Annotated in this window: 192 protein-coding genes, 1 tRNA gene, 1 other RNA gene, 5 pseudogenes and 1 riboswitch (1 of these 200 cut by a window edge); of the genes and pseudogenes, 130 read left to right on the forward strand and 69 right to left on the reverse strand. The window is 54.8% G+C overall.

Features of this window, described 5'->3' with window-relative positions; translation table 11 throughout:
- Positions 1 to 225: 225 nt before the first annotated feature.
- The 5 genes from IPM21_12050 to IPM21_12070 all read right to left on the reverse strand — a co-directional run bounded on the left by IPM21_12050 (position 226) and on the right by IPM21_12070 (position 4990).
- Positions 226 to 549: a hypothetical protein gene (locus IPM21_12050; GenBank protein MBK9164615.1), complete on the reverse strand. Its 324-nt coding sequence runs from the start codon at positions 547 to 549 to the stop codon at positions 226 to 228.
- Positions 550 to 1452: 903 nt separating this feature from the next.
- On the reverse strand, positions 1453 to 1650 hold the full coding sequence (locus tag IPM21_12055) for a hypothetical protein (GenBank protein MBK9164616.1): 198 nt from the start codon (positions 1648 to 1650) through the stop codon (positions 1453 to 1455).
- Positions 1651 to 2485: 835 nt separating this feature from the next.
- Positions 2486 to 2674 (reverse strand): hypothetical protein, encoded by a 189-nt coding sequence (locus IPM21_12060; GenBank protein ID MBK9164617.1) that lies wholly within the window; start codon positions 2672 to 2674, stop codon positions 2486 to 2488.
- Between the two features lie 654 nt (positions 2675 to 3328).
- Positions 3329 to 4339 carry a hypothetical protein gene (locus IPM21_12065; GenBank protein MBK9164618.1) on the reverse strand — a complete coding sequence of 337 codons (1011 nt, stop codon included), beginning with the start codon at positions 4337 to 4339 and terminating at the stop codon, positions 3329 to 3331.
- A 387-nt stretch (positions 4340 to 4726) separates the two neighbouring features.
- Positions 4727 to 4990: a hypothetical protein gene (locus tag IPM21_12070; protein ID MBK9164619.1), complete on the reverse strand. Its 264-nt coding sequence runs from the start codon at positions 4988 to 4990 to the stop codon at positions 4727 to 4729.
- A gap of 368 nt (positions 4991 to 5358) precedes the next feature.
- Between IPM21_12070 and IPM21_12075 the strand changes: the two genes are divergently transcribed.
- The 4 genes from IPM21_12075 to IPM21_12090 all read left to right on the forward strand — a co-directional run bounded on the left by IPM21_12075 (position 5359) and on the right by IPM21_12090 (position 6997).
- A complete protein-coding gene (locus IPM21_12075; protein ID MBK9164620.1) occupies positions 5359 to 5508 on the forward strand; it encodes a hypothetical protein in 150 nt (49 codons plus the stop codon).
- Between the two features lie 203 nt (positions 5509 to 5711).
- Positions 5712 to 5936: a hypothetical protein gene (locus IPM21_12080; protein MBK9164621.1), complete on the forward strand. Its 225-nt coding sequence runs from the start codon at positions 5712 to 5714 to the stop codon at positions 5934 to 5936.
- 319 nt (positions 5937 to 6255) lie between these two features.
- A complete protein-coding gene (locus IPM21_12085; GenBank protein ID MBK9164622.1) occupies positions 6256 to 6465 on the forward strand; it encodes a protein kinase in 210 nt (69 codons plus the stop codon).
- Positions 6466 to 6706: 241 nt separating this feature from the next.
- The gene (locus IPM21_12090) at positions 6707 to 6997 is read left to right on the forward strand and encodes a hypothetical protein (protein ID MBK9164623.1); all 291 of its coding nucleotides are present in this window, start codon (positions 6707 to 6709) and stop codon (positions 6995 to 6997) included.
- Positions 6998 to 7275: 278 nt separating this feature from the next.
- Here the strand turns inward: IPM21_12090 and IPM21_12095 are convergent, their stop codons facing one another.
- On the reverse strand, positions 7276 to 7551 hold the full coding sequence (locus tag IPM21_12095) for a hypothetical protein (protein ID MBK9164624.1): 276 nt from the start codon (positions 7549 to 7551) through the stop codon (positions 7276 to 7278).
- A gap of 129 nt (positions 7552 to 7680) precedes the next feature.
- On the opposite strand from IPM21_12095, the gene IPM21_12100 reads away from it, so the two are divergent.
- The 5 genes and pseudogenes from IPM21_12100 (at position 7681) to IPM21_12120 (ending at position 14714) form a co-directional block, all read left to right on the forward strand.
- On the forward strand, positions 7681 to 8238 hold the full coding sequence (locus IPM21_12100; GenBank protein MBK9164625.1) for a hypothetical protein: 558 nt from the start codon (positions 7681 to 7683) through the stop codon (positions 8236 to 8238).
- 191 nt (positions 8239 to 8429) lie between these two features.
- Positions 8430 to 9165 (forward strand): annotated as a pseudogene (locus tag IPM21_12105) (polyphosphate kinase 2 family protein).
- Between the two features lie 69 nt (positions 9166 to 9234).
- Positions 9235 to 9343: riboswitch (TPP riboswitch) on the forward strand.
- A gap of 74 nt (positions 9344 to 9417) precedes the next feature.
- Positions 9418 to 11350 (forward strand): annotated as a pseudogene (gene thiC, locus IPM21_12110) (phosphomethylpyrimidine synthase ThiC).
- Positions 11351 to 11918: 568 nt separating this feature from the next.
- Entirely contained in the window at positions 11919 to 14126 is a 2208-nt protein-coding gene (locus IPM21_12115) for a discoidin domain-containing protein (GenBank protein ID MBK9164626.1), read from the forward strand.
- 57 nt (positions 14127 to 14183) lie between these two features.
- Positions 14184 to 14714, forward strand: coding sequence for an SH3 domain-containing protein (locus IPM21_12120; GenBank protein MBK9164627.1), 531 nt, complete (start codon positions 14184 to 14186; stop codon positions 14712 to 14714).
- Positions 14715 to 14901: 187 nt separating this feature from the next.
- Here IPM21_12120 and IPM21_12125 read toward each other — a convergent pair whose 3' ends face one another.
- Together IPM21_12125 and IPM21_12130 are read right to left on the reverse strand one after the other, a co-directional pair.
- A complete protein-coding gene (locus IPM21_12125) occupies positions 14902 to 15078 on the reverse strand; it encodes a hypothetical protein (GenBank protein ID MBK9164628.1) in 177 nt (58 codons plus the stop codon).
- A gap of 27 nt (positions 15079 to 15105) precedes the next feature.
- On the reverse strand, positions 15106 to 15930 hold the full coding sequence (locus IPM21_12130; protein ID MBK9164629.1) for an alpha/beta fold hydrolase: 825 nt from the start codon (positions 15928 to 15930) through the stop codon (positions 15106 to 15108).
- A 331-nt stretch (positions 15931 to 16261) separates the two neighbouring features.
- Here IPM21_12130 and IPM21_12135 point away from each other — a divergent pair, with 331 nt between their 5' ends.
- The 20 genes and pseudogenes from IPM21_12135 to IPM21_12230 all read left to right on the forward strand — a co-directional run bounded on the left by IPM21_12135 (position 16262) and on the right by IPM21_12230 (position 40425).
- Positions 16262 to 17818 (forward strand): oligosaccharide flippase family protein, encoded by a 1557-nt coding sequence (locus IPM21_12135; protein ID MBK9164630.1) that lies wholly within the window; start codon positions 16262 to 16264, stop codon positions 17816 to 17818.
- A gap of 706 nt (positions 17819 to 18524) precedes the next feature.
- Positions 18525 to 19421, forward strand: coding sequence for an oligosaccharide flippase family protein (locus IPM21_12140; GenBank protein ID MBK9164631.1), 897 nt, complete (start codon positions 18525 to 18527; stop codon positions 19419 to 19421).
- A gap of 198 nt (positions 19422 to 19619) precedes the next feature.
- Positions 19620 to 20090 (forward strand): polysaccharide biosynthesis C-terminal domain-containing protein, encoded by a 471-nt coding sequence (locus IPM21_12145; GenBank protein ID MBK9164632.1) that lies wholly within the window; start codon positions 19620 to 19622, stop codon positions 20088 to 20090.
- Between the two features lie 9 nt (positions 20091 to 20099).
- Positions 20100 to 20870, forward strand: coding sequence for an FkbM family methyltransferase (locus IPM21_12150; GenBank protein MBK9164633.1), 771 nt, complete (start codon positions 20100 to 20102; stop codon positions 20868 to 20870).
- Between the two features lie 21 nt (positions 20871 to 20891).
- Positions 20892 to 22010 (forward strand): glycosyltransferase, encoded by a 1119-nt coding sequence (locus IPM21_12155; protein ID MBK9164634.1) that lies wholly within the window; start codon positions 20892 to 20894, stop codon positions 22008 to 22010.
- Positions 22010 to 22792: a methyltransferase domain-containing protein gene (locus IPM21_12160; protein ID MBK9164635.1), complete on the forward strand. Its 783-nt coding sequence runs from the start codon at positions 22010 to 22012 to the stop codon at positions 22790 to 22792. Before IPM21_12155 ends, IPM21_12160 begins: the two co-directional genes overlap by 1 nt.
- Positions 22789 to 23682, forward strand: a complete 894-nt coding sequence (locus tag IPM21_12165) for a glycosyltransferase family 2 protein (protein ID MBK9164636.1) — start codon at positions 22789 to 22791, stop codon at positions 23680 to 23682. Before IPM21_12160 ends, IPM21_12165 begins: the two co-directional genes overlap by 4 nt.
- 176 nt (positions 23683 to 23858) lie before the next feature.
- The gene (locus IPM21_12170) at positions 23859 to 25031 is read left to right on the forward strand and encodes a glycosyltransferase (protein ID MBK9164637.1); all 1173 of its coding nucleotides are present in this window, start codon (positions 23859 to 23861) and stop codon (positions 25029 to 25031) included.
- Positions 25032 to 25212: 181 nt separating this feature from the next.
- Positions 25213 to 25953 carry a class I SAM-dependent methyltransferase gene (locus tag IPM21_12175; GenBank protein MBK9164638.1) on the forward strand — a complete coding sequence of 247 codons (741 nt, stop codon included), beginning with the start codon at positions 25213 to 25215 and terminating at the stop codon, positions 25951 to 25953.
- A gap of 399 nt (positions 25954 to 26352) precedes the next feature.
- Positions 26353 to 27447 carry a glycosyltransferase family 4 protein gene (locus IPM21_12180; GenBank protein ID MBK9164639.1) on the forward strand — a complete coding sequence of 365 codons (1095 nt, stop codon included), beginning with the start codon at positions 26353 to 26355 and terminating at the stop codon, positions 27445 to 27447.
- 291 nt (positions 27448 to 27738) lie between these two features.
- A pseudogene (locus IPM21_12185) lies at positions 27739 to 28122 on the forward strand (GxxExxY protein).
- Between the two features lie 185 nt (positions 28123 to 28307).
- Positions 28308 to 30011: a carbamoyltransferase gene (locus IPM21_12190; protein ID MBK9164640.1), complete on the forward strand. Its 1704-nt coding sequence runs from the start codon at positions 28308 to 28310 to the stop codon at positions 30009 to 30011.
- Between the two features lie 12 nt (positions 30012 to 30023).
- Positions 30024 to 31385 carry a glycosyltransferase family 39 protein gene (locus IPM21_12195; GenBank protein ID MBK9164641.1) on the forward strand — a complete coding sequence of 454 codons (1362 nt, stop codon included), beginning with the start codon at positions 30024 to 30026 and terminating at the stop codon, positions 31383 to 31385.
- Positions 31386 to 31389: 4 nt separating this feature from the next.
- Positions 31390 to 33276, forward strand: coding sequence for an asparagine synthase (glutamine-hydrolyzing) (gene asnB / locus IPM21_12200; GenBank protein ID MBK9164642.1), 1887 nt, complete (start codon positions 31390 to 31392; stop codon positions 33274 to 33276).
- A gap of 27 nt (positions 33277 to 33303) precedes the next feature.
- Positions 33304 to 34050 carry an NTP transferase domain-containing protein gene (locus IPM21_12205; protein MBK9164643.1) on the forward strand — a complete coding sequence of 249 codons (747 nt, stop codon included), beginning with the start codon at positions 33304 to 33306 and terminating at the stop codon, positions 34048 to 34050.
- Positions 34051 to 34089: 39 nt separating this feature from the next.
- Positions 34090 to 34569 carry a dTDP-4-dehydrorhamnose 3,5-epimerase family protein gene (locus IPM21_12210; GenBank protein MBK9164644.1) on the forward strand — a complete coding sequence of 160 codons (480 nt, stop codon included), beginning with the start codon at positions 34090 to 34092 and terminating at the stop codon, positions 34567 to 34569.
- A gap of 122 nt (positions 34570 to 34691) precedes the next feature.
- Entirely contained in the window at positions 34692 to 35915 is a 1224-nt protein-coding gene (locus IPM21_12215) for a glycosyltransferase (GenBank protein MBK9164645.1), read from the forward strand.
- A 181-nt stretch (positions 35916 to 36096) separates the two neighbouring features.
- Positions 36097 to 37752, forward strand: coding sequence for a glycosyl transferase (locus IPM21_12220; protein MBK9164646.1), 1656 nt, complete (start codon positions 36097 to 36099; stop codon positions 37750 to 37752).
- Between the two features lie 4 nt (positions 37753 to 37756).
- Entirely contained in the window at positions 37757 to 39028 is a 1272-nt protein-coding gene (locus IPM21_12225; GenBank protein ID MBK9164647.1) for a tetratricopeptide repeat protein, read from the forward strand.
- Between the two features lie 11 nt (positions 39029 to 39039).
- Complete coding sequence (locus IPM21_12230; GenBank protein MBK9164648.1) at positions 39040 to 40425, forward strand: O-antigen ligase family protein; 1386 nt, start codon at positions 39040 to 39042, stop codon at positions 40423 to 40425.
- 493 nt (positions 40426 to 40918) lie between these two features.
- Here the strand turns inward: IPM21_12230 and IPM21_12235 are convergent, their stop codons facing one another.
- Positions 40919 to 43168: a tetratricopeptide repeat protein gene (locus tag IPM21_12235; GenBank protein MBK9164649.1), complete on the reverse strand. Its 2250-nt coding sequence runs from the start codon at positions 43166 to 43168 to the stop codon at positions 40919 to 40921.
- 75 nt (positions 43169 to 43243) lie between these two features.
- Here IPM21_12235 and IPM21_12240 point away from each other — a divergent pair, with 75 nt between their 5' ends.
- Positions 43244 to 43756 carry a hypothetical protein gene (locus tag IPM21_12240; GenBank protein ID MBK9164650.1) on the forward strand — a complete coding sequence of 171 codons (513 nt, stop codon included), beginning with the start codon at positions 43244 to 43246 and terminating at the stop codon, positions 43754 to 43756.
- 81 nt (positions 43757 to 43837) lie between these two features.
- Entirely contained in the window at positions 43838 to 44572 is a 735-nt protein-coding gene (locus tag IPM21_12245) for a hypothetical protein (protein MBK9164651.1), read from the forward strand.
- Positions 44573 to 44591: 19 nt separating this feature from the next.
- Here IPM21_12245 and IPM21_12250 read toward each other — a convergent pair whose 3' ends face one another.
- Both IPM21_12250 and IPM21_12255 read right to left on the reverse strand, forming a co-directional pair.
- Positions 44592 to 47093 carry a prolyl oligopeptidase family serine peptidase gene (locus IPM21_12250; GenBank protein ID MBK9164652.1) on the reverse strand — a complete coding sequence of 834 codons (2502 nt, stop codon included), beginning with the start codon at positions 47091 to 47093 and terminating at the stop codon, positions 44592 to 44594.
- 339 nt (positions 47094 to 47432) lie between these two features.
- Positions 47433 to 49202 carry a hypothetical protein gene (locus IPM21_12255; GenBank protein ID MBK9164653.1) on the reverse strand — a complete coding sequence of 590 codons (1770 nt, stop codon included), beginning with the start codon at positions 49200 to 49202 and terminating at the stop codon, positions 47433 to 47435.
- Positions 49203 to 49822: 620 nt separating this feature from the next.
- Here IPM21_12255 and IPM21_12260 point away from each other — a divergent pair.
- Positions 49823 to 52393 (forward strand): Rne/Rng family ribonuclease, encoded by a 2571-nt coding sequence (locus IPM21_12260; protein MBK9164654.1) that lies wholly within the window; start codon positions 49823 to 49825, stop codon positions 52391 to 52393.
- A gap of 56 nt (positions 52394 to 52449) precedes the next feature.
- On the opposite strand, the gene IPM21_12265 is transcribed toward IPM21_12260, so the two are convergent.
- Positions 52450 to 54366: a winged helix-turn-helix domain-containing protein gene (locus IPM21_12265; protein ID MBK9164655.1), complete on the reverse strand. Its 1917-nt coding sequence runs from the start codon at positions 54364 to 54366 to the stop codon at positions 52450 to 52452.
- 517 nt (positions 54367 to 54883) lie between these two features.
- Here IPM21_12265 and IPM21_12270 point away from each other — a divergent pair.
- The gene (locus IPM21_12270; GenBank protein ID MBK9164656.1) at positions 54884 to 56533 is read left to right on the forward strand and encodes a tail fiber domain-containing protein; all 1650 of its coding nucleotides are present in this window, start codon (positions 54884 to 54886) and stop codon (positions 56531 to 56533) included.
- Positions 56534 to 56546: 13 nt separating this feature from the next.
- On the opposite strand, the gene IPM21_12275 is transcribed toward IPM21_12270, so the two are convergent.
- The 6 genes from IPM21_12275 to IPM21_12300 all read right to left on the reverse strand — a co-directional run bounded on the left by IPM21_12275 (position 56547) and on the right by IPM21_12300 (position 64487).
- Positions 56547 to 57341, reverse strand: coding sequence for a hypothetical protein (locus tag IPM21_12275; protein MBK9164657.1), 795 nt, complete (start codon positions 57339 to 57341; stop codon positions 56547 to 56549).
- Positions 57342 to 57347: 6 nt separating this feature from the next.
- A complete protein-coding gene (locus IPM21_12280; protein ID MBK9164658.1) occupies positions 57348 to 57992 on the reverse strand; it encodes an energy transducer TonB in 645 nt (214 codons plus the stop codon).
- 126 nt (positions 57993 to 58118) lie between these two features.
- Complete coding sequence (locus IPM21_12285) at positions 58119 to 60398, reverse strand: ATP-dependent Clp protease ATP-binding subunit (GenBank protein MBK9164659.1); 2280 nt, start codon at positions 60396 to 60398, stop codon at positions 58119 to 58121.
- A 133-nt stretch (positions 60399 to 60531) separates the two neighbouring features.
- Positions 60532 to 61167, reverse strand: a complete 636-nt coding sequence (locus IPM21_12290; protein ID MBK9164660.1) for a nucleotide exchange factor GrpE — start codon at positions 61165 to 61167, stop codon at positions 60532 to 60534.
- A 122-nt stretch (positions 61168 to 61289) separates the two neighbouring features.
- Entirely contained in the window at positions 61290 to 63902 is a 2613-nt protein-coding gene (gene clpB, locus IPM21_12295) for an ATP-dependent chaperone ClpB (protein ID MBK9164661.1), read from the reverse strand.
- Positions 63903 to 63992: 90 nt separating this feature from the next.
- Entirely contained in the window at positions 63993 to 64487 is a 495-nt protein-coding gene (locus tag IPM21_12300) for an Hsp20/alpha crystallin family protein (GenBank protein MBK9164662.1), read from the reverse strand.
- Between the two features lie 251 nt (positions 64488 to 64738).
- Here IPM21_12300 and IPM21_12305 point away from each other — a divergent pair, with 251 nt between their 5' ends.
- From IPM21_12305 to IPM21_12345, 9 genes are all read left to right on the forward strand, one after another.
- The gene (locus IPM21_12305; GenBank protein ID MBK9164663.1) at positions 64739 to 65803 is read left to right on the forward strand and encodes an ABC transporter permease; all 1065 of its coding nucleotides are present in this window, start codon (positions 64739 to 64741) and stop codon (positions 65801 to 65803) included.
- A 10-nt stretch (positions 65804 to 65813) separates the two neighbouring features.
- A complete protein-coding gene (locus IPM21_12310; protein MBK9164664.1) occupies positions 65814 to 66725 on the forward strand; it encodes an ABC transporter permease in 912 nt (303 codons plus the stop codon).
- Between the two features lie 20 nt (positions 66726 to 66745).
- Positions 66746 to 67600 carry a purine-nucleoside phosphorylase gene (locus IPM21_12315; protein ID MBK9164665.1) on the forward strand — a complete coding sequence of 285 codons (855 nt, stop codon included), beginning with the start codon at positions 66746 to 66748 and terminating at the stop codon, positions 67598 to 67600.
- Positions 67597 to 68223: a uridine kinase gene (udk, locus tag IPM21_12320; protein MBK9164666.1), complete on the forward strand. Its 627-nt coding sequence runs from the start codon at positions 67597 to 67599 to the stop codon at positions 68221 to 68223. The genes IPM21_12315 and udk overlap by 4 nt, the downstream gene beginning before the upstream one ends.
- A 50-nt stretch (positions 68224 to 68273) precedes the next feature.
- The gene (locus IPM21_12325; GenBank protein ID MBK9164667.1) at positions 68274 to 68672 is read left to right on the forward strand and encodes a cytidine deaminase; all 399 of its coding nucleotides are present in this window, start codon (positions 68274 to 68276) and stop codon (positions 68670 to 68672) included.
- Positions 68669 to 69124 (forward strand): hypothetical protein, encoded by a 456-nt coding sequence (locus IPM21_12330; protein ID MBK9164668.1) that lies wholly within the window; start codon positions 68669 to 68671, stop codon positions 69122 to 69124. Before IPM21_12325 ends, IPM21_12330 begins: the two co-directional genes overlap by 4 nt.
- Positions 69125 to 69278: 154 nt before the next feature.
- Positions 69279 to 69731 (forward strand): hypothetical protein, encoded by a 453-nt coding sequence (locus IPM21_12335; protein MBK9164669.1) that lies wholly within the window; start codon positions 69279 to 69281, stop codon positions 69729 to 69731.
- 3 nt (positions 69732 to 69734) lie between these two features.
- The gene (locus IPM21_12340) at positions 69735 to 71144 is read left to right on the forward strand and encodes an amidohydrolase (GenBank protein MBK9164670.1); all 1410 of its coding nucleotides are present in this window, start codon (positions 69735 to 69737) and stop codon (positions 71142 to 71144) included.
- 123 nt (positions 71145 to 71267) lie between these two features.
- Positions 71268 to 72482, forward strand: coding sequence for a TonB family protein (locus IPM21_12345; GenBank protein MBK9164671.1), 1215 nt, complete (start codon positions 71268 to 71270; stop codon positions 72480 to 72482).
- Positions 72483 to 72516: 34 nt separating this feature from the next.
- Here the strand turns inward: IPM21_12345 and IPM21_12350 are convergent, their stop codons facing one another.
- Together IPM21_12350 and IPM21_12355 are read right to left on the reverse strand one after the other, a co-directional pair.
- Positions 72517 to 73818 (reverse strand): HD domain-containing protein, encoded by a 1302-nt coding sequence (locus tag IPM21_12350; GenBank protein MBK9164672.1) that lies wholly within the window; start codon positions 73816 to 73818, stop codon positions 72517 to 72519.
- Position 73819: 1 nt separating this feature from the next.
- Positions 73820 to 74137 carry an STAS domain-containing protein gene (locus IPM21_12355; GenBank protein MBK9164673.1) on the reverse strand — a complete coding sequence of 106 codons (318 nt, stop codon included), beginning with the start codon at positions 74135 to 74137 and terminating at the stop codon, positions 73820 to 73822.
- Between the two features lie 142 nt (positions 74138 to 74279).
- Here IPM21_12355 and IPM21_12360 point away from each other — a divergent pair.
- Positions 74280 to 74728 (forward strand): annotated as a pseudogene (locus IPM21_12360) (GatB/YqeY domain-containing protein).
- A 20-nt stretch (positions 74729 to 74748) separates the two neighbouring features.
- Here IPM21_12360 and dnaJ read toward each other — a convergent pair.
- From dnaJ to hrcA, 4 genes are all read right to left on the reverse strand, one after another.
- Entirely contained in the window at positions 74749 to 75852 is a 1104-nt protein-coding gene (gene dnaJ / locus IPM21_12365) for a molecular chaperone DnaJ (GenBank protein MBK9164674.1), read from the reverse strand.
- A 91-nt stretch (positions 75853 to 75943) separates the two neighbouring features.
- On the reverse strand, positions 75944 to 77749 hold the full coding sequence (gene dnaK, locus IPM21_12370) for a molecular chaperone DnaK (protein MBK9164675.1): 1806 nt from the start codon (positions 77747 to 77749) through the stop codon (positions 75944 to 75946).
- Positions 77750 to 77803: 54 nt separating this feature from the next.
- Positions 77804 to 78682: a nucleotide exchange factor GrpE gene (locus tag IPM21_12375; GenBank protein ID MBK9164676.1), complete on the reverse strand. Its 879-nt coding sequence runs from the start codon at positions 78680 to 78682 to the stop codon at positions 77804 to 77806.
- A gap of 37 nt (positions 78683 to 78719) precedes the next feature.
- The gene (hrcA, locus tag IPM21_12380; protein MBK9164677.1) at positions 78720 to 79838 is read right to left on the reverse strand and encodes a heat-inducible transcription repressor HrcA; all 1119 of its coding nucleotides are present in this window, start codon (positions 79836 to 79838) and stop codon (positions 78720 to 78722) included.
- A 113-nt stretch (positions 79839 to 79951) separates the two neighbouring features.
- Between hrcA and IPM21_12385 the strand changes: the two genes are divergently transcribed.
- The gene (locus tag IPM21_12385) at positions 79952 to 80713 is read left to right on the forward strand and encodes a SprT-like domain-containing protein (protein ID MBK9164678.1); all 762 of its coding nucleotides are present in this window, start codon (positions 79952 to 79954) and stop codon (positions 80711 to 80713) included.
- Here the strand turns inward: IPM21_12385 and IPM21_12390 are convergent.
- The gene (locus IPM21_12390) at positions 80688 to 82223 is read right to left on the reverse strand and encodes a hypothetical protein (protein ID MBK9164679.1); all 1536 of its coding nucleotides are present in this window, start codon (positions 82221 to 82223) and stop codon (positions 80688 to 80690) included. The two genes, IPM21_12385 and IPM21_12390, sit on opposite strands and share 26 nt — an antisense overlap.
- Before the next feature lie 106 nt (positions 82224 to 82329).
- On the opposite strand from IPM21_12390, the gene IPM21_12395 reads away from it, so the two are divergent.
- Positions 82330 to 83115 (forward strand): SDR family oxidoreductase, encoded by a 786-nt coding sequence (locus IPM21_12395; GenBank protein ID MBK9164680.1) that lies wholly within the window; start codon positions 82330 to 82332, stop codon positions 83113 to 83115.
- On the opposite strand, the gene trmB is transcribed toward IPM21_12395, so the two are convergent.
- From trmB to fabG, 3 genes are read right to left on the reverse strand one after another with little or no spacing between them, the layout of a single operon-like run.
- The gene (gene trmB, locus IPM21_12400; protein ID MBK9164681.1) at positions 83116 to 83739 is read right to left on the reverse strand and encodes a tRNA (guanosine(46)-N7)-methyltransferase TrmB; all 624 of its coding nucleotides are present in this window, start codon (positions 83737 to 83739) and stop codon (positions 83116 to 83118) included.
- A gap of 13 nt (positions 83740 to 83752) precedes the next feature.
- Positions 83753 to 84538, reverse strand: a complete 786-nt coding sequence (locus tag IPM21_12405; GenBank protein ID MBK9164682.1) for a rhomboid family intramembrane serine protease — start codon at positions 84536 to 84538, stop codon at positions 83753 to 83755.
- Complete coding sequence (fabG, locus tag IPM21_12410; GenBank protein MBK9164683.1) at positions 84538 to 85293, reverse strand: 3-oxoacyl-[acyl-carrier-protein] reductase; 756 nt, start codon at positions 85291 to 85293, stop codon at positions 84538 to 84540. Before fabG ends, IPM21_12405 begins: the two co-directional genes overlap by 1 nt.
- A gap of 123 nt (positions 85294 to 85416) precedes the next feature.
- On the opposite strand from fabG, the gene IPM21_12415 reads away from it, so the two are divergent.
- The gene (locus tag IPM21_12415) at positions 85417 to 86922 is read left to right on the forward strand and encodes a D-aminoacylase (GenBank protein MBK9164684.1); all 1506 of its coding nucleotides are present in this window, start codon (positions 85417 to 85419) and stop codon (positions 86920 to 86922) included.
- Position 86923: 1 nt separating this feature from the next.
- Here IPM21_12415 and rph read toward each other — a convergent pair whose 3' ends face one another.
- Positions 86924 to 87643: a ribonuclease PH gene (gene rph, locus IPM21_12420; GenBank protein ID MBK9164685.1), complete on the reverse strand. Its 720-nt coding sequence runs from the start codon at positions 87641 to 87643 to the stop codon at positions 86924 to 86926.
- Positions 87644 to 87649: 6 nt separating this feature from the next.
- The gene (locus tag IPM21_12425; GenBank protein MBK9164686.1) at positions 87650 to 88510 is read right to left on the reverse strand and encodes a glutamate racemase; all 861 of its coding nucleotides are present in this window, start codon (positions 88508 to 88510) and stop codon (positions 87650 to 87652) included.
- 340 nt (positions 88511 to 88850) lie between these two features.
- Here IPM21_12425 and IPM21_12430 point away from each other — a divergent pair, with 340 nt between their 5' ends.
- On the forward strand, positions 88851 to 89240 hold the full coding sequence (locus IPM21_12430) for a hypothetical protein (protein MBK9164687.1): 390 nt from the start codon (positions 88851 to 88853) through the stop codon (positions 89238 to 89240).
- 134 nt (positions 89241 to 89374) lie between these two features.
- Entirely contained in the window at positions 89375 to 91324 is a 1950-nt protein-coding gene (locus IPM21_12435) for a carboxypeptidase regulatory-like domain-containing protein (protein ID MBK9164688.1), read from the forward strand.
- Between the two features lie 32 nt (positions 91325 to 91356).
- On the opposite strand, the gene IPM21_12440 is transcribed toward IPM21_12435, so the two are convergent.
- From IPM21_12440 to IPM21_12455, 4 genes are all read right to left on the reverse strand, one after another.
- Positions 91357 to 92586, reverse strand: coding sequence for a hypothetical protein (locus IPM21_12440; GenBank protein MBK9164689.1), 1230 nt, complete (start codon positions 92584 to 92586; stop codon positions 91357 to 91359).
- Between the two features lie 36 nt (positions 92587 to 92622).
- Positions 92623 to 93402 carry a hypothetical protein gene (locus IPM21_12445; protein ID MBK9164690.1) on the reverse strand — a complete coding sequence of 260 codons (780 nt, stop codon included), beginning with the start codon at positions 93400 to 93402 and terminating at the stop codon, positions 92623 to 92625.
- 5 nt (positions 93403 to 93407) lie between these two features.
- Positions 93408 to 93777: a transfer-messenger RNA gene (ssrA, locus tag IPM21_12450) on the reverse strand.
- A gap of 108 nt (positions 93778 to 93885) precedes the next feature.
- Entirely contained in the window at positions 93886 to 96348 is a 2463-nt protein-coding gene (locus IPM21_12455) for a hypothetical protein (protein MBK9164691.1), read from the reverse strand.
- Positions 96349 to 96573: 225 nt separating this feature from the next.
- On the opposite strand from IPM21_12455, the gene IPM21_12460 reads away from it, so the two are divergent.
- The 4 genes from IPM21_12460 to IPM21_12475 all read left to right on the forward strand — a co-directional run bounded on the left by IPM21_12460 (position 96574) and on the right by IPM21_12475 (position 101702).
- Positions 96574 to 98922, forward strand: coding sequence for an oligopeptide transporter, OPT family (locus IPM21_12460; GenBank protein ID MBK9164692.1), 2349 nt, complete (start codon positions 96574 to 96576; stop codon positions 98920 to 98922).
- Between the two features lie 175 nt (positions 98923 to 99097).
- Complete coding sequence (locus tag IPM21_12465) at positions 99098 to 100000, forward strand: hypothetical protein (protein MBK9164693.1); 903 nt, start codon at positions 99098 to 99100, stop codon at positions 99998 to 100000.
- Between the two features lie 104 nt (positions 100001 to 100104).
- A complete protein-coding gene (locus tag IPM21_12470) occupies positions 100105 to 100569 on the forward strand; it encodes a PilZ domain-containing protein (protein MBK9164694.1) in 465 nt (154 codons plus the stop codon).
- Between the two features lie 53 nt (positions 100570 to 100622).
- Entirely contained in the window at positions 100623 to 101702 is a 1080-nt protein-coding gene (locus tag IPM21_12475; GenBank protein MBK9164695.1) for a Gfo/Idh/MocA family oxidoreductase, read from the forward strand.
- Positions 101703 to 101723: 21 nt separating this feature from the next.
- On the opposite strand, the gene IPM21_12480 is transcribed toward IPM21_12475, so the two are convergent.
- From IPM21_12480 to IPM21_12495, 4 genes are all read right to left on the reverse strand, one after another.
- A complete protein-coding gene (locus IPM21_12480; protein MBK9164696.1) occupies positions 101724 to 103688 on the reverse strand; it encodes a S9 family peptidase in 1965 nt (654 codons plus the stop codon).
- A gap of 78 nt (positions 103689 to 103766) precedes the next feature.
- A complete protein-coding gene (locus IPM21_12485) occupies positions 103767 to 104744 on the reverse strand; it encodes a hypothetical protein (protein ID MBK9164697.1) in 978 nt (325 codons plus the stop codon).
- A gap of 51 nt (positions 104745 to 104795) precedes the next feature.
- Positions 104796 to 105218 (reverse strand): DUF4440 domain-containing protein, encoded by a 423-nt coding sequence (locus tag IPM21_12490; GenBank protein ID MBK9164698.1) that lies wholly within the window; start codon positions 105216 to 105218, stop codon positions 104796 to 104798.
- Between the two features lie 102 nt (positions 105219 to 105320).
- Positions 105321 to 105965 carry a peptidoglycan-binding protein gene (locus IPM21_12495; GenBank protein MBK9164699.1) on the reverse strand — a complete coding sequence of 215 codons (645 nt, stop codon included), beginning with the start codon at positions 105963 to 105965 and terminating at the stop codon, positions 105321 to 105323.
- 213 nt (positions 105966 to 106178) lie between these two features.
- Here IPM21_12495 and IPM21_12500 point away from each other — a divergent pair, with 213 nt between their 5' ends.
- From IPM21_12500 to IPM21_12535, 8 genes are all read left to right on the forward strand, one after another.
- Positions 106179 to 108584 carry a 3-hydroxyacyl-CoA dehydrogenase/enoyl-CoA hydratase family protein gene (locus IPM21_12500; GenBank protein ID MBK9164700.1) on the forward strand — a complete coding sequence of 802 codons (2406 nt, stop codon included), beginning with the start codon at positions 106179 to 106181 and terminating at the stop codon, positions 108582 to 108584.
- Between the two features lie 12 nt (positions 108585 to 108596).
- Positions 108597 to 109148, forward strand: a complete 552-nt coding sequence (locus tag IPM21_12505; protein ID MBK9164701.1) for a DinB family protein — start codon at positions 108597 to 108599, stop codon at positions 109146 to 109148.
- Positions 109149 to 109160: 12 nt separating this feature from the next.
- Positions 109161 to 109637 (forward strand): DUF4442 domain-containing protein, encoded by a 477-nt coding sequence (locus IPM21_12510; GenBank protein MBK9164702.1) that lies wholly within the window; start codon positions 109161 to 109163, stop codon positions 109635 to 109637.
- Positions 109638 to 109717: 80 nt separating this feature from the next.
- On the forward strand, positions 109718 to 110083 hold the full coding sequence (locus IPM21_12515) for a hypothetical protein (protein ID MBK9164703.1): 366 nt from the start codon (positions 109718 to 109720) through the stop codon (positions 110081 to 110083).
- Complete coding sequence (locus tag IPM21_12520; GenBank protein ID MBK9164704.1) at positions 110080 to 110643, forward strand: DNA-3-methyladenine glycosylase I; 564 nt, start codon at positions 110080 to 110082, stop codon at positions 110641 to 110643. Before IPM21_12515 ends, IPM21_12520 begins: the two co-directional genes overlap by 4 nt.
- Before the next feature lie 69 nt (positions 110644 to 110712).
- On the forward strand, positions 110713 to 111195 hold the full coding sequence (gene ybaK, locus IPM21_12525) for a Cys-tRNA(Pro) deacylase (GenBank protein MBK9164705.1): 483 nt from the start codon (positions 110713 to 110715) through the stop codon (positions 111193 to 111195).
- Positions 111196 to 111283: 88 nt separating this feature from the next.
- Positions 111284 to 112462 carry an acetyl-CoA C-acyltransferase gene (locus tag IPM21_12530; GenBank protein MBK9164706.1) on the forward strand — a complete coding sequence of 393 codons (1179 nt, stop codon included), beginning with the start codon at positions 111284 to 111286 and terminating at the stop codon, positions 112460 to 112462.
- 182 nt (positions 112463 to 112644) lie between these two features.
- Positions 112645 to 113097 carry a PilZ domain-containing protein gene (locus IPM21_12535; GenBank protein MBK9164707.1) on the forward strand — a complete coding sequence of 151 codons (453 nt, stop codon included), beginning with the start codon at positions 112645 to 112647 and terminating at the stop codon, positions 113095 to 113097.
- Here the strand turns inward: IPM21_12535 and IPM21_12540 are convergent.
- The 4 genes from IPM21_12540 to IPM21_12555 form a co-directional block, all read right to left on the reverse strand.
- A complete protein-coding gene (locus IPM21_12540) occupies positions 113094 to 114506 on the reverse strand; it encodes a phosphoenolpyruvate kinase (GenBank protein MBK9164708.1) in 1413 nt (470 codons plus the stop codon). The genes IPM21_12535 and IPM21_12540 overlap by 4 nt on opposite strands.
- 21 nt (positions 114507 to 114527) lie before the next feature.
- Positions 114528 to 115016: a nuclear transport factor 2 family protein gene (locus tag IPM21_12545; protein ID MBK9164709.1), complete on the reverse strand. Its 489-nt coding sequence runs from the start codon at positions 115014 to 115016 to the stop codon at positions 114528 to 114530.
- Between the two features lie 76 nt (positions 115017 to 115092).
- Positions 115093 to 116460 (reverse strand): DNA repair protein RadA, encoded by a 1368-nt coding sequence (radA, locus tag IPM21_12550; GenBank protein ID MBK9164710.1) that lies wholly within the window; start codon positions 116458 to 116460, stop codon positions 115093 to 115095.
- The gene (locus IPM21_12555) at positions 116414 to 117046 is read right to left on the reverse strand and encodes a hypothetical protein (protein MBK9164711.1); all 633 of its coding nucleotides are present in this window, start codon (positions 117044 to 117046) and stop codon (positions 116414 to 116416) included. The genes radA and IPM21_12555 overlap by 47 nt, the downstream gene beginning before the upstream one ends.
- Positions 117047 to 117121: 75 nt before the next feature.
- Here IPM21_12555 and IPM21_12560 point away from each other — a divergent pair, with 75 nt between their 5' ends.
- The 9 genes from IPM21_12560 (at position 117122) to IPM21_12600 (ending at position 124811) form a co-directional block, all read left to right on the forward strand.
- Positions 117122 to 117736 (forward strand): SDR family NAD(P)-dependent oxidoreductase, encoded by a 615-nt coding sequence (locus tag IPM21_12560; GenBank protein MBK9164712.1) that lies wholly within the window; start codon positions 117122 to 117124, stop codon positions 117734 to 117736.
- Positions 117737 to 117798: 62 nt separating this feature from the next.
- Positions 117799 to 118929: a TRAM domain-containing protein gene (locus IPM21_12565; protein ID MBK9164713.1), complete on the forward strand. Its 1131-nt coding sequence runs from the start codon at positions 117799 to 117801 to the stop codon at positions 118927 to 118929.
- Between the two features lie 18 nt (positions 118930 to 118947).
- Complete coding sequence (ispD, locus tag IPM21_12570; protein ID MBK9164714.1) at positions 118948 to 119631, forward strand: 2-C-methyl-D-erythritol 4-phosphate cytidylyltransferase; 684 nt, start codon at positions 118948 to 118950, stop codon at positions 119629 to 119631.
- On the forward strand, positions 119628 to 120110 hold the full coding sequence (locus tag IPM21_12575; protein ID MBK9164715.1) for a 2-C-methyl-D-erythritol 2,4-cyclodiphosphate synthase: 483 nt from the start codon (positions 119628 to 119630) through the stop codon (positions 120108 to 120110). Before ispD ends, IPM21_12575 begins: the two co-directional genes overlap by 4 nt.
- Positions 120111 to 120178: 68 nt before the next feature.
- Positions 120179 to 121492, forward strand: a complete 1314-nt coding sequence (locus tag IPM21_12580; protein MBK9164716.1) for a thymidine phosphorylase — start codon at positions 120179 to 120181, stop codon at positions 121490 to 121492.
- A 53-nt stretch (positions 121493 to 121545) separates the two neighbouring features.
- The gene (locus IPM21_12585; GenBank protein ID MBK9164717.1) at positions 121546 to 122565 is read left to right on the forward strand and encodes a BMP family ABC transporter substrate-binding protein; all 1020 of its coding nucleotides are present in this window, start codon (positions 121546 to 121548) and stop codon (positions 122563 to 122565) included.
- An 18-nt stretch (positions 122566 to 122583) separates the two neighbouring features.
- Positions 122584 to 122844 carry a UPF0175 family protein gene (locus IPM21_12590; protein ID MBK9164718.1) on the forward strand — a complete coding sequence of 87 codons (261 nt, stop codon included), beginning with the start codon at positions 122584 to 122586 and terminating at the stop codon, positions 122842 to 122844.
- Positions 122841 to 123311: a DUF3368 domain-containing protein gene (locus tag IPM21_12595; protein MBK9164719.1), complete on the forward strand. Its 471-nt coding sequence runs from the start codon at positions 122841 to 122843 to the stop codon at positions 123309 to 123311. Before IPM21_12590 ends, IPM21_12595 begins: the two co-directional genes overlap by 4 nt.
- Before the next feature lie 9 nt (positions 123312 to 123320).
- Positions 123321 to 124811 (forward strand): ABC transporter ATP-binding protein, encoded by a 1491-nt coding sequence (locus tag IPM21_12600; protein ID MBK9164720.1) that lies wholly within the window; start codon positions 123321 to 123323, stop codon positions 124809 to 124811.
- Here the strand turns inward: IPM21_12600 and IPM21_12605 are convergent, their stop codons facing one another.
- Genes IPM21_12605 through IPM21_12615 form a run of 3 tightly spaced genes read right to left on the reverse strand, consistent with a single transcriptional unit; the run spans position 124812 to position 127833 of the window.
- On the reverse strand, positions 124812 to 126002 hold the full coding sequence (locus tag IPM21_12605) for a pyridoxal phosphate-dependent aminotransferase (protein ID MBK9164721.1): 1191 nt from the start codon (positions 126000 to 126002) through the stop codon (positions 124812 to 124814).
- Positions 126003 to 126056: 54 nt separating this feature from the next.
- The gene (locus IPM21_12610; GenBank protein ID MBK9164722.1) at positions 126057 to 126689 is read right to left on the reverse strand and encodes a flavin reductase; all 633 of its coding nucleotides are present in this window, start codon (positions 126687 to 126689) and stop codon (positions 126057 to 126059) included.
- Between the two features lie 4 nt (positions 126690 to 126693).
- A complete protein-coding gene (locus IPM21_12615; protein ID MBK9164723.1) occupies positions 126694 to 127833 on the reverse strand; it encodes a deoxyribodipyrimidine photolyase in 1140 nt (379 codons plus the stop codon).
- An 84-nt stretch (positions 127834 to 127917) separates the two neighbouring features.
- Here IPM21_12615 and IPM21_12620 point away from each other — a divergent pair, with 84 nt between their 5' ends.
- The 7 genes from IPM21_12620 to IPM21_12650 all read left to right on the forward strand — a co-directional run bounded on the left by IPM21_12620 (position 127918) and on the right by IPM21_12650 (position 134441).
- A complete protein-coding gene (locus tag IPM21_12620; GenBank protein ID MBK9164724.1) occupies positions 127918 to 130245 on the forward strand; it encodes a SpoIID/LytB domain-containing protein in 2328 nt (775 codons plus the stop codon).
- Positions 130246 to 130283: 38 nt separating this feature from the next.
- Positions 130284 to 130481: a hypothetical protein gene (locus tag IPM21_12625; protein MBK9164725.1), complete on the forward strand. Its 198-nt coding sequence runs from the start codon at positions 130284 to 130286 to the stop codon at positions 130479 to 130481.
- Positions 130482 to 131001: 520 nt separating this feature from the next.
- Complete coding sequence (locus IPM21_12630) at positions 131002 to 131595, forward strand: NAAT family transporter (GenBank protein ID MBK9164726.1); 594 nt, start codon at positions 131002 to 131004, stop codon at positions 131593 to 131595.
- Positions 131579 to 132415, forward strand: coding sequence for a type II restriction endonuclease (locus IPM21_12635; GenBank protein ID MBK9164727.1), 837 nt, complete (start codon positions 131579 to 131581; stop codon positions 132413 to 132415). The genes IPM21_12630 and IPM21_12635 overlap by 17 nt, the downstream gene beginning before the upstream one ends.
- A 97-nt stretch (positions 132416 to 132512) precedes the next feature.
- Positions 132513 to 133454: a tRNA (adenosine(37)-N6)-dimethylallyltransferase MiaA gene (miaA, locus tag IPM21_12640; protein ID MBK9164728.1), complete on the forward strand. Its 942-nt coding sequence runs from the start codon at positions 132513 to 132515 to the stop codon at positions 133452 to 133454.
- A 126-nt stretch (positions 133455 to 133580) separates the two neighbouring features.
- On the forward strand, positions 133581 to 133802 hold the full coding sequence (gene hfq, locus IPM21_12645; protein ID MBK9164729.1) for an RNA chaperone Hfq: 222 nt from the start codon (positions 133581 to 133583) through the stop codon (positions 133800 to 133802).
- Between the two features lie 9 nt (positions 133803 to 133811).
- On the forward strand, positions 133812 to 134441 hold the full coding sequence (locus tag IPM21_12650) for a dTMP kinase (GenBank protein MBK9164730.1): 630 nt from the start codon (positions 133812 to 133814) through the stop codon (positions 134439 to 134441).
- Here the strand turns inward: IPM21_12650 and IPM21_12655 are convergent.
- Genes IPM21_12655 through IPM21_12675 form a run of 5 tightly spaced genes read right to left on the reverse strand, consistent with a single transcriptional unit; the run spans position 134368 to position 138965 of the window.
- Positions 134368 to 135813: a hypothetical protein gene (locus IPM21_12655; protein MBK9164731.1), complete on the reverse strand. Its 1446-nt coding sequence runs from the start codon at positions 135811 to 135813 to the stop codon at positions 134368 to 134370. The genes IPM21_12650 and IPM21_12655 overlap by 74 nt on opposite strands.
- A 37-nt stretch (positions 135814 to 135850) precedes the next feature.
- On the reverse strand, positions 135851 to 136306 hold the full coding sequence (locus IPM21_12660; protein ID MBK9164732.1) for a DMT family transporter: 456 nt from the start codon (positions 136304 to 136306) through the stop codon (positions 135851 to 135853).
- A complete protein-coding gene (locus IPM21_12665; protein ID MBK9164733.1) occupies positions 136303 to 136779 on the reverse strand; it encodes a nucleoside deaminase in 477 nt (158 codons plus the stop codon). Before IPM21_12665 ends, IPM21_12660 begins: the two co-directional genes overlap by 4 nt.
- Positions 136780 to 137625: a glutaminyl-peptide cyclotransferase gene (locus IPM21_12670; protein ID MBK9164734.1), complete on the reverse strand. Its 846-nt coding sequence runs from the start codon at positions 137623 to 137625 to the stop codon at positions 136780 to 136782.
- Positions 137626 to 137630: 5 nt separating this feature from the next.
- Positions 137631 to 138965, reverse strand: a complete 1335-nt coding sequence (locus tag IPM21_12675; protein ID MBK9164735.1) for a thioredoxin domain-containing protein — start codon at positions 138963 to 138965, stop codon at positions 137631 to 137633.
- Positions 138966 to 139105: 140 nt separating this feature from the next.
- Between IPM21_12675 and IPM21_12680 the strand changes: the two genes are divergently transcribed.
- The gene (locus IPM21_12680) at positions 139106 to 139474 is read left to right on the forward strand and encodes a VOC family protein (GenBank protein ID MBK9164736.1); all 369 of its coding nucleotides are present in this window, start codon (positions 139106 to 139108) and stop codon (positions 139472 to 139474) included.
- A 24-nt stretch (positions 139475 to 139498) separates the two neighbouring features.
- On the opposite strand, the gene IPM21_12685 is transcribed toward IPM21_12680, so the two are convergent.
- Positions 139499 to 139927 carry a CBS domain-containing protein gene (locus IPM21_12685; GenBank protein ID MBK9164737.1) on the reverse strand — a complete coding sequence of 143 codons (429 nt, stop codon included), beginning with the start codon at positions 139925 to 139927 and terminating at the stop codon, positions 139499 to 139501.
- Positions 139928 to 140102: 175 nt separating this feature from the next.
- On the opposite strand from IPM21_12685, the gene IPM21_12690 reads away from it, so the two are divergent.
- From IPM21_12690 to IPM21_12705, 4 genes are all read left to right on the forward strand, one after another.
- Positions 140103 to 141266 carry a pyridoxal phosphate-dependent aminotransferase gene (locus IPM21_12690; protein MBK9164738.1) on the forward strand — a complete coding sequence of 388 codons (1164 nt, stop codon included), beginning with the start codon at positions 140103 to 140105 and terminating at the stop codon, positions 141264 to 141266.
- A gap of 6 nt (positions 141267 to 141272) precedes the next feature.
- Positions 141273 to 141473 carry a hypothetical protein gene (locus IPM21_12695; GenBank protein MBK9164739.1) on the forward strand — a complete coding sequence of 67 codons (201 nt, stop codon included), beginning with the start codon at positions 141273 to 141275 and terminating at the stop codon, positions 141471 to 141473.
- Positions 141474 to 141552: 79 nt separating this feature from the next.
- Positions 141553 to 142131, forward strand: a complete 579-nt coding sequence (locus IPM21_12700) for a transglycosylase SLT domain-containing protein (protein MBK9164740.1) — start codon at positions 141553 to 141555, stop codon at positions 142129 to 142131.
- Positions 142128 to 143408 carry an amidohydrolase family protein gene (locus IPM21_12705; protein ID MBK9164741.1) on the forward strand — a complete coding sequence of 427 codons (1281 nt, stop codon included), beginning with the start codon at positions 142128 to 142130 and terminating at the stop codon, positions 143406 to 143408. Before IPM21_12700 ends, IPM21_12705 begins: the two co-directional genes overlap by 4 nt.
- Here the strand turns inward: IPM21_12705 and IPM21_12710 are convergent.
- The 3 genes from IPM21_12710 to IPM21_12720 form a co-directional block, all read right to left on the reverse strand.
- A complete protein-coding gene (locus IPM21_12710) occupies positions 143386 to 144273 on the reverse strand; it encodes an SCO family protein (protein MBK9164742.1) in 888 nt (295 codons plus the stop codon). The genes IPM21_12705 and IPM21_12710 overlap by 23 nt on opposite strands.
- Positions 144274 to 144339: 66 nt before the next feature.
- Positions 144340 to 146721: a transglycosylase SLT domain-containing protein gene (locus IPM21_12715; protein ID MBK9164743.1), complete on the reverse strand. Its 2382-nt coding sequence runs from the start codon at positions 146719 to 146721 to the stop codon at positions 144340 to 144342.
- 87 nt (positions 146722 to 146808) lie between these two features.
- Positions 146809 to 147756: a VCBS repeat-containing protein gene (locus tag IPM21_12720; GenBank protein ID MBK9164744.1), complete on the reverse strand. Its 948-nt coding sequence runs from the start codon at positions 147754 to 147756 to the stop codon at positions 146809 to 146811.
- A gap of 207 nt (positions 147757 to 147963) precedes the next feature.
- Here IPM21_12720 and IPM21_12725 point away from each other — a divergent pair, with 207 nt between their 5' ends.
- The 9 genes from IPM21_12725 (at position 147964) to IPM21_12765 (ending at position 157977) form a co-directional block, all read left to right on the forward strand.
- Positions 147964 to 148881 carry a bifunctional 5,10-methylenetetrahydrofolate dehydrogenase/5,10-methenyltetrahydrofolate cyclohydrolase gene (locus IPM21_12725; GenBank protein ID MBK9164745.1) on the forward strand — a complete coding sequence of 306 codons (918 nt, stop codon included), beginning with the start codon at positions 147964 to 147966 and terminating at the stop codon, positions 148879 to 148881.
- A 9-nt stretch (positions 148882 to 148890) separates the two neighbouring features.
- Positions 148891 to 149190, forward strand: a complete 300-nt coding sequence (locus IPM21_12730; GenBank protein MBK9164746.1) for a nucleoside triphosphate pyrophosphohydrolase family protein — start codon at positions 148891 to 148893, stop codon at positions 149188 to 149190.
- A 3-nt stretch (positions 149191 to 149193) separates the two neighbouring features.
- Entirely contained in the window at positions 149194 to 149793 is a 600-nt protein-coding gene (locus tag IPM21_12735; protein ID MBK9164747.1) for a dephospho-CoA kinase, read from the forward strand.
- A gap of 13 nt (positions 149794 to 149806) precedes the next feature.
- Positions 149807 to 151537, forward strand: coding sequence for a peptide ABC transporter substrate-binding protein (locus IPM21_12740; GenBank protein ID MBK9164748.1), 1731 nt, complete (start codon positions 149807 to 149809; stop codon positions 151535 to 151537).
- A 117-nt stretch (positions 151538 to 151654) separates the two neighbouring features.
- Positions 151655 to 153745, forward strand: a complete 2091-nt coding sequence (locus IPM21_12745) for a peptide ABC transporter substrate-binding protein (GenBank protein MBK9164749.1) — start codon at positions 151655 to 151657, stop codon at positions 153743 to 153745.
- A 3-nt stretch (positions 153746 to 153748) separates the two neighbouring features.
- Positions 153749 to 154666 (forward strand): ABC transporter permease, encoded by a 918-nt coding sequence (locus IPM21_12750; protein ID MBK9164750.1) that lies wholly within the window; start codon positions 153749 to 153751, stop codon positions 154664 to 154666.
- 107 nt (positions 154667 to 154773) lie between these two features.
- The gene (locus IPM21_12755) at positions 154774 to 155802 is read left to right on the forward strand and encodes an ABC transporter permease (protein MBK9164751.1); all 1029 of its coding nucleotides are present in this window, start codon (positions 154774 to 154776) and stop codon (positions 155800 to 155802) included.
- An 80-nt stretch (positions 155803 to 155882) separates the two neighbouring features.
- Positions 155883 to 156899 (forward strand): ABC transporter ATP-binding protein, encoded by a 1017-nt coding sequence (locus tag IPM21_12760; GenBank protein MBK9164752.1) that lies wholly within the window; start codon positions 155883 to 155885, stop codon positions 156897 to 156899.
- A gap of 40 nt (positions 156900 to 156939) precedes the next feature.
- Positions 156940 to 157977, forward strand: a complete 1038-nt coding sequence (locus IPM21_12765) for an ATP-binding cassette domain-containing protein (protein MBK9164753.1) — start codon at positions 156940 to 156942, stop codon at positions 157975 to 157977.
- A gap of 106 nt (positions 157978 to 158083) precedes the next feature.
- Here IPM21_12765 and IPM21_12770 read toward each other — a convergent pair whose 3' ends face one another.
- On the reverse strand, positions 158084 to 158572 hold the full coding sequence (locus tag IPM21_12770) for a PA2169 family four-helix-bundle protein (GenBank protein MBK9164754.1): 489 nt from the start codon (positions 158570 to 158572) through the stop codon (positions 158084 to 158086).
- Between the two features lie 434 nt (positions 158573 to 159006).
- Between IPM21_12770 and IPM21_12775 the strand changes: the two genes are divergently transcribed.
- From IPM21_12775 to IPM21_12785, 3 genes are all read left to right on the forward strand, one after another.
- Positions 159007 to 161157 carry a diguanylate cyclase gene (locus IPM21_12775; protein MBK9164755.1) on the forward strand — a complete coding sequence of 717 codons (2151 nt, stop codon included), beginning with the start codon at positions 159007 to 159009 and terminating at the stop codon, positions 161155 to 161157.
- The gene (locus IPM21_12780) at positions 161158 to 163365 is read left to right on the forward strand and encodes an ATP-binding protein (GenBank protein ID MBK9164756.1); all 2208 of its coding nucleotides are present in this window, start codon (positions 161158 to 161160) and stop codon (positions 163363 to 163365) included. It begins immediately after the preceding gene.
- Positions 163366 to 163447: 82 nt separating this feature from the next.
- Positions 163448 to 165280: a hypothetical protein gene (locus IPM21_12785; protein MBK9164757.1), complete on the forward strand. Its 1833-nt coding sequence runs from the start codon at positions 163448 to 163450 to the stop codon at positions 165278 to 165280.
- Positions 165281 to 165344: 64 nt separating this feature from the next.
- Here IPM21_12785 and IPM21_12790 read toward each other — a convergent pair whose 3' ends face one another.
- The 4 genes from IPM21_12790 to rdgB form a co-directional block, all read right to left on the reverse strand.
- Entirely contained in the window at positions 165345 to 165632 is a 288-nt protein-coding gene (locus IPM21_12790) for a hypothetical protein (GenBank protein ID MBK9164758.1), read from the reverse strand.
- Positions 165633 to 165884: 252 nt separating this feature from the next.
- Entirely contained in the window at positions 165885 to 166166 is a 282-nt protein-coding gene (locus tag IPM21_12795) for an HU family DNA-binding protein (protein MBK9164759.1), read from the reverse strand.
- 116 nt (positions 166167 to 166282) lie between these two features.
- Positions 166283 to 166359 (reverse strand) — tRNA-Pro (locus IPM21_12800).
- A gap of 65 nt (positions 166360 to 166424) precedes the next feature.
- Positions 166425 to 167027, reverse strand: coding sequence for an RdgB/HAM1 family non-canonical purine NTP pyrophosphatase (gene rdgB, locus IPM21_12805; protein MBK9164760.1), 603 nt, complete (start codon positions 167025 to 167027; stop codon positions 166425 to 166427).
- 148 nt (positions 167028 to 167175) lie between these two features.
- On the opposite strand from rdgB, the gene IPM21_12810 reads away from it, so the two are divergent.
- Positions 167176 to 168483: a hypothetical protein gene (locus IPM21_12810; GenBank protein MBK9164761.1), complete on the forward strand. Its 1308-nt coding sequence runs from the start codon at positions 167176 to 167178 to the stop codon at positions 168481 to 168483.
- Positions 168484 to 168485: 2 nt separating this feature from the next.
- Here IPM21_12810 and IPM21_12815 read toward each other — a convergent pair whose 3' ends face one another.
- Together IPM21_12815 and IPM21_12820 are read right to left on the reverse strand one after the other, a co-directional pair.
- On the reverse strand, positions 168486 to 171011 hold the full coding sequence (locus IPM21_12815; GenBank protein MBK9164762.1) for an FtsX-like permease family protein: 2526 nt from the start codon (positions 171009 to 171011) through the stop codon (positions 168486 to 168488).
- On the reverse strand, positions 171008 to 171682 hold the full coding sequence (locus tag IPM21_12820) for an ABC transporter ATP-binding protein (protein ID MBK9164763.1): 675 nt from the start codon (positions 171680 to 171682) through the stop codon (positions 171008 to 171010). The genes IPM21_12815 and IPM21_12820 overlap by 4 nt, the downstream gene beginning before the upstream one ends.
- 123 nt (positions 171683 to 171805) lie before the next feature.
- Here IPM21_12820 and IPM21_12825 point away from each other — a divergent pair, with 123 nt between their 5' ends.
- The 7 genes from IPM21_12825 to IPM21_12855 all read left to right on the forward strand — a co-directional run bounded on the left by IPM21_12825 (position 171806) and on the right by IPM21_12855 (position 179053).
- Positions 171806 to 172501: an arylesterase gene (locus tag IPM21_12825; protein MBK9164764.1), complete on the forward strand. Its 696-nt coding sequence runs from the start codon at positions 171806 to 171808 to the stop codon at positions 172499 to 172501.
- 26 nt (positions 172502 to 172527) lie between these two features.
- Complete coding sequence (locus IPM21_12830; GenBank protein ID MBK9164765.1) at positions 172528 to 173235, forward strand: hypothetical protein; 708 nt, start codon at positions 172528 to 172530, stop codon at positions 173233 to 173235.
- A 42-nt stretch (positions 173236 to 173277) separates the two neighbouring features.
- The gene (locus IPM21_12835) at positions 173278 to 174540 is read left to right on the forward strand and encodes an ABC transporter permease (protein ID MBK9164766.1); all 1263 of its coding nucleotides are present in this window, start codon (positions 173278 to 173280) and stop codon (positions 174538 to 174540) included.
- A gap of 30 nt (positions 174541 to 174570) precedes the next feature.
- Complete coding sequence (locus IPM21_12840) at positions 174571 to 175833, forward strand: ABC transporter permease (GenBank protein MBK9164767.1); 1263 nt, start codon at positions 174571 to 174573, stop codon at positions 175831 to 175833.
- An 11-nt stretch (positions 175834 to 175844) separates the two neighbouring features.
- Complete coding sequence (locus tag IPM21_12845) at positions 175845 to 177014, forward strand: threonine synthase (GenBank protein ID MBK9164768.1); 1170 nt, start codon at positions 175845 to 175847, stop codon at positions 177012 to 177014.
- A gap of 186 nt (positions 177015 to 177200) precedes the next feature.
- Positions 177201 to 178106, forward strand: coding sequence for a tetratricopeptide repeat protein (locus tag IPM21_12850; protein ID MBK9164769.1), 906 nt, complete (start codon positions 177201 to 177203; stop codon positions 178104 to 178106).
- Between the two features lie 2 nt (positions 178107 to 178108).
- Positions 178109 to 179053: a carbon-nitrogen hydrolase family protein gene (locus IPM21_12855; protein ID MBK9164770.1), complete on the forward strand. Its 945-nt coding sequence runs from the start codon at positions 178109 to 178111 to the stop codon at positions 179051 to 179053.
- Here the strand turns inward: IPM21_12855 and IPM21_12860 are convergent.
- Entirely contained in the window at positions 179037 to 180212 is a 1176-nt protein-coding gene (locus IPM21_12860; GenBank protein MBK9164771.1) for an inositol-3-phosphate synthase, read from the reverse strand. The genes IPM21_12855 and IPM21_12860 overlap by 17 nt on opposite strands.
- Before the next feature lie 81 nt (positions 180213 to 180293).
- Entirely contained in the window at positions 180294 to 181901 is a 1608-nt protein-coding gene (locus tag IPM21_12865; GenBank protein MBK9164772.1) for a long-chain fatty acid--CoA ligase, read from the reverse strand.
- 132 nt (positions 181902 to 182033) lie between these two features.
- On the opposite strand from IPM21_12865, the gene IPM21_12870 reads away from it, so the two are divergent.
- Entirely contained in the window at positions 182034 to 183512 is a 1479-nt protein-coding gene (locus IPM21_12870) for an aldehyde dehydrogenase family protein (GenBank protein MBK9164773.1), read from the forward strand.
- A 113-nt stretch (positions 183513 to 183625) separates the two neighbouring features.
- Here IPM21_12870 and IPM21_12875 read toward each other — a convergent pair whose 3' ends face one another.
- On the reverse strand, positions 183626 to 186022 hold the full coding sequence (locus tag IPM21_12875) for a hypothetical protein (protein MBK9164774.1): 2397 nt from the start codon (positions 186020 to 186022) through the stop codon (positions 183626 to 183628).
- Positions 186023 to 186161: 139 nt separating this feature from the next.
- On the opposite strand from IPM21_12875, the gene IPM21_12880 reads away from it, so the two are divergent.
- The 7 genes from IPM21_12880 to IPM21_12910 all read left to right on the forward strand — a co-directional run bounded on the left by IPM21_12880 (position 186162) and on the right by IPM21_12910 (position 195203).
- Positions 186162 to 187457: an aspartate aminotransferase family protein gene (locus tag IPM21_12880; GenBank protein ID MBK9164775.1), complete on the forward strand. Its 1296-nt coding sequence runs from the start codon at positions 186162 to 186164 to the stop codon at positions 187455 to 187457.
- Positions 187458 to 187781: 324 nt separating this feature from the next.
- Complete coding sequence (locus IPM21_12885; protein ID MBK9164776.1) at positions 187782 to 189437, forward strand: beta-lactamase family protein; 1656 nt, start codon at positions 187782 to 187784, stop codon at positions 189435 to 189437.
- Between the two features lie 24 nt (positions 189438 to 189461).
- Positions 189462 to 190826, forward strand: coding sequence for a beta-lactamase family protein (locus tag IPM21_12890; GenBank protein ID MBK9164777.1), 1365 nt, complete (start codon positions 189462 to 189464; stop codon positions 190824 to 190826).
- A 5-nt stretch (positions 190827 to 190831) separates the two neighbouring features.
- Entirely contained in the window at positions 190832 to 192328 is a 1497-nt protein-coding gene (locus IPM21_12895; protein MBK9164778.1) for an amidohydrolase family protein, read from the forward strand.
- Entirely contained in the window at positions 192325 to 193704 is a 1380-nt protein-coding gene (gene hydA, locus IPM21_12900; GenBank protein ID MBK9164779.1) for a dihydropyrimidinase, read from the forward strand. Before IPM21_12895 ends, hydA begins: the two co-directional genes overlap by 4 nt.
- 33 nt (positions 193705 to 193737) lie before the next feature.
- On the forward strand, positions 193738 to 194307 hold the full coding sequence (locus IPM21_12905; GenBank protein ID MBK9164780.1) for a hypothetical protein: 570 nt from the start codon (positions 193738 to 193740) through the stop codon (positions 194305 to 194307).
- A gap of 68 nt (positions 194308 to 194375) precedes the next feature.
- Complete coding sequence (locus tag IPM21_12910; protein MBK9164781.1) at positions 194376 to 195203, forward strand: GNAT family N-acetyltransferase; 828 nt, start codon at positions 194376 to 194378, stop codon at positions 195201 to 195203.
- 62 nt (positions 195204 to 195265) lie between these two features.
- Here the strand turns inward: IPM21_12910 and IPM21_12915 are convergent, their stop codons facing one another.
- From IPM21_12915 to IPM21_12930, 4 genes are all read right to left on the reverse strand, one after another.
- Positions 195266 to 195637 (reverse strand): hypothetical protein, encoded by a 372-nt coding sequence (locus IPM21_12915; protein ID MBK9164782.1) that lies wholly within the window; start codon positions 195635 to 195637, stop codon positions 195266 to 195268.
- Between the two features lie 139 nt (positions 195638 to 195776).
- On the reverse strand, positions 195777 to 196484 hold the full coding sequence (locus IPM21_12920; protein ID MBK9164783.1) for a hypothetical protein: 708 nt from the start codon (positions 196482 to 196484) through the stop codon (positions 195777 to 195779).
- Between the two features lie 30 nt (positions 196485 to 196514).
- On the reverse strand, positions 196515 to 196898 hold the full coding sequence (locus tag IPM21_12925; protein ID MBK9164784.1) for an argininosuccinate lyase: 384 nt from the start codon (positions 196896 to 196898) through the stop codon (positions 196515 to 196517).
- A gap of 57 nt (positions 196899 to 196955) precedes the next feature.
- Positions 196956 to 197579, reverse strand: a complete 624-nt coding sequence (locus IPM21_12930; GenBank protein MBK9164785.1) for a hypothetical protein — start codon at positions 197577 to 197579, stop codon at positions 196956 to 196958.
- Positions 197580 to 197840: 261 nt separating this feature from the next.
- On the opposite strand from IPM21_12930, the gene IPM21_12935 reads away from it, so the two are divergent.
- The 15 genes and pseudogenes from IPM21_12935 to IPM21_13005 all read left to right on the forward strand — a co-directional run bounded on the left by IPM21_12935 (position 197841) and on the right by IPM21_13005 (position 222029).
- Positions 197841 to 198416 carry a sigma-70 family RNA polymerase sigma factor gene (locus IPM21_12935; GenBank protein ID MBK9164786.1) on the forward strand — a complete coding sequence of 192 codons (576 nt, stop codon included), beginning with the start codon at positions 197841 to 197843 and terminating at the stop codon, positions 198414 to 198416.
- Positions 198417 to 198421: 5 nt separating this feature from the next.
- Positions 198422 to 201103, forward strand: coding sequence for a protein kinase (locus IPM21_12940; GenBank protein MBK9164787.1), 2682 nt, complete (start codon positions 198422 to 198424; stop codon positions 201101 to 201103).
- A gap of 254 nt (positions 201104 to 201357) precedes the next feature.
- Positions 201358 to 204249, forward strand: coding sequence for a serine/threonine-protein kinase (locus IPM21_12945; protein MBK9164788.1), 2892 nt, complete (start codon positions 201358 to 201360; stop codon positions 204247 to 204249).
- Positions 204250 to 204258: 9 nt separating this feature from the next.
- Positions 204259 to 204708, forward strand: coding sequence for a BON domain-containing protein (locus IPM21_12950; protein MBK9164789.1), 450 nt, complete (start codon positions 204259 to 204261; stop codon positions 204706 to 204708).
- 31 nt (positions 204709 to 204739) lie between these two features.
- A pseudogene (locus IPM21_12955) lies at positions 204740 to 205564 on the forward strand (hypothetical protein).
- Positions 205565 to 205779: 215 nt separating this feature from the next.
- On the forward strand, positions 205780 to 208602 hold the full coding sequence (locus IPM21_12960) for a serine/threonine-protein kinase (GenBank protein ID MBK9164790.1): 2823 nt from the start codon (positions 205780 to 205782) through the stop codon (positions 208600 to 208602).
- A gap of 20 nt (positions 208603 to 208622) precedes the next feature.
- Positions 208623 to 210428, forward strand: a complete 1806-nt coding sequence (locus tag IPM21_12965; protein MBK9164791.1) for a tetratricopeptide repeat protein — start codon at positions 208623 to 208625, stop codon at positions 210426 to 210428.
- 43 nt (positions 210429 to 210471) lie between these two features.
- Entirely contained in the window at positions 210472 to 211065 is a 594-nt protein-coding gene (locus tag IPM21_12970) for a hypothetical protein (GenBank protein ID MBK9164792.1), read from the forward strand.
- 72 nt (positions 211066 to 211137) lie between these two features.
- Positions 211138 to 212862: a tetratricopeptide repeat protein gene (locus tag IPM21_12975; protein MBK9164793.1), complete on the forward strand. Its 1725-nt coding sequence runs from the start codon at positions 211138 to 211140 to the stop codon at positions 212860 to 212862.
- Positions 212863 to 212868: 6 nt separating this feature from the next.
- Positions 212869 to 214608 (forward strand): tetratricopeptide repeat protein, encoded by a 1740-nt coding sequence (locus tag IPM21_12980; GenBank protein ID MBK9164794.1) that lies wholly within the window; start codon positions 212869 to 212871, stop codon positions 214606 to 214608.
- A 6-nt stretch (positions 214609 to 214614) separates the two neighbouring features.
- Entirely contained in the window at positions 214615 to 215148 is a 534-nt protein-coding gene (locus IPM21_12985) for a hypothetical protein (GenBank protein ID MBK9164795.1), read from the forward strand.
- 77 nt (positions 215149 to 215225) lie between these two features.
- Positions 215226 to 216331 (forward strand): IS3 family transposase gene (locus IPM21_12990; GenBank protein MBK9164796.1). Its coding sequence is split into 2 segments (ribosomal slippage): positions 215226 to 215640 and positions 215640 to 216331, totalling 1107 coding nucleotides; the frame shifts between segments, so codons are not numbered across the junction.
- Positions 216332 to 216435: 104 nt separating this feature from the next.
- Positions 216436 to 217614, forward strand: a complete 1179-nt coding sequence (locus tag IPM21_12995) for a tetratricopeptide repeat protein (GenBank protein ID MBK9164797.1) — start codon at positions 216436 to 216438, stop codon at positions 217612 to 217614.
- 57 nt (positions 217615 to 217671) lie between these two features.
- Positions 217672 to 219396, forward strand: a complete 1725-nt coding sequence (locus tag IPM21_13000) for a hypothetical protein (GenBank protein MBK9164798.1) — start codon at positions 217672 to 217674, stop codon at positions 219394 to 219396.
- Positions 219393 to 222029, forward strand: a complete 2637-nt coding sequence (locus tag IPM21_13005) for a protein kinase (protein ID MBK9164799.1) — start codon at positions 219393 to 219395, stop codon at positions 222027 to 222029. The genes IPM21_13000 and IPM21_13005 overlap by 4 nt, the downstream gene beginning before the upstream one ends.
- Positions 222030 to 222069: 40 nt before the next feature.
- Here IPM21_13005 and IPM21_13010 read toward each other — a convergent pair whose 3' ends face one another.
- Complete coding sequence (locus IPM21_13010) at positions 222070 to 224100, reverse strand: M1 family metallopeptidase (GenBank protein ID MBK9164800.1); 2031 nt, start codon at positions 224098 to 224100, stop codon at positions 222070 to 222072.
- Positions 224101 to 224670: 570 nt separating this feature from the next.
- On the opposite strand from IPM21_13010, the gene IPM21_13015 reads away from it, so the two are divergent.
- From IPM21_13015 to IPM21_13040, 6 genes are all read left to right on the forward strand, one after another.
- Entirely contained in the window at positions 224671 to 225528 is an 858-nt protein-coding gene (locus IPM21_13015) for a hypothetical protein (GenBank protein MBK9164801.1), read from the forward strand.
- A 225-nt stretch (positions 225529 to 225753) separates the two neighbouring features.
- Entirely contained in the window at positions 225754 to 227232 is a 1479-nt protein-coding gene (locus IPM21_13020) for an NCS1 family nucleobase:cation symporter-1 (GenBank protein MBK9164802.1), read from the forward strand.
- A 41-nt stretch (positions 227233 to 227273) separates the two neighbouring features.
- Positions 227274 to 228146: an acyltransferase gene (locus IPM21_13025; GenBank protein MBK9164803.1), complete on the forward strand. Its 873-nt coding sequence runs from the start codon at positions 227274 to 227276 to the stop codon at positions 228144 to 228146.
- 23 nt (positions 228147 to 228169) lie between these two features.
- Positions 228170 to 228964, forward strand: coding sequence for a hypothetical protein (locus IPM21_13030; protein MBK9164804.1), 795 nt, complete (start codon positions 228170 to 228172; stop codon positions 228962 to 228964).
- Positions 228965 to 229351, forward strand: coding sequence for a RidA family protein (locus IPM21_13035; protein MBK9164805.1), 387 nt, complete (start codon positions 228965 to 228967; stop codon positions 229349 to 229351).
- Between the two features lie 9 nt (positions 229352 to 229360).
- Positions 229361 to 230686, forward strand: the 5' portion of a protein-coding gene (locus IPM21_13040; GenBank protein MBK9164806.1) for an NAD(P)-dependent oxidoreductase. The gene runs 15 nt beyond the window's last position; 1326 of the gene's 1341 nt are visible here — the first part of the coding sequence; its start codon is at positions 229361 to 229363; its stop codon lies beyond the right edge, outside the window.

The following is a 230686-nucleotide window of genomic DNA, read 5'->3' on the forward strand; positions in this document are numbered from 1 at the left end:
AATATGTGCCGTTGGTTCCGAGCGATTGGTTACCAGCGATCCACCGATCTCGACGTCGCCAAAGCTGAACGCGTTGCGTCCGAAGAAAGATAGACGCGATCGACCCAGCTCTATGAATTGATCGGAGAACCGGAAGTTCTTGAGCGGCCCAATCGACCGTGATCTGCGAGCCAAGCGAGGCGGATTAGGCCTGGATCGTATTGACGCGAAGATCCGGCAGGTCATTTAGAAGCTTGAGTTTGTGCAGAGTCCTGATTGTTCTCTGGCGGAAATTAATTTTGAACCAGCGTTGTAGAAATCGGTTTCTACGAAAATGATCACGTCACCCTGCAAAAACAGCGGAATATTCACGACCTGGTTCTGCGGGTATTCGCCGTCGATAGCAAGGCCGCCCGGCCGCGGGAAGGTGCCGAGGTTAAAGAGCTGATTATTGTTGATCAGAAGGTAAACGCGGTCTGCCCAGTTGGGGTTTGGACGGTTGCTCCCGTGCCGAAATTTCTTGACCGTCCAAGAGATCGGCATCGCACCGTTGATGACCACCGGCGGCAACTGCTTATCCGTAACCCGCAGGTCCGGCGCAAAGCTGCTGATATCGATCGCTTTCGGCTTGGCTCAGGTTGTTCGTTTCGCCATTGCCTTTAGGTCGAACTCAAAGAGCGAATTGTAGGCATCGGTCGCGGCGATCAAATAGGGATGTCCCATTGAGGCAGTCGGAATCTAGGATAAACGAGGGGTCAACTCTGCCCCCGTTCGAGGCTTCTTTGTTCCCGCCGTTGCCCTGAGCAGTTTGTCGTTCATTGGATCATATGTCCTGATCTGCCGAGAGATAGAGCCTCGCGCCGGGCCCCACCCGCATCGAACGCACCTTGGTTGAGCACGGTTTGGGAAGCCAGGAGCCCTTGGCCGGCAAATCTGCGAGCTCGGAGCATTTATCGGTGCCGGAATGGTAAGATCCGGCGGCGTGCCGAGCACATTCAATCGCAGCCGCCAGCCTGACCCGGCTATCATATCCCCTATTGTTGTTTTCGTCGTTGAATTCGTAAACCTGGCTTTGAACGCGCCCGTGACAACGAAGACGTAATATTTGCCAAAGGTATTCTGCGGAAGCGTGACGCCGAAGTTTGAGACACTGCAGTTTCCGCCTTGATGTAAGAGCGGAGCCATTTCTGCGCCACGCGCCGATGACTGGATCAACGCCGTCGAGGACGGCATCGCGAGAAAGAATGATCGTATCGGTCCAGTTCTCGATCTGTCGCCGGCACCGGCCGTCGCCGTTGTTCGTCACCGTCCACGAAACAGTTGACCGAGCTCCGCCAAATCCTTCGTCGGGGGCCTGCACATTCGAGAACCGCAGATCAAAGGAGTGTAACGTTGATCGTGATCGAACGCGTGTTCAGGCGGTTTGTTTCGTTCTCTTCGTTGACCGAATTGTTGGATGCTGTGGTATGACGATCAAACGATAGTTTCCGGAGATGCCCGAGGGATGCGCACTGTCGCCGATGCGAAATAGTCTTCGCCTGTATCGAGAAAGCTGTCGTTAGAGGTTGTCGCAGCGACGTTGCGAAGTTGAGCGACGGTCGGGGCCGATGTAAAGCCGGTCGGTCCAGTTCGAGCGTCGGTCGGGCCGGTGCCCATGTTGGAAACGTCCACTGGACCTGTATCTCTCTGATCGTAGATTGCCGGCGGTTAGGAGTGGCAATGTTCGTGACCGCTAAATCGGGTCAGAAGCAGAATGTCCTGAACCGAACGGCGAGAATGTGACGTTGTTAGTTTTCATTGGCAACCCTCGTTTACATTGCCGAAAGCGTCGGTGCGGACGTAGATGAGGTAATTTCCGGTCGCGGAGATCGAGTCTGGTCGGGATCGTCACGTTCTGGACGCGGTTGACGGATGATCGCCAGGCGCAACGGGCTGGTTGAGCAAGAAACTCACTCGAGCAGGACATCGCCGCCAACCCGGTTATTGGTCGAGAAAAAGACACGTTCCCAACATCGGGTTGAGGCGGAGTCCGGTATTGATGGTCGTCCATTGAGGCGAACTGGGTGTCGAATCGACCCCGTCTGAGGAGCCCACTCTGTACCCGAAGGTCGGGGACTTGGTATTCGAACCGAGTCGAGACGCTCGTGGTGTTGATGGTTTCTGCCGGTCTGCCGATTATCCTCGAAAAACCCGATTGGCAGGATCGACGACAACAGATCAACGCATCGCTCGAATCGTTAAGCACCGGAAGTGTCGGCACGGTATCGGTCGGAGAAAACGATTGCGATTGGACAACTGCGAAGGCGGGACTGACCCGCTGAGTGATCAGGATGTCATCGGCATTTCCGATCGTTTGATCGAATGGAGAAGTAAACGTCATGACCGAAGCCACTCTGTGTTGCCGAGCCTTGCGTTCTAACATCCCAGTTGATAGTGAACTGAACTCCGGGTTCGATCTCCGCTGGAATCCTGAACATCCTCCGCGATCAGGTCTGGGAGGTTACGTCTACCTGATCGGAACGAACGCGTAGTTGTCCTGAAAGTTGCCGTTCCGCTCCGGAACATTTCGCCCAACCCGGTAGAAAGATAGTAGGTTCCGTCGGTCGGGATCGCGACTCGATGGAATGTTGATATCCGTTGCCGCGAATACCTTCGACTGGCCCGGAGCGAGAACGCCCGCGTTGTCGAATTTCATCCCAACGAAGCGTCACCCGGGTCATTGAAAGTATCGGGTCCCGCGATAACCAGATCCGTTCGCGGTAACTGCCGGTCGCAACCTTTTGCCGTTATTTGTAACATCGTGATTTCCGCACTGAAGTTCTGAAGTACATTGACTGTCGGCGGTGCTACCAGGTTCGACGCAGCGTTAGATTGGCAGATGCCGGTGCGATGATCGACCGTCGTTCTCGCCGTGTCGAGCCTTCTGTAGCGATGATGTCGGAGCTGAAACATATGGTGATGGCGGGACCGGAAAGGATGGTCGTTGCATCGAAAAAGTGTTTACCGAACCCTCAGGGATAAACACGCTGGTGGAACGGTCATCGCCGAAGGATCGGTGGAAGCCAGCGAAATGGTCGCAAATCGCCGGCCGGTGCGGGATCGGACAGCGAGATCTGACTTGGAACCTGAACGGCCTCGAGCAAACGGAAAGAGGAACGGGCCGCCAAGCGATATGCGGGATTTCGGAACCGGCGGACACCGCGCCGAGCTGAGCATCGCCCCGGTCATGTTGACGAGTGCCTGAATTCTCCGAAAGAGCTCCGGTTGTAGAGCACAACCTCGTCCGCCACCTGAAGGCAGTCAGCCTGAGAGCCGTAACGCCATCGCCCTTCCTATCGTGAAAGGCGCGTCATTGGTGCCGATGGTCCGGTTTTCCGTATGCGCTACAACAAGCTGGCCGTTCTTGTAGAGGCGGAACTCGTTGTCCTCTCCGAAGAGCGAGATGCGTCCATGTAGAGATCAGTTCGTGGCCAAAGGCCGCAACCCGAGACCCTCCGGATTCGTGGATGACGTCAATGAACGGTAGGTTGGGTCCAAGTCGACGCCAACACAGGAAGTTAGGGAGCCGGTGCAGCAAGCCTTTCCCAAAGAAATAATGCTCGCGTTGATCAGCCTGAATGTTCACCCAACCCGCCAATGTGTAGGAAGCGTTTGTGAATTCCAGGGAACCATTATCCGGGATCCCAACGAGAAGGTTCCGCATTACCGTTAAAGTAGAAGGCGTGCTGAATCCCAACTGTCCGCCGGTAAAGTAAGCCGCCCGCAAACCTCCGTCATTGTTTCCAAACCAATCTTCAGCGGTAAACATCTTCCGCCACCAGAGACCGTAAGCGTTGGCGTCGATCTGTGGGCCGCCCTGGACCTCCGGTTCCGTCGCATTCGAGCTGCCGCCAGCAAGCCTCCCTGATAAAACGCGAAGGGCTTCTGCGTTAAACGTCTCGAAGCGATCGGTGCCGTTCGAACCTCGCAATGGCGATCCGTTGGTGCCCGTCTTGACCGGTTCGAACATCAGCGATCTGCGAGCCGTTCGGCGACCAAACCGGCTTTCAAGAGTCTCGTGGGGTTCCTCGATCCGGTCGATCGTGTTTGAGTCCGTTCGGAAGGGGAACGCAAATGCCTGACCGGAAGCGGTCGCACTCGAAAAGGAGTTTTGCCCGTCAGGCGAAGCAGGCCGTCGGGAAGACGTCGTAGGACTGGTCGTTTCCGTCGACCACCGTTTCTTCGCCGGGTGCCATCCGGATTTGCGGTATATCGCGGTCGCTATCCAATAGACCTTTGACCGTTGTGAGAAAAGAACATGATACTGCCGCCGCCTTGCGTCAACACTCTGAAGGCCGGTGCCGGGTGAATTGCGATCCAAATGGGAAAGTTCCGTTCGAAGACAACCTTCGAGCCATCAGGCGAAAGAGCCGGACGGAGGTGGAATCATCTGAGGAGATTTGGGATCTCGGTCAAGCCAGTCCCGTCGGAGTTGATAACCCAGATCCGATCCTCGAACACGTGTTCAAATGTGATCTTCGACCATCCCGCGAAAAGAGAAATTTCTGCCTGTCGATGAATGAAGGTCGACGTCGTTGATTGAACCCGGTCGGGTCCATTATCCGTAAAAAGCTCGCCCGGGATCGGCGTGATGGAAGTCACGCATCCGCTGCGTTCGAATAGGATCTTTGAACCATCAGTGAGAATACGCGGTTCGGAATCGGCGAGAAAGGTGAAGTAAGAAACATCGTTCGATGGGCCAATGTTTTCAAGCTTCTGAGAGTATTGTCCAGCTCGACCAGGAAAAAGCCCGGAAACGTTCTGCAGCTTGTCTTGCTCGCTCGCCTTTCTTGCACTTGCAGGTGATGAGGGTCCGCAACCGACGCACTGTTCTTCCGACCACGGTGGCAACACCCCGCACTGACGCCGAAGTGGATGATGCCCAAACGACAAGCGAAAGCGATGCGGCTGCGAGTATTGACAAAACGAAGCGGCGAAGCGGGACGAAAACGACGATTCCTGGGGATCCCATTTGGCTTTCTCCTAGATATTTGTGTCTCTGGGCAATAAGGCGTGAATGAATCGAGCTTTGGACCAACCGAAAAAGTTTCCGATTTGCCCGAGATTGGCTGTATAATCTGAAAACTTCTCAACTTATGCCTGAGCTGAACGAAGTGACCGAACTTCTGAGCCGGATCGGGAGCGGCGATAAGCATGCCCCGATGAGCTCTTTGCGGTCGTTTATGATGACCCGCGCTTGCTCGGGCCTATTTCGCTACAATGAACGGCCGGAGCACACGTCAGGCGACCGCCGGTCCATGAGGCCTACATACGTTTAGTCAACTGGGAGCAGGTTAGCTGGGCAGAACCGGGCTCATTTTTGCAGTCGCCGCCGAAGTGATGCGAAAAGTACTTATTGACCACGCGTGCCCGAAAGGCCGCAAACGAGATGGCGGGAGATCGCGTTCTACCGAAGAGACGGTCAGCCTCGCCGCCAGGCAAACAAGCCGATCGATCTCTTTGAATCTGAGGACGCCTGGCAGAGCTTGAAACCGCGATCCGCGGCAGGCTAAGGTTGTCGAGTTTGCGCTGGTTCGGCGGTTCATCTATCGAAGAAAACGGCGTATCTGCTCGATGTACTGGCGACTACCGTCATGGGAGAGAATGGAGCTTTGCGAAGGTTGGCCGCACGTGAACTGACCAGAATTGGAGGCCGAGATGGACCGGAGAAATGGTCAAACTCAGAGAGATCTTTGCACAGGCCGAGGGCTCTGGAGCCCGGTGAGCGCGAAGCCCTGGTCAGCGAAGCTGCCGAAGGTGATGCTGAGCCTGCAGGGGAGGTAATGTCGCTTAGCTCACGTGACGAGACGGCGAACATACTCGAAGCAAATGCTTTCGACCTGTCGAAACGCGTGTTTGCGGACCAAAACACCCAAGGCCGGCTGACCTTGGAAGTTATCGGATCGTTCGCGAACTAGGCAGCGGGCGGCATGGGTGCCGTGTTCCTGGTCGAACGTAGCGATGGCGAATTCAAGCAAACACCGCGGTTTTGAAGTTAGTTCGAAATACCGCTGCGGACGCAGAAACTGAACGACGTTTTCGCACGGAACGCGAGATCCTTGCGGGTCTTCATCATCCGAACATTGCCCAACTTTACGACGGAGGCGTTTCTGAAAACGGTGAGCCTTTCTTGTGATGGAATACACTGACGGCCTTCCGCTTAACGAGTATGTTCGTAGAGCCAACAGTCCGTTGAATGTCCGCGCTTGATCTCTTCCTCAAGATCTCTGTTCCGCCGTGGATTATGCTCACCGCAAACTCACAGTTCATCGCGACCTTAAGCCGCGTAATGTTCTCATAACATCTGAGGGGGAGCCAAAGCTGCTCGATTTTGGCTTGGCAAAGCCGCTCGATGAGTTGGCGGCGAAAAGATCAGACCGCGACGGTGTTCCGGGCATTCACGCCGGCATGGCGCCTCGCCGGAGCAGGATCCCGGCAAGCGGGTGACGATAGCTCGACATTTATAGCCCTCGGTGTGATCTTTACGAGCTCACCCACCGATTCGAAGCCGTTCTGTTTTTGACGGACGTACAGCCTGAGGGGAGATCGTCCGAAACGATAACCGGTTCCGATCCCATGCGTCCGAGTTCCGTAGGCAAAGGGAAGCATTCTCGTGTCTAGGGTGGTCGGCATCGCGTCCGATCTTGATACGATCGCAGGAAGCGCCCGAGAGGGAGCCTGAGCGGCAGTGGTGACCGCGGGAGATCCGCCGCTGATGTGCTTGGCGTTTCTCGACGGAATGCCGATCCTCGCCCGTCCGGAGCACTTTCGTACAGAGCTTCGAGCTGGGGTTCGTCCGGCGAAACGGAAATCGCTCGCGTTTGGAAGGCTTGGGTGGCCAGCTTGCTTTCGGGCTTGGGGTATCCATCTGCGGCGGAAGTCGCTCGGCCGAACGCGACCGTCGCGGAGCGTTTTGCAGGACGTAAGAAAGCCTTCGAACCCGCTTCTTCGAGATCACACCAAAGATCGAGACCCTTGAGGGCTCGACTGACGCCCGAGAGATCTTGGTCAAGCGTTCTTGAGTATCCTCGACAGCCTTGCGAGGAAGCTGCCGGCGATAGCGAACTTCAGCAGAGCTCGCGGCCGCTTACGAGAAGATCGGTGAATTGGCAGGGCCATCCGAGCAAGCCAAATTTGGGGCGACCTTGCCGGTGCACTTTGAGTTAAGAGAAGGCAACGCCATTAGGGCTCGCGCCAACCCGAAGAAAAAAAAAGGCGCCGGAAAACCTACGGCTTCTTGCTGAGAACTTTCGTCATTTATCCGATGCCCGTTACGGGCAGGAGATACTCAGGGACGCTGTTTGCGCTGAACGGTCGCGGGAGATCTATGAGGGGCTTGTGAGTGCTCAATCCGGTGGCGATGTTTCGGTGTAGGGCTGGCGTATTTGCGGGGATTCGACCGAGCTTTCGCAGTATCATCAGGCGAATAATCAGTATCCGGAGGCGATAGCGTTCGCTGAGAAAGCGATCGTCGGAACTGCGGAACTTCCTGCCGATGCCCGTGAAACCCGCGAGGAGTTCTTCGTTACGCACGCCGACCTCGGCAATTCGCTATCGTGGAATGGCGAACAGGAATTGGGCCGAAGCGATGATTGCCATCGCGGTTGGCGGAATGGAGAAACTCCTAGCCGAAAAGCCGAACGACGCCCGGACGCGCATTTGATGTTGTTTATATGCTCGCCAGCGGGATCTTCGAGGACATCGTCAACGAGCGTTCGCTGGAGTTTGCCGGAAAAGGCCCGAGCGACGGCTCAAAAGGGCGTAGAGATCGACCCGGCCGATATCCAGTTCCGTCATAACCTCGCCCGGTCGAATTATCGGGTCGCGGTTGCCGCCGCAAACCTCAAGCGAAGCGACGAAGCATTGGACACGCTCAAGATCGCCGGAGACGCAGTTCCTTGCTCTGATCGAGCGCGCCGCGAAACCGGTTCTACCGCCGGACCCTGGCCGTATTTTACACGCGGGCTGGACTTGCACGCCGCCTGTCGCAACGACCTGGCTGGTTCAAACGCTGATTTCGTCCGCTCGCTAGAGCTCTGGCAGCAAGTGGCCGAAAGCGATCCCGGAAACAAGAATGCTCGCCGCGACATCGCTCTTCGCACCGGTACCTTGCCGAGAACCTTTTCGAAACTCGGCGAAAAAGCGAAAGCCCGCGAGCACTTTCCGACAGCCGTTGATGATGCCAACGGACTGAAGAGCGAGGTCGCTCCCCGAAGTTGATGTTAAGCCCATCGCCGAGCTTGAGACCGTAATGGCGAAACTTTAGCCGCAGTTAACAAACCAAATGAACATAGATCATTCCAGGATCCTGGCCGGCAAGAAGGTCGATCTTTCAAAGTTCAAGACCGACGACACGGACGGCTACAAGGACAAGATCAGGCCCGCGAGATCTTGCGAAGAACATCGAACGGATGACGGAGCTGCAGGATATGCTTTATGCCCAGGACGTTCATTCGCTGCTCGTCGTCTTTCAGGCGATGGACGCGCCGGCAAGGACGGAGCGATCAAGCACGTTATGAGCGGTGTGAATCCGCAGGGCGTTTCGGTCGCTTCGTTCAAGGCTCCTTCGGCCGAGGAGCGAGACCATGACTTCCTTTGGCGGCATCAGAAGGCCCTGCCCGAGCGCGGGAAGATCGGCATCTTTAACCGCTCGCATTACGAGGAAGTGCTCGTCGTCCGCGTTCACCCGGCGATCTTGCGGCTGCAGCTCCCGCCCGAGATAAAGCATGACAAGAACATCTGGAAAAAAAGATTCGACCACATCCGCGACTGGGAGCAGCACCTCTACGAGAACGGGACGCACGTCCTGAAGTTCTTCCTGAACGTGTCACGCGAGGAGCAGAAAGGAGTTGCCGGACCCGCATCGAGGAGCCGGAGAAGAACTGGAAATTCTCCGCCGCCGATGTCAGGGAACGCGGACTCTGGGACGACTATATGAATGCCTACGACGACGCGATGGAAAATACGTCCACCGACCACGCTCCGTGGTACGTAGTCCCCGCGGATAAAAAATGGTTCACCCGCCTCGCCGTCTCAGAGATAATTGTCAAAAAGCTCGAGTCAATGAACCTTCATTATCCTAAGGTCAGCGAGGAACAACTTGCAGCACTCGGAGGAGCAAAATCGACGCTCGAAGCCGAACGCTGATCGGCGGCGATACGGCCGCCGGGATTGTTCGGGAATGCCCCGGCGTTCTACAATGGTTACCTAAGCAATACAAGTTTTCAGGGGAGCATTCTGCTGAGAGTTGCCGGGCATGCGCCGGGCATTACCCTAAAAACCTGATGCGGATAATACCGACGAAGGGAGAAAAACGATGAGAGAGAATAAAGAAGTCAGAAATCAGAAGTCAGAAGTAGAGAATTCGAAGGGGGGCAGCAGAGCAGCGATCAGGTTAAGTTGCCGGCTTCGCAGAAGGTTTATGTTGAGGCGGATGGTTTGCGGGTGCCGTTTCGCGAAATATCGCTGTCGCCGTCGCGTGAGATGGACGGGACGATGGTTGAGAATGCCCCCGTGCGTGTTTATGACACCAGCGGGCCGTGGACTGATCCGGCCGAGCGGCAGAACGTCCGCGACGGGTTGCCGGCACTGCGTCGCGATTGGATCGTCGCTCGCGGAGACGTAGAAGAATACGAAGGCCGCGAGATATTGCCGCAAGACAATGGCTACTTAACGAAAGGTGCGGAGGAGATTGCCCGCGTTAAAGATAATGGCGCTTGACGAATTTCCCGGACTCAGAAGAGCTCCGCTAAGAGCGAAGAATGGAGCCTGCGTCACGCAAATGCACTACGCACGCAAGGGAATCATCACGCCTGAGATGGAATATGTGGCGATCCGCGAAAACCTCGGCCGCAAGTTTGGAGTCCCGGCTTTAGCCGGCATTCTCGGCGAGAACGGCGGGCCGCCTAAAGGCGGTACTCAAAGCGATGATCGCTCCTCGCTTTACCATCAGCACAAAGGCGAATCTTTCGGAGCCGCCATTCCGGAATTCGTAACGCCCGAATTTGTCCGCGATGAGGTCGCCCGCGGGCGTGCGATCATCCCGGCGAACATTAATCATCCCGAAAGCGAACCGATGATCATCGGACGCAATTTCCTTGTCAAGATAAACGCAAATATCGGCAACTCCGCCGTTGCCTCATCTATTGAGGAAGAGGTCGAGAAGATGCGTTGGTCGACTCTGTGGGGAGCGGACACGGTAATGGACCTCTCAACCGGCAAGAACATCCACGCAACCCGCGAATGGATACTTCGCAATTCGCCGGTGCCGATCGGAACGGTGCCGATCTATCAAGCGCTGGAAAAAGTGAACGGCAAGGCCGAAGACCTGACCTGGGAGATCTACCGCGACACGTTGATCGAACAGGCCGAGCAGGGCGTTGATTATTTCACCATCCACGCCGGAGTTCGCTTGCCTTATATTCCGATGACGGCGAAGCGAACCACAGGAATAGTCAGCCGCGGCGGTTCGATAATGGCCAAATGGTGCCTCGCACATCACGAAGAGAGTTTTCTTTACACCCGTTTCCGCGAGATCTGCGAGATCATGCGGACGTATGACGCGGCGTTTAGTTTGGGCGACGGTCTACGGCCTGGAAGTATTGCGGACGCGAACGACGAAGCTCAATTTGCCGAGCTCGAAACGCTCGGTGAGCTTACAAAGATCGCCTGGGAAATGGATTGCCAGACAATGATCGAAGGCCCGGGCCATGTGCCGATGCATTTGATCAAAGAGAACATGGACAAGCAGCTCGAGGTCTGCGGTGAGGCTCCGTTCTACACTCTTGGCCCACTGACGACAGATATCGCTCCCGGATACGACCACATCACCAGCGGAATTGGTGCCGCGATGATCGGATGGTTTGGCACGGCGATGCTTTGCTATGTTACGCCCAAAGAACACCTCGGCCTGCCGAATAAACAGGACGTTAAAGAAGGAGTTATCACTTACAAGCTTGCAGCTCACGCCGCCGACCTTGCAAAGGGCCATCCGGGAGCGCAGTATCGTGACAACGCGCTATCGAAGGCGCGTTTCGAATTTCGCTGGGAAGATCAATTTAACCTCGGACTAGACCCTGAAAAGGCAAAAGAGTTTCACGATGAAACCTTGCCCGCAGAAGGCGCAAAGCTTGCCCATTTCTGCTCAATGTGTGGCCCTCATTTCTGCTCGATGAAGATCACCCAAGATGTCCGAGAATACGCCGCCGAACAAAACATCGAAGCCGAAAAAGCCTTAGCCGTCGGCATGAGCGAAAAGGCCGCGGAATTCAAAGCCACCGGATCAGAGATCTATCATGGAAATCTACCGGGCGGATCGGTAGCGGACCACTGATCTGCGGGTGTTGGTGCAGAGTTTAGCCGCAATATCCATTGCGTCATTTTGGCCAGTGCCGAGAATCTGGCCTGGCTTGTGGCTGTTCTAATTGGCTCGTCGCAATTTCGGTCTCCCGCATTCCTCTTGTTGTTCTTTGCTGTGACGATGACCCGTGTCCGACGACAATGCGGTGGGTTTTTAGCCTTAACTTTCAGTTTGTTGGCTCATGTTGGATAAAACACATTAAGAACTAGGAACCGTATAGTACTTGGTGTAAGCTTACGGGCATTCAAGCCTTTTTCATTTTCCCAGCCATATGTCAATCGCTGTGAATAAGGGACTAACCAGTCTCTCCGTTTTGGCGTTTACACTCTCGTTTCTCAACGAGAACCGCATTCCTAAAGTGTTAGTCGTCTGTTAAGTTGGTTTTGCCGGTCGAACGAGCAGTGTCGTGGACCACCAACAAACACCGATGAAGTGCATAAGAATCGAAAATCGAAAGACTGAACCTCGGTTCTCGCAGAACATTCGAAAACGGCGAAACTCATCCAGACCTTGTAACTGTTAAAGTGAGGCGATCAATAAAATGATAAATAATCTGCGGAACGCGCTTGGTCATTTTCGAGCGGGCTTCATCCTGTTAATTGCGGTGGGGATCATTTTTACCCCAACAATATATTCCCAGTCATGGAGCGATACACGCTTGATGACGACCGTCGGCAGTGTTCTCTACACTACTGAGCCGAGTGGGGTCTTGTTCAACACAAATTTGACGACGGGGGTAAAAACCTCAGTAGGTACCGGCTTTCAGAACGACAAGTTTTTGTTTTCCAATGGCACACATCTTTACAGCATTGGCCCGAGTGGTGATCTTAGGAAGCATTTCCCCTCGACGACCGTCGCCACGGGCAATTGGAGGGATACACGTTTGTTGACGACCGATGGTAGTAACTTTTACACGATCGAGACGTCCGGGTACCTTTACCAAACAAGTTTCACGACCGGTGTTAAAACGAGAATAGGAGCTAGAACCTGGCCCGGGGCCAAGCTCATTTTTGCCGAAAGCGGAATGATCGCGATAATTGGGTATCCCCAAGTTTATGGGATCAATTCGACAAACGGCGTAGCAGCCACCTATGGTTCGCCTGCTCTTTTGAGCAGTACCCGTTTGGGCGCTAATTTTCCCGGCGCTGATCTTGTATCTATCGAATCGTCCGGGCTCTACCGCACTTCTTCGGCTTTTACGAAAACCCGAGTAGTGGCGGCGTGGGCTTCTGCGAAGTTTCTATTTTTTGTTGGTCCGCAATTGTGGGTAATAAATGGTGACGGACTCCTTTATCAAATCGCATATTTGAGCGATGGTGGATATTCAAAGCGCTTTCCGCCCGCATCTCCAACACCGAATCCGAATTCGTTCGCGCCTACTCCGGGAGGCAACGTTGCCCTTGGAAAATTAGCCACCCAATCAAGCAACATTGGGTCACCCTGGGCTGCTACGGAGGGAGTGGCTTCCCTCGCGGTGGACGGGAACACGAATGGGAAGTGGTTTGGTAAATCAGTTACGCACACGGCGAATGGGAAAACCACGGATCCGTGGTGGCAGGTGGACCTCGGAGCGGACTTCAATGTCAACAAGATCGAGATCTGGAATCGAACTGATTGCTGCAGCAAAGAGCTTTCGAATTACAGGGTCTGGACAAAATCAGCGGCAGGTGGGTGGGAAGAATTCTCTCCGGGACTGAAAACTTATGTGCCGGGTGAAACATATCCGCGTACGTTTACGGGCAGCAAACAAGCTAGGCTTGTTCGCGTGCAGATAGATGGCCCCAATGCGGTTTTAATGCTCGCGGAGGTCGCCGTTTACGGGTCACCTGTGAGTTCGGGCGGTGGATCCAATGTTGGTATAACTTCGGCTGAGCAAGCGCTCTGGGATACGGTCAAACAAATCAATTCCAAGGCGGGTTATGAACAGTATTTGATCAAATACCCGCAAGGGACATATGTGGAAAGCGCTCGTATCTCGATAGCTGCAATTACGGGCCAATCCGCCACCCCTACGCCGCAACAGGGCGGTGATTCGGAAGATGAGAGATTCTGGGCCCTGGTCAAGGAAGCTGGTGTAGCAAAGGGATATCAGGAATACCTCAATAGGTTCACATTTGGAAAGCACAGGGATGAAGCAACTCTAATGTTGAACCTTAAATCTGGCGCTTCAGGATCACCCACCCCGCCTCAGGGCAACGATTCAACTGATAGGGCAAAGGAGCAGGCATTATGGGAGACCGTCAAGGGAATAAATACCTTGGATGGGTATGTGGATTTCTTAAAGAGATATCCGGAGGGTGTATATGCAGAAAGCGCGCGGATCTTGATGAAGTCAGCCACGTCTGCCGCACCGGCAGCAACTCCGACGCCGGCGGCGACTCCGACGATTTCGGATGATGAAAGGACCTGGAATTTGATCGCTGGCAGTCTGGACGTCGGGGACTACGAAGCTTATTTGAATGCGTTTCCGAATGGAAAATTCAAAGGGGAGGCCAACGTAAAAATAGCTCGGCTGAAACCTGCAAAGAAAGATCCACCTGCAGCGAAAGAGAGGGAGTGTGTCGTGAACCGCCTCGTCAACTTGCGGGATGATTACAACAAAGGAAAGATACTCGGCACACTTGCCAAGGGCAGAACCGTTATTTTCATTGAAGAACAGGCAAGTTCGATAAGGGTCGGTGAGAGCCGAAGCGGCAGGCTCATTTCGCTCGGTTGGGTCTTTTACCAATATCTGGATTGCGAACCCTGATCCGTTGGGATTTCTTTAGTTGGAGATCTCGATCAAGTGAAATAGATAGGAGAAAAAATGATTGTAAAAGTTTTGATCTGCGGTTTGTTGATAGCTTTTTGCGGAACGCTCAATTTGTTCGGTCAAGATGATTGCGGCGTTGATGCGTATGTGATTGATAAAGACCCAAAAGGTCTGAACGTCCGAGACCAGCCAAGTGTTAAAGGCAAAGTCTTAGCGACGTTAAAGACAGACCCGAATTCAGGTGACGGCCCGGGATCTATTTTGGTTCGTGTAACGGGGTATTCGAACGGCTGGGTGAAAATTGTCAGAGCCTACGGAGATAGCGGCTCTTTGTTTGAGGGCACCGGTTGGGTCTCGGCTAAAATGGTGGCGACCGGAACCATGGGACCGATCGGACAATACAACAAGCCCGCTGATCTTTACGCGGCGTCCAACACAAATAGAAAGATCGGGACGATCCCGAGTGAATCCGAAGTGTCAATTGCCGGTTTTACCTGCAACTGGGTAAAGGTCAAATACAAACGGAAGATCGGCTGGATCAAGGCTTCAAACGTCTGCGGCAGCCCTGTTACGTCCTGTTCGTAGAGTATTGTAACGGTTTGGACAACCCTGGAATCAACTGGTGTCCTTAGCCGCAGGAAACAAACGTAAGTGAACGACAATCTCCGACGGCTTTCCTTAATACGAAAGATCGTCGGGGGTTTCATATCATCTCAAATTATTCGCAGCGCAGATCGTAGCGTCTTTCTGTCATTCGCTCTGTAATGAGCGGCTATTCCGGCAACAAACGCCACCCCCCGGAATCTACGCCGCCGTCCACGACATCGGCATTGTCTACCTGCCGAACGGCAAATACCTCTATATCAGTGTTTTCGTTACCGATTCGAAAGAAGATTTCGACACCAACGAAAGGACCATAGCCGACATCGCCAAAGCGGCTTGGGATCATTTCGCAGCAAAAACGAAATAGCCCGCATCAGCGGTTTATGAACAGGTTGTAAGCGGCGATCGCTTCGGGGCTTTCGAATAGAGACGTGTGGCCTCCGCCGGCAATTTCAACGAACTGGCGGGTTTGACACGTGTTGCAATCGGTCATTTGCTGTTTGAATGTGGGCCATGAGAACAACTGGATCGGCGAATCTTGCATTCCTTGAACGACGAGGATGTCGGATAGATGGCCGCTCGTGAAATTTAAGAGCGAGCGGTCCATATATGCCGAGGGGTTTGCTGTCGTTGTTCCGTAGGTTTGCCGGAGCAGATTGCAGACGGCGCTTTGCGGGACCTGGCCGTTTTCTTCGAGTCCGCATCTGTAGACAAGATTTAGCGGCCCCGGAGCATTTGCGATCACACCGTCGGTCGCATGCATCGTGTTCAATCTGGTGACAATATATCCGCCCTGCGAATGTCCGATCAAGAAGATCTTATTCACCTTTCTCTTTAATGCTTTTCTGGAGTAATGCTTAACCCAAAGCAATGCCGCTTCTGCTTCCAGAATGCCGTCACCCAGCAATCGGCCTTCTTGAGGATAAGCCACGCTGACGATCATCATATCTGTTCGAGCGGTGATCTCCTTTACTCTTGCCAAAGTGTTTTTTGCGGCGGGAATGATCTGTTCGTCGCTCGCAACAGTTCCGTGGAAGGCGACCAAGACATCCACGAATGTGTTAGTAGGCTTATCAATTACAACATCAACGCTTATGTTGTTGTAGGTAATTCTCCGCACCTCTTGCGCGCTATGCGACATGCTGAACAGCAGGACGCCGATAAGTGCAGCTAGCAAAATGCGTGGTTTGATTCTCATTCTTAAAGTCACTTTAGCAAAGGAAGCAGGAATACATTAAGACGCAGGCCGCCGCCAAAAGGCCGAGAGAGTTCGCAGCATGGATGAGCTCCAATTACCGCTGCCCGGACCAGAGCGAAACGGCCGAGTTCCACCGAAAACCCCACGATAAACGACCAAAAAGCATTGACTCACCGCCAAAGTGAAATATAACCCCTAAAAAAGTATTCACGGGTTACGGGGTTTTTATCGTCATCGTCAATGCCCCGGTCGAGAACGTGGACTTCCTCCCGGAGCCTTAAGAAGGCCCAGCCGTTTGCCCGGGGATTTGGCTTCGGCTTAAACTCCCAACGTGGAAGCGGATGAAAAACAGATAGCGGCCGGGGCGGGCGATCCGCAGCACTCGGCCGCAGGTATGACGACCCGCGTCGTGAAGGGTTCGCTCTGGACCCTTCTCGGCCAGGTCGCTCCGCTTGCCGTTTCGCTTGCGGCAACTCCTTTCACCATCCGCCTGCTCGGTGCCGAAGGCTACGGCGTATTTATCCTCGTCGGGCTGATTCCCGCTTATCTCGCATTTGCAGATTTCGGGATGTCGCTCGCCTCTACGCGGTTCGCGAGCGAAGCTTTCGGCCGCGGCGACCGGAAAGAAGAGGCCGCGGTCATCCGCACGGCCGTCGCGGTCGCACTTGCCGGCAGCGTTCCCGTAGCTCTTGGCCTGATCATCTTTGCCCCGCAGGTCATTTCGCTTTTTGCCGTTCCCGAGAGCTTTTTCGCCGAGGCCGCGGCCGCACTTCGCATCACCGCGGTGACATTCGTCGTCAACATTCTTTGCAGCATTCTCAACACGCCGCAGCTCGCCCGGCTCCGGATGGACCTAAACACGCTGATAAATGCCGGGACGCGGATCGCCGGACTTATCGCAACGCCCTTGGCCATTTATCTCGGCTATGGGATCGTCGGTGCGGCCACGGTTCTGCTCGCGGCGATGCTGCTCAATCTTGCCGGCCATATTTTCTTTTCCGGTAGGCTCTTGCCCGAGCTTTTCGGGCTCGGGATCAGCCGCGAGAAGCTCCGTCCGCTTCTTAAATTTGGAGCAGGGCTGGTCATAAGCTCCATTGCGGCGGTCGGGCTCGTAAATGCCGAGAAAGGCATACTCGCCGCCGTAGTTTCAGCCTCCGCACTTGCCCATTACACGGTCGCATTTACGGCCGCCTCGATGATGACCCTTTTCGCCGGGGCGATGATCCAATCGCTGATCCCGGCATTTTCGCAGTTGCAGGGTGAGGAGGCCCGCGAGCGGCTCAACGGGCTTTTTGAGCGGGGAGTGCGGCTTTCAATGATCTGGGCAATTCCGGCGATGATCTTTCTGGCCATTACGGCAAAGCCATTTTTCACCATCTGGGCCGGGGAAGAATTTGGCCGCGAGAGCACCTTGCCGCTTTATCTGCTTTTGGGCGGATTGCTATTCAATATCATCGCCTATCTGCCGCACGCCGCAATTCTCGCCTCCGGAAGGAGCGATGCTCTCGCCAAGCTTTACTGGCTGGAGCTTGTGCCTTATGCCGCCGCCGTCTGGCTGCTTGCCTCGCGATACGGAGCCGCCGGTGCGGCCGCCGCCTGGAGCCTTCGCGTTATCATTGACACCTTTCTGCAGTTTTATCTCGCTATCCGCTTTGGTGGAATCACATTTCGCCCGCGATTTCCGATCGGATGGCTGCTCGGCGTCGCCGCCGCCGCCCTGCCCGCGGTTTTTCTGCTCTATTACAACGCCTACACGCTCTTTCCGCTTCTTGCCGTCCTTTTAGGCTTAGCGATCTACGCCGCAATGACGCTCCGGACGCTCCTGACCGCCGAAGAGCGTACCTGGCTCACCGCCCGCATCTCCCGCCTGACCCGCCGCGCCACATAACCCTCCGCCTTCAAGCAATTTTTAACACAGAGCCCACAGAGACCACGGAGATGTTGTATAAATAGGAACTACGGCTTCCCAGAACCGCTGATTCGCCGAAGAATCCCACCTCAACACCCTCAGTGCCCTCCGTGGCAACAATTCTGTGCTTTCTGTGTCCTGATCTGTGTTTTCTGTGTTCCAGATCGAAAAAATCCGCCCGCCGGAATGAAATATCACCTTGCGCAAATGAATTCTGAGGTTGCGCAAATGAATCCTGCAATTGCGCAAATGATTTCTGAGGTTGCGCAAATGATTTTCTCGCCGCAGGAATGAATTATTAGCTTGCGCAAATGAATTATTAGCTTGAGCAAATCATTTCTGAGCTTGCAAATAAATTCTGCAATTGCAGCAAAATGAAATTCTGCAATTGCGCAAATGAATTATTGGTCTCAATAATTCATTCCTACAAGCTCAGAAATGAATCCTAGCTTTGTAGAAATGAATCCTAGCTTTCTAAAAATGAAATATAGCCTTGTAGAAATGATTCCTAGCTTTCTATAAATGAATCCTACATCTTCAGAACTCGTCCAAAGTTCTCAATAACTCATTCCCAGCCGTTAATATTTCGTTCCAAAGTCCCAAATTTCCCCATTTTCTCTCATTTTGACCGACTCACAACAAATCCAACTTGCCCACCCGCCCCGAACCACTTACACTTCTCAACGTGACGTCCAAAGACGCGAGCGAACCCGCCAAACCGCCCAAAACTCCGCCATCAACAGCCGGAATGACGACCAAGGTCGTCAAGGGCTCGCTCTGGACGCTCGCCGGCCAGGTCGCACCGCTTGCGGTCTCGCTGGTGGCGACTCCGTTCGTTATCCGGATGCTCGGGGCGGAAAGTTACGGCGTTTTGATCCTGATCGGGCTGATACCGACCTATCTTGGTTTTGCAGATTTTGGGATGTCGATGGCATCGACCAAGTTCGGTAGCGAGGCTTATGCCGAAGGCGACGAGGAAAAAGAGGCCCGCATTGTAAGAACCGCGGCGCTCATTGCCCTTATGACCTCGGTGCCGGTCGCGGCGGCATTGATGATATTTTCCTCAAAGATCATCGGGCTTTTCAACGTCCCGGAAGCTTTACAGGCCGAGGCGGCAACGGCGCTCAGGATCGCTGCCATAACTTTCGTCATGAACTTTCTCTGCGGAATATTTAACACGCCGCAGCTCGCCCGGCTCCGCATGGATCTAAATACGTTCATCAACGCCGGCTCCCGCATCCTCGGCCTGATCGCAACACCTATCGTCCTTTACCTCGGCTACGGAATAATCGGCGCCGTAACCGTCCTCCTCGCCGCCAGCCTCCTGAACCTCGCCGGGCATCTTATCGCTTCGAGAAAGCACCTGACAATGCTTTTCGGGTTCCGGATCGAACCAAGTTTGCTTCCGGCAATGGCAAAGTTTGGGTTTGGCGTGATCGCGGCGGGTGTCGCGGGACTTTTATTGGCGAATATAGAAAAGGGTGTTCTTTCGAGTCTTGCGTCGGTTAAGGAACTCGCGTTTTACTCGGTTGCGTTCATTGTCGCAAGTTCGATAACAATGTTCTCGAGCGCGATGAGCTAATCGCTGATGCCCGCGTTTTCTCAACTGAACCGAGGAGGGCAAAGTGACGGGTCGGTTAGTTTTCTTTTTTCTACGGTCGTAAGACTTAACATCATCTGGCTCCTTCCTGCTTCGGTGTTCTTGATACTCGTAGCAGAATCCTTTTTCACGATTTGGGCGGGCCCCGAGTTCGGACAGGGAAGTACGGCACCGTTTTACGTGCTTCTGATCGGTCTGGCCTTTCACGTTGTCACCTATATTCCGTTTACTCTTCTAATGGCAGGCGGACGGTCCGACCTGATCGCAAAGATATATTGGGCGGAGCTTTTTCCTTATCTTCTCTTGGTTTGGATGCTGGTCTCTCGATTTGGGGCCGTAGGTGCGGCAGCGGCATGGAGTATGAGAATCATCGCCGATTGCCTTATATTGTTGTTTGCGACAAGTAGGTTGACGGGAATCAAGTTAGAATATCTGCCCGTGGCGCGGATTCTCTTGACCGGTACAGTTTTTGCAGTTCCCGGCTTCCTAATGTTTCTTACTTCACTGCCGATCTCGGTCGTCGGGTTCGTATATCTCGTATTTGCCGTGCTTTACGGATTTCTTCTGTGGCAATTTGTTCTAACACGATCCGAGATAGACTGGCTTAGGCTTCGGATCTCCGGGCTTACTTCGTTTCGATTCAATACCTAGCGGATAAAAATGGCGACGCCAATTAAAAACGTTTTCTATGGAGCGCTCGACGCGGTAACGCTTTATCGCGGCGTTCCCCGAACGATCGGCAGCGAACGCGTGCTGTTTCCTGCAAAGTGGAGCAGGTATTATGAATCTGATTATGAGCCGGAGACGTTTCGATTTTTTAGGGCGAATCTAAAGCCGGGCGATACTGTTCTCGATATCGGCGCCCATATTGGTTTGTTTTCGGTCGTTACGTCGAGACTGGTTGGCGAGACGGGTAAGGTCTATGCATTTGAACCGACTCCGTTTACGCGAGGCGTCCTCGGTGAAGTTGTAAAGTTGAATGGCTGCGACCAAAACGTTGAGATCCGTCCCGAGGCGGTTTCGGATAAGAAAGGAACTGCCTACTTTTTCGATACTGGTACGGAGGTTTCGAATGCCAATTCACTCGTTGAAACCGGTCGCAGCAAAGAGAAGATCGAGGTCCCGATGATCTCGGTCGATCAGTTCGTTTCGGAAAGAGGCCTCACCGTCAATTGCTTGAAGATCGACGTCGAAGGAGCGGAGCTAGATCTTTTGAAAGGAGCACGGAAAGTCTTGACCGAGCAACGGCCTGTCGCGAGACTAGGTTTGCATCCGGAGTTCATGGCCGCAAATGGGCACACGCTTGAGATGATCTGGGACCTAGTTAAACATTACAGATACCGGCCCGACTACAATGGCTCAGCGATCACGAAACAGGAATTCTGTTCGCAGCCAACTCTTTTCGACGTAAACCTTTTCCCGATTCAATAAATGCCTTCGGACAAGGAAATCATGGTCTGCCAAGTTGTCTCATATTCGGCAGACTCAGAGTATCTGCGGAATCTTGGCCTTGGCCTTGCGGGAAAGGGTGTCTCGCAGCTTTGGGTAACGCTTTTCGATTCCGGAAAAGAGCAGCCTGCTTGGATCAATGAGGCAAAGAACGTGGAATATCTTTGCCTCGGCGCGAGGAGCCGATATGGCTTCCCATTTGCCGCTCTACGGTTGGCAACGAAACTCCGTCAAGGGAAGTTCAATATAGTTCAAACACATCTTTACGAAGCAAGCCTCGTCGGATTACTTGCAGGAAAATTGGCCGGGACGCATGTAAAGGTCCTGACACGCCATCATCTTGATCAAGCGCTTCTGATCGGGAAGAGCCTCCCTATTTATATCGATAAATGGGAGGCAAGAACTGCCGACCATATCGTAACTTTGGGCGGAGCAGTCAAGGAGCATTTGGTTAACCGTGAAAGCGTTGCTGACGAGAAGATCACAGTTGTTTATCAGGGATTTGATTTCAACCGCTTTTCAGCAACCGAGTTCGAGCGTTTAGAAGTTCGAAAAGAGTTTGGGGTCGGCGAGGGAGAATTTCTGATCGGCACTTTCGGGAACTTTTTTCCTACAAAGGGCCATCGATTTCTCTTGGACGCCGTATCCGTTCTGATAGAAAAATACGCGAACATTCGATTATTCTTTGTAGGGGGCGGTGGCGAAGAAAGCGGCGTCGTTGATCACGTCAGCAAGACCGGGCTCGATAGCAAAGTTATATTTGCCGGCTTCAGGAAGGATGTTGCCGCCTGTATGAAAGCCTGTGACCTTGTCGTTCATCCCTCGCTTTCGGAGGCATTTTGCCAGGTTTTGATCGAAACAATGTCGGTCGGCACTCCGCTGATCTCAACCGATGTAGGCGGAGCAAAAGAGGTCATTGAGAATGGCGTTACCGGAACTCTTGTGCCCGCGGCGGACGCGGCATCGCTCGAAACGGCGATTGAAGAGGTTTTATCAGACCGTGCTCGGGCGGAAGCAATGGCAAACGCCGGCCAGTCATTCGTGCGAAACACATTCACGCTCGAACGGATGATAGATAGGCAATACGAACTTTACTGTCAGTGGTTGGGAACGAAGACGTGATGGGAGTTTCTGAAAGATTTCAAGGAGCTAATGTGATCGATGCCGGGCGGCTTTCTCCCTATTGGGGAGAGCATGCGGCCCGATATCGATTTGCGCTTGAAATGGTCGCGGGTAAGAGAGTTCTTGATATTGCCTGCGGGACCGGCTACGGGATCGGGTTGCTTCAGCAAACTGCAAGATCGGTTTGCGGCGTTGATGTGGATGCCGAAGCGGCGGCTCAGGCCCGACTAGAATGCGGGGAAAGTTCCGCGGTGATCCTGGGGGATGGTCTTCGTCTTCCTTTTACGGATGCGAGCTTCGATGTCGTCACTTCATTTGAAACGGTAGAACATATTCATGACCGCCCGGGTTTCTTAAGGGAGTTGGAGCGAGTTCTAAGTCCCGGAGGCTTTCTTCTGCTTTCGACTCCGAATGCCCATTACACGAGACCGGTGAACGGAAAGCCCTCGAATCCTTTCCACGTCTATGAATATACGCCCGAAGAGCTCGGCGAAGAATTGCGGAAGGTTTTTATAGTTGAGGAGCATCTCGGGCAGTCGCTTGAGATCGGGAAAAGTATCTCACCGTTCTATCTCGATCAACAGAGATTGCCGCGAAAGCCCATTGTGCAGGCCAAGCTGTTTGGCTGGCGAGTGATGAATAAGTTTCCGCTCGGCCTCCGGGAAAGGCTAAGCGAGGCGATCTGGAAGCGGCCATTTTACCCGACCGAGGCAAATTACTTATTTTCGGAAGAAAAACTTGCCAAGGCACCGGTGCAGCTTGCCGTATGCCGAAAGAAATGAAGCCATTGGTTAGCGCGATCATTCCCAACTATAACTACGCCCGGTATGTTGGCGAGGCGGTCGAGAGCGCTCTCGGGCAAACCTATCCAAACATCGAGGTAATAGTTGTTGATGACGGGTCAAAGGATAACTCGCTCGAGGTTCTTGAGAAATACCGCGATCGGATAAAGATAATTGAGCAAGAGAACTCGGGGGTGTGTGTAGCCCGGAACCGCGGCGTGGCGGAATCAACCGGCGAATACATTGCATTCCTGGATGCCGATGATGTCTGGTTGCCTGAGAAGATCGAAAAGCAGGTTGACAAGTTCGAGTCTCGCGGCGATGTGGGTCTTGTTCATGTCGGTGTGATCGATATTGACGCTTCAGGAGAAGAACTGGCGACTCATTTGAACGGAATGGAAGGTGATGTTGCCGCCGAACTAATGATGTTTGAAAGTGCAGTCATTTTGGGAGGCGGGAGCGGGGTGATGATCCCGCGAGAGGCTTTCGACAAAGTCGGAGGTTTTGATGAATCGCTTTCGACTTCGGCGGACTGGGACCTTTATTTTCGCATCAGCTCCTCTTTTTCCGTGGGCTTCATAGGCGAACCGCTATTGAAGTATCGGTTACACGGCTCGAACATGCATTCAAATATTCCGCGAATGGAGAGCGAAATGCTCTCCACATATCAGAAGGTGTTTACTGAAAACGGGCGGGATGGAAAATTCGACAAAGGCAAAGCTTACGGGAGCTTGTTTCGGGTTCTTGCGGGGTCTTATTTTCGGGCGGGGAAGTATAGGGATTTTTTGCGGACGGCGGTGAAGAGTGTTTGGTATCGTCCGGCGGGGATCGGATATTTTGCGGCGTTTCCGTTGAGGAGATTTTCTAAAAATCGGATGAACACGGATTAACGCGGAAGCGCGAATTGCTAGTGCCTAGAACTTTATACATTTGTTATTTCGGGGTGCGGGAGCCTTTGGTTCAGACGCAGGTTTTGCCGTATTTGCGGGAGCTTCTCAAAGGTGAAAAAGGGAAAGAGTTTAAAGGTAAAAAAGGGGAAAAGCTAGAAGGTGTAAAAGGGAAAAGGTTGAAAAGTGAAAATGAGTTGGATGCCGAGTCTATTTTCCCCTTGAGCGTTTCGCTGCTTACGTTTGAGCCGCAGCGGGAAGGGAAAGATCTTGAGGAGTTTGAAAAGGTTCGGGCGGAGCTGGCGGCGGAGGGAATTGAGTGGGACTGGCTGCCGTATCATAAGCGGCCTTCGGCGGCGGCGACGGCCTGGGATATCTTTCGCGGGGCTTTTTATATTTGGCGAAGGATCGGGCGGTTCGATGTTCTGCATGGGCGCGTGCATGTCCCGACCCTGATGGGAGCTTTGGCCCGGAAGTTCTCACGCAAGAAGCCTAAATTGCTCTTTGATATCCGGGGATTTTTCCCTGAGGAATATACCGATGCGGGCATCTGGCCCGAGGGCGGGCTGCTTTACCGCGGTGCGAAACGTATGGAGCGTTGGCTGATGAAAGAGGCCGATGCCTTTGTCGTTCTAACCGAAAAGGCGAGAGAGATCCTTTTCCCCGAGTCGAAGGGGTCGGGGTTTGATAAGCTCGGCCGCCCGGTCGAGGTGATACCGTGTTGTGTTGATCTGGAAAGATTTGCCTCCGCGACTCCCGCGACCCGGGAAAGAAAGAGAAAAGAGCTTGGTATAGCCGACAAGAAGGTAATGGTCTATGTTGGCTCGTTCGGAGGGTGGTATCTTACGAAAGAGACGGCCGATATCTTTGGAGCCTTCCGCGAAAAGTACCCGAATGCGTATGCGATGATATTGACGCAGAGCAAGCCTGAAGTTATCGAGCCGCTTCTTCGCGAGGCCGGTTACGCGGATGGCGAGTATCTTATAACTCGTGTTCCATCAAACGAAATACCTGAGTATCTGGTTGCGGCCGACCTGGCCGTTTCTTTTATAAAGCCTTGTTATTCCAAGCAAGCTTCTTCGCCGACGAAAAACGCTGAGTACCTCGCCTGCGGGCTTCCGATTATCGCAAACATGGGCGTCGGGGATGTAGATCTGCTTATCGAGGGCTACGGCGTCGGTTCGCTGATAGAAAGGTTCGACCGCGAGTCCTATCTCGAGGCTTTTGATAAGATAAAGAGCTTAGGAGACATTTCCGCAAAATGCCGCGAAGTCGCCGATCAGGAATTCGACCTCGAAACGGTCGGCGGAATTAGATATCGGGCTGTCTACGAATCGATCAGTGGATCATGAACGCGATAGAATCAAAAAATAGATCGGACCTTTATGTTTGGACCGACCAAAGATGCCCGATCTGCGAAAAAAGCCTGACCGATTTGTGGGCAGACGCGGCGGTGTTTCGCATCGCGAGGGACTTGGCGTTGAATGTGAGATCTGGCGGTGTACGAGTTGTTCTTTGGTCTTTCCGAACCCAATGCCTTTCCCCAAAAATGGACTCGGCCAGCATTATGACGTGGACGCGGACGATTACTTTAAGGAGCACGACACCGAAGGTCGGCTTGACGGTGCGACGTCTCTTCTAGAAAGGGCGGAGAAGATACTGGGCCATAAGGGCAAACTCCTCGATGTTGGAGTAGGGCGAGGCGAAACGCTTGTCGCGGCAAAGGAATTAGGATGGGAAGTTGAGGGTGTGGAGCCTTCTGCTACTTTTGCAGATTATGCGGAGAAACGGACCGGCCTCAAAATATGGCGGGAGCCAATCGAAGATTCCTCGGTTCCAGACAATGAGTACGATGCTGTTGTTCTCGCCGCAGTGCTTGAGCATTTATACAATCCAGATGAGATAGTTGGAAGAATTTCCAGAGCGCTGAAGCCCGGCGGCCTTCTCTATATCGATGTCCCCAACGAGGCGGGGCTTTATTTCAGGATCGGCAATCTTTATCAAAAGCTTCGAGGCCGGGACTGGAGCGTGAATCTGGCACCCACGTTTTCGCCGTTCCATGTTTTTGGCTTTAGTCCGCATGCATTGAGAAAGATACTCACTAAACATGGGTTGGAACCTGAGTACTGGAACGTTTATCCGGGACAAAGTCTTGTGCCGAGCCGCGGGGGCATTGTGGGAACTGTCGAGAGCCTTTCCTCCAAGATCGTGACCGGAATCAGCAGCTTCGGTGAACTAGGGACTTACATCGAGACCTGGGCGCGGAAACGCTGATAAGTTCACGATAAGCATGTAGACTTCCGGTGAAATTCGGACAACTCTCAGATGGCTTCTAACATTGATACAAAGGTGGTTGCGGGTTTCGGGACGAGGACGCTTTCATCAGTCGGTCATGCCGAGCGCTTTTTAGTTTTCAGTTTCCTGGGAGAGCCTTCCATGCGTCGGTTTTGTCTGCTGCGGAGCGGGCGGCAGCTTGTGCACCGAGGGTCGCGAAACTGCATTTGATAGATCCGAGCGAAGCAATAGAAGTTGCCAAGAGGAATCTGGCCGGTCTTCCAAACTGAATTTCACCGGAGCCCCGTGCCGGCTCTCTTCCCCACGGGGCGGCCTCGGTGCCCGCGGGGGGGGGGGTAATTGCCGGAGCGCATTGCTGCGGTCGGTTTCAAGAGATAAATGCGAGTCTTTGCTGTCGCAAACTTTCCCAAAGAAGCGGCGGCGACGCGGTTTCGGGTTGAGCAGTTCATTCGGCCGCTTCGGGAGCGGGGAATTGAGCTTGAGCTGAGCCCTTTTCTTTCTGCGGAGCAATTTGCCGAGATGTATAAGCCGGGCGGTTCGCTCCGAAAGTCGGCCGGGATCGCCCGGAGTCTTTTTCGTAGAGCTGCGGAGGCGGGGAAGTTGCGGGACTATGATCTTCTTTTCGTCCAGCGGGAGGCGATGTTCTTTGGGCCGGAGATATTTGAGTGGCTTTTTGGCCTTGTCGGGCGGCTTCCGATGGTTCTCGATCTGGATGATGCTACTTACGTTCCATACGCGAGCCCGACATACGGCAAGCTCGGAAGTGCTTTAAAGTTCTTCGGCAAAACAGACAGGCTTATCCGCCGCTCGGCCGCAGTCACCTGCGGAAACAGGTTTATTGCCGATTATGTTTCCAGGTTGGGAACGCGGGCCGAGGTGATTCCCACGGTGGTCGATACAGAGGTTTTCCGCCCGGCTGGGAAAGAGAACGACGTCCCCGTGATTGGTTGGGTCGGCACACATTCCACATTTCCTTCGCTTGAGTCGCTCTTTCCCGTCTTTGAACGGCTTTCCACAAAGCATCAGTTTTTATTAAGGGTTGTCGGCTCCGGCAGCGATGGGATAAATATTCCCGGGGTCCGGACGGAGGTCCTGCCATGGTCGCTTGAGCGGGAGGTCGCGGATTTCTGCACGCTGGATATCGGGCTTTACCCGATAGTTGTTAGCCGCTCGGCGAGCGAGGAATGGCTCCGGGGAAAGTCGGGGTTTAAGGCGATCCAATATCTTGCGGCGGGTGTGCCATTCGTTATGTCTCCGGTCGGCATTTGTGCGGAGATCGGACGTCCGGACGAAACACACCTCAATGCCGATTCAGCGGAAGATTGGTATAATTCGCTAGATAGGCTACTCAGCGACGCAGATCTTCGCCGCAAAATAGGAAAAAGCGGCCGGGAGTATTCTCTGGAAAACTACACGATCGAAAAGCAGGCAGATAAGCTTGCAGAGGTGTTCCGAATGGCGAAGAACGGTTAACAGCGGATTTACGCAGATTTTCGCGGATTATTTTTTGATTATCTTGGTCATGGGAAGCCAAGGGATCAAAGATAATAGCCTTTCATGATCCGTGTAAATCCGCGTTGATCCGTTGTAAGATCGGCTGGCAGCGGATTCACGCAGATTTTCGCGGATTATTTTGGTTAGATTGTTGGATCTGGTTGCTTTTCGAGTGGCGAAGACGGGTTGGTCCAGCCGGCGCTTTGAATACGGTCAAACAGTTTGGTTAACTGATCCGTGTAAATTCGCGTTAATCCGTTGCATAAACATATGAGCGAAAGTTTGTTGCATGGTGATCTTACTTACAAGATCATCGGGCTAGGGATGCAGGTTCATAGTACTTTGGGGCACGGATTTCTTGAGAAGGTTTACGAAAATTCGATGGTGGTCGCTCTGCGATCGGCCGGCATCTTTGCATAGCAGCAAGTGCCGATCAAGGTCATGTTTGAAGGCGTAATTGTCGGAGATTACTTTGCGGATATTCTTGTTGAGAAAAAGGTGATCCTTGAGCTCAAAGCCTGCGACCGGATAACGGATTTTCACAAAGCTCAGGCGTTGAATTATTTGAAAGCGACCGGGATCGATCTGGCGTTGATCCTGAATTTTGGAGCAAAGAGCTTCGAGCATCACCGATTGATAAACCGGTTGAGGTAGTTAACAGCGGATTTACGCAGATTCTCACGGATTACTGTTTTTTGCGGAGCATTTCGGGATGGGTCGCCGTCTTTCCTACTCTGGCACTCAAGAGTTGGGACCCAAACGTCATAGGAACCCCAAGTTCTATTTCCAAACAATATTAATCCGTGTAAATCTGCGATAATCTGTTTTTATAGATTCTTATGTATATTTTGGGGCTTACAACTCTTGGCGATTCTGCGGCGGCGATCATTAAAGATGGGCAATTGATCGCGTCGGTCGAGGAAGAGCGTTTCTCGCGTAAAAAGCACCACGCGGGCTTTCCTTATAAGGCTATCGAATTTTGTTTGAACCAGGCCGGGATCACTTTGGCCGAGGTGGAGCACGTCGGGCATTATTGGAAGCCCTGGATACTCCGCCATAAAGCGATGCAAGCACTAAAGGCGGGACTGATCTCGCCGGCGATGTTCAAGGCAAGGGCCGATCGCGGAGTTGCTCAGGTCAGCGATAGTTATCTGGGGATGTTTAAGCATCCGAAGCGTCTTCGAGAGCATTTTGGCGCGAGCAACTTCAAGTTTCATTTTCTGGAACATCACCAAACGCACGCAGCTTCTGCTTTCTTCGTTTCGCCTTTTGATTCGGCGGCGATCCTTACCTGGGACGGAACGGGCGAAGATACGACCACGCTTTTCTGCAAGGGTAAGGGCAATAAGCTCGAGGTCCTGAAACGTATCAAGCTGCCGCACAGCCTCGGGCAATTCTATTCGGCGGTGACGAACTTTATCGGGTTTGATATGTTTGCCGGCGATGAATGGAAGGTTATGGGCCTGGCGGCCTACGGCAAGCCGAAGCATTATGACTTTTTCCGCGAAAAGGTGCTAAAGACCAATGGCAACGGTGATTTCAAATTCGATATCAAGGTTCTCGATCATCATCTGGCGAAGCATTACCAGTTTTCGGACGCAATAGTTAAGGAACTCGGGCCCGGAAGAAAGCCCGGCGAGGAACTTACCGAACACCATTGGGATATTGCCTGCTCGGCGCAGAAGGCGCTGGAAGATACGGCGATCTATCTAGTAAAGCAGATCCATGAGATGACCGGTGAGGAGAATCTTTGCCTGGCCGGCGGAGTTGCGTTCAATTCGGTAATGAATGGCCGGATATTTCACGAAACGCCGTTCAAGCGATTCTTTGTCCAGCCCGCCGCGGGCGATGCAGGTTGCTCGCTGGGAGCGGCATATTTTGTCTGGCACCAAAAGCTTGCCAAACCTCGTGATTTTGAAATGAAACATGCCTATTACGGGCCGGGTTTTTCAAATGAGGAATGCCGGGAAGCGCTTGATGCAGCCGAACTTGCATACGAGACTTTACCGGATGAGGAATTGCTTCCGCGTATTGCAAAGATGATCAGCGAAGGGGCGATCATCGGTTGGTTCAATGGCCGTATGGAGCTCGGGCCGCGGGCGCTCGGTGCCCGGAGTTTTCTTGCCGATCCGCGTCGGGCGGATATGCGCGAGATATTGAACCACAAGGTAAAGCTCAGGGAATGGTTTCGTCCGCTTGCCCCCTCAATGCAGGAAGAGCATGGCCGCGAGGTTTTTGGCGTTGAGCATCATGATCCATTTATGATCACCGTTATCGAGGTGGCCGAGGACTATAAGTCGAAGATTCCGGCCGTTGTCCACGTTGACGGGACCGCCCGGCCGCAGATGGTCAGCCGCGAGACGAATCCGCGTTATTGGAACCTGATAAATGAGTTTAAGAAGCGGACCGGAATTCCGATGCTCCTCAATACATCTTTCAACGTTCAGGAGCCGATCGTCTGCACTCCGGAGAATGCGATAAACACATTCCGGAATTCGAATTTCGACGCCCTTGTGCTTGAGAACAACCTCGTTGTCCGCTAGCGGAAGTTTTTAATGATAGCCGCCGGAAAGCTTGTCTTTTTGCTCACGTTCTTTGCACTTGTCGTGCAGGGGCTGATCTTTTTTTACGATGACCCCGATGAGCTGACCGCGCTTCCACTTGTCCTAATTCTTGGCGGCATCGCCGGTTACCTTCTTCGCGAACGAGCCAACGACCCTGACACGCATTTTCAGGCCGGCATTTTCTTTTGGGCCTTTTCCATCCGTCTCTGGATGGGGATGATAATGTACGGCTGGGACCTGAAGGAACTTTTCGGCGACGAAGACGCCTCGGGTTATGTTGCCAGTTGGGGGATGGCCAGCGCCTGGTACGAGAATGGCTTCGACGCATTTGCGTCCGATCTGGTTCGCGTTTTCTTTGAACGGCAAAATGAGGGCCAGGCGCTTATCTGGGCGATCCCCAGCTTTATTGCGGGCGGCGAGAGCCGAATGATCGTTTCCACGGTGAACAGCTTTGCCGGAGCTTTGCTGGTCATTGTCGTTTTCCGAATGACCCGGCGGGTCTTTGATTCCGCAACGGCCCGGATCGCGGCGGTACTTGTTACCTTCTGGATGTCTCACATTCTGCTCTCGGCGACCACGGCGAAAGAGATATTGGTCATCCTCGGGGAATGGTTCGTGCTTTACATGCTGATCCGTAACGCGAAGGGATTTTCGCCCAAGGATGCCATTGCTACGGTTCCCGCGTTGCTGGCCGTCTTCATAATGCGGTTCTACGCGGTCTATCTGCTGGCGGCAGCCGCTCTCTTTAGATTCCTGGTGGCGAGCAGGCAGAATATTGTCCGCAATGCGATCTTCGGCACGGTGATCGTCTCGGCCCTAATGATCTTTTTGGCTGCGGGCGGAGCGATACAAAGAGATTTCGAGCGGATAGAAAGGCTGAATGAGCGGGTTGATTCCTGGCGCGAGGGAATGGCCGTGTCCACAGGTTCGGGGGTTGAGATCTATACCGAAGGTCAGTCGACCACATTGGCAATACCGGTCGCGACCGTCTATTTCTTTTTTGCACCGTTTCCCTGGGAAGCATTCAGCGGATCGGCCCGCAACGCCTTCGGGGCTGCGGAAAATATCTTCATAATCGTAATTATCATCATCGGTTTCCCAGCACTCAGGATATTCTTCAAAGTAAAGTTTGTTGAGATGGCCCCTATATTCGCATTCTGTGTGCTTTATGCCGGTATGCATATTTGGGGGCTTTCAAATGTCGGTTTGGCGTGGCGGCATAAACAGACGATTATGCCTCTCTTCTTTATGCTCGTCGCTGTCGGCATTACTCAGAGACAGGTTGGCTGGGCTGCTCTTACGGGACGGACGCGGCGTCGCACAAAAGACCTAAGTATCGTGAGGGCAAATTAAAAGGATGTGTGGGATCGTCGGCATTGTAAATAATGGCGGCCGCGAGGCGAGCCGGGAAGTCCTTGAGAGGATGAACCGCGCCATATTTCACCGCGGGCCGGATGACGACGGTTTTTACCTGAAAGAGAATGTCGGGCTCGCGATGCGGCGGCTCGCGATCATTGATCTCGCCTCGGGAAAGCAGCCGATCTATGACGCCAGCCGCACAAAGTGGATCGTCTTTAACGGCGAGATCTATAACTATCAGGAATTGAGGCAAGAGCTTGAGGCAGATGGCGTTCATCTCTACACAAATTCAGATACCGAAGCGATCGTAAATCTATATGCGAAGTATGGTGCCGATTGCCTGAAGCGTTTGCGAGGAATGTTCGCTTTTGCGATCTGGGATGAGAGTGAAAAGGAGCTTTTCATTGCCCGCGACCGCGTCGGGAAAAAGCCGCTTCTGTATTCTCACCGTCCGAATGGCGATTTGATCTTCGGCTCCGAGTTCCTCGCACTTCTCGAACATCCTGACATTTCCCGTGAGGTCGACAACACCGCGATCGACGCCTATCTTTCTTATCTTTGCGTCCCGGCTCCCTTGACCGCCTATAAAGAGATCAGGAAGCTCGAGCCCGGCCATTGGATGAAATGGCGGGCGGGAAAGATCGAAACCTCGCGGTATTGGCTGCCCGACTTTTCGAAGAAGATCAAGATCACAGAGAGCGAAGCGATCGAGGAGACGACACGGATACTTCGCGAATCGACGAGACTCCGAATGATATCCGAGGTTCCGCTCGGTGCCTTTCTTTCCGGCGGGGTCGATTCATCGACTGTTGTTGCCCTGATGGCCGAGGAGAGTTCGCAGCCGGTCAAGACCTTTTCGATCGGCTTTGAGGAGCAGGATTTCAGCGAGCTTAAGTATGCCCGCCGTGTTGCCGAGCACGTAGGTGCCGAATATAACGAATTCATTGTCCGCCCTAATGCTCTCGATGTTATTCCGACCCTCGTTGAACATTACGGCGAGCCCTATGCCGACTCATCCGCGATCCCGACCTACTACGTAGCGAAGGAAACCCGCAGGCATGTCACTGTCGCCCTAAATGGCGATGGCGGAGATGAGAGTTTCGCGGGTTATGAGCGATATGCGGCGATGCTTGCGGCCGAGCAATATTCGAAGATACCCGGGGCTTTGAGAAAGGCGTTGATCGAGTTCCCGATCGGTCTTTATCCGACTTCGGAGATCAAAAAGTCGCGGGCGCGTGACGTCAAGCGTTTTCTCAAGGCTGCCGTTCTTCCGCGAAATGAACGTTATTTCCGCTGGATGTCTACCTTTGACCGTGAGACGAAGCCCGAGCTTTATGCCCGCGAATTTGCCGAATCGCTGAATGGGACACGAGCGTCAGATACTCTGGATCACTGGTTCGCGTCTGCCCGGGGTTCGGGGCTTCTTGATGCGGCGTTGCTAACGGACCAGATGACATATCTGCCAAACGATTTGCTCGTAAAGGTGGATATTGCGACAATGGCAAATTCACTGGAAGCTCGGTCGCCGTTTCTCGATCATAACCTGATCGAGTTTGCCGCGAGCCTGCCCGAAGGGCTTAAGATGTCGCGGCTTCGGCCGAAATATTTGCTCAAGAAGGTCGCCGAGCGGCTTGTGCCTCGTGAGGTGATTTACCGGCGAAAGATGGGATTTGGCGTCCCGGTCGGGAAATGGTTCCGCGGTGAAATGAAAGATTTTGTCCGCGAAGCCCTTCTCTCGGAAAGAGCTCTTGGCCGCGGAATAGTAAAGCCGGAGATGATGCGAAAGTATGTGGACGAGCACACCGGCGGCGAGCGCGACCATGCATTTCAGATCTGGACATTGCTGATGCTGGAACTTTGGTTTCAGCGATTTATTGATCGATAATTTCTCGGCAATTGCCGAACGAGTTTTATGAAAGGTGTAATACTTGCGGGCGGGTTAGGCTCGCGTCTTTTTCCGCTTACGAAGATAACGAACAAGCATCTTCTGCCGGTCTATAACCAGCCGATGATCTATTATCCGATCCGGACGCTGATCAATGCCGGCATCGACGACATTATGATCGTAACTGGCGGAAACTCAGCGGGTGATTTTTTAAAGCTGCTCGGTAATGGGAAAGATTTTGGACTCAAGCACGTTAACTATACTTATCAGGAAGGCGAGGGCGGCATTGCCGATGCTCTTTCATTGGTCGAGCATTTCGCTGATAAGGAACCGATCTGCGTCGTGCTTGGCGATAACATCATCGAGAAAAATATCCGTGCGGCCGCAGACGCATATCGCGAGCAAGGCAAGGGAGCGAAGATACTATTGAAGGAGGTCCACGACCCGCAACGTTTTGGTGTACCGGAACTGGATGGGCAACGCGTGCTTCGGATAGAGGAAAAGCCCGCGGAACCTAAATCGAGCTTTGCTGTTATCGGCATCTATTTCTACGACAACACGGTCTTTGACGTTATCAAGACACTTAAGCCGTCCGATCGCGGTGAGTTGGAAATAACCGATGTGAATAATCATTACATTGATCGTGGAGAGATGAGCTGGAATGAGCTCGATGGCTGGTGGACCGATGCCGGGACCTTTGAGAGCCTTTTGCGGGCGTCGAATATGGTTGCTGAAACCGGAGCGAATAACATAGGCAGCGTCTCGGCAGTCTGAGATCTTAAAAGAAAAGAAATGGCGGAAACAAAGAAAACGATGGTTGAATTCACCGAGGGCGAGATCAAGGATGTGGTCGTGTATCAGCTTAAAAAGTATCACGATGATCGCGGCTGGCTTGCCGAGCTGTTCCGGCACGATGAGCTTGCTGAGGAGTTCTTTCCGGTAATGTCCTACATTTCGTTCACAACTCCGGGAATCGCTCGCGGCCCACATGAACACGTCGACCAGGCGGACCTTTTCTGTTTCATCGGCCCGTCAACATTCAATATGCGTATGTGGGACAATCGCCCGGATTCGCCTACGTTCAACTACATGATGTCGTTCGATGCCGGTATCGACGAACCCCTGGCCGTCGTCGTGCCGAAGGGTGTTGTTCACGGCTACAAGAATATCGGCGATTCGGACGGAATGGTCATAAACTGTCCCAACCGGCTCTATATGGGCGAAGGTAAAAGGGAACCGATCGACGAAATTCGTCACGAAGACGATCCGGAAACGCCATATCGAATGGATTAAAATTCGGCAGCCGGCAGCGTGAACCCTACACAAACGTCTTGCCGCACCGCCTGCGAAGATAAAGCCGCGATGCGGTTGCCGGCTGCCGAACCCTTAAATGGCCGACGTCCTGCGCCAGTTCAATGAAAATTCTCCGAATCATCGCGAGGCTCAATGTAGGAGGCCCGGCCCGGCATGTCGTCTGGCTTACAAGGGCTCTCGAGGATGAAAACTATTCATCGCGTCTGATAGCTGGAAGCGTCCCGGAAGGCGAAGAAAGCATGGAGTACTTCGCCGAGGAGAACGGAGTCGAGCCGGTTTACCTTCGCGAGATGAGCCGGGAACTTTCGCTCCGCGACGTTATCTCGTTATTTAAGGTCTATCGCGAACTGTTGCGATTCGAACCCGACTTGATCCACACACACACGGCGAAAGCGGGCACGATCGGCAGGGCCGCAGCTTTTGCTTACAGATGGCTCACACTTTCTACGTTGGTCGGGCGGCCAAGACGAGTGAGGATGGTTCACACATTTCACGGCCACGTTTTTCATAGCTACTACGGTGCGGCGAAAACATCCCTTTTTCTCTTCATTGAACGGGTTCTTGCAAGGTTTGCGACCGATCGGATCGTCGTCATCAGCCGGCAGCAGCTTGAAGAGATAAACACTACTTTCAAGGTCGGCAAACCCAAGCAATTCAAGGTGATCCCGCTCGGGATCGATCTTGAGCCGTTCGATGTGACGCTAGACGCACGTTCCGCTATCCGATCCGAATGGAAGGTCGCCGACGATCAACTGCTTTTCGGTTTCGTTGGCCGGCTTACGGAGATAAAGAACATCCCGCTATTGATCGAGGCTATGGGACGCCTAATGACGACGGACGCATCCCTATCGGAAAAGATGAAGTTCGTTATCGTCGGCGATGGGCAACTGCGACCAGAATTGGAAGGACTTGTGAATGATGCTGGTTTGGACAACGAGATCATCTTTGCGGGAAACCGGACTGATATTCCTGCGGTGTATTCTGCTCTTGACGCCGTAGTTCTGACATCGCTGAATGAAGGAACGCCGCTTTCGCTGATCGAGGCGATGGCCGCAGGCAAACCTGTCATTTCTTCGATGGTCGGCGGTGTTGCGGATCTCTTAGGTGCATTCGAGGACGACCTCGACGGTTTTCATCGATACGAGCGTGGACTCGGTTTTGCCTCGGGGGACGCCAAAGGGTTAGAAATGTGCTTGAACTATTTGGGGAATAATGAAAAATTACGTAATGAGCTCGGGCAAAATGGTAAGGTCTTTGTTAGAAAATTTTATTCGAAGGAACGGCTGATCGACGACGTAAAGGCTCTTTACCGTGAGCTTGTTTGAACGTCTCAACATTGATTTTTAGTCTCTTAGCGTGCTCGAAATATTAAGGAATCCAGTTGCGGCAGGCTTGACCGGGTTTGCGTGCGCCGTGCTTTTTACGGGTGCAGTGCGGTCGTTTGCCTGGCGTTTCGGCTTCGTCGCAAAACCTAAGTCCGACAGGTGGCACAAGCGGCCGACCGCGATGTTGGGTGGTGTAGCGATCTTCGCTGCAGTAGTTCTTGTCGATCTCTTGATCGTTCCCCTGTCTACTGATTCACTGGTGATCCTGTCGGCGAGTACCTTCCTTTTTTTGGTCGGGCATTTAGATGATCAGCTAAACATAAAGCCGTATCAAAAGCTGATCGGACAACTGATCGGGGCGTCGATCGTTGTAGGCTTCGGCATGCGTCTCCCTTTGACGGGTATGGAGCTCGTTGATATCTGGATCACGGTGTTCTGGCTGGTCGGTATCACAAATGCCATCAATCTTCTCGACAATATGGACGGCCTTGCCGCCGGGATCGCCGCCATTGCCGCCATTTCGCTGGCATACGGACTCGCCGCGAACGGGCAAACGGCTGAGGCTGCATTGGTCGCGGTGTTTGTTGGTGCGTTGGCCGGCTTCCTGGTCTTTAACTTCAATCCGGCGTCCATTTTTATGGGCGATTCCGGATCGATGTTCGTAGGATTTTTTCTCGCAAGCTCCGTGCTTCTGAGCGACACCGGCGGGCGTTCCCGAGGGATCCTAACTATCCTAGCGGTTCCGGTGCTGATCCTTTTCGTCCCGATCTTTGACACAACATTCGTAACGCTTCTGCGAAAGCTTTGGGGCCGGAAGGCCTCGCAGGGTGGCAGAGACCACACCTCGCATCGGTTGGTCGCACTGGGACTTACGGAGAGGTCGGCCGTGCTGATGCTGTGGGCGTTTGCGGTCGCTGCGGGTATTTTGGCCTTATTGGTCAGCCAGCTGAGCACCTCGCAGAGCCTTGCCCTTATCGCTGTCTTCACGATCGTCCTAACGATAATCGGTGTCTACCTTTCAAAGGTCAAGGTTTATGATGAGCGGCAAGAAGAACTGGCATCTCAGAACAATGCGGTCTTCGCTTTCCTTGTCGATGTTTCTTACAAAAGGCGGGTCTTTGAGGTATTCCTCGATGCGATCTTGATCACACTCTCATATTACGCGGCCTACGTGTTGATATTCGGGAGTTTTGAGACAAGCGGAAACTGGGACCTTTTTATTCAATCGCTACCGCTGCTTGTCGTATTGAAGCTATTTGCGTTTCTCGCTTTTGGCGTTTACCGCGGCCTTTGGCGATATACGAGCATCTCGGATCTATTTACATTCGCAAAGGGTGTCATTGCGGGGTCTGCTTTTAGTGTCCTTGCCGTACTCCTGCTCTATCGGTTCGAGGGGTACTCACGAGCGGTCTTCGTGTTAGACGCGATCGTTCTTCTATCTGCGGTTGTTGGAAGTCGGTTAGCGTTCCGCCTTATTCGCGAGGTGTTGCCCGTACCCCATTCGAACGAAGGCCGTCGAGCGCTGATTTACGGAGCAGGCGACGGCGGCGAGATGGTCTTGCGCGAACTCAGGAACAACGCAGAATTGGGTTACATACCGGTCGGGTTCATCGATGATGATGATCGAAAACATGGCAAGGTAATCAGTTCACTAAAGGTCTTTAATGCAGATGAATCTCTCACCGAAATCTGCGAGAACCTTAATGTTGAGGAAATCGTGATTTCGTTCCGTGACCCTGATGCCGAAAGGCTTATGGCTATTCGCGAGTTTTGCCGCGACAACAACATAGCCTTAAAACGTGCGCATCTGCGAATTGACCCGGTGGAGTTTGAATAGCCTTATGCACTCATTACCACTGGATTCGCTTTTCAAGAAGCTCGCCGCCGCCGCGGGGGTGTTTGCGATCTCGGTCTTCCTTCTCCTTGGGCTCAATTGGGGCGTTAGTAATTCGGCTGCGACACGAGCCGAAAGCCGCGAACTGGCCGATGCGCTGGTCGGCTGGTCTTCACTTGACCCGCAAACCCATTTTGCGTCTGCCGTGTTCGCGGCTCGAGATCTGAGCGAAGAGGCAAAAAAGGCATCGCTCGCAGGATTTGAGAACGCGGTCGCGCTTGCTCCGAGGAACTATTTGCTCTGGATCGAATACGGACGGGCACTTGAACGTGCCGGAGAGCCGGACCGTGCCTCGCAGGCGTTTGATCGGGCGGCCGAGCTTGCACCGAGCTATTCCGCCGTGGCCTGGGCACGGGGCAATTTTCTTGTTCGGCAGGGCAGAGCCGATGCGGGCTTTTTGGAGATCAGGCGGGCGGTGAAGGGTAATTCGAGCTACGCCACGGCCGCGGCCCAGCTTGCGTGGGTAACGGCGGGGCTCGACGTAGAACGTGCTATTCAGCTCGCCGGAGGTGAGCCTGCACTCTCTGCAGCACTTGCTCTCGTGGTCGCCCGCTCGGGAAATTTGGACGCGGCGGTCAGGCTTTGGCAGGCGGTTCCAGCCGACCAGCGAAAAGTCGAAACGAAGGACATCGGCCTTCAACTCGCGCGACTTTTTCTCGACAAAATGCGCGTTCGGGACGCTCGAAATTTTGAGGCAGAGGCTCTCGGTAAAGAGCCTTCCCGCACCTTCGGTCAGCCAACTGACCCGGGGTTCGAGGAGTTTGTTGGGACAGAAAACACCGCACTATTCGCGTGGAAGATCGGCGGCGGGACCAATCCATCGATCAATCTTTTTGATACCGTAAAGCGATCGGGGCGGTTCAGCCTTTTTCTGCGATTCGCGGGTGCCGGAGATCAACAATCGCTGCGTCAGCTCTCACAGACGGTCGCGGTAGAGCCGGGCGTTTCGTACCGCTTTAAGTACCACTATCGAGCGGAGCTTACAACGAACCCGGAAATTCGCTGGTCGGTCGCGGCAATATCAACAAAAGCGTTACTCGGGACTGGGCCGCCGCTAAATTCGAGTACTGAATGGGCAGAAGGCGGGTTTCGGTTCACCGTGCCTGGCGATACCGATGGAGTAGTTATCACCTTGAGCCGCGATGCATGCACCGGTACGCCGTGCAGAACCGAAGGCAATCTTTGGCTCGACGATGTGGAACTAATACGCGAAAACTAAGCTAACGATCAATGAACTCGCTGGCAAACTCAGAGGTCTTGGATTCACGCTCTTCGCAGGCGGTATTTCTTTTGCTGCTCGCCGTGCCTATTCTCGCGACCATCTTCTACGGAGCGGTGGACCAGGCGGCTCAGGGCCTGCTCGCACTTGCGAGCGTCGTTATCCTTCTTCTCTGGGCAGTAAGCAGTTTCAAGCATGGAAGCATCATTTATTCGCAGAATTGGCTTCAAGTCCCGCTGCTCGCCCTGATTGTTTTGGGGCTGATCCAGTTGATCCCGTTTGGTAATTCCGGAGCACCGCCGGGCGTGATGTCGGTAAGTCCGTCGTCGGCCCTTTCTTACGATCCCTTTGCAACGCGGATGTTCATCATTCGAATTGTTGCCTTGCTGATATTCTTTTCAGCGGCCCTGATCTTTCTTCGCAGCTCGCGACGAATTCGGGCCGCGGCAAGAACAATTATCGTCTTTGGTGCGTTGATGGCATTTGTCGGGACGCTGCAATGGCTCGCAAAGCCTGACGCAATTTACGGCCTTCGGCCGACGCCGCAGGCGATCCCATTTGGTTCTTTCGTGAATCAACATCATTTCGCGGCGTTCATGGAAATGACCATCGGGCTCGGACTTGGCGTGGCCTTCGGCGGCGGAACGAAAAGAAGTATGTTGCCGCTGATCGGCACCGGCCTGGTACTGATGCTGATCGCCATAGTGCTTACAGGGTCACGCGGCGGCGTTCTTAGCACCGGTGTTGTATTCATCACAGCACTTGCGGCTACTTATTTTTCTAGGAGACGGGTAAAGGACAAAGAAGGCGTTTCGAATGCCCGCCGAGTGACTTTGATCGGGCTTGTAGCAACCTCTTTGGGGGCGGTGCTGCTTCTTACAATAGTGATAGCGATCGGTGGGGCAGACAACCTTCTCCGAGGCATCGGATTCGGAACGGCTTCAGAAGACCCGACCAGCGGACGGCTTCATTTTTGGAGCGCCGCACTTGAGATCTTTCAGGCGAATCCTCTGATCGGTGCGGGGCTTGATGCATTCGGGAATGCCTTTCCCCTTTATGATTCGAGAAACGGCCTGTTTCGGGTAGAGCAGGCTCACAACGACTACCTGCAAATGCTTGCAGATGGCGGCTTGATCGGATTTACCGCCACGGTCGTATTTATCTGGATACTCGTGAAGACGTGTGTTCGGAGTATTCGATCAGCCTCCGAAGGATTTGAGCGGTCTGTCGCTATCGGAGCATTTGCCGGGATGGTTGGCATTCTCACCCACAGTTTTGTCGATTTTCCGCTTAGGACGACCTCGAATGCCTATGTTTTTCTATTGCTAGCGGCACTTGTTGTCATTGTCGGAGATCCTACCTGGAAGCGGGACAAACTCGCAAAGCCAAAGATCTAACGAACACTGACGCTGATCAGTTTGTCTCCGCACGAAGTGGAAAAGAGCACCTGAAAAATTCCTTTGCGATCGGTCAGCGACCGGATCACGAAGTACGCTCGGCCCGAGAGCCCGGCGATCGCTGCTTCACGGCGAACCTCGACATCGTCAGGATTGCTCGAGCGAGCTTCGATAGTGCCGTCGCCGCCCTCAAAAGAAACTAGCAGGCCAATACTTCCGCCTGCTTCTCCGTCCTCTCTTCCAGGGTCTGTTCTAATTTGGGAATCGAGACTTCTTCCTTTTCGACCGGGTCCGACGCCAGTTCTCGAACTTCCGTTTTAGAAGTGGTGGCCTCTTCCTTGGCCCCAGCGGATGGGTTCTTTCGCCCAACCTCGATCACGATCGGCTCGAAAGGGCTTGAGGGCTTTCGCCGGTTCGACTTGTACCGGCTTATCACTTGCAGGGGTTTCATTGGCTTCGGCGTTCTCTGGTTTCGCAGCGGGTTTCTCGTCCGTTACATCTGCGGGCTTGTCCTCGGGTTTCTCGGCAGGTTTTTCGGCAGGCTGTTTCGCACTTCGGCCTTTGTAGGTTCGGCCTTTTCTTCGGGTTTTGTTTCAACCGGCGTTGTCGCTGCCTGTTCCGCAGGCGCCGTCGGCTTTTCTTCTGGAACTACCGGAGGCGTAGTGGGTTTCTGCTCCTCAGGCGCTTTTTCCTCTGCTTTGGTCTCGGCAGTCGCCGTTACGTCTTTCTTTTCGGTCTCCGATTCGGGGAAAGGATTCGGGCCGATCCGGGCCTCAAGGCCATCGAGTGAGCCGTTCACCTGCTGATAGACGCTCCGGATCGACGTGTATTTGAAATAATCGGGCCGGGTCTGGTCGTAGCCGGCAATGAAGTGTTCGAGAGCTTCGTCTTGCTTTCCATCTGCGGAAAGGGCTTCGCCGAGCCGCCATTTGCTCGAACGCCACCAGGCACTATCGGGCGGAAGAACGCTGATCGCACGCTGAAGCCGTACAGCCGCGTCGGCATACTTGCCCTCGCGGAAAAGAGCCCAGCCGGCGAGTTCTTCGATTCGTCCGCGCATGATTGCAGAAAGAGTTTGCCGTGGAACATCAGGTACGAGTAAGTACTCGTTACGAATAAAGGCGATGCGGCGGCTTTCGTAAAGTTCGCTGGCCATTACGGCCGCTGATGGATTCGAGACGGTAAGGGCGGTATCCGTCTGGTCTGTTGCAGAAGCGATAAGTTCGAGTGCTTTGCCGGTGCCGAGTCCTTTTTCGAGCATAAGCGACGCCGCAAAAAGCTCCCGGTGGGCCCGCATCTTGTCATCGCCGGAAATAAATCGTCCGAGTGATTCGGCATCGAGTGAACCGGAATCTTCATCGTTCAACTTATCGTAAAAAGCCGTCAGAGCCGCAAGCCTCGCCGCCCTTTCGGTATCTGAAATTGAATTTGGAGCAAAAATACTTGCACGACGCTCGTCCCTCAGAAGTTCGGGAAAGTTGTTCGCCGTTCGCCCGACGCGGCCGCCTAATCTAGTCGAGACCTCTCCGTTAGCGGCCTCAAAGACGCCGCTCATCTCCTCCGCCGCTTCACGGAAGAAACCGGCATCCATTCGAACCAAAGCTATCTCGTAATTGAGCGACGGAAAATTGCCATATTGTTTCGCTCGGGCGAGTGCCTTTTCTGCATCGAGCGGCCGATTCGACAGCGAATGTGCTCGGGCGAGAGCGATGTAGCTCCATACGTAACGCGGCTGTATCTCGATCGAATCCTCCGCAAACTCGATGGCTTTTTCGGGAAGGCCATTGGTCGCGTACCAATATGCGGCAGCCGTGAGCAAGCTAAAATTCTCAGGCGAAAGAGCGATCGCCCGGTCAAGTTCCGCCTCTGCCGCAGACCGCTCGCCAGTCTCGTAAAGGGCCATGGCCAAACCAGCTCGGGCCTGTGCGTTGTTCTCATCCGCTTCGAGAATGCCCTGATAGAGCAAGAGAGCTTCTTTGGCCTTTCCATTGGCCCGCAGAAGATCGGCAAGTTCCCGCTTGATATCGGTTGCTTCGGGATCAAGCTCCGCAGCCCTGCGCTGAGCCGACTCGGCGGCGTCAAGATCAAAATTCAAACGATGTGCGAGAGCGAGAGCTCGGAACGCGGCAGCCGCCGGCGGTTCGATCGATGAAGCCGTTTCGGATAGCCGCACCGCATCTGCGCCGTTCTCTATCGAGGTATGAAAGACAACCAGCGCCAATAACCGATCGACCCTGTCGCCAGCGTGTGCCTCCAGCAAGCGAGCTGTTTCAAGAGCCGCATTTGCTTCAGACTTGAGCAACAGGCTGCCCGGGATGCGGATAAGAATTTCGGCGAATAAGCGATCCGATGCCGGGGACGGAGTTTCCGCTATCGATTCGCGAAATAGTTCAATCGCGGCCTCTTTCTCTCCTGATTCGTACGCCTGATCAGCGAGAGCGGCTCGAGATGCGGCGGCAAGTTCGAGGGCCTGTATACGGAGTTCGGGTTCGAGCCCTTCTTCTTTTGCAAACGCGCTGAGTGCTTCGATCCGTTCCTTTAGATCGGTGATCGACGCGATACCAGCCAACCGCTCGCTCGCAGGTGGCGTTGGAGCGGGAGAAGGTGTCGGGCTCGGTTTCGTAGTTGGGCCTTGGATGTCGGAGCTCGACTCCATGTTTACAACGCTCAAAGCGGTCTGCCGCTCGGCATACGCAACACCACCGATCGACAGCAAAAGAAGTAATACTGAGAAACGCTTCATATAAATCGCCGCTTAAGCTTCCGATTCTATCACGGAATTGCCTTTGTCCTTCGACCGCTTTATGCTCAGGATGTCGTGAATGAACTCGATATCGAATGGGAAACCCGTATCGCCGCCGCCATGGAAACTGCAATGAATGCAGGCCGCGGAGAGGTCGCTGACTACCTGAGATTACGGAGTGCTAACGACGCGATCCGTCGCGAGGGCATCGATTGGCTCGCCCAGGCTTTTATCCGGCTTGCGACGAGCCGGGAAAGTGAGTCCATCGGGATCACGGTCGAACGACTCGATGGCCACAGATTCTCGCTCGGCCGAACAAATCTCACCGGAATACTGATCGAGATCAAACACGGCTTTAGATGCCTGAGCGTCGAGGCTGGTTGGACACGAGCTCCGGGCGACGGGATCATGCGCGGGGGAGCACTCGCAATGGGCAGGATCAAACATTTCGGCTTTCCCAAGGCATCTGGCGAGATCTCCCTCGTGCGTAACGAAGTGTCGGTATTGTGGACGATCGCAGAGAATGGGAAGGCCGCTGGTAGGCTTGACGCGGTCGAAATTGATCGCCAGTTCAGGATGTTGAGTTGAAATGGTTGGCCTTCAGTTTCACTTTTAACGGGTTCGTAATATAATGATAGATTGCAATCATTCGTTGGGAGATATTTAATAGTGAGATCAGAGTTAGAGAAGTTGATCGAATTACAGATCACCGATACAAAAATAAGAGATTTGCGTAACACCATTGGAAACGCGGAAACCAAGCGTGCTGAACTTGAACAAGAGTTTGAACAGCACGCTTTTTCTATCCGCGAACGGCAAAATGTCCTCGCTGCTTTAAAGACAGAACAAGCAACGCTCGAAAACAGCATCGCTGAAAACCGGACACACCTTGAGCGAGCTGACCGCAACCTAAAGCACGCTCAGAACCAAAAAGAATATGAGACAGCAATGCGGGAGATCGATGCTTTCCAAAAACAGATCACCGCATTTGAGACCGAGATCGTCGAAAAACAGGTCGCGATCGAAGAGGTCGAAAAGGAACTTGCAGAGCGAGCAGACGAGATAAATACGCTTGACTCGAAGCGGGACGAGGCCTTTGCGGAGTTCGATAAGGAAATAGAGAAGGCTCACGCTGAATTACGAGTGGCCGAGTCAGGCCGAGGCGGTGTTTTTGACACGCTCCCCGCGAATCTCGCGTCGGTTTATAACAGGCTTGTTCAGCGTAGCCGGGATGGTATCGCCGTCGCTGAAGTAGTGAATGGTTCGTGCAGTGCCTGTTTTATTTCGTTGCGTCCGCAGGTGCAGGTCGAGGTGCGGAGGATGGACAACATCATCACATGCGAGAATTGCACCCGGATCCTTTACGTACCTGCAAAACTCGAACAAAGTGAGGCCGCTGCCTGAAGCGGCCCCACCATTTCACTTAGGGTACACGCCGAAGCTCGATCCGCTGGATACCTTTCGGCATCATCGGCACAATGCCCTTGACCGCCGGTTTATCATCCACGATAAGGATCTCGTGTTCGAGCACCTCACCGCGAAGCTTTAGCGTGTAGACCATCACCGTGGCATCATTCTTAAATGTCACAACAAAAGCATCGCCTATTACCCGTCCGGCTAGCCTAACACCGCCGCCCTCGTCAATGTATAGGTCATCCACACCGGTTCCGCGGCATAATTTGTAGTCCTTCAGGCTTTTGATAGTGCTGCCTTCCATGTAGGTCGTCTTCCACATAGTGCATTGGCCATCGGCCGTCGGATAAGGCCCGATCTCCATCGTCACTTCAGTCGCCGGAGCATCCGGTTTCGCTGGCAGCACCTTGAGCTGGCCTTTCCATGTCCCTTGCCATTTTGCCATCATCGGCTTCGGCTCGACCGGTAAATTCCTCACATATTTGTCATACCAGGCAAGGTAACGCTCATATCGGTCCCGTACGTAGCTCGGCCTTTGGATGCCGTGATTCTCGTTGGGATAAATGATCAGCTGCGTATCCACGCCGAGGCTCCGCAGGGCCTGATACATCTGCTCGCTGCCTGAGATCGGAACGTTAAAATCGCGCTCACCGCCGAGATAAAGGGTCGGCGTTTTGATCTTGTTTGCCTTTAGCAAAGGGTAGCCGAGCTTCTGGTAAGTTTCCCACGACCTTGGTTCCCACGGGGGGCCGATCTCATTATCGTACTGAATGATGTATTGGTCCGCTCCATAGTATGAAACGGTAAATGCAGTGCCGGCACCGCTTGTTCCGGCCTTGAACCGCGTGTCGCTGGCGATCAGATAATTTGTAAGGATGCCACCATAGCTCCACCCGCCGAGGCCGAGTTTATCAGGATCGGCAACACCGATCTTGATCGCATGATCGACGCCCGCGAGCAGGTCGACGACCTCATAATTTCCCCAGTCTGCCGCAATAGCACGCGAAAATGCCTTTCCACGTCCTGAACTCCCACGGTAGTTCACCGCCATTACCGCATATCCGTTTGCCGCAAAAAAATGACGTTCGGGGCTGAAATTGTATTGATCCTGTGCATTGGGCCCGCCATGGATCCGCAACAGAAAGGGCACTTTTGTCCCGCGTCGATAACCGACGGGATAGGTTAGCAGAGCACCAACGCGGGTGCCGTCCGGGCTGTTGAAATCCACGCCCTCTGTTGGCGGCATGTCCAGCTCGGCAAATAATTCATTATTGTGCTTTGTAAGCTGGCGGGTCGACCCGCCCTCAAAAGCAAACACCTCATTCGGGCGATCGGTCTGGCCGACCAGCATTACGACACGGCCTTTCGCCCAACTCCACGAACTGCCAACAAATGGCGGCGATGCCATTCGTTCGACGCCGCCGCCCGCAAGCCTGGCCGACGCCGGTATTACAGAACGATCGTCGATAACGAAAAAATTTATTCGCGAGCCGTCATCGCTGAACCTGATATCTCCGACACCGCGGTCGATGTCCTGGACGGCCTTTAGCCGGTAAGGAGCCTCGGTGCCATCCGACCGCACAAGAGCGAGATGTGGCGTTTGGTAGGCGTCATAACGGATCTCATCACTCTCAAGATAAGCAAGCCACCGGCCATCCGGGCTCCATTCGAGCGTCCCGCCTCTAACCCGGTTCGCTTCCGGGCTTACGGCCTTCTCGGCCGAACCTGGCTTCGCATCCGCAACAAAGATCTGCTGGGCCGGATCGCGGTCGGGATCGGCTTTGCGGTTGCTGAGAAATGCGATCTTGGCCCCGTCAGGTGACCACCTCGGAGCCGATTCATCCCATTTGCCTTTCGTCAGCCGTTCGAACTTTTTCGACTCGATATCAAAGATATTCACAAAACTTTTGCGGTTCGAAGTTAGGTAACCCTGGCCATCCTGTTTGAATTTGTAACGATCGATAACGATCGGCTTCGGCGGCTTTGTGGCGGATGGTGCGGCCTCCGGGGAGGGAGCATCGGGGTCCGGATCACGGATGACCATAACAAGCCGTTTGGAATCGGGCGACCATTCGTAACCCTGTATGCCGCCTTTTGTATCGGTAAGCTGCCTCGCTTCGCCGCCCGCGACATCGAGCAGCCATATCTGGCTTCCGCGATTCGGGCCCGGACGCGACGAGACGAACGAAAGGTACTTACCGTCAGGGCTCCAACGCGGCTGGCTCTCGCTGTCGGCCGTCGTGAAAGTGATCTGACGCTGCTTCTTGCCGTCGTAACTCACCATCCAAATATCCGAGCTCGAACGGTCGGCTTTGACGTCCGTGGATGAGACCACGTAAGCGACCCATTCGCCATCAGGCGAAAGCTGAGGATCCGAAACATTCTTTATCTTAAAAATGTCGTCGAGATTTATCGGCCGCTTTGAAGGTTGGGCCGAGGCGGTCAAAAACAGCGCGAAAATTGCAAGTAGCAAGGGCAGCGATCTACGAAGTGACATAGTTTTCTGGTTCATTTTTCAAACGGCCGCTTGAGGCGTTTGCGGGCCGTTTTATTTTCTTTTTGGATTTCGGTGAACACTCGCATTGTTTGCGTGTTTAACGCGAAAGTCAACCAACCGTGCGTTTTAGCGTTCAAAATAGTAGTTCGATGATCCCTGGCGCAATGTCCCGGATCATTTAGCGCGACAGCCAAAAATGAGAACATCATCCTTCACGGACACCTTTGGACGAACAAATCATCTGCGCAAATTGCACCCGGATCTTGTGCGTCCAAATGAAAGAAGCTGAAGCTACGGAAAGCTAGAGTGTTCTTAGGGACAAAGAAAAGAGCGGAGCCGCGAGGTTGCCGCTCTTTATTTCGCCCATTCCTTGCTTATTGCGACCTCAACGTCGATCGGCACCGCCTTCACATATTCTCGCCCGGCCGCCACCATTGTGTTCCTGAGTTTCCGAGAGATCTCATCCGCATCGGCCTCGTCGCACTCGAGAACGATCTCGTCGTGAACGATGTTGACCAATCTTCCGCTTGTTTCGCGCAGTTCTTCGTGGATCAAGCTCAAGGCTCGCTTGAGGATATCGGCGGAGGTGCCTTGGATCGGCATGTTCGTCGCAAAGCGCTTGGCCGAACCGGCTGCGGCTTTATCGTTTTCGTCGAACCGGATCTTTAACAGCCTACCCGAAGCCGTGCGGGCCAGCCGCGTCCGCAAAGCGCTGTCGCCGCTCTTCCGCAAATAGCCGTCCAAGTCGGGATAGGTCGCAAAATATCTGCGGAGAGTGCCTTCGGCCTCGGCTTGCGAAAGGCCGGTCATCGCGGCGAAGCGTGCTGCCCCCAGGCCATAAACAACACCAAAATTGAGACGCTTTGCGAACGATCGCTGGTCGGGCGAGACGTCTTCGGCTTTGACCTTGAAGACCTGAGCCGCCGCCGCGGCATGGAAATCGGCACCGTTCTCGAACGCTCCGATAAAGTTTTTGTCGCCGGAGAAATCGGCAAGTATTCGCAGCTCGATCTGCGAATAATCTGCTACTACTAGGGTTCGGCCATCACTAGCTCGGAAACAACGCCGGTATGCCGTCTCGTGAGGGATCTGCTGCAAATTCGGATTGGAACATGAGAAGCGGCCGGTCGGAGCACCGATCTGTCGGAAGTCCGAATGGACCCGGCCGGTCTTTGGATGAATGAACTCGAGATAATTTTCACCGAAGCTGGTTAGAGCTTTCTGCAGCGTTCGGTACTCAAGCAACTTCGCAACGACCGGAAACGCCTCGGCGAGCGGCTCAAGTTGGGACGCTCGCGTAGATTCGGGAACCGGCACCCCGAGATTTGTGAGCGCATCGTGCACCTGAGTCTGAGAATCCAGATTGATCTCAGACCGGCCGAAAAGTGAAACCTGCGATACTCCGGCCGCAAGCATCTCCTGCAGTTCGTCGGCGATCACATCGCGAACTGCCTTTGTGCGTGTGATGTTCTCTTTCCATCGGTCCTGATCAAGAAAAAAGCCTGTGAGCTCCATTTGAGCAACCGGCATCACAGCTTTGAATTCGAGTTCTGCCACGCGGGTCAGGTCATCGGCCTTCAACCGCTCGGTCATCTGGCTGTAAAGCGGAAGGAGGATCGCTGCGTCCCGAGCCGCATATTCTAACTGCACCTGCGACAGCTCGTTTGCCGACCAGTCGCTCACCTGCTGTGATTTATCTAATTCAGAGCCGACGAAGAATTGCACGACGTCCGCAAGCGAATGACGCCGCTCCGATTCGCCCGCGGCTATAAGTAGGCTGGCGAGATATGAGTCGAAAATGCCGCCTAATTCACATCCGAGGTGATGCCGGACCCACTTCGCGTCAAATTTCGAATTGTGAGCCACCTTCACAGGCGTCTCAGCCGCGATCAGGCTGCGGAGCGGTGCAAGGGCGGGATCTGATGAAGGATCACCTCCGAAGACGCGAAGGTCTATGATCACGGAACGTTTTCCTGTGCTGAACTGTACGAGCCGCAGCTCGCCCAAATACGGGTCAAGTGCAGTCGTCTCAGTATCAAATCCGAGAACAGGCTCCTTGGAAAGCTGCTCGCAGGCCGCCCGCAAGGAACTTTCGTCTTTGATCAGTTCGAAAAAGACTTCCATATTTTCCTACCGTTGCAAACCAATTCTATCCGCCGTCCCCGCATTTTCAAATCGTTCAAAGTATTCCTTTCCAATAGATTTACCAATTCGGCGTTTTCGTCTATACTTTTCCTCGTAGGTTCATTATTAGGGCATTGCCCGAATTAGATTGAACTGCAAAAGTTCTTATTTTGTGCCCAATTGCGGACACTCGAAAGGATCGAAAGTATCGGTAGAGCGCTTCCTCAAGGGGAAAGTCGCTCCCGGCCGCCGAAATTCGGATCTCGGCGTTTGAACGAGTTTCTCAGTGAAAGATCACACCATTTGCTTCGGCCTGCTGAACAAGCAGGTCAACAGCAAGACCCCGGTCTATTCTCATCCCTTTGCCTTGGCGAAGGTTCTTACCGACTCATTCAACACAACCAACCCTACTTTCGTCCTTTGTCCGATCTCCGCAACCGGCCGACCACAAAGGAAAATCTATGGCTAAAGAGATGATAATTAGCGTCAACGGACGCGAACGGAAGATCGCCATTATCGAGAATGGCAGAGTCTCCGAGTACTACATCGAACGCGGTGAAGAGAATTCCGGAATTGCCGGAAACATTTATAAAGGCCGTGTTCAACGGGTCCTACCTGGGATGCAGTCGGCATTCGTTGCTATCGGGCTTGAGCGCGATGCGTTCCTGTACGTCTCTGATTTCTTTGACGAAGAAGAAGAGATCGAACGCATCGTAATGGAGAAATCGAAGAAGAGTTCGCAGGATGACGCGAAGCGTGAAGCAAACGACCGTATCGAGCGGGCAAGGGCGGAACGCGAGAAGCAGATGGAATCGGCACAGGAGATCGCGGAGCCTCTCGGGGAACTGGTCGAGGACGAAGACGAAACGTCCGCGGATGTGCCGGAACAACGAAAAGGACGCGGAAGACGCGATCAGAAAGAGCGGGTCGACAAGCCTACCAAGGCTAAAGAAAGCGATGACGGTGATGATCGCGATGACCGCGACGAATCCGAAGACGAAGATCTCGGTTATGTTGATGCGTCCGAGGTCGAGTTTGAACTCGACGACACCGGTTTCGAACGCATAGTCGACGAGGATGCCGACACCGGCGAGATGTTCAAGGACGCTTATATGCAGGAGGCGATCGTGGATCGCGTTCGTGCGATCGAGTTTGATATGGAAGCGACCGATGAAGCTGAGGTTGGATCGTTGCTCGACGACCTTACGACAGATGCTCCCGGGTTCGAACGAATTGCCGACGAGGACGAAGCTCCGGCCGCAGAAGCGAAACCGGCCTCACGTTCGCGGTCAAGAAAAGGAACCAAAAAGGCGGCCGCATCTGAAAATGACGGGCCGGCTGCGGAAGCGAAGACCGAAGAAAAACCCAAGAAGAGCACCTCTCGAACTGCAAAGGCATCCAAGTCAAAGGATGAGAAAGATAAGCCGACCAAGGCCAGAGCGAGCCGCGCGAAGAAGAAGGCGGATCCCGCAAAGCCGCTTGAAGATGCTGAAGCGAGTGTCAAGAGTGGTGAGGAAAAGGCCGAGATGGCGGTTCGCAGGGGTGGTCGGGGACGTCGCCGCGGCGGAAAAACGAAGCGCGACGAGACGGACGAGAAGTCATCCGATCTTCTCGGATTCGAAGATGTAGACCCTAAGCTCGCAGAATCGGCAGAGAGTTCAAGTAAAGCCGCGCCCGAGCCGTCTGAGCCCGCTGCGGAAGAAAGGGTTGAAGATAAAATGACGGACGGAAATACGGAAAGTGACAATTCGGACGCTTCATCAGAGCAGGATCGAAACGGCCGTACCCGTCGCCGAAGAGGCCGCGGACGGGGCCAACAGCGAGATGACGGGCCGCAGGATAACACGACCGACGGAGGGCCTTCCAGACAAGCCCGCCAAGACCGACCAGACCGGCAAGACAGGCCAGAACGCCAAGACAAGCCAGAGAGGCAGGACCGGCCGGGCCGACCGGATCGAGGCGATCGCAGGCAGCCGACCATCTCCGATCTTCTTCGCGAAGGCCAGGAAGTGCTTGTCCAGATAGCGAAGGAGCCGATCGCTAAGAAAGGTGCTCGTATCACATCGCATATTGCTCTTCCGGGACGCTTCCTTGTTTATATGCCGACGGTCGAGCATCTTGGAGTTTCCCGAAAGATCGAATCCGCTAGCGAGCGCGGAAGGCTTCGTACGCTGATCCAGCGCATCAAGGCCGAAGAAGACGTGCCCTCAGGTGGCTTCATTGTCCGCACGGCCGGGATCGGCATTTCGGAAGAAGATCTGCGGCAGGACGCCCGTTATCTTGTTAGGACCTGGCTCGACATCAAAAAGGCTTCTGAGAAAGCGAAGTCACCGGCAATAGTGCACCAGGATCTTGACATCATTCAGCGCTTGCTTCGCGACCAGCTTTCTGATGAATTCACTGCGATCCGCGTGGACAGCGAGGAAGAATATCTTCGCACCGTCGAGTTCGTTAATCGGATCCAGCCGAAAATGGTCAACCGCGTCAAACTCTATACACGCGACCAGCCTATTTTAGAGAACTACGGCGTCCAGGAAGAGATCGACAAGGCTCTCAAGCCGCGGGTATGGCTGAAATCGGGCGGTTACCTCGTTATTAATCAGACCGAAGCGTTGGTTGCGATCGACGTAAACACGGGTAAGTTCGTTGGCAAGGGCAACGCCCGGCTTGAGGACACGATCACCAGAACCAACATGGAGGCGGTCGATGAGATCGCTCGACAGATCAGGCTCCGCGATCTTGGCGGCATCATCGTCCTCGATCTGATCGATATGGAGGATCGCCGCAATCGGCACAAGGTCTCGCAGGCCCTGCAGTCTGCACTTTCGGGAGACAAATCGCCGACAAAGGTGCTGTCTTTCAATGACTTCGGGCTGATAATCATGACCCGAAAACGCGTCAAGCAGTCGCTCGAACGGACGATGTGCTCGGTTTGCGAATACTGCGAAGGCGCGGGCTGGGTGAAGTCGCCGCAGACGGTTTGCTATGAGATCCTTGCAGAGGCTCGGCGGCTTTCAAAGGAACTGGAAGACGTCAGAGAAACGGCACTTCGGGTTCATCCCGAAGTCGCAAATGCTCTTCGCACAACGGAGAAGGCTGTGCTTGAGGAGATCGAAGCGTATCTCGGTTACGTCGACATGACGTCCGACCCGCATATCCACCAGGCGCAGTACGATTTTGCGTTTATTTGATCTCTCGTTGACTAAAGTGCGAGATGAAGAGGGCGGCCCGCAACGGCCGCCTCTTTTCATAGCCCTAAACGTGCAACCAAATCCTTGAATTCCTGCCGTCCGCGAAGCGGGTCCCATATCGGGTCTGAATTCAAATAAGGCGAGAGAAATGCCCGTTCGTCAACGGCTCGGTTCAAGGAAGCGATCGCCCGGTCGGGAAAGCCGAGCTTGAACTCTGCCCTTGCCTTCGCGATGTGCCGATTGCCGTTTCGATCGGTGGTCGTCTCAACTTGGCGGATCAGCAACTCAAGATATTTTCGTTGATCAAGTTCCTCAAGCCTCCGGTCAACCACATTGCGGCTTGCGACCGGAGACGAACCAGGTGAAGTTTGCGTAGTCGCGATGTAGCCATGGCGAACCATGGAGCTGTGATCCCCGGTAAGAAGGTAAAGGTCGGATAGGCAACCGTGCGCAAATGGGAACCGTTCATCGAGCCGCAAAGCATCGCGGCAAGCTGCCTCTGCGCTAACAAACTCACGCGAGAAGTAATGGACCAGTCCAAGATCGGTCAAAAAATTGGGCGAGGTCGGGTCGATTTGAACGGCGAAGTTCAACTGCATTTCGGCTTCGTCAAAGCGACGTTTGAATGCGAGCAATAGCCCGTACCATTGCCGTGCCGAACCGTGATTCGGAGACATTTCGATAGCACGTTTGAGGTCGGCCTCTGCCGCATCCCACTCCCAAAAATGGAACATCTTGATGAAGCCGCGTGTTGCATAGGCTTCGCCGATGTTTGGGTCGAGTTCAATAGCCCGATTGACAGCGACTAGCGAATCCGACGGATCCTCACGAAACATTGTCGCATCAGCCAGCCCGACATAGGCTAAGGCAAAGCTCGGGTCAGCGTTGATGGCAGCTTTGAAAAGCCGCTGAGATTCGGCGAGGCTGTCATAGTCGCGCTTGCTCCAAAAATAACGGCCCTGCATATAGAGCTTTTGGGCATCCGGGCGGACCGAAAGTGTCGGCATGGTGGTTCCATTTTCACCGCCGCTAACGTCAATTGCCAGCGACCGAGCCAGCGAGAAGGCAAGCGATTCCTGCAGCTTGAAAAAGTCCCCGTCGCTGCGTTCTGTCTCGGAGGTCCAGGCCACGCTGCCGTCGCTTACACGAACAAGTTCGGCCTTTAACGTAATCGTGTTTTCAGAGTTTGTGTACTCACCGATCAGCACGGCGTCGGCCTGAATCTCCCTTCCGATCTCGATCGCCTGTTGTCGGTCGATCTTCGAATCCTTGATGGGGCTAACCGGCCTAATTATCATCTGGTTCTGCCGACCGAGTGTGACAGTTACGGATTCCGCAATGGCATGGCCGAAACGCCCATCGTCCAACTCCATGGTTGCGGAGCGGAAAGGCAGCACCGCCAGCGAACCGGGTCGAAATTCGGAAGTCGGCTTGTAAGACCGCATAGCAAGGAAGCCTAATGCTCCGGTCATCAGGAGGGTTACCGCAAGCCCGACGGTGGCAAACAGAGGAAGCCGTCGCGATCGAACAACCGCCATAAGGCCTCGGGGTCGCGTTGGCGGATCGGGAGGATCGCTTTGCTCGATCTCTTCGATCAACGTCTTGGTGATCGAGTGTCTCTCTACAGTGAATGTTGTGTTCTCAGCGACGACCGGGACAACAAATCGATAGCCTCGCCGTGGCACGGTCTGGATGATTTTCCCGCTTTCGCCAAGCTCCTTAAACATCCGGCGAAGCCGATAGATATGCCGCGAGAGATTGCTTTCTTCAACAAAAGCATCGGGCCAAACCCGCTCGATGATCTGCTGTTTTGTTACGAGGCGACCGGGCGATTCGGTAAGCGCCTCAAGGATCTCGATCTCCTTCATTTGGATATCGACCGGGCGCCCGCGATGCCAAAGCACACGCTCATCAATATCCAACCGAAAATCGCCGAAAATACGTAAGTTATTGTCCTTGCTCAAGATATCCATGCCACGAAACTCAATGGAGAATTAATGGAAGGTTAGTTCAAGACAATATTCTGTCTCCAACTTAAAATCCCGTAGTCAACTGACAAGTTGAACGGGCCAACAGGCGGAGATGGTCCGGTTGCAGGCTGATCGTTTCCGTCTTTGAGCCCGAATTGTAAACCAAATGCAGAGAAAAGCAAAGAGAATTTTGGTCTCAACTGAGACCTACGATCGGGTCACATACACTTTCGGCGGCTCATGGGCAATGCGAGGATTCTGTGAGTTCTGCGGCGGAGAGACAGTAATGATCTCCGTCGAAACGGCGTCGGCCGTCACCGGAAAACGGACCGACGCCGTTTTCCGATTGATAGAGAGCGGTGGGTTGCATTGTCTGGAGTCGGGACAAGGCCAGGTAATGATATGTGAAGCGTCTCTACACGAGTTTAGGACGTGAAACGAGTCACCGTCCCGTCTGCAATATTCAGGGCCCGGACCAGATCTTAATTATAAGGACAAAGTTATGATGCGGAGAGATTCTATGAGAAGCCAAATTGAATTTATTGTTATGTTCGTAGTAGGCATCGCGTTAATGGCGGCAACAGTTGCAGCTCAGACAACTGCCTTTACGTATCAGGGCAATCTGGTGTTCACGGGTCAGCCGGCGAACGGGAACTTTGATTTCGAGTTCGCACTTTTTGACGACGCAGCGGCCGGAAACCAGCTTGGTGCCACGCAGACCGTGAACAATGTGGCCGTCGCGAATGGGAACTTTACGGTTCCCCTCGACTTCGGTTCGCAGTTCCCGGGGGCAAACCGGTTCCTCGAGATCCGTGTCCGGCAGGCCGGCCAGCCCGGCATTACAATACTAAGCCCTCGGCAGTCGATCGCCTCAACGCCCTACGCAGTAAAGAGCGTCTCCGCCGATACAGCCGCCAACGCCACGAACGCGGCTAACGCATTTAACGCAACAAATGCCACAAACGCGACAAATGCGACGACCGCGACGAACGCCCTCTCGCTCGGCGGCGTCGAGGCTGACCAGTATGTCCTCACCGGAGATGTACGCCTTTCTGACGCCCGGCCACCGACGGCAGGCAGTGCGAACTACATCCAGAATTCTACTACTCAGCAAGGCCAGTCGAACTTCAACATAAGCGGCACTGGAACAGCAAACGTTCTAAACGCGAATGTTCAATTCAACATCAACGGTGTTCGAGTTTTCAGTGCTTCAGGCGCCGAGAACGTGTTTGCCGGGAGACTTGCTGGGACCAACAATATTTCAAATACGGGCAACTCCTTTTTTGGACATGCTTCTGGAGGTTCCACCACAATTGGTGATAGAAATACATTCTTGGGGTGGTTTGCAGGGTCGACAAATACAACGGGGAGTTTCAACACAATCCTAGGTTCAGGAACGGCGCTCTTGTCTAACGATCTTGTGTTCGCGACCGCGATTGGTGCCGGCGCCACGGTCGGAACTAGCAATACGATCGTTCTTGGTCGGACGTCGGATTCGGTAATAATTCCTGGAGATTTAGAGGTTCGCGGCGATCAAGGATCAAGTACCCTCGTTGGCGGGGCAGGTTGCCAAACCGGATCCGCCGCCGTCGGTTTGAACGGTCCGTTTGGTAGCTGCTCAAATTACACTCTCCGTGGCACTGACAACGATGTTTACATCAATCGGCCGACCGGCGGAGTAGTCGCCTTCCGCGAAGGAAATGGCTTCACGCAGTTTTTGATCAATGCCGGCGGCACGGTTGAACCCCGCGTGCTCGGCACAGCCGGCGGCACCGCTCTCTGCCGTAACGCAGCTCAGGAGATCGCATTCTGCTCGTCTTCGCTCAAGTACAAGAAGAATATTGTCCCGTTTGCTCCTGGGCTATCGTTCGTTCGCCAGCTACGGCCGATATCGTACGAATGGAAGACAGACGGCAATAAAGATGTCGGATTTGGAGCCGAGGACGTTGCGAAGATCGATCCGCGGTTCGTCACCTATAACGATAAGGGCGAGGTCGAGGGCATCAAATACGACCGCCTAAGCGTCGCCTTCGTCAACGCCTTCCGCGAACAGCAAACACAGATCGAGGATCTGAACAAAGTAACTAGCGAGCAGCAGGCGCGTATAGATCAGCTTTCAAGGCTGGTCTGTGAAATTAAACCGGGAGCTACAATCTGTCGGCCAAAGTGACCCAGGCAACCCCTTATAACTGAAGGCTCTTTTTGAGGTCTTTTGCCGTTGCGGGTTTGGTGAAGTAGCTTTCGGGGACACGAGTGTTAAATTCAACCGACTGGTAGTTGATTCTTGATAGCTGCACACCGTTGGTTACGCGGTCAATGATAAAGGGCGAGCGGATGCCGTCGTTGTCGATGAACTGGGCGTATCGGTCCTCCTCCACGATCTCTTCTCCGTCATTGTTCATGCGTTTTGAGATGGCCTTCATCGGCGTTCCGTCGTCAGCTATCTCAAATTCGACCGCGAATCCGTCTTCGTAAGTGAGTCGCAAAACATCGTTACGTTTACCGAGCGAGGCAGGCCGCCGCCCCCCGTACTCGAGCGATGCTTTACCCCGCCAATGACCGCGAAGAAGATTATCCAAGCTGACCCGCATTCCGCGTCTAAAATTCGCTAGCTGTTCTTCCGTCTGGTCGCGGATCGCATCCATGTTGCCGTCGAAAAGCCAGCCCGAATCTCCCGTGTTGGTTTGCACGGTGACGATCTTGCCCGCCTTGAATTCCGTTCGCTCTGTATCGGGGAAAATGATCACGTCATGAAAGGACTGGAAAGAGATGACGGCACCATCGCGGATGACGCTGAATTTTCCGCGGCTGACCTGATTTTTTGCACCAAGGTATCTCTCGCCGCCAACAAAATCGACGGCTTTCCTTAGGATCATCTCCGGGTCGGGCGTTTCAGGGGTTTGCCCAAAACCATCGACAGGATTCAGGAATGAACCGAACAGGAGAAGAGCAAAGCAACAGGTTCTAACTGCGAACATAACTTCTTAGATCACATACTCGACGACCATTGTGACTCCGGTTCTTCTACCATTCTTTAACACGGCCGGCTTGAACTTCACATTGCGTAGTGCTTCATTGAGTCTGCCCTTTAACTCCGTAGAGAGTTCAGTAATGTACTGAAAGACACTGACCTGGCCATCCGGTCCCAGAAAGAGCTCAACCTTGATCCTGCCATTCGCGGACGGCGTGAGCTCGCTTCGTTTGATCGCTGGCCGCGGCATTGAGGTGATCTGGGCCCTCGTTTCAATGTCAGGATCAGTGTTCGAGTGATAGAGGGAAAAACGATAGTTGACGGTTACCGAGACATCCACCGGAACGCCGTCGATCATTTTCGGACGAAATCGAAGGTTCCGAGCAGATGAAAGTGCCTGCTCGGTAAGGCCGTGAGGCAATGTCGAGAGCGGAGTGATCTCGCCTACCTTTCCGTTGGCCTTTAGCTCGACCTGGAGACTTACAATTCCTTGGATCTGGTTCTCCCGTGCCTGCACCGTATAGGGTGCCCGCGGCGTGTCGAGAATCTGATGTTCACGCACACGCAAAGCCGCAGAAGCCGGAGTCTGTGCCTCCGCCCCAACTGTAAACGTCACGAGAAACAAAAAAGCGAGTGCCGCAAAGAGTTTGACCTTCATAATCGTGATTCTAGAAAAATCGATTCCAAGCGGCCGTCTCCTGTTGATTCAGAGAATCTCGCCCAAAAATACGGCCCTGAAGGAATGTTACCATCAGGGCCGCCGTAAACTGAAATTCTTTAAACGTCAGTTGAGACTGAACCCGTCGGTGGCCCTGACAGCGATCTCGCCGTTCTCAGCATCAACTTTGAAACGCATTCCGGTCTTCCAGATGTTTGTCATCGGCAGCTTGACCTTCTGATCAATATGCCGTTTGAGGAATCGGGCTCCGTAGGTCGGACTGAAGCCATTTTCGGTCAGGAGGTCGATCGCCTCATCCGTCACCTCGATCAGCTTGCCTTGGCGTTCCATATGCCGCTGCATTTTGTTGAGATACAGCCTTGCGATCTCGCGTACTTCGTCCATTGTCAGCGGTGAAAAGACGATTATTTCGTCTATGCGATTTCGAAACTCAGGTGTGAACCTCGTTTCAGCTGCCTTCATCACCTCATTCTTAATGGCCTTGACCTCAACGATCGACTTCGTCCCGAAACCGAGCGGCTTTTCAAATTTCTTGAAATTCTCTGAGCCTAAATTCGAGGTCATGATAACGATCGCGTCAGACAAATAAACTTTCTTGCCGCGGCCGTCCGTGATCCAGCCTTCATCAAAGGCTTGAAGGAACAGATTCATCAAGTAAGGCGACGCCTTTTCGACCTCATCAAGAAGCAAGACCGTGTATGGATTGTCCCTCAGTTGCTCGGTAAGTATCCCGCCGCGTTCGGAGCCGACGATGCCTCTCGGCATACCGATCAACTTCTCGATCCCGACCGTGCCGTCACCATATTCGGAAAGATCGATCCGGATCATTTTGCTTTCGTCACCGAACATGAATTCAGCGACCGCCTTTGCGAGTTCGGTCTTTCCAACGCCCGTCGGTCCAAGGAAAAGCAGGACACCGTCAGGTGCGTAAAAATTCTCTTTCAAGGGGCCCTTGTTCAAGCGGAGCCGCTCGGCTGCTGCCCGAACCGCTTCCTTTTGCCCGATGACGCGCGTTCCGAGGTCGTCCTCCATCGTCGCGAAACGGTCGGAGGTGTCGCGGTAGATCATGTCCTTAGGAATGCGGGATTCCTGCGAGATCACATCGATAATGTGTTCCGGTTGCACGACATGATCTTCGGATTCGTTGATCTCGACCTTGACCGATGCAGTGTCGAGCCAGCCGATCGCCTTATCGGGAAGATGCAGGTGTCGGATATATCGCGGCGACATTTCAAGAGCGGTGTTGATCGCTTCTTCGGATATCGTCACCGAGTAATTCTTCTCAAGCCGCGGCTTAATGCCCATCAATATCCTACGGGTCTCATCGATCGTCGGTTCATTGACCTTAACGAGCCGAAACCTTCGGGAAAGAGCTTCGTCTTCTGCGATGAACTCTTTGTACTCGGTCATCGTGGTCGCACCTATGATCCGAAGTTCGCCGCGGGCAAGCGAGGACTTGAACATATTCGCCGCGTCCGATGTCGTACCCATCGCGGCCCCGGCACCGATGATCGTATGAGCTTCGTCAATGAAGAGAATTATGTTGTCCTTTTCTTTGACCTCGTCAATGATCCCTTTGATCCGCTCTTCAAACATGCCGCGAAGCATTGTTCCTGCGACGAGGCCGCCCATTTGAAGCTGCACAATATGCGAGTCACGTAGCCTTGCCGGAACTTTATCCGGTTCAAGTTCGATCAAACGGGCAAGTCCTTCAACCACAGCGGTCTTGCCGACGCCCGGTTCGCCAACGAGCATCGGCGAATTGGACCGCTCGCGGTGAGCGAGGATCTCGATCATCTGGCGTATCTCTTGTTCGCGGCCGATGGTCGGCGGAATCTTGTCCTGCCGAGCGAGCTTATTCATCGAAACGCCGAAGTGCCGAAGGAAATTCGGAAGCTCATACTTCTGCCGAACTCTTTCTTCCTCTTTTTCACGCTTTCGGATCCGCGTTCGGGCCGTCTGTGCTACCTCTTCACCGGGAACGCCGAGATTCTGTAACAGATCTACGAGAACGCTGCGGTCATCATTTGAAAGAACGTAAAAAAGATCGGTTCCGTCAATGACTCGCCGGCCCTGCGAACGGGCTCGGTCCATTGCCCGCTTAAAGAGTTCGGTCGTCTCGGGAGCGATCCGGAAGCCATTGCCCGAATGTTGCCTGCCGCTCTCAAGCCTCCGCTCGATGAGGATCTTTACGGACCTTGGGTCAACGGCAAGATCGCGCATAGTTGCGGTGAAAAGTTCTTCCTCTTCGTTCGAGAGTGCATGGAGCACATGCTCGACCGCGACGTAATTCTGCTCCCGCCTTCGCGAAGCATCCAGAGCTGATTCGAGGATCCGGCGGCCGGTTTCGCTGAATTTATCTTTGTAAGCGTCTATGTCTGCCATATTTAATACACTCTCGACGGGACGTTGGGGGCGAGCAACGGCGGAAATGTCTCTTTAATGATACCACCCGCTGCCCAAACTGGAGAAGAAATTTCCACTCCAGTATCCAACGGGCTCAGGTGCCGGCTTTCTGCTAGCCTGCTTTTCCTACCTGGACCCGAGCCGGGCGGAGCAAACGGTCGCCGAAACGATAGCCTTTTTGATATTCGGCAGTGACCTTGCCATCTTGCCCGCTCTCGACCGGAATCATGTCGACCGCCTCGTGAACCTCAGGGTCAAAATCTCCGCCGACCGAGGCAACCGGTTCAACGCCAACGCTAACCAGAGCTTGCTCAAACGAGCGTGCAACACCGCGAACGCCGTCTCTCAAATTCTCAACCGAAGCGTCCGACTCGCTCGCCGTAACCGCTAGGTTCAGGTTATCAAGCACTGGTAAAAGTGCCTGCAAAAAGTTGAACTTGCTTTGGCTCGCCCGATCCTCGAGCGTCTTCATCAGTCGAGCCCGCATTTCGGACGTTTCTCGTTCGAGATCGGCCTTTGCGTGCTCAAATTTCGCTTGAACACCAACAAGCTTAGATTCGGCCGCTTCACGTCTTTCGGTTTCAGCTTTCAGCCGAGCCGCAAGCTCGATCTCGGCCGGCGAGATCTGCGGCTCCCTTCCAACCGGAATTGCTTCAGTGGCGTCGGCAGCCTTACGTTGGCCGCTTTCATCGAACCGGCGTTTGTCGTTTACGGGTATCTTCAGATCTTCGCCTTCTTGATTTTCCAAGTCTTCCAACTCTTTCTCTTTCATTTTCTGTCGTTTGAACACAATTCAAATTCTAAGCGTTCGGGTCGACGATTGAAAGTCGATCCGTTCGACATCGAGCGGCAATGAAGAGCAGCAAACAATCAGATCTGCCCTGCCACTTTTTCTCCTTCGCTCGCCGAGAATTGCAATTCGCCATTCTCGGCGGTCACATGGACGGTTTGCCCACTCGAGATCTCGCCATTCAAAAGCTTGACCGCAAGCGGATTTTGGACCATTGACTGGATCGCACGCTTGAGCGGCCGAGCCCCGTAAACCGGGTCGTAACCTTCTGTGATCAGCAGTTCGCGGGCCGATTCGTCGAGCTCGATCACGACGTTTCGATCGGCGAGCATCGTCTTGAGCTTTGCGAGCTGAATATCAATGATCGAAGCGATCTCATCCTTGCCGAGCTGGCCAAAGACAACAATGTCGTCGATCCTGTTCAAAAACTCAGGCTTGAAATGATCCTTAAGGACCTGCAACACATTCGTCCTGATATCTCTGTCAGCCAGCGGGTTCTCGGTCGACGCCTGTATCTCACGCGAACCGAGGTTCGAGGTCATGATAAGAACAGTATTCTTAAAATCGACAACGCGGCCTTTGCTGTCCGTCAGCCTGCCGTCATCCAGAATCTGGAGCAGCACATTGAATACGTCCGGATGTGCCTTCTCGATCTCGTCGAACAGGACTACCGAGTATGGACGACGCCTGACAGCCTCGGTCAATTGGCCGCCTTCTTCATAACCGACATAGCCCGGAGGCGCTCCGATCATTCTCGCGACCGCATGCTTCTCCATATACTCGGACATATCGAGCCGAACCATCGCTCGCTCGTCGTCGAAGAGAAACTCTGCAAGTGCCCGAGCGGTTTCGGTCTTGCCGACGCCCGTTGGGCCAAGGAAAATGAACGAACCAACCGGCCGGTTCGGATCTTGCAAACCAGCTCTCGCACGTCGAACCGCATTTGCGACCGCAGCTAGAGCCTCGTCCTGTCCAATTACCCGATTCCGCAGATTGTCCTCCATCGAGACGAGCTTTTGCATCTCGCTCTGGAGCATCTTTGTGACCGGCACACCGGTCCACTTTGCAACAACTTCGGCTACGTCTTCTTCATCAACTTCTTCTTTCAGGAAAACGCCATCGGTCTGCAGTTCCTCAAGTCGAGCCTGTTCCACTTCGAGAAGCTTCTCAATCTCGGGAATTCGGCCATACTGAAGCTCCGCGGCCTTATTGAGGTCGCCGGCCTGCCGGGCCTGCTCAAGCTCGAGCTTTGCTTCCTCAAGCTGCCCTTTGCCCGTCCGCATCTTCTCGATCTCTTCTTTTTCAGACTGCCACTTGGCCTTCATCGCGGATGAACGCTCTTTCAGATCAGCGATACGCTTTTCGATATCGTCGAGCCGTTCCTTCGACTTCTCGTCCGTTTCTCGGCTGAGTGCCTGGCGTTCTATCTCGAGCTGTAATATCTCGCGCTCGAGCTCATCGATCTCCTGCGGAAGCGAATCGATCTCAATGCGGATCCGCGAGGCTGCCTCGTCGATCAGGTCGATGGCTTTATCCGGAAGGAATCGGTCCGTGATGTACCGATTCGAAAGCATCGCAGCCGCAACGATAGCGGCATCTTTGATGCGAACTCCGTGGTGGACCTCGTATCGTTCTTTCAAACCTCTGAGAATCGCGATCGTATCCTCCACATTCGGTTCGCCGATGTAAACCTGTTGAAAGCGCCGTTCGAGTGCCTTATCTTTCTCGATATACTTCTGATACTCGTTGAGAGTTGTCGCGCCGACCGCGCGCAAAGTGCCGCGTGCAAGCGCCGGTTTAAGCATGTTCGAAGCATCAATTGCGCCCTCAGACGCGCCGGCACCGACGAGTGTGTGCAGTTCGTCGATAAACAGAATTATCTGGCCCTCGGCTTTCTCGATCTCCTTAAGTACAGCCTTGAGGCGATCCTCAAATTCACCGCGATACTTGGCTCCGGCGAGCATCGCTCCAAGATCGAGCGAGACAAGCCGCTTGTTCTTAAGCGTTTCCGGAACGTCACCCGAAACGATCCGCTGAGCAAGCCCCTCGACGATCGCAGTTTTGCCAACCCCGGGTTCGCCGATCAGCACCGGGTTGTTTTTTGTCCGCCGCGAAAGTATCTGGATGGTGCGGCGTATTTCATCGTCACGTCCGATCACGGGATCAAGCTTGCCTTTACGGGCACGCTCGGTCAGGTCCTGAGCGTATTTCTCAAGCGCCTGAAAATTCTCTTCCGCATTCTGCTCGGTGATCCGCGATCCGCCGCGCATGTCCGTGATCACCTTTTCAAGATCTTCGCGGGTCACGCCGTTCGCGCGAAGAATTCTTCCCGCGTCGCCGTCCTTTTCCGAGGCTATCGATAACAGAAGATGCTCGGTCGAAACGTATTCGTCCTGCATTTTCTCGGCCTCTTTCTGGACCTCTTGAAACAGTGTATTCGTGCGCGAACTGAAATACTGTTGTCCGCCCGTGACCTTGGGCAGCTTGGCGATCGAGGCAAGAAGTTCAGTCGAAATGGCGACCGTATTTGCGCCGATCTTCCCGAGTATCGGCTTGAGTACACCTTCTTTTTGCTCAAGCATTGCAACAAGGATATGCTCGGGCTCGACCTGTTGGTTCTGCTCTTTTTCCGCAACCCCTATTGCTGCCTGGACGGCCTCTTGGCCGCGGATCGTAAATCTATCGAATCTCATGGTGATATTTTATCCTAAACATCGAACGACGCAGAGGACATCTTGTTCAGATCCTCTGCGTCGAATCTAATGTCCCAACTTCACTAATGCTTACGCAGTTGCTGACTTACTTTCTGCTTCGATCGCCTTTGCGTCATTGCCGGAAGCTGTGATCTCGATCTTCCGCGCCTTCGTCTCTTCTCTCTTCGGAAGAGCGACGCGAAGAACGCCGTTCTCGAAATCAGCGGTTGCTCCTTCGGCAGTGATCGTCTGCGGAAGTGTAAATTGCCTCGTGAACGATCCGTAAGCGCGTTCAACCCGGTGGTAATTATCGCCCTCGGTCTTCTTTTCAAACTTGCGTTCGCCCTTGAGCGTGAGCACGTTGTTTTCGACCGAAACCTCAAAATCCTCGCGATTCATTCCGGGAAGCTCGGCTTCCACAATAAGCCTGTTTTCGTCCTCGTAAATATCCACGTTCGGGCTCCAGGCGCCACGAGCAAACTCGCCACGATCGGCCGAAGCAGGTACCGCCGTGAAAAGCCGGTTCATCTCGTCGTTAAGGGTCCGAAGTTCGCGAAATGGGTCAAATTTGATCATCGTCATAATCATTTCCTCCAAAAAGTTACTAGTTGATTGGTCTTAATGACTAAACAATTAGTCTAAGGACATAATAAAACCTGAGCGTGTAGCTGTCAAGTCTATTTTTTCACCATCGGCCAAAAAATCAAACGATGATTTTTGTGCGACGAAAAGATGACACAACCGCCTTTCTTCGGTTATATTTAGGAACGTTCTTGAACAATTGATGAACGGGATCGCTTGTTTCTCCGCCCTACTTTTCGGATCAGCCGGCGCATATGAATATTCTCCGTGAGGTCCTTTGGCCGTTACTCGCTGTCGTCCTGGCGTTTATCGTTGGTGGTGTGATCATTTTGCTTCTCGGCGATGATCCGATCAACGCTTACGCTTGGCTGCTCTCATCTTCGTTCGGATCGATGCGCGACATCGGCTGGACCTTGCACTATGCCACTCCGCTAATCTTCACCGGGCTGGCGGTCGCGGTCGCATTTCGATGCGGGCTCTTGAACATCGGTGCCGAGGGCCAGCTTTACGTTGCTGCGTTCGCCACCGCCTGGGTCGGAATCAAGCTTGGCGGTACGGTAGTTGGAACTGAAAGTTGGGCGTGGGCGAGTTTGCCGGCTTTTCTTCTGGTACCGCTGTGTGTTTTGGCAGCCGTTCTGGTTGGCGGATTGTGGGGGGCGATCCCGGGTTACCTAAAGGCCCGTTTCGGTTCGCATGAGGTGATCAACACGATCATGCTCAACTTCATCGCCATCGCCCTCGTCAGCTACCTGACGCAATATCATTTCAAGAATCCGGGCCCGATCCTAGAAACGCCGCCAATAGGCGAGGCCGCGACGATACCGAGGCTGAATGAGTTCTTCGGGTTTCTGTCTCCGGACGTTCCTTTGAACATCGCCTTCTTTCTCGCGCTTCTAATGTGCGTGGTCGTTTATGTTTTCTTATGGAAAACGAAGTGGGGTTATGAGCTGCGAGCCGTCGGTGAGAATCCATCCGCGGCCGAGTACGGCGGCATTTCACCAAAGAAGCAGATAATTCTGGCGATGACGATCTCGGGAGCCCTCGCTGGGATGGTTTCGATCGGGGAAGTGATGGGTACGCGTAATAACTACTATCACGATTTTTCCGCTCAGTGGGGTTTCCTCGGGATTGCTGTCGCACTGCTTGGCCGAAATCATCCGTTAGGCATTCTGATCGCAGCCATCTTCTTTGGTGTGCTGCTTCGCGGGGAGATCTTTGTTGATGCATTTACCCGCTACGTTTCAAAGGATCTCGGCTTTGTGCTGCAGGCAATAATGATCCTTTTTGTTGCATGCTTTCAGAGGTATACACGGCGGTAGGACTTGAGATATGCAGGATATCCTAAACTGGGGCTTCTTACTCTCGGGATTAACGGCTGCGACCCCGCTGATCTTCGCGGCATTGGGCGGGCTCTTTTCTGAGCGATCCGGCGTGATAAACATCGCCCTTGAAGGGCTTCTTCTATCGGGTGCCTTTACCGCGGCCGTCGTAACGTTTCAGACCGGCAATCCATATCTCGGCTTGCTCTGCGGCATCGGGGCGGGGATCGTCACTGCGGCGGTCTATGCCATTGCGGTGCTCGAGTTCGAGGCCGATCAGGTCGTCGCCGGGATGGCTATCAACTTTCTGATGCTGGGGCTTCCCGCGTTGATAAGCGGCGTCATCTACGATTCGACCGGGTCGACACCGCAGATCGACAAAGCCCAAAAGATACCCGTGATCCTCGGCGGACTTTCGTCCGCGACGATCCTTGCCTTTTTCACGGTCGCCCTCGCATGGTACGCAATGTACAAGACGCCTTTCGGACTTCGACTTAGGGCGGTTGGCGAGAACCCGGAAGCGGCTGATGCGGCGGGGATCAATGTGAAGGGGCTTCGCTATTTGGCGATCATTATCTCGGGCGTTCTTGCGGCGACCGGCGGAGCATTTCTTTCGACCGGCCAATCTTCACTCTTCACGCGCGGGATGTCCGCCGGACGTGGGTTCATCGCACTTGCCGCATTGATCCTGGCGAAATGGAAGCCGGTGCCGGTTCTCTTCGCATGCTTGTTCTTTGGTTTTACTGAGGCGCTGACCATCCAGATCCAGGGTGCTTCGTGGGCGAAGATCAATGGCGATCCGATACCGGTGCAGTTCATCGAAATGATCCCTTATGTGCTGACGATAATTGTTCTCGCCGGGTTCATTGGTTTGAGCCGAGCTCCGAAGGCCCTCGGGCAGCCGTACAGGAAAGAGAAATAGCAGGGCAATCGTAGAACAAGATGACATTTGAGAATGCGGCCGAGGCCGCCGAATATATTGGGCAGAAGACCAGCCTCCGGCCGCGGGTCGCTATCGTCCTCGGGAGCGGGCTGGGGGCTTTTGCTGACGAACTCGATGAGGCCGTGGCGATCCCTTACGAGGAAATACCGCATTTTGTCCGATCGACCGTTGAAGGGCACGCCGGCCGATTGGTCATCGGGAAATGTGGAGACGTTCCGCTCGTGGTCCAACAAGGACGGTTTCACTTCTACGAAGGATATTCGATGGAGCAGGTGATGTTCCCGGTGCGGGTTTTCGGTCGGATGGGTATTGGCACAGTTGTCCTTACGAACGCTGCAGGAAGCCTCAAGGCAGGAATGCGGCCGGGCGATCTGATGCTGATCGCGGACCATATAAATATGATGGGCGTGAATCCGCTCCGCGGTCCAAATGATGAAAGATTCGGCCCGCGTTTTCCGGACATGACTCAGGTCTATGACCGCGAGCTTCAGCGAGCCATCGATGAAGAAGCGAACGCAATCGCGAGAGAAAGGCTTGAAACAGGAAGGGAAAAGGCGTTGACTGATTTCCTGCATCGTGGAACTTATTGCGCACTTTCAGGCCCGACCTACGAGACGCCGGCCGAGATTCGGCTGTTCCGTACGCTTGGAGCCGATGCCGTCGGGATGTCAACGGTTCCGGAGGCTATCGCTGCTCGCCATCAGGGCATTCGCGTCGCCGGCATTTCGTGTATCACAAATTTCGCGGCCGGAATGACCGACGATGTCATACATCATGGTGAGGTGATGGAAGTCGGCGCGCGTGTTTCCGAGGTCTTCAAAGAATTGCTACGTCAGGTGGTCAAGCGCATATGATCATAGGCATCTGTGGAGGAACGGGCTCGGGCAAGACGACCATCGCGCGAGCGATAGTCGATGCCGTCGGGCGCGAGAACGTGGTGCTGGTCGAACAGGACAGCTATTATCGAAACCTTGCGGATATGCCGCTCGATGAACGGCATCAGGCGAACTTCGATCATCCGGATTCGATCGACAGCGACATGCTGGTCCATCACCTCGTCCGGCTGAAGCAGGGGCTTGTAGTTGAAATGCCGTTGTACGACTTCAAGACCCACACACGCAGCGACGAGATAGAGACGATCAGGCCCAAGCCGGTAGTTATTGTCGAGGGGATCCTTATCTTCGCAGAACCGCGAGTTTTGGACCTGCTCGATATGCGGGTGTATGTTGATACCCCGGACGACATCCGGTTCATTCGCCGACTGCGGCGCGACATTGCCGAACGCGGGCGGACGGTCGATTCTGTGATCGACCAATATTATCGCACGGTTCGGCCGATGCATTTTGAATTTGTCGAGCCATCGAAACGGCATGCGGACGTCATCCTACCGGAAGGCTCGAATACCGGGATCAGCATCGAACTGCTGTGCAGTTTGGTGCGCGAAAAGCTTGTCAAGGAAGTGGCCGCGCAGAGCTAAGGGATAGTTAGTTTTCGAATTGGCAAGTGGAATCCGAACAGGCGTTTATTATGAAGCACACGAAAGAGGAACTTATCGCGGCGGCAGCGGATGTGAGAACTCGTGCTTTCGCGCCTTATTCAAATTTCAGGGTCGGGGCCGCTGTCGAAACCGAAGGCGGTGAGATCTACACCGGGTGCAACGTAGAATCAGCCAGCTACGGCCTGACGATGTGCGCGGAGCGTGTGGCGATCTTTTCAGCGGTCGCGGCCGGTCATAAACGCATCAAACGGATCTCGGTCGTGGCAGAAAGCGACGAACTGACGGCACCATGCGGAGCCTGTCGGCAAGTGATCTGGGAATTCGGCGGCGACATTCCGGTGACATTATCCAACCTCAATGGCAAGACCGAAACTATCCAGATGAGCGAACTTCTTCCGAAGGCCTTTGATTCGACATTTTTGAAATGAAGACAATTTGCGTGACTTTTCTTTTGGCCTTTTTTGTCTCTTCTTGTATTTCTCTTAACAGCGATGCGAGTTTCGACGAAGTTTCGAGAGTTCCATCGCCTGACGGACAGGTTGACGCTCTGCTCGTCGAAACAAATGGCGGAGCGACAACGTCGTTCGGGTATTCCGTGTTTGTCGTTCCAAAAGGGGTCAGGCTTAAATCCCGAGACGATAAATATATTGTGGCTACTTTGTACGGGGCAGTAAGAAGCAAAAGTGCCTATGGCGCGAATCTAAATTGGCCAGCCCGAGACCGTTTATCGATCGAATATCTTGATGCTAAGTCAGCCAAAGTTCTAAATTCCCGGATCATTTTCGCCGACTACCATGTCAGCGTTGAGCTCAATAAAGGCATCGAGGATAGCTCCGCGCCAGCGGGTGGAATGCTTTATAATCTAGAAAAACAAAAATAAATGCATGAACGCAAAGACATACCCGAATTAAGGTTGGACCGGTCAAAAATTAATGTCGTAGGGGAATTTGACGATTCGGACGAGATCGAGCATTGGAAAGGCACGAGCGTGAAAGAGAGGCTCCAGCATATGGAAAGGCTGCGGCGATTAAATTATGGAGTTCGAGCTACCGAAAGACTTCAAAGAGTTATTCGAATTATTAAATACGAATAGCGTTCGATACCTCTTGATTGGCGGATATGCGGTCGGGATTCACGGCTACACGCGAGCAACGAACGATCTCGATATATTTGTTGCTGACGATGAACAAAACACTCAGAACTTGAGACGCTCCCTGATCTCATTTGGTTTTGGCGAGGCAAGCCTTGGTGATGATATTTTTCCGGACAAGCGGTGCATTATCGAAATGGGTGTCGAGCCTATGAAGATCCAGATAATGAACTTTGCGGACGGCATTGAGTTTGAAACTGCTTATGCGAACCGCATCGAGACAGACGTAGAAGATATTGCCATCTCGACCATAGATAAACCCGACCTCATTAAAAACAAGATTACGAGCGGACGTCTCAAGGACCTTGCTGATGTGGAACGTTTGGAGAAAATGTAAGCAATGAAAAGGATTTTTGTCAGTTGTGTTTTAACTATATCTCTCTTTTCTTCCGCGACTACGTTCGTTTGGGCACAGCCAGGGCACCAGCGCGTTGACATGCTGATCGTCGGCGGAACCGTCGTTACGATGGACGGTTCGCGACGGGTGATCGTTGACGGAGCGGTCGCGATATCGGGGGACACGATAACGGCCGTTGGGACGCGTGCCGAGTTGACACGAAGCCACAAAGCGACGAGAACCATCGACGCAAGCGGCAAGGTCATCGTCCCTGGCTTGATAAACACGCACACTCATATTCCGATGACGCTTTTCCGTGGGATCGGAGACGACATGGATCTGCAGGAATGGCTCACCAAATATATCTTCCCCGCTGAGGCGAAGAACGTTGACGAGGCTTTCGTGAGGGCAGGTACTCGGCTCGGGCTTGCTGAGATGATCCGTGGCGGAACTACGACGTACGCGGACATGTATTACTTTGAAGATGCGATCGCCGACGAGACCTCGAAGGCCGGCGTTCGGGGAGTTCTGGGGCAGACGGTTATCGATTTTCCCGTGCCCGATGCTAAGACGTTTGCTGAAGGCCTCGAGGTCACAGAAAAGTTCATCAAGAAATGGCAGGGACATGCTTTGATCACACCTGCTATCGCGCCGCATGCTCCTTACACTGTTTCCGAAAACAATTTAACTGACGCTCGTGCGATGTCCGACCGGCTGAAAGCTCCACTTCTCATTCACCTTGCCGAGGCAGATACCGAGACAAAAGCAATTCAGGAAAAATACGACGGTAAAAGGCCGATAGAATTCCTCGAGAGCATTAATTTCTTCAACGACCGGACGATCGCTGCACACGTCGTCCACGCGAATGAAGCCGAGCTCGATATCTTGAAACGCCGCAACGTTGGCATCGGGCATAATCCGCATTCGAATATGAAGCTCGCATCCGGCGTGGCTCCCGTCCCGATGATGCTTGCAAAGGATATGAACGTCGGGCTCGGAACCGACGGAGCCGCTTCTAACAACGACCTGAACCTATGGGAAGAGATGGACACCGCGGCAAAACTGCACAAGGTCTTTTCCTCTGACCCAAAGGTAGTGTCCGCTGTACAGGTCTTTGAAATGGCGACGATTCGCGGAGCTCGGGCTCTTCACATGGCTGATAGTATCGGTTCGATCGAAGCCAGCAAGCTTGCGGATATCGTAATCGTCGATATGGACGGGCTTCATCAAACGCCGATGTACAACATTTATTCCCATCTGGTTTACGCGACGAAATCGACCGACGTTCGCACCGTAATCATCCACGGCCGCATTGTCATGCAGGACCGACGTTTGCTCACGTTAAACGAAAATGCTATAAAAACGGAAGCAATCGCATATCGCAAAAAGATCGTCGAGAGCTTAAAAAATTAGCCCGCGGGCATTTCTTGCCCGCTTATCTGTTTTTAGGGCAATGAATTAACTGGTCGTTGAAAGTGAGCCCCCCGTAGTTCGCTTGACCTTTATACGGAGACATAAGTCAGAAGGGGGACTGAAATGCCGTTAAACGTCAAAAAGGGAATACTCGCGGCAGTAATTAGCCTGAGTTTTTCCAACGCCATCATATTTGCACAATCACAGCAGTCATCTGAACCTGTCGAAACGCCGAAGCCGACCGAGCAACCCGCGATCAGAACACCGGCAGAGGTGATGCGTGATCGCATTGCGAACGCTCGGGCGCAGCTCGCGGTTCGGAATCACACATCTGCAATTTTTGAACTCGAGAATATTAGGAAAGAGACCGGCGATCTTTCGATCCACTCCGTTGTCAATGTAATGTTGATGAATGGATATCTGGAGCAGGGAAATTACCGAAAGGCCAAAGAATTTTTGGAGAGCCACTTCACCGACTACAAGAATCGGAACGAGGCAGCTTCGACGCTTTATCCTCCGATCGCGGGGCAGGTAATTAAGGGGGCTCGTTCGCAGGCCGAGCGCTACCGGGCGTTGGGCCTTCAGGTAACCGACAAGAACTTGCCAACCGAAGCTCTGAAATATGTGGAGCAAATGCGGGCATTGCTTGAGCTTGTTGTTGAGCAAGCAAAGGAAACGAGTAAAGATGAGTCGTGTGCTCCAATGGCCTTGCCCCTGCTTGAGGAGGCGACATCGGCTCGGAGCCTTTACTCGCCTGATGAGTACGATGCACGGCGATGGCGTGACGAACTTGCCGATGCACGCGAACAACTTGCGACGCAGCGAAGCACTGTTCTGACGGCCGTTGCCGGAACGCCGCAACAGCCGGTGGAATTGATCCCGGTTCAGACCGTCGCCTTGAACGCTCCTGTTCAGAGGCCAGTACCGCCTGCAACAACAAACGGATCGAGTAAGCTGCCCACAGACGAGCCAGACTCGACGGATAAAACAGAAGCTGTAGAAGTACCGAATAAAGAAAGTAGGGAGCCGGTGGCCGAACCTGCGGAAATTGTTCCCGCCGGACAGATCGAAGTCGGATCGCTTGTGCCCTTTGCAACGAATAGGCCGCAGCCGGTATATCCATCGGCGGCGCGGCAAGTGAGGGCATCAGGTGTCGTTCGAGTAGAGGTGGTCGTAGACGAGGATGGACAAGTGGCGGCGATCCAGAACACAGTCGGGCACACAATGCTTCAAGCGGCAGCTCGTGATGCCATAATGAAATGGCGTTTTCGGCCGTTCAAGCGAGATGGCCAACCAGTCCGGGCAACGGGCTTTGTAAACTTCAATTTCTCACTCTAAGTTGAAGGATAAAGTAAGGATTCGAAGCGTCTTTTCATTTCGACGCCACGAAGGTTAGCGGCGACGTGGGGGCGATGCCATTGAGGGCCGTTCTAACTATCGGCATCAGGCCTTCGCTCTCCATATACTCACGCCCTAGAAGTTTGCGGAAGATCTTGTCCGTGGAGTTTCCCGAGAGTTCCTTCATCATTCCGCGGAGGAGCGCCGTAACGAGCTCCGGAGCAAATTGCTTACCCGTATTTCTCTGAAGGTCTTCAAAAACTTCGGGAACCGACCTTCGCCGGCGATAGGGCCGATCAGAGGTCATCGCATCGAAAGCATCTGCCAGGTTCACAACCTTAGCAATGTAGGGGATATCGCGGTCGTAAAGCCCGTCGGGATATCCGCGTCCGTCCAGCCTTTCGTGGTGGTATTTTGCGGCCAGCGGCACACCCGCATACGGATGTCGTATAGGTTGTAGGATCTCAAAGCCAGCCCCGGGATGCTTATTCAGCTCGGTTGATTCCTTCGCATTTATCCGATAGGGAGCATTGATGATCTTACGTTCGACCGTGATCTTGCCGATGTCATGCAGGTAACCGGCAAAGGCTGCTCCCTCGACCTCTTCATCACCCCAACCGAGCTCTCGGGCGATCACTTCTGAATATTTGCCGACCCGGACAGAATGGCCTTCGGTGTATTTGTCTTTTCGATCGATCGCCGCCGCGAAAGCCTGGACCGTATCTTTATAGGTCATTTTGAGGTCGTCGTAAAGTCGACGATTCTCGTCAGCACGGCGCTCAAGCTCGGCCATCAGGTTCCGCTGCGAGACGGCGACTGCGATGTGCCGGCCCATTGCACAGATAATCTCTTTGTCGTGAGAAGTGTATTGCTCTCCGCTCGCTTTTTCACCGAGGAACAACCCGCCGAGAAGTTCATCACGAACGACCAAAGGGACAAAAAGCTGGATCTTGGACTGTTCCAAGCTTCGATCGTAAATTTGGAAAAAGGGAAGTACTTTTGCTTGATCGCAATCAATAGGATAGAGGCCATTCGCCAGAAATTGCCGCTCGTCCTCGTAGCAAAGCGACATCACGAACGGGAAATCATCTCCAAGTCCGCGTCCGGAAACCATATTCAATTCATGCTCGAACCGAGTATAGCGAACGACTCCGCCCCGCATGATCCCGAGCGAGCCAAGAACTAAATGAAGCGAGGTCCGAACCGTTTCCTGAAAGTTGTGCTTATTTGAAACTTCCTGACCAATTTCAGCGAGCGCTCCAAAGGTGTGTACAAGTTTGTTGCGCTCGGCCGCAAATCGGCTGAAATTCGTTGATCGCATTTCCTGAAGTTTCATTTCAAGCCCTGATCTCGACATGCCGCGTGAGGCCCAGCATGTCAAATAACTCCGTTGTCATCTCATTGGGTTCTGCAAACACGACCTTTGCTCCGATACCGGATGCGGCATCGATAACGCCCATCAGGATCGAAATGCCGATGCTGTTGACGAGTTCTGTCCCAGAAAAATCGACGACGATCTCTCGACAGCCTTCATTCAATTTCGTCCGGCATTCGCGTTCAATGCGTTCGCCGGTGAGCTTGTTGAGATAGTCGCCCGCAAAAACCGTAGCGGTACCCTGCGAGTCGGAGAGCACTTGGCTGCTGACTTCGGCCATGTTTAACTTGTTGTCCTTTCGTGATTTACGCGTACGAAGATCACTTTCGTGTCTTGAGAATGTTTTAACACAACGGTAGACAATAAACAATAGAAATCTTCGGGAATTGAACCGCGGGGCCCGCTCGAATAGACTTGAGACGATGAGCTTACTTGACCAGATCATTACCGACATAACAGCAGCGATGAAGGCAAAAGACGCGGAGCGTCTTTCGACATTGAGAATGGTGAAAGCCAATTTGATGAATCGAAAAATAGAGAAGGGCTCTGAACTCTCCGACGAGGAAGTTCAGAAGGCTCTACAGTCGCTGTTGAAGCAAAGAAAGGTTCGATCGAGCAGTACGAAAAAGCCGGGCGCGAGGATCTTGCAGCAAAAGAGGCGGCAGAAGTAACGATGATTGAAGAATATCTTCCCGCCGCGGCGACCCATGAAGAGATCGAGAAGGCAGTCGCTGACGCAGTCACTCAAACTGGGGCGTCGTCGATGAAAGACATGGGAACGGTAATGAAGGCGGTTTTGGAAAATCTCGCCGGCAAAAACGCAGATGGAAAAGCCGTCAGCGAAGCGGTGAAAGCCAAGCTGAACGGCTGATCGTCTTTAAAGTTCTTGGTTCAACCGAAGATGTTGCGGACCTTGTCAAGAAAGGAAGAGTCCGCGAATTCCGTATCCTCGATCTCGGCGAGTTGCTCCAATAGCTTCCGCTGATCTTTCGAAAGTGACTTCGGAGTGATCAGCGTCACCGCGACAAAAAGGTCTCCGCGGCCACGTCCGCCGAGCACCGGCATTCCTTTCGACTTTATCCTGAACACGGTTCCCGTTTGCGTTCCAGCGGGAACCGTCAACTCTTCTTCGCCGTCAAGGGTCGGCACTGTAATCTCAGCACCGAGCGCCGCTTGAGCAAACGAAACGGGTACAGCAGCGTAAAGATTTTCGCCCTGCCGTTCAAAGACCTTGTGTTCTTTGACGTGAATAATTACGTAGAGATCGCCGGTTTGGCCTCCGTTTGAACCGTCCTCGCCTTCGCCGGAAACACGAAGCCGCGAGCCTGTCTCAACGCCCGCCGGGATCTTTATCTCAAGGATCTTCTCTTTCTCGATACGGCCCTGGCCGCGGCATTCTTTACATGGGCTTTTGATAACCTGCCCCTTTCCGGCACAGTTCGGGCATGTCCGCATTACGCTGAAAAAGCCCTGCTGGTAGCGAGTTTGCCCGCTTCCGCCACAGGCGATACAGTCATCCGGATGCGTGCCTTCCTCTGCCCCGGTACCCTCGCATTCATCGCATTTTTCGAGCCTTGGAATCTTGAGCCGCTCGTCTTTACCGAGGGCTGCGTCTTCAAGCGAGATCTCGAGGTCGTAGCGTAGATCGGCTCCCCGCTGTACGCGGCTGCGTCGTCCGCCGCCCCGAGCACCGAACATGTCGCCAAAGCCGAACATGTCGAAGATATCCTCAAAATTCGCGTAACCGGGGTCGAAACCTGGACCTCCGGCACCGAAACCAGAATGCCCGAACCTGTCATAGGCCGCTCGCTTCTGAGCGTCAGAGAGGACTGCGTACGCCTCGGCACATTCCTTGAACCGTTCCTCAGCCTGCGGGTCATCCGGATTTTTGTCCGGGTGGAACTTAACAGCAAGCGATCGGTAGGCGCGTTTGATATCGCTGTCGTTCGCATTTCGCTGAACACCTAAAATTTCGTAATAATCCCGTTTGCTCATATCGTATCGAGAAAACGCCAGCCTGATCGCTCAAGCTGACGTTTTCTCATTATCACCAATTCAGTGGCCTATTCTCAAGTGCTCCGGAGGATCAGACCGCGGCGAGCATCGCCTCGGTGATCTTTGCGGCGGTCTCCTCGACCGTTTTCACAAGAGCTTCGAGTTCTGATTTGTCCGCCTCTTGGATCCGATCTTCCGCTGCGTTGAGCGTGCCGTTTGTCGCCTGTTGCTCCTCGAGAGGGAATGACCTGCCGAACTCAGCCATCGCCTTTCGGGCCGTCTTGACCATACCCTCGACCCTGTTGCGGAGCAGGATAAGTTCACGTTCTTCCTTATCGCGTTCAACGGAGGTCTCTGCTTCAAGTATCAGCCGTTCGATCTCCTCAGGCGAAAGTCCCGACGAAGGCATCACCTGCATCGCCTGTTCAAGCCCGGTCATTTTGTCCTGAGCCGAAACGTTCACTTGGCCGTTGGCATCTATCTCGAACGTCACGTCGATCTGTGGTACGCCGCGGGCCGCCGGCGGAATGCCGACGAGTTCGAATTTCGCGAGGCTGCGATTCTCTCTCGCGATCTCGCGCTCACCCTGAAGGATGTGGATCTGCACCGTCTGCTGATTGTCAACGACAGTCGTGAAGGTCATCGTGTTTCGCAGCGGAATCGTCGAGTTGCGGTTGATCAGCTTAACGTACAGCCCGCCTCGCGTCTCAAGCCCGAGGCTGAGCGGAAGTACGTCCAAAAGAACGATATCTTTCACATCGCCTGTGAAGACTCCGCCCTGGATGGCAGCGCCCATTGCGACCACTTCGTCCGGATTGATCTCGGACGAAGGCTCCTTTCCGAAGACTTCTGCAACCGTTCTTGAGATTATCGGAGACCTTGTCTGCCCGCCGACGAGGATGACCTTATCGATATCCTCAGGCTTCAGCTTTGCGTCCCAGAGAGCCTTTTGTGAAGGTTCGACAGTTGATTCGACAAGGTCGAGGATAAGTTCGTCCAACTTTTCGCGGGAAAGTGTTGCATTAATGTGCTTAGGTCCGGTTGCGTCCGCGGCGATGAATGGAAGACTGATATTTGTTTCCGTCACGCTCGAAAGCTCGCACTTTGCCCTCTCAGCTGCTTCTTTGAGTCGCTGGAGAGCAAGCCTGTCGTTCGAGAGGTCGATGCTCGTTTCGCTTTTGAAGTTCTCCAATAGCCATTCGATTATCCGTTGGTCAAAGTCCTCACCGCCGAGAAACGTATTACCTGACGTTGAAAGAACATCGAAAACGCCGTCCTTTATCTCGAGGATCGAGATGTCGAACGTGCCGCCGCCGAGGTCATAAACCGCGACTTTCTCGGACTTGTTCTTTCCAAAGCCATATGCGAGAGCTGCGGCGGTCGGCTCGTTGATGATCCGTTCGACCTCGAGTCCCGCGATCTTTGCAGCGTCGCGTGTAGCCTGCCGCTGCATATCGTCAAAATAGGCCGGGACCGTTACGATCGCCTCGGTAATGCGGTCGCCAAGAAACTCCTCAGCCGCCTGCTTGAGCCGCTGGAGCAGGATCGCGGAGATCTCGGGCGGGCTGTAAACCCTGCCAAGAACGCGAATATGAGCGTCACCATTCGGCGCCTCGACGATCTCAAAAGGAACGGTCGACCGCATCTTTTCCACCTCGGGCGACGCGAACTTGCGTCCGATTAGTCGCTTTACGGCATAGAGCGTATTGGCCGAATTAGTCACGGCCTGCCGCTTGGCGATCTGCCCGACAAGGCGTTCGTCCTTATCAGTAAAACCGACGACCGACGGGGTTGTCCGGCCGCCTTCTTTGTTTGAGATGATCTGCACCGTCCCGTTCTCAAGTACGGATACGCAACAGTTCGTGGTTCCAAGGTCAATTCCGATCACTTTACTCATATTCAATTACCTCAAGATGTGGAGGGAGAAGGGCAAGGGGCGTGAGGACAAAACCTATTGGGAGTCATTCTCCGTCTCGATGGTTTCTTCTTCAGCGGTCTTCGGGTCGTTGTCCGGCATCTGACCATTCACCGCGACTTTGACCAGTGAGTGGCGGATGATGCGGTCGCCGAGGCGAAAGCCGCGAAGTAATTCTTCGCAGACAATGTTGTTCGCCAGCTCTTCTGTTTCGACGGTGGCAACCGCTTCATGCAGATGCGGATCGAACTCATCGCCCTTCGCCGGTATGGATTCAATGCCCATCTCTTTGAGAGCGACAATAAATTGCTCATTTACCATTTGGATCCCTTCATAGAAGTGGGCAAACTCAGAGCTTCGTTCATGCACGAGTTTCTCGGCGGAGTCGAGAGCTCGTCTCAGGTTATCGAGCCCGGGCAAAAGGCGTTCAACCAACGCAACTGTCTGGTCTCGAAGGTGGTCGGAGCGGTCACGTTCGTTGCGGGTTTTATAGGTCTCGAAATCCCTGTTTCTTCGGAGCGAGTTTTCAAGGATCTCTGTACGCTCGGCTTCCAGTCGCCGGACATTCTCTTTCAGTGCGGCGTTGAACTCTTCGAGGTCGTCGACCCGTTCCGCGAGTTCAGCGAGTTCGTCATCCGAGCTTTCGATCGCCTCAGTCTCCGGTGCTGCAACGATGGGCTCGGAAATCACCTGCTTGACCGGCTCGGGCCTAGGGGCCTGATCGGCAAAGAAGACAGACGGATTGCCATCATCGAATCCTGCTTCGATCTCAATAACGGTTCCATCGAGCGTTATGTGCAGATCCTTTTCTTTTTCCTCGAGTTGGCGGATGAAATCATCAACCGATTCACTATCCGCATCGAGCACACTCTCGGACAAAGGTTCTTGATCCTTTATTTCCTCTTTTTCATTCATTGTTTTTACACAGGAAGCTCTGCGTAAGCTGGCGGTCTTAGGCTGACTGCTTTGCAAGCAACCGCTCAAGGACCTTTGCAAGATAGGACACGACTGCGATCATTCGTGCATATTCGATACGTGTCGGACCGAGAACGCTCAAGGTTCCGACCGCGTTACTGTCGCCGATCCTATAAGGAGCTGAGATCAGCGAACAATCTTGAAGGGGCGTTACCGAATTCTCACTTCCGATAACGATCTTGACGTCTCCGTTTCCCGGATCCTCTTTCGAAACGCATTCATTGAGGATCTGAAGAAGCTTGGACTTTTCTCCGATGGTCGCGAGCAGGTCGCGAAGCCGCTCGAGGTCGGCAAAGTCACGTTTTGAAAGGATGTTGGTAGTTCCCTCAACATAGACCTCACCGGAACGATCATCTTCTCCCTGGATACTTTGCGAGCAAAGTATCACGGCCGTTTGCAGAAGGCGGTCAAAAAGGGCCCGTTCTTCGTGCATTCGCCTGAGGATCTCATCTCTGATCCCGGAAAGACTCTTGCCCGCAAATTCGGCGTTGAGAAAATTCGAACACTTCTCGAGTTCCTCACGCGTCAAAGGGGCATTCAGCTTGATCAGCCGATTGTGGACGATATTTGGCGGTGAGACCATGACTACCAGCACTCGGTTCTCAGCAACGCTGATGAATTCAATGTGCTGGAGCCTGTCGTTCGCCAAGCTCGGTGAGACCACTATCCCAACGTTATTTGAAAGATCAGATAGGAGCTGCGACGTCCGCTCAAGTAGCCGATCCGGAGCCTCGATGAGAGTATCATCGAACGATCCGAACTCTTCTGCAATCCGTTTGAGGTCCGAGTCGGAGACCTTAAGGATGCCAAGCAGGTTGTCAACATAGAAGCGGTACCCGTAATCGGTCGGTACCCGGCCAGCAGAAGTGTGAGGTTGTTCGAGGAAACCAAGCTCCTCAAGCTCGCTCATCACGTTTCGGATGGTTGCCGAACTGACACGAGATGAACTCGCAAACCGTTCGGCGACCCGTTTTGAGCCGACAGCTTCTCCGGTTACAAAGTGCTCATCGATAACGGCAGCAAGAACTGCTTGCCCGCGTTTGTCCGGGTCGGGGCGGGCGGACTTTGTCTCTCGATTTGACTCACGAACCGCCATTTGTCACGTTTGAGGGAGAAACCAGTCGAAGAGAGAAATACTCTCCGATATATAGAAATAGCACCGACACGGGACATGTGTCAACGATTATTCGTTAAACGATTATAAACAGAGTGGCTGAAATCCCCGCAATTGATGAAATAGTTGAGCTTTACCGCGATGTGATCGGGCATTATGACCCCGAGCGCAGCGGCATCACCGTTCATGTTTCATTCTATCCGTACATTGGAATAAACCAGACGATCCGGGTTCGCGATGGCCAGATCTATGTCCGCATCGCGGAGATCTGTTGGGAAATGCCGATCGAAATCCATAAGGCTCTGGCCTATGTTTTGGTCGCAAAACTTTTCCGGCGGCGGGTACCAAAGCGGGCTCGTGAGTTGTATACGAACTATATTTCTTCGCCTGAGATGCGGGAGCGGGCAACCGCCAGCCGCCGTGAACGGGGACGAAAGGTGATTACCGGAACCAGCGGAGCGATCTATGATCTGGAAGAGTTATTTTCGGACCTCAATGCAAAATACTTCTGGGGAACCCTGCGAAAACCAACACTCACATGGTCGGCAAAGCCCACGTTCCGGATCCTGGGCCACTTCGACTCGCACCACGACACTATAGTCATCAGCCGCTCGCTCGATTCGACCGACGTGCCTCGGCTCGTCATCGAATATGTGATGTACCATGAAATGCTTCACGTTTTTCACCCGACGGTCCACCATAACGGCCGGCGATACAACCACACACCTGAGTTCCGACGCGACGAGGAACGCTTTGAGAATTTTGAAGAGGCCGATCGATGGATCGAGCAGAACGCCCGAAAACTCAAACGAAAGGTTACAAAAGGGAAGTCTATTCTGCGGCGAATAGTGCGATGATGCTCCCGATGATCCCGAAGTCTGAGACGCTCGTTCGTTCGATGGCCTTCTGATTGATTCGGGTCTCGGTCGTGTAGCGGGCGACGATCGGCGATTCGCCCGGCTTCTTTGCCGTTAGCACGTCAGCGACGCGTCCCGAAACGCTCAAGTCACCGCCAATTGTTATCGCCGCCGCGGTCGAGGCTGCGATCGTTTTGATGCTCGCCGGGAGTTCGACATTGGCAGGCCTTCGACCGGCATCTATTGAACGCTGCACACCATCGGGGTCGCCGATGACCAAAACATCGCCAATTATTGCCATCGCAACGTCGCCTTCCTCTGAGCGCCAAAGTGCGGTTCCAGATTCTGTTTCCACCGGTTTTACGGACCTGAGTTCTTCTGCCACAGCGCGGAGCAGAGTCTCGCGGTCCTTCACTTTTGCGATAACGATCTGCTTCTCGCCCTCGCTATCAAATCTTGCGGTGACCAACTGCGTATCGACCGAAGTAAGAAACACCTCCGCGTTGTCGATGCCGTAAGGCTCAAAGAGACTATCGGAGAATGCAATGAGCAGCCTGCCGGAAAGCTCATCCGTTTGCCGCTGAGCTGTCATTAGAGCGGCCCGCCATGCGACACGAGGATCTTTGAGATTGTAGCGGGTGGCCGAGACGATCGTCTCCGGGATAAAGCGTTCGAGCCCGAGCGGGCCACCTTCGGCGGCGGCCATCGATTCGCCGAGCACTGTGCCAGTTTCGCTCACGGTCGAGATCGTCAATCGGTCTTCGATCCCGTTCTCTACCGACTGCGACGCCCAATGGATCTCTGTAACAGTATTCCGCAGGACCTCGGGCAGTACTCTTGCGACAAAGCTCTGGACGTCAGCGTCGTCGCTCGCCCTGTTTGCAAGCGAAATACCGGAGATGTTGGCGAGCTGAGCAATGCCGTCCTTGGATATAAAACCTGAGACCAGTCCGGCCGGATCGGCAAATTCTGTACGCTTTGCGATCGAGCCGATTTCGCCGTTCTTTGCCGAAAGGGCACGTTCGAGCGCAGATTCGTCGTTTCCAAAAATGATCAGACTGCCGAGAACTAACGCGTAAGCCTTCTGCCCGTCTTGCCCGAGCCAGATGAAATACCGGCCGCCGTGTTTTTCTGAGATCTCAAGTTTTGCCTCGCCGCCGTAAGCCTCGCTGATGAAGAGCCCCAATTCCTCCTCCACAAACCCGAGCACCTGAAAATTCCACAGCCGGGTTTCCGCGACCGCGACGAAACGCGGCCGGAAATTTAGCACGGAGTTGGCATCGGTGACGGGCTGTTCGACGGTCTCAAAACCGGTGACTGCGACCGCGATTTCTAAGCCATTGATCGCACGCAGATCGGGCTTGCTTTCGGCGGCCTCTGCAAAACGCGGGCTCTCAGAAACGGCTCCGATCAGGCGGCCGAGGTCTTGGGTTTGTACGAAAATAAGTGCATCTTCCGGTATCGCCGTTCGCGGGTCGGTCGGCGGCGATCCACACGAAGCTGCCGCCATCGCCATTGCCAGAATCAACAGCAGCCAGATCAGAGGTTTTTGACCTAAACGCTCGGCTAGGGCTCGAATCGGGCTAAAACAACTCTTTGTGGTAAGATTCTTTTCCATGAGTGACAGCGTATTCTCAAAGGACATTTTACAGGGGAAAGTTGCGTTTGTAACAGGCGGCGGCACGGGAATCACCGGCGGAGTCGCAAGGGCGATGGCCGAACACGGGGCTCGTATCGCCATAACAAGCCGGAAGGAAGAGAACCTTGCGGCGATGAAAAAGCTGATCGAGGACGGCGGCGGCGAGTGTTTTGCGGTCGCGGCGGATGTTCGCGACTTTGAGGCCGTCCAAAATGCCATCGCGAAAACGGTCGAGCATTTCGGCGGCATCGATATCGTCGTAAATGGAGCGGCCGGGAATTTCCTTTGCGCCGCGGAGCAGCTCTCACCGAATGGCTTTGGAACGGTCGTGGATATCGACACGAAAGGAACGTTCAACGTCTGCCGTGCGGCATTCGAGGAGCTAAAAAAGTCGAAAGGGCAGATCCTGAATATCTCAGCCACGCTCCACTATCTCGCTACGCCGATGCAAATACATGTCTCGGCCGCAAAGGCCGGTGTAGATGCGATAACGCGCAATCTTTCGGTTGAATGGGGCCGCCACGGCATCCGTGTAAATGGGATCGCTCCCGGGCCGATCGAAGATACCGAAGGCATGAAGCGGCTGTTACCCGAGCCGCTCAAAGAAAAGATCACGAAAAAGATACCGGTCGGACGGTTTGGCCGGATCAAGGACATCGAGAACGCTGCTCTCTTTCTGACCTCGGACGCTGCAAACTACGTCAACGGCGTGACGCTGGTAGTCGACGGCGGGCAGTGGCTTCTCGGGACAAGCCTCGGTTAATTACTTTCTAACAAAAAGCCGCCGATAGACGGGCAGTTGCTTGTCTTCGACGGCTTTTTCGCGTTCGGTTTTGACCGGAAACGGATTCTCGGACGCCTCTTCTTCATCAAACTTCCCGTTCACACGGAAAAGGTCAAACATCTCGTCCGCGAGAAATTCGATGTCCGTTTGGACAAAAACACGGCCTCCGGGCTTGAGATGCGATGCGATGGTTTCAACCATTTCAGGGTTTACCATTCGCCTCTTTGCGTGCTTTTTCTTGAACCAGGGATCGGGGAATTGAATGGTCACCGTTTCGAGAACGCGCTTCGGAATCCCCTCGAGAAGACGCTCGAGCCAGAGCATCGCGTTGCAAAACGAATAATGCAGGTTCGAAAGGCCGGCCTCTTCAGCGAGACGATTCGCTTCGGCGACTAATGGCTCGCGGATCTCCACGCCAAGGTAGTTTCGTTCCGGCTCGGCCGCCGCCATCCGGAGCAAGAAACGGCCCCGAGCACAGCCGATATCTAGAAGAAGCGGCTTTGAGGCACCGGCGAAAAGCTCTTCGTAAACGAGCGGTTCGGGAGCTTGCCGGTAGAACGGCGAGAGTGGATTTACGTGTTGATGAACTCTAACTCGGGGCATTAAAACTTTTCGGCTATCCGCTGTGTGTAAGGATCAGAAACACGCTGAACCCGGAAATGGCGATCCATGCAGCAAGAAAGGCAAGGCCGGCGGATTCGATCCGGTTGCTGACAGTCCGCGGATCTATAGAAGGATCACGCGGGATCTGGATCAGCCCATACACCGCCCCTGTTACTAGGCCGCCGACGTGTCCGTAGTTGTCGATCACGTTGTAAAGTATCAGCCCAAACGCGAGAATGAACGCAACGTTCACAAGCATATCCTTGCGGAAGGCGGGGCTGACAAACTGCCGCCGGGCGAAAGTGTAAACCACCAGATAACTGACCACGCCAAGAATGCCGCCCGATGCGCCAACTGCTGGAGCTCCCGCGGGTTTGAAGATCAGGCTTAGAACCCCGCCGCCGACCACAGCTAACAGAAATACGATCGATAGATGTGCCCTGTTCGAAAGCCCCTCGAAGAGCCGCCCGAAACTAAAGAACGCGAAAGAGTTGAGGAAAAGATGAAGCACTCCTCCGTGAAGTGCCGCTCCGGTCAGAATGCGCCAGTACTCGCCACCAACGAAGATCGGTTTTACAAAGCCTGCGGCACGGACCGATTCCTCAAGGCCCGCCGAAAACTGAGCCATCGAGACCCCAACGAAACAAGCTATCAGGATCGATGTATAAACCGGAGTTCCGAACGTTACAGGCTCGGCACGAGGCGAGGAAGTTATTCCACCGTCGGCCGGAAGATGTTCATTCTCTTCCGCGTTATCGTCAGTCGTTTCGCGGTCGTCTTGTTGTTCGTTATGGTTCATCACATCGCGAGGCCGCCATTGGCATTGATCACTTCGCCCGTAATGTAGGCGGCGGCCGGTGACAAAAGAAAGCAAACGATCTCGGCAGTTTCTTGAACGCTGCCGAGGCGGCCGAGCGGTATCTGTGAAAGGATCTTTTCGCGATACTCGGCGTTCATTTCACTGGCCATCTCGGTTTCGACGAGGCCGAGAGCAAGTGCATTGACGGTGATCTTTCGGCTCGCGACCTCTTTAGCGAGAGCCTTCGTCAGGCCGATCATCCCCGCTTTCGAGGCTGAGTAATTCGTCTGCCCGAGCATTCCAACTACACCGGAGACCGATGTGATGTTGACAATCGAACCGCCGTTCTCATTCTTCATCATCGGCCGAACAACGGCCTTTGAGAAGTTCCAGGCACCCTTAAGGTTCGTATCGATGACGGCATCCCAGTCATCTTCTTTCATGCGAAGGATAAGCTGGTCGCGAGTAATGCCTGCGTTATTGACCAGGAAATCGACCGTGCCGAACTCGGCAACGGTCGCCTTGACGAATTCTGCCGCCGCTTCAGTATTCACAACGTCGCACTGAGCAGCATAAGCCCTTACGCCGAAAGCTTCGATCTCCGCCTTAAGCTTCTCGGCCTCATCCGCACTCCGGGCGTAATTGAACGCAACACTGCAACCTCGGCGTGCAAGCTCGAGCGCTATCGCCCTTCCTATGCCGCGGGTTCCACCGGTCACTATGGCGGACCGGCCCTCAAACTGTTTGTTATTCAAGATCGTCTTTCTCCTTCAAAGTAAACCTCGATTCTAGATTCTGCGTTCTGCATCGTCAAAGGACGTTTCCGATGAGGTTGTGCTACCCGACGCGTCTCGCTTATGATTCGAGTGAAAACACTTATGAGATCTGCTCTTTTCTTCAAACGCCTCGCCTGCTCCTTCCTCATCTTGTCGCTGGTCTCCGTCGCCGCTTTCGCGAGGCAGAGTGCAACGCATTTCCGCGATGTCACAGTCGTTGATGGCACCGGCTCGCCGCGATACGTTGCAGATGTGACGATCCTCAGTGGCCGGATCGTGCGGATCGGCAAGCCCGGAACCAAAAAGCCGCGGGTAGGCGACCGTGTGATAGAAGGCCGGGGACTCGTGCTTGCTCCCGGTTTCATTGATATCCACAACCACAGCGAATCTGGCCTGTTGCGCGAGGGAACGGCGGCTAATCAGGTCTCGCAGGGAATTACGACTTTGATCGTCGGCCCGGACGGCGGATCGCCCGATGTGATCGGTGATTATTTGAATGGCCTGCGAGGAAAAGTCGCTGTCAACGTCGGGGCGTTTATCGGCCATGGCACGCTTCGGACGCTTGTGATGAAAGAGGACCTTCGCCGGCCGGCAACAGCGGAAGAGATCGCTCAGATGTCAGTATTGCTTGAGAAGGCGATGAAGGACGGGGCTTTCGGGCTTTCCTCGGGACTTGAATACGATGCGGGTTTTTCGGCGACGACCGAGGAACTGATCCAGCTTGCTCGGGTCGCGGAAAAACACGGCGGCATCTACATGACCCATATGCGTGATGAGGAGGAAGGCGTTTTGGACGCCATCCGCGAGGCGATCCGCATTGGCCGCGAAGCAAAGATCGCGGTTCAGGTCTCACACATAAAGATGGGTAATAAGAGCGTGTGGGGCAAATCCGCAGAGGCGATCGCTTTGATAAACGAGGGGCGCGAAAGTGGGCTCGATATCACCGCCGATGCGTATCCTTATATTGCCTGGGCCTCAACGATCACGGTGCTGGTTCCGAGCCGGAAGCACGAGGACCCGGCCGAGGTGCAAAAAGGAATCGACGCGCTCGGCGGCGCTGATAAAGTGCTCATCACCTCGTGCCGAGCGTTTCCCGCATATGAAGGGAAGACCCTGGAACAAGCTGCTGCTTTCGCAAAGAAAACACCGGTCGATACCTATATCGAGATCGTGAAGAACGGCGGAGCGGGCGTCGTCGGATTTGGAATGAATGAGAGCGACGTAAAAGCTTTCTACCAAACTCCGTGGGTAATAGTTTCGAGCGATGGAGGTATAGGCGGCCGTCATCCGCGCGGAACGGGTACGTTTCCCCGCGTTCTCGGACTATTCGTCCGGGAGAATAAATGGCTCGGGCTCGAAGAGGCGATAAGAAAGATGTCGATGTTCCCGGCACAACGGCTGGGCCTTCGCGACCGCGGACGCATTCGAAAGGGAATGAGAGCAGACCTTGTGTTGTTTGATCCGGAAACCGTCGTTGACCGAGCTACATTCACCGAGCCGCAGCTTTTTGCCGAGGGCATAAAAGGCGTCTTCGTTAATGGCGTCGAGGTGTGGGACGGGACAAAAATAACCGGCCAGCTGCCCGGAGAGATCGTTAAACGCCTCTGATTCATGCTGCCAAGACTTTTCGTTGTATTTCGAAAAGCTGATTTACGCCTTTCTCGGCTAGGATCAGCATTTCATCCATTTCATCGCGTGAGAACGGCTCCCGTTCTGCCGTACCCTGAAGCTCGATGAACTTACCTGTCCCGGTGCACACAACGTTCATATCGACGTCTGCCTCCGAATCCTCGGCATATGCCAGATCAAGGATCGGCGTCGCCTCGATGATGCCGACACTGACGGCGGCGACCTCGCTTAGGATCGGATTGGTCTTTATCGTCCCCTGTTTGACCAGCCGGCGGCAGGCCAGAGCAAGAGCAACATAGGCCCCGGTTATCGAAGCACACCGCGTTCCGCCATCCGCCTGGATCACATCGCAGTCAAGGTAGATCTGTCGCTCGCCAAGCTGCTTAGTATCGACTACGGCACGAAGGCTCCGACCGATCAGCCGCTGGATCTCCTGCGTTCTGCCGCTCGGACGCTGGCTCTCTCGCTGTGTTCTCGTATTGGTCGCCCGCGGGAGCATCGCATATTCTGCGGTGACCCAGCCGACGCCTTTGTTCCTTAGGAACATCGGCACCCTGTCTTCCACCGAGGCGGTGCAAATGACCTTTGTTCCGCCGACCTCGATCAATGCCGAGCCCTCGGCGTAGGGCGAAATATTCGGCGTGATCTTTGTATTACGCAGTTGGTCTAAAGCTCTTGAATCGGGTCGTTGATATGTCATCTGGCTTTAAGTGAGTGCCGGAACTTCAATTGCCTCAAGCTTTGCCGGCTTTACTCCGAGAAATCGTTCAGCGACGCTGGCGAAACGTTCGGCCGCATCTGTTACAAAAAAATGATCGAGGTCATCGCACAACGAGCGTTCACCTGAGATCTTCCTGGGGCTTGCGAGTCCCGTGCTTTTGAGCAGGTTTGCAACCTCTTCCGCTGTCGCTTTGCCCGAATCGACTAGTGTAACATCCGGTCCGACCGTTCGCTGAATCACATCGTGAAGGATCGGATAATGAGTACACCCGAGAACTAGGGCGTCGGGGGTGAATTCGCGCATATCGGCGAGGTAGCGTTCGGCGATCGAGGCCGTCTCACTTTCTTCAGCCCAACCTTCTTCGGCCAGAGGGACAAAAAGCGGACAAGCTGTCTGAAAAACTACAGCTTCACTGCACGACCTATGCACTGCTTCAACATAGGCGCCGCTCCTTACTGTTGCATCGGTCGCGATCACCCCGATCTTTGGAGCGTCGCAATCTGCAACTTCGATCGCCCGCCGACCGCCCGGGCCGATAACCCCGACAACATCGAGTCCGATCCGAGCCCGAATGGCAGGCAGTGCCAGAGCGGATGCGGTGTTGCAAGCGACGACGAGGATCTTTATCCCGAGGTCGGCTAAGAATTGGGCGTTCTCAAGAGCGTACTTTTCTACCGTCGCGAGGGACTTCGTTCCGTAAGGCACCCGGGCCGTATCACCCAGATAAACGAAATGCTCATTGGGTAAACGGTCATGCAGTGCACGGTAAACGGTGAGGCCGCCGACACCGGAATCAAATATCCCGATCGGAAGTTCAGATCGCTCGGCATTTTTCTGAACAGCCATAATTTTCACGGCGGTCGTGAATGAAGAGAATATTACTTGGGACAAGAAATTCAAATTGAAACCACGTGGCAAAATACTCGGGGCGAAATTTGTGTCCAAAATTTCCCCACCTCGACCAATTTCCCAACCAAATTTCCCGCCCGGGGCTCTGTCCGGAGCCGAAAAGCCTTGTTTAACGGTGTTTACGTTTTGGTACACGGATTGAACTAGGAAAGGGCGTCTGCGGAAATCACCACAGATAATCGTAAGTCTGGAATGACTCCCACCACTCCGGAATATGAGACTCCCACAAACACTCTCCCACTTGTTTGTTCTCCTTAGTTGTGGCCTATTTGCCGCGGTGGTGACGCTTGCGTCTGCCAACGCGGCTTTGGCCGTTGACGGCAAGGACCGCTACATTATCCAGCTTGAGCCCACTCAATTCTACGCTGAACTCGGCCCCGCTGAGCTTGCATCGCTCGGCCAGGAGATCGCGGGCCTCTCAGGCGCCAGACTTTCGCACACTTACTCGCGGACGATAAAAGCCGTCGTCATCGAAGGCGAAAGCCTCGTTTCAAGAACTGACCCGTTCCGCTTTTTTGTAAGCGACTTTGTAGGCGACGAAGTACCCGCTGGCCAAACTTCCATTCTTTCAATTGGAAGCAAGAACGGAGTCATCGCGTCCAGACTAGTATCGCCGACCGACGATGATTTCTCTATCGATTTCGTTCTCAACCTCGATGCCAGGTAACCTCGCCGACCTCGGAAAAAAAACGTTGAAAACTTCATTCGCGGTGAGCTAAACTAAAAGTGTAGGTTGACACTGCGGTCAATCTTCGTCCTTCCTACGAATCTCCCTTCATTCGAATTTCATTGAGTTGACTTATGAGACGTCTCAGTTGCTTTTCCGCCGCGTTGCTTATCCTATTCTTTGGTTCTTTTGGACCACTTCCCCGACCACTTGCTGCTCAGAAAATTGTTAAACGAGCGGTACCGTCGCAAAACGACATTACTACCGACAGGCAACTCGCTGTCCTGATCAGAGGACTCACCGATCGCTCGGTAGATGGCCTCGAAAGCGTGGCCTACATCGAAGGTGTTGAGGTAGGGCTTCAGGGGCGGTTCCAGAATGTCGTACTTGGACGTTCCGATACGAAAAACGGCGTAAGAGCCGGGTGCGTCTCGAGTTTGGAGGAAGCAAACGCATTCTTTGGTCGGGACCTTGAAACCGGGAAGGCAGTTCCGAGGGGGCCATATAGTACCGAATCGATCGAGTTGATAGCCGCTCGCCATGGAATGTCTGTTGATGAGTACCGCTTTTATATCAAGATGTTGAGCGACGCCTCTATTGCCGATGCCCTCTCGGCTCCCGCGAGTTCGTCGATAGCAATTCAAAACAACGACGGCATGAACGAGGGCTTTAACGACCCTGCAGCTGCCTTTGTTGTTGGCGAGGGTGGAAACTCTGGAACAACCCGCGGAGCCCAGCGTCTGAACGTCTTCAATTTTGCGGCCGCTATTTGGAGCGCTTTTCTTGATTCGCCCGTTACCATAACGGTCGCATCGCAGTTCAATCCACTTTCGCCTTGTTCGACCTCCGGCGGCGTTCTCGGATCTGCAGGTGCTTCGACCGTGCACAGGGACTTTACAGGGGCGGAATTCGCAGGAACATGGTACTCACAAGCTCTTGCAAACAAAAGGGCTGCGTCTGATCTTTCGCCGGCAAGTCCGGATATCAATGCTACCTTCAACGTGAACATCGACAGCGGCTGTCTTGGTGCGGGCACCCGTTTTTACTATGGATTGGACAATGCCGTCCCGGCAAACCGGATAAATCTTCTTGTGGTTGTTTTGCACGAGATCGGGCATGGAATGGGATTTCAGACCTTTGCAAACGGAACGACCGGCGCTCTTTTCATTGGATTTCCGGATATATTTCTTCGCAAGATGTTTGATCGGACGGCAGGCCTCTACTGGGATCAGATGACCGATGCACAACGCCAGACTTCGGCGCTGAACACGAATAACCTTCTTTGGGACGGTCCGAATGTGAACATCGCGTCAGGGTTTCTAACGGGGGGCCGTGATGCCGCAACCGGCAGGGTTCAGCTTTTCTCGCCCAACCCCTTTCAATCTGGGTCGTCACTTTCTCACTTCAGCACAGCCGCTTCGCCAAATCTATTGATGGAGCCGAGCATAAACACTGGGCTTCCGATCGATCTCGATCTGACACGGCAGCAGATGCGCGATATCGGATGGTTCCGCGACACTACTTCAGACAATGTTCCTGATCAAATCACGGGCGTTTTCCCGAGTGGGAGTGTTGTAACGTTCGGTTCGAACGTAAACATTACTTGGACCAACTCGGGCGGATTTAACCGCAACGTGACCATCGAACTCTCGACCAATGGCGGAACGACCTACTCTGCAATCGCCACGAACATTGCCAACACCGGTTCCTACTCCTGGACAGTACCATCTACGCCGACAACACAGGGAAGGATCCGTGTTCGCGAAGCAGGGTTCATTGATCTGTCCGGCGTTTCGTCATCGAACTTTACGATGTCGCTGGCACCTTCATCGTCCGCCGCGATGATCGCCGGCCGCGTTTTGGATCGTGAAGGTCGGGGCGTTCGCGGAGTAGTGGTTACTGCGATCGACCCCAACGGAACTGTGTTCTCGGCGATTTCCAATTCGTTCGGATACTATAGGATCGAAGAACTGTCTGCGGGCCAGAGCTATGTCGTGTCCGCGTGGGCGAAATCAATGAGCTTCTCGGGCCGTGTAGTAACTACCGAGAACGATTTTAACCTAGTCGACTTGATCGAAGAGTAGCAGTCGCGGTGTGCCCGAATAAACAAAATGAATCATCTATTAGGACCGTTGGCGTCATGTCGGGATCGTTTCGGGAAAAGCAGATAACTCCCGAGCCCCAGAAGCACAAGCAGGGCCGAGATTGCGAGTAGCCAATGCGCCCCGAGCCAGCCTGCCCAACCTTGCGGTTCTTCCTCGACAACAACATCGACCTGCCGCTGCTCTGTTTCCGGCTTGGCGAGCCGGGCAGACGACATTTCAAGCAGACGACGGACTCGATCGACGGCCTCGGCCTCGACCGCCGAGCGCGCCACTCCGCCAAGAATGCCGCCGAGGGCATCCGACCGCGAGCGATCCGAAAAGACGATATAGCTTTCAGCGGTTTCGTCACTCGCAATCCGGAGAAATGCCGTCAGCGATACGGACGCGTCCAGATACCTCGTCGAATAGAACTGCCGCGTTAGAACAAAATGCGAATCATTTCCTGCGATGCTGTTCGTAAATGCGGCGGCGTGCGACAGCGTTACGGTCGGGTTCAGCCCAAAATCGATCGCCGACCAGTGCATTTCACTTTGAATACCCGATAGTCTCCCCGCAGGAAAATCCTGCATATATTTCCGCAAACCGAAGCCGAATATGTCCACGAGCGGGAGCTGTTTGAGCAATTCGTTTTGAGCCCTCGCGAGGTCGAGCGGCTCCTTTCGATTTGCGTGTGTGCCGAGCGAAGTTGCTCCCTTCGAAGTGTATTCCGACGCATATTCCAGCACCATCGCCCGAAAAAGTTCGGTTGCTCGTTCGCGGTGGTCCATGGCTTTCCAATCGATTTCAGAACCGAACCGCCTGATCCAGAATGCAGACATATTAATGTCGCAATCGCCAATGCTGCATTTCCGGAGTTCATCGAAATCGCGGCCCTCGAGGTTGAGAGACGAAAGGTCGGCCGGCTGCGGCGGGTCAGAGAAGCGCCCTTTCGCGCCCATTTCTTTATTGCCTCGCTGCGAAAGACTTTCGCGAAACGCCTCCATTGAAACTGGCGGCAGATCGGCTCTTCGAACGATCCCGAACACAGCCACATCCTGCTTATCGTTCGTCTTCACTCGTTTGACGACAATCTCTCCGTTCTCCAATGCAGTGAACTCCGGCTCCGTAAAATCGGCATATTGAATAAGCGCCGATCGGAGTTGGGCTGTTGTCGCTTGAGCCGCCGATCGCTGCACAGCGATCGCTCCGCCCCAAACTGCTGCGAGGGCGGCGGTAAAGAGAAGCGCTCGAACGTTTCTCATAATCGTTGAAATATTTTTCGGCCGTTCCGCGGGAGATCATCCCCACAATCGGGTTTCGGGCTTGATCTGCCGTCTCACGTTTGTCGAATGAAACCAATGGGGCGGGTTTCCGGCAATAATGCCCTGATCCGTGCTCGGATTGCCGCCGCAGGTACCGTTGTAGTTCGCGGTTCCCCGATTCGGGGTGAACTCGCCGGGAGTTGTGCATCGAATGATCGGGTTTCGCCACTCAACGCGTGTTCGGTCAGTATCGCATTTGACCCCGTAACCTGTCTCCGTGAAGACGACCGCGTTCTTGATCCAATCTGATCTTGTCCTGATAGTTCCGTAGCGCTTGTCTTCGCCCGTTCGAAGATCCTTCACGGCAAAGAGCCACCGCCAGAGTCCGTCCGCGGCTTTGCTAAGCCGCCAAACGCGATAGCGATACCAGCGTCCGGTTTCCCAAGTGAAGGGCGTATTGTTAACTCCAAGCCCGCCGTAGCCGGACCAATTGGAACCGCCGCCCCAATTGATGCCCTTATTGTTATTTTCGCGAAACTCCTTCGCACCCGCCCATTGAATTCCGCCGTGCGACCATTCGTCGTACTCGGTAAAGTTCACCTGAAGCGAGAAATAATAGAGCCATCGCTTGTCCGCATTGCGCGGAAAGTCGGTGATCTTTACCTCGATGTCATAGGCGTAGATCTGCTTTTTGTCCGAGTCGAGCCATGTGTGGATGGACTTTGGTTCGGGGGTTTGCGGGGCCGAGGCAGCGAAAGAAGGGAATGCTCCGCCTGCGAGGAGCAGGCTAGCAAATTCCCTTCTGTTCAAGTTCATAGAGATGGTGGAGGCGGCGGGAATCGAACCCGCATCCAAAGGTTGCGACCAGTGAAATCTACACGCTTAGTCGGTTCACTTCATCTCGCCACCGGAGAGCAGGTGAGCCGACAAGACCTCCCCAATGGCATACCCGGCTAAATTTAAGACTCGTCCGCAGGCGGAGGACGTGCCCGAGCCTGAACTGGGTTATGCCCCAACGGGTCGCATCAGGCGAACTTCCCGCGGGACATCGCTGTAGCTAAGGTTAATTAGGCAGCGAGAGCTAATTCTTGATTAGCATTTGTGTTTTGCGTGTTTTTTTAACGAGCTAACAAGCAAGCCCGGCGTGCATTCAAAGATCTATACAAGCCCCTGTCGAAGCCTGTCGCCCCCAAACTTTGTAGAGCAAAATTGGGTCCGCCATCGCATTAGCGGAACGCCAGTTTACGACAATGAGATGAAAATTGAAAGGCACGGGTTTGCCGCCGGGCCTTTATTGCCTTACTGCGAGATCGCGTTGAAGAGCAGCGGGAAGGTTGCCAGGCTCTGCCCGCGGTATTGCGGACGGAACCCAAAAAGGATGATCTTGCCTTTGCCCATCGTGACCTCGACGAGTGCCGCCTTACCGGCGATCTTGTCCTGCCCCAAAGCCCAACCGGAAAGCAGTAACTGCTTCGGGTCGCTCGGATAACGGGCGATGACCCGAACGTTTGGAGTACCGCCTTTAGGCGGCGTTTCTGGAACGTCAGGCCGGCTAGAGCCGGGACTCAAAACTTCGAACACCGGCGAGTCCTCAAACCATGCGATCGATTGCTGCGGCATGCCTTTGGCGATCGGGTGCAAGGTGTCGAGTTCGGTGCGGAGGATCGAGCCGGGGATGTAGAAGTCCTTACGGTTGAGGCCCTTTGTGATGTTCTTTACGGGCAAGTTGAATTGCTCGATGGCAAAGTTTGACGATTCGTTCAGAAACACAAGCGTCCCGCCCGCTTCGACGAACTTCTTCAGATTCTCAACGCCCTCTTTCCCAACGCCGCCGACATACTCATCCGGCATCGAGCCTTTCGAATAGCCGTTGAGGATTTGAGCGGGCGATTGGTCGGGGAAGATGATTGTCTTATAAGGCCCAATGTTCGAACCTGCCCGAATATCTTTGTCTTGAACGGTGGCGGACTTTACGCAATCGTCACCCGGTTTACGCTCACCAAAACTTGGCCTAGGCTTCGCCTTATCAAAGATGAAACGTGTCCAGCCTTCATCCATGACCGGAACGTGTGACTTATAGATTGATGCTTCTCCCCATTCGAAACAACCGAATAATCCTCCCCCCCATTCATAGCTCGTTTTTTCGTAACTGTATGGTGAGACAACGGGTTTGACGTCTAGGCCCAAGAACAGTGGCAATGTGTGAGCCGTCACGTCGTAGGGTGGTAGTGGATTACCGGCCTCATTCTTCAAATTTGGATACGTCTGGTGTTCGAGCAGCGCTTTGGCATAGTGTGAATACGGTTGATCCATCCGCACCAAATAGCCATTCTTCGTTTCTTCGTATTCGACCCCTCCTTTACCAAGCAGGCTCGTGAGCGTCCATTGGGGCTGACGAAATCCCCGCCACGACGGAGGCGGAATCAAAAATCCAAATAGTTCTCCGTCCTTCCTCGGCCGGACCGCTTCTTTTCCGATCTCATAAAACCTCGACAGCCATTTTTCGCGGTTGTCGGCGGCGTGATCCAAAAGACTGAAAGCGGTGGCGGTCATGTAGTCGGTGATGTTGCGGAGTTTCCATTCGCCGCCTTTCCAGGCGGGGCCGTTGTTGGCATCGTCTTTGCGCGGGTTGACGCCGCGGCCGCCGCGAAGCTCATCGGCCTTAACGGTGACGGGCGTCGCGAGGCGAGCGGAGGCAGTCTCGCTCAGGATGCGCACGCCGCCGTGGTAATGCGAATAGGCGCGTGCGGGCGTCCAAGCATCGTAGGTCGTGCCGGTCGTCAGGCCCTGAAAGCCCTTCTTCCGCATATCGCCGGCGATATAGAGCCCAAGCTCCGTGTAGCCCTCAACGATCTGCTGCGGCACGTTCGGCTCGACCGGCGGCATGTACGGCGGCAGGAATTGCCTCGCACCGTAGATGCCCTGCTGATGAACATCGAGCACGATCTGCGGGTGCCAGACGTTGTGGATCTTATCGACGGTCAACTGCGTCTCGACCTGCGTGAAGGCGTACCAGTCGCGGTTGTTATCGTGGCCGACGTATTTGTGATAAAGCTCGGGCGGCGAGGTGCCTTCGTACGGCGTGCCTAGCGTTTTGTCGTACCAATTCTTGACGATATCCACGCCGTCCGGGTTCAGCGACGGAACGAGAAGAATGATCGTGTTGTCGAGAATGTTCTTGATCCGCGGGTCGTTGCTGGAGGCGAGCTCATGGGCGATCAACATCGACGAAAGCGTCGAACCGACCTCGGTCGAGTGAATGCCGAAGGTGATGAGGACGATGGTCTTGCCTTCGGCGATCAAAGCTTTTGCCGTTGCGTCCGGGACGTTCCTACTCTTATTGATGAACGTCCGCGGGTCGGCGAGCTTGTCGTTGATGTCGCGGTATTTCGCTAAGTTCTTCAGATTCTCCGGCGAGCTGACGGTTGCGTAAACGAACGGAGCGCCCATCGTTGTCTTGCCGATCTCTTCGAAGGCCATCCGGTCGCTAGCCGCGTCGAGTTTCTTGAAATAATCCACGACCTGTGCCCAGCTGGCGAGCTTCCGATCATCGCCCGGAGTGAAACCGAGCACATCCTTCGGGGTCGGGACCTGTGCGGTAAGAGATGAAACGAATAACAACAGAGCGAGAGAGAACCACCCCGTCAGCCGAAGCGGCTGCCACCCCTCCTTCGTAAGGAGGGGAGCTTTAGTGGCGAGTGACGAGTGGTGAGTGGCGAGCCGTCCGAGCGTCTTGAGCCGGCAGGCAAAAGTGGTTTTCATTTGTATTTTGTGCTCCGATGGGGAAATATCGGCTAGTTTAGTGGATTTCCGCTGGATTTGAAAGATTTCAAAAGGCGTTGGAATGATTCCAGAGGCCGTTGGAATCGTTCAGAGACGTCAATAAACGGGCCGCAGAAGCCGCAAAATTATGCCGCGGCCGCCCCAACCCGTTGCATTTTCGGGTGTTTGGGCGTAAATTCTGTGCAACTCCCATCAAAGCCGCCTATGAAAAACCCATTTCTCGAAAACTTTCGCCCGTACATTCCTGCTTCGGTCACCACGCTGCGTGAGCTGACGCCGGGGCCGCTGATCGTCGGCGTTCTGCTGGGCATTTTGTTCGGGGCGTCGTCGCTTTATCTTGTGCTCAAGGTCGGGCTTACCGTCTCGGCGTCGATACCGGTCGCCGTCATTTCGGTCACGCTTTTCCGGCTACTTGCAAAGCTTGGGGCGAGAGATGCGACCATTCTCGAGCACAACATCGTCCAGACGACGGGCTCGGCGGGCGAATCGATCGCGTTCGGTATCGGCGTTACGATGCCCGCGATACTGATACTCGGCTTTGATCTCGAGGTCTGGCGGGTGACGATGGTTGCCGTGCTCGGCGGCCTGCTCGGAATTTTGATGATGATCCCGCTCCGCCGTGCGCTGATCCGCGACCAGCACGGCTTGCTCAAATATCCCGAAGGCACGGCCTGTGCGCAGGTCCTTATCGCATCGGCCAGCGAGGAATCGAAGCAACACTCCGAAATCGCCAAGGCGGGCGATTCGACCGCGGCGAAGGGCGGAATGATCATCGCGGCCGGCTTCGGTATCGGCTTTCTTTACAACACGGTGATGAAGGTCTTCAGCGGCTGGAAGGAATATCCCGAGAAGCTTTTTGGCGAACCATTTCGCGGCGGAAGCGTCTCGCTTGAGAACAATCCCGCTCTGCTCGGCGTCGGCTATATTATCGGGCCGCGGATCGCCGGAATAATGTTCGCGGGCGGTGCTTTGGCCTATTGGGTGCTTATCCCGATGATCCGCTTCTTCGGCGATAGCCTCACCGAACCGCTCGCACCGGCGACGACTCTGATCAAGGATATGCCGATCGAAGGTGCCGGCAGCATCCAGAGCGAATACATTCTCTACATCGGAGCCGGAGCGGTCACGGCCGGCGGCATCATCTCGCTGATCCGATCGCTGCCGACCATCTGGGGCGGCATCCGCGGCGGCATTGCCGACTTTCAGGCAAAACGGGCCAACAACAAGAACGGCGATGGAGCAACCATTCCCCGAACCGAGCAGGACATCTCGCTCAAGTGGGTCGTCGTCGGCATTCTCGCCCTGATCGTCGTCATCACGCTGCTCCCGACGCTCAAGATGAATATCCTCGGCGCGGTGCTCATCATCATTCTCGGCTTCCTTTTCGTCACGGTCTCCTCAAGGCTGACGGGCGAGATCGGCTCGTCCTCAAACCCGATCTCGGGAATGACGGTCGCGACCTTGCTCTTTACCTCTCTCGCATTTCTCGTGCTTGGCTGGACGGCTCCCGATCCGTATTTCGTGACGGCACTTTCGGTCGGCGGCATCGTATGCATCGCTGCATCGAATGGCGGCACGACCTCCCAAGACCTCAAGACCGGTTTCTGGGTCGGCGGCACTCCTTGGAAACAACAGACCGCAATCCTAGTCGGAGCGCTTTCATCGGCGCTTCTTCTTGGGCCGATCCTCATTCAACTCAACGAATCGTCGTCGGTCTATCTGCCTGTCGCCCCAGCCACCTTCTCGGCCGGCTTCCAGGTGCCGGAGCAGGAACTCGTCCGCGAAGGCGGGGAACTGCGTGCTGAAAAGGCCGGAGGCTATTACGGCGAGCAAGACTCGGCAAATTACCGCGTTTGGCACAACACAGACACGAGCCGCGGGCCGGCGGGCAAGTACCTGGTCGGTATGCAGGGCACGCCGGCCTATTTGGTCGATCCCGGAATCAACGGTGTGATCACGGAAGTGCAGACCGGGGTCGATGCCAATGGCGACCCGATAATGCAATCGGTGGAAAAATACCGGGCGCCAAAGGCGACGCTGATGAGTTACATCATCCAGGGAATTCTTAGCCAGCAGCTTCCATGGGCACTGGTTCTTCTTGGGGTGATGATCTCTGTGACGCTCGAGCTTTGCGGCATCTCTTCGCTGGCATTTGCTGTCGGTCTTTATTTGCCGATATCGGCCTCGTCTCCAATATTTGTCGGCGGCATGGTCCGCTGGGCCGTCGATAAATACCTGAAGCGAAAATTTGCTGAAAAAGGGTTGACCGAAGAAGAGTTCATCGCGGAAACCGATAAGAGTTCCGGAGTTCTTCTAGCCTCAGGATACATCGCGGGCGGTGCCCTTGCCGGCATTCTTGTGGCCCTTTCGGCAGTCTATTTGAGCGGCCTGACGGAGGGCGTCAACGAATGGGCAAAAGCAGCAAATCCGCTCTACGGAGGCTCCTACGCCGACCTTTTGGCGATGGCTCCGTTCATCCTGCTTGCCGTTTTCCTCTACCTTGTCGGCCGCGAAAAGCTGTTTGCCGGGCAAAAATCGCCGGAAAACGAGTGAAAAAGGGCGTTTAATCCCTTTATCTGTAAATAAATACTTACTTTTTCCACAGGGACACGCTATACTACGGTTTAGCGTGTCTTTCCTTTCTTGCCTCGGGCACGCAGTTTACGAGGCAAGGTTGCCCACCCATGGGCCTCTTCGCGGCACGACCGCGGCCCCAATTTTGATGCGAATGTCCGAACCAAAAGGCGTGGCCGAAACGCTCTTGCAAATCTCTGTTTTTGCGGTGCTGCTGTTTAACACGGTGGCCGGTACCGGTTGCTCTGCAGCGGTCTCCGAGACGGCCAACGCGGCGAATGCCGAGACGGCAACATTGACCGCTAATTCCAACGCCAACGCAACCGAGACATCGTCGGGGCCGAGGATCGAGATCGAGCCCGGTTCGCCGGCCGAGACGGTCAAGGCATTTTACGAACGGCTCAAGGAAAAGCGGTACAGGGAAGCGATCCACCTGACGAACCTGAAGCCGGCGATCGAAGGCCTGACGGACGACGAACTCCGCGAATTTGCAGTTGACCTAGAAGCGGTCGCGAAAGCAGTGCCGGCGGATGTCCGGATCAATGGTGAGATCATCTCAGGCGATTCCGCGACCGTCACGGCCGCACTTCCGGAGGAAGTTGGTGAAGAGCCCGAGATGCAGGAGATAAGGCTCCGGAAGGTGAACGGATTTTGGCAGATACTTGCCGCGGACGAGGTTACCGAGGCTCGCATTAAGAAGGAAGGCAAAAACTTCTTCTATGAACTCCGGATCGATGTAAGGCAGAACGAAGCGAAGGAGATGCTCGAACGCATTGCAAAAGCCCAACTTGCTTACTCGCTCCAGAATGAGGGCCAATTTGCCGAAGTTGAAAAGTTGATCGAGCTTGGATACGTCCCCGACGATATCCGCTCCTCTGAATCGACCGGTTATGTTTATCGGGTCGCTTTGATCGAGGGCGGAAAGACGTATTTCGCGACAGCGACCCCTGCCGCATACGGAAAGTCCGGTCGGAACTCCTATCTACTCGAGCCCTCAGTCGCCGGCCCTTCAAAGGTGATCGGCAGAGACAACGGCGGAAAGCCGCTCCGCGAATGACGCGTACTTTTAGGCACGCCTTTTCATTGCCCAGGAACGGGATGAAGGGAATTCGAGTCCCGTTAGATTGAAGAACGCGAAAACGCGAAAAGGAAACACAGAAAATGCTACGAGCCATTGCCGAAAAGATAACAGGACTATTCACAGAGGCCTCACATTCGCTCAGGCGCAAGCATAATCTCCCGATAAAGGTCGTTTTTGAGCCGATCTACTCGACTGGCGGGCTCGGCCGGGAGCAGGAGAATATTTACATCAGCGGAGAGACCTACGACATCAGCAAGACCGGCGTTGGATTCATTGTCCAATCGATCCGCGTAAGGGAAAACTACCTTGTTGGCCAGGACCGACGGCTCAATGCTGAGATCGACCTGCCCAACGGGAAAGTGCAGATGAAGATCGTCGGACGACGCTATGAAAAGGTCGGGGTTCATCTTTCTACGGAGCGCTTTTTGGTAGGGGCGGAGATCGTAGAAATGTCGAAGGACGACCGCGAGGTTTACGAGCATTTTCTCAAATATGGCAAGCGCCGGAAGGCGGGAGCTCCGAGCCTTGAGATGGGAAGCAACTAAAACGTTCCACAATACGATTTGCAAAAGCATCGGAATTTGCCGATGCTTTTTTTATGGCAAATAGTGTTGGCATCGGATTTATCGGAACCGGTTTTGCGCGTCGAGTGCAGATACCTGCTTTCCAAGCATGTGAGAATGCACGCATCGTATCGATCGCGAGCGGGTCGCTTGCAAACGCAAAGGCGACCGCGGAGGAATCCGGAGCCGAGCACTTTACGGACAACTGGCGAGAGATCGTCGAGCGGCCCGATGTCGATCTGGTTTGTATCACAACGCCGCCGAATCTGCATCGGGAGATGGTCCTTGCCGCTCTCGCTGCCGGGAAGCACTTGCTCGCGGAGAAACCGATGGCGATGAACGTCGCTGAGGCTGAGGAGATGGTCGCGGCGGCAACGGCTTCGGGCAAGCTCGCACTTATCGACCACGAGCTCCGCTTTCTGCCAGGAAGGCAAAAGGCGAAGGCGTTGCTTCATTCGGGCGAGATCGGAAAAGTTCGCCACGCAAAATACACATTCGCAGCTCCGCATCGCGGCGACCAGACGCAGAAATGGGACTGGTGGTCGAGCAAAGAGGCCGGCGGCGGTGCTCTCGGGGCGATCGGTTCCCACGTCATCGATTCATTTCATTGGTTTCTCGAGACCGGTATCGAGGCGGTCGATGCCCAACTTCAAACGCACATCAAAGAACGGCCGTTTAGCGATGTTACGAGAAAGGTCGAGACCGATGATCAGGTGAACATGCTACTCAGATTCCGCGATGGCGATATCACAAGCGATACGACAGGATCAGTGTCTGTTTCCATGATCGAGGGGCCGGAGTATGTAAATCGGATCGAATTTGTTGGCGACGAAGGCTGGATGCGGGTCGAACACCGTGGCGATCTTTTCATCGCCAAACGCAGCGAAACCGAATGGACCGAAGTCGAAGTTGACTACCCGCCGAGCATCGACGGGATCTTTGAATCCGGCTTCCCGAGCGGGTTCATGGCGTTCGCACCGCGGATCGTTGATGCAATTCAAAAAGGCGAGAGCTCGATCGCCGACGCCGCAACATTTGAGGATGGCCTAATAGTCCAGCAGGTACTAGACGCCGCCCGCGAATCAAGCGACAGCGGGCGACGTGTAACTATCTAGAGTCAGCGTAGCCAACGTTCGTCATTTCTTCATATTGCGATCAAGAAAATCGGCGACGAGCGGATACAGTTCGAGCCGGTTCTTGAGCTTTGAGATACCGTGGCCTTCGTCGTCGTAAAGTTTGTATTCGACGACAACGTTACGATCGCGAAGAGCTTTTACGACCTGCTCGGCTTCGGTGTAGGGCACTCGCGGATCGTTCTTGCCGTGAATTACGAAGAGCGGCGTCTTTATCCGGTCGATCTTGCGAATCGGTGAGACCCGGCGGAGGAAATCGATATCGCGATCAAGACGCCCATATTCGACCTCGCGCTGACGCCGCCTGTATCCGGACGTATTTTGCAAGAAGGTTTCCCAGTTGACGATGCCGACCGTGTTGACCGCCGCGGCCCAGAGATCAGGATAAAGCGTGATAGCCGCCATCGTCATATAGCCGCCGTAGCTGCCGCCCATGACGGCGATACGCTTAGCATCCGCTCCGCCCTTTGTAGTAAGCCATTCATGCGCGGCCGCGATATCTTTCACCGAATCTTCGCGCTTCTCTACATCATCGAGATGCGTGTAGGTCTTTCCATAACCAGTTGAGCCGCGGACGTTCGGGTCGAGAACCGCATAGCCACGCGATAAATAATATTGAAAGAGCGGATTGAATCCGGGCCGCGACTGGCCTTCAGGACCGCCGTGGATTGAGACGATTACTTTTAACCCACCTGGATAGGTGCTGATTCTTGTGCCGTCCGGCTCTATGGTAGTGAAACCGGCGATTCCACCTTTGAGTGAAGCCGGTTTGTAATACCAAGCCGGAATCTCGCGGCCATCGAACGTCTTGAACTTGATAAGTTCCGGCGAGATGAATGTTCTCGGATCGATACCCGCCCGGTCACTCTGAGTAATCTGAGAAAGCTTCTTAGATTTGATGTCGTAGATCCAAACGTCGCCGTTGCTGTTCGGCGAACTAAAAGAGAACGCGAGCGTTGAGCCATCTTTCGAGAAGGTCGTCCCGCCTACAATGCCTTGAGCTGGAAGTTTTATCTGATCGTGGGCCTTGGCGATTTTTGTGATCAGAGGTTTTCCGCCGGTTTCGATTTTGCGGATATGAAGTTCCGAAAAGCCATCATTATTTACGGTATATGCGAGCATTCGCGAATCGTTGCTGAGTGTGACGCCGCCGACATCCCAATTTGGCCCATAAACGACAGATGTCGCCAGGTTCGAGGCCGACCAGTCGTCGCCGGCTGCGTTCTTTGGCCGCATTTGCACCAATGCTTCAAATTCGCGTTTGTCATTCGTGGTCATCAGTAGGCTGTCGGAGAGGAACTCGACGTTGCCGAACTCGCTTGCATCTTCGTGTGGAGTCAGGTGCGTTTCCTTACCCGTCTTAACATCAACGAGGTAAAGGTCATTGTCGAGGCTTTTCTCGATACCACTCCGGGAGATGACGAGCTTCGTCCCAGAGCTATTAAATGCAGCGACGCTGATATTGCCGTCGTACTTATAAAGAAGCGTCTCCGTCTCAGACTCCAGGTCCATGGAGTAGGCATCAAAGAAATTGCGGTTGCGTTTGTTCGAGGTGTAATAGATCCGCTTGCCGTCTTTCGAGAGACCGGCGAAATTGTGCCGTACGCTCGGCTCATCGGTGAGATTTTCGATCGCGTCGCCCTTCGGGGTCATCCAGAAAAATTGCGTATTCTCGTTCCCGCCGCGTGCCATGCCGAAAATGATGCCGCTGTTGTCCGGCAGCCATCGCACAAAGCTCACGTTATCGTCAAAAAAGGTAAGCTGCTCGGGTTTCCCGCCGGCTGAATCTACCGCCCAAACCTGAGAAGTGCCGGTGGTGTTAGTTAAATAGACGATCCGCTTCCCATCAGGCGAAAAATCCGGCGAACCGGCCGACTTGATGCTAAGGTACTGCTGAATTGTGTAGGGTTGAGCGAACGAAACGACCGCGAGCAATAGGATCGCCGCAAGAACGGATAGCTTCTTCATACTTTTTTTTCACCGGCATTTGAAATCCGGCTGCAAGTTTACAGCAGTTCCGTCCGCTACTCTAGCCCGGCCACAGCATCACTTGCCCGCGTGTTGTTTAAGAAACGCGAGAATGTCGCTCCGCATTTCGAGCGTGATGGTGTGGCCGATGCCGGGGTATAGCTTGAACTCCGCGTTCAGCCCTGCCGACTTGTACATTTCACGTGCCGCGTCCCAACGGTCGAGCGGCTTTTGCCCTAATAGCGGCATGATCAACTCGCGGTCTTCCTTATCGTAGGAATCGTCGAAAACGACCGAGTCGTTATCGTCCTTGTCACCGAGGAAGATAAACATCGGAACCGAACGTAGCTTTTCGAGCTCAATATCCTCACCCGAAACCGAACGAAGGTCGGCCACACCGATCGGGTATCGCAAAGACTTTCCCTTGTAGCTCGCGGCCGGGACTATTGGCCAGCCGCCGGGTGATCCAATTGCTGCGGCCTTGACGCGGTCCGGATGAAGAAAGGTAAAGCGATTGACGAACATTCCCGAGGCAGAAAATCCTAGCATCAGCACACGTCGGTCAAACTTGAGCCCGGCTTCTTTCGCCAACCGCTCGCGTGCGTCGTCAATCATCGCAATGAGCTGCAGATCCGGTCTTGCGTAGTCCTTCTTGTCCGTCTTTGCCGTGACCATCGTGTCCCGGTCAAGCGCATGTGTGTATGTCTTCCAATCGGTAGCCGGACGCGGGGAGACCGGTGTCAAAATAGCAACATCGAGCCCCTCGGCGATCTGACTATTTTGCGCTATCCTGCGTTTTACGTCTGCTTCGTGGACGTTGAAGTCGTCGTCGTTCTTGCCGGTATTGTTGGGCAATACGAGTATCGTCCGCTCTTTTCCTTTCGCTGCGGCTTCGAAAAACGAAGGCGGGACGTAGAGGTAATATGGATAGTTAAATCCGGCGGCCGGACGGGCATCGACTTTTGTAACTCCGGTTTGGGCCGCGGGCTGCCCTTGAGCCGCAATTGAAAGGGCGGCGAGGAATATGAACGCGGTAAATTGTATAAATCGTCTCATCGAAAAGACCGAACGAATTCATCGCCGGCCTTGTTCCAAAAAGTTTGCGACTCAGGATGTGTGGTCGTGAACCACCCGCCAACCTTCCTTGAACTTGCGAAATATGAGCGTGAACTTACCGCTGGGGGAATCATTTGCCCGTTTGAGCGACCAACTGCCGAGCACAACGGCGGCGTCCTTTGAGAGAATTGTGATCTCGAGGTCTGTAAAAGCGAGTGTGCCCATCTTCTCGCGCGTATCGTAGCTCCGCTTGTAATTGTCGAGCGTCTGCTGCCATCCGCGGGTGACCCGCGACGAAACAAAGGTCAGCTTTTCGTTCTTCCAATAACCCTGCATAAAGCCCTCGAGGTCGCCGCGATTCCATGCCGCTGCCTGGTCTTCCATCACCTTTCGGATCGCGGCCTGTTCCTTTGATTCCTGGGCTGGAACGGCCGCTGCCACTAAGAGGAAGACGACCGCTGTTGTCATGATCATCCATAAGGGTCTTTTCATCAGATTCACCTCAACTCAGTCTCGAGAAAAATGAAGGCCGGCGTTGTTCACCCGGCCCTTGCGTGTTCGTATTTCAAGTTTTGATCATTGGGCGGAAACTGCATCGGCTTTCTGCTTATCCGTTAGAGCAATACCCATCTTCTCAAGCGTGGCCTGGTTTAGCGTACCCGTCACGTTCAGCCCGTTCGCTTCCTGGTATTTCTTTAGACCGTCGCGGGTTTCCTTGCTGAGTTGGCCGGTCTCCTCGCCGCTATACATTCCGCCGGCTTTGAGAATCCGCTGGGCCTCATTTATCTGATCCTTGGTTGCGCGAAAGATCGTTCGCTTCGGCTTATCGGTCCCGGCGGTTTTCGGTTTCTCTTCTTTTGCTTTCGCGTATGAGCTTTCAGGAATCGGGATTTCTTTTTGCGCCTCGGTCAGGGCGATCTGCATTTTCTCTAGGGTTGCCCGATTGAGAGAGCCTGACTTCGCCAAGCCGTTCGCTTCCTGAAACTTGCGGATCGCCGCACGGAAATCATTGTTGTATTTGCCGTTCGCTTCGCCTGAATAGCTACCGGCGTCCTTTAGCTTCGTTTGGGCTTCGGTGATCTGATCTTTGGTCGGTCGGAAGGAGACCCGCTTGGGCTTTTCCGCCGTTGCTGAAGTGGAAGCTCCATTTGTCGGAGCTTGGCCATAAGCGAGACCGGTGAAAACAAAGATGGCCAATGTGAGAAATAAGATCTTTTGCATTTTTTATCTCCTAGTTTTGGGCGAATGAGCGTTGACGCGTCAAAATGCCGGAATTCGACCTTGCGCGAAAAATTTGAGAAGAAGTATCGGACGAATTTTGAAATATGTCAATAAAACCAAAAACGGACAACTGCATAGTTTGCTGAATGAACGTTCATTCAGTTATAATCACGGGAATATTTCGAACGCTAATTTTCTCGCGAGAACAACTTTATGAATATCCGAAAAGCTGCTGTTTTGGGTGCAGGAACTATGGGGGCCGGCATCGCCGCCCATCTTGCCAATGCCGGTATTCCGGTGCTTTTACTCGACATCGCCCCGAGGGAATTGACGCCCGGAGAAGAGGCAAAAGGGCTTTCGCTTGAATCGCCACAGGTCCGGAACCGGATCGTTAAAGAGCTTTTCGAGGCCGCAAAGAAGCTTAAGCCGGCACCTTTCATGCTTGCCGAAAACGCAAAGCTGATCTCGCTCGGCAACTTTTCTGACGACATGGCAAAGCTCAAGGACTGCGACCTTGTCATCGAGGCCGTCGTCGAGCGGCTCGATATCAAGCATCAGGTCTTTGGCGAGGTCGAAAAGCACCGAAAGCCGGGTTCTTTCATCGCGACCAATACTAGCGGGATTCCGATCGCTTCGATAGCTGAGCCTTTCTCGGACGATTTCAAGAAGCATTTCGTCGGTGTCCATTTCTTTAACCCACCGCGGTACATGAAGCTTGTTGAGCTTATCCCGACCAAGTGGACCGATGGCGAAATGGCGTGTAAGCTTTCGGGCTTTCTCGATCAGCGGCTTGGCAAAGGCGTCGTCCCTGCCAAGGACCGGCCGAACTTCATTGCCAACCGCATCGGCACCTTCGCGATGATGGCAACCGTTCACGAAATGGTCGCTATGGGATTCACGCCGACCGAGGTCGATCAGATGACCGGAAAAGCGATCGGCCATGCGAAATCCGCAACGTTCCGTACCGCTGACCTGGTCGGGCTCGACGTGCTTGTCCACGTGAACCGCAACCTCTATCCAGCCGTACCCGACGACGAGGACCGTGATGTTTTCGTCCTACCCGAGGTCATCGAGAAGATGCTCGAAAAGAACTTTCTCGGCGATAAGACAAAAGGCGGCTTCTACAAAAAATCGAAGAACGCCGAGGGCAAGACGGAGATCCACGAACTTGACCTCACGACCTTTGAGTACAAGCCGCAGGAGAAAACAAAATTCGCTTCGATCGAGGCCGCCAAAGGCATCGAAGATATGAACAAGCGGATCAATACTCTTGTTTGGGGCGAAGACCGCGTCGGCGAATTTCTTTGGAAGACGATGTCCAGGACCTTTCGTTACGCGTCGAACCGTATTCCTGAGATCGCGGATACCATCGTCGAGGTCGATAATGCGATCAAGTGGGGCTTCGGCTGGGAGATCGGTGTTTTCGAGACCTGGGACGCCATCGGGCTTAAGCGCTCGGTCGAACGGATGAAGGCTGAGGGCCAGCCCGTTCCGGAAAGCATCGAGAAGATGCTGGCGGCCGGTGCTGAGACCTTTTATAAGAACGATAACGGCAATGTATCGTTCTATGACCTCGTCGGCGGCGAATACAAGCCAATGCCCGAACGGCCCGGCGTAACCATCCTGAAGTCGGTCAAGGAACGTGCCGGCGTCATAAAGTCGAATCCGGGAGCTTCGTTGATCGATATCGGCGACGGCGTCGCATGTCTCGAATTCCATTCGAAGATGAACTCGATCGGCGGCGATACGGTGCCGATGATGAACTATGCTCTCGACGAGGTCGAGAAGAATTTCCAGGGACTCGTCGTCGGCAACCAAGGCGGTAACTTTTCGGCCGGAGCGAATATCATGATGCTCCTGCTGGCCGCACAGGAAGAAGAGTGGGACGACATCAATATGATGGTCCACGCACTTCAGCAGGCGGTGATGCGACTCAGATATTCGGCGAAACCTGTCGTCACGGCCCCGTATGGATTGACCCTCGGCGGCGGCTGCGAGATCGCGATCCACGGCGACCGAGTGCGGGCTGCGGGCGAAACTTACATCGGTTTGGTCGAGGTCGGCGTCGGTCTCATTCCGGCGGGCGGCGGAACGAAAGAAATGACTATGCGTGCGATGGATGCGGCGAAAGCCGTACCGGACACTGACCCACTTGTCTTCCTGAAAAAGACATTCGAGATGATCGGAATGGGCAAGGTCGCAACCTCCGCTCAGGAAGCAAAAGCATGGGGCTTTCTCCGAGATGTCGATTCGATATCGATGAACGGCGACCGGCTTATCGCCGATGCAAAGCAGGAAGTGCTGAACCTTTCCGCGTCGGGTTATTCCCAGCCGGTACAGCGTGAAGACATTTACGTGATGGGCGAAGCCGGGCAGGCTGCGATCAAGCTTGCGCTTCATATGATGAAACAAGGCGGCTACATTTCCGATCACGACCAACTGATCGGCAAAAAGCTGGCGAAGATAATGAGCGGCGGCGATATGAACCACTCGGCGTATGTTTCCGAGCAGTATCTCCTTGACCTCGAACGCGAAGCATTTGTCTCGCTTTGCGGTGAGCGAAAAACGCAGGAGCGGATCGCGGCAATGTTGAAGACAGGCAAGCCGCTGCGGAACTAGTGGAAACGGCCGATGAAGAACGACACCTATTACTTTGCAAATGAGATAAAGCAGACGGTCGAGGACGCGAGGGCTACTTTCGGTTCGCTTTCGGACGAGCAGATCAATTGGAAGCCGGCTGCCGAGAGTTGGAGTGTTGCTCAATGCTTGGACCACCTCATCCGCTCGAACGACGAGATGAAGCCGGTATTTAAGGCCAAACTTGGCGGTGCGAAAAACTCGTTCTGGGAATCTTGGTCGCCGTTGACCGGGTTTTTCGGTGGAATGCTTAAAAGCAGCCTTCGCTCGGACAAGAAGAAGTTCAAGGCTCCGAGCGACGCGATCGTTCCACCGAGCGATGTGCCCGCCGGCATCGTTGACCGCTTTGCCGAGAGCCAGGAATGGGTGATCGCCGAGATCGAGAAGACGGCCGGGCTCAATTGGGACAAGACCGTAGTGACCTCGCCGTTTATGGGCTTGATCACGTACCGGCTTCGCGATGCGCTCGACATTATCGTCGAACATTCGAAGCGGCATCTCCGGCAGGCGAAGCGTGTAACTGAGTTGCCGTCGTTTCCGCAATAGTTCTTTGAAACAATGCCCGAAAGCATTACCAGCAGGATGTATCGTTGGGGATTCAACCTTTTTCCGGCATATCGCGGGACGGGCGGCCGGGTACTTTATATCGCAGGTGATTGGCGTGAAGTGAAGATAAGGCTTCCGCTGAACTGGCGGACGCGAAATTATGTTGGGACAACATTCGGCGGAAGCGTTTACGGTGCTATCGACCCGTTCTATATGCTGATGTTGATCCATATTCTTGGCCCGGGTTACACAGTTTGGGACAAGGCTGCGAATATCCGGTTCCGAAGACCCGGCAAGTCCGTTCTTTATGCAGCATTTTATTTGTCTGATGAGGAGATCGAGGAGATCAGGAGCCTTGCCGATAGAGCAGCTTCGATCGACCGGGTATATAACGTAGAGTTCAAAGATATAGAAGGCGTTGTTCATGCGCATATAGAAAAAACGCTGTATATTTCCAAGAAAACAAATTCCAGGGAGAAGAGCGTATGAAGTCATTTGGTTGTTTTTTGTTCGCAGTCGTGGCTTTGGTATTGTCTGGTTGCGGTGATGTAACCGGTGAGCCGATCGAAATGGCAAATGCCTGCAAGATCGAGAACGACGGCAAATTTTTCCAGGTCAGCGGCGTACTGGCACAGCGGGGCAGTGTCTTCTGCTCGAATACCGGCGGCAGGATGGAGTGCGGCTTTGACTTGCTCGAGTCACAGGGAAGCCAGAATAAGCTCCGCGTTGATATCGAACAGGGTAGTGGTGCAAACACGGTCGGTAAACTCGAGCGAGGATATAAGGCCGAGGATATCAAGATCCGCGATAACGCCGGTAACCAGGTTGCTCTCGACAAGGACGTCGTAAAGCTGACCGGAAAACTATCGGTCGCCCCGGCTGCACCGGGTGGGCAGGGCGTTTGCTTTATGCAGGTGAACAAGATCGAACGATGAAAGAACGTTGCGGTTGGGCAAGGAACGAACTTGCGATCCATTATCACGATACGGAATGGGGCGTGCCGCAGCACGACGACCGTGTGCTGTTTGAATTCCTGATTCTGGAAGGTGCGCAGGCCGGGCTGAGCTGGGATACCATCCTCGCAAAACGCGAGAATTATCGAAAGGCATTTGATAACTTCGATCCGGCGAAGGTCGCGAAATATAGCGAAGCAAAGTGTGCAAAATTGATGCTGAACGAGGGCATCGTCCGCAACCGATTGAAGATCGCGTCTGCGGTGCGGAATGCAAAAGCCTTTTTGGCGGTGCAAAAGGAATTCGGCACTTTTGATAAGTACATTTGGTCGTTCGTCGGTGGAAAACCGATCGACGGAAAACGAAAGGTGCTCGCCGACGTTCCGGCCAAGACTGAGGTCTCGGATGCGATATCGAAAGACCTGAAAAAGCGAGGCTTCAACTTCGTCGGCTCGACGATAATGTACGCGTTCATGCAGGCGACCGGGATGGTGAATGACCACGTCAAGACGTGTTTTCGGTATCGGGAAATTTCGAAATAGCTCTGCGATCATCGCGGTCTCCGCTTTGAGATCATATTTGAACGCAGAGATCGCAATGGACGCAAAGAAATGGCGATGGATTTTCCTGTAACTCAGGCGGTTCGATATTTGAGAGAGAAAAAGGTCGAGTTCGTCCCTCATCTCTACGATTACGTTGAGAAAGGCGGCGCAAAGGAATCGGCTAGGCAATTGGGCATTGATGTCCATGCCGTGATCAAGACGCTGGTGTTTGAAACGAATGAACGGACGCCGCTTGTCGTGCTGATGCATGGCGACAGGGAAGTTTCGACCAAGTCGCTCGCAAGGCATCTTGGCGTCAAATCCATCGAACCTGTGTCGCCCGAAAAGGCAACGAAACTGACCGGCTATCTTGTCGGCGGGACGTCGCCATTCGGGATGAGAACGAAGATGCCGGTTTACGTTGAACGAACCATCTTTGGCTTTGACCGCATTTGGATAAACGGCGGCAAGCGTGGCTTTTTGGTCGAGATCAAGCCGGAAGTATTGCGGCTTCTCGAGGTCGCGGAGGTCGAGGTTGGAATTGAGAATTAGTAAAGTGCCCACGCATTTCACGAAATGCTCTAAGAAGGGCGATTCGGCCCGTTCGTGAAGTTTGTAGGTTTCGTCGAAGAACATCATTATGAAAGAAGCAGTTATCGTTTCGGCCGTGCGGACGGCTGTCGGAAAGGCGCCGAAGGGCACGTTGCGTAACACGCGTTCGGACGAAATGGGCGCGACCGCTATTAAGGATGCGGTGGCTCGGGCCGGTGTTGATGCGTCGCTTGTCGAGGACGTCATAATGGGCTGTGCCTTTCCGGAGGCGTCGCAGGGGATGAACGTCGCCCGGACCTCGGCGATCCTGGCGGGCCTGCCGGTCGAGGCCTCGGCGATGACGGTCAACCGTTATTGCTCCTCGGGCCTGCAGACCATCGCGCTCGCGGCTGAGCGGATCCAGGTTGGCGGTGCCGAGGTGATCGTCGCCGGCGGGCTCGAATCGATGACCGCCATCCCGATGGGCGGCAACACCTTTCGCCCGAACCCGCACCTCGCCGATACCTACCCCGACTATTACCTCAACATGGGGCTGACGGCCGAGAACCTCGTCCGCAAGTACGAGATCACCCGCGAGCAGGCGGATGAGTTTTCCTACAACTCGCACATGAAGGCGCTCGCGGCTATCGCGGAAGGCAAGTTCACCGATGAGATCGTGCCAATGAACGTCTTCGTTGACGAGTTTGACGAGAAGGGCCGCGTCCGCCGCAAAGAGATCGTCTTTGCCCAGGATGAAGGCCCGCGTGCCGATACTTCGCTCGAAGGCCTTGCAAAGCTCCGTCCCGTTTTCCACGCCAAGGGTACCGTGACCGCCGGCAATGCCTCGCAGATGTCTGATGGAGCCGCCGCCGCGGTCGTGATGTCCGCCGATAAGGCTGCCGAGCTCGGGCTCAAGCCGATCGCCCGTTTTGTCTCTTATGCGACCGCCGGCTGCCTGCCGGAAGAGATGGGCATCGGGCCGGTTTATGCCATCCCGAAGGCTCTCAAGCTCGCGGGCCTCTCGCTCGACCAGATCGACCTTATCGAGCTCAACGAAGCCTTTGCCGCCCAGGGGCTTTCGGTGATGAAGGTGCTCGAGCTGGACCCGGCGAAGGTCAACGTCAATGGCGGTGCCGTCGCTCTCGGCCATCCGCTGGGCTGCACCGGTGCCAAGCTGACGGCCACGATCCTTCAGGAAATGCGTCGCCGCTCGGCCCGCTACGGCATGGTGACGATGTGCGTCGGCGGCGGAATGGGCGCCGCGGGCATCTTCGAACGGCTGGATTAGTCAAGCATCAATAAATTCCTCCTCCTCAAGCCCCGAGCCGCCTCGGGGCTTTTTTCCATTCACCATTCACCAATAGAAATGTGTTGCCAAGGGGGTGGGTTGGGGTGGTACAATTGGGGTTGGGCCCGGGTTTGCGGGCGGCGGCCTTACTTCTCTCTAGCCTCGCGTTCTTCTTTTCTCAAATGTCGATCAATCAACGAAGACACATGCGTTTCTCGCTGGACATTCCGGCGGTGCTTGTTTCAAAGCACGGCGAGCGGCGCCAGACCTATTTGCAGCAGATAAGCATCGGCGGGTGCTTTACGGAATGGGAAGAATATCTTTATCCGGGCGACGAGTTTCGGCTTGAGATACAGTTGCCGAACCGCAACAAGCTGCCGCTTAAGTGCAAGGCCATCTACAGGTTCGAGAATACGGGGATCGGCGTGCGGTTCATTGAGGCGACGGAGTTTGAGCAGGAGCTGATCTCGGCGATCATTGAAAACCAGATGATGCTCGAGGGGCTGCCGGAGTTTCCCGACCCATTTTCAGAACCGCCCGAGTTTATAAAGGACGACCCGAGCCCGCGGATCACGGACCGCCGCGAACGCCGCGAGGCAATGCTCGACGACGCGATGATACCCGAGGCCGGTTAGGTCAGTTTAGAGACATCGAGCGAGCGGATGGCTTCGGCCGAAACTCCGGTCGCCGCCTCGGCCTCGGACTCGCTAAATGCCCCGCAAGAAATTCCACGCAAAAAGAAATTCAAGAGCCCGCGGACCGAAGCCGCGTCGTCAAAGGCGTTGCCGGTGAGCGTCGCCCGCGTTGAGCGCTCGGCAAAGCCGCGGAGGCGTTCGGCGTTCTCATCAAACGATTCAATATAAAAGTGATAGACCGCGGCGTAGCGCGCCGGGAGTTGATTTGGGTGCAGGTCCCAGCTTTGGAAAAAGCCCTGCGACATCGAGCGGCGGACGTTGCGGAAATGCCGCCGCCAGCCGCCGAAGACCGCTCTGCGATTCTCAGCTTCCATCATCGGGTCGAGCGGCTCTTGGCGATGCGGCGGTATCGGCATCTCGGTCGTGACCGAATCCGAAAGCCGAATGCCGAGCGGCGCGAGCGAGATGAGCATCAACTGCCGTGCGAGGTCGCATGCCGGATGGGCGATGTCCTGGTCGGCGGCGGCGATGCCGAGCGACGAGGTGAAATCGTAAGCACCGAAATGGACCGAGGTGCAGCGTCCCTTCGCCGCTTCGACAATGCCGCGGATGGCGACCGAACCTTTTTTATCGAACACGGCCTCAGGCGTTTCGATCAGCAGTTCAAGGCCGATGGAATTGGGAGCGAGCCCGTGCTTCTTTTCGGCCTTTTTGAGCCGCGAGCATATGTCCTTTACCTCCGAGCGGTCGGCGACCTTGGGGAGAGTCACGACAAAGCCCGGCGGAACGCGGCCATTTGTTTCAGCCAGAAACGCTGAGAGAAAAAGATCGAGCGTTCTTTTAGCTCGTGAATGTGTTGCGGGGTCGAACGATTTTACGCGAAAGCCGGAGCCGGCGGTGATCTTTTTGGTCAGGAAGGCGGCGGCGAGTTCGCGGGCCGTCCGCTCGGCGTCGGCGTCCTCTTCTTCATCGGGGCGGAAGCCGTAGCCGTCTTCGAAATCGATGCGGAAATCCTCGACCGGCTCGCTTTTGAGCTTCGCCCGGACCTTCTGAAAGACGCTGAAGGCGAGCCAGGCCGCCGGGTCTTCGGCCTTTGCACGGTCGGTTTCGTTGCGGATCGACCGTGCGAGCTTGGTCGCGGCGCCGCTCAGCGTCGGCAGCGAACCGCAACCGGGAAGCTGCATCGCGTCGGCGAATTCGGCGAAGTTGCGGCAGTAGGTGTCGAGCGTCGTCAGGGCGATCTTGCCGAGCTTTGCCGGCGTATCTGCAGCATAGCGATCGGCCCCGCCATAAAGGACGTGGACCGGTGTGCGAAGCGGTGCCGGAGGTGCGGGCGGCGGCTGCTTTCCGCGTTGCTTTATGATCAGCCGAACGCCTTCGTCGCCTTCTTCAAAAACCGTCTTTTTCATCTGACGGCATTGTAACCCAATTTACTGCGGTTTCGCCGCTCCGGCGGGCGGGCGGACGCCGGTGTATTGGGCTGATGCGATCTTCCAAGTTTTTTTCTCTTTACGAAGTACGGCGGTGAGCATCATCTTACGAACGGGAAGGGCCGTGCCGTTTCGCGTCATCTTGAATGAGAGTTCCGCGATCACGATTGCCGTATCGCCGTAGAACCGGATCGAGCGAAAATCTTCATCGACCGTGACGCTGATGCCGGCGGCCTTTGCCGCATTCTCGGGCTTATAGAAATCGATGACCTTCGCACGCGGGTCGAATTCACCCGCCGGCGAAATCTCAATGAAGTCCGCCGTAAAGATCGCGTCGAGCGTCTTCGGGTCGTAGCCGGCCTGGGCGGTCGTCATCCGGTCGATGAGGGCTTTCGCGGGTTCATCGGCGGCCGATCTTTCTTGGGCATTTGAATCGGCGGCGAAAAAACACAATGCGAGAAAGGCGAGGATGTAGAACTTGGTTTTCATAGTATGACAACTCCAAAGAATTGAATTGGAACTACCATCTACGACGCGAATTCGTCTCGGGTTCGGACAAATTGACTCAAAATAGCTCCCCGATCGCTTCCTCAAGGGTGCGAACGCCGACGACGCGGATGCCGAGAAGCTTTTCAAGGCCCTTTCGGTTCGATTCGGGCAGGATGAGCTTCTTGAACCCGAGCGTCTGCGCCTCACGGGCACGAGCCTGTGCCTGCAAGACCCCGCGGACCTCGCCGGTCAGGCCGATCTCGCCAAAAACGGCCGTTTCCGGCGGCACTTCGAGATTGCGAAAGCTCGATGCGATCGCGGCAATAACGCCGAGGTCGGCCGCGGGCTCATCGATCTCGATCCCGCCGGCGATGTTGATAAAAACGTCGTCGCCGGAAAGCTGCATCCCGAGCCGTTTTTCCATCACCGCGATCAGCAGCGACGCCCGGTTCTGGTCAAAGCCCTGCGTCATTCGGCGGCCCGTGCCAAACTTTGTTCCACTGACGAGAGCTTGGATCTCGACGAGCATTGGGCGTGTGCCTTCCATCGCCACCGTGACGACCGAGCCGCTTGCTCCGGCGGGACGTTCCTGCAGAAAAAGCTCCGAAGGATTCGCGACGGCGACTAGCCCGGTTCCGGTCATCTCAAAAACACCGATCTCGTTTGCCGCCCCAAAGCGGTTCTTGGTCGCCCGGATGATGCGGTGATTGTGGTGGCGGTCGCCCTCGAAATAGAGCACCGTATCGACGATGTGCTCGAGCGTTTTTGGGCCGGCGATCGAGCCGTCCTTGGTCACGTGGCCGGTGATGAACATCGATGTTCCGGTGCTCTTGGCAAAAAGCATCAGTTGGCCGGCGACCTCGCGGACCTGCGAAACGCTGCCGGGTGCGGATTCGACGCGCTCGCTGAAAATGGTCTGGATCGAATCGATGATGACGAGCGTGGGCCGCAGCTCGGCGGTCTGTGCTAGGAGCGACTCGAGATTGGTTTCGGGCAGGACAAAGAGGCCATCTGCCGAGATGCCGAGGCGTTCGCCGCGGAGCTTTATCTGCCGCTCGCTTTCCTCGCCCGAGACGTAAAGAACGCGTTCGCCGGCGGCGGTCATCCGGTCGGCGATCTGGAGCACGATGGTCGATTTGCCGATGCCAGGCGTGCCGCCGATGAGCACGAGCGAACCCGCAACGATGCCGCCGCCGAGCACGCGGTCAAACTCGGCAATGCCGGCGGTCGTCCGTGCGTCGTCCTGCGATTCAATGCTTGAATAGGCAAGCGGTGCTGCCCCGACTGCGCGGCCGGTGAAGCTTCGGCTGGCGACGGCAGCGGTTCGGACGCGCTCTTCAACAAGCGTGTTCCACTCGCGGCAGCCCGGGCATTGGCCGAGCCATTTTCGGGCGGACTCACCGCAGTTCTGACAAACGAAGATGGTTGAAGGGGACTTTGCCATTATCCTTGCGGTCAAGCAGCCGCGGGCTTTCGAACGTATATTCGGCCTCGCGGAAGTAGTAGCGGCCCTCGATCTTCTCGAACCTGATCGTGGCCGTTCCGCTCCCTCGAGTTCGCAGGGCGAGCGGATAAGCCCCGTAGCCCCGCGTTACACCCGACATTGTGAATGGCGAGGTTATCGTTATGACCGCCGGAGAATTTCCGGTCGCCTCGGGCGTCACGGCCGATGAACGGATCGTCCAATTGGTTTCATTAAACCAAACCGGATAACGCGGCTCGCCATTGATGCTCAACTGGTTCGGATTGTAAGGCATCACGACCGTGTAAACGAAATCGCCTTCCGGCTGTACGGGGTGATCAAGATATACGCTGAAAGGTAAATTGGCCGTAAACGTAAGCTGGCGGTTCGGGTTTGCACTTCGGCCGGTGATGGCGAAATCGATGTATGTCTGGTAGTCGGGCGTGTCGTAGGCCGTGCCGCCGAGAAGTATCCTGCCGGATTCAAGCGTAAAATAGGGCGAGGCTGATGCGGTGAGCGCAAGGATAAGGCAAGCTACGGCGACCTGCAGAGGAATTGCTAAACGCAATTTTCGAAGGAAACGTTTCACGCAAAGGGAATCGTATCAGATACCCGAACGGATTCACACCCTTTACCTTTCTCAATGCGAGCCGGAATCCGCTATTCTCTATGTGTGCAAGTCACGTCGATCCACGCATTTGCGGAAAAGGTCTCGCTGATTACCAATGGGAACGACCCGGTCGGGCGGGCAGCGGCTCTTCAGCTCGCGCTTCAGGGGAGTTATGTCATCGTTGGCGACCCCGGAGGCGAAGGGGCAAATGGGCTCGATGACCTGCTTGATATGGGTACGCTTGCTTCCGCGATAAATGCTGATGGAGCTTCCGCCGAAGGTGCGAAGACACTTGCGGCAGGTGTTGATGAAAAATTCGAGCGATTAGACCTTTTAGTGAACGTGTTTTCCGGCGATGATGACGGCATCGTAGCGGCGGAGGGCATGATCAAGGCTGCATCTGGGCTGATGGAGCCGCGGCCGAAGGCTAGGATCGTCAATGTTTATCGGCTCGCGGATATGAGCGGCGTTGAGCCGATCGAAGCGGCAACGGTGCGGCTTCGGGCGGAACTTCCGGCTCGTTTTCAGGTCAACTCCGTCGCTTTCGTGGCAGATGCCGCGGCACCTGACTACGTTGCGAGGGTCGTGCTTTTTCTGCTCTCCGGCGAGTCGAAAGCCATTCGCGGAGAAACGATAAAAATAAGGTGATCCGCCGGTTAACAGAACTTTAACGCTGATCTAGGTTTCGTGATAGACTTTTACCGATGAAACTGGACGTTTTGATCATTAGACTAGCCTTTATCGGCCTGCTCGCGGTGGTCGGTTTCCTCCTGAACCCGCTTGCCTTTACCACTTGGTTGGGCGACATCGATTTCACCACCCGGAAGTTCGCTTCGGCCGCCCTCGGAGGGTTGATCGCCATTCTCGTTATTGCGTTTGAGATCCGCGTCCGCCGAGCCTCGCTCAAGACGCTGATCGGCGCCGCGATCGGTTCCATTCTTGGCATCATCGGAGCTTTCCTGATCGGCATTCTTATCGCCTTCCAAAAGGTGGAAGCGGTCCCGGCAGAAATGCAGACGTTTCTGACCATTTCGCTGGCCTTTTTTATGGGCTATGTCGGGCTGATGGTCGGTGCGGCGAAGGGCGATTATCTTGACCTCTCGGCACTTGGCGGCATTTTTGCTGATAAGACGCCGCAGCTTGATTTTAGGGTTCTCGATACCTCGGTCATTATCGATGGCCGCATTGCGGACATCGCGGAAACGGGTTTTTTGGGCGGCAGCCTCGTGATACCAAATTTTATTCTTACCGAGTTGCAGCAGGTGGCGGATTCTGCCGATTCATCAAAGCGGCAACGCGGCCGCCGCGGGCTTGATATGCTCCAGCGGCTTCGGAGCAACACAAAGCTTGATGTGCAGATAATCGAGACGGATTTTCCGTCGGTAAAGGAAGTTGACCTAAAGCTGATCGAGCTTGCCAAGAGCCTTGACGCAATAATAGTTACCAACGACTTTAACCTTAATAAGGTCGCCCAGCTTCGCGGCGTCGCGGTGCTTAATATCAATGAACTTGCCAACGCCCTCAAGCCGGTCGTGCTTCCGGGCGAAGCGATGCGTGTTTTCGTGCTAAAAGAAGGCAAGGAATATAACCAGGGCGTCGCATATCTCGACGACGGGACGATGGTAGTTATCGATAATGCCCGCAAGCTTATCGGCAAAACGGCGGACATCGCCGTGACCAGTGTGCTGCAGACGACGGCCGGCAAGATGATCTTCGGCCGGCTCTGGGAAGAGAAAGAAGAACAGGGCGGCGACAGCGTTATACATGACTCGCGTTCGCTCGGGTTCAAGCGGGCGACCCGCGACCTGCGCCAATCGACGATAATCGAGCAGGTGAAGTAGCCTCTCGCGTCTCCTTAAATGAATACAGCTATTATAGTTGCGGCCGGTTCGGGTTCCCGTTTTGGGGCGGACCGGCCGAAACAGTTTCTAGAACTTGCGGGGAAGCCGATCATCGCGAGGACGGTTTTGATATTCGAAGCGTCGCCGATGATCGATGCAATAGTCGTCGTGGCGTCGGCGGATTTTCTCGAGGAGACGGAAGCCGTGCTTGGGAAGGAACGCTTGACGAAGCTCCGGAAGATCGTTGCCGGCGGCGAGACGCGTTCGGAATCGGTTCATGCCGGGCTTTCTGCTGTGCCCGAAGGGACAGAGATAGTTGCTGTCCACGACGGTGTAAGGCCGCTGGTCTCGGAAGACGAGATCGAACGCACCATCCGTGCGGCCGCGGACTACGGAGCGGCTTGCCTTTCCGCTCAGATGACGGACACGGTTAAGGTCGTTGATGGGGCTTATGTCGTCGGGACGCTCGACCGACGTGAGTTACGACGAGCACTGACTCCGCAGGTTTTTCGTTACGAAGTATTAAAGGAAGCCTACAACGAAGCCGTTCTCGGCGAGGCGGTAACGGATGAGTGTTTCCTGGTCGAAGAGTCGGGGACAGAGGTCCTTTCGGTCGCCGGTAGCCCGCGAAACATAAAGATAACGACCCCGCTCGATCTGGTCATCGCCGAGGCTCTCTTCGCCGCGGGCACGGAAGTATGAGATACCGCATCGGACAAGGGAGCGATGTTCACCGGCTGGTCGAGGGCCGGCCTTTGATCATTGGCGGCGTTGAGATCGGATCGGACCTTGGAGCCGATGGGCATAGCGATGCGGACGTTCTGCTTCACGCGGTGACGGACGCCATCCTCGGTGCACTTGCTCTAGGCGACATCGGCTCGCATTTTCCTAATAGCGATGAGCGTTGGAAGGACGCCTCGAGCTCGGTGTTTCTCTCGCACGCAGTCTCGCTCGCTCGCGAGAAAGGCTATACGGCCGCGAATCTTGATTGCACGGTTCACCTTGAGGCTCCAAAGCTTCGGCCGCATATCGACGCGATGCGGGCAAACCTCGCCGGGCTTTTGGAAACCGCGATCGAGAACGTCAGCGTAAAGGCAAAGACCGGTGAAGCGGTCGATGCGGTCGGGGAGCGGAAAGCGCTGCGGGCCGATGCGGTGATTCTTCTGGAAAGGGCAGGTTGAAACTTGTCGAAATGGACTTGCGGGCTGCCCCTGTGCGAAACTTGGGCAGCTTTCTTTTTGCGTAAACGATGCGGCCACAGGAGATAATTGCGGTCAAAAGGGACGGCGGCGAGCTTTCCCGTTCTGAGATAGATGCCTTTATCGCGGGCGTCTGCGACGGCTCGTGGGCGGACTATCAGATCTCTGCAATGGTGATGGCGATGTTCACCCGCGGCCTGAGCGACGAAGAGCAGAACGCCCTCACTTACGCGATGCTCCATTCCGGCGAGGTTCTTGACCTCTCCGACATCCCACGCCCGAAGGCAGACAAGCATTCGACCGGCGGCGTCGGCGATAAGACCTCGCTGATCATTGCTCCGATCCTTGCTGCATGCGGCATCGCTGTTCCGATGATCTCCGGACGCGGGCTCGGCCATACGGGCGGGACGCTCGACAAGCTTGAAGCGATCGCCGGTTACGATGTGAATATTTCAACCGGCCGTTTTCGAGAGATAATCAGTAAATGCGGTTTCGCAATGTCCGGCCAGACGGCCGATATCGCTCCGGCTGACAAGAAGCTCTATGCGCTCCGCGATGCGACGGCGACGGTGCCGTATATCCCTCTGATCGTCGCCTCGATAATGTCAAAAAAATTGGCCGAGGGGCTCGATGCACTTGTTCTTGATGTAAAAACGGGCAGCGGAGCCTTTATGCCGAACATCGAAGATTCGATGCGACTGGCCGAGGCGATGGTGCAGACGGGACGTAATTTCGGCGTCCGGACCGAGGCGGTTGTTTCCGAGATGGGCCGCCCGCTTGGCCGCTATGCCGGAAACATCTGCGAAGTTTATGAGTGCGTGAAGATCCTGCGGAATGAGCCGCTTGAGTTTGCCGAACCGACACGCGAACTCTCGCTCGAGCTTTCGGCACGGGCGATAGTGCTCGCGGGCGTCGAAGGAAACCTAGAGAATGCCCGGACACTCGCCGAGGCAAAGCTCGGAAGCGGCGAGGCTTACGAACGGTTCATCGAGAACTGCATGCTGCAGGGCGGCGATTCGGGATCGATACCGGAAATCGATCCGTTTAGCGGTAAAGGCTTGACGGCATTTGAGATAAAGGCCGAGCGTTCCGGTTGGCTCGAGGCGGCGGATGCTCTGGCGATCGGCGAGTCGGTGGTTGCGATCGGCGGCGGGCGGATACATGCCGAGGACAGCATCGATTTTAACGTCGGGTTTGAGTGTTTTGCCGAGGTCGGCCGCGAGGTCCGCGAGGGCGATGTGCTCGGAGTGCTCTATTCCCGCACGGAGGAAGACGCCGATTGCGTTAGCGAGAAGTTGCGGGCTGCGTATAAAATAGCGGAAACACCGGTCACACCTTCGCCGCTTGTCCACGGTATTGTTTGAAGAAAATGAAACGCAAAGCATTAATTTTTTCAGTCCTTTTAGCAGCTGCCGCGATGCTCACGTCATCTTGCGCACTTCGAAATGAGGCGGCCCGCGAGGGGTGCCGGGGCAAGATCGGCATCGTCTTCGATATCGGCGGCAAGAACGACCGCTCGTTCAACGCAGCGGCGTGGGAAGGCGTTCAGCGTGCCGAGCGTGAGCTTGGCGTTTGTCTTTACGACGTTGAGCCCGGCAGCCCAACATCGATCGAGCCGGCGATGCGGGCGTTTGCCGAGAAGGATTTTGACCTCGTGATCGGCGTCGGCTTTGCTCAAGGGCCGATTATGCAGAAGGTGGCTTTTGACTACCCGAATGTGAAGTTTGCGATAGTTGACGGCGTTATCTTTGAGGCCGATGGAAAGACGCCGCGGAGCAATGTCGCCTCGCTTGTATTTCGCGAACACGAGGGCTCGTATCTCGTCGGGATGATCGCCGCGGCCAAGTCGCGGACCGGCGTGCTCGGTTTCTTGGGCGGAATGGACATCCCGCTTATTCATCGATTTAACAAGGGTTACGAAGAAGGGGCGAAGGCCGTAAACCCGAATATTCGCGTCGTGACGAACTACGTCGGCGTGACTGACCATGCATGGAACAATCCCGGAAAGGGCCGCGAGCTGGCTCTCTCGCAGATAGAAAAGGGTGCTGATGTGATCTTCACAGCGGCGGGCAACTCGGGACTCGGGGCATTTGATGCGGTCGAGCAATTCGGGAAAAACGCCGACGGCGAGGCGAATCGGTTCGTCATCGGCGTCGATTCGAACCAGAATATGGTCAAGCCCGGTTTCGTGCTCACCTCGATGGTCAAGCGGGTTGATAACGCGGTTTTCGACGCCGTGCAGGAAGTGCTCGAAGGGCGTTTTCAGGGCGGCTTCCACGTCTTTGGCCTCGACAAGGACGGCGTCGCCTATTCGCTTGATGATTTCAACCGTTCGCTCGTCTCCGCCGAATTGCTCGAACGAGTAGAAGCCGCAAAGGCGAAGATAATCGCCGGCGAGATCAAGGTCACGGACGCAATGGCGCCCAAATCGGATTAATTGATGTAAAATCAGGTCATGTCGGTTCAGGTCAATATACCCGAAAGTGTTTTTAATCTGCCGCGGCCTCAGTTGGGGCGGCAGGTGCTCGAAACAGTTGCTCTGGAAGGATTCCAATCCGGACAACTTTCGCTTTTTCAGATCAGGGAAATGCTTGGTTTCGAGAGCCGTTTTGAAGTGCACGAGTTTCTTGCCAAGCATGGCATACCATGGGTAGATTATCCGGTTGAGGACCTTGAAAGAGAGCGTAATGATCTGAAAGAACTCCTCGATCAATGATCATCATCTCAGACACTACTCCACTTCATTATCTGATCTTGATCGATGAAGCCCGCATCTTGCCGGAACTGCTTGGGCAGATCGTTATACCGACAGAAGTGTTTAGTGAACTTCAGGCTGAAAAGACGCCGCAAAAGATAAAGGACTATTTGGCGGTCGTCCCGGATTGGCTTTCGATTCGCACCCCAAGCGTAGTGATTGACGAAGATCTGGCCGAGATCGATCCGGGCGAACGGGCAGCCATCTTGCTCGCGGAAGAACTTTCTGCTGATGGCATTGTGATCGATGATCTCGCGGGCCGGACCATCGCTTCCCGACGGGGCCTGAGGGTGATCGGCACGCTTGGGTTGATCGAGGCGGCGGGTGAGCGTGGTTTGCTAGACATCAATGACACGCTCGATCGCATCATCGAGGCAGGGTTTTTCATTTCTCGCAGGTTGGAACAACAGATACGGAACCGGAGTTAGGGAAGTAGAATGCTCGAAGTTAAACAGATCAAGAAGGCCTTTGGCGATTGTGTCGCTAACGCGGACGTTTCGTTTTCGGTGGAGAAGGGGACGATCCACGCCATTGTTGGTGAAAATGGTGCCGGCAAATCGACGATCATGAAGATCGTCTATGGGCTTTACCGGCCGGACGCAGGCGAGGTCCGCTTTGACGGCAAACCGGTAAATATCCGCACGCCGCACGACGCCATCGAACTCGGCATTGGCATGGTGCATCAGCACTTTATGCTGGTCGATACGATGACCGTCGCCGAGAATATCATCCTCGGTGCCGAGACGGGCTCGGCCATTTCGCTTGACCTTGATGAGGCCCGCGAGCGCGTCCGCACGCTTTCGGCCGAGCTCAAACTCAACGTCGATCCGGACGCATTGATCGAAGATCTCTCGGTTGGAGCACAGCAGCGGGTTGAGCTTCTTAAGGCGCTTTTCCGCAATGCAAATTTCCTGATACTCGACGAGCCGACCGCCGTGCTGACGCCGCAGGAAGTTGCCGAGTTTTTCGCCATTCTTCGCCGAATGAAGGAACAGGGCAAGACCATCGTTATAATCACGCACAAGCTTGAGGAAGTGCTCGCCATCTCGGACAAAGTGACCGTCATGCGAGATGGAACGGTCGTCGGGACGGTCGAGACGGCAACGACGAACAGTGCCGAGCTTGCCCGGATGATCGTCGGCCGCGATGTGCTGCTTCGTGTCGAGAAGGGCGAGGCAAATCCCGCCGATGTTGTGCTTGAGGTCTCGGGCCTGCGGATCGAGCGAAAGCACGGCCCGCCGGTCGAGGATGTTTCGTTCAGCGTCCGGTCGGGCGAGATCGTCGGCATCGCCGGCGTCGAGGGCAACGGGCAGACCGAGCTGATCGAATGCCTTGCCGGGCTCATTCGACCCACTGGGGGCTCGATCAAATTCTCCGGCCGCGACATCACGAACGCCAATGCTCGCGAGGTGAAGGAACTCGGCATCGGCCATATCCCGGAAGATCGGTTGAAGCGAGGCCTGCTAAAGAACTCTGACCTCGCCGAAAACTCCATCCTCGGTACGCATTACAAACCACCGATCGCCGCTGCGGGGTTTATCGATTCCGCTGCGGTCGCTGCTCGCGTTTCGGGCATTATCGAGCGGTTCGATGTTCGCCCGACCGATCCAAGCCTTGCGGCGAGGTCGCTCTCCGGCGGCAATCAACAAAAGCTGATAATCGGCCGCGAGTTTGAACTCGAGCCCAAGCTGCTGCTTGTCTCTCAGCCGACCCGAGGCGTCGATATTGGGGCGATCGAGTTCATCCACCGTAAACTGGTCGAGCTTCGCGACCGCGGTGCTGCGGTGCTGCTGGTTTCTGCTGAGTTGGAAGAAGTGACGGCCCTGGCCGATCGTTTGCTGGTCATTCGCGATGGAAAGATCGTCGGCGAGGTAGATCCGCGAACGGCAACAATTGAGGAGATCGGCCTGCTGATGACCGGCGGCTGATCACGCCCGTTCGATCACCTGTTTGATGTTTGCGATAGCCCGTTCGAGATTTTCGAGCGAGGTCGCGTACGAGATACGAATAAAGCCATCGGCGCCAAAACCGGCACCATCCGTGACCACCGTGTGAGCGTCCTTTAGCAAGCTCTCTGCAAACTTCTCTGACGACGCCCAACGCTTCCCTACCAACGCCCGCACATCCGCGAACGCATAAAACGCGCCTTCGGGCACCGAGACCTTGAAACCGGGGATCTCATTGAGCGCCGGTACCAGGTACGCCCGACGCCTTTCATACTCGGCAAGCATTGTCTCGACCGCCACCCGCGAACGCTCTGCATCATCGAGCGCCTTTCCGCAGGCGTATTGAACGAACGACGTCGGGTGCGTCGCCGAGTGGCTTTGCAATTTGATCATCGCCCGCGTCCATTCGGGATTCGCGATCGTATAGCCGCAGCGCCAGCCGGTCATCGCATAGGTCTTCGAGAAGCTTCCGGCAACACAGACGTGCTTTCTCGTTTCCGCATCGAGCGAAGCGAGCGAATAAGCCTCGGCCGGCGGATAAACGAAGAGCAGATAGCACTCATCGGTCAGGACATAAACGCCGCGTTCGGCACAGACCTCGACGATCCGCCGCATCTCGTCCGGCGGGATAACGCGGCCAGTCGGGTTGTTTGGTGAATTGATGATCAGCAGCTTCGACCGTATCGAAATGGCGTCGCGGACCTGATCGGCGGTTAGGATAAAGTCCGTTTCTTCGGTATCGATAAAGACATTTCGGGCACGGCAGAAGGTTCCGATCTCCGGAAACGTCACCCAATATGGCCGCGGGGTGAGGAGTTCATCGCCGGGGTTGAGTATGCAGGCCGCGGCGTTGAAGAGCGCCTGTTTGCCTCCGCAGGCGGCGGCGATCTCCGCCGGGTTCACGCTTGCCCCGAAACGGCGGCTGTAGAAATTCGCGATCGCCTCGCGAAAACTCGCAAGACCCGAGCTCGCAGTGTATTTGGTCAGGCCCTTACCGAGAGCTTCGATGGCGTAGTCCTTGATGAACTGTGGCGTGTCAAAATCGGGTTCGCCGACCGAGAGGTCGATCACATCAACGCCTTTCGCCCGCAGTTCGGCGGCGGCCTGTGCGGCCTTGAGCGTGGAGGAAGCCTGCATCCGGGCGACATTCTCAGAGACGGGGAAAGCTGCCATTTCGCTATTTTGCCACAACCCGCCAACATCGCCGAACGCCGACGCGATAAGGAACTAAAGGTCCGGCGGGACGTTGTTGGGGCGGGCGTAGGGGAATTGGGCTAGTTTTCTTAGGCGGTAGTAGGTGTTGAGGCCGGAGATGCCTATGGCTTCGGTCGCTTCGAGGTCGAGGTGGCCTTCGCCGGAATCGGCGTGTTCGGGTATGATGGCGAGCCTAACCGAGCCGATGATGAGCGTTGTGTTGTTACGGCGAATCGGGATCTCCTCTTCAAACCGCATACCAAGCTTGAGCGTGCTTTCCTGCACAAAAGGTGCGGCGAAGCCCTCGGTGTATTCTTCGGTCAGGCCGCAGCGTTCAAATTCACTCACGTCTTTCGGGAACTTTGCAGAGGTGTAGTGGGCCCGCTCGATCATCGCCGGGTGAATGTGATTGATGGTGTATTCGCCGGTCTCGAGAATGTTCTCGTAGGTGTTTCGCGGGAGCCTTCCGGCCGGGCGGACGATGAAGCCCAGCAATGCCGGATCGCTGCCGAGGTGGACAACGGAGCTGAAGATCGCAACGTTCGAAATTCCGTCGGCCGAGCGGGTCGCTATAAGGTTCGCGGGCTTAATGCCGGAGACGGAGTTGATGATATTCAGCCGGTAGATCCGGTCGAGTGCGGCAAGTTGTTCGTGATCGATACGCATAAGGCTAGAATCCCAAGCTGAGCTGCGCTCCCGCAAGTTCGCGTTCGCATTTTTTCCAGAATCCAAAGAAAGAAGGGAAGTAGCCGGCGACGCTAAACATCCAGTCGCGATCCTCGGCGGTTCCGCGGTAGTGGCGGCTGAACGGGTGCTCTTTAAAGATGATCGGTCGGCTGATCTTTGCCGCCAGCTCATCAAACTCACCGACAAATATCTGTATATCCGAGATGTTCGCGGCAAGGGCGAGGACGAACTCGATGACTTTTGGCGAGACGGGATAACGTCGGAAGTGCGAGGGCTCGAGCAGCAGGACGCGGTTCACTTCCATGCCGCTTTTCCACGCGGGGTCGAGGTTGTAGCTGTTATAGATCAGCGTCGGGCGATCGGCGGCGAGAGTGAGATCTTTCGGCTCGGGGAGCTTCGTTTCGAGCTCCGGGATGCTCGTTGGCCGCAGCACTTCGGGAACGGGCATTTCCTCGAACTCATCGTAATTGACATCGAGGAAAGTGCCGGACTGCCGCGTGTGGCAATAGCGGTTGATGTTCTCCTGATTCGCGTAATACTTTTTCGAGCTCGCCGCACCGGCGACCCATTGCCAGCTGATTGCGTTGCTCGCCCAGTCGCCATCGAGCAGGTGGTAATACATCCAGCGGGCGGGCTCGCGCCAGTGGCTACGGCCGATGTTGCAAGCGATGGCGGCCGTGTACATGCGGGCATGGTTGTGCATATAGCCGGTCTCGTAAAGCTCATTGATGGCAATGTCGACCGCATCGATACCGGTCGCGGCTTCGGTGATGGCACGCGGCACTGCATTGTTCGCGACGCTCTGCTGGCGAAAGCGAAGGTCGCGGTCGATCTCGCAGCCCTTGACCTGCCAAGTCCGCTGATAGTATTCACGCCAGGCAAGTTCCTGAATGAACTTCTCGATACGCCGCGGTTCGTAGCCGCGTTCGAGCGTCCGCGCGAGCACGTACTTGGTCGAAATCACACCGCGGGAGATGTACGGCGAAAGCCGCGTTACGGCGCCATCGATATAATTGCGACTCTGCGCGTAGCGAACGGGGTCGATGCGTTCAACGCGGTCGAGGATCGAGGCGAGATTGGTCGGGAAGTGATCTGCGGCGAGTCTGCCTGCGGTTGCGGTCATACAAAGGTGTTCGCTCGACGGCGGGTTTAGGTTTCGAACAATATGACTGAAAGCGCCGGGCGATAATCTGGTACTATCAAATTTGTGCGACCTCAAAAGCTCTTTTTCACCATAATTATTGCCGTGCTCGTAGCTCTTCCCGCCAATGCGGGCTTTTTGAGTTTTCCGCTCCTGCCGGGCGAGCCGATGATCCGCGTTGGGTTGATGACGAATGTGGCTTCGGTGACGATAACTACGCCGGACACGCAGCTTGTTGCCCGCTCGCCGGATGAGGCTGAGCGGTTTCTGGCGACGAACCGCGTGACGGTTTCGGCACGGGCTTACAGGCCCGGCGAGGTCGAGCAATTCATCTTTGAGATACAGAATATTGCGAGTTCGGCCGAGGCGAGCGAGATCGCGAGCGACGTCCGCGAGTCGACGGGGGAGCCGGCGATCGCCAGCATCGACACCGCGACGAACACTTGGCGGGTTTGGATCGGCGAGCCGATTGATTCAAAGGAAGAGGCCGACGCTTTTAAGGCAAAGCTCGCGGAGAATGGATTTGCGGATGTCGCGGTTCGGACCGAAAAGCGGACGGTGGTCTCGCCCGATGCGGTGGCACTCTCGCAGCAGGTTCGGACGGCGGGCCGCTCGCAGGTGCGGAGCCTGATCCGCCCGACGGGCTCGAGCGCTCCGGCGGCGAGTGCCGACGACATTGTGCCCGGGCTTCGCGAGGTGATAGTAAACGGAGCTAGCGCGGAGGCGAAATATGGCTCGCTCAAGGCGGTCTCGTTCGGTTCGTTTGACGAGCGGGCGAACCCGGTGCGGCTCAACGGCAAGGCGTATCGCGGCAAGATCGAGGTCTTCGTAAATGCCCGCGGTTCGCTGACGGTCGTAAACGTAGTGCCGCTTGAGGAGTACCTGCTCGGCGTAGTGCCCTCGGAGCTTTCTCTCCCGGCGATCGAGGCGCAAAAGGCACAGGCGGTTGCCGCTCGTACCTACGCGGTGGCGAACATCAACGGCTTTGCGACGCAGGGCTTTGACGTAAGGCCGGACGTTTGGTCGCAGGTTTACAAGGGCGTTTCGATCGAGACCGCGATGGGCACGCGGGCGGTCCGCGAGACGGCAGGCATGATCGCGACGCACGGCGGCAAGCCGATAATGGCGTATTACACGTCGACCTGCGGCGGGCGGACGGAGAACTCGGAGAACATTTTTGAGCACGGCGAGCCGTATCTTCGCGGGGTTGAGTGTTCGCTTGAAGGGCGGCGGCATTTTGAGCCGTTCATGATTCGGACGGCCCGCGTTCCGGCAAAGCTCCGCGACGAAGCGAACGTCGAACTCGTGCGGCTGATGTCGATGCTGGCGGTCAACGGATATTCGCTGACGGCGAATCAGATGAGCGACGAATGGTTTGAGGACGCTCCGACCGTCGGCGAGATATCGAACTGGATGAACAATCTCGCCGGGCGGTTTGGGAAGACGTTTCCGAACGTGACCGTGAACACAGCAAAGCCTGTCGAGCTTGCGGCGTTGTTGAGCAGCTTTTTATACACGCCCGGAACGCCGGATGCGCTGATGAGCGATTCGGACGTGAATTATCACCTTGCGTTTGACGATGCGGGCGAGATACCGCTGAACCGCCGGGCGGAGATCGCGATGCTTATGCGCGACGGTTATTTTACCTTGCGGCCGGACCTGACGCTCCAGCCGAACCGGCCGTTCTCGCGAGGCAAGATGCTGCGGCTGATCCGGCAGGTCCTCGAGAAACAGAAGTGGATGCCAGAGCTTCAGAGCGGGACGACGCGGCCCTCAGTGGACGGCAAGCTCGTGCTCCGCGTCGGGCGGACGGACAGGCCGCTTGCGGTCAGGCCGGACGTTTTTCTCTTCCGGCAGTTCGGTACGGATATGTATCAGGTGAAAGAGGCGGCACTCGTCGGCGGCGAGGAGGTTCGATATCAGACGGATGCCTCGGGTGCGGTTTGGTATCTCGAGATCGTGCCGACGACCACGCCGACCGTTGCGGAAAATGCGTCGCCATTTACCAACTGGCGCGAGTCGCTCTCGGCCGGTGCGGTCCAGCAAAGGCTCTCGCGATACGTCCGCGGCATCGGGACGCTCTACGATGTGAACGTAAAAACTCGGGGCTACTCGCGTCGGGCGACCGAAATAGAGATCATCGGCTCGAACGGCACAAAGACCCTGAAAGGCGGGCGGATCCGCTCGGCACTGCGGCTGCGGGAGCAGCTATTCGTTATCGACAAGCGCTACTCGGGCGACCGCGTTACGAGCTACACGTTCACCGGCCGCGGCTGGGGCCACGGCGTCGGCATGTGCCAATACGGTGCTTTCGGGCTGGCAAAAATGGGCGTAAAATTTGATGACATCATCCGGCACTACTACACCGGAGTCGAGGTCACAAAGGCTTACTGATCGTGGCTGGTATTTCTTGAGTACAGGGAGAATTTCTGATGAAGTTATTCATTCTGATAGCCCTCTTATTTTTCGTGAGGCTCGAGATAGAAACAGTAGGTAAGACAAATAGTATTGACAAAAAGCCGGAACCTAGCAACGAACTTGAACATCTTGAGGTCCACCTCGATCTTCGAGGAGGCGTAAGCATCGTAATGAAAAAAATCGAGTTTGCCTTCGCGAGCAATGAACCTTGAACGGTCCTCCCATCCGGGAAGTGGGGGTGAAATCGCTGAGCTGGAGAGAGACCATCGAACCTATAGATTTTTCAAAAGGGGTTCTCGTTCGTTCAGGTCGTTAAACAAAACTCGAAAGAAGGGAAGATCACCCGCATCCAACAGAGGCTCTTCTTTTCGCTCAAGGACCTAGATCTGGAGCGAACGCAATTGACGTTTAACGAGGATCTGTTCGGCGTTTGTAGGTCACCACGAAGGGGCCCGTAATGTCGGCTTCTGATCAGGGCTTAACGATGGGCTAATCGGGCTTGTCTCAGCAAGCAGCGACCGGTGTCAAGCCGAATCCGGATTTTTATTGGAAAACCAAGGCCGCGGAATTTCGTCCAAATCGAAACCAACGAGCACAACCCGATAGGTCTCGATCGCGACCTAGGGCGAGCGATCGAGATCTGCGATTGACATTATAGGTCAGGTTCCTTGTTCTCTTCTGGAAGTCCGGGCAGGATTCGACAGAAACTCGTTTTCGGCTACAATTGCCCCAATGGATACGTTCTCCGCTGCACTTTTGCTTTTCCTTGTGATGGACCCGCTTGGGAACATCCCGCTCTTTATGACGACGCTTAAGAAGGTCGAAGTGAAGCGGCAGCGGCTGGTGGTCGTGCGGGAGCTTTTGATCGCGCTCGTCGTGCTCGTCGGGTTTCTTTTCCTTGGGCAGTATCTTTTACGGCTCCTGCAGCTTTCGGAGACGGCGCTGACGACCGCGGGCGGCATCATCCTGATGATCATCGCTTTTAAGATGATCTTTCCGCGGCGGGATGCTTCGCTTGAGGAGGACGTCGAAGGCGAGCCGTTCATCGTGCCGCTGGCCATTCCCTATGTGGCCGGCCCTTCGGCGATGGCGACGGCTTTGCTACTGATGAGCCGCGAGCCCAGCCGCTGGCCTGAGTGGCTGCTTGCGGTGCTGATCGCGTGGTTCGCCTCGGCAGTGATCATCTATTTCTCGGGCTATTTTGCACGCTTCCTCGGCGAGAAGGGCTTGGTCGCAGTCGAGCGGCTGATGGGAATGCTGCTGATCACAGTTGCCGTACAGATGCTGCTCAACGGCATTGGAGAATTCATTGCGAAGCCGAATTAACATTTGTGGACGTCTTTTCACGGCTGTCGCGGTCCTGCTACTTACGGCGGCGTTTATGGTCGTCAGCGCCCAAGCACCTAAGGCTGCGGCGGAGCGTGGATCGGCGACGGCGAAGGGCGGGTTTCGGAATGAGAATGACATTCGCGACAAGTTCATCAACTGGCGAGAGGATGCGGACGCCCGGGCATGGCTAACGGCCATTGGTTACGAAACATCGGCGATCAAGGATGTCTCGGCGGCGAAGCCGAACGGCGAGAAAGCTGATGTGGTCGTGACCGTGACCAAGAACGATGGGACGCCGCGGCGGCACGGCATTTCGATCAAGCTGGTCAGCAGCCCGAATGGATTCAATCAGATCGACAAACGCTGGCTGCGGCAATACGCGAAGATGTGGGCGATGCCGCCCGGCGTGGTCGCTGGACTTCGGCTTTACCTCGGTGAGGACCCGCCGGTCGGGAAGACGCGAAGGCCAGAGCGGATGTTCCTGACGGAGATTTCCGAAGAGGCCCGAATCGCGGTCGTCGAATTCTTTCGGGCAAACAAGGAGCGGATCATCGCCGACCTGCTTCGTGGCGAGGGAACCGGCCGAGCGGACCTTTTCATGGTCGCCTGGAAGCCGGGCCGCGAAACGCGGTGGAAGATCGTAACAACAGATGAAGCGATACGCTTTTTCGCGGAAGGGCCGGTCGAGATCACCCGCAGCGGTAACCTTAAGATCGGCCGGATCACGATGCAGCGAAAGGGCGGCGACGGCGGCCGCGAGACGGCGAAGATGCTGCAGTTCAAGATGAACCCATCGCTTGTTTTTGAGATGAAATGAGATTTTCCCGTAAACAGGTCGAAGGTGCGCTGATCGTGCTCGCGGCCGTTCTTTTCGTTGCGGTTTTAAGAGCCGCGTTCTGAGCCCGCTTCCGCCAATGGATCCAAATCCGCATCAGCCGATCATAGCCATCTCGGGCCCGACGTGTTCCGGCAAGACCGCTTTGGCCGTAAGCGTTGCGAAGCGGCTCGGCGGCGAGGTCATAAATTTCGATTCTGTGCAGGTCTATAGCGGCATTAAGATCGCGACCGCTAAGCCTTCCGAGGCCGAGATGGACGGCGTTCCGCATCACCTAATTGGGTACGTCGATCCGAACGTGAATTACACGGCGGCCGATTGGGCTTGCGATGCCGGAGAGAAGATCCGCGAGATCGAAGCTCGCGGCAAGTTGGCGGTACTCGTCGGGGGAACCGGCTTCTACCTTCGAACGCTAAGGCGACCCCTCTTTGAAAGCCCAAAGACGGATGAAACTCTTCGCCTGCGGCTCAAGGACATCCACGCCCACCGTGGAAATGATCACCTTTATCGGATGCTTCGGCGGGTCGATGCCGCGGCCGCCGATGAGTTCGAAGCGAACGATTATGTCAGGGTGATGCGTGCGCTTGAGCATTTTTTCCAGAACGGCGAGAGGATCTCCGAGGTTCGGCACGAGCGGGCCGAACCGCCCGAATTTGCATCTCGGATCCGGCTCTTTGTATTGGACCCTGATCGGGAAGGTCTCTACAAAAAGATAAACCTGAGAACCGAGGCTCATTTCCATGCTGGACTGATCGACGAGGTGAAACATCTATTAGAGAGCGGCGTAAACCAATATGGCAACGCTCTTGGGGCACACGCGTATCGGCGGGTTTGCGAGTTTCTTCGGGGCGAGCGGACGCTTGAAAGTGCGATCGAAAAGTCGAAGCAGGACGTCCGAAACTATGCTAAGAGGCAATGGACTTGGTTTCGCAAGGAAGAGGACGCGATCTGGTTGCGCGGCTTTGGCAGCGAAAAAAATGTACTTGATGAACTCCTGACCCGTTTGGACAGGCGGTCATAATTACCTTATATTTGGTATATTGCATTGAAATACTGCGCATTTTGCAAGAAATCCTTGAGACTGGCTTGAAATCTGCTATACTCAGAAAATAGACCGCTAAATTAAGCAGATAAACGAGAAAAAGCTATGGAAAAACCGACCGCCCAAAATATTCAGGATGCATTTCTGAACTCGGCGCGACGCGAGAGAGCGACGGTAGTTATCCATTTACTAAGCGGTACCACCTTGACCGGTCGGATAAAGAGCTTTGACAAGTTCTCGGTACTTTTCGATTCGGGCGGGCAGGATTATTTAGTATTTAAACACGCCGTTTCGACCATTTCGCACGGGACGCGGGCCGAAGCTTAGTACATCTTTTTGCGCGGAAAATTCATTACGTTAGAAGGTATTGACGGAAGCGGAAAGTCAACGCAATTGCAGCGACTTGCCGCAGACTTGCGCTCTCGCGGGGTCGATATAATCACGACCCGCGAGCCCGGCGGCACACCGCTCGGGCGTCGGCTTCGCGAGGCATTTCTCGAAACTGAAGAGACGGTCGCACCGCGTGCCGAGCTTCTGCTTTTCTCCGCCGACCGTGCCCAGCACGTTGAACTCCTGATCAAACCCGCACTCGAACAGGGCCGAATAGTTATCTCAGACCGCTACGCAGATGCGACCGCGGCTTACCAGGGAGCGGGACGCGGCTTCGATGAAAAGACTGTCGCCTCGATACTGAAATTTGCAACCGGCGGACTAAAACCCGACCTTACGCTCTTTTTTGATATTTCGGTCGAGAAGGCGCTTGAGCGGCTCCGTAGCCGCGACTCGGAAGGCGGATCGCGAAACCGGATGGACAGCGAGACGGCGGAGTTTTACTCGAACGTGCGGCTTGCTTATTTAAAGATCGCGGAACGCGAGCCGCAGCGGTTTCAGGTCATTGATGCAAACGGCTCGGTCGAAGAGATCCATAAAGAGGTCGCTGCGGTGGTTGCAGATGTTCTGGACTGATATGCACGCCCCGCATTTCGGCGACCGGCAGGCCGATGGGCTCTTCGCTCTCAAACTCATTTACGAAAAGCACGTGGTCGCGATCTTCGCCTGAAAAGGTGATACCGATCCAGCTCACAAAAACGCGAACTGTCTTGCCTTTCCCAATTTCCTTCTGAAACCGTTCGAGCATTTTTGCATCGATCAGCAGCCAGTATTTCTTGCCGTCCTCGGTGACGCCGATCTCCGTTGCGTAGCCCGCAGCAGCCGTCTTGTCTCGGCCGAAGATCGTTAGCGAGTATTCGATGAGGTCTTTTCTCGCCTTTGGCAGCGGACGCGTCTCGCCGGTAAATCGAACAACGGCACGCGAGCGGTTCGGGTCCGCCGGGATCATAAGCACCGGCTTCTTCTCCCGGTCATAAAGAGCGTACTTCGGTGAGTTTTCTGTCACGGGCCCGAGCTTTGCGGCAAAATCCGCTAGCTTCCGCGGGACATACGCTGCTTCATCAAACTCCTCTTCAGGCACGGGCCGACCGGCATCAAACTCCCAAAGCTGCCAGCGTCTGCCGTTCCACTTCAGAACGATCTCGCGGACCTTCTTGGTCTTTTCGAACTTGATGACGTGCATCGGGTCAGAGCCCAACCGAAGCCGCAGGTTTGCTTCATACTCATCTGCCTTGGCGGGATCGACCTTCGCGAGTTCCTTTGAAAGATCGCGGATGTTCGCAAAGATCTTGGAGGTATCGGACGCGACTTCGCTCCGGAGACGACGGCCGAAAAAGCTCGCCTTGCCGTCAACGTAGAGCTCCATGTCCGGCGCAAGCAGCTCGGAAAGCTCGGCGTTCGTCCCTGAGTTCAGAGTCTTGACCAGATCCTTAAACTCGGGGATCGCCTTCGGGTCCGGGAGAGTTACGACGTCTTCGTCGTCCATTATCCGGACGCTCGAAAGGCGTTTTTCGGTATTTATCTCGACGGAGAAATTGGCCTTATCAAATTCCCAACGAGTGCCTCGCTCGCCGACGTCGATCTTTTTTATGGGCTGTCCGAGGGCCTTTATCACATCCTGTTCGCTTGAGCCGAAGCGGAGGCCGCGGAAGCCAAGATCGACACGCGGGTCGTCGCCGGTAATCTGGATGCTGAAAACTAGGCCGTCAAAGGGCAGCCGATATTGAAAGACGATATAAACGAATGGCTCTTCGCTCAGGTGGAAGGCCTCATAGGCCATGTTGTCGCCCATTGCGCCGTTCTGGGCGGGCTCGCCGAGCTCGTTGAAAACGGCCTCGCGGTATTGCCGAAGGCGAAAGCCATTGAGGTCGTAGATGTATTGCTGGGCGAGTGTCTCGGCAGTCCCGAGCATTAAAACAAGGACGAAGAATAATGAGAGCTTGTACACGAAAAACCTCCAAGCCGAGATGAAGTCTCGCTGCCGTCTAGTAACGCTTGATCAATAATACACCAACGAAGACGAGAACAATGCCGCAAATTCTTGCGAGGCTGACCTCTCGAACAGGGACGCCGAGCAGGCCGAAGTGGTCCATGACGACGCTCGTAAGCATTTGCCCGGCGATGATCAGGGAGACCGTCATGGCGACGCCGAGCTTCGGCAAAAGGATTATCGACATCGCGACGAAGAACGCACCGAGCAGGCCGCCTGTCCAGGCGATGGGTGACGCATTCTTCGCCCCGGCCGCATTGGCGAGCGGGACTCCGGTGATGATGATGTAAGTAAGAAGAGCGAGGGTGCCGACGGAGAACGAGAGCAATGCGGAAACAAGCGGGCTCGCGACCGAATCGGCCAGCTTTGAATTAACGCCGACCTGAAGCGGAAGCACCGCGCCGACGAGTAGGGCAACTGCGATGAGGAGATATTGATTCGACACTTTCAGTACTCGACCTTATCGGGTTTGGTTATCCATTCATCAAACACCGCAATGCCCACTTCGCGGAGCCGTTGCTCGAGCGGGACGTTGCGTTTATCGGGCGGAGACGACAGTTCATCATAAATGTAAGCGTCATCGAATCCGGCTCGGGCGGCGTCGTGGCGGTCGGCGGCGATGTAGATCCGCTCGGCACGCGACCAATAGATGGCGGCGAGGCACATCGGGCAGGGCTCGCATGAGGCGTAGATGACGCAGCCGCTGAGATCGAAGGTCCCGAGATGCTGGCAGGCACGGCGGATGGCGACGACCTCGGCGTGGGCGGTCGGATCGTTGGTCGAGGTCACCTCGTTGTTGCCTTCGCCGATGATCTCGCCGCCGCGGACGACGACCGAGCCGAACGGCCCGCCATCGTTTGCCTCCATGCCGAGCCGGGCGAGTTCGATCGCCCGCAGCATAAACCTCTCTTCAAAACCGCTCATCTATTGTTTGGGTTTGATCTTTATCTCAAAAAGCTTTCGCCATTGTTTTCCGGTCACGAAAATGCGTTCGGTCGCCGGGTCGTAGGCGATGCCGTTGAGCGTGTTCTCCTGACCGCGGCGTTCGTCGTCAGGCGAAATGCCGGAAAGGTCGACGTAGCCGAGGAGCTTTCCGTTCGCGGGGTCGATGCGGGCGATGTGATTTGGCCGCCCGAGGATCCGCGGCTCTTCGCTGTGCCAGATGTTCGCCCAGATCTCGCCGTTGATGTATTCAAGCTCATTAAGATTGATGAGCGGCCGGCCGTCCTCGCGATTGACCACGATGGTGCGGACGGTCTTGAACGTTTCCGGCTCGACAAAGCGGATGACGTGCGTGCCATCGCTGATGATCAGGTGCTGATCGTCGTGGGTCAAGCCCCAGCCTTCGCCAAGGTATCGCTTCTCGCCGGCCGGCGTCATATCGGCGTTGTAAACGAACGCCGTGCCCTCGCGCCACGTTAGCTGGTAAAACTTGTCGCGGAAAAAGGTGAGCCCTTCGCCGAAGAAATCATCGCCGAGCTTTCGCTGTTCGACGACGCGGCCGGTCTTTGGGTCGACCTTGCGGAAGGTCGATTCCTCATACTGCCCGGTGCTTTCATAGAGAAAGCCATTATGAAAAAAGAGCCCTTGGGTAAATGCCCGCGAATCGTGCGGAAATGTATTGACGACCTCGTAAGTATAGGTCGGCACGGTGTTTACCGGAGTGGGCCTCGCGGCCGTGTTCGCCGGAGCGGCGTTGTTGCTGCCGGCCGGTTCGGAACCGCATCCGAGAGTTGCGATGGCAAACATAATGACAAGCAAAGGTCTCATAAAACTCATTTCTTTAGTGCCCTTTCGATCGCGTCGCGGAAGGCCGGAGCGGACAGCCGATGGACCTTGACGCCATTTACGAAGATCGTTGGCGTGCCGCCGACGCCATAAAGACGCCCGTCGGCCTGGTCTTTTCTGATCTCAGCGGCCGCGGCCGGATCGGCGATGGCGGCTTCGAATTTCGCGAGGTCGAGCTTCAATTGTTCGGCGTATTTCCGCAGGCTCGCACCATCGAGGGCTTCCTGATAACGATACAGTATTTCGATGTATTCGACGAACTTGCCCTGCCGGTGGGCGGCATTGGCAGCGAGGGCGGATTCGAAGGCGTTCGGGTGCGCATTCTCGAGCGGAAAATCGCGAACGACGAAGCGGATCTTGTCCTTGTATTCAGCGATGACGCGTTTGAGTTCCGGGTGAGTTCGGGCACATGCCGGGCACTGAAAATCGCTGAACATCAAGATGGTCACCGGAGCGGCGGCGGGCCCGAAGGCCGGGTCGTCGTCCGCCGAAACATTCAGCACGAGCGGTTCCGGCCGCTTGTAAACATAACGGACAGCATACTTTGCAATCAGTCGGCGGCGAAGAGCATCTTCAAGGTCGAGCCGCTCCTCGGGCTCGAAGGTCTTCATCTTATTGGTGATCTCTTGGGCGATGATCGTGCTCGCATCGGTGTTTCGCTCTTTGGCTTCGAGTGCGAGCAATGTGTAAAGCACGTCGTCCTCAAGGGCAATGTGGAGGTCGTCGTAAACATGCTCGGCGGCATCGGCGAGAGCGAGGCGATTCGCCTCGGTGAATTCGCGATATGTGACCTGCTTTTCGCCGATCTTTGCGATGGCATCGGCCGGGCGGATGTCTGCGGCGTTGACGTTCTTTAGCAAAGTCAAAGAGTATTTTTTCTGCAGCGAATCGATCTGCTCCTGCAGGGCTTTTTGCTCGGGCTCGCGGCGGAGAAAATCGACGATCAGCTCGCGGACCTCGGCGAGCGGTTTGTTGCCGAGTGCGGCACGGTTCGCGTCGTAAACTTGCTGGATGACCTCGGCGGTCGGGTCGGGGACTTTGCCGGTCGCTTCGCGTTCGAGAGCCTCGACCGAAATGCCGCGGGCCTTCGCCTCGGTCTCAAGCAGCTGCTCGGCGAGATAGCCCGAAAGTATCTGCGAGCGGCCGGCGGCGATCGACGGAGCAACGGCGTCGAAGACGGCCTTGGTCTTTGGCATAAGGTCGGCGGCGGTGATGCGGACACCCTTGCCCGTAACAAGCACCTCGCCGGTCTGGCCTTGGGCGAGGGCACCCGCGGCCAATGCCAAGATGAAGATGAAAAGAAAGACGGCGCGTTTGGTCATAAGATCTGTTTCAGTCGTTGAGATGCGAACTGCCGCTCATGAGCTTGCCGCATTGACGAAAAGCCTATCATAACCGACACCGCCGATGCCGCAGAAAGAACCGCACCGCTTTTGATAGAATCCAAGCAGAGGTGAAGGAAATGACTGATATCAGATTTACAGGTGCGGTCGATCATATCGCGGTTAAGAGCGAGGATCTTGCCGGGGACGTTGAAGGATACAAGCAGCTTGGTTTCGAGGTGGAATCGCTGTTTGAAGATTGGGCGATGGTACGCGATGCGAAGGGCTTTGGTATCGCCCTCTTGCCGCCCGGTTCAAAGCATCCGCCGCACATCGCGATGCGGGTCGAAACGATGGAAGAACTCGAGGCCGCCGCTGCAAAAGAGGGTCGGCCAATAAAGCCGCATCGCGACGGAACGTCGTCCTTTTACACAAAGGGCGTCGGCGGGCAGATCGTCGAGTTGATCTACTTTCCTGCCGATTTTGGCAAAGCCAAAGCCGCCGAATAAACGACGGCTCCGGCTCGCTTTGATCTATGCCGTAGCTTTTGAGACTTGCTGGACGGTTTCGCCTGTTTGCTTTTCCGTTGCGTTGAGCGCGACGTCGGCCTGAGCGACAATGCCGCAGCATCCGCCGCTGCCATCGACGACGATCATTCGTCGGATCTGCTTTTCTTCCATGATCGAGCAGCATTTATTGACGGAAGTGTCCTCCGTTATCGTTACCGCTGAGTTCGTCATTGCATCAGAAACGGTCAGGTCAAGCGGATTCTTGCCATCCGCAACCGTGCGGCAGGTAATATCGCGGTCAGTGATGATACCGACCGGTATCTTGCTCTCCAGTTTATCGACGACCGGAACGGCCCCGAAGTCTTTGTCCCGCATCAGCTTGGCTGCTTCCTGTAGGCTTGCGTCGCGCGTAAGGCAGACCACGTCTGATGTCATTATTTCTTTAACTTTCATATTGTTACTTCCTCATCTATTGACCGATAGCGTATGGCCCCGTGTACGGAACCAATACAAAACACAATCGTCTTCTATCGTTAACCTAGATATGACGCAACAATCATTCCGTTGTGCGGAAGTTGAACGGCATGGAATTCTATAAACCGGAAAAAGCTGATATCTTTCTAAATATATGACCGAAGCAAAAGTTCAGAAAGTAAAGCCGGATATCAGGGCGATAACCCGGCTTGTGCCGCCGAGCGGGAACCTTGTTCAGGGGCAATCGGAGTTGCCGATCGACCCACGGCTCGCGGCCGAGGCGGCAGCGGTGATCGCCGCCAGCGAGAACCATTACGGCGGAAGTGAAGGTGACGCGAATCTCCGCAAGGCGGTCGCCGCGAAGATCGCGAAGTACAACGGCATTGATATCGACACCGACGCGAGGCCGTTTGAACTGATGATATCGAACGGCGGTACGGGAGCGTTGATCGGGATCGCGCAGTCATATCTTCGCGGAAAGTCGGCACTTGTTTTCGAGCCTTATTATCCCTATCACAAGCGGATCATCGATGAATTTGGCGGTCGGACTGAGCGGTTTGAACTGGACGAGAATCTAAAGTTTGAAAAGGACGCATTGCTTCGGCGGTGCAAAGAGCTTCGCGACCGGAGCGAGTTTCCGCTGCGGATGATCATCGTTTGCTCGCCCGCAAACCCGAGCGGAAAAGTGATGTCGCAGACGGAGCTTGAGGCCATTGCGGATGTCGCCAAAGAGCTTGATCTGCTCGTCGTTTCGGATGAGGTTTATGAGCACTATGTGCTCGGCGAAAACCCGCATACGCCGATCGCGTCGCTGCCCGATATGCATGAGCGGACGATTACGGTAAATTCGTTCTCAAAGTCATGGAACATTTCGGGCTGGCGGCTTGGCTATGCCTTTGGCAAGGGCGAACTGATCGCACCGATCAACAACGCGGCGAATGTGATCTACGTTTGCCCGGCGACGCCGCTTCAGGCGGCTCTTTCCCGCGTTCTTATGGCGGACAGCGACTATTACACCCGCCTTCGCGACAAGTTTGACGCAAAGCGGGTGAAGTTCTCGGCGGGACTCAAGGGCCTCGGGTTCAAGATCTATGACTCGGGCTCGGCGTTCTATATTTGGGCACGAATACCCGATCGGTTTGACGATGCGATCGCCTTTAACGAAATGCTGATGCGCGATGCCGGGGTCGGGATGACGCCCGGTTCCGCCTTTGCCGATGGCGACACATGGGACGCCCACGTCCGCATCTGCATCGCCCGCGAGGACAAGATCCTCGATGGGGCGATGGAAAAGCTCCGCTCGGTATTGAATGATTAGTCTGAAATGTATCGACGTTCTAAATTTCTTGAGATCTTGATCGCGATCCGCGAGGAGATGGCTCGCGAGGCGGATTATGATACGGACCTCTTTGCCGAGACGGTCCGTTCTGGACGCCGCGGCGAGGGCGGGAAGCGCTATTCGCTGGCGGAGGCGGAGTCGCCCGCGGGCGGACGCGAGCGGGGCAAGTCCAAGAGCCGTGGTTGAGATCGCCGTAAGCTTGATAGTTACCTTCCAAAGAATCCGAGTATAATAGCCCGAGACGTTCGCTCTTACCCTTTAATTGATGTTCAGATACTTGCTCGCATGCCTGATGATCGCGGCCGCTATTTTGGCCGCCGGCGTCTATTTTTTTCGCGAGTATTGGGAACATCGGTTCGACCCGCTGATCGAACAGCAGGCCCGCATTTACCGCATCGATGAAAAGCTCGTTTGGAGCCTGATCTACGAAGAGACGTATTTTCGCTCAGGTGCAAAAGGCGATGCCGAGGAGGTCGGGCTGATGCAGGTGACGCCGCTCGTTGCCCGGGAATGGGCGAAGGAAACGGGACTCACTGAGCTCCAACGGCAGGCGGCCGAGGATGTCGAGGGGCTGCTCAGCGATCCTAAACGCAATCTTCAGGTCGGTTGTTGGTATTACGAAAAGCTCCGCGAGCGGTACCGCGGCCGGCCGGCTGAGACGGCGATGACACTCGCCGCCTACAACGCCGGGCCAAGCCGCGTTGAGGAATGGACGCGCGAGGTCGACGCGGCGTCGATCACAGAAACGCAGTTCATCGAAAGGATCGGCATCGCATCGACCAGGGCATATGTCTCGTCGATCCTCGAACGCTATCGGGCAAGCACGCCCAACCGTCCGAAATGAGAATCCTTACAGCAGATCACGTATTGCCGATAACTGGCGAGCCGATCGCGAACGGAGCAGTTGCGATAGCGGGCACGGACATTGTCGCGGTCGGGCAGGCTGATGAAATTCGCGAACGAATTAAAGATGCCGAGGTCACCGAGTTCGGCAAGGCCGCGATCTTACCGGGCTTCGCTAATTGCCATTCGCATCTTGAGATCACGGCGATGCGTGGAGCACTCGACTCGGTCGAACATGACTTTCGGGCGTGGCTGTTGAAACTCAACGAAATGCGGGCGGCGATGTCCGATGATGAGATCGAGGCGGCGGCTTATCTCGGTGCCGTTGAAGGGCGAGAGGCGGGCGTGACCTGTTTCGGCGATATTGGCCGGAGCGGCCACGCGGGTTTGCGGGCAATGAAGCGAGCGGGGCTTCGCGGTATTTTGTTTCAGGAGACGGAGTTCTCGCCTGATAATCGGACGGCCGAGGAAGACTTCAAGAAGCTGATCTCGAAGTTCGAAATCCTTCAAGGCGAGGCGACCGAGCTTGTCTCCATCGGGCTTTCGCCGCACGCACCTTACACGGTCGGGTCGATGCTGTTTGAGATGATCGCTCAGTTCTCGATCATCAACCGCGTTCCGATCACCATTCATGCCGCCGAGTCGGCAAATGAAACGGAGCTGATGACCCGCGGTACGGGGTTTTTTACGGAAGTTTACGAGAGGTTCGGCGTCGAATGGGCGAGCCCGCATTGCACGACGATCGAGTATCTCGAGCGGCTCGGGGTTCTCTCGGCCAGGCCGTTGCTTGCTCATTGCGTTGAGGTCACCGAACGAGACATCGAGCGGATCGCCGCGAATGGGGCTCGAATCGCCCATTGCCCGAAATCGAATGCGAAGTTTGGCCACGGCTTTGCGCCGCTTGAGCAATTTCTTGATGCTGGAATAGCGGTCGGGCTCGGGAGCGATTCGGTGGCAAGCAACAACCTTTGCGACCTTTTGGAAGAATCGAGATTTGCCACCCTCGCGGCGAGAACCAGGCCCGAGAGCCAAAGGTTCATCGGCCCGCGAGAGATGCTTCGCGTTGCAACACTTGGCGGTGCCGAGGCCCTGGGGTTAGACGACAAGATCGGCAGCCTCGAGGCGGGAAAGAAGGCAGATCTCGCCATCATCTCGCTTGAGGCCGCTGCGCAAAATCCGATAGGCGACGTCGAAGCCGCTCTTGTATTCTCAACCAACGGCCGCGATACACTCGCGACCTATGTCAACGGCGAGCCTATTTATTCGCGACGGCCGTGACCTCGCGGACAAGGTCGTCTGCCGACCAGCGATTGCTAGGCAGCATCTTTGCTACCTTTCCTTCGCGGTCGATGATGGCCGTCACCAGCGAGTGGTTGAACTGAGCTTTGTCCTGCTCGTCTATTTCGTATTTCAGTCCGAAGAAATCAGCCACCTTGCGAACCTCAGCGTCGGGCCCGACAGCCAATTGCCAGACGGTGAAGTCCGGCTTTTCAGGGTTGCCCATATATCCGATGCCGTAGTCGCGAAGCTTCGCCGGCGTGTCGCGCTCGGGGTCGAAAGAAATGCTCAAGAGCCGGATCTTGTCCTTGTTTTCGGCGTCTTCGTTCAGCCTCAATGCCGCATCGCTAAAGTTTCGTGACATCTTGATGCAAAACTCCGGCAGCGGGCACTCGCGGTAAATGAACGTTACGGCCAGGACCTTTCCCCGATAGTCGCGAAGGCTGAAGCGCTTACCGTCCTGATTTGTGAGCGAGGCGTTCGGCACCTCTTTGCCGATCTGTTCCGGCTCTTTTACCTCGGGCTGGGCGATGTCCGGGTTCGGTGCGGCACTGATGCTGATCTTCTCAAGCCAATAAGGCTCTTTCGCGGTGCTGTCAACGACCAATTCGGCGTAGACGATGGCGCCGGGGACGAGGTCTTCCCAGACCCAATCTTCCATTATCGGAAAATCCATCGTCATCTTTTCCATAAAACCGGGGATGTCTTCGTGTTCGATGCGGGCCCGCTTGGCCGCCTTATCGACCGAGATCACCTTGCCGGTCAGCGGGTATCGTTTTGCAGTTTCGGACGCTTTTTGAGGCTCTTCGGCCCCGCAGCCGAATGCGAAAAGCGTAGCGAGGATAAGAAAAATTACCTTGTACATATATTGCGAATGACCAAATTCAATTCTCTGATTTAGAGGCCGCGGAATCAAGCCCGTTGTGCCTGATCAGTTGCCCAGCGGGCGGAGTTGCTCATCATAGAGAAGCTGATACATCCGATAGTTTGCCATCACCTTTTGGACGTAGTCCTTGGTCTCGGCGAAGGCGATCTCGGAAACGTATCTATCGGGCGACTGGGCCTTTGAGCGGGTCAGCCACCGCTGCATGTTGTCCTCGCCGCCGTTGTAGCTGGCCGCGACGGCCTCGGGCTGGTTGGGGAACATCCGAAAAAGTCCGGATATGTACTGTGCCCCGAAAAGTATTGCCGTATTCGCGTCAAAGAGATGCTCATCGGAGAAATTGGGCAGGCTTAGTTCGTTGGCGATCTGTCGCCACGTCGAGGGGATAAACTGCATCAGTCCGCGGGCCGCCGCTGAGGATTTTACGTCCGGACGGAACCGCGATTCTTGTCTCATGATCGAGAGCAGCAGACGCGGGTCGATGCTGCGTTCACTCGCCGCTTCGATGAGCTTGCGGCGAAAAGGAGCGGGATAAACGAACCGAGCCTGGCTGCCAGCAAGCAGATCAGGGAAATAATCATCGGGAACCGACTTCCAAAGCGGCTCGGCCGCCCGAACGGCGATGTAAGCAGGATCGCTCATGGAATAAAGCTCAACCGTTGAGGGTTTCTCTTCGCGTTGGTCTGACTGATATTCAGTCAGCAGAAAAGCAGCTTCGTCGTAGATACCAAATTCGTAAAGGCGCTTTGCTGCGGCGAGCAGTTCGGAGTCCTCGCTCTCGGCGAAGGCACTGGCGGGGTCGAACGGCTCTGGCGAAGGAAGCCGCGAATAGCCCGGCGTTTGCGCATAGACCTCGCGAAGGCGGGCGAGAAAGGTCCCGCGTTCCCCTTCGTTTCCGACGATCCGAAGTAGAGACTGAAGAGCCTTCCGCTGCCGCTCGCTGTCGCTGGCCGTTGCCTCACTGCGGAGCTGGGACGCCGCGACCGAGATCGCTTCAGCCGCAAGGGTCGATTCGCCCAACTCCCGAAGCCTTTCCGTCGCACGCCAGCCGTAGTAAGAATTGCGACCCTCTGGAACGGCCAGAAAAGCATCGATCGCCTCCGGAAATCGGCCCATTTGCTCGAGCACGAAACCGCGACGAAATTGCACTTCATCGCGTATCGCTCCGCCGGGCACTCGCGAGCCGCCTAGGTCCTTGAGCGGGGAAAGGCGTTCGAGAGCATCAAGTGCTTTTGGCCAATCCGCAAGAGCTATGTGGATCCTTGCTTCGGCAAAGACCGCCTGAGCTTCTGCCGTCTTTCCGCGAAATTTCTCCGCGGCCGCAGCGGCCTTTCTCAGAGCTTCGACCTCGGTGCGCAGGTCGCGTGAGACGTCGATCGGATTCAAGTATGCCCGGTCGAGCCGATCATCGCCGGGATATGAGTCCACATAGCGCGAGTAGCGGGCGGCCGATTCGCGTGCCTTTCCGACCCGGGCGTAGGCGGAGCCGAGCTGTAGCAACGCATCCTTTGCTATCGGCTCCTCCGAATATTGCTCGGCGACGCGCTCGAACCAAACTATCGCATCCGAAAAGTTTCGCTCTTGTGCGTATCCGCGGCCCATCAAGTACGCAGCTTCGGAGGCATTCTCAAATTCAGAATGGCCATTGATGATCGCGAGAAAATGCCCGCGAGCGGCGGTGAAGTCGCGATTGAATTGATAAATGCGGCCGCGGGTGATGTGCTCTTCCGGCGTGAGCTTCGGAACGGCAGCGTCGCCACCGTCTTCCGTATCGGCCATGCGAACGGCCGCAAGTGAAACATCGTCCGGTGCCGATGAACTGCCCGAGCGGATCAGATCATCGACGATCTGCCGCGAACGAACGCCCTCGCCAAGTCCCGCATATGCACGGGCGAGCATCAGCTGGTCGGCCCGCGAGGTGTCCATCTTTGCATCTGCCGTTGCCAGCCGAGGCGATTCGATCCGGCGGATGGCTGACCGAAAATCGCCGGACTCGAACAGATTCTCTGTGACCCTGCGGTTGGCGGCATCGCGGGCGAAGCTCTCGGGATAATAAAGAGCAATCTCCTGAAGCAGCAACCGCTCTTGAAGCAGTCCGCCGGAGACGCGGGCGATGCCGGCGAGATGAAAGAGCGAAAGCGGGGCGAGGACCGACGGGCGTGCGGTATTTTTCAGGAAATAACCAGCGGCCGTGGCTTCGCGACCGGATTCGAGAGCGAGCTTTGCCGCGAGGTAATCAAGATCTTGATCGGCGAAGGATTCGGGGTTAGACGTTTCGGCGAGCCGCAGTTCAGCCAGTGTTGCTGGGATATCATCGCGGAGAAAAGCGCGTGTAAAGGCGTTCACGGCCACGACGGGCTCGGCCGGTTGGGCCTGCGACATCTGCACCGCGAAGCTAAAAATGATTACTGCCGAGGCAAAGACACGCACACCGAAACCTTACCGTTTCGGCAAAAAAAAGAGAAGTTCCGAAGAACTTCTCAAATTCGCAAATGCGACATTCGGGGGAAAATTCGGTCAAGGCACTGCGACAATACTCCGTCTTGCCTTATGACCGCTGGTGGGCAAATCGCCATCGCTTCCAAATTGAAGCGTAGAAAGCTCGCCGGTCGTGGACCGGAATATGTACCACATTCCGCGGTCAAAAACCGCGAGGTCGATCTCGCCGTCGCCGTCGTAATCGGCAGGTGCCGGCGTTCCGGCCGCGGGGCCAAAGATAGTCGATTCAACGTTTCCGCTCGCGAGGTCAAGCATGTGCCATTCGCCCTCACGGAAGATCGCGATCTCTGCACGGCCATCGCCGTTGTAATCTGCCGGAACAAGCTGGTCATCGCCTGAGGTGCCGAAGGTGGCGATTTTCGGTTCGCCAGTTGAACTCAAATAGATGAACCATTGATTTCCGAGCGGACGAAAGACCGCAAAGTCCGTCCGGCCATCTCCGTCGTAATCGGCTTCGACCGGCACGTCGCCAAACTGTCCCCACGGGAAGTAAACTGCTTTCCGGTGGTCATAACCGCTTGTTGAGGTGAGCACATACCAGATGCCTGTATCCATGCGAAAGACCGCGATATCAGCCCGTCGATCGCCGTCAAAATCTGCCGGTACTGGAACGTCAGCCAGGCCGCCGGTCGGGTGCTGTGTCGTCATTCCCCATGTGAAATGATCCACATTTCCGTCGGTACTTCTGAGGATGTACCAAACGCCGGTCGAGGGACGCCAGACGGCGGTGTCTTTAATGCCGTCGCCGTCAAAGTCGGCAGAGACAGGCACGTCGCCTTCCATTCCCCATTTGACGGCAGAAAATGAGCCGCTTTCGTCGGCACTCTGCTTGAACCAGGTCGAACCCGAGGGACGGAAAACCGCCGGATCTTCGGGCAATGAGCCAAAAATGGCGGTTGAAAAAGCGAAGACGGCGAGAAGTATCGCTGCTGTTGTGGAAGAGGTTTTCTTTATTGCGATGTTCATTCGATCCCTTTTGGTGACCGACCGAAAAATGTCCCGTATAAAGCTTTTGACGTTGTTCGGCGGTGTTTTTGCGAAAAATTGACTAAACTTGCCGAAAAAAAAGACCCAATTCGCTGATATTCCTAAAAACCGCGACATTTTTCGCGAAGACGTGCGACCGAACCGAACTGACTTTCTACTACTAATACGGTAGAATCCAGTGAATTTATGACAGTCAGACTGCTTAGCGGAAAGCCCATCGCCGATGAGATCAAAGCCGAAGTCTCGGCCGAGGTCGCAAAACTCGAATTTCGACCGGGGCTTGCGGTGGTCCGCGTCGGCGAAGATCCCGCGTCTTCGGTTTACGTTGGCAGCAAGGTTAAGACGACCGAGGAACTCGGGATGCACTCCGAGCATATCCACTTGCCGGCGGAGACGAGCGGCGAGGAGATACTCGCGGTCGTGAAACGTCTGAACGAAGCTGACGAGATCGACGGCATTCTTGTTCAACTTCCGCTTCCGGGTCACGTTAATGAGCGAGAAATTCTTGAGGCGATCGATCCGGCAAAGGACGTCGATGGCTTTCATCCGATGAATGTCGGGCGGCTCTCGCAGGGGCAGGACGCTCTCGTGCCGTGTACTCCGGCGGGTGTGATCGAGATATTGAAGCGTTCGGGAATTGAGATCGCGGGCAAAAATGCTGTTGTGCTAGGGCGGAGCAATATAGTCGGCAAGCCGATGGCGATGCTCCTGCTGCAAGAGAACGCAACCGTGACGATTTGCCATTCGCGGACGCGGGACCTTGCTAGTGTGACATCGCAGGCTGAGATCCTTGTTGCAGCGATCGGTCGTGCGGGATTTGTCCGCGGCGAGCATATCGCCGAAGGTGCTACGGTCATCGACGTCGGCATCAACAATGTTTCGGACACTTCACAGGCCGCGGAGCTTTTTTCTGAAGACGAAATGCCGAAGCGGCTTGCGGCGATCGAAAAGCGAGGCTTTACTCTGGTCGGCGACGTAAACCCGAAAGAGGCGATGGAGCGTGCCGGAGCGTTCACACCTGTTCCCGGCGGCGTTGGGCTCCTGACCGTGGCGATGTTGATGAAGAATACGCTTAAGGCAGCGAAGCTCAGACGCGGCATCTAAATTTAAATTATGACCTTTGAAGAATACCAATCGGCCGCAAGCAAAACGGCCCTCTACCCGCGGCGGCTCGAGAACCTTGAATACCCGACGCTCGGGCTTGCCGGAGAGGCGGGGGAGGTTGCTAACGTCGTGAAAAAGATCCAACGCGACCACGGCGGCGTGCTCAATGACGATACTCGAGCAAAGCTCAAGGACGAACTCGGCGACGTGCTTTGGTACATCTCGGCTTGCGCCGATGAGCTGGGCCTGACGCTGAGCGAGGTTGCCGCTTACAACGTCGATAAACTCGCCAAACGGCACGGGAAGTGAGCGATGCTCAAGGTTGGCCTAACAGGTTCGATCGCGGTCGGTAAGAGCTTTGTCCTCGGCGTATTTCGTGAACTTGGCTGCCATGTGCTTGACGCGGACCTCACCGCCCGCGAGGTCGTCGAACCGGGGACGCCGGGGCTTGAGCAGATCGTCGAGGCATTCGGCGAAGACGTGTTGCTCGCTGATGGCGGGCTTGACCGGAAGAAGCTCGGCTCGGTCGTTTTTGCCGACGAAGCGAAGCGCGAGCTTCTGAATTCGATAGTTCACCCGCTGGTCTTTGCGGCCCAGGATAAATGGTTACGCGAGGCCGAAGCAACGGATCCGAAGGCCATCGCGATCATTGACGCCGCTTTGATGATAGAATCCGGTGGTTATAATCGATTTGATAAGCTGGTAGTCGTTTGGTGCGAGCCCGAGATTCAGCTTGGGCGCCTGATGAAGCGCGATGGCCTTTCGAACGAAGAAGCCGAAGCAAGGATCAGGGCGCAGATGCCGCAGGAAGAGAAAAAGCGGTTTGCCGATCATCTTATAGATACGTCCGCCGGATTTGATGCCACCCGAAAACAGGTCGAAAAAGTGTACGCCGAACTTAAGAGGGCTTAGCCTTCTAAGTGCGGTGTGCGCTCTCGCCTTGCTTGCCGGATGTTCGGAACTCGGAACCGGAAACGCCAACTCATACTTTGCCGATACACCGCCGCCGCCCGCGGGCCATCTCCGCTGGAGCAACGGACGTTCACCGAAGACCGTCGACCCGGCACGCGCCGCCGCAGCACCTGAGGCTGACATCGCAAGGGCCATCTTCGAGGGCCTGACCGACATCGACCCGGCAACGCTTGAGGCTATTCCGGCCGCGGCTGAGACATGGGAAGCGAATGCGGATTCGACCGTTTGGACATTCCGGCTTCGCGAGGGGCTGAAATGGTCGAATGGCGCCGAGGTTACAGCGGAGGACTTTGTCCGCTCGTGGAAGCGGGCAGCTGACCTCGTGCCGCGAGTGCCGCACCGGCCATTGCTCGAGACGATAGCGGGAGTCGAAAAAGCTCGCGGTGTTGCTAACGTGCCGAGCCCGTCGGTGAATGGCCCTTCACGTGCGTTGAGTTCGCTTTCGCTGCAGCCGAGGCTGAATGCCGCAGGATCGCCGCTCTCGCAGACCCCAGAAACACTCGCCGAAGCGTCAGCCGCAGATACGAACGGCGCGACGGGTTTCGGCGCAGTGGCAAGTGACGCACGGACGCTGATCGTTACATTGAACCGGCCGGACCCGGAATTTCCAAAGCTGGTCGCACATACGATCTTTCGGCCGGTCCCATCGGGCGGCGAAGGGCTTGCCTCGGATTCGATAACTGCCGCAACAATAACCAATGGGCCATTTGTGATCAGCGAGGTCTCGCCGGCCGCCGTTCGGCTGATACGATCCGAAACCTATTGGGAGCGCGAACGCGTTGAGCTTGAACGGGTCGATCTAATTGCGGCCGAGTCGATCGAATCGGCGCTCGATTCATATAGGGCCGGGCGGATCGATGTCATAACGAACGCCGAGTTCCCGCCGGTGCTTTTGAAGCTTCTTATTCCCTACGATGACCTTCGCCGGACGCAGTTTGCTGCCCTGAATTTTTACGAGGTCAATACGTCGCGATTATCGCTCAATGACCGCCGCGTTCGCGAGGCCCTTGCGATTGCTATCGAGCGGGAGCGGCTTGCGGAGGGCGAACTTGAGGGCACGACGACGCCTGCCTTTTCACTTTTCCCGTTTGGCTCTTCGGCGGCCTCGAACCTGCTGCAAGATAAGACCCGTGCCCGCGAGCGTCTCCGCGACGCCGGATACGAGAATGGGCAGGGCTTTCCGCCGGTGCGGCTGGTTGTAAACCGAAACGACACGCAGCAGCGCATTGCCCGAAGCATCGCGGCGATGTGGAAAGAGAATCTCAACATCGAGACCGAAGTTGTCGTCATGGAAGCGGCTGAGGTCGAGCAGGCTCGGGCCGCCGGGAACTTCGACATTATTCGCCGGGGACTCGTGCTCCAAACGCCGGACACTAGCTACAACCTCGCAGCCATTTTCGGATCGCGTTTCCGCTCGGCTCTTGAGGTTGAGCCCTCACCGACGCCGTCGAATGTGAATACGGCAGCGACTACCAATGCGCAGGCAACGCCAACGCCATCGGCGGCCGTCATAGCCACCGAAGAGGATGCGCTTTACGAACTGACGGCGATACCGCTCTATTTTCCGACCTCGTATTCTCTTGTTCGGCCATATGTGAACGGCTTTGTGCCGAACAGCTTCGACATCCAGTTGTTGCAGCGGGTTTCGATCGATGCCGATTATCCCGTTGCCCGAAACCGATAAAAACGAATTGCCCGTAAGTGTCCTGTCGTGATAACTTAAGGGCAGTTTTCTCGCTCTCCTCTTTGAACAAATTTAAGCCTTGATCTTCCTGCAAGGTGACCTAAGCGGTGAATTGATATGTTTTTGATCCGATCAGGTAAGTTGCACCCGGCATTTGCTCTTGTTGTTTTGTCGTCGTTGCTTGCGGGCTGCGGCGGAGTTGCGTCCGAAGGATTCTACGGAAAGACGGCCGCACCGCCCGACAACGTTCTGAGATATATAACGGGTTCCGAGCCGGAATCGCTTGACCCCGCCGTCCCGACCGGCCAGCCGGAGGCCCGGCTTTTGATGTCTCTCTACGACGGGCTGATCGAGTACGACCCGCGGACCATGCAGCCGATCCCGGGGATCGCAGAGAGCTGGGAGGTCGGCCAGGGGAACACGGAATACATCTTCAAGCTCCGCAAAAATGCGAAGTTCTCGAATGGCGAACCGATCACGGCTCACGATTTTGCTTATTCGTTCCGCCGGGCACTTGACCCGGAACTTGCCGCAAAAAACGCTTACCTTGCTCACTACATCAAGTATGCCGAAGAGTACAACTCGATGCGGTCGTTCGTTAAGGACAAGAACGGGCGATTCCTACTTGAATCTGACCTGACCGGAGAAACGCCGGCAGTTGAAACCAATGCACAACCTGCCGATGACGCTGACGTTAGCGAATACCGAAAATTCATCGACGGCCCCAAGAGGCTGAGCGTTCCAAGCGACGAGAAATCACGCATCGCCGCACTCGAAAAGGATCCGAAGCTCAAGGCCTTGATCGAGGGAGCCGAGCTCGTACCGGTAAAGGCCGAGGACCTTGGCGTTGAAGCGATCGACGACTACACGTTTCGCATAAAATTGATCCAGCCGGCTCCATTCCTACTAGGTCTATTGCCGCACCAGTTTTTCCGGGTCGTCCATCGCGGGACGATCGAAAAGCACGGCAAGAATTGGACAAAGCCGGAAAATATTGTCACGAGCGGACCATTCAGGCTAAAGGTTCACGACCCATACGACAAGGTCGTGGTCGAAAAGGACCCACAATATTGGGATGCAGATATGGTCAAGCTAAATGGTATCGAGTTTTATCCGCTCGACGAGCAGACGACGATGCTCAATCTCTATATGACCGGAGAGGTCGATGCGATCTATAACCACACGATACCAGCCGCGTGGGTCGATTCGATCAAGAAGTTCGACGATGAGTATATGAATCATCCTGAGGTCGCGATCGAGTACTACACCGTCAATGTAACCAAGCCGCCAATGAATGATGTTCGGGTGCGAAAGGCCCTTGCCCTGGCAGTCGATCGCGATGCGATGGCGGCGTTCCGAAAGACGACGCAGCCGCTGATCGACTTTACGCCGGAAGGGCTGTTCCCGGAATATGAGGCAATAAGAAGCGAGGTATATGCCCGCGAGCTTAAGAAGATCGGAAGCAGCCTTGAAGAATGGAAGGCACGAAAGTTTGACCCGGAAATGGCACGAAAGCTTTTGGGCGAAGCGGGATTCCCGGTAACCAAGGATGGTAACGGATGGTCGTGTCCGAACTTTCCGGTCGATCAGGTCGAGGTTCTTTACAACACCAGTGACAGTAACAAGTCGATTGCGGAATTCATCCAGGCGCAATTCAAACAAAACCTCGGCATTACGCTTCAATTGAAGAACCAGGAATGGAAGACGTTTCTAAACACTCGAAAGCAGCTTGAATATAATGGGCTCGGGCGTGCGGGATGGATCGGCGACTATATGGACCCGATGTCGTTCCTCAAGCTCTTTTACGGCCCCAACAACGACAGCTCGACAGGCTGGCACAAACCTGCCTATGACAAGCTTATCGATGATGCGAACCGCGAGCCGGATCCGAAGAAGCGATTCGAGAAGATGGCTGAGGCCGAATTCATGGTGATGCAGGAACAGCCCGTCCTGCCCTGGCAGACCCAGAAAACGAATTTCCTGCGGAAGCCTTACGTTAAAGGGCTATATCCGAATCCAGGAACGCTTCACGCGTGGAAGTTCGTTTACATCGAGCAGGACCCGGCGAAATGGGACCGGGACGTTGATAAGATCTTCGACGTTAAGGACGAATGGGTAGCAGGACACATTAACAGGCTGATCGCGACGCAGCCTTCACTGGTCGAGCGTGAGCAGGGCTACAAAACAGCTCGGAAATTTGGGTACTAAAATATGATCGGATTCATTCTCCGAAGGCTTCTTATCATCATCCCGATGGCGTTGCTCGTCGTTTCCGTGACGTGGGGATTGATCCGGCTGGCCCCGGGCAATTTCTACTCGGACGAACGGTCACTTCCGCCGGCGATCGAGGAGAACATCAAGCGGAAATACGGCCTCGATAAGCCCGTCTATCAGCAATATTTGATAATGATGGGCAACGTCGTCCGCGGCGATTTTGGCGATTCGCTCAAGTATCAGGGGCAATCGGTCAACGAGATCATATTCCGCCATCTGCCCTACTCGGCAACTATCGGCGTCCTCGCCTACCTTCTCGCTCTCTTCATCGGGCTCGCGGCGGGAATTATCGCGGCGCTAAGGCAAAATTCGGCATTCGATTATGGATCGATGGCGACGGCAATGCTTGGGCTCTCGGTGCCGAATTTCGTGCTTGGGCCTATTCTTGTGATCGTCTTTGCTTTGTGGCTTTTTTGGCTGCCGCCGGCACGCTGGGGCGGTATCGCGAACCTTGTACTTCCTGTTATCACGCTCGCGGCGATCTATGCGGCTTACATAGCCCGGCTGACACGTGCGGGAATGCTCGAGGTGATGCGGTCCGATTACATACGGACGGCGAGGGCAAAGGGGCTCGATGAAAAGACCGTTTTGCTCAAGCACGGACTTCGCGGTGGCATCGTCCCGGTGGTCTCATTCACCGGCCCGGCACTTGCCCATTTGCTCGCGGGAACGGTCGTCGTCGAACGCGTCTTCGCGATACCTGGGCTCGGAAACATCTTTATTCAATCTGTGCTCAACCGAGATGAACCGCTGACGCTCGGTATCGTCGCATTTTTGTCGATATTGATAATGATCTTTAACCTCGCAGTCGATATCTCTTACGGATTTCTCGATCCTCGGATCAGGTACGAATAGGCTCTTCTATGATCAAGGAACTTAGCTGTCCAAAATGTTCGGCACCGCTCAGCGTCGGTTCTACGTCGCAGCGGCTTGTGGTTTGTACCTTCTGCGGGGCGACGTCAATGGTTGATCTTTCCAGCGGCGAACCAAAGCTGCGCTTGGACGAATCCGGCGTGCTCGAGCGATCGTCGGGCGAACTGGTTGCCGGTGCCTCGCTCTGGAAAGATGCGTGGAAGCGGCTTTTGAAAAACAAGCTCGCCGTATTTGGCATGATCGTCCTCGGGTTGATGGTGACGGCCGTTATCATCGGCCCGCCGATCATCCAGCTGACGACCGGCTTCACGCCCGATTACATCCCTTCGGACATCGATGGCGGTGCACGAGTGCAGAGCTTTCCGCCCTCGATTCAGCACCCGATGGGCACCGACGATAAGGGCCGCGACCTTCTCGCCCGTGTGCTTCAGGGCGGCCGGATCTCGCTGATGGTCGGCATCATCTCGACCCTCGTTTCGCTTCTCGTCGGGGTCTCGTGGGGAGCGGTCGCAGGCTACGTCGGCGGCCGGGTCGATAACCTGATGATGCGTTTTGTTGATATCATTTACGCAATTCCATATATCCTCATCGTCATCGTGCTTCTTTCGGTGTTTGGCGGGCCGAACACGCCGGACTTCATTGATGCGATGTCATCGTTTTTCGGCGGCGCCGGAAATCAAGGCCTAAGTCAGATCTTCCTCCTCTTTCTAGCCCTCGGGCTCGTTTCATGGCTGACAATGGCGCGGGTCGTCCGCGGGCAGATACTCTCGCTTAAGAATCAGGAATTCGTGCTCGCCGCTAAGGCGACGGGCGTTTCGACCCCGGCGATCATTTTCAGGCATCTGGTGCCGAATGCACTCGGGCCGGTGATCGTCTATGCAACGCTGACGGTTCCGAGCGTGATGCTGACCGAGGCGTTCCTTTCATTCCTCGGGCTCGGCGTGCAGGCCCCATACGCGAGCTGGGGAAGCCTTGCGGCCGATGGCATCAAGAACATCCAGATATTCCCGTGGCAGATGATCTTCCCGGGCGTGACAATGGCGCTGACGCTCTTTTCGCTTAACTTCCTCGGCGATGGGCTGCGAGATGCACTCGACCCGCAGACGCGGAAGTTTTAGGGTATTTCGCCACCGAGGGCACCGAGAAAGCATTGACCACTTCTCAAACGCTCGGTGTGCTCTGTGGCAATAGTAATTGAATGACGAACAACGGTACAATTCTCTCCGTCAATGACCTTCGCACTTATTTTCAAACCGAAGATGGTGTGGTGAAGGCGGTTGACGGTATTACATTTGAGCTCAAGAAGGGCGAGACGCTTGGGATAGTCGGCGAATCGGGCTCGGGCAAATCCGTGACGAACCTTTCGGTGATGCGGCTGATCCCGGAACCGCCCGGAAAGATCGTCGGCGGCGACATAATCTTTGACGGCATCGACGTCCGCTCGCTCTCGATAGATGAGGTTCGCAAGATCCGCGGCAAGCGGATGGCGATGATCTTTCAGGACCCGATGACGTCGCTCAACCCGTTCCTTAAGGTCTCGACGCAGTTGACCGAGGTGACGCGGCTGCACCTCGGGCATACAAAAGAGCAGGCCTACGAACACGGCGTAAAGATGATGGAGATGGTCGGGATTCCCGACCCGCGTTCACGGATGGACGGCTACCCGCATGAACTTTCGGGCGGCATGCGGCAGCGGGTGATGATCGCGATGGCACTCGCTTGCGACCCCGAATTGCTTATCGCCGATGAGCCGACGACGGCTCTCGACGTAACCATTCAGGCGCAGATACTTGAGCTGATCAAGGACCTCAAGGCGCGGATGGGTACGAGCGTAATTTTGATCACGCACGACCTCGGCGTCGTCGCCGGGATGACGGACAAGATCATCGTGATGTATGCCGGCAAGGTGTTTGAACAGGCACCGACCCGCGAGCTTTTTGCAACACCCGCGAATCCGTATACGAAAGGCCTGCTCCGGAGCGTCCCCGACCCTGCCCATGAGCAGGGCAAGGAGCTTTATCAGATACCGGGCTTGCCGCCCGACGTTGCCCACTTGCCGCCGGGATGTCCTTTTGCCGAACGGTGCGACCGTGCGGCCGATATTTGCCGCCGCGAGTTTCCGCCATTCGTGAAGATCAATGAGGATCACCACTCGCTCTGCCATTTCGCCGATCAGGTCTATGCGGAATCTCAGGCGGAAAGGGAATTGGTCTGAAAGCTTGGGGTTAGCCGGATCCGCTTAAATCGTAAATATTGTGACAGAAGAAAACAACAATTTTATTCAGCTCGATGACCTCCGGGTCCACTATAAGCTCGGCGGCGGGCTCTTTAGCGATGCAAAGGTCGTAAAAGCAGTCGATGGCGTTACGTTCGAGATCAAGAAAGGCGAAACGCTCGGGCTGGTCGGCGAATCGGGCTGCGGCAAATCGACACTCGGCAAGGCGATACTCCGGCTGACCGAGCCGACCGGCGGAAAGGTCTTCTATAATGGCAAAAATCTCGCCGACCTTCCGGCGGGCGAGATGCGGGAGCAGCGAAAGCATCTGCAGATGATCTTTCAGGACCCATACGCCTCGCTCAATCCGCGTATGAACGTGGGCCAGATCATCGGCGAACCGATCAAGACCTTCGGACTCGCAGATGGGGCGAAGGTGGACACGCTGGTCGGCGACCTGATGGAAACGGTGGGTCTAAGCCGGCGTTTTATCAAGCGATATCCGCATGAGTTTTCCGGCGGTCAGCGGCAGCGGATCGGCATCGCCCGAGCACTTGCCGTGGCGCCGGAGTTCATTGTCGCCGATGAACCGATCTCTGCTCTCGATGTTTCGATCCAGGCTCAGATAATGAATCTGATGGAGAAGCTCCAGGCGGACAAGGGGCTAACCTATCTTTTCATCTCACACGACCTCAGGGCCGTGCGGCATCTTTCGGATCGCGTTGCCGTTATGTATCTCGGTAAGATCGTCGAGCTGGCTCCGGGCAAAGACATTTATTCCAGCCCGCTGATGCCCTATACGCAAGCGCTGATCTCGGCCGTGCCCGTCCCCGACCCGGAGGTCGAGGCGAAACGGGAACGAATAATTCTGCAGGGCGACGTGCCCTCGCCGATAAACCCGCCCTCGGGCTGCCATTTTCACACCCGCTGCCCGTATGCCATCGCCGAGTGTAAACAGGTCGTACCGCAGCTCGTCGAGATCAAGCCCGCTCACCGTGCGGCATGTATCCGCATCAACAACGAGCATCCTGACATCAAGGCAAACGCCGAGGCCGGACTCGGCGCGATCGGCGTTTAGAAGCAAGCGAAAGTTTCGAAGTTTCAAATGAAAAGGCCGGCCGGAAGGTGATTCCGGCCGGCCTTTTTGTTTCTATTGCTGCTCCGCCTTTACGGGGCGGGGAGTTTTAGGTTGTGGCACTCTTGGCGTTCGCTACGTCGCGAAGTGCTTTGACGCGGTCGTGTGCTGCCTGAACCTTTGTGTGCTGGTTCTGGACCGTCTGACGGATCGTCTCAGGAAGTGGCTGCTCGAGAGCCGAGCGATACTGTCCAAGAGCGACATCTTCGCCGCGTTCGGCTTCGTTTAGGATCGCTGCCTCGTCCTTGCCGGTTACGGCAGACTTAATGTTGATCCAGCCGCGGTGCATTGCTCCGGTCAAAGAGCCTGTATTCTCCGGGTCTCCGCCGAGTCCGCGGACGACTTCCTGAAGTTCGCCGACGAAGCTCGCACGCTCCTGAGAAAACTCATAAAACAGCTTCTTGAGGTCATCGCGGTCAACGCCTTCGGCGGCCTGCTTGAATCCCTCCTGCCCGTCTCGACATGTTTCGATAAGGCCATTGAGATGTGAGATCACATCATCATTGCTAATGGCCCGTGGTTGACCAGCGTCCGTCATCGGCTGTGCCGCAGTATTGTTTCCAAAATTATTCATCATGATTACTTATTCCCTCCATGGGTAATTAAACGTCATTCAAAATTGAATGACCATTTTCTTGCTGTCGCTTATAGTAGTTACAACCAGCGTGCCAGAGCCAATTTCCAGTAAAACCGCCATTTTGTAAGCCAAATAAGAGAAAAAAGTGACTCGATAGGGGACGCTAGTGTATGGATGCTATGCACAACTGCGCCGCATCTCAGGCCGACCGAACTCTCGTTTCCGCGAAAAACTTCATCTGTGCGATAATTGGGGTTTCGTCCGGGGGCGGTAAAGAAATTTAGTGAAACTCGATGCCGATTGAGACTATCTTGCATCGAACCTAGTGCCCATAAACCGTGCCCGGACAATGATTTTCGGGCAAATTGACCGAAATTGCGGCCGAAATTGGCTGAATGAGCGATAAGCGACCCCCAAAGTTTAAGTTCCTAGAGCGCCTTGCCGATGAAAACGGCGTGGCTATTGCCGTTTTGAATAAAAGCGGCGAGGTCACGGCCGCTTCAAACAATAATTCGATCTGCCAAACACTATACGGCTCGGCCGCTTTTGGCCACCGTTGTGCAGCCGACTGCGGAACGGCTTATGCGCGAGCTGAGGCGGCCGGCGAGCCGATAGATTATACCTGCCACGCCGGGCTTCGGTGCCGGGCGATGCGGGTCGATGACCGCGGGCGGCCTTTTGTCGCGATAGTGGGAAGGACGTTCACGTCGGTCGGAAAATATCGCGAGGGGACCGAGCGGGCACTCGGCGGCGATTGGCGAACGCTGCCACCGGCGGAACTCTTCGCAAATGTGCTTATCAGCGGCTCCGATGAGCCGATCGAAAAGGCAGCGGCCGAACTTGAGCGCTTTGTCCCGAAGGTTGAAGCGCCGGTGCTCGAGCTTGAACCAGTCACGGCACCCGTTGCAGAACGTGCGGTGGCAATTCCTGAAGTTCCGGTACCTGTCGAAGCGGTTGAACCGCCGGACGCGAACTCTATTACCAAGCTCATCGAGGAATTCAATCGACGCACGCTCGACACCTCAGAGGTGATGCCGCCGGAGCGAAGGGGCTCGATAACGGCGGAGGCTGCGGCTGTATCCGAGTTCCGTTCGCTGCTCGGGCGGATGATGGAACTCCGCTACAGGGAGGCGGCGATCTCGGTGGTCGAGTTTGTCGGTTCGCGATTCGGCCTGAGCTCTCTCGTCTGGCTTGAGCGGAATGGCGAAGGATACACGAGCGTTGCCGCGACCGGGGAATTCAGGGGCAAGACGATACGCGTCCGGCTCGATCTTCCGCAAGATCAGCTTGCCGAGCGAGCTCTTGCCGGAGAAGCGATCGACCTAAAAGAAAAGCGGACCGACGCGGGCGAACGCGGTCTGCGTGTTTTTCCGGTTTTGGTCGGCAGCGATGTTCGGGCCGCACTTGGAATTCGCATCGCCAGCGGCAAAGAAATGACAGACAAGCTGCCGGCGATCATCGCTCGGCTGGCTCGGGCGGCGGCTCCGCAGATGGAGATCCTCCGGCTTAGGGATGAGGTGATGCGAAGCGAAGCGGTTGCAGCCGGCCTTCGCCGATTTAACGAGGGACTGCGGCACGCGGATTCGAACGATTTCTGGCAGTCGGTGGCCGAGAGTGCCGCGGAGGTGCTAGGAGCCGAGCGGGTCTCGATACTGACGCCGACCAATTTGGGCGGCGAGCTTCGGGCTCGTTCAATGATCGGCACGAGTGTGGACCTTTCTGCTGAAAGGAACGTCGGCGGCCGTATCTCGCGGACGGCCCTTGAATCGGGCAAGCCGATCGTCGCAGGTGATCTCGCCGACCTGGGCATCGCAAGTTCACCCGATTCTTGGAATTACCGCACGGACTCTTTCATCTCGTTTCCGATCGCGATGGGCGAAAAGCAACTGGCTGTGCTCAACGTTGCCGATCGGGCCGATGGCGGAGCTTTTACGGCCGATGATCTTGAGATCTTGCAGGCCCTAGCTCCGCAGTTAGCAGTCGCCATCGACCGGCGGCAACTCGAGGCACGTACAGTTGAGCTTGAGAAGCGGTCGATCACCGATTCGCTGACGGGATTGATGAACCGCGGCTATATCGAAGAAAGGCTGATAGAGGAAATGAGCCGGGCGAACCGCTACCGGACGCAGATGAGCCTTTTGATGATCGACGTCGATAACTTCAAGTCATACAACGACACCTTTGGCCATCCGGCGGGCGATGTGGCCCTTGTGTTGGTCTCAAAGGCGATGAAGGATACTCTGCGGGCGGCGGACGTTGCTGCACGCTATGGCGGCGAGGAATTCGCCATCCTGCTTCCGCAGACAGATGCCGACGAAGCGGCCTCGATAGCCGAGCGGCTTCGGCAGCGTGTAGAGAGAACCGAATTCCCACGACGGCAGGTAACCATTAGCGTTGGATTTGCAGAATTTACGCCCGAATTTACAGAGCCGCGGGATTGGATCACGGCTGCGGACATGGCCCTTTACGATGCGAAAGAACTCGGGAAAAATCGCGTCAGAAACTACGCAGACCTGGGCCGAACGTTCAGAGAGAATGTTCATTAGATGACCGAACACCAAAAGAGCAGAATACTGGCGAGCAGGCGGCCGGCGAGTTTCATCGGCCGCGAAGCTGCGCTTACAGACCTTTCCGAGAAGGCCTGCGGTGAGCGTTTTCGCGGTTCGATCGTGCTGCACAAGCCGCGATCGGGAGCGACGGAACTGCTCCAGCAATTTTTCGACCGACAGTTTCACTCCGCCCAAGGCGCTGCTCCTGTCTATTTTTCGTTTCCTCGCGAGGGTCAACCGATCGATATCGCTCGAAGCTTTTTAAGTGAATACTTGGTTCAGGTCCTTGCCTTCCGGCGGCAGGACGCGGGGCTTGTCAGCCTTCCCCCTCTGGCAGGCGAGATCAGCGCGATCGCGAATGCGGGCGACGCCTCGTTTTTTGCAGCCTCGGTGCGGCTGTTGTCTGCGGAGCCTTTAGGACACGAGAAAGAGACTTTCATCCGGCGATGTTTCAGCATACCGCTTGCGGCGGCCGCGGCGGGCATCGTATCGTTTGTGATGATCGACAACGCTGAAGAGATCGACCGAGAAGTGCGAAATGCGAGCATCGCGAGAGCGTTTGAGGTGCTTGCCCGAGCCGAGAGATTTCCATTCCTCTTTGCCGCGCAGCGAAGGAGCGGCTTTGCGATTCCCGATGTCCCACGCGAGGTCTTGCCGGAGATCACGGATGAAAATTTGAGGACGCTGATCGCAACGGCCGCGGCAGAGCGTGGCGTCTCGATCGGCGAGGCTCCGGCAGATCTTTTGGCTGTGCAGACGAGCGGCGATCTCTCGGCTATTCACGGGATTCTCGATTCAACGCGGTGCGATAGCGTCTCGCTTGAGGACTTTAGTGGCGTCGGGTCGGCATATGTCGATTCCGTGTTCGGCGGTGCGGTTCGCGAGATCTATTCCAAGGTGCTGGAGAGGGTTTTTCCGGGTGCTGGCGTGGAAAGGGAAGCGATCCGTTTGCTGCACGAAGCGGCTCGTGAGAACACGTTCGTGCCGCTCGACGTTTTCCGCTCGCGGCTCGGTATGTCTGACGAAGCGGCCGTCGCCGCAGCAGAGGCTCTTAACACCGTGGAAGTTATCCGTTTCACCGCGGGCCGTATCGAGGCCGCCGCGGACAATAAGACGTTTCGCGATTTCCTCACCATTAGCTATCGGCTTGAAGTGCGGAATGAGACCAGAGCTCTCGTCTATGCCGAGACGCTGGCCGGGTTTCTGACGAATGCACCGAGGGAGATGGCAAGCGTTTATCGGCGGTCGGCGGCGGTTGGCGTCCGCGGGCTGATGGCCGAGTTCGGTGGGCGTGAGGTGCCGGCGGCGTTGTTCGATTACGGCCGGTTCAAGCAGAATTACAAGGGCATTCCGCGGGATGAACTACTGGGCCTGCTTCGGGATGACGAAAAGCTCATCTCGCTCCCGAAGATCGTTTTCTCAGCACAGGCCGAGGCGTTTTATAAGGCAATTGGTACCATCTCAGAATCCGAGCGGGCAGCGGTCGCCGTCGGCTTTCAAGCAGATGAAGGAGGCACGGAGCCCATCGCCTGGATAGCTGCGGAGATCGATTCTAAATTTGAAGCTGAACGAGGCAAGGCCGAGTTCTGGTGCGATCGGCTTGAGGCAGCGGCTATCAATTGCGGTTTCGAGCGGTATCGACTTTGGCTGATTGCTCCCGAAGGATTTAACGACGACGCCCTTACGGTCTTGAACGAGCGAGGCTGTTATGCCTCGAGCCGAATGCAGGCGGATCTGCTTCGCATTGTGCTTGAGGGAAGCGAAGGGGAAACCGACACGCCGGCCGCCGATAGCTACGAGATCGTCATCCCGATCGATGAGGATTCGGAGATCGTCGCGGCACACACACTCGAAGACATTGCTCGCCGGCACGACATACCGGCGGCGCATATTAATCAGATAAAGACGGCGCTGATCGAGGCTTGCATCAATGCCGCCGAACATAGCCTGAGCCCGGACCGGCGGATACATCAGAAGTTTGTCGTAGCTCCAGACCGAATCACTATTACGGTCTCAAACCGCGGACTCCGTTTGGCGGATAAGCCGATGCCCGCACGAGAGCCCGGGGAAGGGCGACGGGGCTGGGGATTGCAGTTGATCAAGGTGCTGATGGATGAGGTCAAGCTGGAAGACGTTGACGACGGAACTCGGCTCACGATGACCAAATATTTCGACCGGCTCGAGGCTTCGGCAGCGGCCGCTTGAACCTTGCTTTTCGTATTTCCCGCGTTCGACAACTTCCCGCTGAATATAGAAAATAACGGTTACTTTGTCCTCACGAACCGATATGAAACTGCGCTGGCGTTTTGGCATCGTTGCCGCTATCTTCCTGGCCCTTTTTTGCCTGTATCCGCAGGCGAAGATGTGGTACGAGCGTGGGGCCGATTGGAACGGCCATTATGCATACAATGATATCGATGAGGTCGCCTATGCGGCTTACGTAAGGGCGTTGATCGACGGGCGGCCGCGGAAGAACGATCCCTATACGGGCCGCGACCATAGCCCCGAAACACCGCAACCCGAATCGCTTTTTTCTATTCAATTTGCCGCGCCTTACACTCTTGCGATCCTGGCACGGATCTTCGGCTTTGGTGCGCCGTGGGCGATGATACTTTCCGGAGCGGTGGCGGGTTTTCTTTCCGCTTTAGCAGTGTTTTGGTTATTGGGAAGAATGACGGGGAACTCTTGGTTTGCGATGGCCGGGGCACTCGCGACCTTTTGTTTCGGGTCGCTTGCGGCGGGCGAGGGAGCAATTCTTGAGGTCCTTTTCGACGGGTTTTCGTATCCGTATTTCCCGGGTTTTAGGCGATACATTCCGGCGATGGCCTTTCCGGCTTTCTTTGCGATGCTTGCGCTGCTTTGGAAAGTTTTCGTCGAGGGAACTGAAAGCGACGAACGCGAGAGCTCGAGATTGGGCAAGCATCGCGGCATGATCCTGACCGGGCTTGCAGTGCTGACGTTCGGGTACACGGTCTTCAGTTATTTCTACGTCTGGACGACTGCCGCGGCGTTTCTTGCTGCGATGGCTGCTGCTTGGTTGATGGAACGGCCCGAGGGTTGGCGGTCGCAGGTTCGGTATGCTCTTGTGCTTGCGGGCGGCTGTGCGGCGGTGCTTGCGCCCTACGCTTATCTGCTTTCGCAGCGGACCCAGACGATGGACCACGTCCAGTTGCTTGTCTATACGCGGCTTCCTGATCTGTTTCGCTTTCCGGAATACATAGCTTTTGGTGTCTTGCTGATCCTGATCGCCGGAATGGCGTTGGGCCGCTTCCGATTGGGCGACCGCGACGTTCTTTTTGTTTTCGCACTCGCTCTTGTCCCATTCATCGTTTTTAACCAGCAGATGGTGACGGGCAGGGCGCTGCAGCCGATCCACTACCAGGTCTTTATCGGCAATTATGTCGCCGTTCTGGCATTGCTAGCGGCGATCGGCCTCTTTATCCGGCGTTCCGCGGGTGGCGAATCCGGGCGGATGAAGGGCGTTTGGGCAGGTGTTGCGGTTGCAGCGATAGCCTGGGGGTTCGTCGAGTGCCATTACACCGTCCGTGTGCTCGATTGGGCAAATGAGCATCGCGACAGAGGCCTCGCGGTCGCGAAAAAGCTCGAGGAGCTTTCAGCAGCCTCGCCGAATAAACACCTCGAAACGGTCCTCGCATTTGACGGCATTCTAGCTGACGACCTGCCGACAGTCGCACCGCAGAATGTGCTCTGGGCACGGCATCAGCATGTTTTTGCCGGGCTCTCGTGGCAGGAAAGCAAGGAGCGATATTACCAGTATTTGAATTACAGTAACGTCGATGCGGATGGGCTGGACGACCTGCTTCGCCGCGATTTTGTCTCGATAATTGCTTTTTTTGGATGGGGCCGGCACACCGATCGGCTCAACTCGGAATATAAGCCGATCACCGAGGGCGAGATCGCCGAAGAGGTCAGGCTCTATCGTGAGTATATCGAGCAGTTCGATGCCGTGCGGGCAGCGGAGCCAAAGCTCTCGTACATCGTGATCGCCGATGACGACGGTAACGATCTTGCAAACGTGACGCGGTGGTACGACCTTACCGAGCTCGAACGCGTTTCCGGATACACGATCTACAAGGCCGAACTGCGGGCCGGGCAATAAAAAAGCCGCCCGAAGATCGAGCGGCCAAAATATGTATTGCTAGACTAGTACTACTTAAATAAAACTATGCGGCAAGAAGGTCATTCGACGTTTCCGCAAAAACGCGCCTGCCATTGAGGGCGTCGTCAATTATTTCTCGAACCGCCGATGCGTCCGGATTAACATCCATTTTCGCACATGCCCGAAGGTGCCTAATGATACCTTCTGAGGCGATATCGACCGTTTCACCTTGCAATTTAGCGAAACGGCGAGCCTGTATATGATCGATCTGCAAGATCCTTTCTTGCAGAGTCATGGGTTTAGCTGCTGCCACTTCCAATTCTCCTTTCCATTGAAATTTTAGAACTTTCATTACTACGAAGCGCCGTGAGCGAAAAACAAAAGCCCCGAGGGAAAACTAGAAATCCCTTTAAGGCTACGGGTTCATTACAACCAAGAAAACAAGTTGAACGGGAAAGGAACCCTTCGTTAATCACCACTGTAAAAGAATATTAACAGAAAGTTACCGATATGTCACTACTTTTTTTTCGGTCAAGGCGACTTTTTTTCATAGAAAAGGCCGCCGAAGCGATCCGGCGGCCTTCTATCTAACTTAAGCAGTTGCTTAGCTTACGGCATCCTTCATCGCTTTGCCGAGACGGAACTTGACGGTGGTCTTCGCCGGGATCTTAATGGTTTCGCCGGTCGCGGGGTTGCGGCCTTCGCGAGCCTTGCGGGTCGCCTTGACGAGTTTGCCAAATCCGGGAACGGTAAATTCGCCGTTAGTCTTGACCTCCGAAGCAGCAAGAGCTGCAAGAGTATCGAAAAAGCCCTTCACGTCAGTCTTTTTGAGGCCTGACGATTCCGCCAAGTTGTTGATGATCTCCGTCTGTGTCATTCGAGCCATAGTTTTTACGTAACCTCCAAGGTGTCAATATTAGAAATTCAGATTTTCTGCAAATTCACGTTGCCAGCGGTCGAACTTCTGATGGCGGGCAAGTACTCAAAAGCCGAGCAACGTAGTGGTCGGGGCGGCAAGATTCGAACTTGCGGCCTCACGGTCCCAAACCGTGCGCACTACCAGGCTGTGCTACGCCCCGTCTCTGATCCGCCGCAAAGCGAGTTCAAGTAGCGGATTTTACAGGCGGAAATTGGTGCGGTCAAGTCAAACCCCGATAAAATCGGGGAAAAATCGCATAAATGCCTCGGTGGCCTTCGCTCGATGGCTGATAGCTGACTTAATTTCATCTTCGAGTTCGCCGAAAGTTTGGCCAAAACCGAACGGCATAAAGATGGGATCGTAACCGAAACCATTCGCACCGCGGGGCGACCGCGTTAGTTTGCCATCGCAGACGCCCTCAGCACTCCAGATGATATTTCCCGACGGATCCGCGAAGGCCATCGCACAGACAAACCGTGCCGAGCGGTCCGGAGCGGCCGCGTCTTCGACCTCGCGAAGCAGGGTCTGGATCTTGGTTTCGTAGCTGGCCGATTCACCCGCGTATCTGGCTGAAAGAACCCCGGGCCGCCCGTCAAGAGCAGCCACCTCAAGACCCGAATCATCAGCGAGAGCATAGCAGCCTGCGGCGGAAGAATAGGCCGCGGCCTTAATTATCGCATTCTCGAGGAACGTCTGTCCGGTCTCTTCTACGTCCGGAAGCGATGGGAAATCTGCGAGAGTTGTCGCAGTAATTCCATTCCGCGAAAGCATCACGGCAATTTCGCGGACCTTTCCGGGGTTTCGGGTTGCGATCATTAACTGGTCGATTTGGGGCATAAAAAATACGGTCACGGACGCCGCCGAAGCATCGCAATCTAACGATTTTCGTTGCAAGCGTACCCTAAGACGATGTATAAAAGAAAAGGGCGAACCTTCCTTCCTGATTTAGCCCGCTCCCAAGCCCTAGGAGATTCTATTGCAGACGACCAAAGAGGAACCGACAACTCCTTTTGCTGAGACCGTATATACGGGCGATGCACTTGTTTCCGCTTACCTGCCCGAACCGCGGCCGGTTGAGGATGCCGTTGTCGAGCTTTGGATATGGGTCCAAGGGCTTTTGAGCTTTCTTTCGAGCTACGACCGCGTGCTCGGCGATTCAGAGAAACCGGTTGCCGTCACACGCGACCGGCGGGGCGAATTTCACATCACAATGGAGGTCTTCGTCCGGCTCTCCGGGCTGCTCGCTGAGATCGCGAACACTGAGCAGAAAGACTTCTATGGCGTCAGGATCGAGCGAAAGGCCTTCGCAGAACTCTCGGCTTTCATTCAAGACCACTCTGTTCTCAACACCGCGCTCTTAAAAGGCGATAGCCTCAGCTACTATGAATGGCGAAGCTGGCGAAAGCTCCTGAGAGAAAAGCTAAACGGGCTCGCCGCGGTCGAATTGCTCGAAGACGCGGCGGCCGAAGCGGGCCTTCAAAAGCTCCCCGAACAACTGCGTTCGCTATCCGCAGACCCTGCCTTTTCGGTCGAGGACCGTTCGACCATCATTTGGGTTACGAGCCGTTTGGGCCGGATACTTCTGAGCCTCGGAGCCATCTCGCGGATGCTGAAGAAAGATGATCCGCTTAAGCCGACGATGGCGATCTTCTGCGGGATCCACGAACAGGTGCGGACGATGAATCGGCGGATCGGGGACACGCTGACGCGGTGGAAAGATGAAGAAGCGGATCTTTACGGCATGCTTGACGGAGCGTCGTACATGGCCTCGCTTGAGCTAAAGAAGGCTTACAATCAAGAGCTCGCTGGCATCGTTACGCTCCGTTCTGCGCTTGTGGTTTACGCCCGGGTCGAAACGGCCTACGCCCTGCTCAACGATGGTTTTCAAGAGATCCTCACCGGCTTTGTCCGCCTCGTGCGGCCGGAGGTTGCGGTCGGCGATGTCTTTCCCGAATTTCAGCACAAGCTCGCCGAGTCGCTCATGCTCCGAAATCATCTGCATCAGGTGGTGGCGGCCGTCCGCAGTGCTGAGGAGAAGCCGACGCCGGAGAATGTTGAGACCCTGCAGGCGATCCTTTCGGCCTTTTTGAAGGAGCCGATCGAGTATCTTTACTACAAGGACCGCGAGGCTTTTGAGCGTTTTTGTGAAGAAATTACCGCCTCGATCGATGGCAAAGAGCTCGTCCCGCTGCTGCATCGATTCTCAGCTTATCTCGAAACCCTTTTCCGCCAGGTCAGTATGCGGGCCGTGCTTGCCGACCATCCGTTCGAAGCTTCGATCTGATCTTACTGAGAACGAAGGATCGAGAGCGGCTTCTTAAAGATCACGTCAAAGCTCGCGGCCGTCCCGACCAGCATCACGATCAGGGCCGTTATTGCAATGCCAACCAAGGTGCGAACCGCATCAAATTGCCACTCAATATCAAGCAGAAAATAGCTGACGGCAAACGAAAGAGCAACGGCGAAGACCGACCCGATTACGCCCGCAAGTAGGCCGAGCAGGCCGTATTCGAGCATCAGAATGGCTCCTAGCGAACGCCGCTCGGCACCGAGTGTTTTGAGGACGGCGTTCTCATAGATGCGGGCAGATTTCGTCAAGGCGACCGACCCGATGAGGATCAGAATCCCGCTCAGGATCACGAACCCGCCGACGAAGGAGATGGCGAGGACGAAGTTCTCGACCAGGTCTGTGACGGTGGCAACGATGTCCGCGACGTCGAAGACCTGAACGTTCGGATAGGCGGTGACCACATCACGCTGAAGCCGCTGCCGGTCGGTCGTTCCCATCCGGCTCAGGATAGTGGCGGCGTAGCTTTGCGGAGCGTCCTCGAGCGCTCCGGGCTTGAATACGAAGACGAATGCCGTTCGAGTATTTCGCAGGTCCAGCTGGCGAATGTTCGCAACGCGAACCGTTACAAGCCGGCCGGAGATGTCGAAGGTCATTGAGTCGCCCGGAACGACCTTGAGCGTGTTCGCCATGCGGTCCTGGACGGATACTTCGGGCACATCGGCTGCCTCGGTCCGCCACCATTCGCCGGCGACAACCTTTTCATTGAGATCAAGGTTCGGCCGATAGGTGACGGCAAATTCCCGGCCGATCTGGCCCTGCATCTGGCGGGTCTCGGTCTGGCTGTAATCGATCGGCTTTCCGTTGACGTATGCGATACGTGCACGAACGGTCGGAGTGGTTTCGGGCTGCTCGCCGACGCGCTTTTTTATCATCTCGACAAGGCCGTCGATCTGGCTCTGTTGAATGTCGATGAAAAAGAGCGTCGGGAGTTGTTGGTTGCGGCTGAAATCAAATTCGCGGATGAGATTGCTCTGGAGCGACTGGACCGTGAAAACGACAAAGGCGCCGAGGCCGACGGCAAGCAAAATGATGCGCGTCTGGTTGCCGGGGCGGTGGAGCGAATTGATCGCCTGCCGAAGCGAGAACGACCGCGAGGGCCGAAGCGCCCGGACGAGCTTGGTGAGCAAAATGGCCGCAAGATAAAGAACGGCGGACGTTGCTGCAAGGCCGCCGAGAAAGAATGCACCGACCTGGAACGAACCGGCCTGCCAGACCGCGAGCCCGAGCAGCGACGCAAGGATCAGCGCCCCGATCGCCCATTTGGCCAGATCGAGACGGCGGATATTCGAGTTATTCTCGTCGCGGAGCAGAAGCCTTGGCTTGATGTTTCGGATCTGCATCAGCGGGAGTCCTGAAAAGAGCAGCGAGACAAGTACGCCGAGGACGGCTCCTTGGAGCGCGGTCGAGGCCGTCACGGCGTAGCTCATATTCTCAGGGAGTTGCTCGGACAATCCTGAGCGAACGCCTTGCATTCCGAGCTGAGCGAGAAGAATGCCGAAGAGGCTGCCGATGAGCCCGAGAGTTAGGATCTGCAAAAGATAGACGGAGAGTATCTTGCCGCCGCTTGCTCCGAGACACTTGAGCACGGCGACCGTTTTGCGCTTTTGCTCGACGAACGCCCGCGAGACGTTCCAAACGCCGACACCGCCGAGGACAAGTATCAGCAAGCCGGTCAGGGCAAGATAATTCTCCGTGCGGGCGAACTGCTCGCCGAGCCGCTCCTGTGTTTCGCGGTAAGACTGGACGGTAATGGTGCTCCCGCGAAGTTCCTCGCGGAGGCGGCGAACGAGTTCGGTCGGGTTCTCGGTCGTCCGGTAAAGAATGCTTCGCCGGACGCGGCTTGAGTTTTGCGTTATGCCGGCATCGTCAAAAGCTCTTTTTTCAACGAAGACCCTAGCCCCGAGCCGAAAGCCGCTTGACCCGCCGGGTTCTTTGTCAAAGCTGCCGCGGATCTCGAACTCGCCTTCAGCGATCTTAAGTTTGTCGCCGATCTTGACCCCGAGTTCTTCAAGTAGAATACGAGCGACGACCGCGCCGTTATTCTCCAGCAGACGGTGCTCGAAGGCTCCGCCGCCATCCAAAATGAACTCGCCGACGAGAGGAAACGGAGGCTCGACGCCCTTTAGTTCGACCAGGCGGACGCGTTCATTGGCGGCGTCGGCGGGCCGGGCCATCGAGGAGGTCGTTATCGTTTCGTTGCGGCCATCGGCGATCCGCGAGCCATCGACGACGGCCTGTATTTTCTCGAGGTCGGTCGGAGAGAAATCGTTGTTGGAGCCGATCACGAGGTCGGCTGTAAGAAGAGCTCGTGCATCGGTCCCGACCGCCGCGGTCAGGTTCTGTATCAGCGACCGCAGTGCGACCACCGAACCGACACCGAGGGCAATACAAAGAAAAAAGAAAACGAGCCGCCGCCAGGACGAACGGATCTCGCGGGCGGTGAGGTTAAGAATGAATTTCATTGTCCGCTCTGGTCCGCGACTACTTCGCCGTCTTTCAGGATGACTTGCCGTTCAGCCCTTGATGCGAGTTCCTGGTCATGGGTAACGAGAACCAAAGTCACGCGGCTCCCCTGATGGAGGGCTGTCATGAGCTCGAAAATATGCTGGCCGTTCTTTGAATCGAGGTTTCCGGTCGGCTCGTCGGCGAGCAGTATTTTTGGGCGATTTGCGAAGGCACGGGCGATGGCGACCCGCTGCTGTTCGCCGCCGGAGAGTTCGGTCGGGTAGTGGTGCCCGCGGTTCGCGAGCCCGACCTCATCGAGCAATTCCTTTGCCCGGTCGTGGGCGTCGCGGGCTCCGGCGATCTCCATCGGGATAAGCACGTTCTCGTAAGCAGTTAGACTCGGGATCAGGTGAAAAGACTGAAAGATAAAACCGATCTTATTGCTACGTAAAGATGCGAGCCCATCTTCGCTCATCGTTGTGATCTCGTCCCCGTCGATCGAGATCGAGCCCGAGGACGGGGAATCAAGGCCTGCCAGCAGTCCGAGCAAGGTCGATTTTCCGCTGCCGGAAGCCCCGGTAAGGGCGACGAACTGGCCATCCGGGATGTCGAGCGAGACGTCAGAAAGAATTGTCAGGTCTTCTGTTCCCGAGCGAACTGTCTTAGTTAGGTTCGAAATGCTTATCATAAAGAGGAATCGCGGAAAGTAGGTTGCTCCGTGCGTCGGGGCAATTTGCTAAAATCTTGTCCAAAGGTTTTGATTATAAATGAATCTAATATCGGTTGCAGACCGTAAAACTCTATTTGTCGTATGCATTTATACTTTCGCAAGGCGTTCATTTTAGGTTTCATCGCGGCGGCGCTTGCCGCGACGGCCTGCTCGCGGCCCGCATCGTTTGGTAACGGTGAATACGAGCTCGACCGGCCTTTAGTTCTCCCTGAGACGGCTACGGCGAGAAAGAAGATCATCGCCCTCGGCGACAGCCTTACGGCCGGATTCGGCCTGGCAGAGAATGAGTCGTACCCATATCTGCTCCAGCAGAAGCTCAGGGCCGAGGGGTACGACTACGAGGTTATAAACGCCGGAGTTTCGGGCGACACGAGCCTCGGCGGAATTGAGCGTGCCGATTGGGTGCTCAGCCAGCCGAACTCGGAGATCCTGATACTCGAACTCGGGGCGAATGACCTGCTCAGGGGAATGCCGGTCGATCGGCTGAAAAGCAACCTCGCGGGGATAATCGAGAAGGCGAAAGCAAAGAATATGAAGATACTTCTTTGCGGTATGCTTGCTCCGCCCTCGATGGGTTCGGATTACGAAACGAACTACCGGAATGCGTTTCCGGACCTCGCGGATGAATACAATGTCGCGTTCCTGCCGTTCCTGCTTGAAGGCGTCGCGATGAAGAAAGAATTGAACCAGGCCGACGGAATTCACCCGAATGCAGAGGGAACGCTGCTGATGATGGAGAATATATACGCGGAGCTCAAGCCGCTTTTGACCAAATAACTATTTAACGAGCATTGGGTTAACCTATGAAATTATTTTTATCGCTTTCGTTCTTAATTTTCGCTGCCGCAACTGTCGCGGCACAACCTACGATCGGCAATTCGCTCGGTTCCGCAATAGCCGGTTCGGGCCTTGCGACCGCCTCGGAACCAGAAGTTCCTGCAAAGACGGCAATAGAGATTCCGGCTGAGATTCCCGTTGACCGGGAAAAGACGGCGATGCTGCCGCAGACAGCGAGCGGCTACACCCGCCCGGACGCGAAAAAGCGTTTCCGGCGATATTTGAATTTGACCATCGGTCCGTATGCTTTGCTTGGAACCGGGATCGGTGCGGGGTTTGCGACCGCAACGAACGAGCCGGAAGAATGGGGCAAATCGTGGGAGGGCTATGGCCGTCGGTTTGCGTCAAACGTCGGCAGAAATGCGATTCGCACAACGATAATTTACGGTCTTGACGAGGCCTTTAAGGTTGACAGCTACTTTTACCGAAGCGAGAAGCGCGACGTCGGTTCCCGTATATCAAATTCGTTCATTTCCGTTGTCACCGCCCGTAAGCCGAATGGAAAGCGGACGATCGGAGCACCGCGGCTGATCGGTGTTTACACCGCTGATGTCATCGCCTCGGAAACATGGTTTCCTGAGCGCTACAGTTGGAAGGACGGCATGCGAAACGGCACGGTCGCACTTGGGTTCAATGTTGCACTTAATCTCTTCCGCGAGTTTATTCTGAAGTAGTAACCTGCGTGTACATTTTCGTTGCCCTTTTTCCGATCGCTGATGTCTGTTTCCGCGAGCTTTAATTTGTTGCGCGAGTCGTTCGCTTTGGCGTGGGACTCGGTGCGTGCAAATCGGACGCGGTCGGTGCTGACGATCTTTGGGGTTACCGTGGGCGTAGCTGTCGTGGTAATAGTCGCTGCGCTTCTGCAGGGAGCGCAGGCTTTTATTGTCGATTCTGTAGCGGCTTTCGCTCCCGACGTTCTGCGGATCGAAAAAGCATCTTTTCAAGACTTCGGGTCCGACGGCCAGGCATTCGCTGAGGCGCGGGCAAAACGTCCCGATCTACTTACTGAGGACCTCGAATACCTTGCCGAAAGGCTGGGCGGCGAGATCGAATTGGGTGCCCAGGGGGATGCCTCTCTCCCGGTTCGCCGACTTGGCAAGACGCTCGTCGGCGTTTCTGTTCAGGGCGTTACGCCAAACATCACAGACCTCACAAATCTTAAGATCGCATACGGAAGAGGGTTGACCGCGACCGATGACGAATTCAGGCGCAATGTATGCGTTATTGGCCAGGACCTGGTTGACGAGCTTTTCCCGACGACCGGTGCTCTCGGCAACGAAATACGTATCGGACAGGACCGCTACACGGTTGTCGGGGTAGCTGAGTCCCGCGGTTCGTTGTTCGGGTCTTCGCAGGATGGTTTCGTTCAGATACCGCTTGGGACCTTCACGCGGGTCTTTGGTTCGCGTTCGCGGTCACTGGCGATCCTCGCCAAGGCAAAAGATACGGAGAAAATGTCGCTCGGCGACGTCGAGGAACAGGTGCGCGTTGCGATGCGCATCCGGCGTAAGACCATCGGCACGGACAAAGAGGATGAATTCAGCGTCGTTACGGCAAAGAGCATCCAGGCGTTTTCGGCTTCGTTGACGGGTCTCGTTGGAGCGATCGTCTTTCCCCTAACGGCGATAGCCCTTTTTGTCGGCGGAATCGTCGTCATGAACATGATGCTGGCCTCCGTGACCGAGCGTACGCGCGAGATCGGCGTTCGAATGGCGGTCGGGGCGAGGCGAAGGGATATCCTGATTCAATTTCTGATCGAAACGACGACCCTAACGGTCATCGGCGGACTTTGGGGCATTTTGGCGGCGGCCGGGATCATTTGGCTTTTGGCGTGGGCAACTCAGCTGCCGCTGACGCTTCCGGTCTGGGCGGTCGCCGCGGCGATCGCGGTGTCGTGTACGGTCGGCATTATTTTTGGCGTGGTTCCGGCAAGACAGGCGGCCGCCCTTGACCCGATCGAGGCACTTCGCTCGGAGTGATGATCCGAGCAAACGGACAGGACAATTAAGGTGAACTGGCAGCGCATAACCGATACCTGGCAAACCGTGATCGATTCGATCCGGAGCAACAAGCTGCGTTCCGGCCTTACGCTAACCGGCGTTATCGTCGGAACGGCGGTCGTGGCTCTCGTCGGCGCAGTGCTTACAGGGTTGTCACAGCGCGTTCAGGAAGCCTCGGAGAAAAGCGCGCCGAATGTGATCTATTTCACCAAACAGGCGCGGATCGGCCCTTCGCTTCAACAGCCCACGGCGGAAGAACGTCAGCGAAAGGACTTCACACTTGCGGATGCGATCGCCGTTTCGCAGCTCAGTTCGCCGCAGGCGGTGTCTCCGCAAAAGGTCCGCGGAAGCTACGGGCCGTCTGCGGATATCCCGAAGGTCACAGCCCGTTCGCGCGAGGGCATCAATCCGCTGATCCTCGGCGTTTGGGAAAACTATCCCTCAGTGATCAACGTTCCCATCGAGAAGGGCCGCTTTTTCACCGAGACCGAGCGGCGTGCGAGGGCATCGGTCGCGGTCATCGGCTTTGGGATCGCAAAGCAGATATTCGAGGACCTCGAACCGGTCGGGGAGGATATTAAGATCGACGGAAAACTGTTTCGTGTTATCGGCGTTCTCGGGCAATCGACGGGTGAAGGCGTTATCGGCAGCGACGAACTCGACGAGCGGACAATATACATTCCGTTCGAGACCTCGGAAAAATTCTATCCGGAGATCGAGGAGACACTGATCGCGGTTCGGGCGCCGAATGGAAGGGTAGACGAGGTCACGGACGAGGTCACATTTCTTCTGCGGCAGCGGCGCGGATTGAAGTCGTCAGACCCGAACAACTTTGGCGTGAATCGCTCTGAGCAGGTTTTTGAGCTCGTTGATGATGTTATCAACGGGCTCGGCGTGGTCGTTGTGCCGATCGCTCTTGCAAGCCTTTTCGTCGGCGGTGTCGGCGTTATGAACATAATGCTGGTTTCCGTTAAGGAGCGGACAGCGGAGATCGGGATACGGCGCGCCCTTGGGGCGACACGAGGCGAGATACTGTCGCAGTTTTTGATCGAGGCGATGACGTTGACCGGGTTGGGCGGTATCATCGGGATCGCGGTGGGTCTCTTTCTTGCGTTCGCTGTTCGGACAATCATTAGTTTTCCGGCCGCGGTGCCTTTTTGGGCGATCGCCGGCGGTTTTGGGGCTTCAGTGATGGTAGGATTGGCAGCAGGATTTTATCCGGCGCTGAAGGCCTCGCGATTGGACCCGGCCGAAGCGATGCGTCGAACATAGAATTAACCCTTATGAACGTCACTCACCTTGAATGTGCCCTCTGCGGGCTTCGCCATGAGGCACGGAAACTCCAGAACCTTTGCACCGAGTGCGGCAAGCCGCTTCTTGTCCGCTATGACCTGAGGGCTGCCGGCCAAACGCTTTATCCGCAAACGCTGAAAGAACGCGAGGCTTCGCTCTGGCGATATCGCGAGGTCCTGCCGGTCGATAGCTGGGAGAATATCGTCTCTTTCGGCGAGGGCTGGACGCCGCTTTTGAACGCTTCGACGGTCGCGGAAAAGCTCGCGAAACCACTCACCCTCTACATTAAAGACGAAGGCCAGAATCCGACGCAAAGCTTTAAGGCACGCGGAATGACGGCTGCTATTTCAATGGCAAAGGAGCTCGGCGTTCGCAAGGTCGCGGTTCCTTCGGCAGGGAATGCGGCGGGTGCGATGGCTGCATATGCGGCACGGGCCGGAATGGAGGCTTTCATTTTTATGCCCGCCGATACGCCGCGGGCGAACGTCATCGAATGCGAGCAAACGGGAGCGAATGTAACTCTGGTTGACGGTCTGATAACCGATTGCGGCAAGATCGTGGCCGAGCGGAAGGACGCCGAGGGCTGGTTCGATGTTTCGACGCTGAAAGAGCCGTATCGCGTTGAGGGCAAAAAGACGATGGGCTATGAGCTTGCCGAACAGCTCAACTGGGAACTTCCCGACGTGATCCTTTATCCGACCGGCGGCGGTACGGGGCTGATCGGAATGTGGACGGCGTTTGACGAAATGGAGCAGATGGGCTGGATCAGCTCGAAGCGGCCGAAGATGGTCTCGGTCCAATCGGCGACATGCGCTCCGATCGTCCGGGCCTTTCATGCCGGCGAACGCTTTGCGGCGGAGTTTGAAAATGCAGCGACCGTCGCGTCGGGGCTTCGAGTTCCGAAGGCGATCGGCGATTTTCTCATTCTTGACGCGATCCGAACTTCAAACGGAACTGCCGTTGCTGTCACCGATGAAGAACTCGTGGCTGCCGTGAAGGAGATCGGAGCACTCACAGGAATTTTCACCGCTCCGGAGGGGGCGGCCTGCTTGCCCGCTCTCAGAAAACTCATCGAAAACGGCTTCATCGAAGGCGGAGAGACGGTCGTTTTGTTCAATACCGGAGCGGGTGTGAAGTATCTGGAGTGTTTCGAGGAGTAAGGGCGTTTCGAGAGGCCGATCGAAGGTCAGAGGTCTGTGACTGCATCTGTGAATTCTGTGGTAGCCCGGTCGATCAAAGTCAATCACCACAGAATCCAAAGACCAAGAACCGAATTACGCAGAATGCATCCGGCGTTCAGACGATCACTTTTTATTTTTGTCGGTTTCGTGTCAGAATCCTGCCTTATGAGGCCGCCGATAATCTTTCTCTTCGTTCTTGTTGTCTCCACTATCGCCGCAGCACAGGACTGCCTTCCAACCGCGAAAGTTCCCGAACAGCAGGTGCCCGAGAGCGTGCGGCTTGAGTATTCACGCAACCTTGAGATCGCCGCACGCAATTACGTTGCGGAACCGACGGCCGACAACCTGATCTGGTACGCACGGCGGAAGGGTTACCTTGGAAAATACAAGGACGCGATCGAATCGCTGACCATCGGGATCGAGAAGTTTCCCGGCGATGCGCGGATTTACCGCCATCGCGGGCATCGATTCATCACGATCCGCTGCTTTGACGACGCGATCCGCGACCTTGAGCAAGCGGCGAAATTGATAAAAGGCAAGCAGGACGAGATCGAGCCCGATGGGTTGCCGAACGCGAAGAACATTCCGACCAGCACTCTGCAATCGAACATCTGGTATCACCTCGGGCTTGCGTATTATCTGAAGGGCGACTTCAAACGGGCAGAGAAGGCATATGAAGAATGCACGTTGGTCTCAAAGAACCCGGATATGCTCGCGGCGACCATCTATTGGCACTACATGACGCTCCGGCGAATGGGCAAGCTGGACGATGCCGTGAAGGTGCTCGGCCGGTTCGATACAAACGTCGAGGTGATCGAAAACGATGACTATCTGAAACTCCTCAAACTCAACAAGGGCGAGGCGAAAGCCGATGACCTGCTCGCGACCATCGGCGGCGAAGCGAAAACGCTCGGTTCGGCATCGCTCGGCTATGGCATCGGGAATTACTTCTTTTACAACGGAGATAAGGTGAAAGCGGCTGAGGTTTTCCGCAAGATTGTCGCCGGCGACCAATGGGCGAGCTTTGGGTATATCGCGGCGGAGACCGACCTTGGCCGGATGGGTAAGTAAGAATGGACACGTTAACGATAGCTCTGGCACAAATTGTTCCGGTTTGGTTCGATCGCGAGAAGACACTTGCGAAGGTCGCGGACAGCATTTCGGAGGCCGCAGCGAGCGGGGCGGACCTTGTCGCATTCGGCGAGGCACTCGTTCCCGGATATCCATTCTGGATCGAGTATTCGAAAGAAACGGCTTTCAATTCGCACTTCCACAAGGCGTTTCATGCGGAGTATATCAAGCAGGCGGTAGTCACAGAACGCGGGGACCTTGACGGCATCTGCCGGCTCGCAGCGGAGAAGAAGATCGCCGTTTATCTCGGCATTATCGAACGGCCAGGCGACCGTGGCGAGAGCGTTTACGCCTCGCTGGTCTATATCTCCAAGTCAGGCGAGATCGGCTCGGTTCACCGGAAGCTGATGCCGACCTACGACGAGCGGATGACGTGGGCCGTCGGTGACGGCAACGGATTGCGGACGCATCGGCTCGGCGAGTTCACGGTCGGCGGTTTGAATTGCTGGGAAAACTGGATGCCGCTTGCCCGTACGTCGCTCTACGCACAGGGCGAGGATCTGCACGTCGCCGTCTGGCCCGGGAGCAAGCGCAACACGAATGACATCACGCGGTTCATGGCACTCGAGGGCCGATCGTTCGTGGCTTCGGTCTCCGGCCTGATGCGGCGGAGCGACTTGCCGGCGGATTTGCCAGGGATCGAGCAGTTGATCGAAAACGCGCCGGAATTTTTGGCAAATGGCGGTTCGTGCATCGCCGGCCCGGACGGGAATTGGGTGATAGAGCCCTTTTGCGATGAAGAAAAACTTCTCATCGCCACACTGGACCACACGCGGGTCCGCGAGGAACGGCAAAACTTTGACCCGACCGGGCATTATTCAAGGCCGGATGTCCTTGAACTCCGGGTGAACCGAACGCGGCAAACGGCTGCTACTTTCGAGGACTGAGCCACTGCATCAACATTTCTTCCTGTAGGTGGAAAGCGTGCTCGGGCTTTCCGGTCTTGGCCATCGGGAGCTTGAAGAAGACCGAAAGCTGTTCCTGAATGCCGCCCTCGCCACGCTGCTGAGCGAGGTCAAGGCAACGGGCGATCTCGATGGCGAGCGGGGCGGCGAGGATCGAGTCTTTACAGAGAAAATTGACCTTGATCTGCATTGTCTGGCCGAGAAATCCGCGGATATCGATATTGTCCCAAGCCTCTTTGTTATCGCCGCGAGGCCGGTAATAGCGGATATCTACGATGTGGTCTTCGACCGGGTAGCCGAGAATATCGTCGAGCACACTCTGCTTCGTCTTTACCTTTGAGGCGAGCGAGTCCTCGTTCGAAAGGGCTAGCCCGTCGCGGTTACCGAGGATATTCGTCGAATACCAACCATCAACGTGCAGCGCCCGGCTTCGAAGTGCGGGGGCGAGTACGGTTTTGATGAACGTCTGCCCGGTCTTGCCGTCCTTGCCGGCGAGCGGGACGTTCCGCTCCTGGGCAAACTCGATCAATGCCGGAATATCAGCGGCCACCGAAGGCGTGAAGTTTCCATACGGCACGCCCTCAGCGATCGCCGCGTAGGCGTAAAGCATCCCGGGCGAGATGGCTGCAGATTCTTTGTCGAGAGCTTTCTCAAATCCCGCAAGGCTATTAAAAATTTCATTGCCCTCTGCGACGAGCTTTTCGGTCGAGGCAAGATTTATGACAACGACCGCATCGCATTTTTCTTTGAAACCGGCGAGATCTCTGCGAAGTTTTTCGATAGTTGCACGATGGCCGCCGGCTCCGATCTTATTCTGACCTTCGATTAGCGAAAGAAAACGCTCGTCGCCGATAGCGGGCCAGGGCTTTATCCCCGCCAGTTCATTTTCAACCGCGACATGCTGTTTATAGGTTAGAACTTCGTGGCTCTCGGCTGCCTTCGCAAGGTTCTCCGGAAAGAGATCCCAGCCGGCGAAAACTATATCTTTGTAGTCTGCGAGCCCTTCGATCTCGAGGTCAGCCAGCGGCAACCCCTCGGTGCCGATAAGGTCATTTTTGAGCAACTCGATACCAGCGGCCATGGTCGTCCCGACCGCCCCGCCGACGCCGACAACTGCAATACCTAATACTCTACCGGCCATAAGGAAGCGTAAGTTTACAATTTTGGCCTTCAAGTCTCAAATCAATTTTGGGTAAAGCTTTTAGCTGTAAGCCGTTAGCTATTAGCCTGAAATCTTATGCCGGTCGTAGGTTCGGGCAAGCTCGCGTTTGAGAAGCTTGCCGGTCGGGCCTTTTGGAATCTCGTCGACGAAGTGAACGGTCTTCGGGCATTTGAAATCGGCGAGGTGGAGTCTGCAGAAGTCGACAATGTCCTCTTGAGTGATGAGAGAACCACCCCGTCCGCCCGGAGCGGCGGACACCCCTCCTTCGTAAGGAGAGGAGCTTTCAAATCCATCTTTCAGTACGATGAAGGCGGCGACCTCTTCGCCGTAAAGCTCGTCCGGAACTCCGATGACGGCTGCGTGGGCGACCGCGGGATGCGTGTAGAGCAGGTCGTCGATCTCCCGTGGATAGATATTCTCACCGCCGCGGATGATCATGTCGGTCTTGCGATCGGCGATGTAATAGAAGCCATCGGCGTCGCGATAGCCGATATCGCCGGTGTGGAACCATCCGCCGGCGAAGGCTTTCTCGGTCGCTTCGGCGTTTTTGAAATATCCCTTGAAGATGTTCGGCCCACGGAGTACGATCTCGCCCAGAGTTCCGTCCGGAACTTCGTTGTCCTCTTCATCGACCACCCGCATGTCGTTGCCGATCGGGAGTCCGCAGGAGCCCGGACGGCGATTCTCATTCGGCGGGTTGAACGTCGAACGGCAGGTCGATTCGCTCAAACCGTAGCCCTCGATCACCAAAACGCCGAAGGTCTCTTCGAACTTCCGCAAGACCTCGGCAGGAACCGGAGCGGAGCCGCACATCGCGAAGCGAAGCGAAGTGAGCGGTGAGCGTTGAGCCGTAAGCAGTTCTTCGTCCGATCTGTTTACCGCTTGCTGCCCACTGCTCACCTTTAGCAGCATTGAGAGCATCGTGGCGACGGAGCCAAAGGATGTAATGCCGTATTTTTCGATGATGTCCCAGAACCGCGATGCGGAGAACTTTGGCGAGACGACCGTCGAGCCGCCGGCGTAAAGCGCCGTCATGGTCGTTACCGTCACGGCATTCATATGAAAAAGCGGCATTACCGTCAGCAGGCGGTCCTCCGGGCCATAGCCGAGCCATTCGGTTATCTGCCGTGCGTTGGCGATCAGGTTGCCGTGGGTCAGCAAACAGCCTTTCGGCTTGCCGGTCGTGCCCGAGGTATAGATTATGATCGCCTCGTCGTTTTCGGATATGTCGGTTTCTGCAAGTTCGCTGCTCTGGCCCGCGGTTGCGGCTTCGACGTCGTTGAATTCGATGGTTGGGACCTGACCAACACCCTCCCTACCGCTCGGGTTTCCGCCTGTGCTGGCGGTTAGGAGGAGCTTGGATTCAGAGTTGTTGACGATCCAATCGATCTCTTCGGATTTGAGCAAGCTGTTGACCGGCCCGGCGATGGCACCGATCTTCCAGCAAGCGAAATAGGCGATGATGTATTCAGCGGAATTTGGGAGCAGAAGGCTGACGACGTCGCCTTTTTTGATTCCGCGGGAGATCAGGAGGTTTGCCGTTCGGTTAACACTCTTGTTGAACTCGTCATATGTCCATTCGCGAGCATCCGCTTCGGAATAGAGAAACGGTTTGTCCGAGTGTTCGGCGGCGCGGAAATTTAGGAGTTCGACGATGTTGTTGAACATTTCTTTTCGCGATAGAATCAGGCTGTTTTCAGCAACTTGGCGTAAGTATAAGAGAGCCCATGTGCATCCGCAAAAGGGTGTTAGTTCAAATGATCTGACATGAGCAGTACCTTTAATCTTGAGTGATCAGTTATGCAAGTTTTTCGTAGTTTTATCGCCGGAAAGTGGACCGACTCGGCCTCGGGCAAAGGTCTTCCTAACATTAACCCTGCCGACACAAATGATGTGATCGGCGAGGCACAGTTATGCACACGCGAGGAAGCGGGCAAAGCGGTCGAGGTAGCATTCAACGCGTTCAAGGCGTGGAAACAAACCCCTGCACCGGCACGCGGGCGTATCCTCACGTTGATGTCACGGCTGATGGAGCAGCACAAGGAAGAACTTGCCCAAATGATCACACGCGAAGAGGGCAAAGTTATTTCCGAGGCCCGCGGCGAGGTTCAACGCGCGACGAATGTCGTCGAATTCTGTGCCGGCGAAACGCGGCGGCTGAACGGTGAAACGATACCGAGCGAATTGCCCTCGAATTGGGCATATACGATCAGAGAGCCGCATGGCGTTGTCGGGATAATAACTCCATGGAATTTCCCGGTCGCGATCCCCGTCTGGAAGATCGCACCTGCGCTTGCGGCCGGCAACACGGTTGTTTTTAAGCCTGCGTCCAACACGCCGGCAACGGCAGTCCGAATAGTTGAGCTGTTCAAAGAGGCCGGCGTGCCGGACGGAGTTCTGAATCTTGTGATCGGTTCGGGTGGCGAGGTTGGTGACGAGATCGTGAACCATCCTGCCGTCCGGGCCGTTTCGTTCACCGGTTCGACGGAGATCGGGCTGAAGATGTACGGCGAGGTCGCAAAACGCGGCATTCCCTTCCAGGCGGAAATGGGCGGCAAGAATCCGGTCGTAGTTCTGCCGGATTGCGATATAGATCTCGCTGTGGAACACACGGCCGCCGGTGCATTCGGCTCGACCGGCCAGCGATGCACGGCGTCATCGCGTGCCGTAGTTGTTGATACGATCGCGGATGCTTTTGTCGAAAAGATCGTCGCTCGTGCGAAAGCTTACAAGCTCGGCCCGGGGGCTGACGAAACGAGCGAGATCGGACCGTCGGTCGATGAATCGCAGTTCAACACGGTGTTAAAGTACGTCGATATAGGCCGCGAAGACGGTGCGACCCTGCTCTGCGGCGGCAATCGAGCTACCGGCGACGGCATGGAGAATGGATTTTTTGTCGAGCCGACCGTGTTCGACCATGTTACGCCTGATATGCGCATCGCCCGCGAAGAGATCTTCGGCCCGGTTCTCGGGATCATGCGTGTCAAAGATCTGGACGAAGCGATGGCGGTTGCGAACGACACCGAATATGGCCTTTCGTCCTCGATATTTTCGAACGATTACAACATCATCACTCGATTTGTGAACGAAATAGAATCGGGGATGACCCACATCAATTCGCCCACAACCGGCGGCGAGGCACACATCCCGTTCGGCGGAATCAAAGGCAGCGGCATCGGTCCGCGCGAACAAGGCTCGGTCGCACTCGATTTTTATAGTGAAATGAAAGTAGTTTACGTCGACCACACAGGCCGCAAACGCGAAGGAAATCTTTATTGACCGAGTCGCCCGCTTTCATTCCATATTTGGTTCCTTACACACTAACCGCGGCGTAACCGTTTGAATACCTGTCGGCAGATATTAGACATACCTGCCGCGAGAGATCCTGTCTTCTATTTCGTTGACGTGCTCTCGGAAAGTACCCAATTGTTCGGGTCAAGTTCAACCTTCTGCGGTTTGCGAGGAAGTTTGATCCGAAAGGCATTCTTTGGGCCATAGGCAGCAACAGTTCCGTTTGCTGCCTGATTCCCGCCGAAACCGATAGCCAGTGGCAGGGGCATAAAGAAATCGTCGGGAGCGTTCTCCGCGAGTACGTGCCCGGTTAACATCACCGATCCGTCTGGTTGGGGTTCTACTGTGTGCTCAAGCCTGAATTTGGGCAAGTGAGTTTCGTAAACCCATTGTTTGAAGAACCAATCAAGATTCGAGATGTTGTATTTTCTCGCGATCGGGGTCTTTGCAAAATGTTCGTTCGCGACCTTTCGAAAATCATCGGTAGATGCGGTCCCGTCTCTGTGCTTTTCGACGAATGCCCGCATCATGTTGAAGAACGGCTCTCCGTCTCCGCTTGAGGGATCGGTAAAGAGAAAATGAAGCATTCGAAGCACGAGACCGCCTTTGTTATAGATCAAAGTCTGATAGCCACCGAAGGTCTTGCTGGAGTTAAGCCGATGGCCGAGAATGATCGGCCCGACCTCGTTCAGCTTACCCTTTCCTATGCCCGTCGTGGTCAATGGAGGACGGCGAAGCGAATCACGCATCTCTTCGATCAGGTTCCGAGCCGCCTTCGGATTTTCTCTCAGCGAAGTGTATAGAACCCCCGAATATTCGGCAAAGCCTTCACTTAGCCACTGATCGCGATAGGAACGCCACGCAACAATGTTCCCCCACCACTGATGGGCGGTCTCGTGAGCGATAAATGCGTAAGTATACTTGCCTGCCCGGTCGGTCGGCGGGATCATCAACATTGAGGGGAAGCCCTGGCCGAAACCATAGGGGTGAAACGAAGCCGAATACGTCTCGTACGGATAAGCGCCGAAGAGCTTGTCGAAATAGCGGACTGAATTTGAGATCTCGGCGAGAATGAAATCCTCTTTTATCGCAAGCACGGCACCCGATACGGAATTGTATTCAAGAGGGATCCTACGGTCCGTACCGTCAAACGTCACGGTCTCCGCGTGGCGTTGGTACGGGCCGATGGCGAATGTCGCAAGAGCGATCTGGCGCGGCATAGAATACGTCGTAACGCTGAGATCCTTATCCTCCGGCCACGGTGACTCCGCGACCCTGCGGCCTACACTGCCGATCTTGAGCTTTTTCGGGTGAAGGTACGTCAACGAATAGGTCGAGCGGTCGAGGTATCCGTGACGCGGATACCAAGCTGTATTAGACCGAGGGTACGAAAAATCGGCCAAACCATCGGGTTGACGCAGGAAGTCACCCTCGGCAGTGATCTCAAGAACCACTCGCTTGCCGAGCGCTAAAGGTTCGGAAAGGAATACCGTAAAGCCGCCTTCCCAGTCTTCCTGTACGAACTCCACATCGGCTCCACCGAGCTTGGCCGATCGGATCCGCATTTGTTTCTTTAGCCGTGCATCGCCGTATTCGCCGAGCGATTCACCGATCAGAAAAGGTATCGCGCGTACGTTCTTAGCGAGCGGCTGCAACTCGAGCGACATACGGATCGCGAGCTTCTTTTTCGGTTCGCGGAGGTCAACTTCGATATCGTGATGGAGCGCGTCGATAACGTCGGCCATGTCGGAGTACTCGACCTCTCCACGTTGGTAGTCGGCTAGGCTATAGAATGCTGTAAGGACCTCACTGTCCCCGATCGCCCTAAGGTAGTTGAAGATGACGCCCTTTTCGCCACCGTTCAGCCCAAAGTTTGCCGCGGGGATCCGCGTTTGCGGATCGAACAAATAGCTAAAGTCACCGAACTTGCCCCCGAGGAAGTGACCGAAAAACACTCCGTCGGGTTCTGAATTTGCGATCGATGCGGCTATGCGCGATGCGAGGTTGGCTCCGGTCTGCCTGAGCATCTTTGCATCGATCTCGGCGGCAAGTTCAGCCGCGAGACTCGGCGTCGAGCCAGAAGTAGAACCGCTCCCAAGCACTTCGAAAGTATCGTCCGAGAACCTGAAAACCGCGTTGGTGAAACTGCTCTCAATGTTGTCCGCTTTGATAAGCCGGTTTACATAGGCTCGCTCATACTCGATCGGAGCGGTTTCCGCGGAAAAGGAGCCATTGCCAATGAAGACCGCTCCTGTAACCCGTCCATTAACGGGCTCGGCAAAGTAGAGCGTTCCGTTCAATTTCATCGTGACGCGATCCCGCTGAAAGACGCGATCTTCAAGCTGAACGGACGAGCCGGAAAGCTTAAATGAACGGATCTCGTTTTGCAGGCTTGACTGGGCATTCGCATTCGCAGCTAGGGCGAATGCCAAAAGAAAGGTGGCGGCTACAAGAAACGGAACCGGAAGGATTATGGGAAGGGCGGTTTGGTGTTTCATTTGACTGTTGACCTCAAAGTGCTGAACATCTCGTACTGGGAATCCGAAGGGGAATCAACTGTGCTTCTCCGGCCTTCATCGGACAAAGAGCATTTTTCTGATAATATTCGCATAAACTTCGTCCAACGTACAAAACGCTATGGAACCGAAAATAGAAAGAAACACCCCTTCCGGGGCCGTGAGAAAGCACAAAGAATTTCTTTTTCCTGCAGTTGCAAATTACTACCAGGAACCGATCGCCTTGACGCATGGCGAGGGCGAATATGTTTGGGATGATCAAGGCAACAAGTACCTTGATTGTTTCGGCGGTGTGCTGACGGTTAGCCTCGGGCACGCGAATCCGCGGGTGAATGCGGCGTGGAAAGGGCAGGTTGATAAGATCGCCCACACCTCGACGCTTTATGCCAATCAGCCGCAGAGCGATCTGGCGGAAAAGCTGGCGGAGATCTCACCGGGTAAACTCAAAAAATCGTTCTTTTCGAATAGCGGAACGGAGGCGGACGACACTGCCGTTCTCGCGGCAAAGCTCGCGACCGGGAACCAGGAGATCATCGTGCTTCGGCATTCATATGCAGGACGCTCGGCGACGGCACTTTCATCGGTCGGGCACAAGACGTGGCGGCCGGTTGCCTCGCAGGTTCCGGGGATCATCCACGCCGCGGCTCCGTACTGCTACCGTTGCCCGTTCAAGCTTGAGTATCCATCGTGCGGCGTCGCTTGTGCGGACGACGTCGAGGACATTATCAACACCACGACGACCGGAAACATCGCGGCATTCATGGCCGAGACGATACTTGGTGTCGGCGGCTTTATTATCCCGCCAAAGGAATATTTCCCGCGAGTCGCGGAGATCGCCCGAAGCCACGGCGGATTGTTCATATCGGACGAAGTCCAAGCTGCGTGGGGGCGGACGGGCGACAAGTGGTTCGGCATCGAGCATTGGGGAGTCGAGCCGGACATCATCACATCGGCTAAAGGTATGGGCAACGGCGTGCCGATAGGTTGGACGATCGCAACGCCCGAGGTCGCCGATGCGTTTCCCGGCCTGACCTTCTCGACCTTTGGCGGCAATCCGGTCTCGTGTGCGGTCGGCCTTGCGGTGATCAACGTCATCGAAGAAGACGACCTGCGAACAAATGCCCGCGTCGTCGGCGAATACCTGAAACAGCGTTTGCTCGAGCTTCAAGAACGCCATCCGATCATCGGCGACGTTCGCGGGATGGGTTTGATGCTCGGCATCGAACTCGTCAAAGACCGCCAGACAAAAGAACCGAACCCCGAAGCCGTTCTCCGCGTATTCGAAGAGACAAAACGCCGCGGCGTGCTTATAGGAAAGGGCGGATTGTATGGCAACGTGATCCGAACCGGGCTGATGCTGAATGCAAGGAAAGATACGGTAGATCAGTTGGTTGAGGCGTTGGATCAGGCCTTTTAGTGTACGCAAAAGTCGGAGATGAATGGACGTTAAGTTTGTAGAATGTAGGAGCCATGGGGAATCGAGACCCGCTTTTCTATGTGTGCATCTTCTAGCGGAATTTAATGTCGGTTGGAATGAACCTGAAGAGTACGACAAAGAAGAAGACGACGATTTCTTTGGGTGCATCAATGCCTGGTGCGACCAGTGCGAGAAAAAAGCAATTGAAACGGGTGGTTGGAACGAAGAGTCGGAAGCCTTTGCGGACATACGACTCGCGTGTGAGCACTGTGCACTCAGGATCAAGAGCCGTAATCTTCCATAGCGTTCAGATACGATATTTTTATGCGAAAGACCCTCTTAAGTGGTTTGCTGATAATTTTATGCTTTGCGTCGGTCACCCGATCCCAAACTCTCGACAGAGTTAAGGTAGTCTCCGGCACCGAGCGGGCATTCGATAAGGCGGCGAAGACGAATCCGATGCTTGCTCCGGGCTGTGCGGTTGGGGTTTCGCTCGATGGCGAGAGCGTTTTTGAAAAGGCTTTCGGTCTCGCTGAGATGGAGCACAGCGTACCTAACACGCCGAACACTGTCTTCGAATCGGGTTCTGTTGCAAAGCAGTTCGTCGCAGCGGCCCTTGTACTGCTACAGCAGGAAGGCAAGCTAAACCTCGATGACGACGTCCGAAAATACGTGCCTGAGCTGCCCGATTACGGTTCGAAAATGACCATCCGCCATCTGCTCAACCATACCGCGGGCCTTCGCGATTGGGGTGCGGTGATGGCACTTACGGGCGTTGGACGCGGCGACCGCGTCATCTCACAGGAGGTCGCGCTTGATATCGTGTTTAGACAAAAAGGCCTCGATTTCAAACCCGGCGCCGAGTATTCCTATTCGAACAGCGGATATCAACTTGCGACGCTCATCGCCGAGCGTGTTTCGAAACAAAAGCTGCCCGTCTTTATCGACGAACGCTTCTTCAAGCCGCTCGGCATGAAAAACAGTTCGTGGCGCGACGACTATCAACGTCTCGTACCGGGGCGTGCGCAAGGCTACTCGCGTCAGGGTGCGAATGCTCCGTGGCGACTCGATATGCCGATCATGAGCGTATACGGAAACGGCGGCATGCTGACAACCGTCGGCGACTGGCTGAAATGGAACGCGATGCTGGATTCCGCGTCGATGGGCAAACCGCTTGTCGATGCGCTTGAAACTCAGGGCGTGCTTAACGATGGACGAAAGATCGAATATGCACTTGGCTTGAATGTCAGCACCTATCGCGGCATGCGAGATGTATCGCACGGCGGTTCGACCGCCGGTTACCAGACGTTTCTCGCTCGATACCCGGACCAGAAAGTTTCGGTCGCGGTGCTTTGCAATGGTACAAGTCCAAGTGCCGGCCGGATCGCAGCCGACGTCACCGACGAGATCTTTGGCCCCTTTCCTCAGCAGCCTACGGATACGGCTCGGGCGGCAACCATCGCCCCCGAAACTTTGCAAAAGTATGTCGGTCTCTGGCGGAACGAGCGAACACGCTACCCGAGCCGAACGACACTCGAGAATGGCAAACTCTTGCTCAACGGCCGCCCGCTCACCCCGCTTCCGGATGGCTCGTTTCAATACGGACCGAGCAAGGTCTCATTCAAGCTTGCCGCTGGCGGAAAGCCCGACTACGCTGAGGTCGACACCAACGGCGACGTCGTTCGCCATGTGTTCGAGGAAGCGTGGACACCGTCGGCCAACGAGCTATCGGCCTTCGCAGGCGTTTGGCACAGCGAGGAAGCCGAAGCGTCTTTCATATTTGTGGTCGAGGATGGAAAAGCCTTTTTAACACAGCGCCCGACCACGAAACTCCCGCTTACCCCGCTCTACAAGGACCATTTCAGTATCGGCGGCGTCAATGCGGTCGCGTGGGTCATCCGCGATAGGGAAGGAAAGATCGTTGATCTTCATGTTGGCGGGTCGCGAATGCGGGATATGCCGTTCACCCGGGTCAAGTAAAATATGAAATTAAAAGGTCTAGTCTTGTTTTCTCTCATTGTCGGTATCGCTTCATTTGCGGCCCAAGCTCAGGCAACGGCCGAGGCTGCGGTTGACGCTTTTGTTAAAGCCGAAATGGAGCGGAAGAAGATCCCCGGAGTTTCGGTCGCGGTCATCAAGGATGGCAAGCCGCTTGTAGTAAAGGGTTACGGCCTCGCGAACATCGAGCATAACGTGCCGGTCAAGCCGGAGACGATCTTCCAATCGGGCTCGGTCGGGAAGCAGTTCACGGCATTCGCGATAATGCTGCTGGTCGATGAGGGAAAGATCGGCCTGGACGACAAGATCGGCAAGTATCTCGGCGAAGTGCCGGAATCCTGGGCGAATGTTACCGTCCAACATCTGCTGACGCACACGGGCGGCTTTACCGACTACTCGAGAGGCTTCGACTTTCGAAAAGACTACACCGAGGATGAGTTGCTCAAGATCATCAAGGAAACTCCGCTCGCCTTTGCTCCGGGTGAGAAGTGGCAATACAGCAATTTTGGTTACGTAACACTCGGCATCATCATCCGGAAAGTGACCGGGAAATTTTACGGCGACTTTCTGACCGAGCGTGTGTTCAAACCGCTCGGGATGACGACGGCACGGGTGATAAGCGAGAGCGATATCGTACCGAACCGTGCCGCGGGTTACGTGCTCCGCAACGGCGAGGTGAAAAATCAGGAATGGGTTTCCCCGGTGCTGAACACGACCGCCGACGGTGCCTTGTATTTTTCTGTGCTCGACATGATCCGTTGGGAAGAGGCACTTGCCGGACGAAAGCTTTTGAGCAAGGCCGCCTACGACCAGATGTGGACGCCGGTCAAGCTCAATGACGGCCGCGAGCGGCGGTACGGGTTCGGTTGGGCGCTTCGGGACGTAAACGGCTTTAAGGTCATCGAGCACGGCGGGGCTTGGCAGGGATTTAAGTCGTTCATCGCCCGTTACCCGGACCGCGGGCTTACGGTCATCGCCCTCGCGAATTCGGAGAACGCAAACCCGGCCCGGCTCGGCAATGGGATAGCAGAGGCTTTCGATTCGGCAGTAAAGCCGAAGACGATCAAAGACCCGGAGCCCGAGCGAACCGCAGGCTTCCGAAAGGTCATTGAAGACATCTTAGCCGGAAAGCCGGACGAGAAGCGGTTCTCGCCACGGCTTTTTCGGGCCCTAAGCGATCCGAACGACCGATTGATCGCATATTTGAAGACGATCGGCCCGATCACGAAGTTCGAACTTCTGGAACGAACCGATATCGGCGAGGTGGTGCTATACAAATATGCTGTGGAATTTGAAAGCATGAACGTCATAGTCGAGATCGGCGAGGACAAGAAGGGTATTATTGGCTACCTAGAACTTCAACCGGAGTAAAAACTATGAGATTCATATCGGTATTGACGCTCCTGCTACTTTGTTTGACAGTCACGTCGTCGCAGATCTCACCAAGCCGACCGGTCCAGCCGGTCGTCTTTCAGAACGTCACCGTGATCGACATGGAAAGCGGTCTAGCCATTCCTGGCTTGTCCGTCGTGGTTGAAGGAAACCGCATTTCTGCCGTCGCCAAAACGCCGCGGATCCCGGAAAAGGCTCAGGTTATCGATGCCACCGGGAAGTTCCTGATCCCCGGTATGTGGGATATGCACAGCCACAGTCTGGACCGTTGGGCGTGGTCATCGCTGCTCAACATCGCGAACGGTGTGACCGGTGTCCGCGATCCCGGAGCGATCATGCCGTCCGGTGAAATTACAAAACTGCGCGATGACGTAGAGCAAGGCAAAGTTTTCGGCCCAAGATTTGTCGCGAGCGGACGGCAATTTGACGGTTCACCCAAAAGCCGAGCGAGCTACATTGAAACCAACACCGCCGATGAAATTCGCAACGAGATCAAGAAGCGGAAAGAATTCGGAATGGATTTCATAAAGATCTATACTCGTCTTTCTCGCGAAGTCTTCTTTGCAGCAGCGGATGAAACGAAGCGATCGGGAATCCCGCTCGATGGGCACGTTCCCCTTTCCCTTACCGCCGTCGAGGCTTCCGACGCCGGAATGAGGAGCATCGAGCATTCGTACCGTCACCGGATGGCGTGTGCGACCGCTGAGACTGAAATTCGTGAAATATTATTGAAGCAATTCAATTTAGGCAATGATGACCCAAAGGCCTACTGGCTCAATGAGGAAAAAGCGTTTTTGCTCGGCCTGAACACCTACAGCTCTGAAAAGTGCGTCGAATTGGGAAAGAAATTTGCCCGGAACGGAACTTGGTTCGTCCCTACATTGGTCGAAATGCAGACCCGGTTCAGGAACGAATATTGGGAAGGGCCGGAGTTTTCAGAACGCTTCAAGGATCCGCGGCTTCGCTTTGTTCCCAAGGCAAAGCTGCAGACGTGGCGCGAAAATATCCAGTGGGATGTCGGTTTCGTTAGCGGTCAAATGGTTTACGGCAACCGCGGCGAGGACGCGATCTTGAGCGAGCGGCGGCGCGAATTTGCAAACCGTATCAAAATGCCAGCGGACCTTCATCGCGGCGGCGCCAAAATACTTGCGGGAACCGACGCCGACTCCAACTTTGCGTTTTTGTTTTTTGGATTTAGCCTACACGACGAGCTCGAACTGTTGGTGAAGGGCGGGCTTTCCCCGCTCGAAGCTTTGCGGTCGGCGACCTTGAATCCCGCAATATTTCTCAAACGAGAGAAGGAACTTGGAACTATCGAAGCAGGAAAACTTGCTGATCTCGTTCTGCTAGATGCGAATCCGCTCGAGGATATCAGGAACACAAAAAAGATCAACGCAGTCGTCGTGAACGGAAAGTACTTGCCGAAAGCCGAGTTGGACAAGCTATTGGAGGATGCGGAAAGCATCGTGATGAAGCTATGAAGACACTGATCACAAATGGCCGGGTTGTCACTGCGGTTGATGATTACGTCGCGGATATTTTTATCGACGGTGAGACGGTGACGACAATTGGAAAGTCACTTGATATCGAGGCGGATGTTGTTATTGATGCCTCGGGGAAGCTTGTCATTCCCGGCGGGATCGATCCGCATACGCATATGGAGCTGCCGTTTGGCGGGACGTATTCGTCGGACGATTTCTTTACCGGAACGCGGGCGGCGGCGTTTGGCGGGACGACGACGATCATCGATTTTGCGGTGCAGACGAAAGGCGAATCGATGACCTCGGGCGTCGATGCCTGGCACAAAAAGGCCGAGGGCAAGACGGCGATCGACTATGGGTTTCATCTGATCACGACCGTGTTCGAAGACGGGAACGAGCGAGAGATGTACTCCTTGATGGACGAGGGCATCACGTCGTTCAAGTTGTTCATGGCGTATCCGGGCGTGTTTTTGGCGGACGACGCGACGATCTTTCGGGCTATGTCGGCGGCAGGACAGCGAGGCGGCCTCATTTGTATGCACGCGGAAAACGGCATCGTCATCAACGAGATCATCAAGCGATTTCTTGCGGACGGCCGGACCGCTCCTAAGTATCACGCTTTGACGCGGCCGACCATCGCAGAGGCTGAGGGCGTTCACCGTGCGATCGCAATTGCCGAAATGGCGGAATCGCCGGTTTACATTGTTCATCTAAGCTGCACCGATGCTTTGAATCAGGTGCGACAAGCAAGAGACCGCGGAATTGCGGCTTTTGCGGAGACGTGTCCGCAGTATCTTTTCCATTCGATCGAAGATTACGGCGATGGGTGGGACGGTGCGAAGTATGTGATGACTCCGCCGCTTCGCGAAAAGCACAACTGCGCTGACCTTTGGACCGGCCTCAAGATGGACGACCTGCAAGTGATCTCGACCGACCACTGCCCGTTCTGCATGAAGGAGCAAAAGGAGTTGGGCAAAGATGATTTCACAAAGATCCCGAACGGTGCCCCGGGCGTAGAGAATCGCCTCGCCCTCATCTACAACGGCGGTGTTGTCGAGAACCGCATCTCGCTCAACCGCTTTGTTGAACTGACATCGACCGCGGCCGCGAAGATGTTCGGGATGTTCCCAAAGAAAGGCACGATCGCCGTCGGTTCGGATGCCGACATCGTCATTTTCGACCCAGATGGTGAAACCACCTTCGGCGTCGAACACGAGCATATGAACGTCGATTATTCGTCTTACGAAGGCTGGAAAATCAAAGGAAAGGTCGAGACCGTCCTCTCTCGCGGCCGCGTCGTTATCCAAAACGGCGAACACTCCGGCAAACAAGGTTACGGACAGTTCATCAAACGCGGCGAATGTGTAAAGATCTGATTCGGTCGCCAAAGAAGCAACTAGATTTTGCCATTGAAGAAATTCATTTCAAAAATCGGCTTGTATTCGATAATCGGCATTTTTGTAGTTCCGTTTTCCATCGTTTCGCATGAGCTGGGACATTTTTTGGCCTACATCGGTTTTGGGGTCGAAGGTGTGGTGCTGCGTTCGGCGTCGGTCTCGGCCGACAAGTCCGCGTTGACGAGCGGCCAAGTCGCGTTCGCAGCGGCAGTCGGACCGGTAATTACATACGTATCGCTAGTTGCTGCCGGGGTTTTACTCAGATACAAGTATCTTCCGTTTCTAGTGATAATAGGCCTGGCCGCCCCGCTTGGGCGTATCGTGAATTTCGTTTACATCTACCTGCGAGCCGCCGGCTATCAGCCGAATCCGAATTTCGATGAGTTCAATTTTGCGAGGGCGGTCGGGATCGACCCGCTCTTTGTTGCGATACCGACCGCGGTTGCGGTGATCGTCGCCATTGCATATTTTGGTCGGAGAGCTTTCAAACATGGTGGATGGCTTGAACTAGCGATGACCGTAGTAGGTGTAGCTGTCGGGCTGGGCGTATGGCTTTTCGTAGGGCCGAGGCTACTGCCGTGAAGTGATACGGTGGGCGTCGGTCGCTTTTTCGTGGCAATCGTGCCTACCAAATGCAGAATAATCGGGTTATGAAAACGTTCGTTGACCGCTCGTTCTCTCGGAAATTAGAACGCACAGAGGCTCGGGTCAATGCAGATTTTGTCGAAACGCGTGCACGGCTTGATCCGGATAGCGGTGCGGCGTGGATCGAGGTCGGCGGGACATTTGCGATGTTCGACGGTACCGAATCTCCGCTCACGCAAACATTTGGCCTAGGCGTTTTTGAAGAAGCGACGTCGGAGCACTTGGAAAGAATCGAAGATTTCTACAGAGAACGTGGGGCTCCGGTATTTCACGAAGTAAGCCCGATGGCCGATCCGTCGCTGTTGACGCTTCTTGGTGATCGCGGCTATCGGCCGGTCGAACTGACGAGCGTTATGTATCGCGAACTGGCTGCCGAAACGGTCGTCCAGAAGCCGCGATCGCCTTCATTGTTGACACGCGTTATTGGCCCGGACGAGGTTGACCTTTGGGCGAGAACCTCGGCCAGTGCGTGGGCGACTGAGGATGAAGGCCTTGCAGATTTTATGTTCAATTTCGGGCAGATCAGCGCCCAATGTAAAGGCTCTTACCCGTATCTTGCCGAACTCGGCGGCCGAGCTATCGCGACGGGAATGCTTTTTATCTATGACAGTGTGTGCATGCTCGCGGGGGCTAGTACGATCCCCGATGCTCGAAACCAGGGGGCCCAAACCGCCTTGCTCGAAGACCGTCTTTCGTTTGCCGCATCGCAAGGCTGTTCGCTTGCGATCATGGGAGCGGCACCGGGCAGCCAGTCGCAGCGAAATGCACAGAAGAACGGATTCAATATTGCGTATACTCGAACGAAATGGCAATTGTTCAGAGGACCGACGTGAGTTGAAACACGTCCACCGCCGAGTACGAAGCAGCCGGGTTAGTTTTGAAACCTAGCGTCCGATCAGTTGATTGCGACGAAAAGTGAGTAGTTGGCCGCGTAATTATTGCTGTTGTTTACGGTAATGATGTAATCGTCTGTCGAGTTACACTCGATCGTTATCCCGGTTCCTACTTCATTCCCGCCGATGTCGAGCCACACATTTCCGGTCGATCTAACGCGGACGGTGAGCATCTGTCCGGCCCTGGCACCGACAACGTATGAGCGGCTGTATCCGCCGGAAAGATTGCCGTTAACCGTTGCCGAGGAAGCTCCGCGGGCAAAACGGATCCGGGTTTGAGCCGAGGCCGGCAAGTTCATCGTTCCGATCAGCATTGCAACTGCAAAGGCCTGAACTAATAATGCCTTAGGTGTGAATCTTATAATGTTTCGCATAATTCTACTTCTCCTGTTGTGCCGCTCTTACGCGGCAGCCGTGGCTGCGTGCGGCAAATTTTAACGCCAGTTACTTTGACGGTTCGGAGAATTAAAAAGCGGAACGATAAGAACGTCTTGTCGTTCCGCTCTTTGCCTCTTAATTGCCTCCGCTCCACATCTCGAAGCTGCCCCAGATCGCATCGATGATGCTCTCGTTGGCTGCGAAACGAGCTTCTTCGGTGCCGAGGATCATCACGTAGTTATCAGTGATGTCGGTGCCGACAAGTATTCTGAGCTTGCCCTTGCCGCGTGAAGGATGGATGGTTGTCGCATCCGCAACGGCATAGTCTCCGCCTTCTGCCTTGAGGTCTCCGGGCGTCACCTGCTGCCCAAGAGCCTCAAGGAACTCGACCGCATCAGCCAGCAGATCTTCCTTCGTTCGCGTCTTGTCTTTGTAGGCAAGAACGAAAATGTCGATCTCGGAAGGTGCGGGCGTAGTCGCCGCAAAAACGTCTATGCCTTCGACCGTTTCGCTTTCGCCCTCAGAGCCTTCCGGCAGTGAGAATCCGTATCCCTTTGCATCGTCATAGATATAGATCCAGTCCGAAGGGACCGGGTTGTTCTTGCTCGCGGTCTTCGCTGTTCCGTCGGCAGGTTTGGCCTCACCCTTCAGTTTGGGCTTTGCTGAACTATCCGTTTTGGCGGTGTTTCCGCTATTGGTGTTCGAAGCGGCCGGTTTGGCTGAATTTGCCGTGTTCGCCGCTGTGTTGCTGTTTGCCATATCGGTGCCTACCGAAAATGAGCAGCCGATCGTGTTCATCCCGAATGCCGCTATCGCGACCATTCCAATTAGTTTTTTCTTCATCATCTCTCCTGTATCTGTTTCGATCTGCCGCTATTCCACCACGGCCGTTGGTTTCTTGTTGCGGTAGTAAAGCGTCACCTTTGAGATCTCGAGTAGGTTAAGCCGTTCCCACTCGATATAGTTGCCTTCATCATCCTCGATCCGGATGTCCCAGAGCTTGGCTCGTTCCCTTATCGAAAAAAAGACATCAAGCTCCTCGCCGGAAAGAAGTGTGTCAGCTCCGAGAATGTCCTCACCCCAGTCGTTTGAACTATGCGGCGAAACATAGAGGGCATAGATCTCGACGCCGGTCCGATTCACAAGAGTGAAGTCCTGTCTACCCTGTGCCGATGCTTCCGTGGTTCCGATGCCCGGGATGCACATAAACCCAAGCACCAATGCGGCAAATATTGTCAATCGCGTTAAATTTCTCATCCTGTTCTCCTTTACGTTCTATTCTTTTTCTTTTCAATCCGCTCGGGCCACTTCCGGTTAGCGGTGGATCCAAACAACACCGTCGGACCACGTGATGCGCGATCCATCAGCCGAAAGTTTTCCATTCTGGGTCGCGAAATCAAGGGCTCGGACGTTGCTGCCTTTGATCGTTCCTCGCGATCGGGTCGATCCGCCTTTTGCGTCGGTGATGGTAAGATTGGCTCCATTCTGCCGGATCGACCATACATACGGCGATCTGGTCCCGTCGTCATAGTAGCCGTCCCAAGTTCCCGCGACATCCGCTACGAACTCATCAAAAATGGCCGTCGCTTTGCCGTTCTTGTAATAGAGCGAGACGGAATAGATCTCCCGAAGATTTAGCCGGTCCCATTCGATAGAGTTGCCGTCGCTGTCCTCGATGCGGAGGTCCCAGAGCCTGGCAGTCTCCCGGCGGGCAAGTACGATCCCGAGATCGTCGCCGATGTCTAAAACGTCGGCTCCAAGAATGTCTTCGCCCCAGTCTTTTGCGTTGTGCGGCGTCACATAGAGAGCGTTGATAACAACATTGGTCTTGTTCACTACGATGAACGTGTGTTCCGACCGTTGAGCTGTAAGTTCCGCAGCACTGAAAACCAGAGCGATCAAGCCAATGGCCAGCATGCGTGAAAATAGTCCTTTCATTTCGTATCTCCTTTGTTTTGAATGGTTAGAATGTTGTTATCGTGACAGGCAGCTGTTCATTGTTCGGGCGTTCCGCACCCGGATGAAGCGGCTTCGACGTTATCAGCCAAGCCTAAGCTTCCCGCTGAAACAAAGGTACTGACGCGAATTCATTCCCTGCCGATACAAACGAGAAAAGGGAGCGAAAAGTGTAATGGGCTGTAGGTTTTTTTTTCGCAGGTTTGGGTCTATACTAACGCTACTCTTCTCGCCGTAAATTCTATGCATCAAGGCAGTTCGCAGCAGATTAGTGTCCTTCTTTCTGAGTGGGGCGACGGGGACACGGCTGCGCTTGAGCAATTGATGCCGCTTGTTTACGACGAGCTGCGTAAAATGGCCCGCCACCACATGCGGCGCCAACCGGTTGGACACACATTTCAGACTACCGACCTGATTCACGAGGCCTATCTCAAGCTGGCTAACCGCGAAGGAGCCGGCTGGCAGAATCGTGCTCATTTCTTTGCTGTTGCATCCACGGCAATGCGGCACATTTTGGTTGACTATGCCCGATCCAAGCAGAGCCAAAAACGCGGCGGTTGGCAGGAAAGGGTTACGCTCAATGACGATTTTGCGGCCGCCGAAGAACAGGCAAAAGAGATCCTTGCTCTTGACGACGCGTTACAGCAACTTGCAAAGCTCGATGACCGGAAAAGCCGGATAGTTGAGATGAAATATTTCGCCGGCATCACCAATGACCAGATCGCCGAAGTGCTGAAGGTTTCACCTGAGACGGTAAAACGAGACTGGCGATTTGCACGGACATGGCTGCTTCGTGAGCTTGGCGTCCAGAAGCCCTGAGACAAATGGATTCGGACCAACTAGGTAAAATCGAAAAGATCTTTCACGCCGCATTAGAAGTGCCGGCCGACGAGCGGGCTTCATTTCTTAGTCATGAATGCGGCGGTGACGATCAACTTCGCCGCGAGATCGAGTCTCTTCTCGAGTTTGAATCAACGGCCGAGCATTTTCTGGACGAGGCCCCGACAGTTCTTGCGGCGGAGATGTTGGCAGAAAGGACGTCGCCGAAAAAGCTCGTCGGGAAAACCATTCTTCATTACAAAATAGTTCAACTGCTCGGCGTCGGCGGAATGGGCGAGGTTTATCTCGCCGAAGACTCGCGACTGAACCGAGCGGTCGCACTAAAGCTGTTTCCCGATATGTTTTCGGGTGACCGGGGCCGAATGGAGCGATTCGTCCTCGAGGCCAGATCAGCTTCCGGGCTCAATCATCCGAACATAATCACGATTCACGAGATCGGCGAATCCGAAGGCAGAAAGTTCATCGCGACGGAGTTTGTTGAAGGGGAAACTCTTAGAGAACTGGTCGCCACGGGGAAGCTTTTGCTCGCATCGACGCTCGACATCGCGATCCAGGTGGCTTCCGCTTTGGAGAAAGCTCATTCGGTCGGCATCGTGCACCGCGACATAAAGCCGGACAACATAATGGTCCGACCGGATGGGCTTGTTAAAGTGCTTGATTTTGGCGTTGCTAAGCTGATGGAACGGGCCGAAGTGGAGGGTCCAATCGAGTCCGACATGTCCGCATTGCAAAACGGCGACGGAACGATCGCAGGTTCAATTATCGGAACGCCCAATTACATGTCCCCCGAGCAAGCTCGCGGCGACGACATTGATCCGAGATCCGATATCTTCAGCTTTGGCTCGGTCCTTTACGAAATGCTGAGCGGCAATAAAGCATTTTCCGGCAGCGATGCATCCGAAGCGCTCGAGACCATTCTTCATAAACATCCGATACCGTTTTCGGAGGCGGCTCCGGCCGTTCCCCGGACCATCGCGGCGATAGTGAATAAGTGCCTGAAGAAGCAGCCCGAGGAACGTTATCAGCAGGTCGGAGAGGTTCTGGCCGATCTTCGAGCGGAGCGGCGGAGACTTGAGTTCGACGACATAGAAACAAACGTTACTCGTGAAGATCTGACGGCCGTAGTAACACAAAATTTATCGGCAAGTTCCATGGGTGCTTCGAGACCGACACGCCGACATTTGTATGCTGCCGGTTCAATGATGATGTTGCTCATCGCGCTGAGTTCGTTCGCCGCGTACAGATACCTTACGAACACGACGGAGATCCAGTCCATTGCCGTGATTCCATTTGCTAATGCAAGCGGGGACCCTGAGATGGATTACCTCTCGGACGGTATGACCGAGAATCTGATCCGCAGCCTTTCGACCCTTCAGGGCCTATCTGTAAAGGCGCGAAGTACGGTTTTTACTTATAAGGGTAAAGATGTCCCGCCCAAGACGATCGGAGAGGAACTGAATGTCGCCACGGTATTATTTGGACGGCTGGAGCAAAGCGAAGACGGGTTAAGATTGGGGCTGGAATTGGTAGAAACAGCGACACAGAACGTGCTTTGGTCAGCGGAATATTCTCGAGAGCTTGATGATCTTATTCTTCTCCAGCGGGATGTCGCCCGCGATGTTTCGGGCCGATTGCGGCCTCAATTGACGGCAGTTGATCGGTCCCGGGTCGCTCAAAACTATACGACCAACTCGGAAGCGCAGCAACTCTATCTCAAAGGGCGTTTTCACTGGAACAAACGGACCGTTTCAGATTTCGAAAAAGCTATTGTGTACTTTGACCAGGCAGTCGAAAAGGACCCAAATTATGCTCTAGCGTATGCCGGAACTGCCGACACTTACGCACTGATGCCGTTATACGGCAACTACCATCCTCTCGAGTACATTCCAAAGGCCAAGCAAGCGGCGCTGAGGGCGCTCCAACTCGACGAGGATCTGGCGGAAGCTCACGCATCGCTCGGCTACATCATCACGACCCATGAATATGATTGGGACAGCGCGGAAAAGGAGTATCTCAGAGCACTCGAACTGCGTCCCAATTACGCCACAGCGCACCAATGGTACGCCGAGCACCTAGCCTTTCGTGGCCGGACCGAAGAGGCATTGGCCAATATCTCAATAGCTTTGGAACTCGATCCTTTCTCGCTCGTCATTAACCGAATGAAGGGCAACATTCTTGGTTTTGCGGGAAGGGATGACGAGGCGATCGAGCAGCTTACTAAGACCATTGAACTCTATCCGGAAAGCCCGATCGTTCGATTTAATCTTGGCGAAGCCTACGCCGCCAAGGGGATGTATGCCGATGCGATCGAGCAGTTTCTGACTGGTTTTCGGCTGGACGGCAGAAAGGACTATGAGATCCGACGGTACGAGAATGCATTCAAGTTAAAGGGTTGGAAGGGGTTTTGGATGGAGTATCTGGCAAGCCTGATAACTCTACAAGATGCCCTCGTTAATGCAGACAAGCCGATATATTTTGACAATGAAAGCCTGGCCTATGCCTATGCCGCAACCGGTAATAAAGAAAAGGCTCTTGAATACCTTTTCAAGGCATATGAAGCCCGCGACCCGCTCCTCGTTACAATTCGGACCTCAGAGGTTTACGATTTCCTCAGAGATGACCCGCGTTATTTGGAACTGACCGCAAAGATCGGCCTGCCGAGGTAGTCCGTCAGGCGACATGATGATCTGATCAAAAGGCGAGGTTCAATTGAGCGGGTCGCCGCCCCGGATCAGTGCCACGAGCGGCACGAGCAAGGCGACCGGACACAGTTCGTTTCATCTGACACAGTTCAATTTGGGACAAGTGTGTGCAACAATTGAGCCGTTTCACCTGTTGAACCCTACATATGACGGACGGGCCGACAATCGAGAAAAGCGTCGGACACTATCAGATCCTTTCAAAGATCGGAGAAGGCGGCATGGGTGAAGTGTATCTTGCACGCGATAGTCGTCTGGATCGAAACGTCGCGCTCAAGCGGCTCGGTCGCGAATTCTCTGCAGATAAAGAAAGGCTAGAGCGCTTTATTTCAGAGGCTCGAGCGACATCTTCATTGAATCATCCGAATATCTTTACGATCTTTGAGGTACTCGAGGACGGTGGCGAACGTTACATTGTTGGGGAACTCGTCGAGGGACGGACTCTTAAGGAACTAATGCGGGATGACCCACCCGGGTTGAACGCGGCCTTGGATATCGCGATCCAGATCGCCTCTGCTTTAGATGCCGCCCACAAACTTGGGATCGTTCATCGCGATATCAAACCGGCGAACATAATGGTGCGACAGGACGGTATCGTTAAGGTTGTTGATTTTGGGATCGCCAAGATCCGGCCAAATTTCTCGACTGAACAGACCGACCCGGAGATGCCAACGGTTCCGATGGGCAGTACGCAGCCCGGGATGATGATCGGGACGCCGAAATATATGTCACCGGAACAAGCCCGAGGACATGCGGTCGATCCTCGCAGCGATATTTTTAGCCTAGGGATCGTTCTATACGAGCTTTTTTCCGGCGTGCGGCCATTCTCGGGTGAGGAGGCAGTGGACCTCATCAGTTCGATAATCAAAGATGATCCGCCTTCAATGCTTGCTTACGTCGCGGAATTGCCGAAACAGCTAGATCGAATTGTTGAGAAGGCGTTGCGCAAAGAACGTGAGCAGCGGTACCAGAACATTCGCGATCTCCAGCTTGACCTTGAGGATCTCCGTGACGAGATCAAATATCAGGCAAGGGCGAATCGCCTGTCGGAGTCGACCGCTCAACAGGCTGTTCATTCGACAGAAACGGGTTCTAGCCCTTCGACGTCCACTTTGCCGGCATCAATTGTTACAACGCGGCGGTTCACGGTGCTGCATGCGTTGCTCTTCGCCGCGGGGCTTGTTTTGATCGGAGGCCTGTTCTGGTACTTTGGCCTTTTCGCCGGGACTGATAGGCTGACGCCGGATTCGTTCGTTTCGAGCGAGGTCGCAAATTGGGTGAGCGCTCCGGGCGAATTATTCAGCAGTGCGAAGTTTTCTCCGGACGGAAAGATGATCGCGTTCTCGTCCACACGGTCGGGGAGTAAGGATATTTGGGTAACGCAGTCTGGTTCTGTCGATTCTATACCGGTTACGAACGACGAATTCTCTGACCGCGATCCGGTCTGGTCGCCAAAAGGCGACGAGGTCGCCTATTTTTCAGAACGACCGATCGCCCCGGGCCAAGCTGTTTCGTTTGGCATCTGGCGTTCGCCGGCGCTAGGCGGAACGCCTCGTTCCGTTGCGGTGCTAACAGATCGCGGTGCTGAGATTCGCTCGTGGGGCCGCAGCGGCAAGATCTATTTTCAATCTAACGGTGATCTTTTCGCTCTTGATCTAGGCTCCAACCGGATAGAGAATGTGACAAACTTCGCCTCCGACCAGGTCCAGGTAACATTTGTGGATATCTCAGCGGACGAAACCGAGATCGCGTATGTCGTTGAGCGGGAAAGCAATTGGTCGATGTTTCGAAAAGTGATCGCTGGCGACCGTGAGGAAGCGGTCTTTGATTCAGAGGCCCGGATCGAGAGCTTTCATCTCTCTGATGATGGAGAGAAGATCTATTTCAGTTCGGTTGATAATGGTGCGAATCAGATCTTCGTTATCGACCGAAAGGCCAGCAAGCCGCAAAGGCTTACCGCGAGTGAGTCTGACAATGTGGTGCTCGACGTATCTTCGGACGGGAGATCGATACTTTACGGTTCGGTCAAAGAGGAATCATCTCTTTGGGGGGTTTCGCTCCTTAACGGCAAGGAAACAGCATTGGTTCGTGGACTGGACGTCTCGTTCTGGCCTGAAGTCTCCGGCGATGATTCTGCACTTGTGTTTCAGACGGCCCGAAACATGAACCGCGGCGATCGCCTTTACCGAACGACGATCAAGTCTATCGAGCTTAACGGGCCGCGTGCTGAGCCCAACGCAGTGGTCGTCGCTGAAAGTGGCGTTCTGCCGAAATGGTCGCCCGACGGCTCTACGATCGCGTTCATTCGGATCAACGGCCAAACGCGGGAATTGAGGATAGCAAATCGGAATGGAGGCAGTGAACGAGTGGTCGCCGCCGGAGGCGTTTCGGTTCCAGGCTACTCGGTGTCGCCGTATAACCCTATACAGAACAATTCGTTCGATTGGACCCGGGATAGCAAAGAGATCGTTTATCTTTCGGATCGTTCCGGGGCCTCAAATCTATGGACGGTTGGTGTGAACGGGACGGACGAACGTCAGGTAACCACTAATACTGACACCAAGGTGTCTTATTACTCGCCGATCTGGAACTCAGATGGAACTGCGATCGCATTTTCGGGCCAGGACCAGGCTATAAGCGAAAACGGCGAAAAGACTACGAGTCTGTTAGTGCTTGACCGTTCAACCCTTCGGCAAGAAAAGGTGTACAGTACAGTCGCTAGTTTGCGGCTTCTCGGATGGTCTGCGGGCGAGGATGCTCTGATAGCGGTCGAAACCGATTCCCGTTCGGGCCTTGCGAAAGAGGTCCGGCTTATCGAGATTCCATTGATTACCGGACGACCCAGACAGATATCTATCCTAGCGAATGCGTATTTCTATAATATTCTTCTAAGCCCGGATGGAAGAATGGCAGCGTACAGCGCCCGAAACGAGGATCTTGACGACATTTGGACGGTATCGCTCGACGGCGGTGAGCCGAAGCGAGCTACTAAGAACAATGACTCAAGCCTTAATATCTCAAGGCTTGCATGGCTTAACGACGGGAACGCTGTCGTATTTGGTAAGCAGTCGCGTTTCAGTTTGCTTTCGATGCTTACGTACAAGGAAAAGTAGAGGGAGAGAATGAAAATTAAACGACCGATCGAAATCATTTTGGCAATATGCTTCGGCCTTTTGCTCATGACAATTTCCGCCTACGAGCGGCCTGCCTACGCTCAATGCGAAGCCGTAACCGATGCTCAATTGGTCGAGGAGATCTATGCCAAGTTCAAGGCACATGGAGACCTTGCCGGGCAACTCTCGCACATCAATGTGATCTCCTTTAACCGCGTGATCAAGCTCCAGGGCTGGACCGACTCAAGGGGCGATTATAAAGACGCCTTCAATATCGTCGCTTCGACCAAGTGCGTAGTGATGATCAACGTTCAGAATTTCCGGGATTCCGAGCCCGCCCAGGGTGACAGCCTTAAACCAGGGGATGGTGGCTGCCAGGCCGGCACGAAACCGTGCGGTGATATTTGCATTCCCGAAGGAGATAGCTGCAATATATCCGGCCGGACGAAGAACGAGTAATACGAGACCATGGGAACTCTGATAGTTGCTTATGGATCAACGGTTCTTTTCGGATGTATAGCTTTCAAGATCGCTTGAGCGGACGGAGGCTCGGGCGAATTCCGACTTCGCTGAAACACGCGCCCGCCTTCATCGTGAGGGCGGTGCCGCGTGGATCGAGGTCGGTGGCGCCCATGCGATGTTTGATGGTGCTGAGTCGCCGCTGACGCAGACGTTCGGCCTCGGGAGTCTTCAGGAAGCGAAGGATGAGTATCTCAATGAGCCCGAAGCTTCCTTTAATGAGCGCGAGTCTCCGGTCTTTTACGACGTGAGTCCCATGGCGGATCCTTCGATCCTTACACTGCCTCGCGAACGGGCTTATCGGCCGATCGAGTTGACCTCGGTTCTTTATAGAGAGCTCAGCAGAGAGATCCCCGAGGGAGGAAGCCGGGACCCGGAGCTCACGACACGGGTGGTCGCCGACGACGAGGCCGACCTCTGGGCTCATACGTCTGCCGCCGGCTGGGCGACCGAAGACGAAGGACTGGCGGATTTCATGTTCAACTTTGGCCGCGTCAGTGCGAGATGCGATGGAGCGTTCCCATATTTGGCGGAACTCGCGGGCCGTCCCATCGCGACCGGAATGCTATTCATTTGTGGCGAAATGTGCATCCTAGCCGGTGCAAGCACCATCCCCGAAGGCCGCAACCGCGGGGAGCAGAACGTGCTTCTCAATGATCGTCTCCGGTTCGCTGCGGAACGCGGATGCAAACTGGCAATGATCGGAGCAGCTTTAGGTAGTCAATCGCAAAAGAACGCTCAGAAGAATGGATTTCAGATCGCCTGCACGCTCATCAAATGGCAGCTTTTTGACTGATTTGGGCTATACTAGCGGCGTTTAACCCTATGAAACGCTGTCCTCAATGTAGAAGAGATTATTACGACGACAGTTTGCGGTACTGTCTCGATGACGGAAATGCGCTTCTCGAGGCCGTCGTCGGCGAGGCCTCATTCGAGAGCATTATCCGGCGAGTCGACCCACGATTTAAGTAATTGATCAGGAAAGTCGGGTTTCCTGGTTAAAAACTAAAGATGGAAACTGGAACAATAATCAATCAATACAAGATCATTTCAGCCATCGGTAAAGGCGGAATGGGTGAGGTATATCAAGCGCAGGATTCAAAACTCGGACGCAAGGTTGCGCTTAAGATCCTGCCGTCCGAGTTCGCCGAGGACAAAGCTCGAATGAGCAGATTTGTACAGGAGGCCCAAGCCGCGGCTGCACTGAACCATCCTCACATTGCTCACGTTTATGAAATTGGCGAAGCGAACAATATTCACTATATCGCAATGGAGTTTGTCGATGGGATTACCCTGCGCGATGCAATGCACAAAAATAAGACCGACCTGAAACGCCTTTTGAAATACCTCGCGCAGTCTGCCGAGGGTTTGGCAAAGGCACATGCCGCGGGCATCGTGCATCGCGACCTGAAGCCGGAAAACATCATGGTCTCGCGCGATGGATATGCAAAGATACTCGATTTTGGGCTGGCCAAGCTGGTTGAATCGACGGAGTTTAAGCCGCTCGCCGAAACGCCGGAAACCGAAGCCGCCACCGCCATCATCAATCAGCATTCAGAGCCGGGTATGATAATGGGCACCGTCGGCTATATGTCGCCTGAGCAGGCTGAGGGAAGAATCAGGGAGATAGACAACCGCTCGGACATTTTCTCTTTCGGCTGCATTATTTTTGAGGCCGTAGCAGGAGAGCAGCCATTTAAGGGCGATTCGGTTGTTAAGTCCCTGCACAAGATCATCTATGAACCCGCTCCGCCGATAAAGGATTTTACCCCGACGGCACCCAGCGACCTACAACGCATCGTGCGCCGCTGCCTGGCTAAGGACCCTGAAGAACGCTATCAGTCGATCAAGGATGTGGCCATCGAATTAAAAGAAGTCAGGCGCGAAATGGAAGGGGGAGCCGAGCTTGATGCCACCGCCGCGCCAAATCGCAGCGAAACACTTTTGATGCATGCTACGGCCGGTGCGGACAGCCAGCCAACCCGGATAGTCAGCACACAACTGCCTGCGGCACCGACACAAATATCCAGTGCGGAATATCTGATCTCCGGGATCAGGCAGAACAGGAAGATGGCGTTTCTTGCGCTGGGTGTGGTTGGGCTGATCGGCGTTGCCGCAGCTTTTGGGCTTTATCGTATGATGAGCGGAACCAATACAACTACCGGGCCGCTATTTGAGAGAACAAAGATCACCAAACTTACAAATAATGGGCGGGTCATCCATACGGCGATCTCGCCGGACGGCAAATATATCGCCCACATCAAGAGCGATGCCGGAAAGCAGACCCTGCTGGTCAGACAGGCCAGCGCAAATAACGACATTGTCGCAGTACCCGAAGGGCCGGCTGAATATTGGGGTATCACTTTTACCCCGGACAGCAACGATCTTTTCTATATAACGCGTGAGCTAAACCAGGCCAGCGTCCTTTACCGGATACCGGCATTGGGCGGCACTCCGCAAAAACTGATGGAGCGTTTAGACAGCCCCGTCTCTTTTTCGCCTGACGGCAAACAAATTGCCTTTGTGCGCGGAGAGTTTCCTGAAAAGAATGAGAGCGTACTGATGGTGGCAAACTCGGATGGCACCGGGGAAAAGGTATTGGCCTCGCGCAAATTGCCGGAACGATTCTATCCAATATATTTTACAGGCCCATCATGGTCACCCGATGGAAAAACCATTGCCGTATCACTTGGCGGGTTTGAGAGCGGAAGCAAATTTAAGGTCCTCGGCGTAAATGTTAGCGACGGTAAAGAACGCGATCTCACAAGGGAAAGCTGGGAATACATTGGAAACGTTGCGTGGCTAAAGGACGGCCAGAACATGTTGATGATCGCTCGCGAAGAGGGATCTGCTTATAGACAGGTGTGGCAAATTTCACTTACGGGCGGCATACCGCGACAGATCACCAGTAGTTTTGCGGAGCATCGCAGCCTGAGTCTCACGAGTGATTCAACCCGCTTTGTAACGGCGCTGCTCGACCGTATGGCAAGCGTATGGGTCGCACCGGTTTCGAACATCGACCAGGCACAACAGATATCAACCGCGGCCTCGGGAGGCATCATCGACACAAGCTGGACGCCGGACGGCAGGCTGGTCTATTCACCTGATATAAGGGGAGGAAAAGCTGACATGGGCATCATGAATGCCGACGGCAGCCAGCAAAAGCCATTGATATCAAATGCGGGTCTCAACATATTTCCGGAGGTTTCGGCAAGCGGAAAGTATGTAGTCTATGGTTCGACACAAAGTGGAGCATACAGGATCTGGATCGCCGCGATTGACGGCAGCAACCCTAAACAACTTACGGATCGCGGTAGAGATGACCACCCCGATATTACCCCGGATGAACAGTGGGTGGTCTATGCTTCTTTTGGACCGGAAACGCGGGGGCTGTGGAAAGTTTCGGTCGATGGCGGCGCCCCGATCCGCCTAACGGAGGGCTATTATAACAAGCCTGTCGTTTCGCCCGACGGCAAGTCAATTGCCGCACTTTTTCTGGAGTCTGCCAGCTCACCCGATGCGCGGCCCGATAAGATCGCTATTCTCCCGATCGACGGCGGGGTGCCGCTTAAGACTTTCAGTATTCAGGATAGTCCCACGGCCGGAACCTTTGTCAGATGGTCACGAGACGGAAGATCGATCGTTTACAATCAGGTAAAAGACAACATTGCAAACCTCTGGAGCCAACCGATAGCAGGCGGGACGCCACGGCAGATCTCCAACTTTAAAGAGGGCTTTATCTACTCGTTCTCATTTTCGACTGACGGCAAGCAGATCGCCATTGCACGCGGAAACTATACTCGCGACGCAATTATGGTGACCAGCGGGGATTAACGATCCGCTCTTGAAAAATTATGAAACGATGCCCTGAATGCAGACGGGATTACTACGACGATACGCTGCTGTATTGTCTGGATGACGGCAATGCGCTGCTCGAGGGCCCGGCGAGCGGCTCCGTGTCAGAACCGGGAGCGATAGCGACCGGGTTGCCAGATGACGAACCGCAAACCGCGATCTTGCATTCGACGAATGCGACTGGCGAGGCTCCGACCCGTGCGCAGGTTCATACTACGGAACAGACCGCCATTTTAAACACGGGAGCGGAAGCGGAGCCTCGGGAGTCTTTGGGTCGGCTTTCGGAAAGGCCGAGCCTTTCCGCTCACCGGGCGGCCAAGCCGCTGATTGCCACGGTGGTTGCTATTGCTGTTTTGGTCGGCGGTTTCTTTGGTTATCGATACATCACGCCGGCAAACCAGATCGAATCGATCGCCGTGATGCCGTTTGTTAATGAGAGCGGGAATGCGGACGTCGAGTATTTGTCCGATGGAATGACGGAAACGCTAATCAGCAGTTTGTCGAACATTCCTAATTTGTCGGTAAAGGCACGAAGCACGGTTTTTTATTACAAAGGCAAGGAGACTTCGCCGAAGAAGATCGGGGAAGAGTTAAAGGTGCAAGCCGTTTTGTTAGGCCGAGTTTCACAACGCGGTGATGATCTGAAATTGAGTCTGGAACTCGTCAACACCGATACTCAGGATGTGATCTGGAGCGAGCAATACAATCGCAAACAATCCGACCTGGTTTCATTGCAGAGCGAAATCGCGAGAACCGTTTCGGATAAACTTCGTTCGAAACTAACCGCGACCGAACAGGAGCGGGTAAGCAAGACCAACACGACCAGTTCCGAAGCACAGCAGCTCTACCTAAAAGGGCGTTTTCATTGGAACAAACGAAAGACTGAGGACTTTCAAAAAGCCAGAGAGTATTTCCTGCAAGCGATCGCTGCTGACCCGAACTATGCACTCGCCCACACGGGACTCGCCGATACATTGGCTTTGATGCCGTATTACGGCAATTTCAGACCGAGTGAATACATGCCGTTGGCAAAGCAGGCGGCACAAAAAGCCCTCGAAATTGACCCAGATCTGGCGGAGGCACACGCTTCGCTCGGTCAGATACTGACCAACTATGATTATGATCTCAAAGGTGCTGAGAGAGAGCTGAAGAGAGTGATCGAACTCAACCCAAAGTATCCGTCAGCTTATCAGTGGCTTGCAGAGGTCTATCATTTTTCGGGAAATGGCGACCAAGCGCTATCGGAGATAAATAAAGCTATTGAGCTTGACCCGTTGTCGATGGTCATAAATAACCAAAAAGGTAGAGTGATTGAACTTGGAGGTAAGCGGGACGAAGCAATTGCTCAGTTTAAGAAAACCATTGAGTTGTTTCCGGACGCAGCGAGTCCTCGCAATAACCTCGCCGACGTTTATGAAGCCAACGGCATGTATTCTGAGGCCGTTGAGCAACGCCTTATCCAGGTCAAACTCCTCTTTGGCCTCACTCCAGAAAACATTAAAGACCTCCAACTAGCTTTTGAAAAAGACGGTTATAAGGGCTTTGTGCAAAAGCAAATAGACATTCAACTGGACAGTCAGAGATCAAGCGTGGAAAAAGACAAAAATGCCTATCTGCCAGCCTTTCGAATTGCGGAAACCTATGCCCGTCGTCAGGACAAAGATAAAGCGCTTGAATACCTGAACAAAGCGTATGATCAACGCGAACCGCAGATCGCAGAACTCAAAATTCGATTACCATTTACTTTCCTGCGAGACGACCCGCGATTTAAGGAATTGGTCAGACGAGTCGGGATCCCGGAGTAGAAATCTATGAAACGTTGCCCTGTCAGCGTGGGAGATCGAGTTTATGAGTGAAGACGAATATTCAGTATCTGACCGCCTATGGGCGCAGATCGTTGGGGACAGGTTCGATTTTCTTGTTCCGGTGTGGATCGCACGGCGGCCGGATTACTTGATCATCATGGACTACAGGCCGACGGTGTTAGGGTTCTTCGCGGCTGTCGGTTTTGTGGTGTTAACAGTTTTGTTTTTACTTTTTTTGTTTGTATGGGAAATGCCCGATTCGTATGGGTTGTGGTTCACGGGGATACCAGCTCTTGCGTGTTTAGCCATCTCGCTAAAAGGCTCGATCCGCGAAGCGTATTATTTTGACAAAACGAAAGACACCTACGCTTTCGTCCGCCAGTTCATCTACCGCCGCGAAGTGATCGAGGGCAGCCTGAGCCAGTTCACCGGAGCCTACGTGAAGACGGAAACGAGTTACAACAGCGAATCGAATGGTACCAGCTACTCGTATTTCGTCGTCCTGCAGCAAGAGGGAATGTTCCTAACCGGCGTCAGCGAACAGACCCTCCGCGAAGAGGCCCCGATGTTCAACACCCACGACCGCGAAGCCCGCATCGCCAACGCGATCTCGGGATTTCTTTCTTCGAAAGGGTGAGTAAAATAGACGATGCCAATGACAGGAACGCGTCGATAGTAAGTGCAGTTAGGAACTCCGCCTTAGAAATTTATGAAACGATGCCCGCAATGCAGCCGTGAATACGATCTCACGATGAGCTTCTGCCTCGATGACGGTAGCGAGTTGCTCTATGGCCCAGGAGCTGGTTCGGCATCGATTGACGAACCCGCGACGGCAATATTGCATTCGACGGCCGCACCCAGCGATGAACCGACCCGCGCACAGATCCATACAACAGAGCAAACGGCCGTTCTGCCGACTGGAGCTATTGGTAATTCTTCTAAACCTCACGGATTTGATAAACGGCTGATCGCAGCCCCATTGCTGGCGGTGTTGATCGCAGTTGCCGGATATTTCGGTTATCGATATTTGGGGCCGTTCGGTGCGAACCAAATAAACTCTATCGCCGTGATGCCGTTTGTTAATGAGAGTGGAAATGCGGACGTCGAATATCTGTCGGACGGAATGACCGAGACTTTGATCGGGAGTTTGTCCAAACTGCCAAATTTGAACGTGAAGCCCAGCTCATCTGTCTTTCGCTACAAAGGACAGAAAACTGACGCGAAAACTATTGGACAGGAATTGAATGTGCAAGCGGTATTGAATGGCCGGATCGTTCAACGCGGGGACGAATTGACGCTGAGTCTGGAACTCGTCGATGTTCGGAAAGACGCGGTGCTTTGGAGCGAGCGATATGTACGAAAACAGTCGGAACTCGTTTCACTCCAGAGCGAGATCGCCAAAGATGTTTCAAGCCGTCTAAAAACAAGGCTAACGGGTGCTGAAGAAGAAAAAATCGCGAAAAGCTACACCGCTGATGCGGAGGCTTACAGAGCTTATCTTCAGGGACGTTATTACTGGAATAAAAGGGATGGAGTGAACCTCAGGAAAGCGATCGAGCAGTTCAAAGCAGCCATTGACAAAGACCCGAAATATGCGCTCGCTTACGTCGGTCTCGCCGATTCCTATGCAGTATTCCAGTGGTGGGATAGCGACTTTCCGGCTGATTCCTTGTCAAAAGCAAGGCAATTCGCAAATCGAGCAATTGAGATCGATGATTCGCTTGGAGAAGCTCACGCATCGCTCGCATACGTGAATCTATACTCGTGGAATTGGGCTGAAGCCGAGAAGGAATTCCGGCGGGCGATCGAATTGAGCCCGGACTATGCGAATGCGCGCAGATGGTTCTACGAATACCTGATAACGCAGGGAAGAGTCGATGAAGCAACGAAGACGCTAAGGAAATCGTACGAGCTTGAGCCATTGTCAGTGATCGTCAATTACAACCTTGCAAATCATTACTGCGAGGACAAACTTGATCCTAAGTCTGCGCTTGAGTTTGCCAAGAGGGTTGCGGATCTAGATCCCAATTTCCCTGGGGCACCTAATTTAATGGCGTGTGTGTATCTGCAACAAGGACGCGGTGCCGATGCCTTGGCTGAAGCGAAAAAGGCGGTCGAATTATCGAATGGAAAGATCCGTAGATTCGTCTCTTATCTTGGAGTTGCCTATGCAAAAAACGGGCAGGCGGAAAATGCAAAGGCGATAATCAAAGAACTGGAAGATGCCTATCCAGAAAAGACAGTTGGGGTCCAGGTCGCCGTAGTATATGCGGCCCTGGGAAATAAAGACAAGGCGTTTGAATGGATAGAAAAGGATGTAGAAAGCCGCGGCTTTGAATTGGTTTTGCTGATCAGGCGGGAATCGAATTTTGGTTCACTCAAGAGCGACAAGCGTTACGCGGCAATACTGAAGCGAATGGGGTTGCCGGAATAGGATCTTATGAAACGATGCCCTGAATGCAGACGGGATTATTACGACGATACGTTGCTGTATTGTCTCGACGATGGAAATGCACTGCTCGAAGGTCCCGCGAGCGGCCGGTCAGAACCTGGAGCGGTAGCGACCGGGTCTTCTGAGCCCGACGAACCTCAGACCGCGATATTGTCGGCACCACCTTCGGCGGTTAGATTGACGCAGCCGACAGACGAGCCGGATGTCAAAACCGCAATACTTCAACCACCCACTACCGCAGGTGGTTCTGACTCACGTCGAGCGGCAAAGCCGTTGGTCGCTTTGGTCGTGGCCGTTCTGGTTCTCGTCGGCGGGTTCTTTGGCTACCGATATTTCTCAGCGGTCAGTGCCGGCCAGATCGATTCCATCGCGGTTATGCCGTTTGAGAATCGGAGTGATAGTACTGATACCGAATATTTGTCCGATGGGTTAGCCGATTCGCTGATCTATCGGCTTTCGCAACTGCCGAATCTCAAGGTCAGCCCGACGAGTTCGGTGATGCGATACAAAGGCAAGGGAAGCGACACATCGCAGATCGCCAAAGAGCTAAATGTCGATGCGGTCATGACCGGAAGGCTTGTTCAGATAGGTGAGAACCTCAGCATCAGCGTCCAGCTTACGGATGCGCGGACCGACAAACTTATTTGGGCGGAGCAATACGACCGCAAAATGGCGGATCTGCTTGCGACGCAGCGTGAGATCGCGACGACGATCACTCAAAAGCTGCAATTGAAGCTCTCAGGCGAAGGTGAACAAAAGCTGACCAAGAAGTACACCGAAAACAATGAGGCGTATCAGCTCTATTTGAGGGGTCAATATCACTTAGCGAGACGTTCCAAAGACGACCTTCAGAAGGCTCTCGATTTCTATCAGCAGGCGATAAAGCTCGACCCCAACTTTGCCCTAGCATACGTCGGCATTAGCTATACCTACAATACCGGAACGGGGAACAGCTTCTTACCGGTCTCCAACGAAGAAGGTTATTCCAGAGCAAAGAATGCGGCGATAAAGGCCGGCGAGATAGACCCGAATCTTGCCGAGGCTCACACTGCGTTGGGTATGTCATTGCGGTCAGAATGGAAATGGGCCGAGGCTGAAAGTGAATTTAAGAAGGCACTCGAAATGGATCCGAATAATGCGAATACGCACTATTATTACGGTTTGCTGCTTCAGAGCCTCGGACGGACCGGTGACTCGTTACGTGAGATCAAGACGGCGTTGGAACTCGAGCCAATGTCATTGATAATGCAGGCGAACCTCGCAGGCGCATATCTTTTTGATAGACAGTACGAAAATGCTGTCGAGCAGGCCAAAAGAACTTTCGATCTCGACCCTAACTTTATCTCGGCCCGATTTTGGCTTGCATATGCTTATTGTTCAAATAAGCAATACGACGAGGCGATCGCGTTGGTCGATGCGGCGCCGAAGGACGAAACTACTCAGCGCCTATTAGCTCGCTTTCTCGGTTACGCCTACGCGAAAACCGGACGCCGTAAAGAGGCAGAGGCCGTCCTTGCAAAGTACAGTTCAGACCCGGCATTCCTTGGAGGGAATGCTGCCATTATCTATGGAGCGCTCGGGGATAAAGATAATGCATTTGCCGCACTGGAGAAAAGTATTGCAGCAAAAGCGGACTTTTCACGAATGAAGGTCGATCCGCTTTTCGACGACCTCCGCGACGACCTGCGATTCAAAGACCTGCTGAATCGGATAGGGTTGCCGGAATAGAATTATATGAAACGATGCCCTGAATGTAGACGAGATTATTACGACGAAACGCTGCTCTACTGTCTCGATGACGGAAATGCTTTGCTTGACGGCCCTGCGTCCGGGTCAGAACCGGGGGCAATAGCGACTGGGTTGCCAACTGACGAACCGCAAACCGCGATCCTCCATGAGACCGCTGCTCCGGGTGAAACTCCGACACGTGCCCAGATTCACACTACTGAACAGACAGCCGTCTTTCCGCGTGGAGCGGAGGCGGAGCCTCAAGAGAGTTTGCGCGGCCTTACGGAAAAGGGTAGCTTTACCGCAAATAGAGCGGCAAAGCCGCTGGCGGCGTTGGTCGTGGCTGTCGTGATTCTTGTAGGTGGGTTCTTTGGCTATCGCTATTTTACGACCTCTCAGCAGATCAACTCGATCGCGGTCATGCCTTTTCAGAATGATAGTGCCTCTTCGGATTCCGAATATCTTTCGGATGGCATTGTCGAATCTTTGATCTATCGTCTTTCGCAAATAAAGGATTTGAAGGTCAGCCCTTCCACTTGACCTCCCCCCGAAAAAAGATACCAAACTAAAATAGAGGAAGCCGGGTAATTATGACAATATGAGGAGACATAATTACCATGAAGAGATCGAAGTTTACGGAGCAGCAGATCGTGTTTGCGTTGAAGCAGGCGGAGACCGGAGTTCCAGTCGCGGAGGTGTGCCGGAAGATGGGTGTGAGCGAGGCGACTTTCTACAACTGGAAGAAGAAGTACGATGGACTTGGAACGGCGGAGTTGAGGCGGTTGAGGCAGCTCGAGGAAGAGAATCTGCAGTTGAAGCGGGTGGTGGCGGATCTGAGCTTGGACAAGCAGATGCTGCAGGACGTGTTAAAAAAGTGTCTGAGTGCAAAGCAGAAAAAGCAGTTAGTAAGGTGGTTGCTGGATTCTTACCGGGTCTCGGAACGCCGGGCGTGTTCGGTGGTGGCGATCTCGCGGAAGGTGTTCCGGTATATCGAGCGGCCGAGAGATGACCGGGCAGTGAGGCGGCGGATCAGGAGATCGCGGAAACGCGGGTAAGATACGGTTTCTGGCGGATCCACACGGTTCTCAGACGTGAAGGCTGGCGGGACAACCACAAGCGTACGTACCGCATATACAAGGAAGAGGGCTTGAACCTGAGACGGAAGAGGCCGAGAAGGCGAAAGGCGGCGGCCCATAGAATGGAGCGGCCAGTTCTTACCGGTCCGCATGAGTGCTGGAGCATGGACTTCGTCGCCGACCAGCTGTTCGACGGGAGCCGTTTTCGGGTCTTAACTTTAGTCGATAATTATAGTCGCGAATGTCTGGAGATCGAGGTCGGCCAGTCCTTGAAAGGCCCCGATGTTGTCAATGTGATGGAGCGCATCAAACAGACGAGAGGGCTTGTGCCAAAGCGAATACAGGTCGATAACGGCAGCGAGTTCATCTCGAAGGTGCTTGACCACTGGGCATACGAGAACGATGTCACGCTGGACTTCTCACGGCCGGGAAAGCCCACGGATAACGCCTTCATCGAGTCCTTCAACGGCAGCTTTCGCGACGAATGCCTGAACGTCAACTGGTTCCTGTCGATCGAAGATGCGGTCGAGAAGATCCGGGCATTCAAGGATGATTACAACGGATTCAGGCCGCACTCCGCACTGTGCGGCCTGACCCCGAACGAGGCAGTTCAAAACTACCAGGAAACCCGAAATCCTCTAGTTTAGATCGGTAACAAGAATAGGGGGGAGGTCACACTTCAGTTCTTCGCTATAAAGGTAAGGACATCGATTCGATCAAGATAGGGAAGGAACTCGGGGTTGAGGCTGTGATGACGGGGCGGGTCGCTCAACGGGGCGAAGATCTCATAATCAGCGTAGAACTTGTTGATGTGCGCAACAGCAAGACGCTTTGGGGCGAGCGATACAATCGAAAGATGTCCGATCTTCTGGCGACCCAGCGGGAGATCGCCAATGAAATAGCGCAGAAGCTGAAAATAGAACTGGTGGGCGATCCCGGTTCCGGTTTGCAAAAGTCCTATACAACGAACAGCAAGGCTTACGAACTATTTCTAAAGGGCCGATTTCATTACGAGAAGCGAACGAAGGCTGATATTGAGAGAGGGATCGATTACTACAACGAGGCTCTGGCCCTGGACCCGAATTTTGCTCTCGCTTATGTCGGCATCGCGAATGCCTATCAGGTAATGCCTTCCTACGGTTTTATGGCTCCGAAAGAAGCAGGACCAAAGGCAAAAGCGGCAGCTCAAAAGGCAATGGAGATCGATCCAAATCTGGCTGAGGCCCACGCCGCGTTGGCCAACATTTTAGCCGTCGCTTGGGATTGGGAGAACGCGGAACGCGAGTTCAAAAAGGCACTCGAATTGAATCCCGATGTTGCGCTAACCCGCATCAGATATGGAAGCAATTACCTGACACCGATGGGCCGGACGAGCGAAGCTGTTTCCGAGCTCAAGCGCGCCCTGGAGTTGGAACCCGTTTCGATCGTGGCCGGTACCTTGCTGGCGGCTGCGTATTTGGCGGACGGACAAAGCGACAAGGCCTTAGAACAGATCCTCGCAACAGAGAATCTCGAACCGGGACATAATATGACAGGGTATTGGGTAATGTTGATCTACATTTCGAGAGGAATGTTCAAGGAGGCTCTAGAAATTGCTGACGCTAGATTACTAAAAATGCCGGATGATCAAGACTCGTTGGTGGTCGCAGGCTTCATTTACGCCAAGAATGGAGAAAGAGAAAAGGCCGAGAAGATCATAAGCCAGTTTCGGGAACTCGCTAAAACTCAGTATGTATTGGATTCATATGTCGCCCAGATACACGGAGCCCTCGGGGAGAAGGACAAAGCATTTGCTGAACTTGAGAAGGCCTTTGAACAGCGGGATTTCTTTATCGCGAGTATGAGAACACATCCGATGTTCCAGGACCTTCGCGAAGATCCGCGTCTCGACCAGATAGCAAAACGCGCCGGATTGCCTGACAGAAAATGAGAGTAACTCATCAGCTTTCGATCGCAAGATCGTTAGCGACTTCTTGAATAGCCTTATATGAAACGGTGCCCTGATTGCGGAAGAGATTATAACGACGATTCGTTGAGCTATTGCCTCGATGACGGTGCAGAGCTTCTGTTCGGCCCGAGTTCGCTCGACGAGCCGCTGACGGCCATCTTTCATTCGACTGATGCTCCGAGCGAGGCCGCGACTCGGGCATTTGTTCATACAACGCAAGGTGAGGCGGAGCCTCGGGGAAGTTCAGGTGGATCTGCGGAAAGGCAGAGCGTTCACGCACATCGGGCGGCGAAGCCGCTTGCGGCGTTGGTCGTTGTGGTCGTGATTCTTGTCGGCGGATTCTTCGGGTATCGATATTTCTCGCCAACTAAACAGATCGAATCGATCGCCGTGATGCCGTTTCAGAACGGCAGCGACTCCATCGACTCGGAGTATCTTACGGACGGCCTGGCGGAATCCCTTATCTATAGTTTGTCCCAGATCGAGGGCCTAAAGGTAAGCCCGACGAGTTCCGTATTTCGGTATAAGGGGAAGCAGACCGATTCAGTCATCGCGGGAAAGGAACTCGGGGTTGAGGCTGTGATGACGGGGCGGGTCGCTCAACGGGGCGAAGATCTCATAATCAGCGTAGAGCTTGTTGATGTACGCAACAGCAAGACGCTTTGGGGCGAGCGATACAATCGAAAGATGTCCGATCTTCTGGCGACCCAGCGAGAGATCACGACCGAAATAGTTCAAAAACTTAGGATGAAATTGGCCGGTGAAGTTGAAAAAGAACTAACTAAGACCTACACAGCTGACAACCAAGCCTATCAGCATTATCTGAAAGGGCGGTTTCATTATGGAAAACGCACAAAAGTCGACCTGGAGGAGGGGATCAAGTACTTCGAACAGGCTATCGTCCGTGACCCGGGTTTCGCACTTGCCTACGTCGGTATTTCGGAATCCTATAGGACAATGCCGAGCTATGGCTACGTGGCTCCGAAAGAGGTCGCAGCAAGAGCAAAAGCCGCTGCCCAAAGAGCGCTAGAGATCGATCCGGATCTCGCCGAAGCCCACGCCGCGGTTGCGGGAGAATCCATAATTTTTGATTGGGATTGGCAGAAAGCGGAAAGCGAATATAAAAAAGCGATCGAACTCGGCCCGAATGTCGCTGAGATCCACAAAACTTACGGCTATTCATTTCTCGTGACGATCGGGCGTTTTAGCGAAGCGATCGTCGAATTGAAACGTGCTTTAGAACTGGAACCACTTTCGGCCGTATATGTATCACACCTGGCTTCCGCCTATATGTACGACGGTCAAATGGACAAAGCGCTGGAGCAAACAGCGGTGGCGAACTACCTTGCTCCCGGCCATCCCACCGTTGTCTATCATTCCTGCGTCGTTTACAACAAAGCGGGTATGTACGACAAGGCGATCGAACTTGCCGAACAAGGCCTTAATAAAGATCCCGAGAATCAGGACAGCCTGGTCAATGCGGGATATGCGTATGCAAAGTCCGGCCAGCGTCGGAAGGCCGAAGAAGTTATTCAAAGATTGCGGGCGATCTCAGAGAGCCGATGGGTGCCAAGATCATACTTCGCTCAAATATACGGAGCCCTTGGCGAAAAAGACCGCGCGATCATCGAGCTCGAAAAGGCCTTCGAGGACCGTGACGTTGATGTTACGAAAATGAATGTCCACCCATACTTTGAAGATATTCGCGATGATCCGCGGTTTGCCGCTATCGCGAAACGCGTTGGATTACCTGGTAGAAAATGAACCTCGAAAAAAACACGGTCATCTCCCATTACAAAATTCTTTCCGAGATCGGCAAGGGCGGAATGGGTGAGGTTTATAAGGCTTACGATTCCCGACTTGACCGTGAGGTCGCGATCAAGGTGCTTCCGGCCGAGATGTCGGGCGACGAAGATCGTCTGCGCCGGTTCGAGCAGGAGGCGAAAGCGACTTCGGCCCTTAATCACCCAAATATACTAACCGTTTTTGATATCGGCGAACACGACGGCTCGCCGTTTCTCGTCTCCGAATTGCTCGAAGGCGAGGAGCTTCGCCAGAGGCTCGATGAAGGGCCGATACCGCTCAGAAAAGCCATCGATCTCGCCCAGCAGATAGTCAGCGGGATCTCCGCGGCTCATGAAAAAGGTATAGTTCACCGCGATCTGAAGCCCGAGAACATTTTTGTCACCCGCGACGACCGTGTGAAGATCCTCGATTTTGGTCTCGCAAAACTCCGGGAGCCTAAGACCGAGATCCATGGTTCCGAGGATGCCACAAAACGAGCGCTGACAGATCCGGGACTGGTGATGGGAACGGCCGGCTATATGTCGCCGGAGCAAGTGCGGGGACATTCGGTAGATCATCGATCGGACATCTTCTCCTTTGGGGCGATACTTTACGAAATGCTCACCGGACGCCGAGCATTTCACGGCGAATCGATGGTCGAGATGATGCACTCGATCCTGAAAGATGATGTCCCGGAGACTGCAGAAACGGGAATCACGATTCCGCCCGCCCTCGACAAATTGATGCGTCGATGTCTGGAGAAAAAGCCTGATCGCCGATTTCACTCGGCCCATGATCTCGGGTTTGCCCTCGAAGCCCTGTCAATGCCGACCAGTTCGTCGGGCTCCGGTTTTGCTACCCGCGACGTAACCACAGAGAGTGAAATTCCGGCGAGCAGATGGAAAGCTCCCGCGATCGCCACCGCCTTGTTGTTTTTCGTGGCGGCAGGATTCGGGTTGTGGTATTTCGGACTTTTGGGTTCCAGATCAGGTTCAACCGAATCGAAGGTTACTTATCAACCTCTAACCTTTGAAAAGGGATTCATCTATGCCGCACGGTTTGCACCGGATGGCCGGACGATCGTCTACAGCGCTGACTGGGAAGGACAGCCCCGTCAGTTGTATGTTACAAGCCTTGATAATCCCGAATACCGTCCGCTCGGTTTTCCGGGTGCCGATCTTCTTAGTATTTCGACTTCGGGCGAACTCGCCATTCTTACCGATTCGCAAGTGCTGCTTGCCAATCCATACTTTCGCACCGGAACTTTGGCAAAGGCATCTTTAACCGGCGGAGCATCGCGGGCGGAACTTGAAAATGTCCAGTTTGCGGACTTTGGTCAAAACAATACGATGGCGGTTGCACGTACCGAGAACGGGCGTTCAACTATTGAATTTCCAGTCGGGACGTCAGTTACACAGCGGACGGAGGTCGCGACACTTGCGGATTATGTGGTTCCACGTATATCGCGATCAGGAGATTACCTGGCATTTTTTGACACCACGAAACCCTCAGCTTTTCCAGTGACAATTCTGGACGGGACGAAAAAACCGATCGCCAATAGCCGTAGTTTCTTCGATTGGTGGGGAATTGCCTGGAGATCTGCAAGTGAAGTCTGGTTTGCGGCGGCCGAAACCGCGGGACGAGACGTGGGGATATTTAGTCTGGATACAGACGGAAAGGAACGCACGATCATTCGCTTTCCCGGTTCAGTCACCTTGCACGACATTTCTCCGGCAGGGGATGTACTCATATCGGTGGACCGGAATGTTTCTGCGATCGAAATTGTAGATGGAGCGGATTCGCCTCCCAAAGATCGAACCTGGCGTGAATTGGGAAGGCTCGGCGGAATATCTTCAAACGAAACCCTGATGATCAACGAAACCGGATACAGCGGCGGATCAAAGGGCTCAGTTTATATCTGGAAACCGGAAGGCACACAGCCGGTAAAGATCGCCGATGGGATCGGTCTTGCCTTATCGCCCAACGCTGACAAGGCAATTGTCTTGGTGCGAGTGCCGGAACCGATGGTTTCGATAGTCCCAACAGGTCCTGGAAAACCTCAAAAGCTGAATTTGGGTTCCGTCGCTGATATTGATTGGGCCGGTTGGCTGCCCGACGGCAGGATCCTGATCCAGGCGAAGAAAACTAAGAATGACGATCTCGGAATTTTTGTCCTGGGTGCAGATGGAGAAAACCTAGCGCCGTTTCTCCCGGCCGGTGTTTCGATCCCGGATCGGCGTGAACGGTCAGGCTTTAGCGGATTATCACCTGACGGCACCCGAATGGTAGCTGCCGATACCACCGGGAAACCTGTGCTCTGCACGATCGAAACCGGCAAGTGCGAGCCCATAAATGGAATGAACGACGCCGAGACTTTGGCCGGATGGAGTGCGGACGGATCGAATTTACTGATCTATCAAAGAAAGCCGGGAGAGGTTGAGATCCACCAGCTTGATCCTGCTTCAGGTAAAAGATCTTTGTGGAGAAAGGTCTCTCCGGCAAGATCGTCAACAACCGGTGTCTATTCGCTTTTTGTTTCCGCCAAAGGCACGATCGCATACGGCTATCAGGAAGAAATAAGCAAGCTCTATTTGGTCAAGGGTCTGGAATAAGTGCAATTTGAAATGCCATTGAAAATAGAGACATTTCTACTTACTTGCCGGTCCAAACATTATCTTTAATGTTCGAATCGGGGAACCTTCCAAATGGGTCCAGAGTTATTTTGCTGATCTTGCGTTTTCCAAGATCAAGTACAGCCTGAAAATCTCGATCGCCGTTAAACCAGACATCTTCGTGCCATCTTACGATCGCCGTTTTATCGTCAGTCATTTTCGCATTCGGCATTGCCTTGATCTTCTCGCTGCCGTCAGCAAATTCGACTTTGAGCACGACAGGGGAAGGCATTTCGCCCGCTTGATGGACCGTAACTCTTGTCTTGTCGCCTTGCGAAACGACCTCTTTGATCGAACCGTTAACGCTCTCAGTGGTAAAAAGCCAGTAGTACCAGAACCAATTAAGGTCACGACCAAGCTCTTTATTCATAAAGAAAGTGAAATCCCAGGGCGACGGATGTTTGAACTTCCACGTTTCAACATATTTCTTGAGGGCTGCATTCATCGCGTCGTCACCGACCATTCCGCCCAGCATAGAAAACATCAATGGTGCTTTGTTGTAAGTTTGAAAGCCATAAAGAGTGCCGCCATAGTTGGCGTTCCACATCATCGTCGGTTCATCTTCATTTCCGCTGATCCTGCCGTAGCTCTGCCCCAAACGATCAAGGTCAAAAGGTTTCCCGCGGGCATCGGCATTCGAAAGTATATTTGAATACTGATTAAACCCCTCGTCCATCCAGCCGTAACGTGTTTCGTTAGTTCCCACCATCATCGGTATCCATTGATGAAAGGTCTCGTGATCGGCGGCCCCCTGATTCGAGTTGATAACCATCGGATATTCCATTCCGGCACTTGGGCCATCCTGCAGCGTTAATTGCGGAAAGGCGTATGGGATCAAAAGCTTAGAATAAAACTCCAGAGCATGGCGGGAATTTTTGCCGGCATTAGCAAATAAACGTGCCCGTTCGGGGAGGTAAAACATATGAACCGGAACATAACCCTTTGTCGGAATGTTCGCGCGTGTGCTTCGCCAAATAAATTCATTCGAGGTTGCCCAGGCAAAATCATTTACTTCTTCTGCAACAAAATGCCAAATATTCTTGTCGCGAGGCAGCAGTGCTTTACCGACACCGCGTTCATCTTCATTGACGATCATTACCTCTTCATCGGTTCTTAATGCCGCAGCCAGCCGCTCACGAACAAACGGAGCGAGGGCTTCGCTGGCATTTTGCAGCACTCCCGTTCCGCTTACGAGCCATCCCGAAGGAACTTCGATCCTAACGTCAAACTTGCCGTAGTTGTTATAAAACTCCGAAGGGCCGAGATAAATATTTGTTTCCCATCCTCGCAGATCATCGTATTTTGCCAAACGCGGATACCACTGGGTCGGTTGGAAAAGTCTGCTGTCCCAACGCTGCGTCATCCGATGCCCTTGACCACCCTCGCCACCCGGAAGTTTTGTACTCCAATCAATTTCAATGGTTGCCAAGCTGCGCGGCTCGATCGGTGTTGCGAGATATACACTGGCGACCGTTTGATCTAACCCGGCCACAAATGAACTTTCGACCTTCTGCGGTTCTTGGCCGCGATCTTGTCTTGGCGGGCTTAACTTCAGATCAATCTCAACGCCGTTGATCTTGATCCGGGTGACCACCATTCCATCGGTATTTTCCGCCGGAACTGAAAAACCGCGCGGAACGCGGGGTCGATAGATATTGTGGTCGAGCCGTAAGACGATCCGATCTAGCCTATCGGGGCTATTGTTATGGAGTGAAATTGTTTCGCTTCCGGTAATGGTTTGCGTTCCGGGATCGAGACTGGCATTTATCGAATAATCGGTTTTTAGCTGCCAATAATTCGCCCCCGGACGGCCAGAGGTATCTCTCGTACCGGCCCTATAAGCCTTTTCAATTGAATTCGTTAGCGGAATATTCCGGCGTATCGCTCGCTTTGCCGATGCTCCCGAATCCTTAAGGATCGCAGGATCCAGAGGTGTTTCGGCCGTCTGTACCTGGCCAAAAGCAACACAGTGGCTTAAAAACAAGAGCACTATAAGAATCTTTGACTTCATTGAGATACCTTCGAAGATCTATTTCAGAATTGTCGGAATCTCGGCAATTGTAAATCTTTGAGCGTTGAGATGCTAGCTTTGACCCCTTAAGAGGTGATCCGAGGTAAGCGGCTCGGCCGAGAAGAATAGGATTTCCCGAACAAACTGAGGTTTCGCAAAATAATGATATCTTAATTGTTAGAGTCTGCCTTGCTGAATTTCAAGACGATGTCCTGAATGGAGAAGAGACCTTTACGACAATACGCTGTCGTATTGTCTCGACGATGGAAATGTTCTGCTCGAGAGGCGGACGAGCGACAAGTCAGAGTCCGCTGAGTCAGCGCGATCACGTCGATGAGCCGCCGATCGAACCGGTAGGACTGATAGGATAACGCGAGAAAAGAATGTGCCGAACTGAACGAAGACGTTTCCGCGTCGCTTTTGTGGAATCACGATCTTGCTCCGACGACGATCGGCCAGCGGACGTGGTCGACCTGGAACATCGCGGCGCTTTGAATCGGGATGAGCGTCGTGATCACGACACGGTTCAGAACAGATCTAGTGACGAAGAATAAGGAGAATTACTTACATATGACACGAAACGAGACCAATTTGGTCATGGTGGTTTTTTTACTTTTGGTGTTTACCATCGCTTGTGGTTCAGGTGAGGAATCCAAAACAGAAAATAGTAACAGAGAGGAAGCCGTCTCGAACGACTCGATCGGCGATACGACCGCCCGCGCAGAGGATCTTCCTGAAGATGAGGCCAGTGAGAGTCCCGCGAACGGGCCGACGACGGTCAGGTTTGGTCAAGGGAAGACCTCGGGAACCTATAATAAGTCCATCAAAAGCGGGGAATCCCATGTTTATTTCTTGACGGCTTCAGCTGGTCAAACGATGGATATAAAAATCGATTCTCCGCAGGAGGACGCCGGATTTACCGTTTTTAATCCGGCCGGAAATGAAATTTCAGCTGCGGAGGAAACCACCGAAGTAAGAAGTTTCAGCGAGGAACTGGCTGATTCGGGAAAATATAGGATCGTCGTTTCATCCGGGCGAAATGTCGCTTATAGCATCACTTTCAGCGTCTCGGCCAAGTCCAATGATCTGACAGCGGCTGAAGCCGACGGCGGTGCAAATAAGACGGTCAGATTTAGTAAGGGGGCGACATCAGCATCGTACAGTAATTCAGTGATCCGAGGCGACCGAGACACGTATAATCTTAGTGCAGGTGCCGGCCAATTTATGACTGTTTCGATAACTTCGGTGGAGAATAATGCAAGTTTTCAAATCGTTGGCCCGAATGGAGAAGATCTGGTTTCGGATGATACTAACTGGACGGAGGAGCTTCCCCGCACCGGGAATTACAGGATAATAGTCGGGTCAGGCCGCGGAAACGCTACTTATACGATCAGGTTCAAAGTGGTTCAATCACCGATCGATCATTGAAAATGACATTCGGCTAAAAGAATGCGAAAAAAGCGGGACAGAAGAGTGAGTTGTAAACAGCGGATCGGGCAACCGTGATTTGACGAACGACCGCCTCGACCCACGAGGCTGTTTAGATCGCTGAGTCGCATTTTATTTGTTCTACCTGTATTGGTATTTCGGGTCAGAACTAAACGTGAAACGATGCCCTGAATTCAGACGGAACAGTTAAGTCGACACGAGAAAATGAAAAACGACAGTGCTGCTTTTGTTGAGCTGGCCGAAGACGTTTCCGCGTCACCGCTGTGGAATGCCGACCTTGCTCCGACGACGATCAGCCAGCGGACCTGGTCGACGTGGAACATCGCGGCGTTGTGGATCGGGATGAGCGTCGTCATCACGACGTATATGCTCGCCGGCGGGTTTATCGCCCAGGGGATGACGTGGTGGCAGGCGATGCTGACCATCCTGCTCGGCAATTGTATCGTGTTGGTTCCGATGGTGCTGAACGCCCATGCCGGCACGAAATATGGCATATCGTTTCCCGTTCTGTTGCGTGCTTCATTCGGGACGAAGGGCGCGAACATCCCTGCGATATTGCGTGCGATCGTCGCGTGCGGATGGTTTGGGATTCAGACGTGGATCGGCGGCACTGCGATCGATGCTTTGCTAGCGGCGTTGTGGGGCGGTTGGACCGAGATCGGCGGCGTTATTGCCGGAAATCCGGTGCATACGTGGCTTTCGTTTTTTCTCTTTTGGGCGATCCAAGTCGCGATAATCCTCCGCGGCATCGAGGGCATCAAGCACCTTGAATCGTGGGCCGCACCGCTGCTACTGTTCGGAGGATTGGTGCTCCTGATCTGGGCTTCGAGTGCGGCCGGCGGGCTCGGCAACGTGCTTTCCGGAACGGCTGCTTTGCAGACGTCGCAAGCAGATTTCTGGGCGATATTTCCGGCTGCGCTGACGGCCTCGGTGGGTTATTGGGCGACTCTTAGTTTGAACATTCCCGACTTTACACGTTACGCAATAAGCCAGCGTTCGCAGATGCTTGGGCAGGCTCTCGGGCTGCCGCTGACGATGACGGCGTTTGCCTTTATCGGCGTGGCGGTGACGAGTGCAACCGTGATCATCTACGGCGAGGCGATCGCCGATCCGGTCGAGCTGATCAAGCGATTCGACAACACGCTGGTGATCCTTTTCGCGATGATCGTTATTTTCGTCGCCCAGCTTTCGACAAACATGGCCGCGAACGTCGTCTCGCCATCAAACGATTTTTCAAACATAAACCCCAAACGCATTTCATACGTTGCCGGCGGATTAATCACGGCAGTCATTGGCATCGTGATGATGCCGTGGCAGTTGATGTCGTCGATGGGCGCTTACATTTTCACATGGCTGATCGGATATTCCGGCCTAATGGGAGCCATCGGCGGAATACTGATCTGCGATTATTGGCTTATCAGAAAACGGCGGATCGAACTCGCCGAGCTCTACAAAACGGACGGCATCTATTCCTACACCGGCGGTTTCAATTGGCGGGCGATCGCTGCATTGGTGCTTGCCATCGCACCGGTTGTTCCCGGTTTTCTTCGAGCCGCGACTACGCCGGGTGGCCAGGTGGCCGATCCGAATTTCTTTGACACGCTTTACACCTACGCGTGGTTCGTTACCTTTGGTTTAGCCTTTATCTTGTATTATCTTTTGATGAGTCTGAAGAAGCGATAGGACCGATATGACCGATAAGTCCTATATCAAATGAGAACCCGATGCCATCGAGAATAATAAAAGCCGGCCTGATACAGGCCCATAACGTCGCACCGGCGGATGCTCCGATCGACGAGATCAAGAGGGCGAACATCGCCAATCAGATGAAGTTTGTCGAGGATGCCGCTCGGCAGGGCGTGCAGATGCTCTGTTTTCAGGAGATATTTACCACGCCGTATTTCTGTGCCGAGCAGGAAACGCGTTGGTATGAGGCGGTCGAACGCGTGCCTGACGGGCCGACGGTCAAGCTGATGCAGGATGTTGCAAAGCAGCATGGGATGGTTCTTATCGTTCCGATCTACGAAGAAGAGCAGGCCGGCATATATTACAATACGGCGGCCGTGATCGATGCCGACGGCAAGTACCTCGGCAAATATCGCAAGACGCATATTCCGCATGTAGCGCCCGGCTTTTGGGAGAAGTTTTATTTTCGGCCGGGCAATCTTGGATATCCGTGTTTCGATACGGCATTTGGGCGGATCGGGGTTTACATTTGCTATGACCGGCATTTTCCGGAGGGCGCGCGATGTCTCGGGTTGAACGGAGCCGAGATAGTGTTTAATCCATCAGCAACTGTCGCCGGCCTTAGCGAGTATCTCTGGAAGCTCGAGCAACCGGCACACGCCGTCGCGAATGGTTATTTCGTCGGAGCTATAAACCGCGTCGGGACGGAAGCCCCGTGGAACATCGGCGAGTTTTACGGGCAATCTTATTTCTGCGATCCGCGCGGACAGATCATCGCCGAAGGCTCACGCGACCAAGATGAGCTGATCGTCGCGGACCTCAACATGGACAAGATCCGCGAGGTCCGAAACACATGGCAATTCTTCCGCGATCGGCGGCCCGATCTTTACGGCCCGATCGTTGAAGATTAGAAAGTGGAGAATGGGATACGGGTATGAGGCCTGTCATCATCACATTAGTCATCGTTGTGCTTTTTTGCACGAGCGGCTTTGCTCAAACCGTCGAGCAGATCGAAACAATGCTCGTTGGTTACAGGTTAGAACTGCAAAAGGTTTCGAACTACGGAGGCTCTCGGGATTACGATGCCCAATCAGAGTTGAATAAAAAGCTTCGCGAGTCGCTACTTAAGTTTGGGACGAGGCCCGATGTTCTCGACCATCCGTTTCCGAAGCTTAGCGATCTGATGTTCGTTACCACGTCAAAGGACGGGCGGCTTCGCACCTATTCGTGGGACACCGAAAGCGGCGGTTCGATGCACGACTTCATAACGGTTTATCAGTATCGAACGCGAGACGGAAAGGTAAACGTGTGGGCGGCCCCCCTTTCCGATGACATAAGCGAATTTGGAGCCGGTTCCTTTGTCCACCAAATATTCCAAACCGAAACAAAAAAGGGGAGTTTGTATCTGGTGATTTCTACATTTATTGGCTCGACCAGTTTGGCGGCGCAGACGCTCGATGTGGTTCGAATTGATGGGGGACAACTAAATAAAGAGGTAAGAGTCATTCGTACTCAGTCGGGGTTAAAAGGCTCGGTAGGCTTTGAGTACGACTTTTTTTCTGTGGTTGACCGGCCTGAGCGGCCGATAAAGCTGTTCGAATTCAATGAGGCGCGAAAGGAGTTTCGTTTTCCCGTTGTGATCGAGGACGAAGAGACGCGTCAGGGCAGAGTTACGAATCGTTTTATCACCTATCGCTTCAACGGCCGGTATTTTGTGAAGTTAAAGTAGATGCAGCATCGCGAACGATATTCCTCTGGGGCAAAATGGGAGTCGATCGTCGGGTATTCGCGGGCCGTGCGGGTCGGCGACCGGATCTATGTTACCGGCACGACGGCGACGGACGAGAACAGCAACCTTGTCGGCATTGGCGATGCCTATCGGCAGACCGTGCAGTGCATTTTGAACATCGAGCGGGCATTGAAGCATTTCGACGCAACGCTTGAACACGTCGTTCGCACGCGGATATTCGTCACCGATATCTCGCTTTGGGAAGAGTACGGCCGTGCACACGGCGAGTTTTTTCGCGATATAATGCCGGCAACGACGATGGTCGAGGTCTCCGGGCTGATCGATCCCGATATGCTGGTCGAGATCGAGGCCGACGCCGAGTTTTGATCGCTATTAATGTCCAATCTCACGAACGAACAGATCGAGCGGAACTTCGCCGAGCTTAACCCGCTGATGTCGCATGCGGAGGCTTTGGCCGAGGCGAACCGCTGTCTCTATTGCTATGACGCGCCGTGCATGCATGCGTGCCCGACGCACATCGATGTTCCCTCATTCATCAAAAAGATCGCGACCGGCAACCTGAAAGGCTCGGCCCGGGTTATCTTTGACGCGAACCCGATCGGTTCGACCTGTGCCCGCGTTTGCCCGGTCGAGGCATTGTGCGAAGGTGCGTGCGTCGAGAAAACACTCGTGCAAAAGCCGATCGAGATCGGAAGGCTCCAGCGTTATGCCACCGAAAAAGTTCTTGTGGAGAGCACACCGCTTTTTGAGGTCGGAGCACCCAATGGCTTTTCGATTGGCATCGTCGGCTCGGGGCCGGCGGGACTTTCCTGTGCCGCTTATCTCGCTCGGCTCGGTTACGCGGCGACGGTTTATGAGCGGCGTGCCCGTCCCGGCGGGCTCGATACCTACGGCATGGCGGAGTATAAGATGACGCGTTCTGTTTCGCTTGCCGAGGTCGGGCTGATCGAACAAATGGGCGTCAAGTTTGTCACCGAGACATCGGTAGTTGCGGATGACAATGACGACGTTAAAGATTCGCTCACTGCCGGAGAGATTCGTACGCGCCACAACGCCATCCTAATAGCGGCGGGACTTGGGGCGACAAACCTGCTCAATATTCCCGGAGAAGATCTGGAAGGCGTCATCGATGCACTGACATTCATCGAGCAGGTGAAGACGCGCGACTGGAACGCCGTTCCGCTTGGGAGCACCGTCGCCGTGATTGGTGCGGGGAACACGGCAGTTGATGCCGCGACGCAGGCAAAGCGGCTCGGTGCGGCAAAGGTAATGATGGTCTACCGGCGGACCGAGGCTGACGCTCCGGCTTACGAATACGAACTCGAACTTGCTCGTCTTGATGGGATCGAGTTTCACTGGCAGACGACGCCGGTCGAGATCACGGGGAACGGCAAGGTCGCCGGCTTACGTTGCTCTACAGTTGATGGCGACGAAGCCATTATCGAATGCGATCAGGTCATCAAGGCCATCGGCCAGGCGAAACTTGGCACGTCGCTGAGTGAAGCGTTTGAAATCGATATCGACGAAAAGGGCCGAGTGCGTGTCGATGACGACATGCGGACCTCGGATCCGATGATCTTTGCCGCCGGCGATTGCGTCAGCGGCGGTGCTGAAGCCGTCGACGCCGCTCAAATGGGCAAGCTCGCCGCGATCGGCATTCACCGTTCGCTTACCGGTGAGCGGGTCGAGTTTGCGGGCTCG

It is taken from the genome of Acidobacteriota bacterium, from assembly GCA_016716435.1.
Classification (GTDB): domain Bacteria; phylum Acidobacteriota; class Blastocatellia; order Pyrinomonadales; family Pyrinomonadaceae; genus OLB17.

What these genes read in the sequence shown, in the direction of transcription:
- IPM21_12220 (MBK9164646.1), top strand. Translation starts at nt 36,097, where the DNA reads ATGTTGGGTGGTGTAGCGATCTTCGCTGCAGTAGTTCTTGTCGATCTC.
- IPM21_12515 (MBK9164703.1), top strand. Translation starts at nt 109,718, where the DNA reads ATGGCAAATGCCTGCAAGATCGAGAACGACGGCAAATTTTTCCAGGTC.
- IPM21_12725 (MBK9164745.1), top strand. Translation starts at nt 147,964, where the DNA reads ATGACAGTCAGACTGCTTAGCGGAAAGCCCATCGCCGATGAGATCAAA.
- IPM21_13010 (MBK9164800.1), bottom strand. Translation starts at nt 224,100, where the DNA reads ATGAAGTCAAAGATTCTTATAGTGCTCTTGTTTTTAAGCCACTGTGTT.
- IPM21_12255 (MBK9164653.1), bottom strand. Translation starts at nt 49,202, where the DNA reads ATGGAAGTCTTTTTCGAACTGATCAAAGACGAAAGTTCCTTGCGGGCG.
- IPM21_12605 (MBK9164721.1), bottom strand. Translation starts at nt 126,002, where the DNA reads ATGGCAGCTTTCCCCGTCTCTGAGAATGTCGCCCGGATGCAGGCTTCC.
- IPM21_12350 (MBK9164672.1), bottom strand. Translation starts at nt 73,818, where the DNA reads ATGAAACTTCAGGAAATGCGATCAACGAATTTCAGCCGATTTGCGGCC.
- IPM21_12610 (MBK9164722.1), bottom strand. Translation starts at nt 126,689, where the DNA reads ATGCGTATCGATCACGAACAACTTGCCGCACTCGACCGGATCTACCGG.
- IPM21_12435 (MBK9164688.1), top strand. Translation starts at nt 89,375, where the DNA reads ATGAGACGTCTCAGTTGCTTTTCCGCCGCGTTGCTTATCCTATTCTTT.
- IPM21_12500 (MBK9164700.1), top strand. Translation starts at nt 106,179, where the DNA reads ATGAATATCCGAAAAGCTGCTGTTTTGGGTGCAGGAACTATGGGGGCC.
- IPM21_12545 (MBK9164709.1), bottom strand. Translation starts at nt 115,016, where the DNA reads ATGAAAACCAAGTTCTACATCCTCGCCTTTCTCGCATTGTGTTTTTTC.
- IPM21_12970 (MBK9164792.1), top strand. Translation starts at nt 210,472, where the DNA reads ATGAGTGAAGACGAATATTCAGTATCTGACCGCCTATGGGCGCAGATC.
- IPM21_12795 (MBK9164759.1), bottom strand. Translation starts at nt 166,166, where the DNA reads ATGGCTCGAATGACACAGACGGAGATCATCAACAACTTGGCGGAATCG.
- hydA (MBK9164779.1), top strand. Translation starts at nt 192,325, where the DNA reads ATGAAGACACTGATCACAAATGGCCGGGTTGTCACTGCGGTTGATGAT.
- asnB (MBK9164642.1), top strand. Translation starts at nt 31,390, where the DNA reads ATGTGTGGGATCGTCGGCATTGTAAATAATGGCGGCCGCGAGGCGAGC.
- IPM21_12165 (MBK9164636.1), top strand. Translation starts at nt 22,789, where the DNA reads ATGAAGCCATTGGTTAGCGCGATCATTCCCAACTATAACTACGCCCGG.
- IPM21_12390 (MBK9164679.1), bottom strand. Translation starts at nt 82,223, where the DNA reads ATGGCGGCAGCTTCGTGTGGATCGCCGCCGACCGACCCGCGAACGGCG.
- IPM21_12870 (MBK9164773.1), top strand. Translation starts at nt 182,034, where the DNA reads ATGCAAGTTTTTCGTAGTTTTATCGCCGGAAAGTGGACCGACTCGGCC.
- IPM21_12705 (MBK9164741.1), top strand. Translation starts at nt 142,128, where the DNA reads ATGAGAATCCTTACAGCAGATCACGTATTGCCGATAACTGGCGAGCCG.
- IPM21_12770 (MBK9164754.1), bottom strand. Translation starts at nt 158,572, where the DNA reads ATGACGGACGCTGGTCAACCACGGGCCATTAGCAATGATGATGTGATC.
- IPM21_12160 (MBK9164635.1), top strand. Translation starts at nt 22,010, where the DNA reads ATGGGAGTTTCTGAAAGATTTCAAGGAGCTAATGTGATCGATGCCGGG.
- IPM21_12445 (MBK9164690.1), bottom strand. Translation starts at nt 93,402, where the DNA reads ATGAACTTGAACAGAAGGGAATTTGCTAGCCTGCTCCTCGCAGGCGGA.
- IPM21_12685 (MBK9164737.1), bottom strand. Translation starts at nt 139,927, where the DNA reads ATGAAAGTTAAAGAAATAATGACATCAGACGTGGTCTGCCTTACGCGC.
- IPM21_12130 (MBK9164629.1), bottom strand. Translation starts at nt 15,930, where the DNA reads ATGAGAATCAAACCACGCATTTTGCTAGCTGCACTTATCGGCGTCCTG.
- IPM21_12860 (MBK9164771.1), bottom strand. Translation starts at nt 180,212, where the DNA reads ATGGCCGGTAGAGTATTAGGTATTGCAGTTGTCGGCGTCGGCGGGGCG.
- IPM21_12940 (MBK9164787.1), top strand. Translation starts at nt 198,422, where the DNA reads ATGGATTCGGACCAACTAGGTAAAATCGAAAAGATCTTTCACGCCGCA.
- IPM21_12120 (MBK9164627.1), top strand. Translation starts at nt 14,184, where the DNA reads ATGATTGTAAAAGTTTTGATCTGCGGTTTGTTGATAGCTTTTTGCGGA.
- IPM21_12190 (MBK9164640.1), top strand. Translation starts at nt 28,308, where the DNA reads ATGTATATTTTGGGGCTTACAACTCTTGGCGATTCTGCGGCGGCGATC.
- IPM21_12710 (MBK9164742.1), bottom strand. Translation starts at nt 144,273, where the DNA reads ATGTACAAGGTAATTTTTCTTATCCTCGCTACGCTTTTCGCATTCGGC.
- IPM21_12615 (MBK9164723.1), bottom strand. Translation starts at nt 127,833, where the DNA reads ATGACCGCAACCGCAGGCAGACTCGCCGCAGATCACTTCCCGACCAAT.
- IPM21_13015 (MBK9164801.1), top strand. Translation starts at nt 224,671, where the DNA reads ATGACACGAAACGAGACCAATTTGGTCATGGTGGTTTTTTTACTTTTG.
- IPM21_12205 (MBK9164643.1), top strand. Translation starts at nt 33,304, where the DNA reads ATGAAAGGTGTAATACTTGCGGGCGGGTTAGGCTCGCGTCTTTTTCCG.
- IPM21_12465 (MBK9164693.1), top strand. Translation starts at nt 99,098, where the DNA reads ATGTCCGAACCAAAAGGCGTGGCCGAAACGCTCTTGCAAATCTCTGTT.
- IPM21_12510 (MBK9164702.1), top strand. Translation starts at nt 109,161, where the DNA reads ATGCCCGAAAGCATTACCAGCAGGATGTATCGTTGGGGATTCAACCTT.
- IPM21_12125 (MBK9164628.1), bottom strand. Translation starts at nt 15,078, where the DNA reads ATGATCCCAAGCCGCTTTGGCGATGTCGGCTATGGTCCTTTCGTTGGT.
- IPM21_12230 (MBK9164648.1), top strand. Translation starts at nt 39,040, where the DNA reads ATGAACTCGCTGGCAAACTCAGAGGTCTTGGATTCACGCTCTTCGCAG.
- IPM21_12980 (MBK9164794.1), top strand. Translation starts at nt 212,869, where the DNA reads ATGAAACGATGCCCTGAATGCAGACGGGATTATTACGACGATACGTTG.
- IPM21_12585 (MBK9164717.1), top strand. Translation starts at nt 121,546, where the DNA reads ATGCTCACGTCATCTTGCGCACTTCGAAATGAGGCGGCCCGCGAGGGG.
- ispD (MBK9164714.1), top strand. Translation starts at nt 118,948, where the DNA reads ATGAATACAGCTATTATAGTTGCGGCCGGTTCGGGTTCCCGTTTTGGG.
- IPM21_12935 (MBK9164786.1), top strand. Translation starts at nt 197,841, where the DNA reads ATGCATCAAGGCAGTTCGCAGCAGATTAGTGTCCTTCTTTCTGAGTGG.
- IPM21_12975 (MBK9164793.1), top strand. Translation starts at nt 211,138, where the DNA reads ATGAAACGATGCCCGCAATGCAGCCGTGAATACGATCTCACGATGAGC.
- IPM21_13000 (MBK9164798.1), top strand. Translation starts at nt 217,672, where the DNA reads ATGAAACGGTGCCCTGATTGCGGAAGAGATTATAACGACGATTCGTTG.
- IPM21_12490 (MBK9164698.1), bottom strand. Translation starts at nt 105,218, where the DNA reads ATGATCATGACAACAGCGGTCGTCTTCCTCTTAGTGGCAGCGGCCGTT.
- IPM21_12075 (MBK9164620.1), top strand. Translation starts at nt 5,359, where the DNA reads ATGCGAAAAGTACTTATTGACCACGCGTGCCCGAAAGGCCGCAAACGA.
- IPM21_12915 (MBK9164782.1), bottom strand. Translation starts at nt 195,637, where the DNA reads ATGCGAAACATTATAAGATTCACACCTAAGGCATTATTAGTTCAGGCC.
- ybaK (MBK9164705.1), top strand. Translation starts at nt 110,713, where the DNA reads ATGGCGATGGATTTTCCTGTAACTCAGGCGGTTCGATATTTGAGAGAG.
- IPM21_12460 (MBK9164692.1), top strand. Translation starts at nt 96,574, where the DNA reads ATGAAAAACCCATTTCTCGAAAACTTTCGCCCGTACATTCCTGCTTCG.
- IPM21_12395 (MBK9164680.1), top strand. Translation starts at nt 82,330, where the DNA reads ATGAGTGACAGCGTATTCTCAAAGGACATTTTACAGGGGAAAGTTGCG.
- dnaJ (MBK9164674.1), bottom strand. Translation starts at nt 75,852, where the DNA reads ATGAGCAAACGGGATTATTACGAAATTTTAGGTGTTCAGCGAAATGCG.
- hrcA (MBK9164677.1), bottom strand. Translation starts at nt 79,838, where the DNA reads ATGGCGGTTCGTGAGTCAAATCGAGAGACAAAGTCCGCCCGCCCCGAC.
- IPM21_12415 (MBK9164684.1), top strand. Translation starts at nt 85,417, where the DNA reads ATGAGATCTGCTCTTTTCTTCAAACGCCTCGCCTGCTCCTTCCTCATC.
- trmB (MBK9164681.1), bottom strand. Translation starts at nt 83,739, where the DNA reads ATGCCCCGAGTTAGAGTTCATCAACACGTAAATCCACTCTCGCCGTTC.
- IPM21_12425 (MBK9164686.1), bottom strand. Translation starts at nt 88,510, where the DNA reads ATGGCTGTTCAGAAAAATGCCGAGCGATCTGAACTTCCGATCGGGATA.
- IPM21_12690 (MBK9164738.1), top strand. Translation starts at nt 140,103, where the DNA reads ATGACCGAAGCAAAAGTTCAGAAAGTAAAGCCGGATATCAGGGCGATA.
- IPM21_12115 (MBK9164626.1), top strand. Translation starts at nt 11,919, where the DNA reads ATGATAAATAATCTGCGGAACGCGCTTGGTCATTTTCGAGCGGGCTTC.
- IPM21_12530 (MBK9164706.1), top strand. Translation starts at nt 111,284, where the DNA reads ATGAAAGAAGCAGTTATCGTTTCGGCCGTGCGGACGGCTGTCGGAAAG.
- IPM21_12945 (MBK9164788.1), top strand. Translation starts at nt 201,358, where the DNA reads ATGGGTGAAGTGTATCTTGCACGCGATAGTCGTCTGGATCGAAACGTC.
- IPM21_12195 (MBK9164641.1), top strand. Translation starts at nt 30,024, where the DNA reads ATGATAGCCGCCGGAAAGCTTGTCTTTTTGCTCACGTTCTTTGCACTT.
- IPM21_12595 (MBK9164719.1), top strand. Translation starts at nt 122,841, where the DNA reads ATGATCATCATCTCAGACACTACTCCACTTCATTATCTGATCTTGATC.
- IPM21_12455 (MBK9164691.1), bottom strand. Translation starts at nt 96,348, where the DNA reads ATGAAAACCACTTTTGCCTGCCGGCTCAAGACGCTCGGACGGCTCGCC.
- IPM21_12830 (MBK9164765.1), top strand. Translation starts at nt 172,528, where the DNA reads ATGAAATTATTTTTATCGCTTTCGTTCTTAATTTTCGCTGCCGCAACT.
- IPM21_12815 (MBK9164762.1), bottom strand. Translation starts at nt 171,011, where the DNA reads ATGAAATTCATTCTTAACCTCACCGCCCGCGAGATCCGTTCGTCCTGG.
- IPM21_12680 (MBK9164736.1), top strand. Translation starts at nt 139,106, where the DNA reads ATGACTGATATCAGATTTACAGGTGCGGTCGATCATATCGCGGTTAAG.
- IPM21_12280 (MBK9164658.1), bottom strand. Translation starts at nt 57,992, where the DNA reads ATGAAGGTCAAACTCTTTGCGGCACTCGCTTTTTTGTTTCTCGTGACG.
- IPM21_12485 (MBK9164697.1), bottom strand. Translation starts at nt 104,744, where the DNA reads ATGAGACGATTTATACAATTTACCGCGTTCATATTCCTCGCCGCCCTT.
- IPM21_12960 (MBK9164790.1), top strand. Translation starts at nt 205,780, where the DNA reads ATGGAAACTGGAACAATAATCAATCAATACAAGATCATTTCAGCCATC.
- radA (MBK9164710.1), bottom strand. Translation starts at nt 116,460, where the DNA reads ATGGCAAAGTCCCCTTCAACCATCTTCGTTTGTCAGAACTGCGGTGAG.
- IPM21_12985 (MBK9164795.1), top strand. Translation starts at nt 214,615, where the DNA reads ATGAAACGATGCCCTGAATGTAGACGAGATTATTACGACGAAACGCTG.
- IPM21_12875 (MBK9164774.1), bottom strand. Translation starts at nt 186,022, where the DNA reads ATGAAACACCAAACCGCCCTTCCCATAATCCTTCCGGTTCCGTTTCTT.
- IPM21_12825 (MBK9164764.1), top strand. Translation starts at nt 171,806, where the DNA reads ATGCATTTATACTTTCGCAAGGCGTTCATTTTAGGTTTCATCGCGGCG.
- IPM21_12695 (MBK9164739.1), top strand. Translation starts at nt 141,273, where the DNA reads ATGTATCGACGTTCTAAATTTCTTGAGATCTTGATCGCGATCCGCGAG.
- dnaK (MBK9164675.1), bottom strand. Translation starts at nt 77,749, where the DNA reads ATGAGTAAAGTGATCGGAATTGACCTTGGAACCACGAACTGTTGCGTA.
- IPM21_12210 (MBK9164644.1), top strand. Translation starts at nt 34,090, where the DNA reads ATGGTTGAATTCACCGAGGGCGAGATCAAGGATGTGGTCGTGTATCAG.
- IPM21_13025 (MBK9164803.1), top strand. Translation starts at nt 227,274, where the DNA reads ATGCCATCGAGAATAATAAAAGCCGGCCTGATACAGGCCCATAACGTC.
- IPM21_12855 (MBK9164770.1), top strand. Translation starts at nt 178,109, where the DNA reads ATGGACACGTTAACGATAGCTCTGGCACAAATTGTTCCGGTTTGGTTC.
- IPM21_12820 (MBK9164763.1), bottom strand. Translation starts at nt 171,682, where the DNA reads ATGATAAGCATTTCGAACCTAACTAAGACAGTTCGCTCGGGAACAGAA.
- IPM21_12600 (MBK9164720.1), top strand. Translation starts at nt 123,321, where the DNA reads ATGCTCGAAGTTAAACAGATCAAGAAGGCCTTTGGCGATTGTGTCGCT.
- IPM21_12225 (MBK9164647.1), top strand. Translation starts at nt 37,757, where the DNA reads ATGCACTCATTACCACTGGATTCGCTTTTCAAGAAGCTCGCCGCCGCC.
- IPM21_12560 (MBK9164712.1), top strand. Translation starts at nt 117,122, where the DNA reads ATGCGAGCCGGAATCCGCTATTCTCTATGTGTGCAAGTCACGTCGATC.
- rph (MBK9164685.1), bottom strand. Translation starts at nt 87,643, where the DNA reads ATGACATATCAACGACCCGATTCAAGAGCTTTAGACCAACTGCGTAAT.
- IPM21_12780 (MBK9164756.1), top strand. Translation starts at nt 161,158, where the DNA reads ATGACCGAACACCAAAAGAGCAGAATACTGGCGAGCAGGCGGCCGGCG.
- hfq (MBK9164729.1), top strand. Translation starts at nt 133,581, where the DNA reads ATGGAAAAACCGACCGCCCAAAATATTCAGGATGCATTTCTGAACTCG.
- IPM21_12475 (MBK9164695.1), top strand. Translation starts at nt 100,623, where the DNA reads ATGGCAAATAGTGTTGGCATCGGATTTATCGGAACCGGTTTTGCGCGT.
- IPM21_12735 (MBK9164747.1), top strand. Translation starts at nt 149,194, where the DNA reads ATGCTCAAGGTTGGCCTAACAGGTTCGATCGCGGTCGGTAAGAGCTTT.
- IPM21_13005 (MBK9164799.1), top strand. Translation starts at nt 219,393, where the DNA reads ATGAACCTCGAAAAAAACACGGTCATCTCCCATTACAAAATTCTTTCC.
- IPM21_12150 (MBK9164633.1), top strand. Translation starts at nt 20,100, where the DNA reads ATGGCGACGCCAATTAAAAACGTTTTCTATGGAGCGCTCGACGCGGTA.
- IPM21_12495 (MBK9164699.1), bottom strand. Translation starts at nt 105,965, where the DNA reads ATGCAAAAGATCTTATTTCTCACATTGGCCATCTTTGTTTTCACCGGT.
- IPM21_12790 (MBK9164758.1), bottom strand. Translation starts at nt 165,632, where the DNA reads ATGAAAGTTCTAAAATTTCAATGGAAAGGAGAATTGGAAGTGGCAGCA.
- IPM21_12730 (MBK9164746.1), top strand. Translation starts at nt 148,891, where the DNA reads ATGACCTTTGAAGAATACCAATCGGCCGCAAGCAAAACGGCCCTCTAC.
- IPM21_12755 (MBK9164751.1), top strand. Translation starts at nt 154,774, where the DNA reads ATGGTTGATCTTTCCAGCGGCGAACCAAAGCTGCGCTTGGACGAATCC.
- IPM21_12965 (MBK9164791.1), top strand. Translation starts at nt 208,623, where the DNA reads ATGAAACGATGCCCTGAATGCAGACGGGATTACTACGACGATACGCTG.
- IPM21_12155 (MBK9164634.1), top strand. Translation starts at nt 20,892, where the DNA reads ATGGTCTGCCAAGTTGTCTCATATTCGGCAGACTCAGAGTATCTGCGG.
- IPM21_12535 (MBK9164707.1), top strand. Translation starts at nt 112,645, where the DNA reads ATGTCGATCAATCAACGAAGACACATGCGTTTCTCGCTGGACATTCCG.
- IPM21_12060 (MBK9164617.1), bottom strand. Translation starts at nt 2,674, where the DNA reads ATGAAATTCGACAACGCGGGCGTTCTCGCTCCGGGCCAGTCGAAGGTA.
- IPM21_12775 (MBK9164755.1), top strand. Translation starts at nt 159,007, where the DNA reads ATGAGCGATAAGCGACCCCCAAAGTTTAAGTTCCTAGAGCGCCTTGCC.
- IPM21_13020 (MBK9164802.1), top strand. Translation starts at nt 225,754, where the DNA reads ATGAAAAACGACAGTGCTGCTTTTGTTGAGCTGGCCGAAGACGTTTCC.
- IPM21_12345 (MBK9164671.1), top strand. Translation starts at nt 71,268, where the DNA reads ATGCCGTTAAACGTCAAAAAGGGAATACTCGCGGCAGTAATTAGCCTG.
- IPM21_12250 (MBK9164652.1), bottom strand. Translation starts at nt 47,093, where the DNA reads ATGAACCAGAAAACTATGTCACTTCGTAGATCGCTGCCCTTGCTACTT.
- IPM21_12470 (MBK9164694.1), top strand. Translation starts at nt 100,105, where the DNA reads ATGCTACGAGCCATTGCCGAAAAGATAACAGGACTATTCACAGAGGCC.
- IPM21_12480 (MBK9164696.1), bottom strand. Translation starts at nt 103,688, where the DNA reads ATGAAGAAGCTATCCGTTCTTGCGGCGATCCTATTGCTCGCGGTCGTT.
- IPM21_12305 (MBK9164663.1), top strand. Translation starts at nt 64,739, where the DNA reads ATGAATATTCTCCGTGAGGTCCTTTGGCCGTTACTCGCTGTCGTCCTG.
- IPM21_12930 (MBK9164785.1), bottom strand. Translation starts at nt 197,579, where the DNA reads ATGAAAGGACTATTTTCACGCATGCTGGCCATTGGCTTGATCGCTCTG.
- IPM21_12335 (MBK9164669.1), top strand. Translation starts at nt 69,279, where the DNA reads ATGGAGTTCGAGCTACCGAAAGACTTCAAAGAGTTATTCGAATTATTA.
- IPM21_12540 (MBK9164708.1), bottom strand. Translation starts at nt 114,506, where the DNA reads ATGAAAAAGACGGTTTTTGAAGAAGGCGACGAAGGCGTTCGGCTGATC.
- IPM21_12865 (MBK9164772.1), bottom strand. Translation starts at nt 181,901, where the DNA reads ATGTTCAACAACATCGTCGAACTCCTAAATTTCCGCGCCGCCGAACAC.
- IPM21_12880 (MBK9164775.1), top strand. Translation starts at nt 186,162, where the DNA reads ATGGAACCGAAAATAGAAAGAAACACCCCTTCCGGGGCCGTGAGAAAG.
- IPM21_12310 (MBK9164664.1), top strand. Translation starts at nt 65,814, where the DNA reads ATGCAGGATATCCTAAACTGGGGCTTCTTACTCTCGGGATTAACGGCT.
- IPM21_12670 (MBK9164734.1), bottom strand. Translation starts at nt 137,625, where the DNA reads ATGAGACCTTTGCTTGTCATTATGTTTGCCATCGCAACTCTCGGATGC.
- IPM21_12405 (MBK9164682.1), bottom strand. Translation starts at nt 84,538, where the DNA reads ATGAACCATAACGAACAACAAGACGACCGCGAAACGACTGACGATAAC.
- IPM21_12580 (MBK9164716.1), top strand. Translation starts at nt 120,179, where the DNA reads ATGCGGCCACAGGAGATAATTGCGGTCAAAAGGGACGGCGGCGAGCTT.
- IPM21_12720 (MBK9164744.1), bottom strand. Translation starts at nt 147,756, where the DNA reads ATGAACATCGCAATAAAGAAAACCTCTTCCACAACAGCAGCGATACTT.
- miaA (MBK9164728.1), top strand. Translation starts at nt 132,513, where the DNA reads ATGGATCCAAATCCGCATCAGCCGATCATAGCCATCTCGGGCCCGACG.
- IPM21_12235 (MBK9164649.1), bottom strand. Translation starts at nt 43,168, where the DNA reads ATGAAGCGTTTCTCAGTATTACTTCTTTTGCTGTCGATCGGTGGTGTT.
- IPM21_12375 (MBK9164676.1), bottom strand. Translation starts at nt 78,682, where the DNA reads ATGAATGAAAAAGAGGAAATAAAGGATCAAGAACCTTTGTCCGAGAGT.
- IPM21_12575 (MBK9164715.1), top strand. Translation starts at nt 119,628, where the DNA reads ATGAGATACCGCATCGGACAAGGGAGCGATGTTCACCGGCTGGTCGAG.
- IPM21_12950 (MBK9164789.1), top strand. Translation starts at nt 204,259, where the DNA reads ATGAAAATTAAACGACCGATCGAAATCATTTTGGCAATATGCTTCGGC.
- IPM21_12785 (MBK9164757.1), top strand. Translation starts at nt 163,448, where the DNA reads ATGAAACTGCGCTGGCGTTTTGGCATCGTTGCCGCTATCTTCCTGGCC.
- IPM21_12910 (MBK9164781.1), top strand. Translation starts at nt 194,376, where the DNA reads ATGAAAACGTTCGTTGACCGCTCGTTCTCTCGGAAATTAGAACGCACA.
- IPM21_12325 (MBK9164667.1), top strand. Translation starts at nt 68,274, where the DNA reads ATGAAGCACACGAAAGAGGAACTTATCGCGGCGGCAGCGGATGTGAGA.
- IPM21_12505 (MBK9164701.1), top strand. Translation starts at nt 108,597, where the DNA reads ATGAAGAACGACACCTATTACTTTGCAAATGAGATAAAGCAGACGGTC.
- IPM21_12265 (MBK9164655.1), bottom strand. Translation starts at nt 54,366, where the DNA reads ATGGATATCTTGAGCAAGGACAATAACTTACGTATTTTCGGCGATTTT.
- IPM21_12630 (MBK9164726.1), top strand. Translation starts at nt 131,002, where the DNA reads ATGGATACGTTCTCCGCTGCACTTTTGCTTTTCCTTGTGATGGACCCG.
- IPM21_12700 (MBK9164740.1), top strand. Translation starts at nt 141,553, where the DNA reads ATGTTCAGATACTTGCTCGCATGCCTGATGATCGCGGCCGCTATTTTG.
- IPM21_12355 (MBK9164673.1), bottom strand. Translation starts at nt 74,137, where the DNA reads ATGGCCGAAGTCAGCAGCCAAGTGCTCTCCGACTCGCAGGGTACCGCT.
- IPM21_12665 (MBK9164733.1), bottom strand. Translation starts at nt 136,779, where the DNA reads ATGAGCGGTTTTGAAGAGAGGTTTATGCTGCGGGCGATCGAACTCGCC.
- clpB (MBK9164661.1), bottom strand. Translation starts at nt 63,902, where the DNA reads ATGAGATTCGATAGATTTACGATCCGCGGCCAAGAGGCCGTCCAGGCA.
- IPM21_12260 (MBK9164654.1), top strand. Translation starts at nt 49,823, where the DNA reads ATGCAGTCGGCATTCGTTGCTATCGGGCTTGAGCGCGATGCGTTCCTG.
- IPM21_12925 (MBK9164784.1), bottom strand. Translation starts at nt 196,898, where the DNA reads ATGAGAAATTTAACGCGATTGACAATATTTGCCGCATTGGTGCTTGGG.
- IPM21_12750 (MBK9164750.1), top strand. Translation starts at nt 153,749, where the DNA reads ATGATCGGATTCATTCTCCGAAGGCTTCTTATCATCATCCCGATGGCG.
- IPM21_12100 (MBK9164625.1), top strand. Translation starts at nt 7,681, where the DNA reads ATGTTGTTTATATGCTCGCCAGCGGGATCTTCGAGGACATCGTCAACG.
- IPM21_12850 (MBK9164769.1), top strand. Translation starts at nt 177,201, where the DNA reads ATGAGGCCGCCGATAATCTTTCTCTTCGTTCTTGTTGTCTCCACTATC.
- IPM21_12285 (MBK9164659.1), bottom strand. Translation starts at nt 60,398, where the DNA reads ATGGCAGACATAGACGCTTACAAAGATAAATTCAGCGAAACCGGCCGC.
- IPM21_12175 (MBK9164638.1), top strand. Translation starts at nt 25,213, where the DNA reads ATGCCTTTCCCCAAAAATGGACTCGGCCAGCATTATGACGTGGACGCG.
- IPM21_12520 (MBK9164704.1), top strand. Translation starts at nt 110,080, where the DNA reads ATGAAAGAACGTTGCGGTTGGGCAAGGAACGAACTTGCGATCCATTAT.
- IPM21_12845 (MBK9164768.1), top strand. Translation starts at nt 175,845, where the DNA reads ATGAACGTCACTCACCTTGAATGTGCCCTCTGCGGGCTTCGCCATGAG.
- IPM21_12215 (MBK9164645.1), top strand. Translation starts at nt 34,692, where the DNA reads ATGAAAATTCTCCGAATCATCGCGAGGCTCAATGTAGGAGGCCCGGCC.
- udk (MBK9164666.1), top strand. Translation starts at nt 67,597, where the DNA reads ATGATCATAGGCATCTGTGGAGGAACGGGCTCGGGCAAGACGACCATC.
- IPM21_13030 (MBK9164804.1), top strand. Translation starts at nt 228,170, where the DNA reads ATGAGGCCTGTCATCATCACATTAGTCATCGTTGTGCTTTTTTGCACG.
- IPM21_12440 (MBK9164689.1), bottom strand. Translation starts at nt 92,586, where the DNA reads ATGAGAAACGTTCGAGCGCTTCTCTTTACCGCCGCCCTCGCAGCAGTT.
- IPM21_12315 (MBK9164665.1), top strand. Translation starts at nt 66,746, where the DNA reads ATGACATTTGAGAATGCGGCCGAGGCCGCCGAATATATTGGGCAGAAG.
- IPM21_12895 (MBK9164778.1), top strand. Translation starts at nt 190,832, where the DNA reads ATGAGATTCATATCGGTATTGACGCTCCTGCTACTTTGTTTGACAGTC.
- IPM21_12920 (MBK9164783.1), bottom strand. Translation starts at nt 196,484, where the DNA reads ATGAAGAAAAAACTAATTGGAATGGTCGCGATAGCGGCATTCGGGATG.
- IPM21_12625 (MBK9164725.1), top strand. Translation starts at nt 130,284, where the DNA reads ATGAAGTTATTCATTCTGATAGCCCTCTTATTTTTCGTGAGGCTCGAG.
- IPM21_12340 (MBK9164670.1), top strand. Translation starts at nt 69,735, where the DNA reads ATGAAAAGGATTTTTGTCAGTTGTGTTTTAACTATATCTCTCTTTTCT.
- IPM21_12180 (MBK9164639.1), top strand. Translation starts at nt 26,353, where the DNA reads ATGCGAGTCTTTGCTGTCGCAAACTTTCCCAAAGAAGCGGCGGCGACG.
- IPM21_12675 (MBK9164735.1), bottom strand. Translation starts at nt 138,965, where the DNA reads ATGACCAAACGCGCCGTCTTTCTTTTCATCTTCATCTTGGCATTGGCC.
- IPM21_13035 (MBK9164805.1), top strand. Translation starts at nt 228,965, where the DNA reads ATGCAGCATCGCGAACGATATTCCTCTGGGGCAAAATGGGAGTCGATC.
- IPM21_12070 (MBK9164619.1), bottom strand. Translation starts at nt 4,990, where the DNA reads ATGGGATCCCCAGGAATCGTCGTTTTCGTCCCGCTTCGCCGCTTCGTT.
- IPM21_12885 (MBK9164776.1), top strand. Translation starts at nt 187,782, where the DNA reads ATGCGAAAGACCCTCTTAAGTGGTTTGCTGATAATTTTATGCTTTGCG.
- IPM21_12330 (MBK9164668.1), top strand. Translation starts at nt 68,669, where the DNA reads ATGAAGACAATTTGCGTGACTTTTCTTTTGGCCTTTTTTGTCTCTTCT.
- IPM21_12835 (MBK9164766.1), top strand. Translation starts at nt 173,278, where the DNA reads ATGTCTGTTTCCGCGAGCTTTAATTTGTTGCGCGAGTCGTTCGCTTTG.
- IPM21_12995 (MBK9164797.1), top strand. Translation starts at nt 216,436, where the DNA reads ATGACGGGGCGGGTCGCTCAACGGGGCGAAGATCTCATAATCAGCGTA.
- IPM21_12760 (MBK9164752.1), top strand. Translation starts at nt 155,883, where the DNA reads ATGACGAACAACGGTACAATTCTCTCCGTCAATGACCTTCGCACTTAT.
- IPM21_12275 (MBK9164657.1), bottom strand. Translation starts at nt 57,341, where the DNA reads ATGTTCGCAGTTAGAACCTGTTGCTTTGCTCTTCTCCTGTTCGGTTCA.
- IPM21_12745 (MBK9164749.1), top strand. Translation starts at nt 151,655, where the DNA reads ATGTTTTTGATCCGATCAGGTAAGTTGCACCCGGCATTTGCTCTTGTT.
- IPM21_12590 (MBK9164718.1), top strand. Translation starts at nt 122,584, where the DNA reads ATGTCGGTTCAGGTCAATATACCCGAAAGTGTTTTTAATCTGCCGCGG.
- IPM21_12270 (MBK9164656.1), top strand. Translation starts at nt 54,884, where the DNA reads ATGAGAAGCCAAATTGAATTTATTGTTATGTTCGTAGTAGGCATCGCG.